The sequence below is a fragment of the Chryseobacterium viscerum genome, assembly GCF_002899945.2.
Lineage (GTDB): Bacteria > Bacteroidota > Bacteroidia > Flavobacteriales > Weeksellaceae > Chryseobacterium > Chryseobacterium viscerum.
The window spans coordinates 1-230,686 of record NZ_PPEG02000007.1 but is presented as its reverse complement, the minus strand read 5'-3'; the positions used below and the strand labels follow the sequence as shown (position 1 = coordinate 230,686).

211 protein-coding genes, 9 tRNA genes and 1 riboswitch (1 of these 221 cut by a window edge) are annotated in these 230,686 nt (G+C 35.6%); of the genes, 106 read left to right on the top strand and 114 right to left on the bottom strand.

Annotated elements, in window-relative coordinates; translation table 11 throughout:
- The 3 genes from C1634_RS17545 to tpiA form a co-directional block, all read left to right on the top strand.
- A protein-coding gene (locus C1634_RS17545) for a S9 family peptidase (RefSeq protein WP_103234028.1) crosses the window boundary here: on the top strand, positions 1–1,271 show its 3' portion. The gene continues 856 nt to the left of window position 1, outside the view; the window shows 1,271 of its 2,127 coding nt (coding positions 857–2,127); its start codon lies off the left edge, out of view; its stop codon occupies positions 1,269–1,271.
- Positions 1,272–1,310: 39 nt separating this feature from the next.
- The gene (locus C1634_RS17540) at positions 1,311–1,688 is read left to right on the top strand and encodes a GxxExxY protein (RefSeq protein WP_103234029.1); all 378 of its coding nucleotides are present in this window, start codon (positions 1,311–1,313) and stop codon (positions 1,686–1,688) included.
- Positions 1,689–1,822: 134 nt separating this feature from the next.
- Positions 1,823–2,581, top strand: coding sequence for a triose-phosphate isomerase (gene tpiA / locus C1634_RS17535; protein WP_103234030.1), 759 nt, complete (start codon positions 1,823–1,825; stop codon positions 2,579–2,581).
- Between the two features lie 95 nt (positions 2,582–2,676).
- On the opposite strand, the gene C1634_RS17530 is transcribed toward tpiA, so the two are convergent.
- Positions 2,677–3,945, bottom strand: coding sequence for an esterase-like activity of phytase family protein (locus tag C1634_RS17530; protein ID WP_103234031.1), 1,269 nt, complete (start codon positions 3,943–3,945; stop codon positions 2,677–2,679).
- A gap of 235 nt (positions 3,946–4,180) precedes the next feature.
- Positions 4,181–4,373: riboswitch (cobalamin riboswitch) on the top strand.
- Positions 4,374–4,764: 391 nt separating this feature from the next.
- Here C1634_RS17530 and C1634_RS17525 point away from each other — a divergent pair.
- On the top strand, positions 4,765–5,049 hold the full coding sequence (locus C1634_RS17525) for a hypothetical protein (protein ID WP_103234032.1): 285 nt from the start codon (positions 4,765–4,767) through the stop codon (positions 5,047–5,049).
- Between the two features lie 70 nt (positions 5,050–5,119).
- Entirely contained in the window at positions 5,120–5,893 is a 774-nt protein-coding gene (locus tag C1634_RS17520) for a GLPGLI family protein (RefSeq protein ID WP_103234033.1), read from the top strand.
- Positions 5,894–6,189: 296 nt separating this feature from the next.
- Here C1634_RS17520 and clpP read toward each other — a convergent pair whose 3' ends face one another.
- Both clpP and dnaG read right to left on the bottom strand, forming a co-directional pair.
- Positions 6,190–6,876: an ATP-dependent Clp endopeptidase proteolytic subunit ClpP gene (clpP, locus tag C1634_RS17515; RefSeq protein ID WP_027373257.1), complete on the bottom strand. Its 687-nt coding sequence runs from the start codon at positions 6,874–6,876 to the stop codon at positions 6,190–6,192.
- A gap of 112 nt (positions 6,877–6,988) precedes the next feature.
- Complete coding sequence (gene dnaG, locus C1634_RS17510) at positions 6,989–8,974, bottom strand: DNA primase (protein ID WP_103234034.1); 1,986 nt, start codon at positions 8,972–8,974, stop codon at positions 6,989–6,991.
- Between the two features lie 126 nt (positions 8,975–9,100).
- Between dnaG and C1634_RS17505 the strand changes: the two genes are divergently transcribed.
- The 20 genes from C1634_RS17505 (at position 9,101) to C1634_RS17420 (ending at position 24,516) form a co-directional block, all read left to right on the top strand.
- A complete protein-coding gene (locus tag C1634_RS17505) occupies positions 9,101–9,706 on the top strand; it encodes a transglycosylase domain-containing protein (RefSeq protein ID WP_109738835.1) in 606 nt (201 codons plus the stop codon).
- The gene (tsaE, locus tag C1634_RS17500) at positions 9,706–10,113 is read left to right on the top strand and encodes a tRNA (adenosine(37)-N6)-threonylcarbamoyltransferase complex ATPase subunit type 1 TsaE (RefSeq protein WP_109738834.1); all 408 of its coding nucleotides are present in this window, start codon (positions 9,706–9,708) and stop codon (positions 10,111–10,113) included. Before C1634_RS17505 ends, tsaE begins: the two co-directional genes overlap by 1 nt.
- Before the next feature lie 67 nt (positions 10,114–10,180).
- Positions 10,181–11,371 carry an alanine dehydrogenase gene (locus tag C1634_RS17495; protein ID WP_103233083.1) on the top strand — a complete coding sequence of 397 codons (1,191 nt, stop codon included), beginning with the start codon at positions 10,181–10,183 and terminating at the stop codon, positions 11,369–11,371.
- Entirely contained in the window at positions 11,371–11,742 is a 372-nt protein-coding gene (locus C1634_RS17490; RefSeq protein WP_103233084.1) for a hypothetical protein, read from the top strand. The genes C1634_RS17495 and C1634_RS17490 overlap by 1 nt, the downstream gene beginning before the upstream one ends.
- A gap of 20 nt (positions 11,743–11,762) precedes the next feature.
- Positions 11,763–12,536, top strand: a complete 774-nt coding sequence (locus C1634_RS17485) for a histidine kinase (protein WP_103233085.1) — start codon at positions 11,763–11,765, stop codon at positions 12,534–12,536.
- Positions 12,511–13,221, top strand: a complete 711-nt coding sequence (locus tag C1634_RS17480) for a LytR/AlgR family response regulator transcription factor (RefSeq protein ID WP_103233086.1) — start codon at positions 12,511–12,513, stop codon at positions 13,219–13,221. The genes C1634_RS17485 and C1634_RS17480 overlap by 26 nt, the downstream gene beginning before the upstream one ends.
- A gap of 110 nt (positions 13,222–13,331) precedes the next feature.
- The gene (locus C1634_RS17475) at positions 13,332–13,721 is read left to right on the top strand and encodes a hypothetical protein (protein ID WP_103233087.1); all 390 of its coding nucleotides are present in this window, start codon (positions 13,332–13,334) and stop codon (positions 13,719–13,721) included.
- 96 nt (positions 13,722–13,817) lie between these two features.
- Positions 13,818–16,106, top strand: coding sequence for a cation:proton antiporter (locus tag C1634_RS17470; RefSeq protein ID WP_228410101.1), 2,289 nt, complete (start codon positions 13,818–13,820; stop codon positions 16,104–16,106).
- A gap of 103 nt (positions 16,107–16,209) precedes the next feature.
- On the top strand, positions 16,210–16,695 hold the full coding sequence (locus C1634_RS17465; RefSeq protein WP_103233088.1) for a hypothetical protein: 486 nt from the start codon (positions 16,210–16,212) through the stop codon (positions 16,693–16,695).
- A gap of 33 nt (positions 16,696–16,728) precedes the next feature.
- Positions 16,729–17,268: a hypothetical protein gene (locus C1634_RS17460; RefSeq protein ID WP_103233089.1), complete on the top strand. Its 540-nt coding sequence runs from the start codon at positions 16,729–16,731 to the stop codon at positions 17,266–17,268.
- 112 nt (positions 17,269–17,380) lie between these two features.
- A complete protein-coding gene (locus C1634_RS17455; protein ID WP_103233090.1) occupies positions 17,381–17,872 on the top strand; it encodes a hypothetical protein in 492 nt (163 codons plus the stop codon).
- Positions 17,873–18,579: 707 nt separating this feature from the next.
- Positions 18,580–18,708 (top strand): hypothetical protein, encoded by a 129-nt coding sequence (locus tag C1634_RS26440; RefSeq protein ID WP_262509922.1) that lies wholly within the window; start codon positions 18,580–18,582, stop codon positions 18,706–18,708.
- A gap of 115 nt (positions 18,709–18,823) precedes the next feature.
- Positions 18,824–18,976 carry a hypothetical protein gene (locus C1634_RS26115; RefSeq protein WP_165835352.1) on the top strand — a complete coding sequence of 51 codons (153 nt, stop codon included), beginning with the start codon at positions 18,824–18,826 and terminating at the stop codon, positions 18,974–18,976.
- Between the two features lie 75 nt (positions 18,977–19,051).
- Positions 19,052–19,360, top strand: coding sequence for a hypothetical protein (locus C1634_RS17450; protein WP_103233091.1), 309 nt, complete (start codon positions 19,052–19,054; stop codon positions 19,358–19,360).
- Between the two features lie 94 nt (positions 19,361–19,454).
- The gene (locus C1634_RS17445) at positions 19,455–20,102 is read left to right on the top strand and encodes a hypothetical protein (RefSeq protein ID WP_103233092.1); all 648 of its coding nucleotides are present in this window, start codon (positions 19,455–19,457) and stop codon (positions 20,100–20,102) included.
- Positions 20,089–20,709: a TMEM175 family protein gene (locus C1634_RS17440; RefSeq protein ID WP_109738833.1), complete on the top strand. Its 621-nt coding sequence runs from the start codon at positions 20,089–20,091 to the stop codon at positions 20,707–20,709. Before C1634_RS17445 ends, C1634_RS17440 begins: the two co-directional genes overlap by 14 nt.
- Positions 20,710–20,939: 230 nt before the next feature.
- On the top strand, positions 20,940–21,782 hold the full coding sequence (locus C1634_RS17435; RefSeq protein ID WP_103233094.1) for a prephenate dehydrogenase: 843 nt from the start codon (positions 20,940–20,942) through the stop codon (positions 21,780–21,782).
- A gap of 230 nt (positions 21,783–22,012) precedes the next feature.
- Positions 22,013–22,285, top strand: coding sequence for a DUF2089 family protein (locus tag C1634_RS17430; RefSeq protein WP_103233095.1), 273 nt, complete (start codon positions 22,013–22,015; stop codon positions 22,283–22,285).
- Between the two features lie 11 nt (positions 22,286–22,296).
- Positions 22,297–22,878: a YIP1 family protein gene (locus C1634_RS17425; RefSeq protein ID WP_103233096.1), complete on the top strand. Its 582-nt coding sequence runs from the start codon at positions 22,297–22,299 to the stop codon at positions 22,876–22,878.
- A 6-nt stretch (positions 22,879–22,884) separates the two neighbouring features.
- Complete coding sequence (locus tag C1634_RS17420; RefSeq protein WP_103233097.1) at positions 22,885–24,516, top strand: serine hydrolase domain-containing protein; 1,632 nt, start codon at positions 22,885–22,887, stop codon at positions 24,514–24,516.
- Positions 24,517–24,597: 81 nt separating this feature from the next.
- Here the strand turns inward: C1634_RS17420 and C1634_RS17415 are convergent, their stop codons facing one another.
- Entirely contained in the window at positions 24,598–26,016 is a 1,419-nt protein-coding gene (locus C1634_RS17415; RefSeq protein WP_109738832.1) for an L-serine ammonia-lyase, read from the bottom strand.
- Positions 26,017–26,195: 179 nt separating this feature from the next.
- On the opposite strand from C1634_RS17415, the gene C1634_RS17410 reads away from it, so the two are divergent.
- Together C1634_RS17410 and C1634_RS17405 are read left to right on the top strand one after the other, a co-directional pair.
- Complete coding sequence (locus C1634_RS17410) at positions 26,196–26,774, top strand: Crp/Fnr family transcriptional regulator (protein WP_109738831.1); 579 nt, start codon at positions 26,196–26,198, stop codon at positions 26,772–26,774.
- Positions 26,775–26,834: 60 nt separating this feature from the next.
- Positions 26,835–27,458, top strand: a complete 624-nt coding sequence (locus C1634_RS17405) for an FMN-dependent NADH-azoreductase (protein WP_103235694.1) — start codon at positions 26,835–26,837, stop codon at positions 27,456–27,458.
- A 70-nt stretch (positions 27,459–27,528) separates the two neighbouring features.
- Here C1634_RS17405 and C1634_RS17400 read toward each other — a convergent pair whose 3' ends face one another.
- From C1634_RS17400 to C1634_RS17375, 6 genes are all read right to left on the bottom strand, one after another.
- Complete coding sequence (locus C1634_RS17400; protein WP_109738830.1) at positions 27,529–28,872, bottom strand: ammonium transporter; 1,344 nt, start codon at positions 28,870–28,872, stop codon at positions 27,529–27,531.
- 99 nt (positions 28,873–28,971) lie between these two features.
- Positions 28,972–29,622, bottom strand: a complete 651-nt coding sequence (locus C1634_RS17395) for an alpha/beta hydrolase (RefSeq protein WP_109738829.1) — start codon at positions 29,620–29,622, stop codon at positions 28,972–28,974.
- Positions 29,623–29,743: 121 nt separating this feature from the next.
- Positions 29,744–30,370, bottom strand: a complete 627-nt coding sequence (locus C1634_RS17390; protein WP_103233524.1) for a YceI family protein — start codon at positions 30,368–30,370, stop codon at positions 29,744–29,746.
- A gap of 78 nt (positions 30,371–30,448) precedes the next feature.
- Complete coding sequence (locus C1634_RS17385; protein WP_103233523.1) at positions 30,449–31,015, bottom strand: YceI family protein; 567 nt, start codon at positions 31,013–31,015, stop codon at positions 30,449–30,451.
- A 142-nt stretch (positions 31,016–31,157) separates the two neighbouring features.
- Positions 31,158–32,207, bottom strand: coding sequence for a glucokinase (locus tag C1634_RS17380; RefSeq protein WP_103233526.1), 1,050 nt, complete (start codon positions 32,205–32,207; stop codon positions 31,158–31,160).
- A 116-nt stretch (positions 32,208–32,323) separates the two neighbouring features.
- A complete protein-coding gene (locus tag C1634_RS17375) occupies positions 32,324–32,887 on the bottom strand; it encodes a hypothetical protein (protein WP_103233522.1) in 564 nt (187 codons plus the stop codon).
- A 367-nt stretch (positions 32,888–33,254) separates the two neighbouring features.
- On the opposite strand from C1634_RS17375, the gene C1634_RS17370 reads away from it, so the two are divergent.
- Positions 33,255–34,634: a DUF1800 domain-containing protein gene (locus C1634_RS17370; protein WP_103233521.1), complete on the top strand. Its 1,380-nt coding sequence runs from the start codon at positions 33,255–33,257 to the stop codon at positions 34,632–34,634.
- Between the two features lie 178 nt (positions 34,635–34,812).
- Complete coding sequence (locus tag C1634_RS17365; RefSeq protein ID WP_103233520.1) at positions 34,813–35,997, top strand: DUF1501 domain-containing protein; 1,185 nt, start codon at positions 34,813–34,815, stop codon at positions 35,995–35,997.
- A 311-nt stretch (positions 35,998–36,308) separates the two neighbouring features.
- Here the strand turns inward: C1634_RS17365 and C1634_RS26110 are convergent, their stop codons facing one another.
- The 3 genes from C1634_RS26110 to C1634_RS17355 form a co-directional block, all read right to left on the bottom strand.
- Positions 36,309–36,446, bottom strand: coding sequence for a hypothetical protein (locus C1634_RS26110; RefSeq protein ID WP_165835351.1), 138 nt, complete (start codon positions 36,444–36,446; stop codon positions 36,309–36,311).
- Between the two features lie 102 nt (positions 36,447–36,548).
- Positions 36,549–37,568: a helix-turn-helix transcriptional regulator gene (locus C1634_RS17360; RefSeq protein WP_103233519.1), complete on the bottom strand. Its 1,020-nt coding sequence runs from the start codon at positions 37,566–37,568 to the stop codon at positions 36,549–36,551.
- Positions 37,569–37,632: 64 nt separating this feature from the next.
- Entirely contained in the window at positions 37,633–37,968 is a 336-nt protein-coding gene (locus C1634_RS17355) for a HopJ type III effector protein (RefSeq protein WP_103233518.1), read from the bottom strand.
- Between the two features lie 743 nt (positions 37,969–38,711).
- Between C1634_RS17355 and C1634_RS26535 the strand changes: the two genes are divergently transcribed.
- From C1634_RS26535 to C1634_RS17345, 3 genes are all read left to right on the top strand, one after another.
- Positions 38,712–39,512 carry an RtcB family protein gene (locus C1634_RS26535; RefSeq protein WP_394337104.1) on the top strand — a complete coding sequence of 267 codons (801 nt, stop codon included), beginning with the start codon at positions 38,712–38,714 and terminating at the stop codon, positions 39,510–39,512.
- Between the two features lie 117 nt (positions 39,513–39,629).
- A tRNA-OTHER gene (locus tag C1634_RS26105) sits at positions 39,630–39,739 on the top strand.
- 243 nt (positions 39,740–39,982) lie between these two features.
- The gene (locus C1634_RS17345; RefSeq protein ID WP_103233516.1) at positions 39,983–41,737 is read left to right on the top strand and encodes a hypothetical protein; all 1,755 of its coding nucleotides are present in this window, start codon (positions 39,983–39,985) and stop codon (positions 41,735–41,737) included.
- A 170-nt stretch (positions 41,738–41,907) separates the two neighbouring features.
- Here C1634_RS17345 and cobC read toward each other — a convergent pair whose 3' ends face one another.
- Together cobC and cobS are read right to left on the bottom strand one after the other, a co-directional pair.
- Positions 41,908–42,462 carry an alpha-ribazole phosphatase family protein gene (cobC, locus tag C1634_RS17340; protein ID WP_109738828.1) on the bottom strand — a complete coding sequence of 185 codons (555 nt, stop codon included), beginning with the start codon at positions 42,460–42,462 and terminating at the stop codon, positions 41,908–41,910.
- A complete protein-coding gene (cobS, locus tag C1634_RS17335; RefSeq protein WP_103235461.1) occupies positions 42,447–43,229 on the bottom strand; it encodes an adenosylcobinamide-GDP ribazoletransferase in 783 nt (260 codons plus the stop codon). Before cobS ends, cobC begins: the two co-directional genes overlap by 16 nt.
- A 179-nt stretch (positions 43,230–43,408) precedes the next feature.
- On the opposite strand from cobS, the gene C1634_RS17330 reads away from it, so the two are divergent.
- Positions 43,409–44,401, top strand: a complete 993-nt coding sequence (locus tag C1634_RS17330) for a hypothetical protein (protein WP_103235462.1) — start codon at positions 43,409–43,411, stop codon at positions 44,399–44,401.
- Between the two features lie 55 nt (positions 44,402–44,456).
- Here the strand turns inward: C1634_RS17330 and cobT are convergent, their stop codons facing one another.
- The gene (cobT, locus tag C1634_RS17325; RefSeq protein ID WP_109738827.1) at positions 44,457–45,464 is read right to left on the bottom strand and encodes a nicotinate-nucleotide--dimethylbenzimidazole phosphoribosyltransferase; all 1,008 of its coding nucleotides are present in this window, start codon (positions 45,462–45,464) and stop codon (positions 44,457–44,459) included.
- 263 nt (positions 45,465–45,727) lie between these two features.
- Between cobT and C1634_RS17320 the strand changes: the two genes are divergently transcribed.
- The 3 genes from C1634_RS17320 to C1634_RS17310 all read left to right on the top strand — a co-directional run bounded on the left by C1634_RS17320 (position 45,728) and on the right by C1634_RS17310 (position 50,650).
- Positions 45,728–46,480 (top strand): nucleotidyltransferase domain-containing protein, encoded by a 753-nt coding sequence (locus tag C1634_RS17320; protein ID WP_109738826.1) that lies wholly within the window; start codon positions 45,728–45,730, stop codon positions 46,478–46,480.
- A gap of 107 nt (positions 46,481–46,587) precedes the next feature.
- On the top strand, positions 46,588–49,557 hold the full coding sequence (locus tag C1634_RS17315; RefSeq protein WP_109738825.1) for a TrlF family AAA-like ATPase: 2,970 nt from the start codon (positions 46,588–46,590) through the stop codon (positions 49,555–49,557).
- Position 49,558: 1 nt separating this feature from the next.
- Positions 49,559–50,650, top strand: coding sequence for a nucleotidyltransferase domain-containing protein (locus C1634_RS17310; protein ID WP_103234891.1), 1,092 nt, complete (start codon positions 49,559–49,561; stop codon positions 50,648–50,650).
- Between the two features lie 127 nt (positions 50,651–50,777).
- Here C1634_RS17310 and C1634_RS17305 read toward each other — a convergent pair whose 3' ends face one another.
- Positions 50,778–51,119 carry a TfoX/Sxy family protein gene (locus tag C1634_RS17305; RefSeq protein ID WP_103234889.1) on the bottom strand — a complete coding sequence of 114 codons (342 nt, stop codon included), beginning with the start codon at positions 51,117–51,119 and terminating at the stop codon, positions 50,778–50,780.
- A 341-nt stretch (positions 51,120–51,460) separates the two neighbouring features.
- On the opposite strand from C1634_RS17305, the gene C1634_RS17300 reads away from it, so the two are divergent.
- From C1634_RS17300 to C1634_RS17275, 6 genes are all read left to right on the top strand, one after another.
- Positions 51,461–51,976 carry a DUF2975 domain-containing protein gene (locus C1634_RS17300; protein WP_109738824.1) on the top strand — a complete coding sequence of 172 codons (516 nt, stop codon included), beginning with the start codon at positions 51,461–51,463 and terminating at the stop codon, positions 51,974–51,976.
- Position 51,977: 1 nt separating this feature from the next.
- Positions 51,978–52,181: a helix-turn-helix domain-containing protein gene (locus tag C1634_RS17295; protein WP_002980904.1), complete on the top strand. Its 204-nt coding sequence runs from the start codon at positions 51,978–51,980 to the stop codon at positions 52,179–52,181.
- Between the two features lie 178 nt (positions 52,182–52,359).
- On the top strand, positions 52,360–53,232 hold the full coding sequence (locus C1634_RS17290; protein WP_103234890.1) for an ABC transporter ATP-binding protein: 873 nt from the start codon (positions 52,360–52,362) through the stop codon (positions 53,230–53,232).
- Positions 53,233–53,234: 2 nt separating this feature from the next.
- Positions 53,235–56,453: an ABC transporter permease/M1 family aminopeptidase gene (locus tag C1634_RS17285; RefSeq protein WP_109738823.1), complete on the top strand. Its 3,219-nt coding sequence runs from the start codon at positions 53,235–53,237 to the stop codon at positions 56,451–56,453.
- Between the two features lie 126 nt (positions 56,454–56,579).
- The gene (locus C1634_RS17280) at positions 56,580–57,020 is read left to right on the top strand and encodes a MarR family winged helix-turn-helix transcriptional regulator (RefSeq protein ID WP_109738822.1); all 441 of its coding nucleotides are present in this window, start codon (positions 56,580–56,582) and stop codon (positions 57,018–57,020) included.
- A gap of 6 nt (positions 57,021–57,026) precedes the next feature.
- Positions 57,027–59,441 (top strand): outer membrane beta-barrel family protein, encoded by a 2,415-nt coding sequence (locus C1634_RS17275; RefSeq protein ID WP_103234446.1) that lies wholly within the window; start codon positions 57,027–57,029, stop codon positions 59,439–59,441.
- A 243-nt stretch (positions 59,442–59,684) separates the two neighbouring features.
- Here C1634_RS17275 and C1634_RS17270 read toward each other — a convergent pair whose 3' ends face one another.
- Positions 59,685–61,979 (bottom strand): polyribonucleotide nucleotidyltransferase, encoded by a 2,295-nt coding sequence (locus C1634_RS17270; protein ID WP_103234447.1) that lies wholly within the window; start codon positions 61,977–61,979, stop codon positions 59,685–59,687.
- A 439-nt stretch (positions 61,980–62,418) separates the two neighbouring features.
- On the opposite strand from C1634_RS17270, the gene C1634_RS17265 reads away from it, so the two are divergent.
- Positions 62,419–63,840 (top strand): sugar MFS transporter, encoded by a 1,422-nt coding sequence (locus C1634_RS17265; RefSeq protein WP_228410100.1) that lies wholly within the window; start codon positions 62,419–62,421, stop codon positions 63,838–63,840.
- A gap of 109 nt (positions 63,841–63,949) precedes the next feature.
- Complete coding sequence (locus C1634_RS17260; protein ID WP_109738821.1) at positions 63,950–64,315, top strand: DUF4260 domain-containing protein; 366 nt, start codon at positions 63,950–63,952, stop codon at positions 64,313–64,315.
- 296 nt (positions 64,316–64,611) lie between these two features.
- On the opposite strand, the gene rpsO is transcribed toward C1634_RS17260, so the two are convergent.
- Positions 64,612–64,881, bottom strand: a complete 270-nt coding sequence (gene rpsO, locus C1634_RS17255) for a 30S ribosomal protein S15 (protein ID WP_034692246.1) — start codon at positions 64,879–64,881, stop codon at positions 64,612–64,614.
- Positions 64,882–65,054: 173 nt separating this feature from the next.
- Between rpsO and C1634_RS17250 the strand changes: the two genes are divergently transcribed.
- The 8 genes from C1634_RS17250 to C1634_RS17235 all read left to right on the top strand — a co-directional run bounded on the left by C1634_RS17250 (position 65,055) and on the right by C1634_RS17235 (position 69,846).
- Positions 65,055–65,603, top strand: a complete 549-nt coding sequence (locus C1634_RS17250; RefSeq protein WP_103235545.1) for a pyruvate decarboxylase — start codon at positions 65,055–65,057, stop codon at positions 65,601–65,603.
- A 485-nt stretch (positions 65,604–66,088) separates the two neighbouring features.
- Positions 66,089–66,229, top strand: a complete 141-nt coding sequence (locus C1634_RS26100; protein ID WP_165835350.1) for a bacteriocin-like protein — start codon at positions 66,089–66,091, stop codon at positions 66,227–66,229.
- 30 nt (positions 66,230–66,259) lie between these two features.
- On the top strand, positions 66,260–66,406 hold the full coding sequence (locus C1634_RS26590; RefSeq protein WP_410494243.1) for a bacteriocin-like protein: 147 nt from the start codon (positions 66,260–66,262) through the stop codon (positions 66,404–66,406).
- Between the two features lie 148 nt (positions 66,407–66,554).
- The gene (locus tag C1634_RS26585) at positions 66,555–66,704 is read left to right on the top strand and encodes a bacteriocin-like protein (RefSeq protein WP_449397340.1); all 150 of its coding nucleotides are present in this window, start codon (positions 66,555–66,557) and stop codon (positions 66,702–66,704) included.
- A 19-nt stretch (positions 66,705–66,723) separates the two neighbouring features.
- Entirely contained in the window at positions 66,724–66,885 is a 162-nt protein-coding gene (locus C1634_RS26090) for a hypothetical protein (protein WP_153816331.1), read from the top strand.
- A gap of 165 nt (positions 66,886–67,050) precedes the next feature.
- Entirely contained in the window at positions 67,051–68,373 is a 1,323-nt protein-coding gene (gene mgtE, locus C1634_RS17245; RefSeq protein ID WP_103235130.1) for a magnesium transporter, read from the top strand.
- Positions 68,374–68,399: 26 nt separating this feature from the next.
- The gene (locus tag C1634_RS17240; protein ID WP_103235131.1) at positions 68,400–69,137 is read left to right on the top strand and encodes an ABC transporter substrate-binding protein; all 738 of its coding nucleotides are present in this window, start codon (positions 68,400–68,402) and stop codon (positions 69,135–69,137) included.
- 241 nt (positions 69,138–69,378) lie between these two features.
- Complete coding sequence (locus tag C1634_RS17235; RefSeq protein ID WP_103235132.1) at positions 69,379–69,846, top strand: cupin domain-containing protein; 468 nt, start codon at positions 69,379–69,381, stop codon at positions 69,844–69,846.
- 111 nt (positions 69,847–69,957) lie between these two features.
- On the opposite strand, the gene C1634_RS17230 is transcribed toward C1634_RS17235, so the two are convergent.
- Both C1634_RS17230 and C1634_RS17225 read right to left on the bottom strand, forming a co-directional pair.
- Positions 69,958–70,407 carry a GAF domain-containing protein gene (locus C1634_RS17230; protein WP_103235133.1) on the bottom strand — a complete coding sequence of 150 codons (450 nt, stop codon included), beginning with the start codon at positions 70,405–70,407 and terminating at the stop codon, positions 69,958–69,960.
- A 12-nt stretch (positions 70,408–70,419) separates the two neighbouring features.
- Positions 70,420–71,847, bottom strand: a complete 1,428-nt coding sequence (locus C1634_RS17225; RefSeq protein WP_109738820.1) for a nicotinate-nucleotide adenylyltransferase — start codon at positions 71,845–71,847, stop codon at positions 70,420–70,422.
- Positions 71,848–71,901: 54 nt separating this feature from the next.
- Between C1634_RS17225 and C1634_RS17220 the strand changes: the two genes are divergently transcribed.
- The 5 genes from C1634_RS17220 (at position 71,902) to C1634_RS17200 (ending at position 77,719) form a co-directional block, all read left to right on the top strand.
- Positions 71,902–72,669 carry an MBL fold metallo-hydrolase gene (locus C1634_RS17220; RefSeq protein ID WP_103235628.1) on the top strand — a complete coding sequence of 256 codons (768 nt, stop codon included), beginning with the start codon at positions 71,902–71,904 and terminating at the stop codon, positions 72,667–72,669.
- A gap of 93 nt (positions 72,670–72,762) precedes the next feature.
- Positions 72,763–72,842, top strand: a tRNA-Leu gene (locus C1634_RS17215).
- A 444-nt stretch (positions 72,843–73,286) separates the two neighbouring features.
- Positions 73,287–75,404 (top strand): reverse transcriptase domain-containing protein, encoded by a 2,118-nt coding sequence (locus C1634_RS17210; protein ID WP_109738819.1) that lies wholly within the window; start codon positions 73,287–73,289, stop codon positions 75,402–75,404.
- Positions 75,405–75,410: 6 nt separating this feature from the next.
- Positions 75,411–76,034, top strand: coding sequence for a hypothetical protein (locus C1634_RS17205; protein WP_103235509.1), 624 nt, complete (start codon positions 75,411–75,413; stop codon positions 76,032–76,034).
- Positions 76,031–77,719 carry a response regulator gene (locus C1634_RS17200; RefSeq protein WP_109738818.1) on the top strand — a complete coding sequence of 563 codons (1,689 nt, stop codon included), beginning with the start codon at positions 76,031–76,033 and terminating at the stop codon, positions 77,717–77,719. Before C1634_RS17205 ends, C1634_RS17200 begins: the two co-directional genes overlap by 4 nt.
- A gap of 262 nt (positions 77,720–77,981) precedes the next feature.
- On the opposite strand, the gene C1634_RS17195 is transcribed toward C1634_RS17200, so the two are convergent.
- The 5 genes from C1634_RS17195 to C1634_RS17175 form a co-directional block, all read right to left on the bottom strand.
- Complete coding sequence (locus C1634_RS17195) at positions 77,982–78,257, bottom strand: hypothetical protein (protein WP_109738817.1); 276 nt, start codon at positions 78,255–78,257, stop codon at positions 77,982–77,984.
- A 134-nt stretch (positions 78,258–78,391) separates the two neighbouring features.
- Positions 78,392–81,493 (bottom strand): AAA family ATPase, encoded by a 3,102-nt coding sequence (locus C1634_RS17190; RefSeq protein ID WP_109738816.1) that lies wholly within the window; start codon positions 81,491–81,493, stop codon positions 78,392–78,394.
- Positions 81,494–81,495: 2 nt separating this feature from the next.
- Positions 81,496–81,999 carry an ABC-three component system middle component 1 gene (locus C1634_RS17185; RefSeq protein ID WP_103235552.1) on the bottom strand — a complete coding sequence of 168 codons (504 nt, stop codon included), beginning with the start codon at positions 81,997–81,999 and terminating at the stop codon, positions 81,496–81,498.
- Positions 81,980–83,335 (bottom strand): ABC-three component system protein, encoded by a 1,356-nt coding sequence (locus C1634_RS17180; protein ID WP_123921497.1) that lies wholly within the window; start codon positions 83,333–83,335, stop codon positions 81,980–81,982. The genes C1634_RS17185 and C1634_RS17180 overlap by 20 nt, the downstream gene beginning before the upstream one ends.
- The gene (locus C1634_RS17175) at positions 83,325–84,398 is read right to left on the bottom strand and encodes a ComEC/Rec2 family competence protein (protein ID WP_103234793.1); all 1,074 of its coding nucleotides are present in this window, start codon (positions 84,396–84,398) and stop codon (positions 83,325–83,327) included. The genes C1634_RS17180 and C1634_RS17175 overlap by 11 nt, the downstream gene beginning before the upstream one ends.
- Before the next feature lie 608 nt (positions 84,399–85,006).
- Between C1634_RS17175 and C1634_RS17170 the strand changes: the two genes are divergently transcribed.
- Complete coding sequence (locus C1634_RS17170; RefSeq protein ID WP_103234792.1) at positions 85,007–86,410, top strand: hypothetical protein; 1,404 nt, start codon at positions 85,007–85,009, stop codon at positions 86,408–86,410.
- A gap of 190 nt (positions 86,411–86,600) precedes the next feature.
- On the opposite strand, the gene C1634_RS17165 is transcribed toward C1634_RS17170, so the two are convergent.
- The 15 genes from C1634_RS17165 to C1634_RS17095 form a co-directional block, all read right to left on the bottom strand.
- Positions 86,601–88,319 carry a S41 family peptidase gene (locus C1634_RS17165; RefSeq protein WP_103234791.1) on the bottom strand — a complete coding sequence of 573 codons (1,719 nt, stop codon included), beginning with the start codon at positions 88,317–88,319 and terminating at the stop codon, positions 86,601–86,603.
- A 204-nt stretch (positions 88,320–88,523) separates the two neighbouring features.
- Positions 88,524–88,907, bottom strand: coding sequence for a hypothetical protein (locus tag C1634_RS17160; protein WP_123921495.1), 384 nt, complete (start codon positions 88,905–88,907; stop codon positions 88,524–88,526).
- A gap of 9 nt (positions 88,908–88,916) precedes the next feature.
- Entirely contained in the window at positions 88,917–89,489 is a 573-nt protein-coding gene (locus C1634_RS17155; RefSeq protein WP_109738814.1) for a hypothetical protein, read from the bottom strand.
- A gap of 144 nt (positions 89,490–89,633) precedes the next feature.
- Positions 89,634–90,578 carry a hypothetical protein gene (locus tag C1634_RS17150; protein ID WP_103233061.1) on the bottom strand — a complete coding sequence of 315 codons (945 nt, stop codon included), beginning with the start codon at positions 90,576–90,578 and terminating at the stop codon, positions 89,634–89,636.
- A 3-nt stretch (positions 90,579–90,581) separates the two neighbouring features.
- On the bottom strand, positions 90,582–91,952 hold the full coding sequence (locus C1634_RS17145; RefSeq protein ID WP_103233060.1) for a DUF4280 domain-containing protein: 1,371 nt from the start codon (positions 91,950–91,952) through the stop codon (positions 90,582–90,584).
- The gene (locus C1634_RS17140) at positions 91,940–92,641 is read right to left on the bottom strand and encodes a hypothetical protein (RefSeq protein ID WP_103233059.1); all 702 of its coding nucleotides are present in this window, start codon (positions 92,639–92,641) and stop codon (positions 91,940–91,942) included. Before C1634_RS17140 ends, C1634_RS17145 begins: the two co-directional genes overlap by 13 nt.
- Positions 92,641–94,473, bottom strand: a complete 1,833-nt coding sequence (locus tag C1634_RS17135; RefSeq protein WP_109738813.1) for a phospholipase effector Tle1 domain-containing protein — start codon at positions 94,471–94,473, stop codon at positions 92,641–92,643. The genes C1634_RS17140 and C1634_RS17135 overlap by 1 nt, the downstream gene beginning before the upstream one ends.
- A 22-nt stretch (positions 94,474–94,495) precedes the next feature.
- Complete coding sequence (locus C1634_RS17130) at positions 94,496–95,590, bottom strand: DUF2931 family protein (RefSeq protein WP_103233057.1); 1,095 nt, start codon at positions 95,588–95,590, stop codon at positions 94,496–94,498.
- A 97-nt stretch (positions 95,591–95,687) separates the two neighbouring features.
- Positions 95,688–97,547, bottom strand: a complete 1,860-nt coding sequence (locus C1634_RS17125) for a type VI secretion system Vgr family protein (protein WP_109738812.1) — start codon at positions 97,545–97,547, stop codon at positions 95,688–95,690.
- Between the two features lie 236 nt (positions 97,548–97,783).
- On the bottom strand, positions 97,784–98,197 hold the full coding sequence (tssD, locus tag C1634_RS17120; RefSeq protein ID WP_109738811.1) for a type VI secretion system tube protein TssD: 414 nt from the start codon (positions 98,195–98,197) through the stop codon (positions 97,784–97,786).
- Positions 98,198–98,465: 268 nt separating this feature from the next.
- Positions 98,466–99,161, bottom strand: a complete 696-nt coding sequence (locus tag C1634_RS17115) for a VIT1/CCC1 transporter family protein (RefSeq protein ID WP_103232100.1) — start codon at positions 99,159–99,161, stop codon at positions 98,466–98,468.
- 79 nt (positions 99,162–99,240) lie between these two features.
- Positions 99,241–100,161, bottom strand: coding sequence for a carbohydrate kinase family protein (locus C1634_RS17110; RefSeq protein WP_103232101.1), 921 nt, complete (start codon positions 100,159–100,161; stop codon positions 99,241–99,243).
- A 62-nt stretch (positions 100,162–100,223) separates the two neighbouring features.
- Positions 100,224–100,949: a hypothetical protein gene (locus C1634_RS17105; protein WP_103232102.1), complete on the bottom strand. Its 726-nt coding sequence runs from the start codon at positions 100,947–100,949 to the stop codon at positions 100,224–100,226.
- 86 nt (positions 100,950–101,035) lie between these two features.
- Complete coding sequence (locus C1634_RS17100; RefSeq protein WP_103232103.1) at positions 101,036–102,382, bottom strand: MFS transporter; 1,347 nt, start codon at positions 102,380–102,382, stop codon at positions 101,036–101,038.
- 7 nt (positions 102,383–102,389) lie between these two features.
- Complete coding sequence (locus tag C1634_RS17095; protein WP_103232104.1) at positions 102,390–103,826, bottom strand: mannitol dehydrogenase family protein; 1,437 nt, start codon at positions 103,824–103,826, stop codon at positions 102,390–102,392.
- A 163-nt stretch (positions 103,827–103,989) separates the two neighbouring features.
- Here C1634_RS17095 and C1634_RS17090 point away from each other — a divergent pair, with 163 nt between their 5' ends.
- Positions 103,990–104,994: a LacI family DNA-binding transcriptional regulator gene (locus C1634_RS17090; protein ID WP_103232105.1), complete on the top strand. Its 1,005-nt coding sequence runs from the start codon at positions 103,990–103,992 to the stop codon at positions 104,992–104,994.
- A 119-nt stretch (positions 104,995–105,113) separates the two neighbouring features.
- Positions 105,114–105,950: a prolipoprotein diacylglyceryl transferase gene (gene lgt, locus C1634_RS17085; RefSeq protein ID WP_103232106.1), complete on the top strand. Its 837-nt coding sequence runs from the start codon at positions 105,114–105,116 to the stop codon at positions 105,948–105,950.
- 79 nt (positions 105,951–106,029) lie between these two features.
- Here the strand turns inward: lgt and C1634_RS17080 are convergent, their stop codons facing one another.
- On the bottom strand, positions 106,030–106,785 hold the full coding sequence (locus C1634_RS17080) for an SDR family oxidoreductase (protein ID WP_103232107.1): 756 nt from the start codon (positions 106,783–106,785) through the stop codon (positions 106,030–106,032).
- 721 nt (positions 106,786–107,506) lie between these two features.
- On the opposite strand from C1634_RS17080, the gene C1634_RS17075 reads away from it, so the two are divergent.
- Positions 107,507–107,929, top strand: a complete 423-nt coding sequence (locus tag C1634_RS17075) for a cold shock domain-containing protein (RefSeq protein WP_109738810.1) — start codon at positions 107,507–107,509, stop codon at positions 107,927–107,929.
- Positions 107,930–108,133: 204 nt separating this feature from the next.
- On the opposite strand, the gene C1634_RS17070 is transcribed toward C1634_RS17075, so the two are convergent.
- The 8 genes from C1634_RS17070 to queG form a co-directional block, all read right to left on the bottom strand.
- Positions 108,134–109,585, bottom strand: coding sequence for a TolC family protein (locus C1634_RS17070; RefSeq protein WP_103232109.1), 1,452 nt, complete (start codon positions 109,583–109,585; stop codon positions 108,134–108,136).
- Positions 109,566–112,688, bottom strand: coding sequence for an efflux RND transporter permease subunit (locus tag C1634_RS17065; protein ID WP_103232110.1), 3,123 nt, complete (start codon positions 112,686–112,688; stop codon positions 109,566–109,568). The genes C1634_RS17070 and C1634_RS17065 overlap by 20 nt, the downstream gene beginning before the upstream one ends.
- Positions 112,689–112,716: 28 nt before the next feature.
- Positions 112,717–113,805, bottom strand: a complete 1,089-nt coding sequence (locus tag C1634_RS17060) for an efflux RND transporter periplasmic adaptor subunit (protein WP_109738809.1) — start codon at positions 113,803–113,805, stop codon at positions 112,717–112,719.
- A gap of 60 nt (positions 113,806–113,865) precedes the next feature.
- Positions 113,866–114,198 carry a hypothetical protein gene (locus tag C1634_RS17055; RefSeq protein WP_103232112.1) on the bottom strand — a complete coding sequence of 111 codons (333 nt, stop codon included), beginning with the start codon at positions 114,196–114,198 and terminating at the stop codon, positions 113,866–113,868.
- A gap of 288 nt (positions 114,199–114,486) precedes the next feature.
- Positions 114,487–114,939: an SRPBCC family protein gene (locus C1634_RS17050; RefSeq protein ID WP_103232113.1), complete on the bottom strand. Its 453-nt coding sequence runs from the start codon at positions 114,937–114,939 to the stop codon at positions 114,487–114,489.
- A gap of 51 nt (positions 114,940–114,990) precedes the next feature.
- Positions 114,991–115,638 (bottom strand): murein L,D-transpeptidase catalytic domain-containing protein, encoded by a 648-nt coding sequence (locus C1634_RS17045; protein ID WP_103232114.1) that lies wholly within the window; start codon positions 115,636–115,638, stop codon positions 114,991–114,993.
- A gap of 2 nt (positions 115,639–115,640) precedes the next feature.
- The gene (locus C1634_RS17040) at positions 115,641–116,324 is read right to left on the bottom strand and encodes a TIGR02117 family protein (protein ID WP_109738808.1); all 684 of its coding nucleotides are present in this window, start codon (positions 116,322–116,324) and stop codon (positions 115,641–115,643) included.
- A gap of 358 nt (positions 116,325–116,682) precedes the next feature.
- Positions 116,683–117,621: a tRNA epoxyqueuosine(34) reductase QueG gene (gene queG, locus C1634_RS17035; RefSeq protein WP_109738807.1), complete on the bottom strand. Its 939-nt coding sequence runs from the start codon at positions 117,619–117,621 to the stop codon at positions 116,683–116,685.
- A gap of 172 nt (positions 117,622–117,793) precedes the next feature.
- On the opposite strand from queG, the gene C1634_RS17030 reads away from it, so the two are divergent.
- Together C1634_RS17030 and C1634_RS17025 are read left to right on the top strand one after the other, a co-directional pair.
- Complete coding sequence (locus C1634_RS17030; protein WP_103232116.1) at positions 117,794–118,093, top strand: rhodanese-like domain-containing protein; 300 nt, start codon at positions 117,794–117,796, stop codon at positions 118,091–118,093.
- Positions 118,094–118,182: 89 nt separating this feature from the next.
- Entirely contained in the window at positions 118,183–118,740 is a 558-nt protein-coding gene (locus tag C1634_RS17025; RefSeq protein WP_228410098.1) for an HD domain-containing protein, read from the top strand.
- A 9-nt stretch (positions 118,741–118,749) separates the two neighbouring features.
- Here the strand turns inward: C1634_RS17025 and C1634_RS17020 are convergent, their stop codons facing one another.
- The 11 genes from C1634_RS17020 to C1634_RS16970 all read right to left on the bottom strand — a co-directional run bounded on the left by C1634_RS17020 (position 118,750) and on the right by C1634_RS16970 (position 128,651).
- Entirely contained in the window at positions 118,750–119,577 is an 828-nt protein-coding gene (locus tag C1634_RS17020) for a GLPGLI family protein (RefSeq protein ID WP_165835348.1), read from the bottom strand.
- A 113-nt stretch (positions 119,578–119,690) separates the two neighbouring features.
- A complete protein-coding gene (locus C1634_RS17015) occupies positions 119,691–120,461 on the bottom strand; it encodes an alpha/beta fold hydrolase (RefSeq protein ID WP_103232118.1) in 771 nt (256 codons plus the stop codon).
- A gap of 15 nt (positions 120,462–120,476) precedes the next feature.
- Entirely contained in the window at positions 120,477–121,466 is a 990-nt protein-coding gene (locus C1634_RS17010) for an NAD(P)H-dependent flavin oxidoreductase (protein WP_394337102.1), read from the bottom strand.
- Positions 121,467–121,539: 73 nt separating this feature from the next.
- A complete protein-coding gene (locus C1634_RS17005) occupies positions 121,540–122,037 on the bottom strand; it encodes a hypothetical protein (RefSeq protein WP_109738805.1) in 498 nt (165 codons plus the stop codon).
- Positions 122,038–122,162: 125 nt separating this feature from the next.
- Complete coding sequence (locus C1634_RS17000; RefSeq protein WP_109738804.1) at positions 122,163–123,530, bottom strand: peptidylprolyl isomerase; 1,368 nt, start codon at positions 123,528–123,530, stop codon at positions 122,163–122,165.
- Between the two features lie 86 nt (positions 123,531–123,616).
- Positions 123,617–124,540 (bottom strand): PfkB family carbohydrate kinase, encoded by a 924-nt coding sequence (locus tag C1634_RS16995; protein ID WP_103235604.1) that lies wholly within the window; start codon positions 124,538–124,540, stop codon positions 123,617–123,619.
- Positions 124,541–124,567: 27 nt separating this feature from the next.
- Positions 124,568–125,125 carry a gliding motility lipoprotein GldD gene (gldD, locus tag C1634_RS16990; RefSeq protein ID WP_109738803.1) on the bottom strand — a complete coding sequence of 186 codons (558 nt, stop codon included), beginning with the start codon at positions 125,123–125,125 and terminating at the stop codon, positions 124,568–124,570.
- A gap of 44 nt (positions 125,126–125,169) precedes the next feature.
- Positions 125,170–126,204 carry an A/G-specific adenine glycosylase gene (gene mutY / locus C1634_RS16985; protein ID WP_109738802.1) on the bottom strand — a complete coding sequence of 345 codons (1,035 nt, stop codon included), beginning with the start codon at positions 126,202–126,204 and terminating at the stop codon, positions 125,170–125,172.
- Positions 126,205–126,286: 82 nt separating this feature from the next.
- Entirely contained in the window at positions 126,287–126,748 is a 462-nt protein-coding gene (locus C1634_RS16980; protein ID WP_103232790.1) for a hypothetical protein, read from the bottom strand.
- 74 nt (positions 126,749–126,822) lie between these two features.
- A complete protein-coding gene (locus C1634_RS16975) occupies positions 126,823–128,184 on the bottom strand; it encodes a DUF5458 family protein (RefSeq protein WP_103232791.1) in 1,362 nt (453 codons plus the stop codon).
- A gap of 20 nt (positions 128,185–128,204) precedes the next feature.
- Entirely contained in the window at positions 128,205–128,651 is a 447-nt protein-coding gene (locus C1634_RS16970; protein WP_165835346.1) for a type VI secretion system contractile sheath small subunit, read from the bottom strand.
- 355 nt (positions 128,652–129,006) lie between these two features.
- On the opposite strand from C1634_RS16970, the gene C1634_RS16965 reads away from it, so the two are divergent.
- On the top strand, positions 129,007–130,053 hold the full coding sequence (locus C1634_RS16965; RefSeq protein WP_109738801.1) for a hypothetical protein: 1,047 nt from the start codon (positions 129,007–129,009) through the stop codon (positions 130,051–130,053).
- Positions 130,054–130,120: 67 nt separating this feature from the next.
- Here the strand turns inward: C1634_RS16965 and C1634_RS16960 are convergent, their stop codons facing one another.
- The 4 genes from C1634_RS16960 to C1634_RS16945 all read right to left on the bottom strand — a co-directional run bounded on the left by C1634_RS16960 (position 130,121) and on the right by C1634_RS16945 (position 139,543).
- The gene (locus C1634_RS16960) at positions 130,121–132,217 is read right to left on the bottom strand and encodes a M13 family metallopeptidase (protein ID WP_103232794.1); all 2,097 of its coding nucleotides are present in this window, start codon (positions 132,215–132,217) and stop codon (positions 130,121–130,123) included.
- A gap of 342 nt (positions 132,218–132,559) precedes the next feature.
- Positions 132,560–134,617 carry a M13 family metallopeptidase gene (locus C1634_RS16955; RefSeq protein WP_103232795.1) on the bottom strand — a complete coding sequence of 686 codons (2,058 nt, stop codon included), beginning with the start codon at positions 134,615–134,617 and terminating at the stop codon, positions 132,560–132,562.
- A gap of 187 nt (positions 134,618–134,804) precedes the next feature.
- Positions 134,805–138,203: a polysaccharide deacetylase family protein gene (locus C1634_RS16950; protein WP_103232796.1), complete on the bottom strand. Its 3,399-nt coding sequence runs from the start codon at positions 138,201–138,203 to the stop codon at positions 134,805–134,807.
- Positions 138,204–138,292: 89 nt separating this feature from the next.
- Complete coding sequence (locus tag C1634_RS16945) at positions 138,293–139,543, bottom strand: CinA family nicotinamide mononucleotide deamidase-related protein (protein ID WP_109738800.1); 1,251 nt, start codon at positions 139,541–139,543, stop codon at positions 138,293–138,295.
- Between the two features lie 114 nt (positions 139,544–139,657).
- Between C1634_RS16945 and C1634_RS16940 the strand changes: the two genes are divergently transcribed.
- Positions 139,658–140,131, top strand: a complete 474-nt coding sequence (locus C1634_RS16940) for a DUF7832 domain-containing protein (RefSeq protein WP_103232798.1) — start codon at positions 139,658–139,660, stop codon at positions 140,129–140,131.
- 65 nt (positions 140,132–140,196) lie between these two features.
- On the opposite strand, the gene C1634_RS16935 is transcribed toward C1634_RS16940, so the two are convergent.
- Complete coding sequence (locus C1634_RS16935) at positions 140,197–140,739, bottom strand: lipocalin family protein (protein ID WP_109738799.1); 543 nt, start codon at positions 140,737–140,739, stop codon at positions 140,197–140,199.
- Between the two features lie 73 nt (positions 140,740–140,812).
- A complete protein-coding gene (locus C1634_RS16930) occupies positions 140,813–141,547 on the bottom strand; it encodes a LytR/AlgR family response regulator transcription factor (RefSeq protein ID WP_103232800.1) in 735 nt (244 codons plus the stop codon).
- 282 nt (positions 141,548–141,829) lie between these two features.
- Here C1634_RS16930 and C1634_RS16925 point away from each other — a divergent pair, with 282 nt between their 5' ends.
- A complete protein-coding gene (locus C1634_RS16925) occupies positions 141,830–142,183 on the top strand; it encodes a WG repeat-containing protein (protein WP_103232801.1) in 354 nt (117 codons plus the stop codon).
- A gap of 26 nt (positions 142,184–142,209) precedes the next feature.
- Here C1634_RS16925 and C1634_RS16920 read toward each other — a convergent pair whose 3' ends face one another.
- On the bottom strand, positions 142,210–144,003 hold the full coding sequence (locus C1634_RS16920; protein ID WP_109738798.1) for a tetratricopeptide repeat-containing sensor histidine kinase: 1,794 nt from the start codon (positions 144,001–144,003) through the stop codon (positions 142,210–142,212).
- A 131-nt stretch (positions 144,004–144,134) separates the two neighbouring features.
- Between C1634_RS16920 and C1634_RS16915 the strand changes: the two genes are divergently transcribed.
- The 4 genes from C1634_RS16915 to C1634_RS16900 all read left to right on the top strand — a co-directional run bounded on the left by C1634_RS16915 (position 144,135) and on the right by C1634_RS16900 (position 148,948).
- Positions 144,135–145,064: an SIMPL domain-containing protein gene (locus tag C1634_RS16915; protein ID WP_103235514.1), complete on the top strand. Its 930-nt coding sequence runs from the start codon at positions 144,135–144,137 to the stop codon at positions 145,062–145,064.
- A 244-nt stretch (positions 145,065–145,308) separates the two neighbouring features.
- Entirely contained in the window at positions 145,309–145,983 is a 675-nt protein-coding gene (locus tag C1634_RS16910; protein ID WP_109738797.1) for an SIMPL domain-containing protein, read from the top strand.
- Between the two features lie 154 nt (positions 145,984–146,137).
- Positions 146,138–147,739, top strand: coding sequence for a DUF4139 domain-containing protein (locus tag C1634_RS16905; protein WP_109738796.1), 1,602 nt, complete (start codon positions 146,138–146,140; stop codon positions 147,737–147,739).
- Positions 147,740–147,757: 18 nt separating this feature from the next.
- Complete coding sequence (locus C1634_RS16900; RefSeq protein ID WP_103233548.1) at positions 147,758–148,948, top strand: vWA domain-containing protein; 1,191 nt, start codon at positions 147,758–147,760, stop codon at positions 148,946–148,948.
- Between the two features lie 370 nt (positions 148,949–149,318).
- On the opposite strand, the gene C1634_RS16895 is transcribed toward C1634_RS16900, so the two are convergent.
- Positions 149,319–150,476, bottom strand: coding sequence for an NAD(P)/FAD-dependent oxidoreductase (locus C1634_RS16895; protein WP_228410097.1), 1,158 nt, complete (start codon positions 150,474–150,476; stop codon positions 149,319–149,321).
- A 162-nt stretch (positions 150,477–150,638) separates the two neighbouring features.
- Here C1634_RS16895 and C1634_RS16890 point away from each other — a divergent pair, with 162 nt between their 5' ends.
- Positions 150,639–151,019 carry a SpoIIAA family protein gene (locus tag C1634_RS16890; RefSeq protein ID WP_002981039.1) on the top strand — a complete coding sequence of 127 codons (381 nt, stop codon included), beginning with the start codon at positions 150,639–150,641 and terminating at the stop codon, positions 151,017–151,019.
- Positions 151,020–151,094: 75 nt separating this feature from the next.
- On the opposite strand, the gene C1634_RS16885 is transcribed toward C1634_RS16890, so the two are convergent.
- Positions 151,095–152,297, bottom strand: a complete 1,203-nt coding sequence (locus tag C1634_RS16885) for an MFS transporter (RefSeq protein WP_103233546.1) — start codon at positions 152,295–152,297, stop codon at positions 151,095–151,097.
- A gap of 181 nt (positions 152,298–152,478) precedes the next feature.
- Here C1634_RS16885 and C1634_RS16880 point away from each other — a divergent pair, with 181 nt between their 5' ends.
- Positions 152,479–153,378 (top strand): AraC family transcriptional regulator, encoded by a 900-nt coding sequence (locus tag C1634_RS16880; protein WP_109738794.1) that lies wholly within the window; start codon positions 152,479–152,481, stop codon positions 153,376–153,378.
- A 274-nt stretch (positions 153,379–153,652) separates the two neighbouring features.
- Here C1634_RS16880 and lipA read toward each other — a convergent pair whose 3' ends face one another.
- Entirely contained in the window at positions 153,653–154,519 is an 867-nt protein-coding gene (gene lipA / locus C1634_RS16875; RefSeq protein ID WP_103233544.1) for a lipoyl synthase, read from the bottom strand.
- 116 nt (positions 154,520–154,635) lie between these two features.
- Between lipA and C1634_RS16870 the strand changes: the two genes are divergently transcribed.
- Positions 154,636–155,268: a hypothetical protein gene (locus C1634_RS16870; protein WP_109738793.1), complete on the top strand. Its 633-nt coding sequence runs from the start codon at positions 154,636–154,638 to the stop codon at positions 155,266–155,268.
- A 107-nt stretch (positions 155,269–155,375) separates the two neighbouring features.
- Here the strand turns inward: C1634_RS16870 and C1634_RS16865 are convergent, their stop codons facing one another.
- Positions 155,376–155,936, bottom strand: a complete 561-nt coding sequence (locus C1634_RS16865; protein ID WP_103233542.1) for an RNA polymerase sigma factor — start codon at positions 155,934–155,936, stop codon at positions 155,376–155,378.
- Between the two features lie 199 nt (positions 155,937–156,135).
- Here C1634_RS16865 and tyrS point away from each other — a divergent pair, with 199 nt between their 5' ends.
- Positions 156,136–157,431: a tyrosine--tRNA ligase gene (gene tyrS / locus C1634_RS16860; protein WP_103233541.1), complete on the top strand. Its 1,296-nt coding sequence runs from the start codon at positions 156,136–156,138 to the stop codon at positions 157,429–157,431.
- Positions 157,432–157,692: 261 nt separating this feature from the next.
- Here tyrS and C1634_RS16855 read toward each other — a convergent pair whose 3' ends face one another.
- Positions 157,693–158,124 carry a hypothetical protein gene (locus C1634_RS16855; RefSeq protein WP_228410096.1) on the bottom strand — a complete coding sequence of 144 codons (432 nt, stop codon included), beginning with the start codon at positions 158,122–158,124 and terminating at the stop codon, positions 157,693–157,695.
- Between the two features lie 245 nt (positions 158,125–158,369).
- On the opposite strand from C1634_RS16855, the gene C1634_RS16850 reads away from it, so the two are divergent.
- The 3 genes from C1634_RS16850 to C1634_RS16840 all read left to right on the top strand — a co-directional run bounded on the left by C1634_RS16850 (position 158,370) and on the right by C1634_RS16840 (position 160,980).
- Positions 158,370–159,008: an alpha/beta hydrolase gene (locus C1634_RS16850; protein ID WP_103233539.1), complete on the top strand. Its 639-nt coding sequence runs from the start codon at positions 158,370–158,372 to the stop codon at positions 159,006–159,008.
- Between the two features lie 120 nt (positions 159,009–159,128).
- Positions 159,129–160,448 carry a PDZ domain-containing protein gene (locus tag C1634_RS16845; RefSeq protein ID WP_109738792.1) on the top strand — a complete coding sequence of 440 codons (1,320 nt, stop codon included), beginning with the start codon at positions 159,129–159,131 and terminating at the stop codon, positions 160,446–160,448.
- A gap of 4 nt (positions 160,449–160,452) precedes the next feature.
- Positions 160,453–160,980 (top strand): hypothetical protein, encoded by a 528-nt coding sequence (locus C1634_RS16840; RefSeq protein ID WP_103235417.1) that lies wholly within the window; start codon positions 160,453–160,455, stop codon positions 160,978–160,980.
- On the opposite strand, the gene C1634_RS16835 is transcribed toward C1634_RS16840, so the two are convergent.
- The 4 genes from C1634_RS16835 to C1634_RS16820 all read right to left on the bottom strand — a co-directional run bounded on the left by C1634_RS16835 (position 160,973) and on the right by C1634_RS16820 (position 163,769).
- Positions 160,973–162,001 carry a L,D-transpeptidase gene (locus C1634_RS16835; protein WP_103235418.1) on the bottom strand — a complete coding sequence of 343 codons (1,029 nt, stop codon included), beginning with the start codon at positions 161,999–162,001 and terminating at the stop codon, positions 160,973–160,975. The two genes, C1634_RS16840 and C1634_RS16835, sit on opposite strands and share 8 nt — an antisense overlap.
- A gap of 200 nt (positions 162,002–162,201) precedes the next feature.
- The gene (locus C1634_RS16830; RefSeq protein ID WP_109738791.1) at positions 162,202–163,038 is read right to left on the bottom strand and encodes an XAC2610-related protein; all 837 of its coding nucleotides are present in this window, start codon (positions 163,036–163,038) and stop codon (positions 162,202–162,204) included.
- Positions 163,039–163,048: 10 nt separating this feature from the next.
- The gene (locus tag C1634_RS16825; protein WP_123921493.1) at positions 163,049–163,336 is read right to left on the bottom strand and encodes a hypothetical protein; all 288 of its coding nucleotides are present in this window, start codon (positions 163,334–163,336) and stop codon (positions 163,049–163,051) included.
- A gap of 13 nt (positions 163,337–163,349) precedes the next feature.
- Positions 163,350–163,769, bottom strand: a complete 420-nt coding sequence (locus C1634_RS16820) for a hypothetical protein (protein ID WP_103234856.1) — start codon at positions 163,767–163,769, stop codon at positions 163,350–163,352.
- A gap of 182 nt (positions 163,770–163,951) precedes the next feature.
- On the opposite strand from C1634_RS16820, the gene C1634_RS16815 reads away from it, so the two are divergent.
- The 3 genes from C1634_RS16815 to C1634_RS16805 all read left to right on the top strand — a co-directional run bounded on the left by C1634_RS16815 (position 163,952) and on the right by C1634_RS16805 (position 169,183).
- Positions 163,952–165,001: a helix-turn-helix domain-containing protein gene (locus C1634_RS16815; protein WP_103234855.1), complete on the top strand. Its 1,050-nt coding sequence runs from the start codon at positions 163,952–163,954 to the stop codon at positions 164,999–165,001.
- A gap of 135 nt (positions 165,002–165,136) precedes the next feature.
- Complete coding sequence (locus C1634_RS16810) at positions 165,137–167,983, top strand: TonB-dependent receptor (RefSeq protein WP_109738790.1); 2,847 nt, start codon at positions 165,137–165,139, stop codon at positions 167,981–167,983.
- Positions 167,984–168,001: 18 nt separating this feature from the next.
- Positions 168,002–169,183 (top strand): phosphatidylinositol-specific phospholipase C domain-containing protein, encoded by a 1,182-nt coding sequence (locus C1634_RS16805; RefSeq protein ID WP_103234853.1) that lies wholly within the window; start codon positions 168,002–168,004, stop codon positions 169,181–169,183.
- Positions 169,184–169,261: 78 nt separating this feature from the next.
- Here C1634_RS16805 and C1634_RS16800 read toward each other — a convergent pair whose 3' ends face one another.
- Complete coding sequence (locus C1634_RS16800) at positions 169,262–169,588, bottom strand: winged helix-turn-helix transcriptional regulator (RefSeq protein ID WP_228410095.1); 327 nt, start codon at positions 169,586–169,588, stop codon at positions 169,262–169,264.
- A 636-nt stretch (positions 169,589–170,224) separates the two neighbouring features.
- Between C1634_RS16800 and C1634_RS16795 the strand changes: the two genes are divergently transcribed.
- On the top strand, positions 170,225–174,844 hold the full coding sequence (locus tag C1634_RS16795; protein ID WP_165835345.1) for a T9SS type A sorting domain-containing protein: 4,620 nt from the start codon (positions 170,225–170,227) through the stop codon (positions 174,842–174,844).
- Positions 174,845–175,027: 183 nt separating this feature from the next.
- Here the strand turns inward: C1634_RS16795 and C1634_RS16790 are convergent.
- From C1634_RS16790 to C1634_RS16685, 22 genes are all read right to left on the bottom strand, one after another.
- A tRNA-Asp gene (locus tag C1634_RS16790) sits at positions 175,028–175,101 on the bottom strand.
- Positions 175,102–175,133: 32 nt separating this feature from the next.
- Positions 175,134–175,207 (bottom strand) — tRNA-Asp (locus C1634_RS16785).
- Positions 175,208–175,240: 33 nt separating this feature from the next.
- Positions 175,241–175,314 (bottom strand) — tRNA-Asp (locus tag C1634_RS16780).
- A gap of 34 nt (positions 175,315–175,348) precedes the next feature.
- Positions 175,349–175,422, bottom strand: a tRNA-Asp gene (locus C1634_RS16775).
- A gap of 126 nt (positions 175,423–175,548) precedes the next feature.
- Positions 175,549–175,866, bottom strand: a complete 318-nt coding sequence (trxA, locus tag C1634_RS16770; RefSeq protein WP_103231720.1) for a thioredoxin — start codon at positions 175,864–175,866, stop codon at positions 175,549–175,551.
- Positions 175,867–175,950: 84 nt separating this feature from the next.
- Positions 175,951–177,126: a cysteine desulfurase family protein gene (locus C1634_RS16765; RefSeq protein WP_103231721.1), complete on the bottom strand. Its 1,176-nt coding sequence runs from the start codon at positions 177,124–177,126 to the stop codon at positions 175,951–175,953.
- Positions 177,127–177,128: 2 nt separating this feature from the next.
- A complete protein-coding gene (locus C1634_RS16760) occupies positions 177,129–177,599 on the bottom strand; it encodes a hypothetical protein (protein ID WP_103231722.1) in 471 nt (156 codons plus the stop codon).
- Positions 177,600–177,623: 24 nt separating this feature from the next.
- A complete protein-coding gene (locus C1634_RS16755) occupies positions 177,624–178,211 on the bottom strand; it encodes an HAD family hydrolase (protein ID WP_109738789.1) in 588 nt (195 codons plus the stop codon).
- A 5-nt stretch (positions 178,212–178,216) separates the two neighbouring features.
- The gene (locus tag C1634_RS16750) at positions 178,217–178,942 is read right to left on the bottom strand and encodes an SDR family NAD(P)-dependent oxidoreductase (RefSeq protein ID WP_077415689.1); all 726 of its coding nucleotides are present in this window, start codon (positions 178,940–178,942) and stop codon (positions 178,217–178,219) included.
- A complete protein-coding gene (locus tag C1634_RS16745; RefSeq protein WP_103231724.1) occupies positions 178,942–180,261 on the bottom strand; it encodes an FAD-binding oxidoreductase in 1,320 nt (439 codons plus the stop codon). Before C1634_RS16745 ends, C1634_RS16750 begins: the two co-directional genes overlap by 1 nt.
- On the bottom strand, positions 180,258–181,145 hold the full coding sequence (locus tag C1634_RS16740) for a decaprenyl-phosphate phosphoribosyltransferase (RefSeq protein ID WP_103231725.1): 888 nt from the start codon (positions 181,143–181,145) through the stop codon (positions 180,258–180,260). Before C1634_RS16740 ends, C1634_RS16745 begins: the two co-directional genes overlap by 4 nt.
- Before the next feature lie 105 nt (positions 181,146–181,250).
- Positions 181,251–181,940, bottom strand: a complete 690-nt coding sequence (locus C1634_RS16735; protein WP_103231726.1) for an OmpA family protein — start codon at positions 181,938–181,940, stop codon at positions 181,251–181,253.
- Positions 181,941–181,966: 26 nt separating this feature from the next.
- Positions 181,967–182,458, bottom strand: coding sequence for a lipocalin family protein (locus C1634_RS16730; protein ID WP_103231727.1), 492 nt, complete (start codon positions 182,456–182,458; stop codon positions 181,967–181,969).
- 125 nt (positions 182,459–182,583) lie between these two features.
- The gene (locus C1634_RS16725) at positions 182,584–184,266 is read right to left on the bottom strand and encodes a S8 family serine peptidase (protein ID WP_103231728.1); all 1,683 of its coding nucleotides are present in this window, start codon (positions 184,264–184,266) and stop codon (positions 182,584–182,586) included.
- 87 nt (positions 184,267–184,353) lie between these two features.
- A complete protein-coding gene (locus C1634_RS16720) occupies positions 184,354–184,977 on the bottom strand; it encodes a WbqC family protein (protein ID WP_394337101.1) in 624 nt (207 codons plus the stop codon).
- Positions 184,978–185,036: 59 nt separating this feature from the next.
- The gene (gene lepB / locus C1634_RS16715; RefSeq protein ID WP_103231729.1) at positions 185,037–186,695 is read right to left on the bottom strand and encodes a signal peptidase I; all 1,659 of its coding nucleotides are present in this window, start codon (positions 186,693–186,695) and stop codon (positions 185,037–185,039) included.
- A 134-nt stretch (positions 186,696–186,829) separates the two neighbouring features.
- Entirely contained in the window at positions 186,830–187,531 is a 702-nt protein-coding gene (dapB, locus tag C1634_RS16710) for a 4-hydroxy-tetrahydrodipicolinate reductase (RefSeq protein ID WP_109738788.1), read from the bottom strand.
- A 63-nt stretch (positions 187,532–187,594) separates the two neighbouring features.
- Positions 187,595–188,233 (bottom strand): DUF5683 domain-containing protein, encoded by a 639-nt coding sequence (locus C1634_RS16705; RefSeq protein WP_103231731.1) that lies wholly within the window; start codon positions 188,231–188,233, stop codon positions 187,595–187,597.
- Positions 188,234–189,124: a ParB/RepB/Spo0J family partition protein gene (locus C1634_RS16700; protein ID WP_103231732.1), complete on the bottom strand. Its 891-nt coding sequence runs from the start codon at positions 189,122–189,124 to the stop codon at positions 188,234–188,236.
- Between the two features lie 69 nt (positions 189,125–189,193).
- On the bottom strand, positions 189,194–189,967 hold the full coding sequence (locus C1634_RS16695) for a ParA family protein (protein ID WP_103231733.1): 774 nt from the start codon (positions 189,965–189,967) through the stop codon (positions 189,194–189,196).
- Positions 189,968–190,131: 164 nt separating this feature from the next.
- The gene (locus tag C1634_RS16690) at positions 190,132–190,974 is read right to left on the bottom strand and encodes an energy transducer TonB (RefSeq protein WP_103231734.1); all 843 of its coding nucleotides are present in this window, start codon (positions 190,972–190,974) and stop codon (positions 190,132–190,134) included.
- Positions 190,975–191,378: 404 nt separating this feature from the next.
- The gene (locus C1634_RS16685; protein ID WP_103231735.1) at positions 191,379–192,665 is read right to left on the bottom strand and encodes an adenylosuccinate synthase; all 1,287 of its coding nucleotides are present in this window, start codon (positions 192,663–192,665) and stop codon (positions 191,379–191,381) included.
- A gap of 182 nt (positions 192,666–192,847) precedes the next feature.
- Between C1634_RS16685 and C1634_RS16680 the strand changes: the two genes are divergently transcribed.
- From C1634_RS16680 to C1634_RS16665, 5 genes are all read left to right on the top strand, one after another.
- Entirely contained in the window at positions 192,848–193,432 is a 585-nt protein-coding gene (locus tag C1634_RS16680; protein ID WP_103231736.1) for a hypothetical protein, read from the top strand.
- A gap of 20 nt (positions 193,433–193,452) precedes the next feature.
- Positions 193,453–194,376: an alpha/beta fold hydrolase gene (locus C1634_RS16675; RefSeq protein WP_103231737.1), complete on the top strand. Its 924-nt coding sequence runs from the start codon at positions 193,453–193,455 to the stop codon at positions 194,374–194,376.
- A gap of 53 nt (positions 194,377–194,429) precedes the next feature.
- Positions 194,430–194,537: a shikimate kinase gene (locus C1634_RS26320; RefSeq protein ID WP_228410094.1), complete on the top strand. Its 108-nt coding sequence runs from the start codon at positions 194,430–194,432 to the stop codon at positions 194,535–194,537.
- A 180-nt stretch (positions 194,538–194,717) separates the two neighbouring features.
- Positions 194,718–194,987 carry a P-loop NTPase family protein gene (locus C1634_RS26315; protein WP_228410093.1) on the top strand — a complete coding sequence of 90 codons (270 nt, stop codon included), beginning with the start codon at positions 194,718–194,720 and terminating at the stop codon, positions 194,985–194,987.
- A 112-nt stretch (positions 194,988–195,099) separates the two neighbouring features.
- Positions 195,100–195,618, top strand: coding sequence for a HEAT repeat domain-containing protein (locus C1634_RS16665; RefSeq protein WP_103231738.1), 519 nt, complete (start codon positions 195,100–195,102; stop codon positions 195,616–195,618).
- Positions 195,619–195,838: 220 nt separating this feature from the next.
- On the opposite strand, the gene C1634_RS16660 is transcribed toward C1634_RS16665, so the two are convergent.
- On the bottom strand, positions 195,839–197,428 hold the full coding sequence (locus tag C1634_RS16660; RefSeq protein WP_103231739.1) for an ABC-F family ATP-binding cassette domain-containing protein: 1,590 nt from the start codon (positions 197,426–197,428) through the stop codon (positions 195,839–195,841).
- A 195-nt stretch (positions 197,429–197,623) separates the two neighbouring features.
- On the opposite strand from C1634_RS16660, the gene C1634_RS16655 reads away from it, so the two are divergent.
- The 5 genes from C1634_RS16655 to C1634_RS16635 all read left to right on the top strand — a co-directional run bounded on the left by C1634_RS16655 (position 197,624) and on the right by C1634_RS16635 (position 202,272).
- Positions 197,624–198,178, top strand: a complete 555-nt coding sequence (locus tag C1634_RS16655) for a phosphoribosyltransferase (protein ID WP_103231740.1) — start codon at positions 197,624–197,626, stop codon at positions 198,176–198,178.
- 148 nt (positions 198,179–198,326) lie between these two features.
- On the top strand, positions 198,327–198,905 hold the full coding sequence (locus C1634_RS16650) for an adenylate kinase (protein WP_103231741.1): 579 nt from the start codon (positions 198,327–198,329) through the stop codon (positions 198,903–198,905).
- Between the two features lie 63 nt (positions 198,906–198,968).
- Positions 198,969–199,952, top strand: coding sequence for a GTPase ObgE (gene obgE / locus C1634_RS16645; RefSeq protein WP_103231742.1), 984 nt, complete (start codon positions 198,969–198,971; stop codon positions 199,950–199,952).
- Between the two features lie 342 nt (positions 199,953–200,294).
- Positions 200,295–200,786 carry a DUF6438 domain-containing protein gene (locus tag C1634_RS16640; protein ID WP_109738879.1) on the top strand — a complete coding sequence of 164 codons (492 nt, stop codon included), beginning with the start codon at positions 200,295–200,297 and terminating at the stop codon, positions 200,784–200,786.
- Between the two features lie 181 nt (positions 200,787–200,967).
- Positions 200,968–202,272, top strand: a complete 1,305-nt coding sequence (locus C1634_RS16635) for a DEAD/DEAH box helicase (protein ID WP_109738787.1) — start codon at positions 200,968–200,970, stop codon at positions 202,270–202,272.
- Between the two features lie 63 nt (positions 202,273–202,335).
- On the opposite strand, the gene C1634_RS16630 is transcribed toward C1634_RS16635, so the two are convergent.
- The 7 genes from C1634_RS16630 to C1634_RS16600 all read right to left on the bottom strand — a co-directional run bounded on the left by C1634_RS16630 (position 202,336) and on the right by C1634_RS16600 (position 209,385).
- Positions 202,336–203,097, bottom strand: coding sequence for a TatD family hydrolase (locus tag C1634_RS16630; RefSeq protein WP_109738786.1), 762 nt, complete (start codon positions 203,095–203,097; stop codon positions 202,336–202,338).
- A 5-nt stretch (positions 203,098–203,102) separates the two neighbouring features.
- Positions 203,103–203,630: a DUF4269 domain-containing protein gene (locus C1634_RS16625; RefSeq protein WP_109738785.1), complete on the bottom strand. Its 528-nt coding sequence runs from the start codon at positions 203,628–203,630 to the stop codon at positions 203,103–203,105.
- A complete protein-coding gene (locus C1634_RS16620; RefSeq protein WP_103235183.1) occupies positions 203,631–204,581 on the bottom strand; it encodes a GSCFA domain-containing protein in 951 nt (316 codons plus the stop codon).
- Positions 204,582–204,657: 76 nt separating this feature from the next.
- Positions 204,658–205,629: a polyprenyl synthetase family protein gene (locus C1634_RS16615; RefSeq protein ID WP_103235182.1), complete on the bottom strand. Its 972-nt coding sequence runs from the start codon at positions 205,627–205,629 to the stop codon at positions 204,658–204,660.
- A 101-nt stretch (positions 205,630–205,730) separates the two neighbouring features.
- Positions 205,731–206,873 carry an inorganic phosphate transporter gene (locus tag C1634_RS16610; protein ID WP_103235181.1) on the bottom strand — a complete coding sequence of 381 codons (1,143 nt, stop codon included), beginning with the start codon at positions 206,871–206,873 and terminating at the stop codon, positions 205,731–205,733.
- A 13-nt stretch (positions 206,874–206,886) separates the two neighbouring features.
- Complete coding sequence (locus tag C1634_RS16605) at positions 206,887–207,525, bottom strand: DUF47 domain-containing protein (protein WP_109738784.1); 639 nt, start codon at positions 207,523–207,525, stop codon at positions 206,887–206,889.
- Positions 207,526–207,675: 150 nt separating this feature from the next.
- Positions 207,676–209,385 (bottom strand): DEAD/DEAH box helicase, encoded by a 1,710-nt coding sequence (locus tag C1634_RS16600; protein ID WP_103234411.1) that lies wholly within the window; start codon positions 209,383–209,385, stop codon positions 207,676–207,678.
- 227 nt (positions 209,386–209,612) lie between these two features.
- On the opposite strand from C1634_RS16600, the gene C1634_RS16595 reads away from it, so the two are divergent.
- The 7 genes from C1634_RS16595 (at position 209,613) to C1634_RS16565 (ending at position 217,660) form a co-directional block, all read left to right on the top strand.
- Positions 209,613–210,923 (top strand): TolC family protein, encoded by a 1,311-nt coding sequence (locus tag C1634_RS16595; protein WP_103234412.1) that lies wholly within the window; start codon positions 209,613–209,615, stop codon positions 210,921–210,923.
- 3 nt (positions 210,924–210,926) lie between these two features.
- Complete coding sequence (locus C1634_RS16590) at positions 210,927–212,195, top strand: efflux RND transporter periplasmic adaptor subunit (protein ID WP_109738783.1); 1,269 nt, start codon at positions 210,927–210,929, stop codon at positions 212,193–212,195.
- A 77-nt stretch (positions 212,196–212,272) separates the two neighbouring features.
- The gene (locus tag C1634_RS16585; RefSeq protein WP_103234414.1) at positions 212,273–213,019 is read left to right on the top strand and encodes an ABC transporter ATP-binding protein; all 747 of its coding nucleotides are present in this window, start codon (positions 212,273–212,275) and stop codon (positions 213,017–213,019) included.
- 26 nt (positions 213,020–213,045) lie between these two features.
- A complete protein-coding gene (locus C1634_RS16580) occupies positions 213,046–214,275 on the top strand; it encodes an ABC transporter permease (RefSeq protein ID WP_103234415.1) in 1,230 nt (409 codons plus the stop codon).
- A gap of 150 nt (positions 214,276–214,425) precedes the next feature.
- On the top strand, positions 214,426–215,091 hold the full coding sequence (locus C1634_RS16575) for a DUF2461 domain-containing protein (protein ID WP_109738782.1): 666 nt from the start codon (positions 214,426–214,428) through the stop codon (positions 215,089–215,091).
- A 265-nt stretch (positions 215,092–215,356) separates the two neighbouring features.
- Entirely contained in the window at positions 215,357–216,151 is a 795-nt protein-coding gene (locus C1634_RS16570; protein WP_109738781.1) for an FkbM family methyltransferase, read from the top strand.
- 9 nt (positions 216,152–216,160) lie between these two features.
- Entirely contained in the window at positions 216,161–217,660 is a 1,500-nt protein-coding gene (locus tag C1634_RS16565) for a lipopolysaccharide biosynthesis protein (protein ID WP_109738780.1), read from the top strand.
- Between the two features lie 56 nt (positions 217,661–217,716).
- Here C1634_RS16565 and C1634_RS16560 read toward each other — a convergent pair whose 3' ends face one another.
- The 4 genes from C1634_RS16560 to C1634_RS16545 all read right to left on the bottom strand — a co-directional run bounded on the left by C1634_RS16560 (position 217,717) and on the right by C1634_RS16545 (position 222,331).
- The gene (locus C1634_RS16560; RefSeq protein ID WP_109738779.1) at positions 217,717–218,757 is read right to left on the bottom strand and encodes a hypothetical protein; all 1,041 of its coding nucleotides are present in this window, start codon (positions 218,755–218,757) and stop codon (positions 217,717–217,719) included.
- A gap of 131 nt (positions 218,758–218,888) precedes the next feature.
- Complete coding sequence (locus tag C1634_RS16555; RefSeq protein WP_103232475.1) at positions 218,889–219,743, bottom strand: glycosyltransferase; 855 nt, start codon at positions 219,741–219,743, stop codon at positions 218,889–218,891.
- 89 nt (positions 219,744–219,832) lie between these two features.
- Positions 219,833–221,233: an aspartate ammonia-lyase gene (gene aspA / locus C1634_RS16550; protein WP_103232476.1), complete on the bottom strand. Its 1,401-nt coding sequence runs from the start codon at positions 221,231–221,233 to the stop codon at positions 219,833–219,835.
- A 72-nt stretch (positions 221,234–221,305) separates the two neighbouring features.
- Entirely contained in the window at positions 221,306–222,331 is a 1,026-nt protein-coding gene (locus C1634_RS16545; protein WP_103232477.1) for an N-acetylmuramoyl-L-alanine amidase, read from the bottom strand.
- Between the two features lie 135 nt (positions 222,332–222,466).
- On the opposite strand from C1634_RS16545, the gene C1634_RS16540 reads away from it, so the two are divergent.
- From C1634_RS16540 to gwsS, 7 genes are all read left to right on the top strand, one after another.
- A tRNA-Ser gene (locus C1634_RS16540) sits at positions 222,467–222,551 on the top strand.
- 14 nt (positions 222,552–222,565) lie between these two features.
- Positions 222,566–222,640, top strand: a tRNA-Pro gene (locus C1634_RS16535).
- Positions 222,641–222,672: 32 nt separating this feature from the next.
- A tRNA-Arg gene (locus C1634_RS16530) sits at positions 222,673–222,746 on the top strand.
- A gap of 780 nt (positions 222,747–223,526) precedes the next feature.
- A complete protein-coding gene (locus C1634_RS16525) occupies positions 223,527–223,787 on the top strand; it encodes a hypothetical protein (RefSeq protein ID WP_103235468.1) in 261 nt (86 codons plus the stop codon).
- 54 nt (positions 223,788–223,841) lie between these two features.
- The gene (locus tag C1634_RS16520) at positions 223,842–224,885 is read left to right on the top strand and encodes a hypothetical protein (RefSeq protein WP_103235469.1); all 1,044 of its coding nucleotides are present in this window, start codon (positions 223,842–223,844) and stop codon (positions 224,883–224,885) included.
- Entirely contained in the window at positions 224,869–225,795 is a 927-nt protein-coding gene (locus tag C1634_RS16515) for an ATP-grasp domain-containing protein (protein ID WP_123921491.1), read from the top strand. The genes C1634_RS16520 and C1634_RS16515 overlap by 17 nt, the downstream gene beginning before the upstream one ends.
- A gap of 163 nt (positions 225,796–225,958) precedes the next feature.
- Positions 225,959–227,050, top strand: a complete 1,092-nt coding sequence (gwsS, locus tag C1634_RS16510) for a grasp-with-spasm system SPASM domain peptide maturase (protein ID WP_103235465.1) — start codon at positions 225,959–225,961, stop codon at positions 227,048–227,050.
- A 113-nt stretch (positions 227,051–227,163) separates the two neighbouring features.
- Here the strand turns inward: gwsS and C1634_RS16505 are convergent, their stop codons facing one another.
- Together C1634_RS16505 and C1634_RS16500 are read right to left on the bottom strand one after the other, a co-directional pair.
- Positions 227,164–227,868 carry a LytR/AlgR family response regulator transcription factor gene (locus tag C1634_RS16505; RefSeq protein WP_103235466.1) on the bottom strand — a complete coding sequence of 235 codons (705 nt, stop codon included), beginning with the start codon at positions 227,866–227,868 and terminating at the stop codon, positions 227,164–227,166.
- Between the two features lie 82 nt (positions 227,869–227,950).
- Complete coding sequence (locus tag C1634_RS16500; RefSeq protein ID WP_109738777.1) at positions 227,951–229,003, bottom strand: sensor histidine kinase; 1,053 nt, start codon at positions 229,001–229,003, stop codon at positions 227,951–227,953.
- A 295-nt stretch (positions 229,004–229,298) separates the two neighbouring features.
- Between C1634_RS16500 and C1634_RS16495 the strand changes: the two genes are divergently transcribed.
- A complete protein-coding gene (locus C1634_RS16495; RefSeq protein ID WP_109738776.1) occupies positions 229,299–230,387 on the top strand; it encodes an SMP-30/gluconolactonase/LRE family protein in 1,089 nt (362 codons plus the stop codon).
- Positions 230,388–230,686: the final 299 nt, after the last annotated feature.

Below are 230,686 nucleotides of genomic sequence, written 5' to 3'. Positions count from 1 at the left end.
TCAATGTTTTCCAACCCAGAATGAAGAATGTGCTGTATAGCATTACGCCATTAGAAGATAAATTTCTGATCAGAACCAATAAAGATGCTCTCAATTTTAAAATTGTAGAAACTCCTTTAGATAAAACAGGGGTTGAAAACTGGAAAGATTTTATTCCTCACAGAAAAGATGTTTTGATGCAAGGGATAACTTCCTTTAAAAATTATCTGGTTTTCAGCGAAAGGCAGAACGGACTTTCCCAACTGGTCATCTATGACAGAAAAACTGGAAAAAAGGAGTTTCTGAAATTTGACGAAGCTGCCTATACTGTTTCTTCACTGGACAATCCTGAATACAACACGGATAATTTCCGTTTTGGATACACTTCTATGATTACTCCAAATTCTCAGTATGAGCAGGATTTAAAAACAGGTAAAAGAACTCTTTTAAAACAACAGGAAGTTCTGGGTGGCTATAATAAAGACAATTATACTACAGAAAGGCTTTTTGCCACAGCAAAAGACGGGACGAAAATTCCGATTTCCATTGTTTATAAAAAAGGATTTAAAAAAGACGGAAACAGCCCGCTTCTACTCTATGCTTACGGTTCTTACGGAAGCTCGATGGATGCTACTTTCAACAGCAACAGGCTGAGTCTTTTGGACAGAGGTTTCGCCTATGCTATTACTCATATCCGCGGAGGTCAGGAAATGGGAAGACAATGGTATGAAGACGGAAAAATGATGAAAAAGAAAAATACATTTACCGACTTCGTTGATTCCGGAGAATATCTGGTGAAAGAAAAATATACTTCTCCAAAACATCTGTATGCTCAGGGAGGGAGTGCCGGAGGTCTTCTAATGGGAGCAGTAGCCAATATGAGCCCGAGTCTTTGGAACGGAATCATTTCACAGGTACCATTCGTAGACGTTGTGAACACCATGTTGGATACCAGTATTCCACTGACTACCAATGAGTATGACGAATGGGGAAATCCAAATAACAAGGAAGCTTATTTCTACATGAAATCTTATTCTCCATATGAAAATATAGAGAAGAAAAGCTACCCTAATCTATTGGTAACAACAGGTCTCCACGATTCTCAGGTGCAATATTTTGAGCCTGCTAAGTGGGTAGCCAAACTTAGGGATATGAAAACGGATAAAAATGTATTATTATTAAAAACGGATATGGCATACGGTCATGGTGGCGCTTCCGGAAGATTTGACTATCTGAAGGATATTGCTTTGGTGTATGCATTTATGTTTAAACTGGAAGGAATTACTAAGTAGGAAATCTCGCTGATTTTGCAGATAACGCAGATTTATATAATGACAGAAAATGAAATTTCATACATCGTTCGTAAATGTGTTTTCAATGTATATAATCAGTTAGGCCCTGGTTTACTTGAATCCGTATATCAAAAAATACTGATTTACGAACTAGAAGAAAATGGTTTAAATGTAAAATCTGAAGTAGTACTTCCGGTATATTATGACAATAAAAAATTTGATATTAATTTTAAAATTGACATTTTAGTAGAAGATAAAGTTATTTTAGAACTAAAGTCAATAAAAGAGTTAGATAACGTTCATTATAAACAATTATATACTTATTTAAAATTATCTGATAGAAAATTGGGACTGCTTATAAATTTTAATACTTCTAATATTTTAGACAATATTAAGAGAGTTGTAAACAACTTATAATACGTAATTAGGTTAAATTAATCTGCTAAATCAAACAAATCTGCGAGAATAAAAAAAGAGTCTCGCTGATTTTGCAGATAACGCAGATTCATTAGAGAAAAAATTAAAAATAAATAAATCTATATTTAAATCTTATGAGAAGAAAAATAGTTGCAGGAAACTGGAAAATGAACAAAAATGTAATTGATGCACAACAATTGATGATTCAGTTACTAAGCTATAAAAACAACAATGCTACCAACTGTGAGGTTTGGATCGCTCCACCGTCTTTATATTTAATGATGGCGAAAGACATCTTTGAAAAGGATGAAATCGGCGTATTCTCTCAGGATATGAGCGAGCATGAAAGCGGTGCTTACACAGGGGAAATTTCTGCAGATATGTTAGAGTCTATTGATGCAACCGGATCATTGATCGGACATTCTGAAAGAAGACAGTACCACGGAGAAACAGATTCTCACTGTAACAGAAAAATCAAATTAGCTCTTGATAAAGGTCTAATTCCTGTTTATTGTAACGGAGAAACTCTTGACCAAAGAAAAGCAGGTCAACACCTTGAAGTCGTAAAAAATCAAACTGAAGTTGCTCTTTTCACGCTTTCTGCTGAGGAGATCAAAAAAGTAGTGATCGCTTACGAACCGGTTTGGGCTATTGGAACAGGAGAAACAGCAAGTCCGGAGCAGGCTCAGGAAATCCATGCTCACATCAGAAACATTATTGCTTCAAAATATGGACAGGAAGTTGCTGACGAAGTATCTATCCTTTATGGAGGGTCTGTAAAGCCTGATAATGCAAAAGAAATTTTCTCTCAGCCTGACATCGACGGAGGTCTGATTGGAGGTGCTGCTTTGAAATTGGAGGATTTCTCTAAGATTATTGAAGGTTTTAATTAATATTGAAAATAGTAGGTTTCGGCTAAAGCTTATTCCTAATTCATAGATAAAAACGGCGGCATCTTCGATGCCGCCGTTTTATTAAAAAAATCTAATTATTGAATATCGACTACATACATCGTTCCTTTGTCTACCTTCCCTGTTTTAGGAAGAATTTTAGCTTTGGGGTTTCCATTTCCATCGTCTACTACTCCAAAGTCATCATCATTGAAAACAGCCAGTTTATTGTTTCCTAAATAAACAATTCCCTCAAATTTATCATGTTCATAACCCAATTTTGCAACCAGATCCACTGCTAATGTTTTGGTGACAGTCTTTATGCCTGCATTCGTTATCTCATCCCATGAGCACTGTTCTAAAGCTTTTCCGTTCACTTTCATCCCGTCTACAGCATTGATATCAGCTCCGTTTACATCGCTGGCATTGCTCAGATTGATTCTGTATACCTTTTTAAGCCCTCCCTGAGATCCGAAATTTCCATCTCTTTCGATTACTAAGAATTCATTGTTACTTAATGCTGTAATATCACAAACCGAGTCAGAAGCGCCTCCATCCTGTTTGTATAAAAACTGCTTGGTCTGCCCTGTAACAGTATCAAATGTGACAATTCTTGTTAAGCTAGTATTGGTTGCCAATGCTTTGCTCGGTACATACATCATCGACTGTATTGTTCCTACCAATGTTCTTCCGTCCGGGGTCATAGCAAGTCCTTCCATACCTCTGTTAGCCCTTCTTTTGGCCAAAACAGCAGGTAATTTTCTTGTTCCTGTATTTACACCTATCGGGCTTATTCTTTCCATTTCCACTCCATCTGCGCTGTAATGCACGATATGCGGACCATATTCATCAGAAACCCAGAATGTACCGTCAGCCGCAGCAACAATACTTTCACTGTCCAGGCCATATGTATCCGTACCCAGAACATTTCCGGAAGCATCGTAGGCTATTTCTCCTGTACTTCCCATTCCTACAGGGTTTGGTAACCCTGTAATAGGCTGTCCTGATGGATTTTTAAGCTTAATATATTTGATCACCTCTACATTTCCATCAGCATTGATTTTAAAATGCATAATGGTAGGCGTAAAGTTAGGGGTTAAGAATTTTTTCCCATTCTGGAAATCCGTGTTGGGTCCCCTGTCTGTAATGACATAAAATTCACCTTTTCTCGTAGGGTGAGCCGCAGCTCCGGAGCCAAATCCACCATTGATAACATCTACTCCGTTTATCGTAGCCAATTTGGTAAATGGAAACTCCTGAGGGAGTTTGGAATAATTAATATCCTGATTAATCATTGAGGTATCATCATCACTTTTACATGAAGCTAATACTGCCAGCACTACAACAGACAATAGTAATTTTTTCATATTCACTTTTATGGCTGCGAAAGTATAAATTGATTATAAACTGATCTTGAATATAATGATAATTGTGTTTTAACAATAGAACCTTAAAATGAATTGAATATAAACAGAAAAATAATGAATTTTAAAATAAAACACTAATGATTCAACCCAATCATTAATTAATATGGAAATCAACTTTTTAAGAATACCTAAAAAAAGATAATTCACAAAACGGACTCGCCTATTTATATGATATATTTGCAGCGTTTTTTAAGGCTGAACGATGTTCATTAATAGGGAATCAAGTGAGAATAACATTCAAATCTTGGGCTCTACCCGCAACTGTAAACTGTTTAAACTTATCGCACAAAATATCCACTGGATCTGAAAATCCGGGAAGGGAGCTGTAAGATGTGAGCCAGGAGACCTGCCTTAAGATACGGGATTCAGAGAAAGAATTGTTTTCCTCTGGAGATAAGTTTCGGGAATAAAACTTTAATTAAATTATATCATGAGAAAAATCTATCTTTTTTTCTTACTGCTTTGTATGCATAATCGCGAATTCCAAACGTCTTAATTTTTGAATAATACAAAGATACAATAAAAGCATCCTGATGGATGTTTTTTTATTTCAATGCCATTGAAATACTCGTGAAAAAATCTTTCTTAATTACAATACGGATTTCCATAATAAAGTTACAATCTTTATTTTTAAATATACAAAAGTAACTAGAACAAAGTAACTTAACATAAAAAAATAATCCTTTGTCGTTTAATTTATTTTAATATTTTTGAAATGAGTTTTTAAAAACAATAACTAACATTAAAAAACAGATTATTATGAAAAAAGTAATTTTATTAGCTGCCTTTGGTGTAGCTGGACTTGTTAACGCTAAAGGCAATGACACTGGAAAAGTGATCAAAACTGTTGAAAGCACTGAAGCTACAACCGTGCAAAAAACTGTTGCATATCAAGAGTGTGGTGTTGTTGTTACTTATTGGTCTGGTGGCCAAGTAGTAGGACAAGAAACAATAACATCAGATCAACCCGATTTACAGAGTTGCCAAAACTTCCAAACTGGAGTTAAAGTAGCTTTATGGGCAGCTGGTTTCTGGCTAAGCTAATTAAGTTGATTTAATGCTTCTAACCCTTTCAGCAGATGTTGAAAGGGTTCTGATTTTAAAAAGATAATTTATGAAAAAGATACTTTTATTATCCTCAATTTTAATTTGTGGGTTTTATTTCGCTCAACAAGTCCATGTAAAATATCTAAGAGTATTATCCTCTTTCACAACAACACACGAAGACTTGTATATAAAAAATAATCAAGTGTTGTCAATCCAAGATTCAATTATAATTAATAATAAATTAACAGACTCTTGGACTTTGGGTGTTAATTTAGATAATGGTAAGAAACCAGCAAAACAATACTTTGTTTCTGATTTAGATAAAAACAATGAAGCGGAAAAAAACTTCTTTTTCACTTCTAATGTAGATAGTAGAGAATTTTTTATTTATGACAAAGTTCCACAACTAAAATGGAATATTGACGAAAAAGAAACCAAAACAATAGCTGGCTACAAATGTCAAAAAGCAACAACAATGTTTAGAGGCTCAAAGGTAACAGCTTATTTTACTAAAGATTTGCCCTACTCTGCGGGGCCGTTCAAATTTTATGGGCTTCCCGGATTAATTCTTGATATTAGAGTAGATAATAAAGATTATGATATATGGAAAGCTGAGTCGGTAGACGTAAATGATAAAACAACTATTGCTTTTAAACCTCAATTTTTAAAAAAGGAAAAAATTAGTTTAAAGGATTATGTTGCAGCAAAAGAAGCTCATATGAATAAAATTTTTGCTAAGGTTACTGATGCTTTGCCAAAAAACTATAAAGCCAAAGTGACTACAAATCAAAGGTTTTCTGTAGAGCAAAAGTATGAATGGGAAGATAAACCATCTGAATAAAATAAAAGCACCTATTGGGTAGTCATAGTCGGAAGTTTTTTTTCTTCCGATTTTTTATTTTTCATGTGTTAAAAAACCGATATAAGTACTTTATTTTTAATTATTTATATTATTTCAATGATTAAAACAATGCGTATTTATATCTGATAATCAACTATTTATGCTAGTTTTCAAAGACCACAAAGTTTGTCATTCCGCAGAAATCAAAGCATCTAGTAATAAAATAAGTCATCAAGTTATAAATCCAACAAAAAACCGCACCAGATTGGTGCGGTTTCTTATGATTTTACAATCAATTATTTTTTCTCTGTAGATCTTTGTAGAACCTCATCTACCATTCCATAACCTTTAGCTTCTTCAGAAGTCATCCAGTAATCTCTGTCAGAAGATTTCTCTACCCACTCGTAAGTTTGTCCTGAGTGGTGACCGATGATTTCATAAAGCTCCTGCTTCAATTTCAGCATCTCTCTCAAGTTGATCTCCATATCTGAAGCTACTCCCTGAGCACCTCCTGAAGGCTGGTGAATCATTACTCTTGAGTGCTTAAGCGCAGAACGTTTTCCTTTTTCTCCGGCAACCAATAATACAGCTCCCATAGAAGCAGCCATACCTGTACAGATTGTCGCTACATCTGGCTTGATGATCTGCATCGTATCATAAATACCTAAACCAGCATATACACTTCCACCAGGGGAGTTGATATAGATCTGAATATCTTTTGATGGGTCTGCACTTTCTAAGAATAAAAGCTGTGCCGTAACGATGTTTGCTACCTGATCATCAATACCTGTTCCCAGGAAGATAATTCTGTCCATCATCAAACGGGAGAAAACGTCCATCTGAGCAACGTTTAATCTTCTTTCTTCCATGATGTACGGTGTAAGATTCGTTGGGCCATACATTCCCATATACTGATCGGTAACCAAACCGTTGTTTCCTAAGTGCTTTACAGAGAAATCTCTGAATTCTTTTTTAATGTCCATATTTTTATTATGTATTATTTTTAAATATTCCTGAAGTTTAAATTACAATATTTATTCCTAAAATTTTATAGGACTTTTTGTCACAGAATATCAAAAAAAAACTGACTTTAAACTATCTCTTTCGATCTACATAAATCCCTTTGATAGGTGAATATTCAATAATATTACTCAATCGCATTGAAGCCTGTTTCAGTAAGGTGATTTTTTTTATCAGTTCATAATATTTTCCTTCATCCGTACTGCTGTACTGATCCAGTTCTTTTGCCGTTTCTGTGATTAAATAATCAATATATCTGTATTTGTGCAATAAAACATCTCCCTGGATCTGATCTGCCACTTTATCTCCGTAATTGGGTGGATAGATATTTCTGGAAGCCCAGTTTTCAAGATCATCCAACGGAATCAAAGCATCTACAACCTTTGTAGTGATCTCTTCATCCATAAAAGATACAAAAAAGTTTCCACTTCTGAGCTCGTCTTTCTGGATTCCTTCCCTCACTTGAGTGATAATGATTTCATTTCCTTTGACTAAAAATGCATACTGCTCTTCTTCAAAATGATGAAGAATTTCCTCAATTACTGTAATCTGATATTCTTCACCCTGTTCATTTCTACGCTTCAGAACAATATCCCCAAATGCCAGCATGTGTTCAACAAGTTTATTCTCCATAAACAATACATCGAACAAAAAAGGATCTTCTTTTTCCTTATCCAAAGGAACAATCTCCATCTTAGGAGCAACATTTTCCTTCTGTTGCTGCTGCACATGGTGAGTCTGATTCTGTGTGATCTGCTTCTGAACCCCTAGCTCATTGAAAAGACTCTGCTCAGAAAGTCCGAATTTATTGGATACTTCCTTAAGGTAGACTTCCCTTTTCAGTGCATTCTGTACAAAAGAAACCGATTTCACGATATCCCTTATTGCTTCAGCCTTTTTAATAGGATCATTTCCTACATCTCTCAACAGGATTTCCGCTTTAAAGTCGATGAAGTCCATCGCTTCATTTTCGATATACTTTTCAACGTATTCCTGAGGATGTTTTCTGGCGAAAGAATCCGGGTCATCTCCATCAGGGAAAAGCAATACACGGATATTCATTCCTTCAGTCAAAAGCATGTCTATACTTCGGAAGCTGGCTTTAATACCGGCATTATCACCATCAAAAAGAATGGTTACATTTTCCGTAAGCCTTTTAATCAGTTTGATCTGCTCGGTAGTCAAAGAAGTTCCCGAACTGGCCACTACATTTTCAATTCCGGACATATGAAGAGAGATCACGTCCATATATCCTTCCACCAAAAGACAGACATTCTTCCTTGAAATGGACTGCTTACTCTGGTTTAATCCATAAAGGACATTGGATTTATGGTAAATCTCCGTTTCCGGCGAATTGAGATATTTTGCTGTTTTGACATTACTCTTAAGAATCCTGGCTCCAAAACCTAAAACTCTCCCTGAAAAACTGTGAATCGGAAAGATCACTCTATCCCTGAAACGGTCTACTCCTCCCGGTGTGTTTTCCGGGAAAATAGAAAGTCCTGATTTCTCAAGAATTTCTTTGGTATATCCTTTTTCCAGAGCATAAGCAGTAAAAGCATTCTTTTTTTCAGGAGAATACCCCAGCTGGAATTTATTGATAATATCATCCTTAAGTTCTCTCTCTTTAAAATAAGAAAGCCCTATGCTTCTGCCTTCTTTATCATCCCACAAGATCTCCTGGAAATAGGTATTCGCTACTTCGTGGATCTTATATAAAATATCTTTTTCTGTCTGGGCATTTTTTGCTTCCTCAGAAATTTCACGCAGATCTTCTTCTACTTCAATACCATACTTCTTGGCAGCGTGGCGAAGCGCTTCAGGATAAGTAAAATTTTCAATCTCCATAAGGAAAGAGATTGCTGTTCCTCCTTTTCCTGTTGAAAAATCCTTCCAGATCTGTTTGCTTGGTGAAACGACAAAACTGGGAGACTTTTCTTCATGAAAAGGACTGAGTCCTTTAAAGTTAGACCCTGCTCTTTTCAACTGCACATATTCACCCACAATCTCTTCAACGCGGATCGTGGAGAATATTTTATCAATGGTCTGCTTAGAAATCATGCTGTAAAATTAAGTAATTTTTATAGAAATTTTAGATATTAGAAGGTAGAGGTTAAATTTTTGATTATGCTAACATTTTATTTATAAATCACATTCATTGATTATTTTTGAACAATAATTTGTCTTATGAAGTATCTAAAAAAAATCTTGTTATTTATAATTCTTGTTGTCTTTTTATTTGTCTTATATGTAGAATTAGGTGGCAGATATATTTTAAATACAACCGATAAAAGATTTATTACATGGTGTGTTAGAAGCAGTAATAAACTACCAGAAAATTTCAATACCTCTTATAATATTGTTTATCCCAACTCTTTATTCCAAAATTCTTGGATTTTTCTAGGAAATGCTATCATGAATCCTAATTCTCAAAGAAAAGAATGTCCTTGTAATCAGATGGCCTATAATATTTTTCCTAGATTAGAATATCAAAATAAATCTTCTTTTGATCAATTTCTTATAGCAAGATATATCGAACATTCTTACAGCCAGAAAGATTGCTTAAATTTTAATTTCCGTAATTTTGACTTTTTAGAAAATAGAAAAGGGATTGAAAATTTGTCCAAATCATTATTTAATAAAGAAGTTAAAGACTTACAGCCAATAGAGATAGCTGAAATATTAGCTTTATACGAAAATCCAATTAAAAACAATCGTTACAGAAATCCTGAAAGAGCAAAAAACAGGACAGAATATTTTTACAACTTATATTCTAAAAATTTAAAGAAATAATGAATTATACAATCAATACAATTGAAGACTGGCAGGAAGTTGTTGACAGCATCATTCCTCAATTAAAACATAATATTTTTTTATTAAAAGGAAATCTGGGAGCCGGGAAAACTACGTTCACCCAATTTTTGCTTAAAAATATGGGCAGCAAGGATGAAGTCAACTCTCCTACTTACTCTATTGTTAATGAATACAATACAGAAAAAGGAAAAGTGTATCACTTTGATCTTTACCGCTTAAAAAACATTGAAGAAGTCTATGATATCGGAATTGAAGAATATCTGGACAACTCTTTTCTGTGTATCATCGAGTGGCCGGAAGTCTATGAAGAGGAACTTTACGGGCTCAACTACCACACAATGAGTATTGTGAATACGGGTGAAAACAGAGAAGTTTCATTCGATTAAATATTATGTATCTTTGCTCATTAATTGAGTGTAAATAACAATCTGTAAGACATAATTTAATTTAAGGATGAGTACAAATATTTTTACTCCTTTCACAGAAGAAGAATTGATGCCGAAAGAGGAAAAATTGGAGGTGATAAAAAAAGGAAAACAATTCAGTATTGGAATTCCTAAAGAAACCTGTCTCAACGAAAGGAGAACCTGCATTACTCCTGACGCCGTACAGGTGTTGGTAGAGCACGGCCATGAGATCATTATTGAAGCTGGGGCCGGACAAGGTTCTTTTTTTACAGATTTACAATACTCTGAATCTGGAGCGAAGATCACCACTGATCCAAAAGAAGCTTTCGGGCAGGATCTTATCCTTAAGGTTAACCCTCCTACGGAAGACGAAATAGAGTATATGAAACCGAATACTTATCTGGTTTCGGCACTTCAGATCAACTTAAGAGACAAGGACTATTTCTTAAAGCTTGCTGAGAAAAAAATAAACGCCATTGCTTTCGAATTCATCGTTGATGAATACAAACAGCTGGCTTTGGTAAGATTAGTAGGTGAAATTGCAGGAACTGTTTCTATTTTATATGCTTCAGAATTATTAGCCTTATCAAACGGCTTAATGCTCGGAGGGATCACAGGAGTAAGACCTGCTGAGGTAGTGATTCTTGGAGCTGGGATTGTAGGTGAATTCGCCACGAAAGCAGCCATAGGTCTGGGAGCCAGTGTAAAGGTTTTCGACAACTCATTGTCGAAGCTGAGAAGACTTCATACGATTGTTGACAGCCGTGTCCCGACTTCCATCATTGATCCTAAAGAACTCAGCAAAAGTTTAAGACGTGCTGACGTTGTCATAGGAGCACTTCCAAGATTGAATATGACCCCTATCGTTACTGAAGATATGGTCATGAAAATGAAAAAAGGCAGTGTGATCATCGATATCACCATAGATAATGGTAAAGTTATTGAAACTTCAGAGCTGACCACTATGGAAGATCCTTATATCATCAAGCATGGTGTCATCCACTGCGGACTTCCGAACCTTACCTCAAGAATGCCGAGAACTACTACCAAGGCAATCTCGAATTTCTTCCTTTCCTATATTTTAAATTATGATGAAGAGGGCGGCTTTGAAAATATGCTGATCCGCAAAAACGAAATGAAGCAGAGTTTATATATGTATAAAGGAAGACATACCAAAAAGATCATCTGCGACCGTTTCGGACTTACGTACCATGATATCAATCTTTTAATTTTCTAATGAAAAAACTGAAATTCTTCGTAATAGGCTTTTTGCCTGGGCTTTTGCTCGTATTTTTTATTTTAAACAAAAAAGGGGCAAGCTGCAGTGGTTATTTACCCAACAGCCGTGTTATTGCTGAAACCCTCTCCAAGGAATTCAAATATTCTGAAGAGGTTAAAAGCGCAATGACTACCTACAAGATTGATGAGAAATTTGTAAAAGACAGCATCATTACCAACGGAAAAGTAGATTTTGACCGCAGCCAGGCACAGAAAAAACCGTGTCCAAACTATATTTTGACCTATCCTGAAAAAAATCCTTCTTACGAGGTCTCTTTTGAAAAATGTGAAGAAGAAGTAACGGTAAACGGTCTTAAGAAACTTAAATAGTTTTTAATAACCAAGATTCTATGGGTGGCAATTACTACATGATTCATGATTATCTGATATTCGTCGGAGTTTTTGCCATTTTCCTGTTTCTTACCGTAAGTATTTATCTCTTCAGCCAGAATCAGAAGCTGAATCAGAAAAACACCAAATTATCGGAAACCAATAAACTTATTGAGCAGCGTCTGAACGAAGTCCGTTTGGAACATATCGGTACAAAGCTGAATCCGCATTTGTTTAAAAACATTCTCAATTCGGTTCAGTCTCATGCCTATCAGACGTATATGTCTCTGGATAAACTGGCAAATGTGCTGGATTATATTTTATATGAAAGCAATAATAAGTATGTGAGCCCTAAAGAGGAGCTTAATTTTGCTTTAAGCCTTATTGAGATTAATAAAATTAAAATCAATCCCCTTTTCGATTTCAGAATCAAATCCAGGATCAACAAGTCTGACTCTCTCTATGAAGAAAAGGTATTTGCTCCGCTGATCTCTGTGGATCTTATTGAAAATGCCTTCAAACATACAGATTTCCTAGCTCAGGATTCTTTCATTTCCATTTATATGGAGCTTGAAGATGGTATTTTCACCATGAAAGTAAGCAATAAAGCTTCTTTAAAAAATATTCTGGAAAAGGAGAAAAGCGGTTTTGGAAGCCAGTCTTTTGATCAAAGACTTAAAATGATCTACAGTACTTATTACCAGCTGGAAAAAAGTTCGAAAAACGGAGTCTTTACAGCGGAATTAAAAATCAATTTAGGAGAATTCTATGATAAAATGCGTTATTCTGGATGATGAATTACTGGCCATCAGTTATTTAAAACTTCTATGCGAGCAGATCGACAATGTAGAAGTCGTAAAGGCATTTAATGATCCTAAAATTTTCCTGAACGAAATAGACAACATCGACTGTAATCTGTGTATTCTGGATATTGAAATGCCCGGAATGACGGGACTTCAGGTAGCTGAGATTATTTCAGGCTCAAAAAAAATAATCTTTACCACGGCTTATAAGGAATATGCCGCTGAAGCTTTCGACCTGAATGTGGTAGATTACGTAAGAAAACCTATTAAAAAAGAAAGGTTGATTCAAGCCTTTGAAAAAGCTAAAGAACTGGTGGAAGACACTCCTAAAAAAGCTTTTATCGAATGGAATACCAATATCGGAAAAACAGTCATATTCACAGAACAGATTTCTTATATCAAAACCTCTGAGATAGACAGCAGGGATAAAGATATCATCCTGAGTGATGGAACCACAATTGTTTTAAAAAACCTGAATTTTAAAAACCTTCTGGAAATGCTTCCAACCAAAGATTTTGCACAGGTCAACAAAAAAGAGATCATTGCTCTGTCTTCCATTAAGGTATTTTCAACCAACGAAATTATCACCACGATTCCTACGGAGGATCATAATTTTTTGAAGCTTCAGATTGGAGATGCCTACAAAAATTCTCTGATGGAGCTATTCGGAAAATAGACCTTCTTCAAATCTTTCGGGTTTCGTTACAGAATATCCACGCTTCATTACAACTCCCCTTTTTCAGTATTCAATCTGTTTAATTTTGCATAGAATTAATTGATTTTATAATGAAAAACTTTTTCTATGCTGCAGGACTTCTCATATTCGGTCTGTGTTTTTCTCAGGAAACCTCTTCAAAAGTTAAGATGTCGTTTTTTGACGGGATAGCAGTGGTCGGATATGTAGATCATGGTGCCTTTATCAACTTTACAGGTCCTAATGTGAGTCTTACTCATAAAAATGTTAAATTTATACTGGGAATGCTTCCTTCATTGAGAATTAAAGAAGACCACTCAACCGGGACCAAAAACAGCCCTATTATGCCCACGTTGGGAGCAGGCCTCACCATGGTTTATAAAAAGATAGCCTTTCAGATTCCTGCCTATTACAATTCTAAAACAGCTGATCAGAATGGCAGTTGGAAAGTGGGAGTTGGACTTGGCTATTCATTTAAATAGATTTGATTACATTTTTTAGAACATTCATTACATTTAAAAACAATAGTATTTTAATCTTAATATATTCTTATCAACTTTGCATAAAATATTGGAATCATGAATTTGGGGAAATACAAAAATATTATCTTTTACATCAGTACCATTGCATTCTTTTCTTGCGTCATGTACTGGTTCTTTATCCAGGGCAAAACACTGGAAATCGGAGAAAATATCACTCCTAGCAAAGCTACGGGAGCTACGATGTGGGACAATTTTGCAGATTCTTTTCTGGCAAACCTTCATCACCCTTTAGCACTTCTTCTTACTCAGATTGTAACCATCATCCTTGTCGCAAAACTTTTCGGATGGATTTGTACAAAACTGAAACAACCTTCCGTAATAGGTGAAATGATCGCCGGTATTGTTTTGGGGCCATCACTTTTCGGATTATATTTCCCTGAGCTTTCTGCCTTTATCTTTCCGAAAGAATCCCTTCCCAATCTACAGTTTTTAAGCCAGATCGGTCTGATTCTCTTCATGTACATTGTCGGAATGGAACTTGACCTGAGTGTTCTGAGAAAAAAGGCACACGATGCCGTAGTGATCAGTCATGCAAGTATAATTTTTCCTTTTGCATTAGGGGTAGGACTTTCTTATTTCATTTATAAAGAATTTGCCCCGGAAGGCATTCAGTTTAGTTCATTTGCCTTATTTATAGCGATTGCAATGAGTATTACCGCCTTTCCGGTTCTCGCAAGAATTGTTCAGGAAAGAAATCTTCACAAAACAAAAATAGGAACCGTCGTTATTACCTGTGCCGCCGCTGATGATATTACCGCATGGTGTATTCTGGCAGCAGTAATTGCTGTGGTAAAAGCCGGATCTTTTTCAGGATCAGTATTCGTTATCTTAATGGCTATTCTGTATGTGTTCATTATGATAAAAGCAGTAAGACCATTCCTCAATAGAATTGCCGAATCGCAAAAAGGAAAAGGGTTTATCAGCAAATCATTGGTTGCTGTATTTTTCTTAATCCTTATCATCTCTTCTTATGCAACAGAGGTAATCGGTATCCACGCTCTTTTCGGAGCATTTATGGCCGGAGCAATTATGCCGGAAAACGTTAAATTCAGGAATCTTTTCATAGAAAAAATAGAAGATGTTGCCTTGGTTTTACTATTGCCGCTTTTCTTTGTATTTACAGGGTTAAGAACCCAGATCGGATTATTGAATGATCCTCACCTTTGGAAAATTGGAGGATTGATCATTTTGACAGCCGTTACAGGAAAATTTGTAGGAAGCGCCCTCACCGCAAGGTTTTTGAAAATAAGCTGGAAAGACAGTCTCACAATAGGTGCTTTAATGAATACCAGGGGCCTTACAGAACTTATCGTACTGAATATCGGGTATGATTTAGGAGTATTAGGTCCGGAACTTTTCGCAATGCTTGTTATCATGGCTTTATTTACAACGTTTATGACGGGGCCATGTCTGGATTTTATCAATTATCTTTTCAAAGGAAAAAAATCAATGATTGAAGAAGATGAACAGGAAGATGACGATACAAAATACAGGGTTCTTCTATCTTTTGAAACTGCAAAAGCAGGAAGTAAGCTATTGAAACTTGCAGATAATTTTACCCATAAAATGAACGGGAACAAAAGTGTAACAGCAATGAATATTGCTCCTGTTGATGAACTTCACGCCTTCGATATAGAAAACTTTGAAAAAGAGCAGTTTAAAAATGTCATTGAAACCTCCCACGAGCTTCAGCTTGAAGTGACAACACTTTTCAAGGCTTCTACCGATGTTGAAAGTGACCTCACCAATATTACCAATAAAGGAAATTATGATCTTCTTCTTATCATGCTGGGAAAATCAATGTACGAAGGAAGTTTATTGGGCAGATTATTAGGATTTACAACCAAAATCATTAATCCTGAAAAATTACTGAACACCGTAAAAGGAAAAGGAAATATTTTCAACAACTCTCCTTACGATGATCTTACCCTTCAGGTTTTGGATAAAGCGACCATTCCTGTCGGAATCCTTGTTGATAAAGAATTTAAAACGGCAGACAAAATATTTGTACCCATTTTTAATCTAAGTGATTTCTATCTTCTGGAATATGCCAAAAGACTTATCAATAACAACAATTCCCAGGTTATTATTCTGGATGCTGCAGGACAGATCCGAAACAATATTGAGGTGAAAGAACTGATCAGAAGTATAGAGCAGGTAGCTCCTAATCATATCACATTGTACAATGAGAAAAAGATTGAAAAGGAGTTTCTGAATTCTCAGGATCTGATGCTTATCAGCAGCAAAAGCTGGAAAAACCTCATCGATACAAAAAGTCTATGGCTTTCTGATATCCCATCAACATTGATTATATCAAATCCATAGCACAATAACACACCGATATTTCTATTTCTACTAGAAGCTGTAAATATTATTCGTTGTCTGTAAAGAAAAAACGGGTATATTTATAGCTTCAATTTTTTGGGACATGCTGATTAACAGTGAAAATGGAGTTATAGAACTGGAAGTCTTTACTACCCGGCTCTATAAGGGAATGAAATTTGATCAGTTGAAGCAATCTGATTTTCATAAAGAAAAGTATCATCATATGTGGGATGCAAAAACCGGGTATTTTTGGTATTATTTTAAGAGCATAGAAATACAGAGATACCAGATATCTTTCAGTCTGTGCTTTTTCGAAGATCAGCTGGACATCATTCATATGAACACATGGGAAAATGGTGATGCAAAAGACTGGAATGAATGGACAGAGGAAAAAGAAATGAAGGTTTTCTACCGGAATAATACCTTTCTTTCTCAGATTCTGGAAATGTCTCCAACCCAAAAAAAGAAAAACCCTTACCCAAGCTGCACCTTCAAATTTCCCTGGGGAAATGTATGGTCGGTCTACGATCCAAGAAGCGCCAGCAGCCTTATGGGAATCAACTTTAATGAAGAGGAAAAAAACAAATAAAAATAACTTATAACCAAAGAATAAGATTTTAGTATGTGCCGATATTCCATGATGGTTTACAAAGGACATTATGCCTGTTTTAACTGCCAGAAAACTTTCAAACGACGTCATTTAAAAGATGTGGACCGGGATGCTCAGGTCTCCGTAGAAGCCAAATGCCCCGAATGTGGCAACCTGATGGCCAATATGGGACTCGATTTCAAATCGCCTTCAAAAAATGACGATAAGCAATGGGCTCATATCCGGGATCTGTACACAGTCGGAATCACTTTTCATTCCTGTGGATGCTCCGGACCGGGATATATACCGCAGGACCGAAAGGCTATTATCTGCTATCTTGAAAAAATCCGTTCAGAATACATGCATTCTCTTGTATTCTGGAGATACCGTATAGAGCCTGAAACTAAAAAAGAACGCGAACAGGATTATCAAAAAAGTGGTGGCTATTTGTTGACTGTCAACCGCAACGCCTTTAAAGAAACCGTGACCAATCAGGAAGGAATCAACTTCTGGATCAAAAGGATCAATGAAGTAGAGGAAAGGCTTACTATTATCAAAGCGAATATTCAATAATAAGTCAGCTCAATACATTAGCACCTAACCAATGCTGAAAATTCGGTATTTTCAGTATTCTTGAAATACTCATCATCAGAAGATTTACAAAAAAATAAATAACCTCTTATTAATGAAAAAGATAAGCTTTATCGCTATGACGCTGTTAGCTGTAACAGGTTGTAAAAATGAGACCAAAGAGACAACAAGAGAAACAAAAACAGAAGCTGCAACACCTAAAATAGACAGTCCGGCTGCAAAAGCTGCTGTAGTAGAAAATACAAATACCGACAGTAAAGAAATACCCACCCTGAAGGAGTGTACAGAAAAAACAGTTGAATACGGTAGTGAACAGGAATGCCTATTCCCAAAATCAACAATGGTGCAGGTGTATGAGAAAACCATCAAGGCAAAGGAATTAGAAAAATCTGAACTTCTATTGGCAGAATTACCAAAACAAAGCGTTGAAAAAGAAATCAACCAGGATGGTCTGGATGCTATTAGCTATAAAGTTTCGGCTAACACCATTGAAATCGAGTTTCTTTTCGCGGGTGGAGTAACAACTTTAAAGCTTGAACAAAAGGGCGAAAACGTGAAAAGAACCATTATCCACAGCGCCGATTAATGGTATCTCTATATAAACCCTGTTTACACTTATTTACGCAAATAAGTGTAAACAGGGTTATTTTTTAAAACTTTGCTCTTTATAAATCAAGTTTTTCATTTAACGGTATTCAAGTGCATATAAACGTCTTAAATCTTGTAAAATTTTGTCCGGGTTTTTCTGAAGTAAAAAATAATGTACGACATAATCGAAATTGCACTTACAAAACCCTAGCTTAGAGTCGGCACGACATTCTTGGAGAAAAAACATAGCTGAAATCACTCTGCATACATTCATCAATTTCAAGGGGATTCAAAAAAAATAAAATAGATGATAACAAAGTGCAATAATTTATTATATTTGAATTGAATCTCAGTAGTCAATTTCTCAGGAAGTTACATTTTGTTCTCACTCTATTTTTCTACACCAGGAAAAGTGGGAAACGGCAAAAGTTGATTCACAAAAAAACACAAATACAAAATTTATGAGAAAAATCTATTACTTTTTATTGACAGGACCCCTATTCCTCACAAGCTGTTCAAACGAATCACAGCCAAACGATCCTATCCCCCGAATACGAAACTTTTATCATGCAGTCTAAACAAGTTCGAGAACTAAGGAAGATTAATGTCTGAACACCAAAAGGCTATAAAAAAGATTCGGATCCACTGCCTGTTATATATAGCAAATGGTGGAATAAAAGGAAATTTCCATATATCGCAACTATTTTGGCAGAACTTATAAGGCAAAAAAATAGGCCTTTCCTTCTTGTTGGTATAGAGAAAACACCAAGAAGAAGAGATTTGGTAGAATTTATAGAGGCTGCAAAAGATAAAGAAATTGCTGCGGTAGTCTAGGATTCGGAAAATTCAGAGCATTTATTAAAGAAGACCTTTTCCCTGAAATCAATCAACGATATAGAACTGCAGAGGAAAAAAGCATTATTGATGAATCTGCATCAAGGTTTTTGTAATGGAAACCTTTTTCCGACCCCCTGAAATGCTTGACAATTATATTGCCTTTGATCCTTCGCTGTGGTGGAACAATCATTATCTGGTAAGAATGGCAAAAGAACATTTGGCAAAATTTCCGGCTACTCAAAAACATTACGTTTTCTATTGCTAAATCTGGTAATTATTTATTTCCAATATCCATTAAAAGAAGCCATTCAAAAACATTTTAGAATGAAAAATAAATTAAGTGTACTCTTATTACTTAATTATTCTCTTATCACCTCTAAACAAAACACACAAAAACAATCATCAGAAAAAACAAACACAGAAAAAAATTACAAATCCTGAAGTTAAAGCTACTATAAAAGTATTACCATCAGGAGGTCAACAGTGGTACTCCTATTTTACGGAAAACCCTGTAATGACAGATGACAGCAACAAAGGAGATTTTAAGTCTCTCTTTGCAAAAGCTTTAGGCCCGGAAAAATTTATTACGATGGATGAAGTTCAAAATTCCGGGAAAAAGATTTCCGGATATTTTAGGGCAGGACGCTGAGAACGTTTAAAGTTTTCTTCAAATTTCACCAGAATGCTGATGCAAAATTCGATCCTTTAGATATTAATCAAGCTAATTTTTAAAAAAAAACATAATGAAAAAGATTTTATTTACTTGTTTCTTCATTTTCTCATTCTATAATTTAGATGCTCAATCCCAAATCTATATAGATGCATTCTCAGGAAGCAAAGGACAGACAGCAGAATTTTTCTTTTTGAGTCCTATTGACGATCATAATAAGTGGACTGTATTTTCAAGGACCGAAATGTTCCTTCATGATTATAAAACCGAACATCCTGCTTTTACAAATTTCAATACGGTCTCTTATAATTTTGCCAAAAACCTGGGTCTGACAGCGGGAACCTACGCTTCTTCTTCATATCCTTTCAGTGTAAGATTAGGGCTGCAATATTTTATTGAGAATGAAGAGTTTCTGGTATATGCTAACCTGACAAGTGCGGTCACTAAAGATCCTGATGCTCAACTATTAGTCATTGGAAACTACCTTCCTAAATTATCCGAGAAATGGAGATTATTTACAAGCGCGGAATTTCGAACAGCAATAAGTTATAAAGATGGACATCAGTTCAGCTTGCAAACTTTCAAATTGGGAGCAAAATATAATTCAAAAATTACCTTCGGAATTACAGCTGCGTTAGAAGAACACAGACACCACGAAACAGAATTGAATATTGGACCTTTTATTAACTTAAATCTAACGAGATCTAATGAAAACAAATAATTACAATAAAATTGCAGGAAAAGATACCGGCCGGTTAATTGCAATCAGCGATGCCGTATTCGGAGTTGCAATGACACTTCTGGTATTGGAAATCAAAGTGCCGGAAATAGGAGGGAATGAAGCAGAGCTTGCCACAGCATTCCTAACGCTGATGCCAAAATTTCTAGTCTATTTTCTAAGTTTTATGACTGCAGGTATATTTTGGCTGGGACAATCGGCCCAATTTGAGCACATCAAAGAAAGTGATAGAAACTTGAGTTGGATCACTTTGCTTTTTCTTTTGTTCATTTCAGTTTTGCCTTTTACTACAGCATTCCTGGGAGATTATATAGATCATAAGTTCGCCATTGGACTTTATTGGCTGAATATTTTCCTTTTGGGTCTTACCCTATATATTAACTGGAATTATGCTGAAAGAAAAGATTTCATTACTGATGAAGCAAAAAATGAAGTCTCAAAAGCCATTAAAAGAAGAATCATAGTTGCTCAACTCGCATATTTGATTGGGGCTTTATTATGCTTTATCAATCCATATTTAGGAATTGGCGCTATCATAGCAGTTCAGCTAAATTATGCTTTTGCTTTTTTTAATAAAAGAGGCAAATAATAAAGTAAGCTCTTTATATAGGAAGAAAAATAAAAGTTTAAACAACTTTATAATTTAGATAAGAAATTTCGTTTCGTTTAAAAAATATTTTTACCTTTGCTAAGTGAATTTTAACAACGGAACATATTATTATAGAATTTTTAACTCAGATCTGGGATAGGGATTCTTATGAATATAATTTAAAACCTCGTCCTAGGACGAGGTTTTTTTATTTAAAAAAATTTAAAAAGATGAAAATAAGTATTATTGGAGTAGGATTAATCGGAGGTTCGATGGCCTTGAAATTAAGGGAGAGAAATATCGCCAGCTTCATTTACGGAATCGATAACAATACACAGCACATCAATGATGCCTTAGATCTCAAGATAATTGATGCTGAAGCAGATCTGGAGCAGGGAATCAAAAATTCGGATCTGATTATCCTTGCCATTCCTGTAGATGCAGCCAGAAAACTACTTCCAGGTGTTTTGGATCTTGTGTCTGACCATCAAACGGTAATGGATGCGGGCTCTACAAAAGCAGGAATTGTAAAAGCTGTAAAAGACCACCCGAAACGATCGAGATTTGTAGCCTTCCACCCGATGTGGGGAACAGAAAACAGCGGTCCAAAATCTGCCATTGCAGAGAGTTTTGCAGGAAAAGCAGGCGTTATATGCAATAAGGAAGAATCTGCAGAGGATGCGCTGAACACTGTTGAAAAAGTAGTGGATGCTCTTGACATGCATATGATCTACATGGACGCTGAAGATCATGATATCCATACGGCTTATATTTCCCATATTTCCCATATTACCTCGTACGCTCTTGCCAATACGGTGTTGGAAAAAGAACGTGAAGAAGAAACCATTTTTCAGCTTGCCAGTTCCGGTTTTTCAAGTACGGTTCGTCTTGCCAAGTCACATCCTGAAATGTGGGTTCCCATTTTTAAGCAGAACAAAGAAAATGTCCTGGATGTTCTGAATGAACATATCACCCAGCTCAGAAAATTCAAGTCTGCACTCGAAAAAGAAAACTATGAATACCTTGAAGAACTGATTACCAACGCCAATAGAATCAGAGGAATTTTAAGGTAACAACCTATATACGACACTAAAAGCCCGACAGCTTTTACTTTTATTTTATTAAGAAACCCTTAGACATTACTGACTAAGGGTTTTATGTTTTATATACCATTATTTTTATTAATAGTATTTCCAGCTTTCAGCACTTACTTTTATTCACTTTCATCAATTAAATTTTAACAAAATTAAAAAACATTTTAACTTTATTAAAAAAAACATTACTTTCGTAAAAAATATAATCCATGAAACTACCCATAGTCTGTCCAAGTTGTGACAATACGCTTAACGTAAGCCAGATGAAATGTCCTAGCTGCAAGACAGAAGTAAGCGGTGATTATAAACTTCCGGTACTCCTTAAACTAAACCGCGAAGAACAAGATTTTGTTCTCAATTTTTTCCTGTCTAGCGGAAGTATCAAAGAAATGGCGAAACAGGCAGGCCTATCCTATCCTACCATGAGAAATAAAATGGATGACCTCATTACTAAGATCGATCAACTGAAAACCAATCTGTAAAACTCAATCTTATGAACTGGAAAACCATCTTCAACCCGTTTGAAAAATTTGACGAAAAATTACTCCTGTTGGTAGGAATCTTCACAATAGTGGTTTCTATTGCAATTGGATATTGGACGGAAACTACTTACACCAGTATATATAAAATAGATAATGTAAAAGACATTTCTCTTCAAACTGCAGCCATTATAACCACGGCAAGTTTTGCTTCTGCAATTATTATTCTTTTTATATTGGGTAAAATCTTAAATAACAGAACAAGGCTTATCGATATTGTCAATGCCGTTTTACTTTCACAGCTTGTTCTAGCTATTTTGCAGCCTATAAACAAGATTCCTTTTATAGAGAACGCGCAAAAAACAATGATAAGCTATACCAGGCATCCTACTGAATCAATTCCTATACTTGATATCAGCATTATGATGGCTGTGGCTATGTTCAGTATTCTTGTTTTAATTTACAGCATTGTCATTTATTATAATGGCTTTAAAACCGCAACCAATATCAAAAAATGGCAGCATATTGTTCTTTTTGCAGTAGTATCGCTTGTTACTACTTTAGCCTGCCAGATTATAATGTCTAATTTTATTTAAAGTACCATGAAAATCAAATTATTACTAGTGCTGGTCTTTCTGGCACACCTTTGTCACGCCCAAATTGAAGGCATATGGAACGGTGAACTGGATATCCAAAACATGAAGCTTCCTATCATTTTCAAAATTAAAAAAGAAAAAGAAGGATACAGCTCTTTTCTTAACAGTCCAAAACAAAGTACCCGGGATTTTATCGTTGATAAGACCCAGTTCAGTAACGATGAACTGAATTTTGAGATACAAGAAATAAATGCCAGCTATAAAGGAGTTTATAAAACAGACCATTTTGAAGGAAACTTTATCCAAAATGGAAAAACGCTCCCTTTAAATCTGTTCAGGGATGTTCAAAAAAGTCAGGATGTTCCTTACCTCAATGGAAAGGCTATCAACACAAAGAAAATAGATGATTTTCTGGATTATATGGTTCAGAATAATCAGGGAATAGGCAGTGTCTCCATATTCAGGAATGGTTCAGAAATCTATCATAGAAATTTTGGCCAGCAGCAGCTGAAAAATATTACGTATGATAAAAACACCCAATACCAGATAGGATCTGTGAGCAAACTGATCACTGCTGTCATGCTCTATCAGCTTATAGAAAAAGGAAAATTATCTTTAACTGATAAACTGGAAAAATTCTATCCTGATATTCCCAATTCCAAAAATATTACCCTAAAGAATATGCTCAATCACACCAGTGGACTGGGAGATTATGTAGGAAAATCCATTCATAACTGGCTTTTCGAAAAACCTGTAGGTGATAAAGCGATTATTAATGCTATAAAAAAAGAAGGAGTCCTTTTCCAGCCCGGGGAAAAAACACGGTACTCCAATTCAGCATATTTTTTATTAAGCAGAATTTTGGAGAAGCTACATAACAAACCTTATAATGAGATCTTAAAAGAAAACATCCTGGAAAAAGCAAAAATGAACCATACCTTTTCGGTCATTGATAATCCTGAAAATGTTTTTAAATCTTATCACCAAGAGGCAGGAAACTGGACTGAAGTGAAAGATTTCAACTTTCATAACTGTATCGGATTAGGAGATATTGTTTCTACGACGGAAGATCTTAACATCTTCACCAATGCATTATTTAATGGCCAATTCATAAAAAAAGAAACCTTGACAACGATGATTTCAGATAAGAATGAAAAAACTTTCGGCTCCGGAATTATGAAGATGCCTTTTTACAATATTGTAGCATACGGACATGGTGGAGATACTGCAGGAACACATTCAACGGTATCTTATGAACCAACTGATCAGTTATCTTTTGCGATGAGCATCAATGGTGAAAACTTCCCACACAACAGTATGTTTGTTGCCATTCTGAATTTTATATATGACAGAGATTATTCATATCCTACCTTTAATACAATTAAAGCTCCTGTTTCCGAGTTGGAAAAATTTCCGGGAGACTATACTTCTAAAGATATTCCTTTAGGATTAAAGATATTTATCAAAAACGAAACTCTGTTTGCTCAGGGAACAGGGCAGCCGGAATTTGCTTTAGAATATGTAGATAAAAATCAGTTTAAGTTTGACCAAGCTGGTTTGAAAATCACTTTCATTCCTGAAAAAGGACAACTTGAACTTATACAACGAGATAAGAAATATCTGTTTAATAAAAAGTAATTTTCAGATCACATCATTCATAAAAAAAATCCTTAGACCTATGATCTAAGGATTTTATATTTTTTATAATAAATTTCTTTGTTAACATTCCGGAACGTTTACCGCAATAGCCAGTCCACCTTCGGAAGTTTCTTTGAAACGGTCACTCATCGCCTGAGCGGTTTCCCACATCGTCTGGATCACCTCATCTAATGTTACTTTTGCCTTAGCAGGATCACTTTCCAGTGCAATATTGGCTGCTGTAATCGCTTTCATCGCTCCCATTGTATTTCTTTCAATACATGGAATCTGCACCAGTCCTTTAATCGGGTCACATGTCAATCCAAGGTGATGTTCCATTGCAATTTCTGCCGCCATCAATACCTGTCCTACACTTCCTCCCAGAATTTCTGTAAGCCCGGCTGCAGCCATGGCAGAAGAAACTCCGATCTCAGCCTGACAACCTCCCATTGCTGCAGAAATGGTTGCATTTTTCTTAAATAATGTCCCAATTTCCCCTGCAACAAGCAAGAATCTCACAATATCATCTTCATTGGTAAATGGTGTAAACGCCTGAGCATACATCAATACAGCTGGAATCACCCCACTCGCCCCGTTGGTAGGTGCGGTAATAATTCTTCCGAAACTTGCATTTTCTTCATTCACAGCCAATGCGAAACAGGCAATCCATTTGTTGATGTTCGTGAAATTTTCTTCGGCATCAACTACCTGCTGGAACCATTCATCTTTATTTTTATAAATTTTGTCTCCTAACAATTTTCTGTTGATTCCCGCAGCTCTTCGGGTAACATTCAGTCCTCCTGGAAGAATTCCTTCTTTATTAACACCTTTGTAGATGCATTCTTTGATTTGCTGCCAGATGTAAAGTGCTTCTTGTCTCGTTTCCTCCTGAGTTCTCCAGCTTTCTTCATTCATGAAAATTAAGTCTGAAATTTTATCAAATCCCAGTTTCTCACAATATTTTGCAATATCCGAAGCTTTATGACAAGGATACAATGTACGTACACACTGCTTTTGGATAGAGTTTTTTTCCTGGCTGGCAATGAAACCACCTCCTACAGAATAAAAGTCCTGAACAAGCTCTGTTCCGTCTTCAAAAACAGCTCTGAAGATCATTCCGTTCGGATGAAAATCAAGGCTCTTTTTCATATTTAAAATCAAGTGATGTCCGTAAACAAATGGAATGATTTTCTCCCCTCCCAGATTAAGGGTTTGAGTATTTTTGATGTAGTCTATTTTTTCGTCAATTTTTGAAGTATTGATCGTCTTAAAATCTTCCCCGTTCAAACCGAGCATTCCTGCAATATCAGTTCCGTGCCCGATTCCCGTTTTTGCGAGTGAGCCAAAAAATTCAAGAAAAACCTCTTTAACTTCTTCTATTGATCTTTCTCTTTTTATAATCCTGATAAATGCTGCTGCAGCATTCCAAGGTCCCATCGTATGCGAACTGGACGGGCCTATTCCTACTTTAATAATTTCAAAAACCGATATTGATTCCATAAATAATTCGTCATTTTCCTCAATAACAAAGATACATGATAAATCCTAATAAAAGCATAGCAAAACCTTAGATTTATTTGGTTTGACAGCCTATAAAATAAGTATTTTTGTAGATGAGCTGATGGTATGAGTTTTAATCAGATCTATCATTACACGGTTCTTTTTAATCATTTTTTTAAATGGAAACATTAATTAAGAGTATTCTGCAACATGTCCAATTAAGTCCGGAAGAAATAGCTGCCTTTAAAAATTTCTGGACAGAAAAAACATTGGAAAAAGGTGAATTTCTATTAAGAAACGGAGAAGTATGCCGTCATGACAGTTATATCATTTCGGGAGTTTTAAAAGCTTTTTGTATTAATGAGGAAAACGGAAATGAAGAAATTCTCTTTCTAGCCATTGACCATTGGTGGGCAACAGATATTGCCAGTTTTTCAAAACAAAAGCCTTCCATTTATAATATACAAGCCGTAGAAAAAACAAAGCTTTTACAGATTAGCCATCTGTCTTTTCAAAAAATACTGAAGGAAATTCCATCCCTGGAAAAATACTTCAGAATTATTCTGGAAGGTTATCTTGGAACCCTTGAAAAAAGAGTTGTATTTAATCATATGCTGAAAGCGGAACAAAAGTATTATGATTTTCTGGAAACTTATCCCGATATTTCCTCCAGAGTTCCTCAGTATTTGATTGCTTCCTACCTGGGAGTCTCCGCAGAATTTATCAGCCGAATTCGTAAAAAAAATAAATCCTCTTGAACTAGATCAATTTTTCAGGAACAAATAATCAGGAATTTTGCTGTTATAAATTCTTAGCAAATGAAAATATTGATTATTAATGCCAGTGTAAGAAGTGAAAGATCTTACAGCAGAAAATTGACCCAGCTTTTCGTTGAAAACTGGAAAACTCAATATCCTCTTGACACCTTTACTTACAGAGAAGCCGGAACAGACAACATCCCCAATATTGATGAATCCTGGATTGCAGGAGCGTTCAAAAAACCTACAGACAGGACTGAGGAAAACCAAAAGCCTTTACAACTTAGCAATGAACTGATACAGGAACTTAAGGAACATGACGTATATGTGATCGGAACTCCCATGTACAACTGGTCTATTCCTTCCGGATTGAAAGCTTATATTGATCAGGTGATGCGGATCAATGAAACCTGGAAATTCAGATCCGGTGTTCCGGATGGCGATTATGTAGGTCTCCTTGAAAATAAAAAACTCTTTATCCTCTCAACACGGGGTGATACCGGATACGGAGAAAATGAAAAGAATGGCCATATCAATTTTCAAACAACTTATCTGAAACATATTTTCGGGATCATGGGTGTAAAAGATGTCACCATTCATTCTTTAGATAATGAAGAGTTTGGAGGTGAAGTTTTTGAAAATTCAAAAAATAAAATCTTTGAAGCGATTCATTCTATTCATTAAGATCATAAAAGATCTTTTAAACTTTAAAAGTTTCTCAGGGCATTGAATCATCAACATGCCCTGTTTTTTATCAATTGAAACTTTCCTCATGCTGAGAAAGATCCAGCCCTTTATTTTCAGACTCTTCAGAAACGCGTAATGTAATCATAGAGTCTGTAATTTTATACAAAAGCAACGAACCCAAAAAGGTGAAAGCAGAAACCAAAATTAATGCAGCCATGTGGTGAAGAAAAACCTCAAAACCTCCATGAAGCAGGCTAGCTTTTTCACCATGGGCAAAAATGGCGGTAAGAATCATTCCCATAATCCCTCCCACTCCATGACAGGCAAAAACATCTAAAGTATCATCGATCTTCTTTAAAGCTTTCCAGTTGACCATCACATTTGAAACTATCGCCGTGATAAATCCTATAAAAAGACTTTCCTGAATACTTACAAAGCCACATCCGGGAGTAATGGCCACCAGTCCTACAACAGCTCCAATACAAGCTCCCAATGCAGATACACTTCTTCCATTGATCCTGTCGAAAAAAATCCAAGTCAGCATCGCTGAAGCGGAGGCAATGGTAGTGGTTCCGAAAGCTGTAGCTGCAGAAGCAGAAGCACTCAATGCCGATCCTGCATTGAATCCGAACCATCCAAACCATAACATTCCAGTTCCCAGAAGCACATAGGGAATATTGGAAGGCTCATGATGCGGATTTTTCCTGTTTCCTACCACCAAAGCTCCTGCAAGTGCTGCAAAACCTGCACTCATATGTACGACGGTTCCACCTGCGAAATCTTTTACTCCAAAATATTTGTTCAAAAGACCATCAGGATGCCATACCATATGACAAAGCGGTGTATAAATACAAATACTGAAAAGGACAATGAATAAAAGATAAGAAATAAAACGAACCCTTTCCGCAAAAGATCCCGTAATAATAGCAGGTGTAATTACTGCAAATTTCATTTGAAAAAGGGCAAACAGGATAAAGGGAATAGTTGGCGCCATCATTTTATGGGGCAGATTTCCAACGCCGCTAAAGAAGGGGTAACTTAATGGATTTCCAATAATTCCGTAATGCTGCCCATCAATTGTAATTCCCAGAGGTTCTCCAAAAGATAAAGAAAATCCTACGACTACCCAGACAATAGAAATTACTCCTAAAGCAATAAAGCTTTGCAACATCGTAGAAATCACATTTTTCCGACCTACCATTCCTCCATAAAAAAAGGATAGCCCCGGCGTCATCAACAGGACAAGCCCCGCAGCGGCCAAAATCCATGCGACATCTGCCCCTACAATTTTATCTTCGCTTAAAAACTCGCGTGTATCAGGAATATCTGCTGCCGGATTCCAGAATAAACCTCCGAATGCAACAAGTGTAATCACAGAGAATGAAACGATCCATTTTAATCCTATTTTCATAAAATTTATATTTAACCCTATCAAATTTAAATATAAATTCCATAAAAACATATTTTTTTTAACAACACCCCTGTAAAAAAAACTATTTATTAAATAATATTATTCTTTTTCACAAAATACTTCATTCAATATTTTAGTAACTTCTTTAGATTTGGTCGCAGGAAAAAGATGGGTTCCTCCCTTAACGACATAATCCGGATTGGAATAACGGATTGGGAAAACAATATCTTTATCTCCTAAGATCTGAATTACATTGGGATTTTCTTCAAACTTCCATTCGGAGACTTTTTCTACGGACCATTTCAGGTAATAAGGATCTTTTACTTTAAAATATTGCATAAGCTTCGGATTTTTAGGATCAAAAAGCTTTCGGATAACAGCATATACATTCGCGGCTTTATCATTGAATAAGCCTACAGGCAATATTCTTGGAATTTTGGTTACCTCACCTGTTTTTATGAATTTGGATTTTTCTTTGTCAGATTTTATACTTCCCAGAATCACTACTTTCTCAGCAGGTTTCAGCTGATTGATCTCCTGCACGATAATTCCTCCAAAAGAGTATCCCAGCAAGCAGAACGGCTCTGAGTCGTCTACTTTCTCTGCCATTCTTTTAACATAGGCATCAAAAGGCTCATTTTTTTCGGGAATAAGCCAATCTATAAAAATCAATTCACAGTGTTTGGGAAAAGTTATTCTTTCAAGGACTTTAAAGTCTGCTCCCAGACCGCTTACGATATAAATTTTCATACTACTAATTTATAAAAAATACAGGAATACGGGAATGGCTGCCACAAATCTTATCGAATAAAGTCATAAAAAAAGCAGCTCATGAGAACTGCTCTTTTCTATATTGATAATATATTCAATCTTATTTTTTCTTCTTCGGAACTCTATTCTCATTATCCAGCATTTCTGTGGTAACTTTGAACTGAATATCCATTTCATTCTTAATGAAATAATCTTTCAATGAAGACTGATAGAATACTTTAAAGTCTCTTCTGTTTAGAGAAAACTTCGCAGATTCAATAGATGTTGTAAACTGGGTAACGTATACATTCGCAGGGAAAGAAATCGTCTTTCTCACTCCTTTAAGGGTAAGGTCACCATAGACTGTAGAATTGTATTCACTGTTTGCTAAAGGAATAATTTTAGTCAAATGGAATTTGGCAATAGGGAATTTTTTTACTTCAAAGAAGTTTGTGCTTTTCAGATCATTAGTAAGCTTGATCTGATCCTCATCGGAAACATCTCCAGCCATCATACTTCTCATATCTATCACAAACTCTCCGTCTACCAGAACAGTATGATCAAAGTTGAATTTTCCGCTTTTCAGCTTTACTGTTCCTGAGTGGGAAGATGCTTCGGTTTTTACCACCTTATACCCCCACCATCTGATCTCTGATGAAGTCACTTTTGAAACTTTATCAAATTTCTTTTGGGCAGAAACAAATGATATGCCTGCACACACCATAGCAAACAATAGTAATCTTTTCATTCTTTTTTATTTACAATTCAACAAAAATAAAAAAAAGTGTAGAACTTCTACACTTTTAACAATCTTTTTTTGATTAATTTATTGAGCAGTTACTTTTACAAGCATTTCAATATCATCTTTCACAAAAACATCCTGCATTGTAGACTTGTAAGCTACATCAAATTTTTGTCTGTCGAAAGAGAATTTGTTTGATACTAAACTTACTACTCCTTTGCTGTAAGAAATCTTAGCAGGGAAAGAAACTGGGTTTGTTTTTCCTTTTACAGTAAGGTTTCCTGTTACAAGAGAGTTGTACACTTTATCGTTGTTTTTCTTTACTCCTGTAATTTTGAAACTTGCTGTAGGGAATTTTTCAACTTCAAAGAAGTCACCGTTCTTAAGGTGCCCGTTTAGTTTTTGCTGATATTCTCCTGTAAGGTCAGTAGAGCTGATAGAAGTCATATCCAAAACGAAGCTACCGCCTACTAATTGGTTTCCTTTCATTACCATATCTCCAGACTTTACTTTTACAGTACCGTCGTGAGAGCTAGCCTCAGATTTTGCTACTTTGTATCCCCACCAGTGTACATCAGACGCTACTACTTTTTTTGACTGTCCGAAAGCTAGACCACCAGCTAAAACTGCTAATAAAAATATTTTTTTCATTGAATAGAGTTATTTACTTATTTAATAATACAAATGTAGGTATCTTATTCAATAGATTTCATTGATGTATATCAATAAATTTTATTATTTTCATGAATAATATCATCTCATAAAAAAACTCCGAATTTCTTCGGAGCTCTGTTTATTCTTGATAGTAAGCGGTATAAAGCGCTATACCATTTAATGCTGTATGATTTTGCTTGACCAGATAGATGGGAGTACTTCTAAGCATCTCCTCCATTTTATCACTGATCTTGAATTTCTCATAGAATTTAGCTTTATCAATGTATTCTCTTATGGTTTGTGGAATATCTCCGGCAATCAGTAATCCTCCGGTAGCTTTAAGCTTTAATGTTAAGTTGTTTGCTTCTCTTGCCAAAAACTCAAGGAAGGTATCCAAAGCAATTTTGCAAATAAGGACATTCTCCTCTACTGCTGCTTTATATAGTTCTTCTACGAAATTACCCTGTGCAAGACGCTCGCTCAGCCATTCTGGTTCAGGGTGTCTTTTCACATCTCTTAAGAATCTATAAATATTGAATAATCCAGACTTGGAAAGTACATTTTCCCAGCTTACAATACCATAGATATTATTTAAGAACTGGTAAAACTCAACTTCTACGTTGGTTCTTGGTGAAAATTCTGAGTGACCTCCTTCAGTTGCGAAAGGTCTCAGGTATTTTCCATCAAAGAAATATCCAGCCTCCCCCAGTCCGTTTCCGGGAGCAAGAACTGCTACGTTTCCTCTTTCAAGATGTCCGCTGGTATAGATCGCTTCAAGATCGTTATCTTCAAGAAGAGCCATTCCGTAAGCAGAAGCTTCAAGATCGTTCAGCATGTCTACTTTTTCAAACCCGAAATCACGGGCATATTCTTCAACATCTAAATTCCATCCCAACCTTACAGGACTACTTTTCCCGTAAAGTACAGGACCTGGCACAGCCATTCCCAGACGTTTTACATTTTGCAGTTGATTATCCTGGATAAACTTCTTTAAAATATCTGAAAAAGCAGCATATTCTTTAGTTGCATAGGTATTTTGTACTTGTATCTCAAGACCTCCGTTTCCGGAAACAAAATATCCTAAGATCGTTATATCTTCACGAAGACTTGCTCCAATGATAGAAACATTATCATTATTACTGTTCTCTACTCCTGGTAAATAAAGTGGAAATTTTGGATTCAGAATCATAACCTCTAATTTTACCAAATATAATAATTGTTTTTGTAAATCCTGCACAGAACAAAAAAACCTTTCCACTTTCGTGAAAAGGTTTTGGTTAATAATTGTTTATATATTAAATCTAACTACTTTCCTAATGGAATATTGTAACCGAATCCTACTCCGATATTCCCCACATTATAGTCCTGACCTGGCAAATCTCCTTTTGTTCCTACAAAAACCTTTTGGTATTGTACGAAGAAATTCCAGTCTCTGTTGTGGTATCCAATCTCCGGCTTGATGTAGAAACCTCCGTTTGCTCTTTCAACATTGGTGTTTGATGCAACTGTTTTATCTCCAACCAGGAAACCATATCCTAAATCTGTTCCGAAATAGAAACCTGTTTGTTTTGGATAAATTCTGATTAAAGCTGCTACAGGAACTACTCCTACATCATTGTTCTTATACCCGTTGTTCTCTTTTCCGAAATAGTGAGTATATCCTGTTGCGATACCTAATCCAAATCCTGGTGTAATCAGGTTCTGGTAAGCAACATCTACTCCTACTGCAGCAGAAAGATTATCTGAGGGAACTGCTAAACCAACATTTGCACCTACTTTAATCATATTATTCATTTGAGAACTTTGGGCGCTTGCTATACCTGCTGTTAAAACTCCAGCCAGCAATATTGCTTGTTTAAACATTTTCATAACTCTAATTTTTAAATTTTACTAAACAAGAGGATGTAAAAATCGTGCCAAGCAAGGTTAATTCATTGATTTTAACACTCAAACAAACCATAAAACAATGAATATCAATATCTTATTTTTTAACAAAATTTAAATGTTTGTTTAACAAAAAATTATCAAAAAATGATATCGAAAAGTGAATTAAGGAAGAAAGGAAGCAGGGAGATGGAAGTAATATACTATTATAAAACTTAATCCTCTTTTCTACAACATAATAACTCCCAGCCTCATTCCTCCAGCCCCCAGCCCTCTCAACAATATTAACAATTCTTAACCCGTTATTACTTTTAACCTTTATCCTGTAAATACATCAAAAAAATAAATTCTCATGGCTGATTCATTATTAAAAAATAAACATCTTCTTTGGCGGGCAGGTTTCGGTCTTGGAGTTAATCAAATTGATGATCTGAAGAATAAGAACATTAAAACGTTGATGAATGAGTTATTTAAAGAGGATAACTTTACTGAGATTACTTATAGCACTCCGGATCCGGATTCTGCCGCAGATTATATGAACAGTACTGCTCCTGCAGAAAAGAAAAAAGAAATGCAGCGAATCAACAGGGAGCAAAATAATGAACTTAACCTCAACTTTCTGGATAAAATAGTTAACAGCAAGGAACAGATGAGGGAAAAGATAGCGTTTTTCTGGCATGGGCATTTTGCCTCAAGAGTGGTAAATCCAAAGTTCAACAAACAGCTTTTAAATACTATCCGGAAAAATGCACTGGGAAATTTCAAAGACCTGCTTTTTGAAGTAAGCCAGTCGCCGGCCATGCTTAATTTTCTGAATAATCAACAGAACAAAAAAGATCATCCTAATGAAAATTTCGCCCGCGAAGTCATGGAACTGTTTACCATGGGAAGAGGCAACTATACGGAAAAAGACGTGAGAGAAGGTGCCAGAGCCTTTACAGGATGGAGCTATGATAAGGAAGGAAATTTTAAAGAAAGAAAAAACCTCCACGATGAAGGGGCTAAAACTTTTCTAGGAAAAACAGGCAACTTCGATGGAAATGATGTTTTAAATATTATTCTGGAACAGAAAACAACAGCACAGTTTATTACCACCAAGATATATAAGTTCTTTGTCAATGAAAAGATCGATCAGGATATCGTTAATAAACTCAGTGCGAATTTTTACAATTCCGGATATGATATCAAAAAGCTGATGACTGAGATCTTTTCGAGCACATGGTTTTATGATCAAAAAAATATAGGTAACCGGATAAAATCTCCTGTGGAGCTAATGGCGGGTATCATGCGGATACTTCCTATGCAGATTCAGAATCCTGAAAACCTCATCGTTTATCAGAAATTATTAGGACAGATGCTCCTTTATCCCCCCAATGTAGCAGGGTGGCCCAACGGAAAATCGTGGATTGACAGCTCTACCTTGATGCTGAGACTTCAGGTGCCACAGATCTGGTCCGGCCTCCGGCCTTTAGAATACAGCCCTCGACAGGATGATGATATTGATATGGGAATGAAATCCCGGGAAACAGCTTTAAATAAAAGCTTTAAAAATCCGAATATCACGATCGACTGGGGCCGTATTGAAAAGCTTTTCGCTAATAAAAACTGTGAAGATTATCTTCTGCAGAATACTCAAAGTCTAGATATGAGCTCTGTGAAGAATTTTTCAGACAAAAGCATAAAAATGAATGTAATCAACCTGATGTCTACTCCGGAATACCAGTTAATGTAGGGAGAAGATTTTAGGTTGCAGGTAGCGGGTAATAACGGTCGCAGTATAACTTAGCACCATTTATTTATTATTTGCTGCTATAAAATTTTTATAAAAACAAACAGTAGTAAAAATATAGACAAGTCCTGCAACCCGCAACCTATCACCTATCAGTCACCTTTACCCTAAAAACAAAATTATGTTAATCAAAAGAAGAGAATTCCTAAAAATAAGTTCACTGGCTACTGCTTCTATGCTGATGCCTAATTTCTTAAAAGCGATGACCTTGGATGAGGCCCTGAATCCTAATCAGAATATCCTGGTAGTGCTTCAGTTTACGGGAGGAAATGATGGTTTGAATACCATTGTTCCATCCAAAAATGACATTTATTTCAGGGAAAGGAAAACGCTGGCCATTCAAGATTCAATGGCATTGACTGATGAAGCGGGGATCAATCCTTCTCTCTCCTATTTTAAAGAGCTTTTTGATAATGGGGAACTTTCTGTGATGAACAATGTGGGGTATCCCAATCCGGACAAGTCGCATTTCCGCAGCATGGATATCTGGCAGTCGGCAAGCAGAAGTGATCAGTTTTTGGAAACAGGCTGGCTTGGCCGTTTTCTGGATGAAGAATGCTACCGATGTGACCATCCTACTCAGGCCTTAGAAGTGGATGATATGCTGAGTTTGGCCTTAAAAGGAGATCACAATAAAGCTTTCGCCTTTAAAGATCCTAAAAGACTTTATCAGACCAGTCAGGAAAAATATTTTAAGTCTCTCTATGACCATCACCACGATGATGAAACGGTGTCTTATCTTTATCAGACTTTAGGTTCCACGATCAATAATGCCGATTATATTTTTGAAAAAAGCAAAGCCAAAAAAACAGAACAGACTTATCCTAATTCTCAGTTAGGGAAAGATTTTAAAACGGTAGCTTCTTTAATAAAATCTGACATCAACACCCAAGTGTATTACCTTTCGATCGGGAGTTTTGATACCCATGTCAATCAAAATGAAAGACAGAAAAAATTATTTGATGATATCAATGAAGCGGTAAAATCATTTGTAGCCGATATGAAAAGTAATGGACTGTTCAAAAACATCCTGCTCATGACATTTTCAGAATTCGGACGCCGCGTTGCCCAGAATGCCAGCAATGGAACGGATCACGGAACGGCCAACCAAATGTTTTTTATCGGCGGAAATCTTAAAAAGAAAGGCCTTTTGAACGCGCTCCCGGATTTGCAAAATCTCAATGAAGGAGATCTTATCTACAAGGAAGATTTCAGAAAGGTCTATGCTACGATCCTGAAAAACTGGCTTAAAGCGGATTCGTCCAAAGTATTGGGCTGGAAAGACGGAATTTATGATTTTGTGTAGAGAAATCCGTAAAAGTCGCGAAGGTTATTTGAACACTTAAGTTATTTTAAGAAACTACTAAATGCTTGAGAAGAACACTTGAGTTTTTGAAAATCTTCGATTTTCAAGTGGTAATAAAGATTACAATTCTGACCAATATCCCAACTGGAGACGTAAAAATTCCCCTCCCTCGGAGGGGTGGCAAAAATTCAAAGAATTTTTGACGGGGTGGTCAAAATAACTTCCCCTCAAAATCAATCAACAAAAAAGAGACTGTGCATACTCATGACAGTCTCTTTTTCAATAATTTTAAATTTTAACTACTATTACGTTTAAGCCGTAATTTGCTTTGGCTTTTGATCTTTCTGATCTTCTTTTTTATCAAGTTTCTCAGATATTTTTTTAACAATATATTCTATTGCTATAGGGGCTAGGATTGCTATTAATGCTTTAAATATTCTTGATTTCATAGTGTGGTATTGTTGCTATATAAATACAATTTTCAAGCCAAGATAAAACGAAAGAACAAATTATTTTACACAACCCACTATCAATAAATACCTTAAGCAATCTTAATTCTCATCAGGAACAATCAGATTCTGATAATTATGACTTCCGGCTTTGAATTTTTCATCCATCTTCAATCTTAATTTTTGGGGTCTATGAACAATCAGAGAATCTCCAAATCCCAGCAAGAGCCTTTCCAGTTCGAAATTGATCTGAACACATATTTTAAACAGAGTTCCATCATGATCTTCCTTTATAATTTCCTGGCTTTTATGCAGCGGCTTTGTTTTAACATAGGGAGCATTGCCTGCATCCACCCAAAAGATGACATTTCTGGGAGTAATTCCTTCTGAAACCGTAACTCCCACAATATCTTTAAAATAATCATCACCATCCAGATCTTTGTCAATATATTGAAGTTTTTCATCTACTTCAATACTTTCCATCCTGTCCAACGCCAGATTATACATTTTCTGCTTATAGAGACAGATCAAAAACCAACGGTTGTTGAATTCTTTCAACAGCTGCGGATGAACAGTAAAAATATTGGATTCCCTTGCCGTAAAACTTTTATAGAGAATCTTCAATCCTTTTTTATTCAAGATACTTTCATACAGGATATCAATATGTTCCAGTCCTTTCAGTTGTTCATTTTTATCCAGATGAATGATAGACTTCTGGCTTGTTGCGTGAATAGAGTCTTCCAGCTTCTGAATGACCCCGTTCATTTCCTTAAACATAGAAAAGTCTTTGAATTGTTTTAAAATCTGAACCGCATTGTTCATCGCCTTCAGGTCACTTTCATTAACAGAGATATTATGAATACTGTAGTCAGCATCACTGTAACGGTAATATTTTCTTTCGTACACTTCAATAGGAGCTTCATACCCAAATTTTTCACTCCGCATATTTTGCAAATCAAGCTGAACGGTCCGCTTACTTACATAAGATTCTTTTCCTTCGAATTCAAATAATGCTTCTGAACATTCATCGATCAGATCTTCCAGCGTATATTTTCTATATTTATTTTTAAGACATTTATCTAATGTTTTATATCTGATCAGAGCGTTTTTATTGGATGACATACCTTAGTGTTTAATGATTGGGTGTTTGTATTAAGCAATTCGCCTTTTGATCTTTTCTAAAAAACTATTTCTCTTTCAGCGCATTTTCGTCAAAAGTAATGCCCTCCCAGCCAAATTTTATAAAGTTTCGGATATTCTGGTGATCAGTTCCCTCCGGATTTTTCAACACATCTTCTCTATAGAATTCTCCAAAAAGACAAAGTGTTTCTTCTTTTGTCAGATCCTGAATGCTGGCGAAGCTGAAAACTTTACACGAACCGTTATTCTGTCCCGCCTGGTTCGTAGTATCTCCATTCTGAAAAGCAGTAGGAGTAAATTCATAATTTTCATCAATGTGAGCAATAACATCATTAAACTGTATCGTTTCCGGGAAATGTTTTAGTTGTTCTAATAATACCATGAGCCTTGTTTTTTTTAAATTATATATTGGTTTGGCCAATTTGCAGATCTGCCTTTTCGCCTTTTTAATTAAACTTTTTGTAAAAATAATTAAAATTTCTTTATCTACGCAAAATAGTTGCGCAATAACGCATTTACTTTGCACTATCAAAATGAAACAAAATGGAATTTAATGGTAATCATTTAATCGAATTAGGATATAGACCAGCAAAATGGTTTAAAGATGCTATTAGCTATATCAATGAGAATAATCTGGATGAACATCAGATCGCAGAATATCTTGTACAGTTCAAGCAGCCGGACATTATTCCGCTTCATGAAACGGCTAAAGATTTTATGATCAACATCCGTGCAGAACACGAAAGTGAAAGTGATAATGTAGAAAAAGTAATCAGAACCATGAAAGTCCTGATGAAAACTCCTACACTGATTGACGGAGCTTTAATGCCTGATGCCTGCCCTACAGGTCCTGAAGGTCAAATCCCGGTAGGTGGTGTGGTGGTTGCCAAAAATGCCATTCACCCAGGATTTCATAGCGCTGATATCTGCTGTTCTGTGATGTTGACAGATTTTGGAAAAACAAATCCTAAAGATGTCTTAGATGCAGCTCATTCTATAACACATTTTGGATATGGAGGAAGACCAAGAGGAGAACAAATGCCAATGTCCCAGGAACTGATGGATGCTTTCAGAGAAAATGAATTCTTAAATGATGAAAAACTGATCAGCATTGCCCGTTCTCATATGGGAACTCAGGGAGACGGAAACCACTTCCTTTTCGTGGGAATTTCCAAAAATACAGGAAATACCATGATGGTCACACATCACGGTTCCAGAGCACCGGGAGCTGCATTATATGATAAAGGAATGAAGGTTGCCAACCGTTTCAGACAGGAAATATCCCCTGAAACATTGAGAGAAAACGCCTGGATTCCTTATGATACCGAAGAAGGACAATCCTATTGGGAAGCGCTACAGCTGATCAGACAATGGACAAAAGAAAACCATACTTCCCTTCATGATGCAGTTTTGAACAAACTGGAAATGGAGAAGAAAGATAGATATTGGAATGAGCATAACTTCGTTTTCAAAGATGGAGATCTGTTCTACCATGCAAAAGGAGCTACTCCGCTGGATGATAAATTCATGCCTGATATCACGGGACCAAGACTGATCCCGTTGAATATGGCAGAACCGGTATTGATCGTTCAGGGAAAAACAAATGAAAGAAACCTAGGTTTCGCACCGCATGGAGCCGGAAGAAACTTCAGCAGAAGCCAGCATAAAAGATCTTTGGCTCATAAAACGACTGAAGAAATCTTCAATGAGGAAACAGAAGGATTGGATATCCGTTTCTACTCCAATGAAGTTGATATTTCTGAACTTCCCAGCGCCTATAAAAGTGCGAAGAATGTAAGAGCACAGATTGAGGAGTACGGACTTTGCGAAGTTCTGGATGAAGTGATGCCTTATGGATGTATTATGGCTGGAGACGTGCAGAAGAACGCACCATGGAAGAAAAAGAAGAAATTCAGAAAAGCATAATTTTTAATATTTAAAACTTGCTTACTATGCAAACCTTATAGGTTGATAAAAACTAATAACCAAGCCTTACAGGTGTAAAAGCCTGTAGGGTTCATGAAAACTTTTTTCATAACGGCAGGGGCAGTAGCTCAGATGGTAGAGCAACAAATTACTTTTCGCTGCAGGCAACTAAAGTTCCTATAAATCGCCAAGATTGTGGGTCACAGGTTCGAGTCCTGTCTGCTCCTCAAAATAACGAAAATGCTTATATTCACGTATTCGTCATTTTCATAAGATAAAAAAATTGAAGGCAAAGAAAGTTCCTATAATTCAGAATTACTTTCCGCCTTTTTACAAATTATAAGGCAAAGGGAGTTCCTATATTTTTTGGAAAAATACTCCCCGCTTTTTATAAACTATAGGTAAAAGGAGTTCCTATACTCTTCACTTTTAATGAATCTACTCCTCACTTATTTTTTAAACTTAAAACAATGAAAACACTACAATTATTCAATGCTGTACTGGCTAGAAAATCTGATGAAAAGCCACTTATTTCTGATAATGGTTTTATCATTGAGCCTGATGCAGTTTGGGCAAAAAAAGAGATCATCTCTTATTATGCAAAGGAAAAACTGAATGGAAATGATTTGAATAAAACCTTTCATAAATCCTGGGAGAAAATAAAAAATACTTCCAGAATAGAATTGTTTTTTGAACAGATCGAACATTATATTTCAACATACGGAAGTAATTTTCAGAACGAAATTTATATTCCTGAAGAAGTTTTGAATGTTCCAAACATGAAACTGATCTTTAAAGTAGTCAAAGCCTATACTGTAGAAGAAATGCAGGAAAAATGCCTTTCTCTTTTAAGATCCGGAATTGCTTTGAAAGAAGAAACTATTGATGATCTGCTTTCTATTTTGCATACAGAACTGGACTATGATTTTACGGGAAAAGAAAACATCAAAAATAAAGAAGCGATCATAAAAATAGCCGACTTATATGACATCTATCCTGAAAATCCCGTTGAGTTTTTCCGTTATGTCATTTATAAAACAACGAATACAACGCTTCTCATTAAAAATGATGATTTAATTAATGTAATCAAGCAAAGTAAATTTAATCCAACATATCTGTTTGAAAGCTTTGGACTGGAAAAACTGGCAGAAATTTTTAACAGATTTAAGCCTTTATTCCTTGCCTATAAAAACAGAGCTCCAAAAGTGGTCAATAAAATATCCAAGCTGTCTAAAATACACCATAAGCCATTCATTTCAAACCCATTGAATGATGCTACCAATACATTGCTGGAAAACAGCGATTGGCATTGGCTGGAAAATGCGACACCGTTTGCATTATTCAAAGCATTGTCAGCATGTCATTCAAGAATGTATGGTCAGGATACTTTTGTTTACAGAGTCAGAAATGGAAAATCATGGACTAAAAAAGGTAAGGAAACTTACGTGAATCAATTTAATTATGATTTCATTCTGGACTTTTTGAAACTGAAATATGAGAGCCTTTCCGGAAAGAAATTCTATTTCCCGGAGAATGTAGAATTTGCATTGCCAACTTCTGAAAAAATGTTTGTGGGAAATATTCCTACCGGAACGCGTTTTTATGGTGATAGACTAGCTGTGGGTATTTATTGGGAAGATCAGTGGGGTGCCCGAGACCTTGACCTTTCAGGATTGAATATTGCCGGAAAAATAGGTTGGAATGCCGCTTATAATCATGGGGAAGGACAATTGATGTATTCCGGAGATATGACTTCTGCTCCCAACGGTGCTGTTGAATATCTTTACGCCAATAAAGGGCTGAGTACGCCAACACTTGTCATGAATAACGTTTTCAGTGGTGATACGAATTGTGGATATAAAATCGTCATCGGAAAAGGAGATAACATTTCCTACGACTATATGATGAATCCTAACAATCTCTTTGCTGAAGCCAGATGTAACTCGGTTCAGAAACAAATGATTCTGGGAATGCTGTTACCAAAGGACGGAAAGCAATGTTTCGTACTGTTGAATTTCGGAGCGGGACATTCTCAAGTTTCAGGAAATAATGAGGTATCCATCATGGCAACCAGTGCCTTGTATCAGCAATGGTACGAAGCAATGTCTTTCAATGAGCTTATCAAAGAGCTTGGAGCAGAGATTACAACAAAAAAAGCGGAAGCTGATTTTGATTTCTCACTGGAAAGCCTTGAAAAAGATAGTTTTATCAGGATTTTTAAATAAATCCTATCACGTCATCTGATTGTATCGGGTGGCGTTTTTTTGTGGATGGAGCTGGGTATAGAGGAGAATAAAGAAACGTTGAGAACCACCCCGTCAAAAATTCTTTGAATTTTCGCCACCCCTCCAGAGGAGGGGAATTTTCCCGTCTTCAGTTGGGATGTTGGTCAGTATTATACATTCACCTTTTTAACAGAAAAAATATCTTCATTTATATCAATGATAACTTTCTTTCCATAATCGATCTGAATCGTAAACATATTCTCCAGTGGAAACTGAAGTACAGCCTGAAGGATCAGACGAATGACTCCGGCATGGGTGATGACCAGCACTTTTTTGATATCTTTTTTCTGAGTGAGTTCCTTCCAGAAACTGAGGACACGGACCTGCATTTCAAGTAGATTTTCACCTCCAGAAGCTTTTACATTGAGAAAATCTTTGTACCACGGATTGATTTCTTCTTCCGAAATATCAGTCCATTTTTGCAGTTCCCAGTTCCCGAAATTCATTTCGCGAATTCTTTCATCTATTATATAATTAAGCCTAAAATAATCTGCTAAAAAATGGCAGCGTTGTGAAGGGCTTGAAACAATAAAGTCATAGTCGTTATTCAAATTTATTTCTTTAAAATCCTGCGCATACTCCTTCCGTAATGGTATTTCTGCAAAACCATAACACAGGTTTTCAGGATTTTCTACAGCGGTATGACGAATCAGATGAATTTCCATACGATCATTGTTCCTAAGTAAAACAAAACTTCACAAACCTGCTGAACAGACCCCAGACAATCTCCGGTATAGCCTCCGATATGCTTTTTAAAATACCACCCCATATACACTTTCCCAAGATATGCCAGGGCAAATGCAAAAATCAAATGCCAGTCCGGGATCAGGTAAAAAGCAAGTAAAACACTGATAAATCCTACTATTAAAGCCATTCCGTCCAATGGTTTATTGGCTAAAGGTTTCGATTTGCTGACATCAATATCCGTAACATATTGATGAGTATAAATCATTGTTCCCGAAATAAAGCGGCTTACGGTATGCCCTAGAATAACAATGAGTAAAACTCCCACGGGATCAGCCATTCCCAACGCCTGAATACTGTAAAATTTTAACGCAAAAAGCAGGATAATCCCAATAGTTCCGTACGCTCCTACCCGGCTGTCTTTCATGATGGTGAGAATTTTCTCTTTCCCATATCCCCCTCCGAAACTGTCGCACATATCTGTAAAACCATCTTCATGAAATGCTCCGGTCAATAAAACACTGGAAATCATCATTAAAACGATTCCTATTTCAAGATTAAAAAGCAATGTTGAAAGATAAAGAATCACGGCATTGATCAATCCTACCAAGAGCCCGACCCAGGCAAAGTATTTTTGAGATTTATTCATGATCTCACTAGAATAAGGAACGGTAAACGGAACCGGAATTCTTGTGAAGAACATGAGTGCTGTGGCAAAATAGATCATTTCATTCTTGAGGACTTTCATACGTTCTTTTTAAATATAAAACTGGTTTAACCAATTCCCGTAAAATTAGGAAAGCTTTTAACAATGGTAAAGAGATCAATTAAAAAAATGAGAAACATGAATCTTATCATTCGAAGTTCATCCCTTTTATTTCCGGAGTATTTTTAGTTTTGCACCATAATAACCATGAAAAAAAACAAATGAAAAAAGCGTATTTCGTTGGATTGTGTCTTCTATCCATAGTAAGCTGTTCGGCTCCCGGTGATGAACTGGAAACTTTAAATGAGTCGCAAACTCTTAACGAATCTTCTGCTAACAAATTAGCAAAAGGAGGCTTCAGAGATAATCCGGATACACCTACTCCACCTCCCGCAGGAATCTGGTCCAAATCATTTTATTTAACTAATCCTATTTACGGTTTCTACAGTGATCTTACTAAAAAGCATCTGTACAATACCTCACCTTTACCATCCGAACTTCCTAAATCCTATCCTGGACTGAGCTATTATTTTCAGGAGAGATTATTAGGTTCTGCAGATGGGCCCGGCCCGGTAATTTCAAGATGGTTTCACACCGGAACTAATGATCTGGTATTAACGACTAATCCTAATGAATTGAGTGGGCAAAGTTACTGGGAGAAAAAAGATCTGGGTACCAGCTATAATGGTGATGAACCGGGAAGCTTTCCGATTTACAGGTATTTTAATTCTGATAAAAAGACCCACTTCTATACCAGAGATAAGAATGAACTGGGAGATGGAAAAGACGGCTATTCTTATGAAGGAATTGCTTTCTACTTAAAAGATTCTGAGCCTAAAGCGTATCGAGTTCGTGACGGGCAGTTTTTCCAGGATAATGCAACGGGAGCTTTGTACATCGTATTTGAAAGTACCCTGAGACGTATCGAATCCTTTGCAGTGATCAATAATCTGTTTGCTGTTCAGGGCAAAGCTTATTTGCTCTATAAAGTAAATATAGAAGATTACACAGGAGAAAGAGGGGCTGACATCACTTCAGGAACCCAACTGGTACGAAACACCAATACTGGAAAACTATATTTGGTAGATGATGGTTTATACAGGTATATTCCTACCATGCAGATATTTAATTCATATAAATTGAATGAAGATGCTATTCAAAATAAACCTGTAAGAATGATGTTTACAGGTAAAGATGTTGCACATACTTATTAATAGTATTTATTTTAAGATAAAAGGGGCTTTACTGCCCCTTTATTATTTTCTAAAGCTAAGATGATTTATTTGAAATATGAGCATCTTCAAAGCTTGACATTTCATTCAGAAAATTAACAGCACTTTGAATAATCGGATATGCCAATGCACAGCCTGTTCCTTCACCAAGACGAAGATTGAGGTTTAAAATAGCATTCTCTCTCATCAGCCCTAACAGTTGAGGGTGGGCATTTTCATTGCTTACATGACAGAAGATACAGTTGTTCAGAATCTCAGGATTCTTTTTCCAGACTGTCGCTACAGCTACTGTGGCAATAAATCCATCCACCATGATCAGCATGTTATGATGGTAAGCTTCTTCTATTGCTCCAATCATTTGGGCAATTTCTAATCCACCAAAAGTTTGCGCAATTTCATCCTCAGTCATGGCAGCCGGATATTTTTCTATAGCTTCTGTTAATATACTGATCTTATTCTGCAGCTGATGGTCATTGAGTCCGGTTCCTCGTCCGATACAGTTTATAATCGGGATATCAAAAAGTTTACTCATCATCAGAGAAGAAGCAGAAGTATTCCCGATCCCCATTTCACCGAAACCAATGATATTACATCCTTTTTCCACAATATCAGTAACCACAGCCTTTCCATTTTTAAGCGCCTGCTGATATTCTTCAGGAGTCATGGCTGGTTCTTCCAGAATATTACGGCTGGATTTTCGGACTTTTTTATTTACCAGATTTAGTCCTTCCGGAAAATCAAAATTGACTCCGGCATCTACAATGTTAATCTTAATACCATGCTGTCTGCAAAAAACATTGATCGCAGCACCTCCACCTAAGAAATTCATCACCATCTGATAGGTTACTTCCTGAGGATAGGCACTTACGCCTGCGGCAGCAATCCCGTGATCGGCAGCGAAAACCACCATATGAGGATTCAATAACTGGGGAGAAGTGGTTTTCTGAACCAGTCCGATTTTGTGGGCAATATGTTCAAGATGTCCTAATGCACCTAATGGTTTTGTTTTAAAATCAATTTTATGCTGTAGTTCTGATGATAACATGGATGTCAAATATAGTTTTGTTAAAGAAGTGCAATATTAGTGAAATAGGGATTATTTTGTATTGTTTGTTTGTAGTTTTTATAAGCTGGAAGATGGAGGCTGGAAGTTATAAGCCACCCTCTCACCCCGAATCTCGAATCTCGAATCCCACAACTCTCAAACTCTATTACCCTAAAACCCATTCCACGAATCTCGTCACTCAAAACAACTACGTAAGTACATTGCGTACACCATCACTTACTTTGCATTATAAATAACAAATAATGACACCAAAAATACTAGAAAAAATAAAAGAAGTTGAGGCTACGCGGGGCGTAGAAGTTCTTCTTGCCGTAGAATCAGGAAGCAGAGCCTGGGGTTTTGCGTCTCCTGACAGTGATTATGATATACGTTTTATATACCGTCATGAAAAGGACTGGTATCTTTCTCCCTGGGAGAAGGATGAAACCATAGAATTTATGACAGAAGATGATCTGGATGGTTCGGGTTGGGATCTGCGAAAGACTTTTCATCTTTTGCTGAAGTCGAATGCTGCCTTGCTGAGCTGGTTCTATTCTCCTATCGTTTATAAAGTAGATGAAAAGTTTGTAGAACTCTTCAGACCTTTGGCCGATGCCTGTTTTTCCCCAGTCGCGGTTTCCTATCATTATTTGAGCATAAGCAAGAAATATCTGGAAGCGTGCAGAAGTGATGAAGTAAAATTAAAAAGTTATTTTTATTGCCTCCGAACCACCCTTACAGGAAAATGGATCATAGAGAAAGGAACGGTACCGCCTGTCTTGTTCAGTGACTTGCTTGTTTTAACAGATGATACCACCAGACGGAAAATAGAAGACCTTGTTGCCTTAAAAGCGACTAAAGGAGAATCTTACTACCATCCGAACGATTGGGAACTGTTTGATTTTCTTGAAAAAACAGTCGCTGAAAATGAGGAAAAATCGAAGAGTTTATTAGGAGGAAAAGCGGATAAAGGTGAGATGGAGAAGGTTTTTAGGGAGATATTGGAGAAATGTTAGAGATTACGGGAAGCCGTAGTCTTTTTTTATGGATTGGAAATATATTTGTTTGTTGGGGGAACTGCTTAATTAAATAGAAATTAATATATTAGAAAAAACTAAAAATTATGACAATTAACAGAGGTTCAGAGTGGAGAAAATGGGATTTGCATTTACATACACCCGCATCGTATGACTATAAAGATAAATCCATTACAAATTCAGAAATTATAGAAGAATTTAAAAAAAATGATCTGGCTGTTGTTGCAATTACTGACCATCATATCATTGACACAAAAAGAATTATTGAACTACAAAAACTTGGTTCAGAAAAAAACATAAGCATATTCCCGGGAATAGAATTTCTATCCGACTCAAGAGGAGAAGAACCAATACACTTTATAGCCATTTTTGGTGAAGATTGTAATTTAGAATTTATTTGGAAACAAATAGAAAGTAGAACAAATATTTCAAGAATTCAAGGAGAAGGAAAAGCCTACAATGAAGTCTATTGTAATATACTTGAAACAGCCAACTTAATTAAAGAATTAGGAGGAATCTTAACCATTCATGCCGGGAAAAAAACAAATGGAATTGAAAATATCACTCATAGTTTACCACATGGAATAGCTCAAAAAGAAGATATTGCAAAAGCAATTGATATTTTTGAGATGGGAAAAGAAGCTGATTGTGAAGGATATGAAAGTAAAGTAATTCCTTATTTAATCAAAAAAATTAATAAGCATATACCTTTAATAATTTGTTCCGATAATCATAAAATTACTGATTATATTATTAAACAAAATCTTTGGATTAAAGCTCAACCGACTTTTGAAGGATTAAAACAAATTATTTATGAACCGACAGAAAGAGTTAAAATTCAAAAAGAGGAGCCTGATTCTAATAAATTAGACCAACTAATTATTGATCAGGTAAAATTCAGTAGTTATATCAAACATTTCTGGAGAAACAAAGATGAGAAAAAGGAAATTGAGATTTCAAACTTAGAAAATATAATTCTTAAAATTCAGGAATCAATTGATTCTAATTTACTAAGCGAAGAAGAGAAAAAACAAAACTCTGATTTTCTTAATCTTGAGGTTGAAGATAAGTTTAAAGAAGAAAGTATTGGTAATATTACTTTCATCGTTGAAGGTAGAAAATATAGTTATTTTAAATTCCAAAAATTCACTCCTAAACCAATTTATTTCAATAAAAATCTGAATGTAATAATAGGAGGAAAATCTTCTGGAAAGTCTATTTTATTATATAATATAGCTAGAACACTCCTTAATACTGAAAAACTAGGAAAAATATTTATAGAAGAAGGAAAAGAAAATGAATTCAATTTTAGAATAAAAAGTGATGCAAATCTAGAACCAGATCAAAATTATAATTTTGAAATAAAAACTAAAGTTCCAAATATTTCACAAACTAGATTTGATTATAACGGAAATAGTATTCTCTCTGAGGTCATTTATATTCCACAAAATTATTTAATAAAATTAGCAGAACCAGAATATTATAAAAAGGGAGAATCTCTTAATAAACTTATAAGAAATCTTATAGTAGAAAAAGAAGAATTTAGAGCGATGTATGATGATATTTTTATTGCTCGCGTTAAAAAAAATGATGAAACTAGAAAAACTTTAATAAGGAGTTACTTTGAAACTAAAGAAACAATAGACATGTTAATTGTTAATCTTGGAGGCAAAGGAAATAAAGAAGATATAGAGAAAGTACTTAAACATAATGAGGGGAAAATTTTAGAATTAAAAGAAAAAACAGGATTAGACAAAGAACAAATTGAATCTTATCAGATAAAGCAAAAGGAGCTTGAAAAAATAGAAAAAGATGAATCAGACTTACAAAATGATAAATTAGCTATCAAAGAGTTCAATAGAAATAGTATTAGTACTTTAAAAACTTTAGTAGAAGATATAGAGAATTTGGAGATCAAAACACCTCAAATCAAAATAGATTTTATTAAGCAATATGAAGAGTTAAAAACTATATTATCTTCTATAGAAATTTATGATAATAATATTGATAGAGAAAATCATATATTTCAAAATCAATTGAAATTTATAAAAACTGAAAAAATAAAAAAAGAAGATGAGTTAAAACCATACAAACAAAATGAGGAGACCGAAAAACAAATAAAATTATATGAAGATTCAAATAAAACTGAATCACAAAAACTAAATAGTATTATTGAAGATGAAAAAAATATAGAGCAAAAAAGAAAAGATTTGTTAAAGATTAAAAAACAGATATTTAAACTCTACAAAGAAACCTATTTAGAATATGAAGACGTTATTAATCTTTTAAAGCCCAGAACTGAATCATTTAAAGAGGAAAATTTAGAAATAAAAGGAAAAGTAAAATTTAATTTTCCAAAACTAGAAAAATCAATGTGGGATATTAGTCACGGAAAATCAAAATCATATGATGATTGGAATATTTTTGATAAGAATCTAAAGGCTACTTCCTCATATCCTCTAAAAAATTTCATAAATGACATTCAATCAATTTTTGAATCCATTGATAATGGAAGCTATAAACTACGCAGTAGTTTTTCAAAAGAATATGCTATAGATATTTTATTAGATGATTACTTTTATGATTACTGGGAAGTAACATATAAAGGTGATAAAATAGGAAGCATGTCTACAGGAAAAGCAAGTTTTGTAATATTAATGATTATCATTGGATTAAGCGAATCACCATCTCCAATTTTAATAGATCAACCAGAAGACAACCTTGATAATAGGTCTATTTCAGATGATTTAGTTAAGTATCTCAAAAAAAAGAAAACCGAAAGACAAATTATATTAGTAACTCATAATGCTAATATTGCTGTAAATGCTGATGCAGAAAATATAATAGTCGCAAGCCAAAAAGGGCAAAGCGACAGGGATAATTCTGATTGCCCTTATCAATTTGATTATATAAATGGAGCTTTAGAAGACATTAAACCGTTAAATGAAAATATAAAAAGCTTACTTCCTAATATGAGTATTAGAGAACATATTAAAGATATTTTAGAAGGAGGAGAAATTGCATTCAAAAAACGTGAAGAAAAATATGGATTCTAAAATGACCATCCAAGACCTAAAAAATAAAAACCTCCTCCTTTTCGAAGCCATTTCCGGAAGCCGGGCTTTTGGGCTGGCAACGGAGAATTCTGATACGGATATCCGTGGGGTGTATTATCTACCGAAGGAAGATTTCTTTGGACTGAACTATATTCCGCAGATTTCCAATGAAACGAATGACATTACATATTATGAAATCGGGAGGTTTGTAGAACTGTTGCAGAAAAACAACCCTAATATTCTGGAAATTCTGGCAAGTCCTGAGGATTGTATTCAATACAAACACCCGTTGATGGATTTACTGAAACCTGAAGATTTCCTGTCAAAATTATGTAAAGATACCTTTGCAGGTTATGCTGTATCGCAGATTAAAAAGGCAAAAGGACTCAACAAAAAGATCTTAAATCCTATCGATAAAGAAAGAAAATCGATCCTGGATTTCTGTTTTATTCTTGATGGGCAGGGTTCTGTACCCTTGAAAAAATGGCTGCATGAATTCCCTTCCACTGGCGGGGGAAATGGTCTTTTACAGGAAAAATGCGGATTGGTGGGTATTGATCATACCAAGGGAATGTATGCTTTATTTTATGATGAATCGGGAACATTGGGATATAAAGGTATTATTCAAAATGAAGAAGCTAATCAGGTTTCCGTATCCTCTGTTCCCAAAGATGAAAAACCGACTGCTTATCTGTTTTGCAATCTGGATGCCTACTCTGTTTACTGTAAAGATTACAGGGAATACTGGAAATGGGTTGCTGAGCGCAATGAAGACCGCTATAACGTCAATCAGACCCACGGACAAAATTACGACAGCAAAAATATGATGCATACCATCCGGCTGCTGCAGTCCTGTGAACAGATTTTTAAAACCAATTCACTGACGATACGCGTAGAAAACCGCGACGAACTGTTAGATATCAAAGCAGGCAACCAGTCTTATGAAAGTGTTATGGAAAAGGCAGAAAACCTGATACAATCTATAGAAAATCATTATTCCAAGTCAAATCTTCCTGATGCTCCGGATTTAGAAAAAACAACAAAAATCCTGATTGAGATAAGGGAAAAACTGTACAATAATGATGAATTATAAATGATGAGTTATGAGTGGCAGTATTGATCAATTCCAGCACTTCCACTCTCTGACTCTCACCCCCCTTCACTCGTTCCACTCTCCCACTCTAAAAACCTCAAACCCTCTCACTCTCAAACCCAGCAACTCACCTCTTCGACACCTTTGCCATCGGATTATAATCCAGGCAGATTTTGATCCAGTATTCAAAATCATCAGCTTTTTTAAAACCAATGGGTTCTACATAGCAATATCCTGTAAGCTGCTTCCCTTTCATGATCATCGGCAGAAATCCCTTTTTCTCCGAAACCTCATCTTCCAGTTCAGGATCATAACGGCACATCAGATTATCATGACTGATGTTGATACACATCTTTCCGTTTACCAAAAAAGACAGTCCGCTGAACATTTTCTTCTCTTCAACCTCAATATTTTCTACTATTGAAAGCCGTTCACGTACCCGGTCGGCAAGTTCAGTGCTGTAAGCCATGATTTCAATTTTTTTTGACCTATCCCATTTAGCAATAATAGCTTCGACAGGCTCAGCCTGACAACGCTTAAAAATTTCGATTGGTATTCGAGTTGTCACCCTGAGCCTGTCGAAGGGCTATCAATAAGAAAACCTTTGTTAATCTTTAAGCTCGAGTATTAATTAAAAAGATAAATCGATTAACTTTTTTGTTATTAAAATTAATTAAAAAAGGTGATAATCACACTATTTCTTCCATTTAATTGATAGATTCTTATTTTGAAAAATAAAATTTTATTTAAATTAATTATTGTTTTACGATAATTAATTATACATTTGCAATATCAATTATTATTCATGCCATGAACCAGACCAAAATTATTTCAAGGATTTTATTTTATATCTGCTCCTTACTTTCGGCCGGATATCTGATCACTTTTGTATATTCTCTGTTCTGTCTTATCACCGGATTTTCGATTACGCCTTATAAAGGAGAAAAGTTCCTTCACATCAATTATCCTTTTACGGAGCAGCCGTTTCTGAATATCGAAAACAATTATCCCTATATGATCTTTTCTTTTATGTTGGTGCTTATTACTTATGGAATCTTTTTCTGGCTGTCTGCCAGGGTTTTCAAAGTATTTTTCCAGCAGAAACTGTTTACTCAGGAAAATATCATTCAGCTTAAGAGATTTTACCTGTATAATATTTTCATCCCGCTTCCATTAGTGATTATCGCGAGTTTCTCTGTGGAAGTAGAAAGTATGATATGGGGACTGGTGTTTATTCACTTTATGCTTGGAATTTTCTGTTTGTTTCTTGCGAATATCTTTAAGCAAGGACTACATTTGCAAAACGAACAAGACCTATTTATTTAAAATGCCAATTATAGTCAACTTAGATGTGATGCTTGCCAAACGAAAAATGCAGAGTAAAGAATTGGCCGAAAAACTAGGTATCACCCCCGTCAACCTCTCTATCCTTAAAACAGGAAAAGCCAAAGGAGTTCGTTTTGATACTCTGGAAGCCATCTGCAAAATCCTGGAATGCCAGCCGGGAGATATTCTTGAATTTAAAGAGTAGTTGGTGGTGTGAGTGAGAGAGTTTGAGCGTAAGAGTGTTTTAGAGTGGGAGTGTAAAATTTCACTTCTAACTTCTAGCCTCCAGCTTCCAGCCACTAACTTCTAACCTCTAATTTCTAACTTCTAAATCATCAGCTGCCGAAAGGCCGCCTGTCTTTCTATTCCCTAAACACAACACTATGAATACATTATCCATTAACAACCTTAGCCTCACCTACAAAAATGGTTTCCAGGCTATTAAAGACATTTCACTGGACATTAAAAACGGAATGTTCGGGCTGCTTGGGCCCAACGGAGCCGGAAAATCGTCTCTGATGAAAACCATTGTAGGACTTCAGAAACCCACGTCAGGAACACTGCTTTTCAATGAAGTGGATATTATTAAAAATCCCGATTATATCAAGCAGAATCTGGGATTTCTCCCTCAGGATTTCGGCGTATATCCGAAAGTGTCAGCCTATGATCTATTGGAACATATTGCTGTATTGAAAGGCATTACCGATAAAAGCAAGCGTAAAAATCAAATTCTGAGCCTGCTGGAAAAGGTCAACCTTTCTGATTTCGCTAAAAAAGAAGTTCATACTTTTTCAGGGGGGATGAAGCAGCGTTTTGGGGTTGCCCAGGCATTATTGGGAGATCCTAAAATCATCATTGTGGATGAACCTACCGCAGGATTGGATCCGGAGGAACGCAACCGCTTCAATACGCTGCTCAACGACATCAGCCAGGATGTTATCGTCATCCTTTCTACCCATCTCGTTGAAGATGTCCGAAATCTCTGTTCAGAAATGGCGGTAATGAATCATGGGCAGATTCTCAGAAAAGGAAATCCCGGAAAACTGATTGCTGAACTGGAAAACAGAATCTGGTCAAAACCTATTGATAAAAATGAACTGGAAAACTATCACTCCAGCTATGAAATCATCAGCAGACAACTTCTCGAAAGAGAACTTCACATTACCATATTTTCTGAAGAATCTCCAAAGGACTTTAGTTCCGTAACGCCTTTACTGGAACACGTTTACTTCCATACACTCACCCAAAAACCTTAATCATGAACACTCTATTTTTATTCGAAGCCAGACGCAGCACCCAGCACTGGCTCACCTATCTTGTGGCCTTACTTTTAGTAGGGATCGGTATTTTTTGCGGGAATCAGTTTAATCTTTCGATAGGAGAAGGAATTTATTTAAACTCACCCTATACCATCGGTTTTATGACCGGAATGCTGAGTCTTGCCGTGATTTTTTTTGCCACTGTGTATGCCTTACAGCTGTTGTTTAAAGATCATGATTCAAAATTTGACAGCATTCTATTTTCATTTCCATTTTCAAAATCCACTTATCTGAAAGGGAAATTTATCGCTTATTTTCTTCAGACATTTATAAGTTTTTCGTTATTAATGGCTGGATTTCTCATAGGTCAGATGATGCGTACCGGAACTGAAATGCAGGAAGCTTTTCATATCATCCATTACCTCTACCCATTATTGCTTTTCGGTTTTATCAACAGTTTTTTTGTATGCAGTTTTCTATTTCTCATTGCTGTTATTGTAAAAAGAAAACTGCTGGTTGTAGTGGGCGGGCTGCTTCTGTATGTGCTCTATATGATTATTTTACTGTTTTCCAACTCCCCTTTTATGGCGGGAAGTCTGCCTCAGTCATTGGAAACACAGCAATTTTCAGCTTTCATTGATCCTTTTGGACTATCTGCTTATTTCATGCAGGCTCGTGATCTTAGTTCGCATCAGAAAAATATTCAGATGGTTCCTTTTACAGGATATCTGTTGTTCAACAGGCTTCTGTTTTTCTTTATATCAGTGGGAATTCTTTTCCTTTCACTCAGATTATTTTCTTTTTCTAATACCTCCGGAAAGAAAGTAAAAACATTGTCAAACGTTCATACGCTCTCTGAAACAAATGCCTCAGAATACTCCACAGTTATCCCTAGCTTTAATCGGTTGAACTCTTTCCGGTCTGTACTCTCTTTTACAAAAACTGACCTTACATACCTGTTCAAGAGCGTTGCTGTTCCTGCCGTTTCCATCCTTTTATTATTTTGTGTCGGAATGGAAATGTATGCCGAAATTGAAAAGGGAATCCGTCTTCCACAGAAGTATGCAGGTTCAGGGCTTATGGCTGCAACGATCTCAGAAAACTTTCATCTTCTTGGATTACTTATTTCAGCTTATTTTCTGAACGATGTCTATTGGAGAAGCCAATCTTCTGGATTTTTCCTGATTGAAAACAGCACTTTTTTCTCTAAAAACCGGTTAACCGGGCATTTTATTTCGATCAGTTTTCTGTTGTTTTTCTTTACCGGAATTTTAATTATTCAGGGCATTATTTTTCAGGCGGCTTATCAGTATTTTCATATCGATTGGAATGCGTATCTCGGTGTTTTCTTTTTCAATACTTTCCCTTTGATCTTATTTTCAGGATTGATCCTTTTGATTAATGACCGAATTCCTCATAAATTCATTGCCCTTGGAGTTGCCATTCTCGCAGTGTTTGTATTATCAGGTCCGGTTTCCGGGAAATTGATTTCCTATCCTCTTTTCAGAATATTTTCTGATTTTAAAGGAACTTACAGTGATTTTAATGGCTATGGAATCTATGAAAAAGCTTTTGCCCAAAGACTTCTCTTCGGAGCGGGTATCATCAGTATTTTGTGGGTATTTAACAGTATTATAAAAATTAAAAAAGTCTCTGTAATTGCATCTTGCTTCAGTATAATTCTATTGATTTCAGGAATCTTTGCCGGCGTATTGTTTATGAAAGGGTATGTTCCTAAAGATAAAGAGCAGGCTATTTTAAGTTCTGTAGAATATGAAAAGAACTACCGGAAATATGAAGCTCTTCCACAACCTGATATTTCTGACGTTACCACAGAAATTAAACTTTATCCTTCGGAAAACGCTTATCGGATTGTTGGAAAATACACCCTTAAAAATCAAACAGACCAATCCATCAACAAAGTTTTGATCAATTTTAATGATGATTTAAAACTGGAATCTGCTGTAATGACATCAGGTACTGAAACGACAAAAATTCATCAAAACATCACGGAAGTTTCATTAAAACAGCCTCTCCTGCCTGGTAAAACGGCTTCCCTTAATTTCACATTGTCTTATCAATGGTTCGCAGTAAACGGTCATCAATCTTTTAATGCCATTATCGCAGACGGATCTTTTATGAGGATCAGCAGATATTATCCTACCATAGGCTACCAAAAGGATTATGAAATTCAGGATGAAAAACAGCGAAGCCAATTCAAGCTTGGAAAACTTACAGAACTGAAGAAACCGGAAGCTCCTGAAGTTTCAAAAAAGGATTTTATCAATCTGAGTATGATTATTTCCACTGAAAAGAGCCAGACAGCCATAGGAACGGGAGATTTAATAAAAAAATGGTCATCATCCGGCCGTCATTATTTTGAATATAAAGCAGATCAGATTCCTTTCCGGTTTGCCGTTTCATCAGCAAAATATGAGTTAAAAAGTATTAATTATAAAGGAATTACCATCAATATCTTTTATCATCAAAAGCACCATGAAAACGTTGATCATCTTCTTGAAAATGCCAAACTTACTCTAGATTATTGTCAGCAGAATTTCGGGAAGTATCCTTTTAAAACGATCAATTTTGCAGAGATCTCTTCTTTTACCAAAGGTTTTGCTGCCACTGCCTATCCTTCTGCCATCTTTATGCCTGAAGATATGATTTTCCATGCCAATATACTGGCGGATAAGAAGCAGGATGTCATCAATGAATTGGCAGGACATGAGCTTTCACACCTTTGGTGGGGAAACAGCCAGATCAACTCTGATGACCGGGAAGGTTCTGTAATGCTTACCGAAACGCTGGCTATGTATACGGAAATGATGCTTTACAAACAGATGCACGGCAGAGAAAAAATGATAGAGAGAATCAAAGTGCATCAGCAGATCTACGACAATGAAAAAGGTTTGTCCGAAAATGTTCCGATCTATAAAGCGACCGGAGATGCCCCTCATATTTCTTATTCAAAAGGAGCAATGGCCATGGTACAATTGAGTCATGTGATGGGTGAAAGCAGACTCAATACAGCATTAAAAAGCTTTCTCAACAATAATCAATACCCAAAGAAACCTACTTCATTAGATCTGATGAATGAGTTTTACAAAGCTGCTCCTGATGCTTCGGCCAGAAAAGAGATTGACAGATTGTTTAAAACCATAGACAATATAACTGTTATTAATAGCCCCCCAAACCCTTCTGTAAGGGCAAAATAAATGGAATAGATCAGCGGTATTTAATTTTTTTTGAAAATATTTTTCAGGAGTTGTAACAAAATAAAATGATGATTCACTAATTAGTTGATATATCAATAATTGATACATCATTTTAAATCTGAAAATATGGAAAAGTTAAATTCAATAATATTCTACAATATAGACAAAGCGATCCGAGCTTATAGAAACTATGCCCAGCGCCAGCTGAAAGCGCATGGTTTTACGATTACGATCGATCAGTGGCTTATCATCAAAGCGATTCTGGAAAACCCGGGCATTACTCAGAATGAAATTGGTGATCTTGTTTTCAAGGACAATGCTTCTGTCACCAGAATTATTGATTTAATGGTAAAATCAGAATACATCACAAGACATATTCATTCTGAAGACCGCAGGAAAACCAATCTGGAAGTAACAGATTCCGGAGTAAAGGTGATCAAAGAGGTTCAGAACATTGTGGAGAAGAACCGTAAAATGGCTTTGAAGGGGGTTGGTAAGGATGAAATGGAAGTCATGTATTCTGCTTTACTGAAAATTTCAGAAAACTGTCTTAATCCTAAAAAATAAAATACGATGATCAGAATATTTACATTTATTTTTGTCTGGCTGTTGATCTTTTTCAGCAGTATGCTTTCTGCACAGACCCCGCAAAGTTTTTCATTGTCTGGAAACATCAATTCCGGCAAAGCAGAGCAGATGGAGATCAATCTCTTCGATACCCATCAGAAATTGATCAAAACAGAAATTGCTGATAACAATGGCAAGTTCAATTTCAACGATTTAAAAGAAGGAACTTATCAATTAAAGATCAATAAAAACGGTTCTGAAGTCTACCATTCTGAAAACATTGTGTTAGCAAAAAACACTGTTCTGTCTTCTATTGACCTGAATGTAAAATCTATTGAAGGGGTAACGATCACGAAAACCAAGCCTCTCATTGAAAGGCAGGACGGAAAAATGATCATGAATGTTGAAAACAGTATTGCCAGCACTGGAAATTCTGCGTTTGAAGTACTGGAGAAAGCTCCGGGAGTCAATATAGACAACAACGACAATATCAGCCTCCGTGGAAAGGGAAATCTTCTGGTTCAGATTGATGGTAAAAACACGCCTATGACCGGATCTGATCTTGCCAATTATCTTAAAGGAATACCATCCTCTACCATTGAAAAGATAGAATTCATAACGAATCCGTCTTCCAAATATGATGCATCGGGATCTGCCATTATCAATATCAAACTAAAAAAGGAACAGAGAAAGGGAACCAATGGAAGTATTTCAACCTCCCTGGGTACGGGTAAATATGTGAAAAACAACAATAGTTTCAGCATTAACCACAGGAATAAAAAAGTCAATATTTTTGGAAATTACAGCTTTGCGTACAGGGAAGCTTACAACGGTCTGGTACTGGATAGAAATTTCTATGAAGCCAACAATTTCAAAAAAGCATATGTACAGGATAATTATTTGAAATTCAAATTCAACAGCCATCTTGCCAAAGCAGGAATGGATTATTATCTGAATGATAAAAATGTGCTTGGTTTTTCTGTAGGACTGGTTTCAAACAAGTTCAATATTAACGGAGATAATTCTAACGTGACCCTGGGCAGCAATCGTCTTCCTGAAAGCTCTTTCACAACCATCAACAGATCAAATGACCGCTGGACCAATCTTTCATTTAATCTTAATCATAAATACACGATAGATTCTTTAGGTTCTGAAATATCAACCGATTTTGACTATATCAATTACACGAATTCTTCTTTACAAAGTTTTGATACCAGTACTCATGAAATAGCCAGCGGAATGAACAATCTTGATATCATCAAAGGGGATATGGATGGAAAATTGAATATTTATTCTTTAAAGTCTGATCTGACAAAAAACTTAAAGAACGACTGGAAGCTGGAAAGCGGTGTTAAAACGAGTTTTGTAAAGACGGACAATGATCTGAAATTCTTCAATGCAAGCTCAGGAGTTTCCATTCCCGATCTTTCTAAAACCAATCATTTTATTTACGAAGAAAACATCAATGCAGTCTACGGAAATGTCTCTAAAAAATGGGAGAAATTTAAAGCTAATGCAGGGTTGAGACTTGAAAACACGAACGTCAAAGGCACCCAGATTACAACCAACCAGGTCAACAAAAGAAATTATACCCAGCTATTCCCCAGTGCTGTTTTTTCCTATGATCTTACAGATAAAAGTAACCTGGAAGTCAATTTCAGCAGAAGGATTACAAGACCAAGCTACAATCAGCTGAATCCTTTTAAGTTCTATCTTGATCCTACCACGCTGAAGGCCGGAAACCCAGACCTGAATCCACAGATCACGATGAATTATGAATTGACGTACAGTCTTAGTAATAAATATTTCGCCACATTAAGCTACAGCAAGACTTCTGATAACATTACAGACATCTTAAAACCTGTCATAGAAAACGGACAGATTGTAACGGTACAGACGATTGAAAACCTAAGTTCTGCTTCTTATTTTGGGCTAAACCTGATCGCTCCGGTAAAGGTTACCCCATGGTGGGAGATGAACAACAGAGCTAATTTCTACTATGGTTCATACACTGGAAATGTTTCCGGAACCCAGATCAATAACCAAGGGAATTTTACCTATAGCATCAATAGTATTAATTCCTTTAAACTAGGAAATGGGTTCTCCGCTGAACTTACCGGAAATTATAAGGCCAGAGAGGTCTATGCCTATCTGAATGTGAGCCCTAACTGGTATTTGAATATTGGTGCACAGAAGAAATTTAAGAACAACAGTGTACTGAAGCTCTCTTTCACAGATATTTTCTTTACCAGCAACATCAAAGGCCAGACTGTTTATAATGATTATATAGAAAACTTTGCGGTAAAAAGAGATTCGCGTGTCGCCACCATCTCCTATACTTATAATTTTGGTTCTTCTAAAAACGGGCAGCCCAGAAAAACGGGAGGTGCTGAGGATCTTAAGCAGAGAATCGGAAGCTAGCGGGAAGAAGTTGGAACCGCAAAGGCGCGAAGAAAGAGGAATAAAATGTTGGATTTAAGTCGCAAGGATTTTATCTTCGATAAAATTGAGTACCGCATAACTAGTTTATTTTAATCTCTTGCTGAAAATCTTACTCAATATAATATTTAAATTCCTTTGTACCTTTGCGTTCTCCAACTTTATGACCTAAAAAGCAAAAATCCCTCAAATTGAGGGATTTTTTATGTTTATGAATGAATCTTATTAAGCTTCGTTAGAAGGCGTTTCGTTTTCCACTTGGTTTTCTCCTTGTGGTTTTTCTCCTTCTGGTCTTCTTTGTCCTTCTGGTCTTCTCTGTCCCTCAGGTCTTCCTTGTCCTTCCGGTCTTCTTTGACCTTCTGGTCTTCCTTGTCCTTCTGGTCTATTTTGTCCTTCTGGTCTTGCAGGTCTTGGTAAAAGAACTTTACGAGAAAGTTTCATTTTCTTACGGTCATCGTAACCCATGAACTTCACTTCTACTTCGTCACCTTCTGCATATGGAACTTTGTCAAGACGAGCCCACTCAATTTCAGAAATGTGAAGAAGTCCTTCTGTACCTTTAGCAATAGCAACAAAAGCACCGAAATCCATTACTTTCACAACTTTTCCGTTGTAAACTTCGCCTACAACCGGTACGAAAGTAATCTCGTTAATTTTTGCAACAGCAGCATTGATTTTCTCTCTGTCTTTTCCTGCAATCTCGATACGTCCGATCTCTCCTACTTCTTCAATAGCAATCACTGTATCTGTATCTTTCTGCATCTGCTGAATGATTTTTCCTCCAGGTCCGATTACAGCACCAATGAAGTCTTTAGAGATCTCCATTACGACCATTTTAGGAGCGTGAGGTTTCACATCTGCTCTTGGTTCAGAAATAGTTTCAGTGATTTTATTTAAGATGTGTAATCTTCCGTCTCTAGCCTGCATCAAAGCTTTTTCCATGATATCCATAGAAAGACCCTGAATTTTGATATCCATCTGACAAGCAGTGATACCATCTGCAGTACCTGTTACTTTAAAGTCCATATCTCCAAGGTGATCTTCATCTCCTAAGATATCAGAAAGTACAGTGAATTTTCCAGATTTTGTATCCGTGATCAATCCCATTGCAATACCGGAAACAGGTTTTGTAATCTTTACCCCAGCATCCATTAATGCTAATGTTCCTGCACAAACTGTTGCCATTGAAGACGAACCGTTTGATTCTAGGATATCAGAAACAATTCTGATCGTATATGGGTTCTCTTCAGGAATAACTGCCTGTAATGCTCTTTGAGCAAGGTTCCCGTGTCCTACTTCTCTTCTTGAAGTACCTCTTAAAGGTCTTGCTTCACCCGTTGAGAAAGGAGGGAAGTTATAATGTAAGAAGAATTTTTCGTCGTGTTGAGAAATAACGCTGTCTACCATGTTTGCATCTTTCACAGAACCTAAAGTTACTGCTGTTAAAGACTGAGTTTCACCTCTTGTAAACACTGCAGAACCGTGAGCTCCCGGAAGGTAGTCAATTTCTGACCAGATCGGACGGATCGTCTGAGGATCACGACCGTCAAGACGGATATTGTCTTCAAGGATCATCTGACGCATCGCTTCTTTCTCTACATCATGATAATATACTTTTACGAAAGGAGTTACTCTTTCCAATTCTTCTGCATCTTCAGCATATTGAGCTAAAAATTCTTCACGAAGTGCTTTGAATTTTTCTCCTCTCTCTTCTTTACCAGAAGGAGTTCTTGCTACTTCATATACTTTATCGTAAGTCTCTTTCCAAACTTTTGCACGAATTTCTTCGTCGTGGTTTTCGTGAGAGTACTCTCTTTTTGGGAAAGCCTTACCTACTTTTTCTGCTAATCTCTCCTGAGCTTCAATCTGCTTTTTAATTTCAGCATGACCAAAGATGATCGCTTCTAACATTTCCTGCTCAGAAATCTCCTTCATCTCTCCTTCTACCATTACGATTGAATCTTTAGTAGCTCCAACCATAATATCTAATTCAGAATTTTTCAATTCTTCGTAGCTAGGGTTAACAGAAAGTTGTCCGTCAAATCTTACTACTCTTACCTCAGACATTGGTCCATTGAAAGGGATATCAGTAATTGCAATAGCTGCAGAAGCTGCTAAACCTGCTAAATCATCAGGAATCGTTTCTCCGTCATAAGAAATTAAAGAAATCATTACCTGTACTTCAGCGTGGAAATCTTCAGGGAAAAGTGGACGTAATACTCTGTCTACTAATCTCATTGTTAAAATTTCCTGATCTGAAGGTCTTGCTTCTCTACGGAAGAAGTTTCCAGGAATTCTTCCACCTGCATAGAATTTTTCTCTATAATCTACTGTTAATGGTAAAAAATCTACACCAGGATTTGCTTCTTTATTGGCTACAACAGTTGCTAAAAGCATTGTTCCACCCATTTTTACTACCACAGATCCATCAGCCTGCTTGGCCAACTTCCCTGTTTCAATAGTGATTTCTCTGCCATCAGCAAGAGTAATCAGCTCTGTAAACGCTTGAGGTATACTCATAAATTTGTCTTCTTAATACTCCGTATTGAGTATGAATTAATATTTAAACTCTTTAAATTTCGTGTGCAAAGGTACTATATAATAATGATATATTAAATTTTTCAATTGCATTAATAGGCTCTGAAAATACAAAAAATTGGCTATCAATTGATGAAAGATTCAAAAATGTGTATCAGTAATCTCAACTTATTCATTATTCATGAAAATAAAAAAGTATTTTTTTAAAAATAATGCATGGAAAAATCCTGTTGTTTTTGTATTATTGTCTCAAAAAGTGAAAATAACAATCTGATTAGAAAAAAGATATCCATTTCATTATAAAAACGATTAAAATTATTGCAAAAATATAGGCGGATTCCTATATTTGCCCTACTTCACCAATTACAATGCTGTAGGAAAAAAGTTAAGGACCTATCCTTATACAGATAAATAAATGTTTATGACTAATAAAGAAGTACAACCGCAAAGCAGGAATTATACGGTTCCGTTGATTACCATCACCCTGCTTTTTTTTATGTGGGGATTCATCACCTGTATGAATGACATCCTGATCCCCTATCTGAAGCAACTTTTCAATCTTACCTTTTTCGAGTCCATGCTGGTACAGTTCTGCTTTTTCGGAGCTTACTTTATCGGATCTCTGATTTATTTTATGATTTCCATTACGAAAGGAGATCCCATCAATAAATTAGGGTATAAAAAAGGAATCCTGTTCGGAATTTTCCTTGCCGCTTTTGGCTGTGTCTTATTTTACCCGGCAGCTACTTTTTCTTATTATCCTTTGTTTTTGGGGGCTTTATTTATTTTAGGACTCGGCTTTACGGTACTGCAGATTACAGCCAATGCCTATGTTTCATTGCTGGGAAGTGAAGAATCCGCATCCAGCCGATTGAATATGACCCAGGCGTTCAATGCATTCGGAACAACCATTGCTCCAGTGTTGGGAGGACATCTTATTTTTGAATTCTTCTCTTCTCCGGACGGATCATTCAGTGCAGTAGCGACAAGAATTCCTTACTTAATTTTTGCAGGTATTCTTTTATTGGTCGCTTTATTGATTTCCAGAGTGAAGCTTCCTTCATTCCAGATGGGTGAAGAGGAAGTGGTAAAAGGCTGGGGAGCTCTTGAGTTCAGCCATCTGAAATTTGGAGTATTTGCGATGTTCTGCTATGTAGGTGGAGAAGTTGCTGTGGGAAGTTTTATCATCAGTTTCCTTGAGCAGCCCCAGATTATGGGCTTTAATGAAATCATCAGTAAGAATTATCTTTCTCTTTACTGGGGTGGGGCCATGATCGGCCGTTTTCTTGGAGCAATCTCTTTAAACCAATCTTTAAGCCAGAGTAAAAAGGCTCTTTATATGCTGGGTGCAGCGGGAGCTGTTTTTCTTGTGATCTTCAGTATTGTGAATCTTACCTTTTCTCAGATCAGCTTTTTCCTTGTATTCATTGTTCTTAATTTCATTGCCTTTTTCATTGGTAAATCGGCTCCGGCGAGAACGCTGTCAATCTTTGCAGCTGTCAATGTTGTATTATTGATTTCTGCTATGGTAAATCAAGGTGAACTGGCTATGTACAGTATTCTGGGAATCGGAATTTTCAACTCAATTATGTTCTCGAATATTTATACATTAGCGATTTCAGGACTGGGGAAATATACCAGCCAGGGATCTTCCTTAGTGGTAATGGCGATTTTAGGAGGGGCTATCGTTCCTATTTTCCAGGGATATCTTGCGGACCAGTTTGGAGTACAGCATTCATTTATCATTCCTGTATTCTGTTATCTGGTGATTCTGATCTTTGGTGCTTACTGTACCAAATATCTCGGTCATGTGGAAAGCACGGAAGCCAAATCAGGACATTAAAATATATTAGGTTAAAATATACAAAGCGGAATATCTCAAAATATTCCGCTTTTTTTCGATCTTATAATGTAACTTTCTATTAAAATAAGGATAGACCAGCACAATTACAATGAAAACACAATTAAAGCTTGAATACGCAGCATTTCTATTGTTAGGAATATATGCTTTTGCCCAAACAGAATATTCATGGTGGTGGTTTGCAGGACTTTTTCTGGCTCCTGACATTTCCATGTTGGGATATACGGTCAATAATAAAATTGGGGCTGTTTCCTATAATGTCTTCCATCATTTTGGAGTAGCTATTCTCGTTTATCTTGCCGGAACAGCCTTGTCTCTACCCTATTTACAAATGGTTGGAGCAATATTATTTTCTCATTCTGCTTTTGACAGAATATTAGGCTATGGATTGAAATATCCGGATAGTTTTCAGAATACGCATTTGGGGAAGATTGGGAAGAAGGTGGAGAAGTTATAATTGCAGGATGTTAAAACCACCCCGTCAAAAATTCTTTGAATTTTCGCCACCCCTCCGGAAGAGGGGAATTTTCGCTCCTTCAGTTCGAGTATTGTCACAATTGTAATTCCCATCAATACTATTCTTTTATTATCACATGAAAATCAAAGACTTTTAAGAACTTAAGTGCTCTTCTCAAGTGTTTAGTTGTTTCTAAAAAAACTTTTGTTCCTTTTGTGGTTAAAAATTCCCAATACTGCAAAAACAAAAAAGCAACCTCTTTCGAAGTTGCTTTTTATTTTGAAAATCTTTATAGATTATTTTCTTAAACCTAGTTCAGCAATAATTGCTCTATATCTTGCGATATCCTTGTTTTTAAGGTAATCTAATAAACTTTTTCTCTTACCTACCAATTTCACTAGAGATCTCTCTGTGTTGAAATCGTGACGGTTAGCCTTTAGGTGTTGAGATAAGTGATTGATTCTGAAAGTGAAAAGAGCGATTTGTCCTTCAGCACTTCCTGTGTCTTGTGCAGATTTTCCGTGTTTTGCGAAAATTTCCTGCTTTTTGTCTGTTGTTAAGTACATTCCAATATTGTTTAATGATTATTATGTAACGGGTGCAAAATTACGACTATTTTTTGATTCTGCAAACATTATTGATTTCATAAATCAAAATTGATAGAAAAAAATGTTAAAAATTTCTTAATAAATTATATGCTATCCAACGAAAAGGCAGTAATTTTGCATTCGAATTACAAATGAAAAAAATTATATTCTTTACAGCAATTGCTAGTTTTCTATTGATCGGCGTTACTTCGGTAAAAGCTCAGAAATCTGCTGATGATAAAATAAAAAAAGTTCTCTACTTTAATCCCGAGGTAGAACCTGATGTTGACGAGATAAAAGATCCTACCAACACGGCATTCTTTGATGTTATTACTGATAATTTCAGCAGCAGAAGAAATAAAATGCTCCGGGCAGAAGTTCAGGTTCCCTTTGACAGCATAGACAAACAGACCATTGTAGATTACTGCCTCAATAACGATGCAGATTTTGCTATTGTTTCCAAAGTAAGATACTTCAAAGTAGGTTTTGGAAAATACGTTTTCTCCAATCAGGTAGTGGTCAGCATGAAACTTTTTGGTGCTGACGGAAATCTTGTGACTGAAACAGATCATGATACCTATAGAAAAAATATGCGTTTACTGGGATCTACAGTAAATTCTGTTAAAATAGGAACTGAAGGAGCTATAAAAGGAATCATTAAAAAACTGAGAAAACTGAAGCCAACAGAAGCTGAGCTTTAATTTTAAAGTTGGAATATAGGACCTTTGATTACCAATGGTCAATTTTACTTCGCAAATGAATCGTGAATTTTGCGATGAACATACCAGGTTAATTCATAATTCATTCATAGACTACTTCCTGTAGAATATATACCCATTAATTGATAATGTAAAAGCTTTTATTAGCTTAGTTTCATAATTAAATTTATCTCGTTAGAAGAATTCTAATTTAAAGAGGCTGAGAAGAAGTATCATTCGTTTTCAAAAATATCAATTCTTTAGAATATCCGGGCGGATCATATTCTCATAGAGTATGTGCAAATGATCCATTACCTGAATTACAACAATTTTCATGTTAAATATTTGAGCGCTTGTTTTATTTATAAACAGGTGCTTTTTGCATTAAAAAACGCTATAAACAACTGACTGATAGTTAAATATTTTCACCAAATAAGGAATTATTAAATATTTTTTACTATTTTAGTGTACCATTAAAACTAAATCATATGAAAAATCTAAAGAAACTCAGTAGAGAAAAAGCAAAGCAAATTAACGGCGGATCTTTTGAAAGATGCAGTGATATCAATCCATGTTCTGTAGGATGGTGCTGTAATGGGATTTGTTCACCATTTATCTGTCTTGAATAAACTTAACACTCAACTATAAAATAAAATCACATGAAAAATCTAAAAAAAATCAGTAGACAAGCGCAAAAGGAAATCAAAGGCAGTGGGCCTTTCAAAAAATGTACAGAACATTACCAATGTCCGGGCGGATCATGCTGCCATAACATATGCGTTTTAAATCCTTGTCCTTTGGAATAATATATGGATTATTACAGACACCTATTTCTAATAGGTGTTTTTTATTTAATTTTTAAATAAAACATCAATTTAAAGTAAAATATTTTCACCAAACGATGAGTAATATAGAAATATTTATTATTTTAGTTCAACATTAAATCTAAATTATATGAAACATTTAAAGAAACTCAGCAGAGAATCTGCCAAACAAATTAATGGAGGTATGAGACCATTCAGATGCAGCATAACAAGACCTTGCTCCGTTGGATATTGCTGTAACGGAGAATGTATTGATCATGATTGTATGATAGAACCATAATCTTAATATATTGATCATTATGAGAAACTCAAATCTTAAAAAGCTAAACAGACAGGAACAAAAAGGAATTAACGGGGGCGGAATAAAGAAATGCGGCAGCAATGCAGATTGCGGTCCATATCTATGCTGCACCAATAACGTCTGTGTATTCATTCCTACTTCAGAATGTGAACCCATTTAAAAGTATATTGGAATTTTAAAATTTAATTTTTTGAACATCCGCTTCGGTGGGTGTTTTTTTGGCCTTATACTGAAGGACTAAACTTTAATTAATCCTTAAATTTCCCAGTTTATGGCTTAGTCTTAAAAATTTGAATTATTTTTGCATATCCAAAAATTTCACGTTTTGAATTCTAGAGACGAACTTATCTTTAACCCTGCCGATATTGCCGAAACTCTCAGCGAACTTCATGCTGACGAGAGGCTGCTCGCGTTCCTGAAGGTTCCGAAAGAGTACAAAGCAGAAGTTTTTTCACACCTTGATCCTGATTTCCAGGAAGATACCATCAGAAGTATTGGAAGCGATGAAGTTTCTGAAATTCTGAATGCAATGACTCCGGATGACAGGACTGCTCTTTTTGAGGATTTTCCGGATGAGCTTATCAAGTATTCCATCAATCATCTTAATCCGCAGGAAAGAAGAATTGCTTTAAAGCTTCTTGGCTACAACTCTGATTCTATTGCCCGTCTGATGACGCCTTATTATATCCAGATCCGTAAGGAATGGACGGTAAAAAGATGTCTTCAGCAAATCAAAAAGGTAGGAAAAAGAGTGGAAACCATGAACTATCTGTATGTGGTGGATGAAAGAAACCGTCTGATTGATGATTTAGCTGTAGGAAGTTTACTCTTGGCCGAAGAAGATACTTTAGTGTCCGATCTTATGGACAACCATTTTGTGGCGATCACCACGATGACTTCCAAAGAAGATGCCGTTACTTATTTTGAAAAATATGACCGTTCAGCGCTTCCTATTATTACGGAATCGGGAGTTCTTGTAGGGATTGTAACTATTGATGATATCCTTGACCAGATTGAACAGCAAAACACCGAAGACATTCAGAAATTCGGGGGTCTTGAAGCCTTAGATTTACCGTATACCCAGACTTCTCTTATCGAAATGGTAAAGAAGAGAGGAATGTGGCTGATTATATTATTCTTTTCCGAAATGCTCACCGCATCAGCCATGGGATATTTCGAAGACGAAATCCAAAAAGCAGTGGTGCTGGCACTATTTGTTCCATTAATTATTTCCAGTGGTGGAAACTCAGGTTCACAGGCCGCAACACTTATTATTAGAGCAATGGCACTTCAAGAAATCGGTTTAAAAGACTGGTGGTATGTCATGAAAAAAGAAATCTTCACCGGATTGTTTTTAGGAGGAATTTTGGGAATTATCGGTTTCTTAAGAATCATGGTCTGGCATGAGGCAGGCTTCTTCAGTTACGGTGCTCACTGGGTTTATGTAGGACTAAGTGTAGCCGTTTCTTTAGTATTGATCGTACTCTGGGGAACTCTTTCAGGATCAATGGTTCCATTTATCTTAAAGAAATTAAAACTAGACCCTGCTACTTCATCTGCTCCTTTTGTAGCCACTCTTGTAGACGTTACGGGACTTATCATTTACTTTTCTGTAGCCGGACTTTTCTTAACGGGAAAACTTTTGTAATTTTAGGCATCATCTAACATGCCAATATGAAAATCGTTTCACTTGTACCCTCTATTACTGAGGCATTATTTGACCTTGGACTTACTGAAAATGAAGTCATCGGGAGAACAAAATTCTGTATTCATCCTCAGGATAAAATAAAAAATGTACCTGTAATCGGTGGGACCAAAAACATCAATATCGAGAAAATCAAAGCACTGCAACCGGATCTTATTCTTGCCAATAAGGAAGAAAATGTAAAAGATCAGGTGGAAGCTTTAATGGATGAATTTAAGGTAATGGTAACCAATGTGGAAACGATTGAAGACAATTATTATCTGCTTAAAAATCTCGGAAAACTTCTCGGAAAGGAAGACAGAGCACAACTTTTCAATCTCAAAATTTATGATATCCTGAATCAGGCAAAACTGGATACGCCTATTAAAGCGGCTTATCTTATCTGGAACAACCCTTATATGACAATTGGCTCAGATACCTTTATTCATAAGATTTTGTCAGAAATTGGTTTCGAGAATATTTTTAAAGATAAAACCCGTTATCCTCAAATTACCACTGAAGATCTGGCGGATGCCGATGTAATTATGCTTTCTTCCGAACCCTTCCCATTTAAAGAAAAACATATTGAAGAACTGCAGGCTTCCTATCCTGACAAAAACATCATGATCGTAGATGGTGAGGCATTTTCCTGGTATGGAACGCATATTGCGAAATGTGAGAACTACTTTAAAGAATTGCTGGCAGAAGTACACCGTATGCAGTTCTGATTTTTAGACACAAAAGCTTATAACAACCTAATTATATTCAAGTTGCTTCTCAATGCTTGAAAAATACATTTACGTTTTTGAAAATCTTCGGTTTCAAATCACAAATAAGAATCGCTTAAATTCTATGGAATGGTAAATGCTGCCATTATATAGCGTCTCTGTCACAAAAATCGTTAATTTTGTATAGTAAAATTTCTGGTACATTGATCTGTACTATTTATCCATTAAATATTTAATACACATGGCTGATACGGTTATACTATCTGAGGGAGCAGAGTTTGATCACGTTATACAAGAAGTCTCAAAATATATTCACCTTTATGTAATGGCGTTTGAAAAGAATGAACGGACCATAACACAAATAGATAGACGTGAAAATATGTATGGCGGAAACGGAACCGTATATATGATACAGATGTTTGATCAGAAGGAACTGGCTAATAACCGTCTGGCTGCGTATATGGTTTTATTGAATAAAGGTGATGAATCCGGATTTCACACGCACAATCAAAGAAATGAGCAAGAATTGTACGTCGTCATGCATGGAACCGGAGAATATCGTGAAAGAACCGGAACTGAAGGACCAATACGAAAGAAAATTCTTCAGAAAGGGGATATTACAGCCATCAATTCCATAGGCTATCATTCTATTGAAAATACAGGAAACGAGCCTTTAATTATGTTTGTTATTACAACTTATTATTCATAATCTATGAAGGGGTAAGGCTGGAAATTTCTAACTCAACATTCTGCTTCAATACTCTAAAAAAACTCCGACTATAAAAGCCGGAGTCTATATTATATTCGTATTGAAATTCAATTACAAAATCTTGGAAACTTCCTTACAAAGCCATTCCAGCAATTCACGATCTTCGCTGGTGAATGGGTCAACTGTATGAGAATCGATATCAATTTGACCAATATTTATTCCGTCTTTAAAAATAGGAACCACTATTTCTGCTTTCGTATCGATTGAACAGCTTAAGTAGTTGCTTTCTTCATGCACATCAGGAACTACGAATGTTTCATTGGAAACCGCAACCTGACCGCAAATTCCTTTTCCGTAAGGAATAATGGTATGATCGGTAGGAGCTCCTACATAAGGCCCTAAGATCAGCTCCTCTTTATCTCCATTTTTGAAATAGAAACCTGTCCAGTTGAAGTAAGAAATCTCTTGGTCCAAAAGGTGGCATACTTTTTCAAGTTTTTCTTCTGTATTATGCTTAGGACTTTCAAGAATTGAGGAAAGTCTTTTCTTTAATTCTGACATTGTATATATTTTTTAAGAGAATTGTTTTAACGAAAGTTCTTCTTTATATCCAAACATTCCGCGCTCTTTGATCATTTCTGCAACTCCTTCCGGAACCTGGCTTTCCCAGCCTTTCACACAACATGCTATTTTTCTCAGTATTTCTCTGGAGTAAATTTCCAGGAACTCCGGATTATAGTTCGTAATATCTACAATACGATTGTTGTGTTTGAAATATTTGTATAATTCTTTCAGATTTTCTTCTACTTTCAGGTTTGAAGAGTCCAATAATTGGTGCGTTTCAGGATCTTTATAAGGATACAAATACACTCTCATTCCGTTTCTGAAAAACTTCCCGAATGCTTCAAGAATTCCTCCTGACATGTTTTTATAATATTTCTCGTCAAACACCATCAATAGGTTATTTACACCCATTGCAACTCCGATATCTCCACTTGTGTAAGAAGCGAAATAATCGATCAGTCTGTAGTATTCAGAGAAATTTGAAATAATAACTGTATATCCCAACTTACCCAAAATATCTACTCTATCCAGGAAATCCCTTTCATCAATGTCTCCGTCTGCTCTCAGATTGGAAATCGTGATTTCGATAAGGACTTCTGTTTCTTCATGGGTACAGATTGCATCTTTGAAAAACATATCCATACCGTTTTTAAGCATATCAATATTTACTTTCGTTACTGGTCTGAAACTTCCTCTTACCGCGAAAATATTTTTCTTGTACAAAACATCTGCCGGAAGCATATTATTCCCCTCTGAATTGAAGATCACCGCATCGGTCATTCCATTTTTCACCAATTGAAGGGACATCAATCTGTTATCAACATAGGCAAAAGCAGGTCCGCTGAAGTCTATCATATCAATTTCAAGGTTGTCTTTTGCAATATCGTCGTATAGAGATTCTACTAAAGTTCTTGGATTGTCAAAGTAATTGAAAGCCCCGAAAATAAGGTTTACCCCAAGGTTTCCTAAAGTTTCCTGTTGAAGAGTAGCATCATTTTCTTTGAATTTTACGTGGATCACAATCTCATTGTAATCTTCATTTTCTTTGGTCTGAAAACGAATTCCTACCCAGCCGTGGCCTTTTACAGTTTTGTCAAAATTGATGGTGGTTACCGTATTCGCGTAAGAAAAGAATTTTCTATCAGGATTATTATCTCTGGAAATTCTCTCTTCAATCAAAGCGACTTCATATCGAAGCATTTTGCGAAGTCTGTTTTGGGTAACGTACCTGTTTTTTACTTCTTTTCCGTAGATGGCATCACTAAAATCCTTGTCATAGGCAGACATTGCCTTTGCAATCGTACCGGAAGCTCCCCCTGCTCTAAAAAAGTGGCGAACAGTCTCCTGCCCTGCTCCAATTTCTGCGAAAGTACCATAAATAGCAGGATCTAGATTAATTGTTAATGCTTTTTGTTTAGGAGTTAGTTTCTGATACATTAGGACGTGAAATTTTTCGTAAATTTACCAAAATTAAACCAACCTCAAAAGAAAATGAAGTTGAAATTTTTAGGAACTGGTACTTCTCAGGGTGTACCCGTTATAGGCTGTACATGTGAAGTGTGTACTTCCGAAAATCCAAAAGACAAACGTTTGCGCTCTTCCGTGATGATAACTACGGAAGAAAATAAAAAAATACTGATCGACTGTGGTCCGGATTTCAGACAGCAAATGCTTACCAACCACGAACATAACGTAGATATTGCGTTGATTACTCATGAACATAATGATCATGTGATCGGCTTGGATGACATGCGTCCATTAATTTTTAAAAGTGGAAAAGATGTTCCACTCTACTGCTATTCAAGAGTTGCTCATGAAATAAAAAACCGATTTCCTTACGCCTTTGCTGATGTAAGATATCCCGGAGCGCCAGCTTTTGAGCTTCATGAAATTGAAAACAAACCGTTTCAGGTTCTGAATACAGAAATCACTCCTGTGGAGGTAATTCATTATAAAATTACCGTTTTCGGATATAAGTTTAAAAACCTTGCTTACATCACAGATGCCGGCTTTATTTCAGAAACGGAAAAGGAAAAACTGAAGAATCTGGATGTTCTGATATTAAACTGCATCAGGAAATTTGATCCTCACCCTGCCCATTTTATCCTTCCGGATGTGATCAGGCTGTTTGAGGAACTAAAACCTAAGCAATTATTCCTTACTCACATCAGCCATCATTTAGGGTTGCATGATGTTGAAGATAAGGAGCTTCCTTCCGGAATGCACCTTGCCTACGATGGTTTGGAACTAAATTTTTAAAAAAAATTCTTCAAAAAGCTTTTGAACATTGAAAAAAGTTTATATATTTGCACACCAATTTGAAACAAACATCACGTTTGGATTCAACATCAAGCCCAGGTGGCGGAATTGGTAGACGCGCTGGTCTCAAACACCAGTTCTTAGGAGTACCGGTTCGATCCCGGTCCTGGGTACAAAAAGCCTCTGAAATCATTTGATTTTCAGAGGTTTTTCTTTTTAGGATGGTCAAAAGGGTGGCTAGTTTATACATGAAGTAATAACCAAATTAATGATTTAGTATTCGAATTGAAATTATCACCTACATTTAAGATCATATAAATTGCGTATATATATATATAAAATTTTAGACTAATCTCAAAAAATAAATATTCATTATAAATTAATTTTATTAATTTGCATCTGTTCCAGAAGACCGCTTAAGATTTTGATTTCGCCTGCTGTATTCGGTTGGCAGTCCCAAAGTAACTTTGGGGCTAAAAGTTAGATAGTTATTTCTCTTTACGATTTTTGACTATTACTATTTTTTATATATTTTATATTTAATTTATGTTATGATTTTTCTTGAAATGATTTCATAAACAAAGAAAATACAGCGGGCTTCGGAACATTTTCAATCAATGAAACTAGATCAGGCTACAATAAATCATATAAATACAACTTTTCATAAAATGAAAAGTAAAAATGATTTTTTATCATTACTTAATTTTGTAAAAGGAAAGATTTATGGAGAAAAAATTCATGCTTTTGAAATTAAGAATTTAAACTACTATATTAATACAAAAAGTAAACAAAATAGGTATACTAAATTTATAATCAAAAAGAAATCAGGTGAGGATAGAATAATACATTCTCCGGCACCAGGCTTAAAAGCTATACAAAAATGTATAAATGTAATTTTTCAAAGTATTTATGAGGTAAATCCTGCAGCAACTGGATTTGTAATTGGCAAATCCATAGTTGACAACGGAATTGTGCATTCAGGAAAAAATTATGTCTTTAATCTTGATTTAAAAGACTTTTTTTCAAGTATTGATCAAGCCAGAATTTGGGGTAGATTAAAGGTTCCACCATTCAACTTAAATGAGCAAAACGGAAATTTAGAAATTGCTAATATCATTGCATCTTTATGTTGCCATGAAATGGAAGTTGAGCGATTCGACGCAATTAATAATAAGTGGGAAAAAGTTATAAAAAATGTTGTTCCACAAGGTGCTCCTACCTCTCCTACATTGATTAATATTATTTGTCAAAAGTTGGATTTTTATCTATCGGCAGTGGCAAAAAGATTTTCATTACGTTATACAAGATATGCTGATGATATTACTTTTAGTTCTGACCATAATGTTTATCACAATAATGGAGAGTTTCTAACTGAAATAAAAAGAATTATTAAATCAGAAAGATTTGACATTAAAGATTCAAAAACACATTTACAAAAAAGAGGCTACCGACAAGAAGTAACAGGTTTGGTTGTAAATGTTAAGCCGAATGTTCATAGTAAATATGTTAAACAGATTAGACATTGGTTATATATATGGGAAAAGCATGGATACGAATATGCTTCTAAATTTTTTATTAATCCATACTTAAAAAATAAAATTAATCCAAAAGATAACATACCTGATCTCTATATTATTTTAAGAGGAAAATTGAATTATCTAAAAATGATTAAAGGGTCCGATAATTCTACATATATAAAATTAAGTAATCGGTTTGACTTATTAAACTCATCAGAAAAGAAAGTTTTACAAGAACAATCTGAAAGGATAATTTTATCTAAAATTTTACCGACTACAGAAAATGATAAAGTTTATATACTACCAATCATACACACACCGAAAGAGGTTGTTAAAATATTAAATAAATTTACTTTAAACAATAGCGCACTAAAATATTCAACACATAATTGGGATTCGGGGCAAAATGAAGATATTTTCAAAGATTTAGCTGATTTTATTAAGAAAGCACGCAGTGAATTTTATCCTGCGAGTGAACAATTGAAAATGCTTAAGAAGGAGTTACATGCGAAAATATTTTCTTTTCTTTTTAATGAAAAGGTTGCTGAAAAAGGTTGGGGTATTCATCGAATTAAATTTGGATGGAGTTCACCGGAACTTTTAAAAGAAATGGAGAATAATATTATAAAACCTGAAAATTGTATCTTACCAAAAAATGCACAATTTATTTTAAAGACCAATACTGGTAATCAAACAATTCAAAAATTTAAGCAGGTAATTGATATTTTTAAAAATGAAATAGAAATTAGGGATGAAAATTCAATATTACTAAACCTCCTTCTAGAAAAACATGACATGCATTTAAATGGTTTCGAAATAAAAGAGGCGAAAGATTTAGAAAATACAAACTTCTTTACAGATGTAGATTATTTTAGTAAAGCATTAACATTAGTTTTTGAAAATATTCAGAAAAGACCCGAGCATAAGATTGTAAGTTATGTTATAAAAGAAAAATCCGATAGCTACATTCTAGAAATTATGCATCACAATTCTACTGCTAAAGGAAAATCTTACAAGGATAAAAAACTAAGTTTGCAAAGTGGAGATTTTGGAACAATAAAAATGCACTTATTAAATCTTTGTGAATGGAGTGTGGAATCAGAATTTAAAGAGGGCCCTACTCGGATAAATTTTTTACACTCCAATGAAGATACTTTACCTTATGAAAAAATAGATGACGTGAAGGGGTTTAAACACGTATTTAAGTTTTATAAATAACTAGAGATGATTGCATTAGTAGAAGATCGAATTGGAAGAATGGATCAATTCATAGATTTCGAAATAAAATCAATTCCAAATATACATGTGATTACAGAGTCAGAATTATCTGATTTAAAAGTAGATTTGGATAAAGAAATCACAAATAAGCTTGAATCGTTTTCCTGCTTAATATTTCATAGATCAGCCGTGACAATCTTTCAACGAGAAATTATTAAAACTTATTGCACTAAAAATAAAATACCACTTGTTTTCTTCTCAGGAGGGATATCTTCTAGTTTTTATAATGACTCAGCATTTCCATACTTACATATCAACTCAAGAAATTTATATTCTATCAATTTAAAGATGTTTTGTGATAATTCAAGTCAATATAATAATACAAATTTATTAATTCTTCAATATGGATTAAGATGGAAAACAAATCAATTACTTTTAATCAATGAAAATCTAAATTTACGTTTACAATTAAAAACAATTAAAAGAATAAAAGATTTAAATATTCCAAAAAATCAAATTAGTGATTTTAATTTAGATTGGTTAGACAAAAATGAGTTTTCAGAAATTAATGAAGAACAAATACTGCAGTTCAAAATAGCTTTAGAAAATTTAATATATGAATCAATATGAATAAACTAATAATTCATAGTCAAAATACTGCTTTAAACTCTGAAGAGTACTTTAATCAAGATGAGCAATTTGTATTTAATATTGATTCTGATATTACAGACGTAGATTTCTATATTCACGATCAAATTATAAACAAAGATTTAGGCAATAAAATTAATGGTAGTAATATAATTTTTATTAAAGTTGGCTTAACTGAAAACTTTATGGAATATTACGGTATCCGTTTAGCTTGTCACATAAGAATGACTCTGAGCTTAAAGGAAAAAAGTTATATCCCAATTGTTCTTATCAGTCAGGAATCCTGTCAATTTCTTGGACTTACGGGAGAATTATCAGAAATATTATTTACTGAAGGTATCTATCTAATGGAAGATAATCCCAAGGATTTTAGCAAATACATTAAACTTTTTAATGAAAATAAGCTAAGATCATTAAAAAAAGTAGATGAATTTATACTTAAAATGAGAATTAAACCCTATGCTGAAAATAATTCACATCATGCGATAGCAAATGAATGGAGTTTACTTAAATGGTCACAAGCTTTACAATTAGATCAATTTGACGAATCTTTTTCAAATATTAGACAAAATATAGAAGGTTTATTGTATTACAAATATCTTGCACTAAAGCACCCTGTTTCATTTGAAGCATCCTCTATTAATCTCAATTTTAAAGGAGGAGGAAAAATACTATATATTGATGATGAATGGAATAAAGGATGGAATAAAATTTTTGAATACATATTTAAAAATAAATCATCCTATCAGTTTAAAACTCTTGAATATGATTTTAATGATAAGGAATTTTCTCTCTCAGAATCATACATAAGATCAGAAATAGAAACTTTTGATCCTGATATCGTAATTTTGGATTTGCGACTTTTTAAAGAAGATTTTGAAAAAGATAAAACTCCAGAGGATCTTTCTGGATTTAAGATACTTAAGCAAATAAAAGAAATTAATTTGGGGATACAAGTTCTCATATTTACAGCTTCAAATAAAGTTTGGAATTTCCAAAAATTACAACTTGCTGGAGCAAACTATTTTATAATCAAGAACTCTCCAGAAAATATTATAAACAGGGAAACATCTTTGGATTCAGTTGAAAAGTTTATAGAAAGTATTGAAAAAGCATCAGAAAAAGCATTTATAAAAAATATTGTATTATTATGTAATAAAATATCCATATCACTTTGTGAAGTTGATACTTTCGATAATTTTGAATACGAATTGTTAATTAAAAACCTCAAAATTCAATTAACAGTGTGTATATCAGCTTTAATACTAATAGCTCTTGAGAATCCCGTTACAATCGACATAGCTTTCTTATCTTTTTATAATTTTTTCGAACTTTTAAAAAAATATTATTTAAAATATGAAGATTATAGTTATAAGATCGGCGCTGAAGAAGTCGTTATGTATAAATATGAACTTGATGGAAATAAATTCAGAAAAAATGGAGAATACAGGAAAGAATACAGCTCTTTTGATGCTTCCTTACCTTTTTTTCTAACTGCACTTTTTCTTGACTATTTTAAAATAGATGTTTCAAAAACTATTTCAACTATTAAATTAAGTAATGCAAGAAATAATTATTTTCATGGAACGAAGAAAAACTTTAATGTTGATGAGCTAAAGTTAATAAGTCAAATAATTTATGAAGCTTCGTCAAAATTAAAAGAATAGAACTGCTGAATTCTTAGTAATATCCAAATGAAAATTTATTGTGATAGATACACCAGAAAAAAATCGAATATACTAAAAACAATTAAAGCTGATAAGTATCTGAGTACAAAAATTTATATTCGAAGATATTAATGGATTCTATAACTATTTCATCATATCTGCTTTTTCAAAAAATAATGAAATAAAAATGCGAAGCTCTTGAATTACTTCGTAAAATATTGATTAACAACAATTTACATATGTTGTTTATTAAGAATCATAATTATGGAAGTTCTGTAATTGCATCAATTTTATTTTCTAAATCAATAACCGCAGCTTGATCATACTCATCCTTATAGTCTAAAAGACTTCCTAAATAATTTTGAATAGAATCTAATTGTGATCTGGAAAGAAAAACATTTTCTTTGCTCACTTCTTCTTGAATATTATATAAATAAGTTTCAAAATCTCTATCTCCACTTATTATTTTTTCTCGTAATTTCAACGCAGCAAAAATCAGTTTTTTTTCATCCGTGTCAAAAACTAAATAGTTTATCATTGTTTATAATTTTTTATATAGGGATAAAATTAATAAAAACTTATATTATTTCCATTCCATAAAATAAAAGATGCAAATCATGTATTTAAATAGTGTATTAAATGCTCTTATACAAAATCATATTAGCCACTAAATTATTTTACCTTACCAAACGTTTCCAATTCTAAAAATTTTGAATTAAATAAATCCACAGGCATCTTTTTCTTCAGTAGATCATGGAAATTCTCATCATGGGTTGAAAGTATAACTTGTTTTTTATAATTAACAACTATACTTCTCAAAAGATCGATTGTAGACAACATATTAATACTGTCCATTGATTGAATTGGATCATCAATAAAAATACATTCATAATCTTTCGAATTTAAAGCTGAAGCTAGGAATATACTCAAACTTAAAATATTGATCTGAGCTGTGCTAAAATATAAATTAGGAATCAGTACACTTTCATCCTTAACATTGCGAACAAAAACATCTAATCGAGGATTATCGGTATCAAAATTAGCCTTAAACTCGATTGATTTAAAATCTGGATGAGGGTCTATTTTTTTATATAGATCATTAATCAAATTTTCATGAAAAAAACTCTCAATACTTCCTTGCAAAAATATTCTAGCTTTATCTCTTTCATATAGTATTTGTGGTTCAACAATTTCAGTTAAAAATTTTATTTCTCCAAGAGCTTTTTCTACTTTTTTCTTAGAGTTTTCAGATAACAAGAATGGCCAGATATTATCACTATAACTAGTTAATTTTTCATACTCATCCTTCAGTTTTTTAACATTATTAATACTTTCATTTAGTTGCAAAGTTCTGTTATCAAGAATTAAAGTAAGAATATCTTCAGTTATAATAGAAGAAATTCCCCCTACTTTTTCTCTTAAAAAATTCAAGTAGTTATCAAGTTTGAAATTATTTTCAAGAGCAAATTCTTTCAATTTTTTCAAGTTAAAGATTAATTGCTCTTTGTTTAGAGATTTAACATTATTTCCATTAGAAGTTATTTCTAAATTAAGTTTCTCTTGTATATCTCTTAATTCTTCAATATTTGTCGATAGCGAAATATTTCTTTCTTCTAAATCGGAAAACAATACACTTTTCCCTGGAAATTCTATGTTAAAATAATTGACAACAAATTTATGTTTGTCATCATTCTCTATTTGAGCTATTTCATCATCAATTAATAATGTTATAGAATCAACAAACTCTTGCTGTTCTTTATTTTTATTAATATCAATTTGATTTTCATCTAATTCATCTAATAAAGCCTTATTTTTATGTGAATGAATAACAATATCAAGATTAAGGTTATTTTCATAAATTTGGAGAGGCTCATTTTTAAATTTTAATTCTATAGCTTCTTTCTTTTCCTTATCATTTTTTATATTACTTAAAATATTTCTTTCTTCTTTTTCTATTTTAAAAATAATATCTTCAATAGTTTTTGAATCATTTTTAAAAAAATTTAACTTTTTTTCATAACTCATTCTTACATTGTCTCTCTTGCTTTCTATTAAATTATTTAATAGAATGATACTTTTCTCACATTCATTCCTTAATGAAAATAAGTTTTTCAAAGTATCATCAAGAATCCTATTTTGTGATATTTTACTTACTAGAATATTATAAGAATCAAAAGCACTATCACATAAAGGACAATTTTGACTTTCTTTACTATTTAGGATGTCTAAGCCCAAACTTATTAGATCTGTAATTGATTGATTTAAATGACTTTGTTCATTTATTTTAATATTTATATCATTTAATAATCTTTTTTTATCAGACAAAGTTCTTTTGTCTAAAATTAACTCTTCAAGTAATGTCTGAAGTTTTTCATCATCAGAAATAGAAGGATATATATCATTAATAAAATTATCAGTGATCTTCTCAATTAAAATAATATCCTCTTTATAAGAATTGTATAAAATTTTCTTTTCTTCAAGTTGATTTGATATAGAAATATATTCTTTTTCAGAAAGATCAATTTTTTCGGAAAGATCTTTTAAATCCTGCTTTAATTGAGGAAGTTGACCTTTTTCTTTGATTAGCTCATTTAGCGTTGTTGAAGAAACTTTTATTTGACTATTTAGCTCTTCTTTCTTGCGATTCAGAATAGATATTTCTTCTAACAATTTAGTTTTTTGAATATTATTTTTATTTTTCTCCTTCTGCTTTCCTTCTAGAGATTCTTTACTTTTTTCGTATAAAAAATAGTTAAATATAACTTTACCTAATTCACTTCTTCGTTCAATAAATTCATTTAATTTAGAATTGTTATTATCAAACTGATTTTTTAATTTATCTAAGCTATCAAACACTTTTAACCAATCTTCTATAGCAACTTCTTCTTCGTGATTATTTTTATAAGTATTTAAAAGAGAAAAATAATTTTTCAGCCCTATAATCTTTTCATTTCCATTTTTTGCAATCGATATTTCTTCAAGCTCTTCTCTTAGGTCTTCTTCATTATTAATCAATGCGATTTCATTTACAATTATATCCTTTAATTCTTTAATCTCTTCTTGGGGTGATCCAGAATACAGCATTTGAAGTAATGTGCCTGAATTCAATTCTCTTATCTTTTGAATTTGCCCATTAACAACTTTTAAAATATCATTACTTTGAAGCTTTTGTATATATTGAATATTTGTGTCTACAATTTTCTCCTCATTGGATATTCTTGCTTTTAGTTCAGAGTGTAGTAACTTTAAGTTATTATAATAGTAATTTATTGAAGACAACTCTGGAGTTTCCATAAATTTCTGATAACGAAATTCTCCATCTTGCTCTGTTAAAAATGCTGATATCCATTCTTGAGATAAAATAACTTTTTGAAAAGTATCTTCAATAGGGTTTTTAAAGTTTAAATCATATATCTGATTTCCATGCTTTTCAAATTTTGTTACTCTTGGATTATCATCTTTATCAGTAAGTATTTTTATAAATGTTTCACGTTCATCTGGTGATTTAGTATTTCTCAACAATGGCATTTCATTTTGCAACCGTTGAAAGCTTGCAAGCTTTTCTATTTCCTTATTCCGGATAAAAAATCTATTTATTGATTTTGTCATACCATATTCAACAGCATCATAAAATGACGTCTTACCAAAACCATTTGGCGCATATAATGATACAAAACCGACTGGGTCACCAGATTCATTTGTTAAATTAAAAGTAGCATCTTTGGGGTCATCATATATTCTAAAACCGGATATCTCTATTCTTTTAAATCTCATATTTATCCTCTTAGAGTTATTATTATTTTATCTAAACTTAAAGAATGTTCTTTTGTCTTTCTTTTTTTATCTCCGATCTCACTTAAGGCATCCCATAACAAATCATTACGTTCAAATTCCACATTTTGGAATGGTTCATCTTTGTTAACAGTAAGATCAGAATTCTTAATATGCTCATTAATGATTTCTTCTATATTCTGACATGGTGATATTACAATTTTTCGACATGAAAAAGTATCATTTTCAATTAAATATTTCAAGCTATCCTCTATTTCTTTTTCTAACAAAAAAAATATATAAATGTTCCAGACACTAAATTCATTAGAAAGTTCAGATTGATAATTTAAAGCTATAAAACTTGTTATTGCTTGCCAATCTTTTTGTAAATTTTCCTCTGAAATATTTATAAAAAAACAAGGAATGATACCTCCAAAAGTAATCTCCTTGTATTTGTAGGAAATGTGAGGAAATTCTAGCTCAAAATTTTCATTTAAGTAATTCATCATATTGCTGTTTTAAATTTTCAAATAATTCGATTTCAGTAAGATTAGCATATTCATCCATTTTATTAATTAATATTTCTTTAAAATAATTTAAATGCACAAATCCAAAAGATTTTAATGGATCAATTCCTCTATCTGTCCTAAATCCTTTTTTATCATATGCCCTAACAATATCTACCATTTTCCCAGGTAAAATATTAAATACTCTTTTAGGTGGGTTCTTGGAATCTATCACAACCTTACCGCCCTCTTTTAGCCCTAAATAATCAGATTTTGATAAGCCACTTTGAAATAATGTCGTACAATCTTGAACATGAGTATACTTTAATCTGATACTTTTAAATATATCTTCTAACTGTTGTAATGAAATATTTTCTTGTTTAACGATATTAATTATAGTCAAAAACTCTAACCAACCTAACCATATATTTTTTGAATTCAAACAATCATTTTCAGATTCATCAATTAAAAAATTACACCTAAATAATTCTTTAATTGCAATCGGAGTTATATCAGATTTAACTACTTCTAAAGCTTTATTTCTTAAATGCTGCTTTGTAAATGCTATTTTATTTTCATCAATAAAATCAACGTCTAGTGCAAAAGAATCGTCTCTTAAAAAATCAAAATTTTCAAAAAAGGAAGGACTTAGCTTGGATAACTTACCAGAATATTCTTCGTATTCAATAATTTCATTAAAGTATCGAATTGGAACAAAGTAAATTTTTCCATTTGCCCAACGTGGATGCTTCATTTGACTTTGTATTCCAATAATATTAGCATAATCATCTTCAACTGTTATAATTGCTCCACCAGACATTCCTTCAATTTGTATTTTTTCGAGTGTCTTATTAACCAGTTGTGCACCCATTAAATAGTTAGCAGGAAGATCCTTTTCCAAAATTTTATACGACGTGTCTTGACTACCTATATCTAATGTTTCAAATTGCATAGGATAGCCATAAAGAGAGTAATCGTTAATTTTATCAAAATTAGTACAGATATTTAAATTATCATATCCAATTAATTTTAGTTCTAATTTTAATATTACTGCATCTGCTTCTTTATGTGGAAAATAAGTTTCTCCTCTTATGAGAGTAAATGGAATCTCATCTTCTTCCCAAATATTATCATTTTCTACTAATCTTTTAATAGAAATTTCAGTTCCATCTTCTTCACGATATTCATATTCACTACCATCTTCCTCAAAATCAACACCTTCAAATAAATGCTTTGATGTTAAGATATATGTACATTCTTGTGTATTAGGTGTTTGAAATAAACACCCACTTCCATAGTGAACCTTAACATTGTACAACTTTATCTCTTCAAGCTTCATGTTCATATTTTAATTCATTCGTTACTTTAGCAACAATATTAAAGTCTTTTCTATCATTTTTCGTAAATATTTCATTTCTGACATGCTCATAATTAAAATGAAAAATAGCATCTCGATTTGAATTTATAATCCGTGCAATAGTCCTTTTATTAGGATGATAATTACCAGAACTATCTGTACTCAATATATAATCATTTGTTTTTACAATTTGTAAAAGCTCTTTATTTGTATTAGCCTTGCTCCCATGATGTGAAATTTTCATCAGGTTAACATTTAATGGGCTATCTTCGCTATAACCTAATCGTCTTAATTCCTTTATTACTCCACTTGGATGTGAATCTGCAAGAAATAACATTTTCAATGAATTATAGGTTAATATAAATGATATTGAACTTCCATTTTTCACTTTATCATCCTCCTTAAATTTAAACGTTTTTTCTTCCTCCTCTTTGATAAAATCTTTAAGATCTATATCCCAATCTTTTCTTTTCCCTTTGGTTTTACCTGAAGAATCTGTTTTCCTGTACTCTCTTAAAAGTTTTTCTAATTGTGTTTCGGTAGGGGATAAAATTTCAATTTTTAAATTGTTCTCTTCAAATTTTTGTTTTTCAATGATTACATTTTTATTTAACAATTCAAATTTTTCTAAATATTTTTCAAAAACAATAGCCTCTTTTATACCTGTCTGAGCAGAGTTAAAGATATTTAATTTGACTTGCAAATCCTCATTTTCTGGTTTTTCAAAATGCTCAGCTATAAGATTACTGTAATTAAACCATATTTTTTTTATAAGCTTAAATGCACTTTTATCATTTTCAAACCATGTAAGAAACCCACATATATGGTCATTATCTATATGAGTTAAAATTAATAAATCAATAAATTCATTATTTTGTTTTATTCTGTCAATTTCATCCTTTAGTGGACCAAAAGTATTTGACGAAGGATTATAATATGTAGCACTAACACCACTATCTATTATAATATTACGATTTTGATTGGCATCATTGAAAGATAGAATTATAGAATCTCCGTTTCCCGCTTGTAAAAATTTAACTATCATATTACAAGTAAATTAGGCTGTTGATAGAATTACTTAGACTAGTATTATAACCAATTATGAATTGGTTATTGATTTTATCAGTTTTCATATGTTGGTTATAGTTTATTTATACAAATGCTAAATATACTAAAGAAATCTTTACTTTACATTATGGAAAACCGTACTAATTTCTAAGTCAAAAATTAGTTTAAGGTGAATTTTGAACAAAGAAGCAACGAATGACAAGCGTTTTGAAGAAACGAGAAGTCTAAGGAAGTGACTATTTTACAATACGAATGTACCCTTGTTTTGACAGAATCAATGAAACTAGCTACACCTTTACAAAAGTTCAGGTAAAATAATGACATTCAACATTCTGTCTCCTCAAATTTACCAGCTGGCCATCATAAACGGAAAACTCAAAAACTTCTCTTATCCTACTCTATTCACCTTTTTACTTCTGTAGATATTATTGTATAAAAATGCAGTATTTCTACGTATCGTATAAATTTCAAAATTAGAATAAATTTGTACCCTTGATTTACAGACACTTACTGAAATACTTTTTCTAAAAACACAATCCAATTAAAAACAATTACAAGAAAACTAAAAACTAAATAACCAGCGACATGAAAATCAAACAATTTTATTCCCTGATCGCATTATCAAGCATAACAGTGATTGTACATGCACAGGTAGGGATTAATACACCTAATCCACAGGCCACTTTAGATGTTACCGGATCTACAAATACAAGCATGAAAGATGGTATTCTGCCTCCCAGAATTTCTAAACAACAGTTAGCAGATAAGGATCCGGGAACTTACGGAATTGCACAAACAGGAGCCTTCGTTTATATCACAGACATCACTGATCCTATCGGTGTCCCCCCACCCCCAAGTGTAGCAGAGGTTGGCAGTATTCATAATATTGGATATTACTATTTTACCGGATTCCAATGGGTTCCCTTTTCGATGAACCTTTATAATATAGACGGGAGTCTTTCAGGAAACAGAGTGGTGACACAAGATGCCCATTCTCTGGCATTCACTACGACGGCTACTAACGGTTTTTCAGTTGGCGGATCTACGTTTTCTGTGGATGGGGCCAATGACAGAATAGGGATAGGAACTGCTGCCCCTCAGACAAAATTTCACGTAGTTTCTACTCTCCCAAGTTTGAACCGATATAATCTGATTGATGCTACAGCCGGAACAAACCAATACGGAATTGTAGCTTTAAGAAACACTTCTCCTTTGGCTACAGGAAACTATTCCTTACTTGGTTTTACGAATAACGGGCCTTCTTCGGGAGGAGCCAATTGGGCCGTAGGATCTGTCCGTACAGGGGCAACACTCACCAATGGCTCAGAAGAGCATTTCTATATTGGAAACTCTGTGGGTGGAGGTTTAGTCGAAAGAATGAGAATCAATCCTATATCAGGAAATATTGGAATCGGGACTTCCGCTGCAACCAATAAACTTCATATCAATGCTATCAACCCTATAAGACTTGAAGGGCTGCAGGGATCTTCAGGAACTGCAGGAAGTTTAACAATAAACGGTACCGGCGTTGTACAATTACAAAACTCAACGACCATCAGTGCTGCAAGAGGTACCGGAACCGTGTCGATTACATTAAACAATACTTTTACCAATACGGTCCCTTCATCTAAAAATTTTGACAATCTTAGTGAGATGATGGGAAATACTTTCATAGCATCTTCTACGGGATTGTATAAAGTTGATTTTAGCATTAATTATCCTCAAAGAGCATCATCGGAAGATGGTGGAGACGGCTATTTAGGATATGCTCAGATCAGTTTGGACGGAGTTCAGCAGTCATTTACCAATACCAAAGTTACTTTACCTGAAGCCACCGGAGCGGCATCATTCGTTACCTGTATTAATTCTACTTTAGTAAAAATGAATGCAGGCCAGGCTCTTTCATTTCAAGCCTTATCTTTCGGGTCAACACCAAATTCAACGAATATTTTAGCCCCTTTTACAATTAATGTAGTTCGTATTGATTAATCATTCAAACTCAATAAAACAGGTAAAAAAGTTCCCTTTTACCTCTTACCAGGCAAATTCTATCAACACAAATAAAAAAGTAAGAACACTTGCGCTTTGTAAGTGTTCTTATTTCTTTATATAAATAATCTGTGTAAATAGAAATATCCTTTTACATGGACAAAATAAAATTTACTTCTTATTCATCTCTTTAGTCAAGTCCTTTCAAAACTCTCCCGAGCTCAAGATCCCGCTTCTGAATAATATCATCATCAGAATAGTTTATATATTCATTGATTCTTACTCCTACTTTTTGGGTTTGAGAACCATCGTAATAGAAAATACCATTGCCGGTAAATTCAAGATCATAGCCTCCGGGAAGTTTTATCGTTTTGATATCACCGTCTGCTCCTGCTGTTCTTTGGCCAATCGTTTGGGCCTGAGGAAAAATATTCTGAAGATTCATTGTATTCCACTCACTCATGCTAAGGGTTTCTGGATTGACGATTATAAAAACTTTTCCTTTATAAGGATGGATGGTTTTATTTTTAAAATCAGGATAGTAAGTTCCACCTCCTTCATAACTGATGGGAATATACGTTCCAATATTTTTTGGATTGGGTTTATAGTATTTTCCAAAACGGTTTTCCACAGGGGAGAAATACTTGTATACAGAATGAAATACAAAACCACCCCAGTCCGGATATCCTCTCATATCAAAGACCATAGCCTTTTTCGATGATGCTTCTTTGAAAATAGAATCCATATGCTCATCCAGCTTATCATCAGGAATATTATTGATGAAAGCAAAAACATCATGGATTTTAAAGTAGGCAATATCTTTATGCTCTATTTTATACTGCTGCTGCAAACGGACTTTATTCTGGATATATTCCGTCACGATGGCTAGCTGTTGTTTATCTGAAAAATTAACAAATTCTGTGTCTGCAAGATGGGTTTTATTATCCTTTGACTGTACCTCTAAGTTTTTACGAGCCAGATCATCAGGCCAGATCAGATTTTTCTGAAAATCCGAAATCAGATACAAAAACGTTTCAGGGTTGGACGTGGAAAATAGTTCTCTCTTTTCTTTAATAATCTCACGGATGCTTTTACCATTGACCTTCGTTATTCTATCTCCCACATGGATATTCGCTTTGGAACAGATTTCTGGTAAAAGAATATGGGTAATCAATATATGATCATTCATGATCACATAGTCGAAAGGGGGAAAATATAATCTGTGGAAAATTGCATTTTTATAATTCAGCTGATCATAAAATCTGAAAGAATGGGTGTCTTCCATTTTAGAAACTACTTTTGCCAGAATAATCTCAAAGTCTTTTCTTGAAGTACAACGAACGGTCTGATCCACCAAATCCGAGAAATAGGATTCAGCATTTTTATCCATCAGATACTTGTGGGGATACAAATAATCAATAACTCCCTGTAGCTTTGCCAATGCCAGCAAGCGATATGCAAATGGTAGATTTTCATCTTTTTTGAATTCGTTTGTTTTAGAATCAGCTATTTTATCTTTCTTTTCAATCTCAGCAATGAACCTATGATGGTAGATATCATTCAGTAATGTCCTATTTTCCGGGCTGATGTTTTTATTTTTCTGATACCATTTGAAGTTTTGATTGACCGAGAATACATCTTTCGGATTATCAGTAACTGGAGTGCTAGAAAACTTATTATTCAGATTTCCTGACAAAAGAGTAATGATTGAATTTTCATTTGTTTTTTCATTCATTTTCCCAACAGTTTCCAAAAACAGACTGTCAGCATCTTTTTTGCCGCCAGCAACATCAGGATGATAATATTTTATGAAATTCCAGGTCTTCATAAAATAGGTATAGTTATCTTTTTGGCCGTAAATTGTCGCATGAATAGCCATCACAAAAAACACTATAAGAACATTCTTCATTTACTTGAATTTGTGATGTAAAATACACTTTTAAAAGAATATTTTTCGCATTTAGTTTGAATTTTAAAAGAAAGCAGTATTAAAAGGCTTTATAGTCTTTTTGAGTTTAATTTTATAGACTCCTTTTTCTACTAAATGAATAATATAGAAACAATTTTACTTTTTCATTTGTACAATAGATGATTTCCAATCAATAATTCTCTCTTATTCTGTTTTTTGTTCAAACTCTTTAAGATCTTTAAAATAATATTTATCTTTATTTTTCTTAAAATAAAGTCTGTCTCCAACAATATTATTTCCTAAAAAAGTCCTTTTGATAATCAAGAGATTCTTCTTACAACAGTCAGCAGTAACTTCTATCGGAGCATTGTTCCAGTAATTAACAGTTTTTACATGTATATTCTTACCCAACCATTTATTTTCTCTTCTATCTATGGATAAATAAACACTATCCTCACTTACTTTTTGATGAAGTATAATATTTTTATTTAAAGCTTTATTCCAAATCTTAACTTCCTGAGCGTTAGTAACAATACCCATTAATATGAAAATCAGCGGATAGGTTGCTTTATTTTTTTTGATAAACATATAATCTTATTATTGTATCAATCTCTTCCTATACTGTGGTGCAATAAATTTCTCAATTTCTTTCCATTTGAAAGAAACTGAATATCCAGGATAACCGCTATTGGTTCTATTTTTCTGATCATAAAAAATAAAGTCTATGCCTGTTATATTCCCTGTTGCCCCTGTATCTATTTTGTATTGACTGAGATTTTTTATCGGAAAGGACATGTCATTATTTTCTTTATTTTTTTTGCGACACAGCTGCAGAAGTATCTTTTTGTTTATGAATAAGTTTTCTCCAACTTCTGTATCATTCTTTTCATCAAAGAAATAATAGATTGTATCTTCCCATGAAGAACCATACGACTGAATGTGTACTGATATGTTCAGCAATCCATTTTTATTCAAAAAAATCTTATATTTTTCAAATCCGAATTGATGATCCCGTAATGAGTTTGTTGAAATTAAGTTTTTTAAAGTATCTTTTTTTGCATTCAATCTTTTCTCCGGACTGTCGAAAGAAGTACCATTAAAAAGGTCATAGCTTTTCTGAATTTTCTTATAAATTCCGGTATTCTTAGTGTCTATTTTTAATTCCTGCAACTCAAAACATTCTTTAGAAATACAGACCGAATCCTTTAATATAGAGACCTTTTGAGCATATGAAGATAGGCTAAACAAAAAAATAAATAATATATTGAATAGGTATTTTATCATTTTTTCTGTTAAACATCTTCTAGAAATAATTTATTTTGATGAAATAATTTTAGAAATACTCGTTGAATTTAGCGTAAAGACATTCGTTGGAAAACTTTTATAAGAGACCTGCTTAGTTTCATATCGGGTTTCTTTTCCTAATCCTACCTGAACTGAAGTTACTTTTTCATCATATACATTTTTGTTTGGATCTATAAAAATTTCACTGTCAGTGATAAGCCTGCTTTCAATATTGGTATGTTGCGTATATTTCAAAAATCCTTTATTGGATGGTATCATTTTTTTCTCCAGTTCCTGATCTCCTTCCATAGATTCTTTTACAACATATTTTGGTATTCCTTTATCATCATATAAAAATTTCAGATTCCATTTGTCCAGATAATCACTTGCCTGGGTTCTATAGGACTCCATATAGCCTTTTAGTATTTTAAAGTCTTTATGTTTATACTTTTCATATGAAGAGATATATTTTAAATCACCAAGATTATATCCCGGCAAGAAGTCTTCCAAAAAATCAATAAGATCTGGAATGTTTAAATACTCATTAACGTTTTTCTGCAAATAGCTAAAATAAGGTCCATTTAAATAAAATACATCCTTGTCTCCCACTAAAATTGTTTTATCTTTTTCATTAAAAGCAATTTTAAGCTTGTTTGTATAACTCTCGTTTTTAGAGGTTAACAAAAGAGCATTTTCGTTTTTCCTTAAGGTATATACATCCGGCACTTTCTTTTCTGATACCTGCGAGTCGGTAAATCTGTAAAAAGCAATACTGTCTTTTTTTGGACTGAATATATAAATAAGGTTATTTGTACTTATCTTATCTTTTTTATCAATTCTTTTATCATCAACATATTCTCCCTTATCAATAGTTTTATTAACAATATGAGTGATAATATATGATTTAGGCGCTTGTGCACAGGCATTTGTATGAAACACTGCCAAAATGAATAATATATATGCTAATTTTCTCATTAATTAAACTTTTACTTTTTTCCAAAATATAGTATATCCGGCAACTCGGGTTGCTTCCAGACCAAAGGATCTCTTTGTTCCATTTTTATAATAAAAATCACCTGTTGTCCAATAGTCTTTTTTTGCAAAATCATCATTTGGGAGAGAATAAATTGCTTTATTTTTCCCTTTTACCGTTTTGTGTGTATGTGTCCCTTTATCACAACCTTCTTCATGAACTGAGTTATAAGCTAAAGTTGATCCTCTTCTTCCAGTTATTTTACTTTCAAACGAATCATACAGGCTTTTACTTATTTTTATATAATCATACTCATCAAACTTATTATGACCGTATTTTGTGGTACTATCAGGTTTTAAGTCAGTATCAATACCCCAGGCAAGAAAATCTTCGCCATCCCATTGTGTTGCATTATCGGTAGGATCATTTTTAACCTCATCCACGTCTCTTAAGAGAGCATCAATTGCCCCCGCTCTGGAATATAAAGAAATGGTATCTTTTTCTGAAGTTTTCATCTCAACCTTATCCTTAGCATCCACACTGGAATAACTGGAGTTTAATAACTGGAACATTGTTTTTCCAACTCTCTTTGCTTCGTTATAATTTGTATGTGCTATATATAAATATTCTTCTTTTTCTGATGAAAGACCTTCATGTTTAATAATATTACATACTTTCTGAAAATCACTGTGTACAATATTTAGCTTTTTAGGACTTTTGTAAATATCTTCTTCCGCCCCCTTTCCTTCGCAGGCATATACATCATTTTCATTTCCTTTTTTCTGCCCTTTTACATTTCCTTCAAAACTTCCATTATAATTATAAAAATAGCCATTTATCTTTTCTTTTGATTCAGGGATGGGAGCTCCGGCGGCATCAACGGTTTCCGGCTGATGAATTTGTCCGCTATCGATAATTTTAATATCTACACCTCCATAAGTACATGGAATGGTACTTTTCTGTAACAATATAAATTGTTCCTGAGAAAGATAGGTACCTACATCCTGCCAGTCTCTTACATTCATAACAGAAGCACATGGTGCTGCCATTTGTGGACTCTTTTTACAGTTTCCTGTGAAAATTAAACTTTTCGGTCCCCTTTCTTTTACAGTTGCGGTTTTCTTTTCCTGTATCGTTGGAGTATCATAATTTACTTTCATAATCCCCTGGGGAACAGTACATAATGTACATTCCAGAGTTGCAGTATCTATGACAACTTTTAACCCATCTTCTGCTTTATCTTTTTCCTCATTTTCCGCACGCTTCTCCTCCATCTTCTGCTTATTATCAGCCTTCATTTTGTCAGTATCCTGTGTCGTATTTTGAGTTTGAGTTTCCGGAGCATTTTCTTCTCCTTCGTTATTTAACCTATCCATAATAATGAATGTTTTAAATGAAAATTCTGTTTCTTTATTTCTATAAAACCTTCTTCATATTGGTTTCCTTTGCAGATAAATATTCCTTTGAAATCATCAATTTCTGATTGTTCCAGATTTTGGGCAGAAACTTTTAAAATCATTTTCTCCTCATCCTTTTCAGGAGTCATAATTTCTGTAAATCCGTCCGGAGATATTCTTTTTCTTTTGGTATCGAATGACTCTAGCAAACCATTGAAGAGCAAACCGAACATATTATACTCTGTCAAAAAATCAATCAGCTTTGCTTCATCTTCTAATATACTGCCGATCTGATTGAAATAATTATCTATAGCTTCCCCTTTATGCGTTTTTGATAACTCTGATTGAATTTTACCCCATCTTAACCGTAGGAAAAGCAGATTATCTACTGCGGTAATATTCCCTTCGTTATCAACCCTGCATTCCAGTTCATCAAACAGGTAACTGATTTTTTTTATAAATTTTCCCATGGCAGTATCTTGATCCGAAAAGTCGAACTCAACCACCAGAATCTGAAATTGATGATCTTCTTTAGTTTTACCAAGATAATACACTTCAATCTGCCGGGTATAGCTTTTTGTAATAGCATAAACCGGGTTTCTTTGCTCCTTTACAATGGTTTCAAGCCTATATATTTTCTGATGAAGATTTTCAAGTAGCGTAAACATTATTTCAGGGGATATACTATTCTTTCATAATTACTATTGGGATCCATTCCCATCCAGTCTCTGTTTGCCGACCAATGAAGATATTTGTTACGCATAATTCTCAATAAGGTCTGAGGATGATAGGCGGTAACCACAACTTCCTGTAGCGTTTTTGTTTTAATTTTATTACCGTCTTTATCAATCACTTCATCAGGTATGGGCGCTTGTACCGGTTCTGGATTTTCTAATCTTTCTCTTGCTCTTTCCTGTTTTTCTTTTTCAACGACCTCATCTGTTTTGAAATTCCATTTTTTACCATCTTCAAAGACATAATGGTGCAAAAGATCTTTTGCTGAAGGCAGATATTGGTCGTGTTCTATAGAATAACTTATTTCTGTTTTTGCAATCATCTGATGGTCATAATGGTTTTTACCTTGTTCTTCCATGAAATGGAGCGGAATATAGCTGTATTCTTTCCTCAGGAAACGGATTCCGGTAATTTTACGGTATACACTTCCCATCGTAATAACATTGAGGAAACTATTGTTAATTTCAATTTGGTCCTTATTATACCAATGTTCATCAATCAATTGCTGTCTGCGCTTGTTTAAGAACCATACCGGTTTATGATTAGACGTTTCTATTTCATCTACTGTTTCTTTTCCGTTTTCATAAGCTCCGCCGATATCACAATGTACTCCCGGAAATTCTTTTTCAATACTGCCCGGAAAGCTGGTTAATGAGAAATTTTCCCGATGTTCATTGCCTGCTGTAAAATGAACTGCTCTGGAATAAGGTCCAGGATTCAGCAACTGTAACTGTTCGACATCATCTCCAAAATTGTAACTAGATCCTAACGTAGAATGCTTCATTCCTTCCCATCCCACACGTCTCAATCCTCCCATATCACCATATTCTTCATAAGAAGATACGGTATCATACGCCCCAATAAAACGAACATACAGCTCTAGCTCTTCCAATTCTTCTTTGGTCACTACATCTTTACTTAAAAGATAATATCCCAGAAAACCGAATTTCGGAAGCTTTCCATCAACAAGATAATTAGGATCTACCTCTATTTTATCCTTATCTATCCACATATCTCCATATTGGGGGATCGTAATTGGTCCTTCAGAAGAATCCATCTGAGTATATCCTACTATCTTTCTGGATTTTTTTATCTCAACATCTACTGTTCTTTTTTTACCATTGATTTCGTAAGCAAAATTCCTTGCAGCGGCTGCTCCACGGCTGAATCCGAAAGTATCTATATATATTTTTGTAAATTGTTTATCCGCATTTAAACCATCTCTGATTATTACTTTAATTCTATCCGCCAGCTTTTCACATCCTTTTCTTACTTTTCCTCTTACCCCTGTGATACCAGATCCATATTGGAAGCCGTCATCTACATCTCTACGGTTATCCAGCGTCCCAATACCTTCTATATAAATAGCATAATTAGTCTGTTCACAACATTTATACAATCGGGCAACATTGGTAAAGTCGTTGCTAAAACTATTATCAACCCCCATTCTATCTAAGCGGCTCCTGTGAATCCCTTTAAGATACTGCTCATATTCGGAACCGGCATCTGGTTTTTTTTTATCATCTAAATCATCATACGCTTCTTCCTGTTTTTCAGTCGTATCTTCTATCGCTTTTTCTTTTCGTAAAATTTCCTCTTCAGAATCCGTGCTTTCAATTTTGTTTTTGCCATCCTTATATTTTTGGCGGAGCTCAGTATTTTTAAGATTATTCAAAGTTCCGTCAAAGAAAACACCTACCTCCAAATGAAGTTCGTCAATAGGAGGTGCATAATTTCCAGTATTGTACACAAATGTTTTTCCCATAATCCTAAATTTGAGGCTTCTCTTAATTTTTCTTTTTCGACTTAAATATTTCTAATGTATCTGTCTTAATAAAAGCTTCTTTCCCATTTTCCCCTTTTAGCTTTACTGTAAAAAAGCTAAACGCCTCATTCACTTTTATGACTAATTCTGCTTTGGTACTTTTGGGATTATCTCCAAAAACACTGTTAAAAGCATCAAAGCTGGATTTTTCGTCCAAATTACATGCTGCTCCGTATCTATTATTATCTTTATCTACTACTGACATTGAGATTGAACCAGGGATTGTTCTAAAGTCATACTCTGACAAAGGATTTTTTGCAGCATCAAATTGTTCTTTTTCACCATTTATCATAGTAATCCCAACATCTCTTAGCGGGTTTAATTTTGAATTTTCCGGAAGTTCAAAAACAGCTTTCCAACTAAACCTTGTTCTATAAACATCCCATAAACCCAATGGTATAGGCTTTCCTTTGTTTTCTTCCTGTATCTTTTTTGGAATAATCTGTTCTCTTGAGTGTACCATTTCCAAATAATCTTTGCGCCAAAATCGGTTTTCATGGCTGTCGAGCTTAGCAATTTCAGATTCCGGAATGGTTACTTTTTTACCCTGATATCTCCCTATTTCTTTTTGCCAACCAATTCCTGCCACCCAAACAACGACCACTCCTCCGGGTGCCATACCTACAGCAATAACATCGTAGTTTAAATGTTGTCCTTTTCCGCTTGCTCCTTTTATTTCAAATCCTTTGCTAAAATATTTTCTTATCATCTCGGTATCAATATCGGTATCTATCTGGTAAAACTGATTTTCCATATAAGACATCCAGATAAAATCTAACCGCTTTGGCAAGCTTTTGAAACCGTTACTCATGCCATTATTAATGGATCCCCAACCATGATTTCCAGGTACTATCCCAAAATTTAGTCCTACCCATTCTCCGCCTTCACATTCTATTCCTCCTTTGTATACTTCCATGGGATATCCTAAGGGGGCAGAAGTTCCTTCAGTCCATTCATATTTTGTCATAGTTTTAGTTTTTTGATGTTCTTTCTTTTCCTGACACGAGATCTGGGTGAAAAATAAAAAGCTTAACAGGTATTTTATTATTTTATTCATTATTAATATCTTACAACCTTAAAAAAATTACGGATCATTACTCCTACACCACTAATAAAGATAAAAAAAAGGGAAATCAACGATTTTTTCAGCATCCTTATCCTTTGTTCACTTTAGCATCTATTTTACCCAGCATTTTGGCTACCCCTGAACTCTGCAGTAAAATATCTCCGTTTTTCGCTTTATGAGTAGTTGTCGAAGTGGTTTCTTTAAGATCACCTGTCACATTGATCGTTTTATTTTCGTTGACTGTCTGCTTATAGTTTTTTGAGGAAAACTTATGATCATTGATAATATTAATGGCATTATCATTCCCGACACTTGTTTTCATATCCTTTCCTACATTGATCGCGAGATCTTCTCCTACATTAAAGGTCATATTCTTAGGAGCAGTAACGGTAATGTTTCCTTTTCCATCCATAAAATAATTGTTCCCACTTGGATCTATAATGTTTACACTTCCTTCGGTATCATTCATTAAAATTCGGATTCCGCTTCTGGTTTGTATTGATTTCAAATGGTTATCTACCCCGCCTCCCAAAGCAGTCTCTCCATGAAACATTCCTCCCATTACGAAAGGACGGTCCGGATGGTGGTGAACAAAACCTACCATCACCTGATCTCCCACCTCTGGTATTGCTACATAGCCTCTGTTTTGAGTGATTTGATCTGTACCTCCCGCATCCGGGGACATCATTCTGATAAAATTGGTTGTATCATGCAGCTGCCAGTCGAATCTTACGGTAATCCTGCCCTGCCCCAGCGGATCAGTATTAGAAATTACTGTGGCGATCTGTGGCTGCGCAATGGGCATGGTAAAATCAGGGGTTGGAATATATCCCGTGTCTGAAGCAATAGCCTCAAATCTTCCTGTGTAACGTCCCAGAGTATCCACTTCATGAATTACTTCCGTCATCATCAGCTTGGTGAAATAAGCGGTTTTATTGGTATCGGTTCTTCGCATATTGATATCTGCAACACATCCGGGATATAAAAACGGAATAGTAGTTCCTCCGGAAACCGTAAAAACCTCTACAGCCTTGCTGCCGGCAGTACTCGTTTGGGAAATGACTACATCCATATCGGTTGCTGCTTTCATAGGAGCTACCTGTAACGAAGGTGTTTTGAATATTCCTTCATTATTTTTATAAGCGGTTTGGGCAAGGTTGCCAACATGTTTTATAGGGGTATCCCCGGAAATCAGTTTCGTATTGGAGCTGCTGTTATATCCATAAAAATGGGGTTTGATGTGTACTGCTTTCAGTTCTACACTCACATCAGAAACATTGCTTCCGTATATTAGTTCTAGAGATTTATTCTGAGGGGGCATATTCCCGAAGTGAAGTATTTCACCGTCATAGTAAAACTGCTCGCCATAGGCTTCTGCCATTCTGCAGAGGTAATTGTAGTGGGTCTCATTATACTGGGCGCTGTAGAGAATCTGGGAAGATGCTTTTGCATTCACCTTTACATCAAACTTACTGCTTTCTATTCCCTGTTTGATAACCTCTTCAGCAATGATGCCCATATTGACCGGTTTATCACCGCCAAAACTTTGAGTATGTAGTGCAGCATCCAATAAAATAGTAGGACTGTATCCTTTCAGTACAATATTTCCAAGATTATGATTTTCCTGGCTGAATCCTACTTTAGTAATGACTCCTACAAAAGTTCTTTCCGGGCTTCCTTCCACGTTTTTATATTTAAAAACAACAGTTAATCGTTTTCCTAAAAACTGCTGAGCCTCTTCCAGATCATGATTTTGTACCCCGTCTAGAGTATCATGGGCTAATGTAAGTTCAAAATTATGGTGTTTCTTTACGCTTTGCTGTAAACGGAAATGTTTGAAGTGCTTTATCATCTTGCCTTCAATCACAATATCCAGTTTCACCACACGGTTGATTCCAGGAATATGATTCTCCGAAATCTTCTCGGAATTCGAAATGTTTTTATTCATATTATGTAGAGTGTTTGGTGATCGTTTTATTTTGAAAAAAATCTAAAAATAAATGCCTTTCCTATAAAGTTATCAATTTTTTACAATATAAAATTCACATGATCAGCTTTATTTTTTAATCTTAGTGTAATCATCATTTCTTAATTATAGGAAACAATCACTGACGAAAAAACAGAATAGCGATCCTTATGACGGATGTACCATTCTGTTTTTATAGGGGTGAATGTTAAAGGATTTTATCCCTGAGATCCAGGCCAAGCTCCGTCATAAGATGAATTTCCAAGCTCGATCTGTTCTGCACTTATCACAAAACTGATGTACATACTGTTTTCATCTACAGCATCGAAATCTACTTCATGCTGGATGACATACCCGTTTGTCCATTTCAATGTCGTTAAAGTACCTTCTTCGTGAGATTTATTGAAAGTTACCTCTCCTACTGTAGGTTTGTATTTTCCGTTCAATAAACTTTCAAGGATGTCAGATTTTTCAGTAGCTTCTACTGTAATCTTAAGAAGTGCATTGGAAGGATCTGATGCTACACGTCCTGATACGTCTGTAGCTCTTGATACGCTGTAGTTCAATTTTAACAGCTTTTGTCCTTCGCCGTTGTTGAATTTTAAGATTCCTCTTGAATTTCTTTCTGCCATGATGGTAAATTTTAATCGTTAAATATTTATGATTTGATGTTTGTTATATCACCAAATTTAGAAGTATTCATCATAACAAAATAAAATTCAAGCATAAATCTGAAAAAGTGTAGTACTTTTACGACTAACACTTGTTAGGCTAAATACAAGCTGTAAATCAAAACATTACCATTTACAAAGCAAAAAACCGAGCTATTACAATAGAGAAAAAACTCCCTGTTTTTCAAACAAGGAGATGATTTTATTCACAAGAATACGGTTACAATTTTTAGGCTAAATTCACTCCAAAAACACGCCCTACAAGAGCTGTAATTCCCATGGCAATAGTGCCCCAGAAACAAATTCTTAACACCGCTATTTTAATACTGGAACCTCCCGCTTTGGCAGAAACAGCTCCTAAAAGCATTAAAAATATGATTGAAAATCCATATTGAAAGTACACCATCTGTTTAATAGGAGCTAAAAGAGAAACAGTAAACGGCAATAATGCGCCCACTGCAAATGAACCGAACGAAGCCATTGCCGCCTGTAAAGGTTTCGCCTGTGTGATTTCGTTAATTCCCAATTCATCACGGGCATGAGCTCCCAATGCATCATATTCTGTAAGTTCAATAGCCACCTGCATAGCAGTTTCTTTGGTACAGCCCCGATTCTCATACACTTTAGCAAGTTCCTTAAGCTCTATTTCCGGCATTTGTTCAAGCTCATATTTTTCACGAAGCAGATCTGCTTTCTCGGTGTCTTCCTGTGAGCTTACAGAAACATATTCACCCGCTGCCATAGACATTGCTCCGGCAATCATACCCGCCAGTGCGGCAAGAATAATGATGTGACGTTCCGGAGCTGCCGCAGCAACCCCGATAACAATACTTGTGGTAGACAATAACCCGTCATTCGCGCCCAGTACAGCCGCCCGAAGCCAGCCTATCCTGTTTACATAATGTTTCTCCAGCTGATGATGCATAACTTTTGTTTTGGTAATAGGCTAAAGTTACCAAATGTTTCATCAAGAATCATTTTAAATTAATGGTGTTTTTACCGCTTTAGCTTATAGCCGATACAGGATATTCGTTTTTGAATCTGATAAAATCTTCTAATGAATATTCAGGGCATGCTCCTTCCTGTGAGGTAATAAATGCTCCGAGAGAAACTGCCTGAGTCATCATTTCATGAACTGTGCTTCCTTTTTCTAATTTTTTGGAAAGAAATCCTGCTAAGAATGAATCTCCGCTCCCCACCGTATCTTTTACTGTAACTGGTATGGTAGGATACAGATAAAAATCATCGCCCTGAGCATATAAGGCACCTTTACTTCCTTTTGAGACCATAATTTCCTTAAGATCAAACTTATCCTGCAGATATTTTATGCTGTCTTCTTCGGTGGTATAGTCTTTTCCTAAAAAATCCAGCATCATGCGCATTTCTGCTTTATTGAATTTGGCAAGATGTGTTTTGTGGAGTAAATCCTTTATCATTCCGACCTCATAATACGGTTCTCTGAGGTTGATATCAAAAACATTATAATCGCTGAGTTCAAGCAATTGGAATAATGTGTTTCTGGATTTTTCATTTCGGGCTGCCAATGTTCCGAATACGAAAGCATCTGTTGTTTTGAGGATCTCTTGGTTTTTCAAGGTTGTTTCAATAAAATCCCATGCTACCCCTTCCACAATATCATAATGAGCATCGTTATTTTCATCCACTGTAGCAATTACTGTACTGGTGGGATACTCCGTATTGACCTGAACAAGATCTGCAGGAATATTCCAGTTGTTCATTTTATCTAAAAGGTCATGCCCAAGCTGATCATCACCAACACTGCTTATCATATTGACCTCTACCCCCATTTTGGAAAGGTGATAAGCTACATTAAAAGGGGCACCTCCCATTCTTCGCTGCTCTCCCGGAAAAATATCCCAAAGAACTTCACCGAAACAGACTGCTTTATTTTTTTTATGTTCCATTATATAAAAGTAATTAAATGTATTGAGTTTTTAAAAGGTTTAGTATTTTGAATTTCCTTGCTTCAGAATGAATAAGCCTGCACAGAGAACTGAAGAAATGCATTATTATTGACCGGATTCCACATTCCCCAAATCCCGATGGGAATTTTATAGCCTTGAATGATAAAGCTTTTTGAAATGATAAGGCTTATTTCATTGAACCCTGATTCTTTAGCAAAGAAATTATTCTTTTCACCATGGCTGTCTAATGCAAAAGCATAGCCTATTCTTCCTCTTACTTCAAGATCATTCTTTTTGTACACTGGATATTCTCCCGAAACAAATGACGAATATTTATTTCCTGTATTTTCGCTGTTTCTGTCTCTTCCGAAAACCACCGTATTCCAACTGAGCACCAAAGGAAATGTATCGCTTATGGTATAGTAAGATCTTAGATCCCAAAAACGCCCGGTTTCTTTCGCTGAATAGTTAAAAAATTCCTTATTGTTATAGGTCGCACCGGGTGAAAAGTTATAAATATCCCATAATTCCAGTGTAAGATGCTTGTTTTTGTATCCTACATAATTATTGAATTCTTTATAGGAGCCATCAAAATTGCCACCCGCCCAGAATCCGACATAAAAGTTCTTATAATCAAGATGTACATCTCCGGTATAAATAAATCCTGCAGAGACTTCAATTCCTCGCCACAAATGGCTGTTTCGAAGCTGTAACGCAGAATGCAGTTCCTGCGCACCTAAACAAGTTCCTATAAAGGAGGAAAAAAGCAATAAGTAGTTTTTTAACATGATTCAAGTGTTTTTAAGGCAGTAAGCATCCTGTATCCAGCAATAGTCTACAGGATAGTTACATTGATTAAAAGAAAAATATATGATTAGTGAATGAGGTCTTTTTCTCTTATACGCGATCCAAACAACGCGTAAGTCAACATCAGTAATTCACAAATTACCGTAAGCCACCACGTCCATCTCCATGAGCCTAAAATATCTGCTAAACCTCCCTGAATAAGGGTAAATACCGCTCCGCCAAATACGGCAGAAATAAAAATACCGGATGCTTTTGAAGTGTACTTGTTCAATCCTTTGATGGAAAGCGTGTAAATACAGCTCCACATGGATGAATGCAGGAGACCGATTGCTACAAGAAACCATAGATTTTGAGTAACCATAGAAGTTACCGCAAGCACTGTGGCCAGTATTGTGGTGGTTATCAACTGATTTCTTGCAGAAATATTACTGAAGAAACTGGATACTGCTCTTCCTACAAGAAAACCTCCCCAATACAGGGTAGATAATAGGGCATGAATTCCCAGATCCATTCCTCCTACAATGATATCTGTTTTTCCGAAAAATGTAATAGGATGACCAGAATCTACCAATTCAAAAGCATACAGATTAATATTAGCGCCTATGGCAACTTCGGTTCCTACATAAAAAAAGATAGCCACCACTCCTAATGCAAAATGCCTGAATGACCAGACGCTCCTGTCTAGCTTTTCCTCTCCTACAACCCGTGTATGAGCAAGATCAGGAAGGTTGAGTTTTTTAGTAATGATCATCACGGTAAGTATACAGATGATGAGTACAGAAAGCGGAAGCAGCAACTGTCTGATTTCTATGTTTTCAATGGAAATTCCGCTGAACATGACCACCGTGACAAAAAAAGGTGCAGAAGTAGTTCCTATAGAATTGATCGCTGTCAGAATATTGAGGCGCTGTACCGGCTGTGTCCCTTTCAGTTCGTATGAAGCTGCATAAGGATTTACAACCACCTGAATGATGGCTGCTGAGGTCCCCATTAAATAAGAACCGATAACAAAAACGATAAATCCAACAGGAATAACGGCATCTTTTACACTGAATTTCAGATCGGGATAATGATCCCCAACCCATGATGAACACAGATACATGAAAAGACCGGAAATCATAAAGAAAAGCCCGCGTAAAATGGCATTTTTATATCCAAAGGCATTTACCCATCTGCTTCCCAGTGTTCCATTCAGAAGATATCCTAAAAAGAAGAAAAAGGAAATCAAAGTAGTAAATGTGTTTTTAAGACTGCCTGCATGGCTCAGAAAAGTAAATTTCAGAGGTGCCTGCAGCTGTTCATTCACTGTAGTCAGAAAACCTACAATAAAATAGATAAACGTAATGATTGCAAACGGCAGTATAGGATTGTTTGTATTATTGTCTGAAGAGGTTATACCTGGATTGATCTGCATGGCCTAGTTATTTTATGATTGATTGTAAAACCGAGGCGGTTCCTGAGTTTTTTATGTCTTCTACAAAACTGTTGTATAATTTTATGAACTGTTCAGAGGTTTTTAACTGAACTCCTTTAAAAGCTGACAATTCCAGGAAGTCCTGTGGATTTTCACTGGCAATAAGCTTCTTGTCGGTCTCTGTAATCCAGGGTTCTGCTGTTTCAAAAGTATTTCCCTGATCATCTGTTTTATATTTAAGATAATGTCTGTAGGAAGCGATAAGAAAAGCTGGTCTGGTAAGATCTTTCGCTCCTTTTATCATGTTGTCAAGATTAGGAATAATATATACCGGAAATTTTGAAATCCCATCGAAGCACAAACGGCTTACCTGATCACTTACACTGTGATTGGCAAATCTTTCGATCAGCGTTTGTTTATATTTTTCCAGGTCTGTATTTTCTGGGGCAGGAACAAAAGGCGTAATGTCTGTATCCATAAAATCTCTGATGAATTTTACAAGATTTTCATCTTCCATCGCCTGATCTACTTTACGATAGCCCATTAAAAATGCCGGATACGATAATAGTGTATGGGAAGCATTCAGCAGGCTTAGTTTCATATTTTCAAATGCGGTTACATCATTCGTGAATTCTACGCCTACCTTTTCCCATGCCGGTCGTCCTGCGACAAAGTTGTCTTCTATCACCCACTGTGTAAAGTCTTCACAATATACAGGAGCTCGATCATCTGTTCCATTCAACTTATTTAACCTTTCAATATCTTCCGGAGTTGTTGCGGGTGTAATACGATCTACCATACTATTTGGGAAGGTTATATTTTCCTTTACCCATGCTGCCAGTTCTGCATCCTGCGCTTCTATAAATGACGTAAAAGCTCTTTTTGCTGTATTTCCGTTATGCTGAAGATTATCACATGAAAGGAGAGTCAATGCAGCTCCACTTTGTGTTTTTCTCTGGCGCAATCCTTCTGCAACAAAACCAAAAACAGTTTCGGGGTGGGAAGGATTCTTCAGATCATGCTGGATTTTTTCATCACCCAATATAAATTCTCCGGTCTCTTTATCAAGATTATAACCTCCTTCTGTAATTGTCAATGTGATGATTTTAATAGAAGGGTCTGCTATTTTTGCGATTACAGCCTCCGGATCTTCTATTCCCCAGATCAGCTCCTTTAAAGAACCTATTTTATAAACCTCATCTTTTCCATTTCTGCCGCAAACAGTAAGAGAATATTGAAGATTCTGAGCTCTTAAATTCTTTACGATTTTTTCATCTGACGGCAGCAGACATACTCCACAAATTCCCCAATCTCCCTGCCCTTCTTCATTGAGCAGCATATTGGTATAAAACTGCTGGTGAGCTCTGTGAAAGTTCCCTACTCCGATGTGTAAAATTCCTGTGCGGATTTTCGATACATCATAATTGTAATAAATCATACTCATAAACATAAAATTGTTATCATATTAACCAATTCGTTAAAACTATATTAACAAATGATTAACAGGATACTTTTTTTACAAAATTCAAATTGGGAACGTTCCCAAAAATCAGGGAACGTTCCCAATTGACTATTTTTTTATTATTTTTAGCCAAAAAACAAGGCTGATGAGACGTATTACGATTAAAGATCTGTCCAAATTTTTGTCATTATCTACCTCTACCATCTCCAGAGCGCTGCTTCATGATAAAAATGTGAATGAAGAAACAAGAAAAAGGGTATTGGATGCTGCGGAAAAATTGGGCTATAAACCGAACCTTACAGCTTTGAATTTACAATCCGGACAATCCCGGACAATAGGGTTTGTGGTACCGGAAATGATTACTCCTTTTTCCTCGAGTGTTTTGAAAGGAATTCAGAATATTCTGTACCCCCTCGGGTACCGTATTATTATCACCCAATCTGATGAAGACCCTCTTATAGAAAGGAAAAACCTTCAGCTTATGGAAGAATTTAATGTGGATGCCATTATTATTAATCTCTGTCATGAAACCCACAATAATGATCTTTATCAAAACATTATGGACCAAGGAACTCCTTTAATATTCTTTGACAGAATTCCTCACAAGTCTCTTGATGTATCGAAGGTAATTATTGATGATTCTATTAAAGCTTCATTGATGGTGGAATACTTGATCAAGACAGGAAGAAAAAGAATTGTCCACATTATGGGGCCTTCCACGATCCGAAATGCTGTAGAAAGAGTAAACGGTTATAAGCGTATTCTCATGAAGTACAATATTTTTGACGAAAATCTGATTATTCACACGGATGGAATGACTTTCGAACATGGAAAAAAAGCAGTTAAGCAGCTATTAAATAAGAATATAGAGTTTGACAGTATTTTTGCTTTTAGTGATACCCTAGCCATGGGAGCGATGAATTTTCTTCTTGAACAAAAAGTAAGAATACCTGAGGAAGTAGCTATAGCCAGCTTTTCGGGAACCGAGTTGTCATCTATGGTATATCCTCAGCTGACCAGCGTACAGCAGCCATTGGAAAAAATGGGTGAAGAAGCTGCAAAACTGGCATTGGACAAAATCAAAAACAGTACAGCCTCAAGCCAAGCTATTCTGATGGATGCAGAATTGATTTACAGGGCTTCTACTTAGTTTATATTTCACTACGAGAAAAAACAAGAAAACATTCACAACACACTATAAATCAAACAACAAAATCCTTCGGTTGTACCATCCTGTTCAGAAAATCCTATTTTCTTATCTTTGCAGCAATGAATTTATTATATATCAACTGGGACGTTAATCCCGAAATCGTCAATATTTTAGGACTTCCTATAAAATATTACGGCTTGCTTTTCCTTGCCGGACTTGTTTTATCATTAAATATTTTAAAAAGAATTTATAAAAAAGAAGGGCTTAGTTCGCAGGCACACGAGGCTTTGTTCTCCTATGCGCTTATAGGAATTCTGGTGGGAGCCAGGTTGGGGCATTGTCTTTTTTATGATTTCGATTATTACTCCCAGCATCCGATTGAGATATTTTTACCCATTCAGAAAGGAGCAGATGGAATCTATCATTTTACCGGTTTTGCAGGACTTGCCAGCCACGGTGGTGGTATCGGATTGGTCATTATGCTTCTCTTGTATGCGAGAAAATTTTCTATCCCGTTCATGACGGTATTGGATGCGATAGCCATTGTACTTCCTTTGGCTGGTACTTTTATCAGGCTGGCGAACCTTATGAATTCTGAAATTATAGGAATTCCTACAGATGTTCCATGGGCATTTGTATTTCGTCAGGTGGATGATCTTCCGAGACATCCTGCACAACTCTATGAAGCCATTTCTTATGCTGTTATCTTCTTCATTATTTACTTTATTTATAAGAAAAATATTTTCAAAATCGGAAGAGGGTTTTATTTCGGTATTAGTATTTTATTAATCTTCATCATGAGAATCCTGATTGAATTCATCAAAGTAGATCAGGTAGAATTCGAACACGGAATGAGCCTGAATATGGGCCAGCTTCTCAGCATTCCTTTTGTTCTTCTTGGATTATTCTTTATTATCAAGAGTATATTGGAAAAAAGAAAGGTTAAAACCACTTAATTTTCTTATCCATTTAAAAATAAAAAACTCACTGAAAGCTATTTTCAGTGAGTTTCTTTTTACTATATCTTTCAATATATTATCTGGTTGTATATCCTCCATTGGCAAAGATCGTCTGCCCTGTAATCCACCATCCGTCTGTTACCAGGAATTCTATCAGCGGAGCAATATCTTTGATATTTGTAAGCCCACCCAATGCTGATGCTGATTTATGATAAGCTACTGCATCAGCACTTTCCTGACCATAGAAGAAAGGGGTATCCATTGGGCCTGGCGCTACTGCAGTCACAGAAATTCCTCTTGCTCCAAATTCTTTGGAAGCAGCTCTTGTAAAATGCTCTACCGGAGCTTTGGCTCCTGCGTAAGTGGAATATAAGCCGGTATAGGCTGCCAGCAATGAAGTAACAATCGTACAAATTTTCCCTTGATCATTCAGTTTTTTACCAGCTTCCTGCAAAAAGAAGTAAGCAGATTTTGAATTGACATTGAACATCGTGTCATATTCTTCTTCTGTAGTCTCTGCAAATGGCTTTTTCAATACCATTCCTACTGTATTGATGGCAATATCCACGCCTCCGAAACGGGAAATTGTTTCATCAAAGAACTTCGTGATATTATCTACTTTGGTAAGGTCTCCCTGAAACAAAAATGCTTCTGCACCTAATGCCTGTACCTCAGCAAGTGTTTTTTCACTTTCTGCCTTAGAGCTTTCGCTGTTATAATGTATTGCCAGTTTTGCTCCTTTTGCAGCAAAACCTCTGCTTAATAATCCTCCCAGATTTTTACCTCCTCCGGCGATCAAAACTACTTTTCCTTTTACATTTTGTGTTGACATTCTTCTTATTTTTAAATGTTTATGAGACAAAGATGGATAATAAAAATCATCTCAACATGGTGAAATTTTCGGGAATTCCATTAAAATCAAAAATAGATAGGGACCTTATTTTTACTTCACATCTATAAATTGAAACAAAAAACATTTATATTTTTAAGTAAACAGTATTTTTTCAATAGAGGACTATTTACCAAACAGATACGGCTTAAGATATTTCTTTTTTATTAAACACAAGGATATAATTCCCAATCACACCTCAATTTTAGGCATAACATTTGATACCTTCCCCCCGTATCACGCACCACCACTTCATTTTTAATATATTTTTTTATAATCCTCAGGTTTCTGGGGATTTTTTTATACGCTGGCTCCATTTTTTTTATGGTCTTACGCTCAGAGCGTAAAACGTACTACAAAACCATTTCTGATAATCAATCATTTAAAACCTGATTATTCATTTTATTGTTGTATATTTGTACATTATTAACTAAGTCATCACTTTGTTTTCTGTAACGACCTGAATATTTTTATTCAGTCTTTGCTTTCTGAGCAGTCATATTTTTAACTTTTATTTTTCTATTAAGAACAAATACTTGTCGGAATTGTAAGCTCTGTATGATTGGAAAACTCCAAAACAGGAAACATCGGCAGGCTTTATAAGGTCTACAACGGACCAGATTGAACCAATTAATTTATAGAAACTAAATACTAAAAATAATTTATGGCAGATTCTTTTTCTAAAAAGGAAAATTTCAAGAAAAAAATTCAAAAGCAAAAAGAAAAGGCGCTAAGACGCGAAGATCGTAAGACGAACAACAACAAAGGAGCGGAGGATGTCTTCATGTATGTAGATGAATTCGGAAGATTAACTTCTACTCCACCTGAACAAAGACAGGAAGTAAACCTTGATGATATTCAATTGGGGGCAGCTCCTATTATTGAGGAAGATCCAAGAAAAACTGGAATTGTTACTTTCCTTAGTGAAAAAGGGTATGGCTTCATCACTGAAGACAATAGCAAAGAAAATATCTTCTTCCACAACAACAACTGTGTGGAACCGGTAAAAAAAGGAAACAAAGTATCTTTCGAAAAAGAGAAGTCTCCTAAAGGATTTTCAGCTGTTGAAATCCAGATTGTTAAATAATATTTACATCTAAATGATTCTGCTTATCAAGCAGGTTTATTTTAAGAAACATAGAAAGAGACTGTCCAAAAGGCAGTCTCTTTTTTGTTGATATACCTTACCCATTCCTAAAAGATACAGAACCTGATTACCATGTAAGAGGTAAAATAAAAGAAGCCATCTAAAAAGACAGCTTCTTTCATCGTAAAAAAAAGTAAAAAAAAATTAATCCAGTTTCCCTCCCAGTGCTTTAAACAGAAGGACGTTATTTCTGGTATTCTGATGCTGGAACTGTAATAGATCCAATTCAGCAGTAAGTTTGCTCTTTTGAGAGTTGATCAGCTCAAAATAATTGGCGTATCCTGTCAGATACAGATCATTGGAAACCTCCACCCCGCGGTCAAGAAAACCTACTTCTTCTGATTTCAGTTTCAAAACACGTTCATAGATCTTCGTCTGTTTCAAAATAGACTGAAGTTCGTTAAAAGCAGTTGTAATACTTTTCTGATAATTTAAAAAAGCAATCTCCTGTTCCGTGCTTGCTACCTTAAATTCATATTTCAGCTGTCCTTTATTGAAAACAGGAACCATTAATCCTCCCAACAACTGCCCTGCCAGTGAACTTGGTTTGAAGAATGTTTCTATAGAAAAAGAATTCATTCCAAAGCCGGCACCAAGGTCAATTTTAGGATAAAAAGCAGCTCTTGCAGCCTTTGCATCAGCCTGAGAAGCTTCCAACACATAATAATTTGCGGCTACATCCGGTCTGGAGTGTATCACATTTTCTACATTAATGGTTTTATTTAGAACTTCCATATTAGTAGGCATCAGTAGCTTCCCGCGTTTCACATCCCCACCGTAGCTTCCTGTGAGTGTAGTGATCGCCTGTTCTACCGTAACGATTTCCACTCTTATGTGCTCAATCTCTGCGAGCCAGTTGTTATTTTGAGCCTTGAACTGCTGTACTGCCAATTCCGTAGCTTTTCCCACTTCGCGTTGCGCCAGAACAATCTCAAAAGCTCTTTGCTGAAGCTTATAATTCTTCTGATAAATAGCAAGACGATTGTCTAAGGCTACCAACTGATAATACAGGTTTGCAATATCCGTGAAAAGCTCTACCTGTAATAATCTCAGCCCTTCTGTTGAAGCCAGAAATTTCTTCTGGGCAGCTATCTTTTTATTTTTCAGTTTGCCCCAGGCGTCAATTTCCCAGCTGCTTCTTGCTCCCAGCCAGTAATTAGGCGTAAAATCTCTGTTGATTTTCTGGTTTTCTGTAATATTAGGTGAAAGATTGGTATCATAGTTCCCAACACCTTCCATCGTATATTTACCGTATCGGTTACCTGAAGTTTCTACTCCTACTTCAAGGGAAGGCAGCAAATCCATTTTTGATCTTTGAAGGAAACTGTTGGCAATTTCTACTCTCTGCTGTGCAATCTGGAAATCCGGATTAGCCTGAACCACTTTATCAAAAAGTTCTAGCAGATGTGGGTCTGTAAAATATGCCTTCAGATTGATCTGCTGGAATTCATCCAGGTTTTTATTTTTATCCGTTTTGATGATTTCATCAGGGAATTCCTGAGCTTTTTTCAACGCTGTTACCTTGGGAACAGCACATGAAACAAGGCTCAGCGATGCAATCCCATACACTATATATCTATGATTTAATCTTTTCATTTTTCTTCTTATTTTCAAGTTTTGCAAAGAATATATACAGTCCCGGAATCACAACTAATCCGAAGATAGTCCCAATCAGCATTCCTCCTGCAGCAGCTGTACCAATAGAACGGTTACCAATTGCACCAGCTCCTGATGCAATACACAACGGAATAAGTCCTGCTACGAATGCGAAAGAGGTCATCAGAATCGGTCGAAGACGCTGTCTTGCTCCTTCAATCGCTGACGAAATGATATCAAATCCCTGTTTGTTTCTTGCCACCGCAAATTCTACAATCAGAATAGCATTTTTGGCGAGAAGACCAATCAACATGACCAATGCCACCTGTGCATAAATATTATTATCCAGCCCTGCCAGCACCAGTGCGATATAAGAACCGAAAATTCCCATCGGAAGGCTTAATAATACAGGCATCGGAAGAAGGAAACTCTCGTATTGTGCTGCTAATAAAAGATACACGAATAGAAGACAGATCAGGAAGATATAAACGGTCTGATTTCCTGATAAAATCTCTTCTCTGGTCATCCCCGACCATTCAATATCGAATCCTCTCGGAAGGATCTCTTTGGCTACACGCTCTACAGCTGCAATAGCATCTCCGGAACTGTAACCGTCAGCAGGTTCTCCGTTGATCATGGCAGACATATACATATTGTACCTCGTCAGTACTTCAGGTCCGTACACTTTTTCAATGGTGATGAATGTTGAAAACGGAACCATTTCCCCTTTGTCATTCTTTAAATATAAATTCAGAATACTTTCAGGGGTATCTCTGTGCTCAGGGCTTGCCTGTACCATCACTTTATACATCTGACTGAAACGAATAAAATTGGTGGCATAATACGATCCCAGCATGGTCTGTAATGTAGACATTGCGTTGTCTACCGAGACTCCTTTCTTCGCTGCCATATCGTAATCTACATTGATCATATACTGCGGGAAAGTAGCATCAAAACTGGTAAAACTGTTCTGCAGCTCAGGAGCCTCATTCAGTTTTTTAACAAAATTCTTGGTGATTTTATCTGTATTCTCGATGGTTCCTCCGGTTCTGTCCAATAAACGCAGTTCAAAACCACTGGTATTTCCAAATCCGGGAACCGTTGGCGGTGCAAAGATCTCAATCTGGGCATCTGCAATACTTTTTGTTTTTTCTGAAAGGTCTGCAATCAGATCGTTCACTGAAATATCTCTTTCTTTCCAGTCTTTAAGGTTGATCATTGCCATTCCATAAGATGAACCTGCGATTTCCGTTACAATGCTGTAGCCGGCCAGCGTGGTCACGTTTTCTACTCCTTTAATTTTCTTCGCAATACCTGTCACTTCATCCAGCACTTTCTCTGTTCTTTCTACCGTTGCCCCCTGTGGAGTGGTTACACTTACATACACCATTCCCTGGTCTTCCATTGGAATAAACCCTGTTGGCAGGAATTTACTGGTCACAAAAGTAAGTCCGACAAATAAAAACAACAGCCCAAAAGTAACCGTAGTTCTTGTCGCAAATTTTGATAAAATACCTACATACCCATTAGTCAGTCTTTCAAATCCTGTATTGAAACTCTGGAAAGCCCTGTCGATGATTGTTTTCTTCTTCTGATGATTATGAGGTTTTAAAATAATCGCACAAAGCGCCGGAGTAAGCGTCAATGCATTCACTCCTGAAATTACAATACTGATGGCCAGCGTTAATGAAAACTGACGGTAGAATACTCCCACCGGGCCATCAAGAAACGCTACAGGAATAAATACGGCAGACATTACGATGGTAATAGCCACTACCGCTCCTGCAATTTCTTTAGTGGCAGTGATGGTTGCATCCATTGCATTCATGCCTTCTTCCATTTTAACATGGACGGCTTCAACGACGACAATCGCATTATCGACGACAATTCCGATGGCGAGAACCAGGGCAAAAAGAGTCAGAAGGTTTACTGAGAAATCCAGCATATTCATGAAAGCAAACGTTCCTACCAATGCTACCGGAACTGCCAGTACAGGAATCAATGTGGAGCGCCAGTCCTGAAGGAAGATAAACACTACGATTCCTACCAGAATAAAGGCTTCAATAAGGGTAGTGAGCACTGCACTGATGGAAGCATCCAGGAATCGGGAGACATCATAAGCCATATTGTACTCCATTCCGGGAGGGAAGGAAGTGACTTTCAATTCGTCCATTTTTGCTTTTACGCTTTCAATTACTTCAGAAGCATTGGAACCGGGGCGCTGCTTCATCATGATGGATGCAGAAGGTCTTCCGTCTGTTTTGGAAACCATTCCGTAGTTCATTGCTCCGAATTCTACTTTAGCAATATCCTTCAGTTTTAAGATCGTTCCGTCAACATCAGATCTGATGGGAATTTCCTCGTATTGCTTAGGCTCAAAAAACTTCCCTTTATATTTGATTACATATTGAAGCTGGCTGGAAGTTTTTCCGGATGTTTCTCCTACTTTTCCGGGTGCTGCCGAAATATTCTGTTTTTGCAGCGAAGCAATCACTTCATCTGCCGAAATATTGTAAGCCGCCATTTTCTGCGGATCCAGCCATACTCTCATCGAGTACTCTTTCTGGCCCATGATCTCAGCACGTCCTACTCCATCAATACGTTTTAGCTCCTGAAGGACATTAATATCTGTAAAGTTATAGATGAACTGCTCATCCTGGCTCGGATCTGTACTCGTGATGTTCAGGTACATCAGCATGCTGTTTACCTCTTTTTCAGTGGTAACTCCGGCCCTGATTACCTCTTCGGGAAGCTCATCAAGGATTGTTGTCACTCTGTTCTGAACGTTTACCGCTGCTACATCAGGATCTACTCCTACTTCAAAGAAAACCTGAATAAGGGTAAGACCGTCATTCGATGTTACTGTAGACATATACGTCATCCCAGGCACACCATTGATGGCGCGTTCCAGAGGAAGGGCTACAGCATTGGCAGATACTTCAGCATTGGCACCGGTATATTTTGCCGTAACGGTTACTGACGGCGGTACGATATCCGGAAACTGCGTAATGGGCATCTTCAGCAGCGCCATAATTCCCAGCAGAACAAATAATATGGAAATAACCAACGAAAGAACCTTTCGTCTTATAAACATTTCTACCATAGTAAATTGATTTAAAGATTATGAAAGGTTAATACTTCTTTTTGATTTTGATAATATCACCATCCTTTAAAGACTGAGTTCCTTCATAAATGATTAAATCCCCTTTTTTAAGACCGCTTTCCACGATATAAGAATCTCTCAGTGTGGCTCCGATCTTAATGTTGGTCATTTTCACTTTATTCTGCTTATCCACTGTAAAAGCGTAGGTCTTATCCTGGATAGAGAAAGTCGATTTTTGTGGAATAAGGATCGCATTAGCCTGATGTTCGGAAATAATAAGCTTCCCGGAAGTACCGTGCTTGATCAGACGGTCCGGATTCGGGAAAAGCACTTTATAACGAATAGAACCTGTCGTCCTGTCGATTTCCCCTTCGGCGGTTTTTAAAGCTCCGTTGAACTGATAATTGACTCCGTTAGGCAGCGTAAGTTCGATCTTTTGATGACTGCCAATCTTATCATCAGCCAAAAGCTCAAAATATAAATTTTCAGGAATCGAGAAGTAGGCATAGACTTCGTTCAATTGAGACAGTGTAGTCAATAGCGTTCCATTTTCCACTAAACTTCCGTCCTTAAGAGGAATCACGTCAATGACCCCATCAAAAGGTGCTGTAATTCTCGTAAAGTTTATTTTCTGGAGGACGGTTTGTTTTTCGGCATCAGCAAAGGCATGTTTTGCTTTCGCCGAAGACAGCTTTGCCTTCACCAGTTCCAGTTCATTATTGGCTACAAATTTTTTAGCATGAAGACTCTGAATCTGCTTCAGTTCTACTTCTGCAATACGTACGTCTGCTTCGGTCTGCTTTAATGCCGCATTTGCCTTCAAAAGTTCCATCTGCAGCTCGGCGTCATTGATTTTAAATAAAGCCTGCCCCTGATGTACAAATTGTCCCTCGTTCACATAAATATGCTGTATAATGCCTCCGATTCTGGATCGCATTTCAACATTCTTTTTAGCCTGGATATCGGTGACAAACTGGTTGCTCACCAATGTATCTTTTTCTTTGATTTCCAGTACGGGAACTTCTTTTTCTTTTGGACTGTTTTTTTCCTTGTCTTTACTGCATGACACAGCGAATAATGTTGCAAGAATGCAAATTATTACGTTTTTAAAATACATTTATAAATGTTTAAGTTATAAGATTTCCGTTAAAATGATTTGGTTTTCAGAAACTTAAACTTAGTACAACTGGAGGAGATGGAGAAAGGACTTAACTCCGCAAATAGTAGATAGAGCAATCTTCGGAAGAGTAATTTTCGGGATCACTTTTAAAATCCCTGAAAAATCCGAAGTTGAATTTTCGCTTTTTCTGGCTAATTGTTTTACAATTTTGGAAACAGAAGGCAACGCATGCGTATTCATGTCTGCTTCTTCGTAAACATCCAGAACATGAATGTTATTTACAGGAGGAATATGAGGAATATTATGCAGCGATTTTTCTGCCCAATTCGAATTGAAAAGGGTAAAAACCAGTATAATATAAAATAAGAAAAATGACCTCAGACCTGCCATGTCAATCAGAACACATTAGTTTTTCAGTAAAAAACGATAATCCTGCAAAAATAGCGATTTTTACTGGGAATTCAGGCCGTTGAACTGTTAAAAAAACTTAAAGAATGGATGAATAATTCTACCCATTGGCATTTGGATTCCTCCGGAATGACAAAGAGAATGCGAAGTCTATTGATGCATTCTGTTATCCCGAAGGTATCTAACTAGAATCGTTAAAAGTTTTGGCTAAAGCCAATAGAATTTTGGTTATCGTTTTTAAACGGGCTAAAGACCGTTTCTATTGAATTATTAAAACAACCTACTGAGGACTCTGAAACGGTAATCGAAGATATGTTCCAGTTTTTTTCTGATGAAAACGCGATGTGCAATTTCGCCTAAAAATCCCATTGGAAGTTCATAATCTATCGTATCTCTCATCAGAACACCTTCTTCGTTGGGAATAAATTCATGATGATGATTCCACAATTTGTACGGGCCTTTTTTCTGGAAATCGATGAAACTTTTCTGAAAGTCAACGTGGATAATCTCAGTCTGCCATTTCATTTTAATTCCGAATAAGGGAGAAACGTAATAATCGATGATCATTCCTTCATAAATTTCATCATCTTCCATTTCCGTCAATACAATAAAGCCCATGTCTTTCGGAGTAATTTCAGAAAGGTTATTGGCTGAAGAAAAGAATTTCCAGGCGGTTTCTATATCACAGTTGAGCTGCTGTTCACGGAAAAGCGTATGTTTCATAGGATGAAATCAATTTATATAATGATTATGAAACAAATGTATGACAAAGATTTAATTATAGATCCACATCAGTACAGGTTTTCCGGACTTCTGAATCATCGGATCAATTTCTTTCATTGCATTATTGGAAACGGTAGGACATCCCCAGCCTTCGGGTGAACCTTTGGGAAATACTTCAGTATCACTCATCATATTCCAGGAATGAAAGACAATAAATCTTTTTAACGCATTGCTGTTGGTTTCTTCAAGGCCGTGCATCAGGTATTTTATATTGATTCCCCAGTCACTATACCCTCTTCCTTCCAATTTATATTTTCCCAGAGATGAAAGGTGGCTTCCATCTTCGTTACTGAATCCCGGATTTGCTTTAGAATTATCTTTACTCCAGGAATTGGAGCCACAACCATGTCCTACGAGATATTCTTTTGATATCTTATTATTTTTAAAATCCCAAACAAAAAAACGCTTAATTCCGGAATGAAGGCTCATATCAATCAGAATACAAAAGTCACGGTTAAGATTCTTTGAAGTACAGAACTTCAAGGCTTCTTCCGCTTTTATTTTCAGCTTGGAAAGCTCTACTTCAGGTTTCTTTTCTGCAACGATGGCAGGCTCAATGATGTTTCTTATATTGTCTTTTTTCTCCTGAGAGCAGGAACAAATCCAAAAAACGATAAACAAAAGGCCTATTTTCTTCATTCTTATTTATAGTGCTGAAAAATTCCGAAATCAGTAGGAGTCCAAAGTGCAGCTTTTTGTCCGGCAGCTTTTAAAGCATTATTTGACCATGTATTGCAAGTGTAAAGAAAGCTGTAGGTTCCTTTAGCATCGTAAAAGGCATCATTATCACTGTATACAGCATTTGTAGGGATCAGCATAAAGTTTCCGTTTTGGTCTCTGTCAAATTTATCTTCTACAAATTTTACTAAATTCTGATACTGGTTTCTGCTGATCATGATCATTTTACAGTCATCACCTTCTTTCATCGTATTATAATAAGTACAGTGCATGGCAGAATCGCTTAGCCAGAATGCAGCTTTCACGGCTGTTGAAAATTTCAGGTCAGCCCACGTCGGAGTATCAAGATAAAAACCTTTGTCGCCCCATCCTATTCCGATATATTGATAATCTGTCTTTTTGGATTTTATATTGGCAAATGGAATTTTCTGACTCCAGTCCTGCAAATCGTTTTTCACGGGCATTACGATGTCGGTATGTACTCCGTTGGTATAAATATAGATTGGAATTTCTTTCTTCTCTCCATCATCTTTAGCCGAAACCGGAATATAGGGAATAAGAAGCCCCAGGATTACATAAATAACTACAATTCCCAAAATAATTCCTATCACTTTCAGGAGATACAATAATATCGTTTTCACAGTCATGTTTTAATAAAATTTAATCTATAATTTTCCGTAAAAGTATTTGTTTTAATCGAAAAAAAGGCTATATTTAGTTACGAAATATTCACAAATATGCGTAAAAATATCAAATCCCAAAAAAGATTTAAAGTAAGAGTAAAAACAGCTCCTAAAAGAGTACAAAAAAAACGTTGATTTTCGGTGAGATTCTGATCTCCTGAGAATCAATTTTTCTTTATAGGAAAAGTTTTTCAAGAAATTTACTGTTGTAAATCTTTACTTCCTTAAAGCATAAAATTTAAGGAATGGTCGACTATCAGCTCTGGTTTGGAACTTCAAAAAATTCCAAAGGGGGAATTGTCACCGAAAGTTCAGGGAAAAATCAATCAGAAGACCTTTGCAGAAACTCAATATTTCTCTTCAGCCCTGCAAATTTGGTACGTTTTACGGGAGATTTTCTGAAGATCTCAGAGAAAATTTCCTGGGTAAGTTCTTTCCATTCTCCTTTTTTGAAGTTCTTCAAACTTTCATTGGGCTTGAAACGGCTTTGTTTATTGGGTGCTGAGAAACGGTTCCAGGGACATACGTCCTGGCAGATATCACAACCGAACATCCAGTCTTCCATTTTATCTTTAAAATAATCCGGAATCTCTTCTTTCAGTTCTATGGTTGCATAAGAAATACAACGACTCCCGTCAATAATTTTTTCAGAAACAATAGCATCTGTAGGACAGGCATCAATACATTTCCTGCATGTTCCGCAATGATCTGTAGTCGCATGATCCGGTATGAGCTCAAGGTCACAGATAATTTCGGCAAGAAAATAAAAAGATCCATTTTGTCTGGTAATCAGGTTGGCATTTTTTCCTACCCAGCCCAGCCCGGATTTCCGGGCCCAGCTTCTTTCCATAACCGGTGCAGAGTCTACAAAAACACGAAATCCAAATTCTCCTATTTCTTCCTGTAGCTCAGCTACCATCTCACGGAGTATCTCTTTGATTACTTCATGGTAATCTTCTGCATAGGCATATTTTGAGATCTTATAATTCTCTAATATTGAAATTTTTTCTTCGGGAAAGTAATTATAAGAAAGTGAAATAACAGACTTGGAGCCCTCCACCAAAAGCCTGGGATCAAGTCTTTTGTCAAAATGATTTTCCATGTACTTCATTTCGCCGTTATAATTATTCTTCAGCCATTTTTCAAGATGGGGAGCATCTTCCTCGAGAAAATCTGTTTTGGAAATGCCACAACTCTGGAACCCAAAACTTTTTGCCTTGGATTTTATCAGTTGAGAATATTTTTCAGCGCCGGCATTCATAAATTTCACAATGCAAAATTAAGATTATTTTATCAATCTTCTGATTCAGTTATCAATCTCTTCTTCACCCTCCATACTATTGGGTTTCCGAAAATTTATGTTTTAATTAGGATTTTTTTCAAAAAAAAATTGCGTAATTTCGTTTCTAATTTAATGTTTAAAACAAACAACTATGTCTTTAATAGAAGTAATACAATCCGGAAACTATGAATTGATCGACGTTCGTGAGCCAATGGAGCTTGAAATGGACGGTAATATAGATGGTGCTAAGAATATTCCTTTAGGTGAGGTGGAAGATAGACAAGACGAAATTCTTTCTGTTGAAAAACCTGTCATCTTATTCTGCAGAAGTGGAAACAGAAGCGGAAAAGCATTGGAGTATCTTACCTCTCAAGGATTAAAGGACGGTTATAATGGCGGCGGCTGGGCTGATCTGAAGGCTGTTCTGGAAGCAAATCAGGGAACTTTTTAAAAGTTCCTTTTTTTTATCTCTTTATTTCTATGCATCTGAAAAATCAATTTGAACAGCTTTGTTCTCCTTTTACAAAAGATCAGCAGTTAATGAATAATCTGTGGAACGAGATTGTAACCAGATATTCTGAAAAAGGCAGGCATTATCACAATCTTCTTCATCTTGAAAACATGTTTCGGGAACTTGAAGAGGTGAAAGTGAACCTCTCTGATTTTACAGTGATTTCCTTTTCAGTATTTTATCATGACATTATTTATGATGCAACTTCCAAGTCCAACGAGGAGAAAAGTGCCGTTACTGCTGAAAAAAGGCTTGCTGAACTTCATGTCAATAAAGACAAAATTTCAATAATTTATGAGCAGATTCTTGCCACAAAAGCTCATCAACGATCTGATCATGGGGACACCAATTATCTTTTAGATGCTGACCTTTCTGTATTGGGTAAAGATTTTAAAACCTATTTAGAATACACTCAGAATATAAGGAAAGAATATTCTATTTACCCTGATTTCCTTTATAAGCCGGGACGAAAAAAAGTACTCAATCATTTTCTGGAACTTGAAAGCATCTTTAAAACAGATTATTTTAAAGATAAATATGAGGCTCAGGCAAAGGAAAATATTGCGGCTGAACTTCGGTTGCTGTAATGAAAAGTTCTATTTTACTGATTTTAGCAGGCTAATTTCAATTATATTATTGTCCTTTTTTACTCTTTCTTTAGTCTGCTGTTCTACTTCCCGAACAACTTCTGCTCCTGTACGCAAACGTCCTGAACCATCCTGCTGATCAGGTATTTTACCTTCTATATAAAGCTGTTTTATTGCAGCAGCAGGATCTTTTCTGTATTTGATAAAGGACTCTTCAAATTTTTGTTGAGTTAAAGCCAACTCGTTAGCTCTGGAATTTAAATTAGGAAACGGTATTTCTTTTGGTAAGTTTTTAATTCCAATCAGCTCATAGATGTGATTCTTCGTAGCATCTTCTATCTTTACAATCAGCCCTGGTAGTCCGGAAAATTTGTAAGGACCATCCTGTATTGGTATATCTGTGGTAAACCAGGCTGTCCATTTTCTCCCTCCAAAATCTGTAGTTGCTTTCTGAGCACTGTATTCTCCAATCTTTTGCTTTTCAGATTCTATTTTCCAGGTGATTTTTCTATTATCCTCAACCTTTATTTTCCCTAAGCCATAATCATTCGTCAGAAAGAAGGTTTTGCCATTCATTTTCTCCACTCTGTATAAGATGGTAGCATTTGGAATATAAAAGTTCTTTTTTTCGGCTTCTGCAATTGAAGTAGAATCTTCAGTAAACTTCATGCGGCTATAAAACAAAGATCTGTTGTTGGCTGTATCCAAAAACATAAGGTCTTTAATAGTTTCTGTATTGGTAGAATCCGGAATGTAGGTGTATTGATACATAAACCTCTTATTCTGTCCCAAGACAACCTGAGTAAAAAGAAGAAGAAAAAACACAAGATATTTCATAAACCGTATTTTGATTTGGTGAAGATCAATATACATTTAAATTACTAAATATTAATAATTTACATAAAAAAAATAAATACGCCTATAAAAAACGTATTTATCCATATTTTATATTAAAAATAATTTTTTACAAATTCTGTGGTCTTTTTCAGTACCACCTCAGGAACTTCTTTATGTGGAGTATGTCCGATACCGGGAATAATATATTTCTCAGCACTTCCACTCACCTGCGAAATTGTTTTTTCAACCTGATCCAGCGTACCATATTCATCAGTTTCTCCTTGAATAAATAGTAATGGAGCTGTGATATCTTTCAGCAGATATTCAATATTCCAGGTTTTGTAGTCTTCACGTGTCCAGGTTTCCGTCCATGCTCTGAAAAGCATTTCTACTTTATCACCGTGATACTTTTGTAAACGTTCAGGAAGGTTTGTTGTTTTGTAGGCTTCCCATGCATCGTAAACTCCTTTTAAAGTTACATCTTCCACAAAAATATGACCCGCTTCACAAATAACTGCTTTCACTTTTTCCGGATATTTTGCAGCGGTGATTAAAGCGATTGTTCCTCCATCACTGTGTCCAAACAGAATGGCATTATCAATATTCATTTCAATCAATAAATCATTCAACAGATCTGCTTCCAGTTCCATATAATTTACCGGTCTTTCATGAGTAGACATTGGATATGATTTTCCATAACCTAAACGGTCATAGGCAAGGATATTGCATTCCGCAGTATCAGATAATTTGACTGGAAAGTCTCTCCAAAGCTGTACTGAACCTAATGAATCATGCAGAAAAACAATAGTAGGTCTGTCTTCAAACGGATTATGGTGTTCTATATATAATTTTTTACCCTTTACATCAACTATTCTTCCTTCCATTGAGTACAATTATATTTAAAAAGTAGGCATTTTCGTCTCTTCAAACTCCTTTAAAAGTTGATTGAACACTGCTTCCACCGGAAGAACTTTATCAATCAGGGCAGAAACCTGGCCTATTTCCAGTTCTCCATCTTCCATATCTCCTTCAAACATTCCACGTTTTGCTCTGGCTCTTCCCAATGAAGTGTTCAAAGCTTCTTTATTTCTTCCGTTCTGGTAGATATCTTCCAGTTCATTGAAGAATTTATTTTTAACCATCCTTACAGGTGCCAATTCTTTCAGGGTAAGATGGGTATCTCCCTCCTGTAATTCTGTGATTTTCTTTTTCCAGTTTTCATGGGCACTTGCTTCTGTAGTGGCAGCAAAACGGGACCCGATTTGTACACCGTCTGCACCAAGAATCATAGCCGCTTTTATCTGTGAACCTAAAGCAATTCCTCCTGCAGCAATTAACGGCTTAGAAATATGTTTCTTTACATTCGGAATAAGACAGAAAGTAGTTGTTTCATCTCTTCCGTTGTGTCCTCCTGCTTCGAAACCTTCCGCTACGATAGCATCTACTCCTGCATCCTCACATTTTATAGCAAATTTGGTAGAAGAAACTACGTGAGCGACTGTTATTCCTTCTTTCTTAAGGGTTTCTGTATAGGTTTTGGGGTTACCTGCAGAGGTAAATACAATCTTTACACCTTCTTCCAGAATGATTTGAATAATCTCTTCAAGATTAGGATACAGCATCGGTACATTCACTCCAAAAGGCTTATCTGTAGCCTGTTTGCATTTTTGGATGTTTTCTCTTAGAATGTCAGGGTACATACTTCCAGCCCCGATTATCCCTAAACCACCACAGTTGGAAACCGCAGAAGCCAGTCTCCATCCTGAATGCCAGATCATACCTGCCTGGATAATTGGATATTTAATATTGAAAAGATGTGAAATTCTATTTTGTGCAGCCTCCATATCATGAAGCTTTTTTGCAGCGTTGAAATCTATAAAATTGCTCATATGTAAAAATACTAAAAACAACGATTATCAGAACCTTCTATTGTCTAAAAATATATAGAAAAACCTAATATCATTATTTTTTATATTGCTTCAAAACATTGTCAATAATAGGGCTTATTTTCAAAAACCGTTGAGCCAGTTCCTGTATATCTTTTTCGATATGATCTTCTTTTAGCGCCACCCAGCCTTCCATTAATGTTAATGGGCCATAATTTACACTCACATTAGGCCATTCCTTCTGGTATTTTAAAAATTCATTCCTAAAATCCTGGGCAAAATTTCTGCTGGTTATTGTATAGCCTTTCAACCTTCTTAGCTTCAGAGCATGGATATTGTAATATATTTTCCTTTCACTGATAGTCTTATCGTTGATCCAAACTGAAAAGAAAATGCGTCCCTCAGCATCTAAAGGCGACTGAGGATTTCCAGACCATTCCGGATTATAAACCTTAAGTGCAACAGATTCCAAAACGATCTCTACAGACAATTTCAATCCGTTATTGCTAAGTATTTTCTCAGGAATTTCGGTGGCTGCCGAATGAAATTTTTTAAGGTAAAAAGTAGAGTCCATACTCTTAATTTTTGTAAATATATTAAATACTTCCTTCAGATAATAAGTTTTAGCCGATACCGTATTTTTTGAAGTCCTAAATATATCAATAAAAAAAGCCTTCAGAAGTTCTGAAGGCTTTTTTATTATTTTTTCATGGATTGTTTCTTCCAGTTCGACTTAAAGTTACAGCTATCGTAACGTCCGTCAATTGAAATAAAAGTTGTCGGTAACTTAGAGTTAACAAACTTTTCAACCATTTCATTTTTCTTTTTATTCAGCGCCATCTGCTTGATTCTGCTGAAGTCTGTTTCCAGAGTAATCTGGTGAGAAGGAATTACATCATCAATTTTGATGATCTTGATCTGCTTTCTCTTGTTTTCTTCATCTTCAAAAGCAGTGGTAATATCTCCTTTGTTCAAACCTGCTAATTCGTAACTGATTGTTCCCGGGATACTTTCTCTTTCGATTTTATCAGAACCATCAGCACCAGGAATAATCCCTGCATTGAATTTTGTTCTTTTATCATCTGAAAATTTAAAAGCAGCATCTTTAAATGTAATCTTACCATTCGCAATAAGACCTCTGATACTGTCTAATTTCGCTTTTGCTGTTTTGATCTCATCATCAGTAGGGGTTGCTTTTAGTAAGATATGTCTTGCATCATATACTTTACCTGATCTTTTCAACAACTGGATAATATGGAATCCGAATTCAGATTCAATAGGATCTGAAATTTCATTTTCCTGAAGGTTTAACGCTGCAGCTTCGAATGGCTTAACCATCTGCCCTTTGTTAATGTTTTTATACAAACCTCCATTAGCTGCCGATCCTTCATCTTCAGAATAGATTCTCGCCTGGCTTTCAAAAGTTTCACCTCCAGCAATATCCTGCTTGATCTTTTTCAATCTGTTGATAAGGTCCTGCTTATGAGCTTCCGTTAATGTAGGATAGATCATAATCTGAGCCAAAGTAACTTCATCTTTTATCTGTGGCAACTGTGTTTTATACATATTGTAGAAGTCAGTTACCTCATTGGGTGTTACGTCAGCTTTATCAGTAACTCTCTGGTATTTTGCCTGTCCATAATACTGGTCTGTGTCTATCTTTTCGATAGCGTTCTTCATTTCATAACCATTTCTGAACTTATAAGCGGCAAGCAATGTTTTTTCATCCGGAAATTGAGAAAGCAACTGACGGTATTTTGCATTAGCCTGTTCTTTGATTGCTGCAGAACGGTTTTCAATTAAGGTATCTTTTTTTGCTTCATATACAAGAAGCTTATTGCTGATAAGGTTTTCCAGGAACTCACATTTGTCTGTGTTTGAAGCCCCCTGCTGTTTACCATAATTCATCTGCTCGTTCACATCAGATTCCAAAACAATCTCATCCCCGATAACAGCGGCAATACCATCCACCAAATCTCCTTGTTTTAGCTGGGCATGCATCATGCTTGAAGAGAATATCATGATGAAAATCCCAAGAAGAAAAGTGATTTTTAGTTTATTTGTCATTTTACTATTTTAACAAGTTGCAAATTTAGAATTCTTAACGAATTTCACTCAATTTTTTATTATAAATATTTCTTAAAAAGACTTATTTACTGCAGTTCGATATCAAATGTCGTCAATTCTTTGAATTGTCTCAATCTGCTGAACATATCCGCCTCGCTTACTTCTTCTATTCTTTCTGTTCCGAATTTCTCTACCGTGAATGAAGCCATTGCAGATCCTACGATAAGAGCAGACTTCATGGTTTCGAAATCAATTTTCTCTTTTTTAGCAAGATAAGCTGCAAAACCTCCTGCAAATGTATCTCCAGCTCCAGTCGGGTCGAAAACATCTTCCAATGGAAGCGCCGGAATAGCAAATACTTTATTGTCATGGAAAAGTAACGCTCCGTGCTCTCCTTTTTTGATGATCACATATTCAGGTCCCATTGTGTGGATCTTTTTAGCAGCTTTTACTAAAGAATACTCTCCTGAAAGCTGTCTTGCTTCTTCATCATTGATGGTAATTACGTCTGTTTTCGCAATCATATCCATTAAGATATCCCATGCAGAATCCATCCAGAAGTTCATCGTATCAAGGATCACAAGCTTAGGACGGTTGTTCATTTTTTCAAGTACTGATAACTGAACTCCAGGGTGTAGGTTTCCAAGTAACAAAATTTCGGCATCCTGCATTGAATCCGGGATTTTTGGATCAAAATTCTCCAACACGTTTACTTCTGTAACCAAAGTATCTCTTGTGTTCAGATCATTATGGTATTTTCCAGACCAGAAGAATGTTTTTCCTTCTTTTACGATTTCAATTCCTTCGATGTTTACATCTCTGTCTGTGAACATATCAAGATGTTCTTGTGGAAAGTCTCCTCCTACTACAGAAACAATTCCGGATTTAACGCCTAAAATTGATGAAGTGATTCCGATATAAGTGGCTGCACCTCCTAAAATTTTGTCCGTTTTACCAAATGGTGTTTCAATTGCATCAAATGCAACACTTCCTACAACTAAAAGTTTCATATATTTTTCAATGTATATTAAAAGTAATTATTTTTTCCATTCAAAAGAGTCCAGCAGGTGCTTCATATCATTTTTGATATAGTTCACTGCAGGAGCAAGAGAGTCCGGTTTCGGTCTCGTATTAAAGTATAAGTAAGCAGTAACGAAGTGTTTCGTACTGTCTGTAATGTAAAACTGAAGATTGGAAGCACTCTGCCCTTTCAGCTCATAGAAGTTCCCGTATACTTTCTTTTCAGGGTATTCGAAGGATTTTGTGTCTATAGAACTGGCTTTGATGGTATGCTCATATACCATTTTTTCAGCTTCCTTGATATGATCTGCAAAGTCATTCTGTATCGGGTAATAGGTAACGAAAAGCTTGGCCTTCATTTTAGGATAATTCAAATAGAACCAGCAAGGTTTTTTTGCGGGTGCAATAGAAGCAAACTCCGAATATTCAAAGATATAGGCACAGTCGTTTTCAAACTTTTGATATTTCGGTGCCGGATACTCAAGACGCAGTTCTCCATAAGGTTTCGGAGTAGTGTCTTTTCCGCATGAAATTAAAAGCAGTGATACAAAAATAAAAATGACTTTTTTAATCATTTTGCAAAAGTACAAATTAGATTTCAGATTTCGGAAGACAAATTTCAGTCTTTCAGAGAGTTTTGAATGTAATTTTCCAAAGGCTTCGGAAACGATTTTTCATGAGAACCCTCAACATCGGTAATCAGGTATTGATTTTCAGCGATAAAATCATTCCATATCTTCTCAGAAATAACCTCAACATTAAATATTTCAATGCTTAAATTCTTATGAGTCAGCTTATGGGCAATCGTTTTTGAACCTGTAATGAATGTTTCCATATTCGAAGAAATGGCATCAGGAAATTCAAATAATTTTTTCCAGATGAAGTCTTCTTTTCTCTGGCGGATCAGAAATTGTCCATTTCTGTGGACAAAATAATAGGTCAGAGCGAGGTCTTCAGCTTTTACTTTTTTCGTTTTTACTGGGTAATCTGAAATTTTCTGTATAGAAAATGCCAGGCAGTCTTCATTGATTGGACATTCTCCACAAAGTGGATTTTTAGGCTTGCAAATCTCTGAGCCTATATCCATCATCGCCTGATTAAAATCTCCGACATTTTCCGGCATCACCAAAGCGGCCAGCTCAGAAAAGTAAGTAAATGCTTTTGAATTCGAAATATCAAAATCATCGGCAAAAAGACGGCTTAAAACACGGTAGAAATTCCCGTCAACAGCAGGCATTCTCCCCCCGAAACAGATACTTGAAACGGCTGCAGCGGTATATTTCCCGACTCCTTTTAATTTTAGAATTTCTTCGTACTGATCTGGAAATATTCCATGATAGTCATTCATGATCTGCTGGGCAGCTTTATGAATATTGATGGCTCTGGAATAGTACCCCAATCCTTTCCAATACAGCAAAACTTCATTTTCTTCTGCTTCTGCCAATGTTTTTACATCCGGAAATCTTTTAATGAAATTATTATAATGATTCAATCCCTGATTGATCCTTGTCTGCTGAAATACAATTTCACAGATCCAGATCTTATACGGATCTTTTGTCTGTCTGAAAGGCAGGTCTCTTGCATTATTTTTATACCATTCAAGGATTTTACTGCCAATATGCAGAAAATCTGAACTTCGGTTATCCTTCTCCAAAAAATTTTGTTTTTGCTTTTTAATTGCTTTTTGAACCGTTTCCGTAAACGTTCACTTTATATAGCACTTGCAAAGATAAAATTTATTTACCAGCTTTCACAGAATATACGGGAGCAGCCTTTAACCATTGATATTTCAGGTTTCTGTCTTTGGCTATAAAACGGTATCCTTCCAGTTTTTTCAGGTAAACATATATAGAATCAGTATTTTTTATCTTCAATTTATAAGGAGATAAAAACATGAATGGAGTATCTACAGTAGAGTCTCTTACCGTTTTTAATACTTTTCCTGACTTTACTTTATAAAGAAAGAATGATTTTCCACGGCCTTTGGAGCTGTCTGCCAGTTTTACGGTTGAACTTGCAATAACCAGTTCACTGCCATCAAAGCATTCAGATTCATTCATGATGTATGCCTTTCCCTCCTGACGTTCGTCTGCAAAAAGGTCATTTTCATAATGTCCGGGACTTTGGTATTTTTTTTCACAGCTTATCAAAAGTGTCATCACTATGGCTGGTAAACCAATGATAAGTTTTTTATTCATATTAAATTAGGTGTTGGTTGAAAAAAAACCGATGTAAAATTGCATCGGTTTTTGTTATTTAAGGTAAGTTTATTTTACTCCTGAGCATATTCTGCATCCCATTCGTTACCATCATCTCCTTTGTGTCCGTCCAATTTAATAACGAAACTTTTTGTAGGGAAATAAGGGGTCATACGAATATCAAGCCATACTCTGTCTTTGTTTACTCTATCCTGCTCGAAACGAACAATTTTGAATTTTTCGATCAATTTGTCCGGTCCTTTGATATTGTCAAGGAACGTTACGATCTGTCTTCTCAAATCGTCTTCGTTTTTAGCATTCCAGTTTTCGAAAGCTCTTCTGTTCAGGAAGTCCAGTAATACTTTGGTTACATAGTCGAATACACGAACTACGGAATACGTCTGAAGACCGATATTGTCTCCTGTAAATAATGTCTTCGCAGAGAAGGCCATAATTTTTCCGTACTCGTTGACCATTGGTACCAGACCCATTTTTTCCAACTGAGAAATTTCACTTTTCTTCAATTCGAATTTTACAGCGTCTACTTCGTTGATATTTCCATGTTTTTTACCTGCTGCTACCTGAGACATCAGGGTTTTGTGAATTTTTCCTGCTAATGAAGTGGAAGGTGGAAGTTCTACATTTTCTTCTTCTCCTACTTCTTCAGCTTTACCACGTCCTACCAGCCAGTTACACGTCATAATAACATTACTTCTGTGAAGTTCACCACCTGTAAGGTTTGCAGAGTGGAATAAGTCTACCACGTCATCCGGCTTATCAAGATTGGCGAAGTCTGTAACCATCATTACTTTGTTTTCGTTACAGATTTTTGCCCATTTCTCGATGACTTTATTGGATCCTAAATATCCTGGTATTGCAAGGATTGAGTAGTTATCTCTAAGGTCAAGACGGTCGTAGTAATTTTTGAATTCTTCTGAGATGGCATCGATGAACAAAGGGTTATCCAGGTCGGAAACCTGTTCAAGGCTTGCATTTACGATGCTTACGTTATCCACTTTATCCAATTCTGTATTTTTATAGAATTGCGCTACTGTTCTGTAGTTGGTTTCCAACATACGAACGGCATCCAGTGTACTTTTTAAGTTTGTTTTTAAGTTCTGATCGGCTTGTTGTGCTTTGGTTTTGCACGTTTCAGCCATTTTATCTGCTGATTCACTACCTTCTAAAAGGCTTACCCAAAGATTGATCTTCTGAAGAAGTTCTTTTCTTTCGTCTGCTTTATTGCTGTCATTCAGGAAGATTTCTTTTCTTGCCTTTCTTGTTGGGTTCATATTGGCAATACCGTCTACGACGGATTCAACAAAGCCAAATCCTCCCATTTTATTGAGTTCTGCAAGCGGGTTGCCTTTCGGCTGTCCTGCATGTTGCTGCTGCCCCTGCTGCTGACTTTCTTGTGCCTGTAATTTGCTATCCATGATTTAATGTAAGTCTTTAGTTATTTTTCAAGTTCTTGTCCCACTTCTTTCAATACTTCTATGAACGCCGCTCTTGTCTGATCGTTCTCCAGCATATTGCGTAGAATTTTGTTTGTTTTCAGCTGACGTACTATTTTATTGTACTGCTCCTGCTCTACACTCAGCAGCTGCAGGTAATCTGACTTCTGAGTAAGGCTTTTAGGGGTAAAGTCTCCAAGGTTTTGAAATCGGAATTCTTCTTCTACCATTCCCCCGTCTTCCGTTTCGTGTTGTACCGATACTGAAGGCTGGAAATGTTTGAAAACGTCTTCCACTGTTTTTAATCCTGTTACGATTTCAGGAGTATAAGACTCGTCTGTTGTAAGCTGGCTTACTATCAGTGACTTATTTTCCTGAATTTCCTGAATAGCTTCATTAGCGTCTACTTTTACTTCGTTTCCGCCAACACCATAATTAAACATTGCCATATTATTGTTATTTTGAGATTTATTAATTTGGTTTGGGTCTGTCTTTGAGTAATTTACAGATGAATCAAATAAATTACCAATCCAGTGTTTAAATTTAAAAAAAAACTGTAACATACAAAATTTTACTAAGATTTTTCTTGAATTAGCTCATTCTATTTACATTTATTCAACATAAAATCACGATATTACGATATCACTAAGCTATGAAAAAATAAATAAAAAAATTCAAGAAAAAAATAAATAAAATTTTTGCTCGCTTTACTCTTATCCAAAAGTATGTAATGGATATTAAAATAGGAATTCCTCAGACATTACAAAAAAATATTCTTTATATTTAAACAAAGTGAACCGTGTCATGAAAGATGTAAAAATAGCGTTTAGAAAACCCATATTTCCAGTTTCAGAAGCATTACAGCAATATTTGGAAAAATACAACAGAACGACCAAGATTAGATTCCTGTATGAAGACCTTCTCAGGTTTAGCGACAGTATAAATATTATGGATAAAGAGGGCAAAGATACTTTGTGGCTTGGTGTATTATATTCTGAATATGAGTTTAAAGAAATAGAGGCTAATTTAAATAAGATTTATACCCTCCTTCATTCTGATGGGGATATCGCTACTCTCCCTTATCTGAAAGTAGATACGATCGACTTTTGTACGTTTGGAAACTCTAAACCTTTTCGGGTTCGGGTGAGAAATATACTTAACGATAATTATACTTATTTTTATATTAAACAGGCGGATGCTTCCCGGATATTCGGGCTGGAGCTTGAAGATCTGCTTTCTCCCAACCGAATTAACTTTCTGGTGTATAAGAACACGTTGATTGAGGAGCATATTTTAGGAATTCCCGGCGATGTTTTTATTCAGAAACATCTATTCAATTGTAATGAATTGGAAAAGGCACAGATTTCCAAGGAATTTGTAAAATTCAATGAGCGGTGTCTCATTGGGCTTCTTGGTGACATGCGCTCCTATAATTATGTTGTGATTCCCATACATGATTTCGACCAGGTTATTTACAGAATTCGTCCCATCGATTTTGACCAGCAAACTTATGAGGGAAATCTGAAAGTGTATCTTCCACAGTATTTCAAAGAAAACAGTCAAATGGTGAATATGGTGCTGGAAAAACTGAAGCCCAGCTCTATAGAACAATACCGTAAGGAAGTACGTTCACAAATCGTAAAAAGAGTGACCAGCAGCCAAAACAGATTTGATGAACTCATTTCTATTATGAAAAAAGACAATATCGCGCCGGAGGCCAATGTTATAGAACTAAAGACCGCTTTACAAAAACTCACCTACGATGTCAATTTCAAGTATTGTACATCCATGGGAGATATTATAGAAACCGGAATCAAGTTTGTTCTCCGGAATTATAAGAAAGAATATTAAAAAAGAGAATCCGCCTCAACTTAACGTGAGACGGATTCTTTCTTTTCTAACAATTTTTATGGTAAAATTACCAGATTTTTATTCTGTCCTGAGGAGCTTTATACAATTTATCTCCTTGTTTGATATCAAATGCTTTGATGAATGAATCCTGATTGACCAACGGTCCAAAGGCTCTGAACATTCCCGGAGAGTGCGGGTCAGTTTTCACCTGATTGATCATATACTGATCGGTAGCTTTTGTTCTCCAAACCGTTGCCCAGCTCATAAAGAATCTCTGATCCTGAGTAAATCCACTGATCTTGCCTGGGTTTCCTTTATCTTTTAAATACATCTGAAGAGCATCATAAGCAACAGCTACTCCACCTAAGTCACCAATATTTTCTCCACTTGTAAATTTACCGTTTACAAAGCTTCCTTTTACAGGTTCATAATCACTGTACTGAGCGGCCAGCTGACCAACTTTTGCATCAAAGTTTTTACGGTCTGCATCCGTCCACCAGTTGTTCAGGTTACCATCACCATCGAAACGGGAACCACTGTCGTCAAATCCGTGAGAAATCTCGTGACCGATAACGGCACCAATACCTCCGAAGTTCACTGCTGCATCAGCTTTAGGGTTATAGAAAGGAGGCTGAAGAATAGCTGCAGGGAATACAATTTCGTTGTTTGATCCGCTGTAGTAAGCATTTACAGTTTGTGGAGACATTCCCCATTCTGTTTTGTCAACAGGCTTTCCTACTTTGTCTAAACTTCTCTGATATTGCCAAGCGGATACATTCTGAAGATTAGAATATAGTGTTGCTCCTTGTTTTGGAGATTCTACTTTCAATTGAGTATAGTCTTTCCACTTATCAGGATAAGCAATTTTCACTGTAAACTTGGATAGTTTTTCCTGAGCTTTTACTTTAGTTTCAGGGGACATCCAGTCCATATTCGCGATATGGGTTTTGAATGATTTTAAAAGGTAATCAATATAAGTTTCCATCTGCTTTTTAGCTTCAGGAGTGAAATATTTGTCTACATATAGTTTACCAAAAGCTTCTCCCAGAACACCATTGACAAGGGTAAGTCCTCTCTTGTCCATTGGACGCTGTTCTTTTTGTCCCTGCAAGTATTTAGCATAGAAATCAAATCTGATCTGCTCTAATTTTTCATCTAAATTGCTCGCATTTCCATTGATGATATGGTACTTCAGATAATCTTTCAGTAAAGGAAGGTTTTTCTGTGTTACAAACTGATCCATATTCTGGTAATACTTCAGTTCGCCAATGATCACTCTGTCTGTATTTACTCCTGCATCCTTAAGATATTTTGCAAGGTCTACATTTTTAACCAGACCTGATAATTCTGATACGTTTTTAGGATTGTATCTTAAATTAGCATCTCTGTTCTGCTCAAGAGTTAATAAGTAATTGGCAAGTTGTTTTTCAAAGTCTACCACATTCTGTGCAGACTGAGTAGCGTTTTTATATCCTAACACGCCAAATAGCTTCCCAACGTAGGTTTGATATTCTGCCAGTGTTTTAGTATTGGCTTCATTTACTTTTTGATAATAGTCTCTTCCCAAACCAAGATCCGGTCCACCAAGATATACCGCATTCATATTGGAGTTCTTCATATCAGCACCCACTCTCCATCCATAGAAAGAATTGTCGCCCAATCTTGTCGCTTCCAAAAGGTATTTCTGAAGGTCACTAAGACTTTTAATAGCATCTACTTTGGCAAGATCAGCTTTGATAGGAGCCAGACCTTCTGCATTTCTTTTATTGGTATCCATAAAAGAGGCATACAGATTCTGGATTTTCTGTCCTTCTGATCCAGCTGGATAGGTTTCTGTAAGGATTTTATTCAATATATCTAATGAAGCATCATCCACATTTTCTCTCAAAGCATTGAAAGATCCCCAGTTTGCTTTATCAGAAGGGATCTGAGTAGTTTTCACCCAATTTCCATTCACATAGCTAAAAAAGTCATCCTGCGGACGGACACTTGTATCCATATATGATAAATTGATCCCCTCCTCTTTTGCTTCTTCTTTTATCGGTTCAGTAACTTTAGCCGTAGCTTCTGTTTTATTCTCTGTCCCTGCAGTCTTTGCTGCACCACACGAATTGAGAAATACAATACCCGAAAGGGCAAGTATTCCAATATTTAGCTTTTTCATTAAAAATAATTTTTGATTTTACACAAACGTATCAAATATACAAACTTTAATGATATGTAATGAATGATAATTAATATATGGAGTGGGAAATTGATGATTTAAGAGTAAAAGTTTAAAGTTTACAGGGTATATTTTGGAAATATATACGAGATTGAGATTTATGGGAAGACCACCCTGGCAAAAATTCTTTGAATTTTTGCCACCCCTCCAGAGAAAGGGAATGATGGAAACCATTATTACAAAGAATGTCTTCCAATCCCCAATCTCTATATCCTTTTACCTGCCACCTATTACCTGCTACCTAAAAAAACAAAACCGCCCATTGCTGAGCGGTTGTTATTTTTACCAGATTTTAATTCTTTCTTCTGGAGTTTTGTATAGTTTGTCTCCTTTTTTCACATCAAATGCTTTGTAGAAGGCATCAACGTTGATCAACGGACCGAAACTTCTGAAATATCCAGGAGAGTGCGGATCTGTTTTCACTTGATTCACCATATATTTCTCACTTGACAATGTTCTCCAAACTGTAGCCCAGCTTAAGAAGAATCTCTGATCCTGAGAGAATCCACTGATTTTCCCTGGATTTCCTTTGTCTTTTAAATACATCTGTAGGGCATCATAAGCGATGTTTACACCTCCTAAGTCAGCGATGTTTTCACCGTTTGTGAAAGTTCCGTTTACAAAAGTTCCTTTTACCGGCTCGTATTTGTCATACTGAGAAGCAAGAGCTTTTGTTGCTTTTTCAAAATTGGCTTTATCTGCAGGAGTCCACCAGTCTACTAAGTTACCATCAGCATCAAATTGTGCTCCTGAATCATCAAATCCATGGCTCATTTCGTGACCGATAACAGCACCGATACCTCCGAAATTCACCGCAGCATCAGCGTTAGGATTGAAGAATGGCGGCTGAAGGATAGCAGCAGGGAATACAATCTCGTTGTTTACCGGGTTATAGTAAGCATTAACAGTCTGTGGAGTCATTCCCCATTCTGTTTTATCAACTGCCTTACCAATTTTAGCTAAGTCTTTGTTGTACTGCCATTCACCAATGTTCTGAAGGTTCTGATACAGGTTTCCTCCCTTAGCCTCAGAAACAATATTTAATTTTGAATAGTCTTTCCATTTGTCTGGATAAGCAACTTTTACAGTGAACTTATTCAGTTTCTGCATTGCTTTTTCTTTAGTCGTTGCAGACATCCAAGCTAAGTTGTTGATATGAACTGCGAAACTTTTCTTTAAATAGTCGATCAATTCTACCATCTGAGCTTTTGCTTGTGCAGGGAAGTATTTCTCAACATATAATTTTCCAAAAGCTTCACCCAAAGAACCGTTAATCAATTCGTAACCTCTCTTGTTAAGTGCTCTTTGTTCTTGTTGTCCTCTAAGATATTTACCATAGAAAGCAAACTTCATATTTCCTAAGTTTTCACTTAAGTAAGAAGCACTTCCGTGGATCATATGGAATTTCAGATAATCTTTAATCACAGGAAGATTCTGAGCATTTACTAATTTATCGAAGTTCTTATAGAATCCTAATTCACTGATAATTACTTTGTCAGAATTTACTCCTACTTTTTTAAGGTAACCTGGAAGGTCAACATTTTTTACCAGAGCAGAAAGTTCAGCCATCGTCTTTGGATTATACTGAAGCGTATTATCACGGCTCTGTTCGTTGGTAAGGTAAGTATTTGCGATGCTCTTTTCGTAATTAACGATACCTTTTGCTGCTTCATCAGCATTTTTGTATCCTAATTCTTTTAGCATTGAAGCTACATATTTCTGATATTCAGCAATAGCTTCTGTATTTTTTTCGTTTACTTTCTGATAGTAATCTCTTCCTAAACCTAAAGAAGCGTTTCCTAAGTAAACGGCATTCATTTTAGAATCTTTAAGGTCTGCATCCACTCCCCATCCGTAAAAAACGTTTTCACCTTCTTTTGTTACAGAAGTAAGATAGTTTTGAAGATCAGTCAGGCTTTTTATAGCATCAATTTTATTCAGATTTTCCTGGATAGGCTTTATTCCGTCAGCATTTCTCTTCTCCATGTTCATGTAAGTAGCATACAGATCCTGGATCTTTTTCCCCTCACTTCCATCAGCAAATTTATCTTTCAAAAGAGAGTTCAGGATCGTCATGGAATTGTTATCCGTATCGTCAGCTAGTTTGTTGAAGCTTCCCCAAGTTGGTTTATCCGATGGAATTTTGGCTGTTTTCATCCAAGTTCCACTCACATAGTTGTAGAAATCATCCTGAGGACGCACCGAAGTGTCCATCAAGCTAAGGTCTAAACCTTTGTCTGTGTTGTTCACTGCTACTTTAGCAGCTTTAGCTTGTGCGCTCATGGTAGTTTGAGTACAGATCCCTGCTATTAAAAACAAAGAAAGCGTTATTTTTTTCATTATGATAACAATTTTTAGAATATGTATGATTTATTTTGTATTTGTTACGTTTCAAGAAAACAAATTTAAACAAATAACGTCATAGCATGATAAGAATTTATAAAAGATGGAAGATGGAAGATTGAGGCTGGAAGTTATGGTGTGATTTTCATAACTTCCAGCTTCCTCCACTCAGCTTCCCAACTTCTTAAGAAGTGGCTATCTCTTTTACATTTCCGGTTCTTTTCAGAAATCCCCAGGACTGCATTTCGCCTTTCAATGCCTTTCTTAAACTTTTAAATAACACAATATACATCAGCCATCTATACCCAAATCTCTGCGGAATAATATACAACAGATTGATTAATTTCTCCCGCTGCATCATGAATGCAATTAAAGCTAATGAAGCATCCACCAAGAGGAAAATCAGATAATAGGTGAATATTTTGTCTCCGTTTCCGGATAGAATTCCCAAAAACATAATCACATCTGCCAGCGGCGAGAAAAATGGAATAATATATTGGAATAATAAAATATTCGGCATTGCCCAAAGTCCTAATCCTTTATATTTGGGGTTAAGGAAAGTCTGTCTCTGTTTCCAGAACATCTGCATAATTCCATAGGTCCAACGGAAACGCTGTTTCAAAAACTGGTTCGCGGTTTCCGGAGCTTCGGTAACTGCAACTGCTCTGTTTTCATTGGCAACTGTATATCCTGCTTTTAAAATTTTCACAGTAATATCACAATCTTCTGCTAAAGTATCTGATGAATATCCTCCAGCCTCAATGATCACAGATTTCTTAAATGCTCCAATAGCTCCTGGAATCACTGTAATGGCATTAATATGGGCATAGGCCAGCCTGTCAAAATTCTGACTTGTCGTGTATTCTATAGCCTGCCATTTGGTGAGCCAATTGACTCTGTTTCCCACTTTCACATTTCCTGCTACGGCAGCAATTTTTTCTTCCGGATCTGCATTTAAAAATCTTGCAATCAAATATTTTACAGCATCCTGCTCAAGTTTGGTATCAGCATCAATACACACTACATATTCAGCATCTGTTTCCGAGATTCCAAAGTTTAAGGCGGTTGCCTTACCCCCATTTCTTTTGGTGAAAATTTTCAGCTTCGGATGATTCGGGAACGCCTCCAATGCTTTTTCATACGTTGAATCTTTGCTTCCGTCATCTACCATAATAATGTTAAAATTCGGATAGGTCTGTTTCAGTAAATTCTGTAACGAAGAAATAATATTCACTTCTTCATTATAAGCAGGCACAATAATGGAAACTTTCGGATAAGATTCCAGCACTGGAAATTGTCCTAGTTTTTTCTCTTTTTTTCTTTCTTTAAAAGCCCAGTACGCCATCAGCAATAGTCTGATCAACCCTAATACAATGAAAATGGTAAATAAAGCAACCAGAAAATGACTTATTCCATAGATTGCTGTAGCTAACACAAGGTTAAGCTGCATGATGTAGTAAGACTTTGTTTTGGGAACTTCAGGCATCAGTTCGCTTCTGCTTTTGTGCAGAATATTGGTCAGGTTCGTGAAATGGTATCCTTGTTTCTGAAGAGTCGGAATAAGGATTTTTAAAGCTTTCACCGTTTCTTCTCTGGTATCACCGCCTGCATCATGAAGGAGAATAATATTTCCTCTCTCATGTTTAATTCCGGCCATTACACGTTTTACAATTTCATCTGCTTTTATTCCCGGCTGCCAGTCTTCAGGGTCTATATTTTCCCCGATATCCAGATAGTTTTGCTGTCTTGCCAGTGCTACCGGAATGATCTCTTCTGAAGTGGTAGGTTCTGAGTCTGCATTATAAGGCGCTCTGAACAGAATGGTGCTGTGGCCTGTGATACATTCGATCAGCAGTCTTGTCAGTTTCATTTCCAGCAAAGCTCTTTGCGGACTTACTTTTGCTACATTTTCATGCGTAAAGGTGTGATTTCCGATCTCGTGTCCTTCCCGGTAGATTCTTTTAACAAGCGGAAGGTTTTTTTCTGCATTTAATCCTACCAGAAAGAATGCTGCCGGAACATGATATTTGGATAAAATATCCAGTACCTGCGGAGTGTAGGTTTCATCCGGGCCGTCATCAAAAGTGAGGACGAGTTCTTTCTGAGGGGCACTTCCGTATTTTTTTACTTCATAAGAACTTGGATAGGTGATGTAATTTTCATCTGTGATAATTTTCTCTTTTGGATCAATTTCCAGTGCAATTTTTCCATCATGGGGAGTATTCAGAACATCCAGTACTTCTCCGTCTCCGATATAATCCACCATGGTCTGCCCTTTTACATTTTCCAGGGTTTTTAAATTCAATTTGGAAAGGCCTGCCCCTGTAAGGTCTTTATCATAGAAATTCCAGACTCTGCTGTCTTCACTTCCCAGTCTCCAGAGTGCAGTTCCTGCCAATGGATATTCTGATGAGAAACGCATCGTATTAAAAATAGAAGCGGCATCATTGAAAAAGACCGTGTGGGTGAGATTTTTAGAATCGGTGTAGGAATAATTTAAATTAAAAGTATTGTCATTAAAGTCAATTACGGCTTTACTTGCACTCGCTTTTGTAATTGCCTGCATGTAGGTAACCGAAGTATTGTCATCTTTATTGGAGCTCCAATCGTACCCATAAGCCCCCAGCCCAAGAATAATTTTTTGAGGAGAGATTTGTTTTACGATTTTACCTGTCTGTGCTTCTATCCATTTTTGGGAAGAAACCGGACCAGCATCACTTCCTGCGGAATATTCATCATAAGCCATCAGCACAAAGTAATCTACATAAGGATTCAATCTTGGGATATTGTAATCATCATTATCTGTCATAATATCCATTGTCACCAACAGCTGATTCTGCTTGAATGTCTCTGAAAGTTCTTTCATAAAGGCAATCAGATTTTCATCAGAATTCAGGTTCATATCTTCAAAGTCAATATTTATTCCTTTGAAGTGGTATTTTTTACATTGCTGGGTGATCTTTTGAATCAGATGGGTTCTTTTCTGCGGATCGTTAAGAACTTTTACCAGCCCTTCCGAACGGAATTCCCGGTCAGAGTTATTACTCAGCATTGGCATGGCGGCAATTCCGGTTCTTTTGATCACTTTGTATCCTTCAGGGTCTACATTGGTTTTCAGATCTCCTGTTTTAGGATCAAGAAAAAACCATTCAGGAAAAACCAGATTGATGTGTCTGATATTTCTTTTCAGAGACATCAGCGACTGAGGATCCCATGCTACATAAAAAGCAGACCGGATTCCTCCCGGAAACTGAGCCCAGTTTCTGTTCTGATTTTTATATCTTTCCGCTCTCGCTTTCTCAATTTTATCAAGGCTAGTATGGATTGTTTTTTCAGAAATAAAGCTTCTGAACCCTTTATATTCTTTGGAAATTTTATTCTCCTGAAGGTAAGGTTTGTTGGCTGTAATGACAGCTTTATAATCTTCTTTAAAAGGAATTTTAGGACTTCTGTCCAGGGTCATCATCAGACCTAAAGCAAGCAAAAGCAGTATTCCTATAAAAATAAAAACACGGCTTCCCCATTGTACACTTTTCCAACGTTTCTTGCTGTTGGTCTGAAAAATCTGTTTGGAATTTTCCACGATTTTTGAAATTTATTGAAGGGCGCTCAAAAAGTGTGAAAAACTATACTAAAATTAATTAAAAAAAAATTAAAAAGTATGAATTGTATTTATCTGTCGATAAGAAGGCTTACCAAATCCTGAATCACCTTTTGGGAAACAAAATTCATAAAATCTACTCTTTCCAGATGGGGCATGTATAATTTGGAGGTTATCTCCTCGTCATTAATTCTTATGGTATAATAAACTGTTCCAATATCGTTACCATCCTCTCCTTTTCCAGGACCGGCAACACCTGTCGTAGAAAGGGAAATATGAGTTTCAAACAATTCCTGGCATCCTTTTGCCATTTCCTGAGCCACCTGCTCGCTTACTACGGTAAACTGATCTACGGTTTCTCTGGAAACATTTAAAATTTTAATCTTTCTCTCGGTAGCATACGGCACTATTCCGCCAAGGAAATATCTTGAACTGCCGGAAACTGAAGTGATCATTTTTGCCAGCTCCCCTCCTGTACAGCTTTCTGCAGTAGAAATCGTTAATTTTCTTTCGGTAAGCATTTCTGCCAGAATATTTTCAATTTTATCTTCAGATACAGCGATCACATGGCCTTCTACCAAAGGAAGCAGTTTTTGGATTTCCTCTTCTGTTATCTTTTTCAGCTCTTCTTCATGATCGCCGGAAGCTGTCAGACGAAGCTTTACACGGGTTCCCACCGGAAGATAAGACAAAGCAATATTTTTCGGAAGTGCCAGTTCCCAGTCTTCAATGGTGTCTGCAAGAATACTCTCAGGAATTCCCACTACAGAAACAATTCTGGTATGAATATAATGAAGTTTGAATCTTTGCTGTAAATAAGGAATAATCTGATCTTTGATAAGCGGTTTTACCTCGTAAGGAACACCTGGAAGGCTGTAACACAGCTTTCCATCAAGCTCCATCATCATACAGGGTGCCGTTCCGTAATGATTCTGAAAAACGATGGATTTGGTAGGAACAAAAGCCTGTTCCTTATTTCTTTCCAGAATATCGGCTCGTCCCCTTCTTTCCATATAACCTTTAAGGTGATTGAAAGTGACCTCATCCAGGGCAATTTCATCATTGAAAAACTCTGCCAGGGCTTTTTTGGTTTTATCATCCCTTGTAGGTCCCAATCCTCCTGTTGTAATGACTAAGTCTCCACCTTCAAAAGCAGTACTCAGTGTATTTTTAATAGTTTCAATTTCATCTGAGATCGTAAGAATCTGAGTCACTTTGATTCCTATATTTTTAAGTTCAGCAGCAATAAAATTAGAATTAGTATCTACCGTGTTTCCGGAAAGGATTTCATCCCCGATAGTAATCAGAACAGCTTTTTCCATATGTTTTTTTGTTGAAAAAAATTCTCTGCAAATGACGTAAATTTCTGTGGCCGCGGCAATATAAATTGATTTTTTCTATTTTTGCCGAAATTATCTAAAACTACAATACGAATTATGTCTAAATATGATGATGCTTCATGGCATTATGGTGGTGATTTTCCAGAAGGACTTCCTCAGAAAAACGGAGCAACCCATACAGGAATGTTCCTGAACTGGTGCATTCACAACAATATGATTTCTGATGAACTGAAAGAAGATAACGAAGAAGAAATTGAAAAATTAAAAAGAAGAGAAATCACTGGTGCAGAATTCATTATGGATTCATGTGACGGAAAATTCTCTGAATATGATCTGAATGAGCTTGGAAATCTTTTTGCAAAGGATTACTATGCAGATGATACCGATTTCGGAAACAGATCCAGTTCATTTGCTGATGATTACGTTAATATTTTTGATGCTAAAGCAGAAGAAAACGACTATCAGTATGAAACTTTCTATCACATAGAAGATACCTATGAAAACTATGATCTGATGAAACAGGTAATTGATCATCGTTTTGAGGAATGGAAAGAGTATATTAAAAACTAAAGAACAAAAGGGCAAAATCATAGAAGCCTCTATCAGCTTTTCTGTGATTCTGCCCTTTAACTTTTTTATTGATTATGCTTTACCCAGATCAGTTCATCGGTATTATAACCGATTTTTCTTGCTTTCTGAATGAAACGCTGACGGATACTTTCAGGAATGGTAGTGGTTCTGGACAGAATCCAAAGATATTTTAAGCTGCTTCCTGCCACCAAAGCATATTGATAGTCTTCATCAATATCAATGACATTATAACCGGCCCAGATAGGTTTAAAAAATGAAACTTTCAGGCGGGCTTCTGTAGGATCTTTTACAAATTTTGCTTCACCGATAGATTCATTCCATACTTTTTTACTATAATCGTAGCCTTTATTTTTAACCTGAATGGTTCCATCAGGATTTTCTGAATATTCTGCAGTGACATTATCCATATTTTTTTCGAATCTGTAATCGAAACGGGCCATCTCATACCATCTGCCAAGATATTTTTTACGATCAAAATTCTTTACAGCTGAGGCCCCTCTGGGAATTCTCACAGAATATGAATTGAAAATGATAAGACCTAATGCTCCCAACGAAACGGGAAGGATAATTTTATGAATGGTTTTCATGACTGGAATATTTGTGTGATTAGAGTGAAAACGTCAAAAATAATGCCTTTAAGCTGTTAAGGAACAATAAATTCTATGAAAAAACCTTCAGGAAATTATCCTTAAAACTTCCTGAAACCTCAATTTCCGTGTCGTCAGACAACATTACCGTTCCGCTTTTATGATAGGATTTTACAAAACCTGTATTGATAATATGGGAGCGGTGAACTCTTACAAAAGGGTTTTCCAAAAGATCATCAAAGTGTTTCAGAAAACGGCAAACCATTTTCTTTGAACCATCGGTAAGATACACCTGGGTAAAGTTTCCATCAGCCTGAAGTCTTACAATATCTTCAGTCTTCACCACATCGAATCCCTGTAAAGTAGGAAGAATAAGCTGCTGTTTTTCGGGTTTTAATTTCAGGTTTTCAAGGAGAATTTTATTCCGGTTGAGCTCATCTTTTTTCTCAAGACTTTCTGCTACTTTGTTGACTGCCAGAATCAGTTCCTGAATATCAATAGGTTTTAAAATATAATAACTTGCTGATTTATTTAAAGCCTGTAAAGAGTATTGTGAAAATGCAGTAATGAAAATGGTTTCATAGGAAAAATCTTTGGTTGCTTCCAGAACATCAAAAGCGTTTCCAAAAGGCATTTCTACATCCAGAAAAACCAATTGAGGCTGCATTTCGGCAATTAACGGAACGGCATCTTTAATGTTTTCAGCTTCACCAAGAATCTCCACCTGAGGGCAGTATTTGGTAAGATAGCTTCGTAAAACTTCTCTTGCTATAAGTTCATCATCTACAATGACAGCTTTTATTTTCATTCAGGTTAGATATTAGGTGGCAAACAATAGGTTTCAGGTGCAAATTAGGAATATTTAGCCAACCCTACAATCTTAGCAGATCCACGTTTCTCTAAAGGTTATACTTTTTCCAGCTCCAGGCATATTCTAAGGTGGCAGGTAGAAGATAAAAGATATTAGAAAAGTAATTTTTTTGGTGTTTACAGGACTTTGATAAAATTAATGGCTGATTCAATAAGTGCTATTTTTTATTAATTTAGGCTTTACTAAAAACTATAATCATTTAAACCCAACAAAAACAACATGAAATCAAAATTTCTTATCCTAATCTGTATGACTATTTTCAGTCTTTCTTTTTCACAAATAAAAATGTCGGAGAGAGAGGATATCAGCAAGATCAATAAAAACTGGAGACTGACAAAAACCAATTCCAGAACCTATGGCATTTCGGATAAAAGCGGGAAAGTTATCGTGCAGCCAGTGTATTCAAAGATTAATACGTTTGGTGAATATGCAGAAGATCTGGCGCTGGTAAAAAATATAACGGGAACTTATGGTTTTATCAACCGCTCAGGAGCTGAAGTCATTCCTGCTCATTATGAACTGGAGGAGATTAAAACCAACTTTTCAGCATTGAAGAAAAAGTATATTAAATAAATGAAATGCATTAACCAGAACTAAGGTTAATGCATTTTAATTTTTATAGTAACCAAAACTCCGTTGGTATTTTCTTTATCTTTTACAGAGCAGGTAATATCTTTTTTGTACAAATCGTTGAGCAGCTGAATTCTTTCCAGGGTATTCTTCATTCCTCTACCTTCTCTGGTCTTTTGATGCTGGGTTTTCTGCTTTTTACTTTCTTCGATTCCTATTCCGTTGTCTTCGATGAGAATTTTCAGATCAGATCCATTCTTTTCAAAGCTTAATTTTAAAAGTCCTTTTTCTGTTCTGTAGCGGAGTCCGTGCCAGATTGCATTTTCCAAAAAAGGCTGTATCAGCATTCCCGGAATTTGCAGATTCTGCATATTGAGATCTTCATCTACTTCAATTTCATAATCGAATTTATCCGCAAAACGGGTCTTTTCCAGAGCCAAATAGTTTTGAAGAAGATCAAGCTCCTGCTGGAAAGGAATAAAATCCTCTGTAGAATTTTCCATCACCCCACGCATCAGTTTTGAGAATTTCGTCAGATACTGATTGGCTTCCAGTTCGTTATTGGTCGCGATAAAGTGATTGACACTATTCAAACTGTTAAAGATAAAATGCGGATTCATCTCCCTGCGAAGCGACTGAAGAGCAATTTTCTTATTTTTCGTCTGAACTTTCTTCAGGGTTCTGAAAATAAAAGTAATCAATCCGGTCAGCAGAATGAGAGCTCCAACCAAGCTATAATTGAAGACATCCTTTTTTCTGATAAGCTCATCCTTCAGCTCCTTTTCTTTTTCCAGCTGTGAAATTCGTTGTTCGGTATCTTCCAGAATTTTATTATCGATCAGACTTCTGTCTTTGGAAACGAGATTCGGAAGTTTTCCCAGAAAATCTCTGTATAGCTGAACTGAAGCATCAATATTTCCTGAAATTGCATAAAGACTGTCCAGTTTTTTTACACTTCTCTGAGCTTCCAGCGTATGTCCTTTGTCTAAAGCAATTCCGTAGGCATTTCTCAACAAACCCACCGCTTCTTTCGGATCATTTTTTTTAATATAAATATCTGCCAGTTCCTGAATCTGATTGACTTTTTCCTGTGAATTGTCTTTTACAAAATCTTCTTTCAGAACCTTTTTTTTAGCTTCAATAGCTTTATCATAATTTTTGTTCTCAACGTAAAGATCAGCCAGCTTTTGATTGATGGCTAATGCTTGTTGAGGTGCTTCTTTTTTAGAAATTTTATAGGCTGTATTCAGGTTTTCTTCGGCACTGGAAACATCTTTCTGCCTTAGATTGACATCAGCCAATTGACTGTAGCTTTCGGCAAGATCGCCTTGTTCATTTTCTTTTTTACTCAGATTGATATTATTCTGAATTGCTTCAGCCCTAAGCTCTGGTGTGGGAGAAGAAAGTCTCGTAACGTCATTAGAATTGACCGCCTTACTTTTTTCACTGTATCCCATTTGCGCTACCCTGCTGTAGTTACTGATGGCGGGTGTTATTTTGTTCTGTTTTTCCTGTGACTGAGCCAATCTTCGGGTTGCTTTTTCAATATTAGGCTTGTCATTCAGTTTTTCATACAGATTTTTAGCTTTTGTGTAATATTCTTCACTTTTGGGAAAATTCCCGCCACTGAAAAATGTTTCGCCAATACTATAATAAGAATCGGCCTGGGCGGATTCATTCTTAGTATCAATTGCTTTTTTCAGCTTCTTTGTTTCTACCTGAACTTCTTCCACAGCAGCACTGCTATTATTCGTGGTTTGGGAACGTATTATATTTCCCAGGAGCACCAATAAAAAGATTGTAAAGAGTTTAAGCATTTTCATAAAACAAAGATATACATATATATAGTGTACTCAAAAACTATTCACCAAGTGAAATTCCCCTTCCACCAAGTTTACCCATTGATAATGTGACCCTAAGATTAAGTTTGCGTCATAATTAAAATTTAAAAATCATGAAAAAACTAACATTTACATTTTTATTCTTCATCATTGTTTCATTCTTACCCTTTTCAAAAGCACAGGTCGGAGGGAACCAAATCTACAAAGACAAAAATAATTACGATTATTCCCCTCCTCAGAAGCTACTTGAATATAACAACACCAACAGTTATTTCAGCAATGATTCTACATTGATTGTGAGTGTAAAAGTATTGATGAACAAAACTGCAGACCGTTACAAGCTTACGCTGGGCTTGAATGAAGAGGCTCCCACTCCCAAAATTGCCATCGAAAATATCAACAAGAGGATTAATGGTTTTATAAAAAGGATATCCTCAATGGGAATCAAAAGCGATGATATTTTTGTGGATTTTATATCACAAACTAAAATCTATGATTACAATATCAATAAAGAGGCACAGGTTGCTACTCAGAAAATGGATGGTTTTGAAACCAAGAAAAACATCATTATTACGGTAAACAAACACGCTATGATTGAAAAACTAATCTCCGAGGCTTCAGATTTCCAGATTTATGATGTTATTAAAGTAGATTATATCAACAATGATATTGATAAAATCCAGGAAAACCTTCTTAAGGAAGCGTATGCTGTTTTTGATAAAAAGAAGGAAAATTACTTTAGCTTATTTAAAAAGGAAATTATCGGAAACCCTATTGCGACTTCAGGTTTCACGTATGCTTTTCCTAAAAACCAATATCAGAATTATGTGGCTTTTGAAAGTGCCAATGTTACCTATGGCTATGACAGCAGATATGTCAAAAAGGAAGAAAGGAAATCAAGGACTTTTTATTATGACGGTACAGATTATACCGGTTTTGATAAAGTGATCAATAATGCTGATCCTGAAGTGGGCATACAATATATCATGAACCTCAGTGTAAAATATGATCTGAAGAAAAATAAAGAGAAAACAAAACGTTAAGAAATTGAAGAATTCAAGAATTCAAGTAAAATTAGGCCGCTTGATTCTGTTATATATCAATGAAGCCTCTCTTCATAATCTAAATAACTTAAGGATCTTAATGGTTCAAAATAACATTTTTCGGAACAACTTTTCTTTTTCCACAGGCTCACCAAGTGAAAGCTCCATTTCACCAAGTCTCCCAATTTCCAGTATCTGATGTGCGTAATTTTACATCAGAATTTAAAATCAAAAACAGGAAATTATGAAATTGAAACATTTTTTATTAATCGGAATTTTAACTCTTGGAAGCTTTGTAAATGCTCAGGAAGTAAAGAAGAACGCAATTGAAGTAACAGGCGTTGCCGAAATGGAAGTAGAACCGGATGAAATTATCTTCAGTGTCGGAATAAAAGCAGACAACAAAAATGATCTGGCAGATAATGAGAAGAAGTTATTTGAAACCTTAAAGAATGCCGGAGTAAAGAATGAGGATATCAAGTTCAAGTCGATGTACCAGAATATCTATTCTAAAACGGCTAAGTTTTCAAAGAACTATCAGTTTAAGGCCAGTACAAAATCAAGTCTTAGTAAAATTTTTGAAGATTTGAACCAAAAATGGGTAACCAGTCTGAACATCGCAGAGGTAAAAAGTACTAAAATTGCAGATTTCAGAAAAGCAGTGAAGATCAACGCTTTGAAAGCCGCTAAAGAAAAAGCAGATTACTTATTGGAAAGTATGGGTAAAAAGACAGGAAGTGTCCTTGAAATTGTAGAAATAGAAGACTACACCAGCGATATGATCATGCCAGCCGCTTATAAAGGCAGAATGAACAGTGTACAATTGGAAATGGCTGATGCCCCGGTAGATTATTCTTTTGATAATATTGAAAACATCAAGCTGAAATACAGCATCAAAACACGATACGAAATCCTTTAAAAATAACAGATTTAACAAGACAGTTCCTTTGGGAGCTGTTTTTTATTTTTTACCTGTGACAAACCCACCAAGTCAAACCACCACTTCACCAAGTTTCCCAATTTCCAGCCTTAAATAGGGATAATTTTACTTTAGAAATTTAAAATAATAAACGATGAAACGTTATCTTTTAATATTAATTACATTTTCAGTTTCCTTTATCAAAGCACAGGAAATCAAAAAAGAAATTGAAGTAAAACAAGCCACCGTATTTCTACAGGGAGCTAAAGTTTTTGGAACTACCAATGTAAGCCTTCAAAAAGGCAGAAATACAATAAGAATCGTCAATCTCCCCAATAATCTGGACGAGAATACGTACAAAATCAATCTTGAAAAAAATACAACACTTCTTTCCATTACTCCTCAAAATAATTTTTTGAAAAATGATGAATTGTCAGATAATGAAAAGAAACTTGAAACAGAGACCAAAAAACTTCAAAGACAAGTCAGCCTTCTGAATATTCAGATCAAAAACCTGACAGGGGAACAGCGCATCATTAATGATAATTTGAAAGTGTCTACCAACGATAAATCTACTCCACAGGAACAGCTTATTAAACTTACTGAGTTTTATAGAAAACGAATGCTGGAAATCGATAATCAGGTATTTCTCCTTGATGAGCAGAAAACGGTTCTGGATGAAAGCATTGCAAAGCTCAACAACCAGTCTGCTGAAGAGCAAACTCATAAAAATACCAACCGCAGAGAACTTTTGCTTGAAATTCTTGCAGACAGTGAAACGAATCTGAATCTTGGGGTAAGCTACATCGTTTCCGATGCCGGATGGGTTCCTTCCTACGACTTGCGGGCTCAGTCTGTGAAAAAACCTCTTGAAATGGTTTATAAAGGTAAAATTTATCAGAAAACCGGACAGGACTGGAAAAATGTAAAGTTGTTTGTTTCAACTTACAGACCGTCATACAATCAGGACAGACCTATTCTATCTCCGCTGTATGTAGCTGAATATACGCCATACAATTCCCAGATGGAAGTAGCCGGCTATAAATCTAAAAAGGAGGTTTCAGCTGCAAATGCCTATCAGATGAGAGAAGACATCGCCGCAAAACCAAGTCAGATTCCTGTAGCTTCAGTTTCTGACAGCCAGATGAATGTGATCTATGAGCTGAATTACAACCAGACCATTGTAAGCCAGGAAAAGGAACAGTATGTAATCCTGGATAAAAAACAAATTGATGCCACTTACAAATACCACACGGTTCCAAAACTTAATAATCAGGTATTCCTGATGGCTTTTGTAAAGAACTGGCAGAACCTCAACCTTATCAATGGAGAAGCTAATATTTATTTTGAGGATAATTATATCGGAAAAACCAATATTACCAGCAATTATGTGAAAGACGAATTCCCGATTTCTCTTGGAGTAGATGAAAGAATTACGGTAAAAAGAATCAAGCTTGAAGATAAAACGTCTCAAAAGGCAATGAATTCCAACAAATGGGAAACGGAGTCGTATCAGATCAGCATCAGAAATAATACAAAAGAAAGTATTGAACTGGAGGTTCTTGATCAGCTTCCGATCAGCGAAAATTCTAAGATCCTGGTAAAAACGCTGAACCTTGGTGATGGAAGCCTTGATGATAAAACAGGCAGCATCCTTTGGCACAAGAACATCGGCTCAGGAAGTACAGAGAAGATTACATTCTCCTATGAAGTAAAGTATCCGAAAGAGATGCAGATTCAATATTACAGCAGATAACCAATAAAAAACAACAATATGACAACCTTAAAAATCTTAGCACTTGCAACGGGTACCGCTTTTTTAAGCTCCGGTACTATTCCGGACAACCGCTCTATAAAAAGTAATGTTGAAAGTCATTTACCGGGACAAAAAATAACAATGATTCCGGCAAGCTCTACCTTAAAGGACAATAAAATTCAGGTCGCTCTTTTACTGGATACTTCCAATAGTATGGACGGGCTGATTGATCAGGCAAAATCCAGACTCTGGAATATTGTGAATACTTTGACCACCCTAAAATATAACGGAAAGGCCCCCCAGATTGAAATTGCCCTGTATGAATATGGAAACGATGGAATCCGTGATGAAAATTACATCCGTCAGGTTGCTCCTCTTACTCAGGATCTTGATCTTATTTCCGAAAAACTATTCGCCTTAAGAACTAATGGCGGCAATGAATATTGCGGAGCTGTTATTCGTGATGCTTCTGCCAACCTGAACTGGGATGGCAACGACAAAAGCATGAAACTGATTTATATTGCAGGGAATGAAGCATTTGATCAGGGAAAAATAAATTATAAAGATGTTGTTTCAAAAGCAAAAGGTAAAAATATCTATACCAACACCATTTTCTGCGGAAGCCGCAAGGAAGGCATTCAGACTTCATGGCAAAATGGAGCATCATTAGGAGGTGGAAAATATTTCAATATCGACAGTGACAGGAAAGTAATCTATATTGAAACGCCTTACGATATCAGAATTTCCGAATGCAATGCAAAATTGAATGACACGTACATGTATTATGGAAGTCATGGCTCGGATTACAGACTTAAGCAGATTACACAGGATAAAAATGCAGAATCACAGTCAGCATCCAACCTGGTAGAAAGAGCTGTTGCCAAATCTAAAAAGAATGCTTACAAAAATGATCACTGGGATCTGGTGGATAAAGCTGAAAAGGATGCCGGATTTATTGCGAATGTAAAACAAAGTGAACTTCCTGCCGAACTGAAAGGAAAAAGTAAGGAAGAGATTCAAAAAACGATTGCTGTAAAATCGGCAGCCCGTGATAAAATTCAGAAAGAAATTGAGGAGCTTTCTAAAAAGCGCCAGACCTATATTGACGGAGAAATGAAGAAAAGGGGAACTCATGATTCTGATGATTTGGGAAAAGCCATTGAAAGTTCTATTGTTGAACTGGCTAAAAAGAATGGGTATAGTTTGTAGTTGTAAAGCGGGTTGAGGCCCGCTTTTTTTATGCTGGATAATGTGTAAAACCACCCCGTCAAAAATTCTTTGAATTTTCGCCACCCCTCCAGAGGAGGGGAATTAAGCCCTTTCTATTAAACTATTTGCCAAAGTATCTCTCTATTATATTCTTACAAATAATGTAAACAGAATTCCTACGGAATGACACAATTGGAATGATGGTATCCAGATAGTTTATCATTCCGCAGAAATCCAAGTAGTTTTACATATAGGCTGAAAATCAAAGATTTTCAAAAACTTAAGTGCACTTCTTAAACATTTAGCAGTATCTTAAAATAACTTAAGTGTTTAAAAACATTTGAGCCTTTTGCGGTTAAAAGCCCGAGTACTATCTCCCAAATTTAAAATACCTTGACAACGGATGTTTTTTGTTCTTCATAAACAGAGAAGCCATCTCCATCCCTGTTGCTGAAAAAGTAATCCCGTTTCCTCCAAAACCTAATACAAAATAGGAATTTTTGAATTTTTCATGGGCACCAATATAGGGAAGTCCATCTTTGGTTTCTCCAAAAGTTCCTGCCCAGACAAAATCTGTATAAAAGGGATAATCAGGTTTTATTTTCTTTAGATTTTTAAGGATCTCTTTTTCTTTTTTATTGAGGAGGGCGTCCCTTTTTTCAGCGTCATAAAAATCTTCGTCTCCTCCTCCGATAAGAATCCTTCCGTCATCGGTAGTCCGCATGTAGAGATAAGGATCATCGGTATTCCAAACCAATGTACTGCTGATATTTTTAAACTTGTCTTTGTCTATTTCAGAAACAACCGCATAGGTACTTTTCAGATTAACGAAGTGTTCTTTCAGCAGGTTTTTACTTTCATAGCCAATGCAGTAAATGATCTTTTTTGCTTTGATCTGAAATCCGCTGTCTACCGTCACCAGATTAAACCCTTTATGCTCCTCCACTTTTACCATTTCGGTCTTATCAAAGATCTTCAATCCTTTTCTTACATTATGCATAAAAAGTTCATGAGCAAACTGAAAAGCATCAATACTAGCCCCTTGTTTTGACAAAATACCGCCATATGTATTCTCAAATTCAAACTGTTCCAAAATCTTGTCTGATTCCAGCCATTGCACTTCAAATCCGTTTTCTTTTCTCGCTTTATATTCTTTCTTCAGCCAATCAACATCTTTCTTTTTTGAAGCAAAATACAAGGACTTCTTTCGTTTGAAACCCGCATCCGATTTGATCAGTTTTGAAAGCTTTTCTATCAGGTCAATGGCATCACTGCACGCTTTATAACTTAGAACGGCACCCTTTTTACCTATTTTTCCTATCAGTTCATAGAGAGGAACATCTATTTCATATTGCAGCATTGAAGTCGTAGCAGAGGTACTTCCGTTGCAAAGTTCCCGTTTATCAATAAGAATCGTATCATAGCCGTCTTCTATCATCTGATGGGCAATAAGACTCCCTGTGATACCGCCTCCTACAATAAGAACTTCACATTCTTCATTTGATTTTAGAGATGGATAGGATTTCATTAATCCATTTTTTAAAAGCCAAAAAGGTTCATTCGATTTGAGATTCATATTAATATTTTACACTAAAAACAACAATATTTATACCTTTTTTAACAATTTCCCATCAAATTATGGTGTAGTTATTGTTAGTTTTTAAAATCAAACCACCAAAAAATATTCATTATGATAACAATTATTCCAGAAGCCCCGGAGAATGTTGCGGCATTCAATGCAACGGGAGAAGTAACGAAAGAGGATTTTGAAAAACTGGTAATTCCGCGCGTAAAAGAGAAGGTAGAGCAGTTTGGTGAGCTGAATTATTTATTGTATTTGGATACCGATCTGGATAATTTTACCATGGGCGCATGGCTTGAAGATTTGCTGTTAGGATTAAAAAACCTTACCAATTGGAATCGGTCAGCCATTGTTACGGATAAAGAAGGTATACGTAATTTTACCAGTATTTTCAGTGTTCTGATGCCGGGAGAATTTAAATCTTTCCCGAAAGAAAACTTATACAATGCCCTCTACTGGTGCAAAAACGGAGATGAAGTAGAGGCATAACATTTATTTGATACAAAAGAACCTGTTTTCCATTGAAAACAGGCTCTTTTTTTATTTTAAAGAATGTCAACTTTCTTATTTGTCACATGACACACATTCTGCAGTAACTTCTTGCTCTTTCTGAGCTCCCGAGCCATACAGATAGATATACCTTACACTTACAATCACTCCTATAAAGGTCATCCCCACTCCTACCAATGATGGATATTTGAATGAATACCCGTATTCTAAAGGAATTCCTCCCAGGAAAGCTCCCATAGCGTTGGCAATATTAAAACCTGCCTGCATAAAAGCGGCGGCCATCATTTCGCTTTTTGGAGCAGCTTTCATCATCATAATGTTGATGGGTGATGCAATCGACATGGATAAAGCACCACACATAAATGTCAGTATAAGAGCAATATTCTGATGTTCTGCCAGGAAGAAAACTCCTCCCAAAGAAATCATCATCAGGAAAATCAGCAGAGCACAGGTTTTTTCAGGTCCCAATTTGTCTGAAACAATACCTCCAACCAGATTACCAACTACCATTCCGGCTCCGGCAAGAACCATAACGTATGCCATCTGGCTGCTTTTAATTCCAGCAACCACCGTCATTAAAGGGGTAATATAGCTCAACCATGTGAAAAGTCCTCCAAACCCGATCGCCGTAATAGCAAGTACCAGCCACGACTGTTTATTTTTAAGGAACTTCAATTCTTCCATGAAGTGGGTATTTTGGTTGGATTCCATTGCAGGAAGCCACAGTTTTAAAAATAAAATAGCGAAGAGACCGATGACCGCTACAATAGCAAAGTAGAACCTCCAGTGGAAAGTATGGCCAATATAAGTGACCAGAGGAACCATAGCAAGGTTGGCGACCGTAAGCCCGGTAAACATCATGGATATATAAAATGCTTCTTTTCCTTTTCCCGCCATTCTTGAGGCTACCACCGTTCCCACTCCAAAGAAAGCTCCGTGAGGAAGCCCGGACAGGAATCTTATCGCCAACATACTGTTGTATCCCGGAGCAATAGCAGAAAGGCCGTTAAATAGGGTAAAAAGGATCATAAAAGCCATCAAAACTTTTTTCGGGGGGAATTTTACAGAGTATCCAATCAGGATAGGTGCTCCGATAACTACTCCCATCGCATACGCAGAAATTAAATGTCCTGCCTGCGGGATCGTGATCTGTAACGTTTTTGCAATATCCGGCAACAGTCCCATTACGGTAAATTCCGTAGTTCCTATTCCCAAACCACCGATGGCTAGTGGTATTATTCTTTTATCAATCTTCATTGTATCTAAATCTTTTTTCTGAATTAATTTCTTTCAATATAAGAGTGTATGAGCATCTCAAATTGAAAGTGCAAAAATCGAAAGAAAGTTTGAATTTCACACCTCTTTGAATGATAAAAATTTGCTCCATATTAACCTTTTTATTTAATTTTATATTCAGAAACAATCAAATCAGAACAAAATGAAAATCCAGAAAGAAATTATTGAATTTGAAAAGGGGAAATCATTCAAGCTATTTGCTCCTTCATTGAAAAACTGTTTTTTCTGGCATTATCATCCGGAAATTGAGCTGGTATATGTAGAAGCAGTGAATGGAATCCGGCACGTTGGGAAAAACATTTCCGGCTTTACAGACAGTGATCTTTTATTGATTGGGTCTAATGTACCTCATCTTAATTTTGATTATGGTATTCAGACCGAATGTAAACAGCTGGTGCTGCAGATGCGGGAAAATTTTCTCCAGGATATTATTCTTCCTGTTCCGGAATTTGAGAATATTAAAGCTCTTTTGGAACGTTCCTATCTTGGATTGTCATTTTCAGGAGAAACCAAAAATACAGTGGTTGAAAAACTTCAGGTGATTAAAGACAAAAACTCCTTTGAATCTTTAATGGGACTGATTGATATTCTACAGATCCTCGCCGATTCAACCGAAGTAAAAGAACTCAATAAAGAAGATACCCGGATTAAATGGTTTTTGAATGATAAAATCAGAATGGGAACCATCTACGACTATATTCACCAAAACTATGACCAAAAGCCTAATGTGAATGAAGTGGCAAAAGTTGTGAGTCTGAGTACTCCTGCTTTCTGCCGTTATTTTAAAAAGCAGACCAATATGACCTTCACCGATTTTGTAAATAATTACAGGATCAATCAGGCTAAAATATTCCTGCTGAAAGATTATTCTGTGACAGAGGTTTGTTTTCAGGTGGGTTTTGAGAGCCTTTCTTATTTTAATAAATTATTCAAACAGCATACGGGAGAAACTCCTTCCGAATTCAAGAAAAAACATTTCAGACCTATTGAAGTCAATGGACGGATTGGGGTAATTACTAAGGAAACGGCTTGCAATAAATAGGATCAATTTGTAGTGTGTACAAAATATGCAGCGCTTATTTAATTATATAATAAGCGGACTGAAGTCCACTTCTATTGATGTGTAATGTATCTTGTAATACTTTATAACCACCCCGTCAAAAATTCTTTGAATTTTTGCCACCCCTCCAAAAGAGGGGAATGATAGCCGGCATTCATGACAACTGGAGGTCTTCATTCCTAACACCTAATCCCTGCAACCTGCTACCTAATCCCTAAAAAAACAAAAAACCGTTCATTTCTGAACGGTCTGTATTTTAATGAATATGTTTTTCTGCGTGGTAAGAACTTCTTACAAGAGGTGAACTTTCAACGTGTCTGAACCCTAAACTTCTTGCGAAATCTCCAAACTCATCAAACTCTTCTGGCGTGATGAATTTTTTTACAGGAAGATGTTTTTTAGTCGGCTGTAAGTATTGTCCCATAGTAATAACATCTACGTTAGCGTTTCTGATATCTTCGATGGTTTGGAAAACTTCATCTTTGGTTTCACCCAATCCCAGCATTACTCCAGTTTTTGTTCTTCTCTGTCCTGCTTCTTTCAGATATCTCAAAACTTCAAGACTTCTTTCATATTTAGCCTGGATTCTTACTTCTCTTGTCAAACGTTTTACGGTTTCCATGTTATGAGAAATCACTTCCGGAGCTACGTCTACTAATCTGTCTAGATGTTTTGTAAGTCCCTGGAAATCCGGAATCAGAGTTTCCATGGTTGTTCCCGGAGAAATTCTTCTTACAGCATTTACTGTTTCTCCCCAAAGAATAGATCCCATATCTTTCAGATCATCACGGTCTACAGAAGTAAGAACGGCATGTTTGATCTTCATTAATTTGATTGATCTTGCTACTTTTTCAGGTTCATCCCAGTTTACATCCAGCGGTTTTCCTGTTTTTACGCCACAGAATCCACAACTTCTTGTACAGATATTTCCTAAAATCATGAAAGTGGCTGTACCTTCACCCCAGCATTCTCCCATGTTTGGGCAGCTTCCGCTTTGGCAAATGGTATTTAATTTATATTTATCAACCAAAGTTCTCAGCTCTCTGTAATTCTTTCCGGTAGGAAGTTTTACACGGATCCATTTTGGTTTTTGAACGGTAGTGTCTTGAACTAAATTTTCCATTTCTAAAATTGAAGTTCAAAGTTAAGGATTTTTTAATGGAAACCATCAACCGGAAATATTGATGAAACTAATAATTCAAAATTTCATTTGTATATTTAGATCTTCAAAATATCATTATGAGAAAAACATTCTGCCTTTTATTGGGAGCATCTGGAATATTCTGCCTGGCTCAAAAACAATTTCAGCCAGCAGGTTCTACTATCCTCGAAACGCTAGATGGAGATCTTGATGGGGATAAAATTCCTGAAAAAGTAATGATATACACGACAAAAGATGAGGGTGAACTGGGAAAAATCCGTGAAATTCAAATTTTGAAAAAAGTGAACGGAAAATGGATTATCCTGGAAAAATCAAGAAACGCAGTTATGGAAAGCAGTGCTGGAGGTATGATGGGTGATCCTTATCAAAGCACTGGAATTGAAAAAGGGATCCTCACCATTATCCAAGCCGGAGGAAGCAGCTGGAAATGGGATGTTACAGATAAGTATAGATTTCAGAACGGACATTTTGAATTAATAGGAACTTCCACCTCTTCTGGAAGACCCGGAGATTACTGGAAAGATATAGACTTTAATCTTTCTACAGGACAACTGAACTATACAAAAGAAGTAGAAAATACAGCTGAGTATGGAAAATCTTTAAAGGAAACTTATATTCAGAAAGGATTAAAGATCAATCTTCAAAACAGGAATCAGGAGAAGCAACGAAAAATCATACTTCCAAAAACAAAGGAGGAGGTTTATTACTAATTAATGCCTTTGAAATTTAAGTTTTGGCTGAAGCCAATTTTGAATTTGAATTTTCAGTAAACGGGCTAAAGCCCATTTCTATTGAATACCATTGATTTATCTGGCGTTTAATTATCATCAAACTCGTTATTCTTCAAGAGTTCGGCTAAGACTTTTTTTGCACGCATTACCCGTACTTTGGTATTGGCAACGGAGATTCCCAACTCTTCAGCAATTTCTTTGATGCTTTTTTCTTCAAAAAATCTCAATTTGATGATGTCCTGATAATTGGCATCCAGGGATTCTATGGTTTTGATGATTTTCTTTTGTTCTTCTTGAGAAATCAGAAGTTCTTCAGGAGATTTTGCATATTGATTTTTAACCTCATCTAAGTTTTCAACGGCATCTTCATTGTCGCGGTTCTTCTTTCTCCAGAAATCGATTACTGTATTCTGGGCAATGGTAAGTACCCAGGTTTTAAACTGAAAATGAGGATCGAACATATCCAGCTTCGACAATACTTTTGAAAAAACATTCACGGTGATTTCATCGGCATCATTTTCATCTCTCACCTTTTTCATCACAAAAGAGAAAACGTCCACCCAAAAAACATTAATGAGTTTAGTCTGGGCCTTCTGGTCTTTATCCTTGGCCTTCTGTATGAGCAGGAATAGCTGTTCGTCGTTCATTAATAACAAATATAGATTATTTGGGGTGAAAAAGCAAAGGGATAAAAAGGTTCCGCCATTCTATTTTCAAAGTGACCGGCTGGAAAGTTTTTAGGATATTCTTATTTTACATTCCTGCCCTATCGTCCTTTCGCTTTTTTACCCTTAATCTTTCTGAATTTACTATCTTTGCAACTTAAAATTTTAAAGTTAAAAATCAATGAATTCCTTTATAGAAGAACTTAAATGGCGTGGTCTGTTTGCCGATATGATGCCAGGAACCGATGAACAACTGAATAAAGAGGTAACTACTGCATATATTGGTTTTGATCCTACTGCCGATTCTTTACATATCGGAAGTCTTATCCAGATTAAGATTCTAGCTCACTTCCAACAGCACGGGCACAAACCGATTGCTTTAGTAGGAGGTGCTACAGGAATGATCGGAGATCCATCCGGGAAATCGTCTGAAAGAAATCTTCTGGATGAGGAAACTCTTCTACACTATGTTGATTGTTTAAAGAACCAGCTTTCAAAATTCTTAAATTTTGATGGAAATGAGCCTAACAAAGCTGAGTTGGTGAACAACTATGACTGGATGAAGAACATTTCTTTCCTTGATTTTGCGAAGAATGTCGGGAAGAATATCACTGTCAATTATATGATGGCTAAAGATTCTGTAAAGAAGAGACTTTCCGGAGACGCAGGTGTTGACGGAATGAGTTTTACAGAATTTACCTATCAGTTAATTCAGGGATATGATTTTCTTCACTTATACCAAAATAACAATGTAAAGCTACAGATGGGAGGTTCTGACCAGTGGGGAAATATCACTACAGGAACAGAATTGATCCGTAGAAAAGCTCAGGGTGAAGCTTTTGCATTAACGGTTCCTTTGATCACAAAAGCTGACGGTTCCAAATTCGGAAAGTCTGAAAGCGGGGAAAACTACTGGCTGGATAAAAAGAAAACATCTCCTTACAAATTCTACCAGTTCTGGCTGAATGCTACTGATGATGATGCTGAAAGATTCATCAAGTTCTACACTTTCTTAGGGAAAGAAGAAATTGAAGCATTGATTGCAGAGCACAAAACAGCGCCACACGAAAGAAAACTACAAAAGAAGCTTGCAGAAGAGGTAACAGTTTGGGTACACGGAAAAGAAGAATATGAAAAAGCACTGAAAGCTTCTGAAATTCTTTTCGGACGTTCTACAGCAGAAGATCTTGTAAGCCTTGATGAGGAAACTTTCCTTGAAGTTTTTGACGGAGTTCCCCAAAAAGAAATTGTAAGAACGGATGTTTTAGCAGTAAATATTGTTGATCTTCTTTCTGAAAAATCAGGGTTCTTAAAATCTAAGAGCGAAGCACAAAGAGAAATCAAAGGAAATTCAATCTCTGTGAACAAACAAAAAGTAAATGATACTTTTACAGCCAATGAAACGGATCTTATCGACGGTAAGTTTTTATTGCTGCAAAAAGGTAAGAAAAGCTACTTTATTGTAAAGGTTCAATAAGTTTAAAAATATTTTATCATTATAAAAAGACTGTCTCGTGCAGTCTTTTTTCATTTTATCCCAATACAACTGGGCTAGGAAGAGAACTTCAAGGTTTATTTGAGAAAGCTTCAATTGCTGAAGAACTGTTTTTAAATTTTCCGACTGTAATAACCACTGTAAAAATTTGAAAAAATTGATCAACTGTGTTATGCAGATATCGATTGAAAAATAAAAAAAACCGCTTCAAGAGCGGTTTTTATATATAAATATTAAAATAATTTATGGTTCTAAGAAACTGTAATCGATAGAAGCAACCTGTACTCCTTTACCTTTTTTCTTCACAGTTCTTGCTACTTCTCCATCTATGTAAAGATTGATAGTCAATTCGGAGTTATCATCCGGCAGTGACGCGTTGGCATCAAGATTCAGCTGTGCCTGGCTGGAATTCACAAAGAATTCTCCACTTGTCCAAGGCGAAGTTACAGGTGATAGCGGAGTATTGTATATAGTATTTTGCGCTGTACCAACCTGTGTTACAACACTTATAATATTTCCTCCGGCAGTTGTCTTCACTTCGAATTGAACCACATGATCCTTAAATTCCTCGTCGTCGTCCTTTTTACAAGAATTCACAACGGTAATTACAGAAAATAATAAAACGAATAAAAAAGAAAGTCTAAGTAAACTTTTTGAATTGTAAAATTGCTTCATTTCTCCAAATAGATTTTTTAATGTTTCAAATATAAGTTTTTTATTAATATAAAAATAACTTTTATGAAAATTTTCCAACAAAAAATTGCAAATAATATCAAATCAATAAAAAGGAAAAGCACTCACAAAATTCAAAAATACACTTCAAAGAATCAATCCTTAAACATACAGCATTATACTGATGAAGTTCGTTGTATGAATAATAAAAGTTAAAATTTTGAAGGTAATTTAAGTATATTTGCTGCATGAATTTAGATTATCTAGTAAGAGAACCGGAAACGATTACACCCAGCACCCCTATTCTTTTTATGCTTCATGGCTATGGCAGTAATGAGCAGGATCTTTTCAGTTTCAGGGAAACTCTTCCTAATGACTGGATCATTGTAAGTTTCAGAGCTCCGCGTGATACTCAGTTTGAAGGATACTCCTGGTATGATATTAACTTCAACGATCCAGAAAACTTTATTGATGTTCCCCAGGCGAAGGAATCTTTGCATGCATCACTGGAAAGTATATTAAAGATCATCAACCATTATGGACTAACGGAAAGTAAGGCTCATCTTTGCGGCTTCAGCCAGGGAGGAATACTGTGTTATGCTTTAGCTTTGAAACATCCTGAACTTTTCAATTATGTTGCCTGTCTAAGCAGTTATCCTGAAGATAAAATTCTGGATGGTATTGTAAAAGATAAAAAGAAACTGGAAGGACTTCGTTTCTTCATTTCTCATGGTACTGATGATGCTGTGATCCCACTTGAATGGGGAAGAAAAGCGGCAGAGCTTCTTTATGACCTTAGCTGTTATTTTACTTTCAGAGAATATATGAGCGGACATGGTGTCAATCAAAAGAATTATATGGATCTGATGGAATTTTTCTCCAAATAAGCAGACTCCAATTTAAAATAAATTCAACAAATAATACTACTTCATTGTAGTTTGTATAAACATTCCAGCTTTTGGAATGTTTTTTTGTTATTATACAGATAAATTCAGTAAATTCAGTAAATGAAATTTAAATTGCTTTTACTGGGATTATTTCTAAGCATTTTTGTAAATGCCCAGAATTCTTTTGAGTTGATTAATACTAAAAAAGCGGTTATTCCTTTTCAGCTTATCAACAACCTTATCTTTATTCCTATTAATGTCAACGGTGCAGAGCTTACCTTTCTGCTTGACACAGGAGTATCAGAAACCATTCTTTTCAGTTTGGAAAATAAGGAACTCAAACTAAGCAGTGTTGAAAAAGTTAAATTTTCCGGTCTTGGAGGAAGCTTAAGCATCGATGGCTTAAAATCTGACCGCAATTTGGGAAAAATAGGAAATGAAATTGTCAATACTTCCATGTCTCTCTATATCATTATTGATGAAGAATTTAATATTTCTCCTCACGTAGGAATTCCCGTAAATGGAGTAATCGGATATCATTTTTTCAAAGACCATCCTATTTACATCGATTATGCCTCAAAGAAAATAACGGTCTATGAAAACTCTGATCTTATCAAAAAGAAAATCAAACGGTTTGAAGAATTTCCAGTGACCATTGAAAAAGATAAACCTTATCTGTATGCCGGTGTAGAAATGACGAATGAAAAGAAAGATTCAAAACTGCTGATAGATCTCGGCAACAGTGATGCTATCTGGCTCTTTCCTACTCTTATTAAAGATTTCGTTTACAACAGACCCAATATTGATGATTTTCTTGGGCGTGGTTTCAATGGAGATATCTATGGCAAAAGAAGCCGGATTCATAATTTCTATCTTGGAAGCTTTAAATTTGAAAAGCCCCTTACCGCTATGCCGGATGAATTTTCTATTCAGCATGTCAAATTGGTGGAAAGCAGAAAGGGTTCTGTGGGAAGTGAAATTATGCGGAGGTTTACCGTAGTTTTTGATTACCCTAACAAAAAGCTGTATTTGAGGAAAAACAAATATTTTGACGATCCTTTTCATTTTAATATGAGCGGACTGGACTTCAAACAGGACGGGCTGGAATGGCAGGAAGACAAGTTGAAAATTGAGACCCAAAAATCTACCATGGTAGCCACGGAGGTTTATAAAGACTCTTTCCAGTATAAGTTCAGTTTAAAACCTATATTTTCCATTGCCGGAGTAAGAAAAGATTCTCCCGCTGATGTAGCAGGCCTGCAAAAGGATGACAGGATTCTAAGCATCAATGGTGAGCAAACTTCAAATATGACTCTGGAAAAAATAGTAGAATTGATGAAATCTAATGAAGGCCGAAATATCAACATGATTATTCAAAGAAAAAATCAAAAACTGACGTTGAGTTTCGCACTGGAAGACCCAATTCCTTATCAAGAATAACAATATGAATACTGAAGAAAGCACCTTAGACAGAATAAGAACAAGACCCAGATTTAAAATGTTTACTCATCTTACAAAAGAAGAGTATGCTGAAAGTTTGAAAAAATATATGGAAGATCATAAAAATGAATTTTCCGGGAATATCAATAAGGAAGTCGCAACAATCTGGGTGAAAACAGAATACGATAATTACTGGAAGCCTCGTCTTGCTTTACGGATAGAAATGGAAGATGAGCATACGGCAATACGCGGAGTATTTGGTCCCAGTTCTGCAGTGTGGACCTTCTTCATGTTCCTTTATTTTTCCTTTTCTATTCTCTGGATGACCTTTTTCACCATGTATTACGTAGAAAAGCAAATAAAAAGCGCTGAATACCCTTGGGCACTGAGCGCTTCTTTTGTGATGCTATTTTTTATTCTTCTTACTTATATTGCTGCAAGATTCGGGCAGCATAAGGGTAAAGATGAAATGATTAAGCTGAGAAGGTTTGCTGAAGAATCTACTCTGCAGTTTGAAAAGAAAATTAATTAGATTGTGATTCTACAGGTTTTTCATTCTGAACTGGTGTCGCCATCGCTCTTGCAGCTTTGATAGAATCTGCTACTTTTTCTCTGTTGCTTTGTTCTTTCAGCATTTTGGGAACATCCGGTTCCAGAAGTTTCGTAAGCTCTTCAACGGAGATATTGTTGGCATTCGGATCTTCCAAAAGTTTTCGCCATGGTTTTCTTCCGCCCCAATTATAATCCCCGAATACCATTACTGCCGTACCTTTGGCTTTGGTAGTCGCTCCCCCCGGATTCAGAATCCAGGTATCTGCGTAGGAATACAGCCATTGGGCATCTTTCCTTAATAGTCGCAGACATGAGTGTGACGCAGGATATCCCGGAAGGGTATATTCATGCCATCCGATTCCTCCAATATTGTGAATATTAAAATTATAAGGAAGTTTCCATTCGCTGCTCACGGTAGAAATTGCCAATTGCTTTTTCCAGTTCGCAAAAGTAAGTCCTCTTGTTGTCTGAGCCGCTTTTTTACCCATACTGGTAGGTCCCCATTTCACAAGACTTCCATTGGAATATACTGCAAAAGCCTGTATAGGATATGAGAAGATAACAAACTTTTTCACCCCGCTTAGGACATCCAATTGCATTGGAAATGGTGAATAAGCCATTAATGTGGTATCTATTTTCGCAGGAACTACCAATGTATCGGAATTCCATTTACTTTTAGAATCGAGTCTGTTTAAAGCTAAAATAGCTGTACGCTCTCCCACACTGAATTTCTTGCTGAATTCTGCATACACAGAATCCCGCATCTTTTTATCTTTTGGAAGAACAAATGCATTATAAAAGCCATTCTCCTGCATGGCAGGCGGAATAGATTCTTTCTTCACTACAGGAACAGAATCTTTCTTTATAGAATCTTTTTCTGCCTCCGGTGTTTCCGAAGCAGAAACTGTATCTTTAAAAGTATCGCTTATTTTCTCTATTTCTTTTTTACAGGAAACAAGGAAAACAGCACATAAACATGCATAGATAAAGGACTTTTTCACAGATATGTTTTTCATAAATAAATTGGCCATCTAGTTTGGCTACCCAGTACAAATATCAGACCTAAAATTGAATCATAAAAGCCATTCTTAAAAATACCGTAAAAAAACGGATGCTTTATCATTATAATTGAGAGGTTGTATGTGATTGATTTTATAAATATTACAGCCACTAGGAGGTTTCAGGACTTTTACAGGTAAAATTATTCTTCCGTCTGTTTTTTGGTGGCCACCCATTCCAAAGTTCCCTTTTTACCAAAGCGGTAGATATCCTGATGCCATCTTGCTCCCCCTCTGCATCCTGTTGTTAAAAGCTTCTTCTCTTTTTCTACAGCCACATCACAGAGACAGGAACAACTTGAACGTGAATAATCCGGCTCTTTAAGCTTTTCAAAGCGTTTGCTTCCCGGATTATACAGGTAAATATCAAATATTCTGTAAACGCCCATTCCTTCATCAGGAACAGAAAATGCAATATCCTCATACCCGTCAAAGTTATAATCTGCTACAGTGCTCTGTCTGGCAAATGAAGGGGTATCCGGAGACGGGAGCTCTATAGCTGTTTTTTTACCATCAGGATAATGAATGGTGAAATGATTGTTATAAAAATGATTAAAGGCAAGCACAGCACCGTGAAGCAGATATTTGTCACTTCCATCATATTTCTCATCTTCAACCATTTCAAGCTTAAACTTTCTGTTATCTTTTCCTCTTGTATAGCTAATGTTCGAAGCAGTATGATTCATTATCTCAAACCTGTATACTCCATTTACCTTTCCACCAATCATTTCATTCCAGATATAATAATAGATATCCGGCTGTCCATCACTTCTCCCGTCTTTATCAACTTTAAAGCTTTTTATCTGCAAAGGAATGATGTCTTTCTTCCCTGAATATTGCACGAAAGCTCCCTTCCCTTCTGATCCGTAATAAAGAGTAAGCGTAAACTCTTTCGCTTCTCCTACTGATTTCAGGGTAAACGGCTGTGCAGAGATCATCACAGAAACCATTATAATACAGAATAAAAAAAGGTTTTTCATAACGACCAATTTATATAAACAGGTTTAATACAAATCTTACAATCCATAAAAACACGATTAAAAGCAGTATTGAAAACTGAACTTTATTGACATTCTTATTCCCGAACTTCCATACGAGGATTCTATCTATGATAATCACCAGCAACACCGGAACTAAGCCGAACAGTAAGTACATTCCGAATAATCCATCGGCTGCAGAGTTTCCTGTAATGAGGACAATAGACGTAATCAATCCTACAATTATAGCAATGATTCCTGCAATAAAGAAAAGCGTCCAGTTTTGAAATTGTTTTTTCATGGAAGTCATATCATTAGTCAGTTATATTGAAACGAGTATTCAATCTGTAATAGTAAAAAATCCAAAAAGTCAGCCAGGGCAGATTCATAATCAGGAAAACCACTATTTCTTCACCATCTACTTTTCCATCTGTAATTGAAAAAAAGGAAAAAACAGAAGCTATTGCGGGCAGCAGAAACCAGCACAATAGGGTTTTAATTTTCCCAAGGAATAATTTTAAAAGAGAAAGCAGACTGCTTAAAGAGGGTACGCTCAGGAGTAATATCCAGAAAACTATAAAAACATAAGCAAGACCGCTCATATCACAATTCCTCGGCTCATCTCTTACTTCTTTGGTTGCATTTAAAAATAAAATCAAAAGCACTATGGAGATTATTGTAGAAATCAGCCAGGTTTTAAGTATTGAGAATAAAATAAATTTTCTTTTGGACATTCGATTGGTGCTTATTAGCTAAAATAGGAATATCCGTTCAATATACAAAACCGGAAAATCCCGGAAAAACTTATTAAAATTTACATATTAATTACTCCTCTATTTTTCTGAACTGATATTTAATAATTTGTTAAAGATGCTATGCCCATATTATCTATAATTTTGGCAAAATATCAGTTATCATGTTATACATCATTATGGTAGTTGTACTACAGGCACTTATCACCCTTACTTTACTCATTTCTCTTATCAAAAACAGGGAATCTGTACTGAATATGTTACTATTGTATATCGGAGTGGTCACACTGGATATGGGATATGAATATTTCATCATTCAAAAATTCGGTTACGAATCTGTTCTGTATGAAATTCCGGGAAGCCTCCGCGTTTTTAAAGGACTTATTTTCTTATATATTACAACGTATTTGATTCATGCCAGGTGGAGAGACAAGCTCAAATACCTGATTGCTCCGTTAACGTTGGTTGTTATTCATCATGCCATTGCTCTTTCTGCAAAGATGCTCGACCTTTCCTGGGCAGATCTGGCGATCAGAACTTATAAATCCTACTTCGTTTATTACACGTATTATTGGATTGCATGTCTGGTTTTATGTATTTACTTACTGACCAAATACCACAAAAACATTACCCATCCAGTAGCCGGTAATTTCCGTTATCTGGTTTGCTATGTATTGATGGGGGTTATAGTTTTCTGGACGGTCTACCAATTGGGTTGGAATACTTTGATCTATCAGAAGATCTACAGCCTTCTATTTCTTTTCCAATTCGGGTGGATTTTGTACGTTTATATTTTAACGTACCAGCACAAACTCCAGCAACCGCAAACTCCAGCTCTTTTTTCTACTCCAAAAGAAACATATCAATATAAAGACCTTTCAAAAATAGATTTTGATGCTGTACAAAATGCCATCACCTCTTTCTATCAGAAAAGCAATGTCTATCTGGATGAGGAGTTTACATTGGATCAGCTCTCCGGTCATCTGAAAATAAGCAAAGCGGATTTAAGCATCACTTTTAACAAACATCTTCATTCCAATTTCCACGAATATACCAACAGAAACCGGATACAACACTTTAAGCAGATCTTATCGGAAGATCCTTCCGCCAGTGTAACGGATCTTGCGTTTCAATGTGGTTTTAAATCCAAATCTACTTTTTATAAATATTTTAAGAAGGAATTCGACTGCCTTCCCTCTCAGCTTGTTCATTAGTTACAATTATTTAATATTAGCAACTTGCTGATTTTCAATACAGTTCACTTCAAACTCAACAGATACAGTTGCATAAAATTTAAATGAACCAAAACTTTTGAAGGAGCTGACATCTTTGCACCAAACTTTATAAGGATGTCACGAGAAAGACTTTTTTTAACAAGAGCAGCATTTTTTCTTCTTGGGCCTCTGGCCTTTGCTCAAACCACCATACACGGAACTGTAGTGGACAGTCAGGGAAATCTTCCCAATGCCCTGGTTTATATTGAAAACAGCGGACAGAAGGTAACTTCCGATACCGATGGTTCTTTTGTTCTTAATAATGTTTATGACGGAAGTTATAAGCTTGTTGTAGAATACAAAGGATATGACAATGTTTATATTCCTTTTACGATTACGGATAGAAAGGAAGTAGATCTTGGATTAATTAGATTTGGAGCTAAGTTTAAAGAAAACAACCTTCAGGAGGTAGTCGTTACCAGTATGTATAAAGCATCACAGGCCAGGGCAATTACCATGAAGAAAAACTCCAATACAATCACAGAAGTACTTTCTGCAGATGCCATCGGAAAACTGCCGGACCGTAATGCTGCTGATGCTGTACAGCGTATGCAGGGTGTATCTATTGAAAGAGATATGGGTGAAGGACGTTTTGTAGCCGTAAGAGGAACCCCTATACAATGGACCTCTTCTACTCTGAATGGCAACAGGATGCCGAGTGCCAGTGGTGATAATGCCAACCGTGGAGTTCAGATGGATATCTTTCCTTCAGAACTTATTCAGAATGTCCGTTTGTCCAAAGCCCTGACTCCAGATCTTGATGGAGATGCCATTGGAGGAAATGTGGATTTTATCACGAAAACCTCTCCCAATAAGGAGACTTTGGCTGTAAGTATGGCTACAGGATACGTTAATATGTCAAAATCTCCCAGTTACAACACATCTATCGTCTACGGAAATAAAATTACTGATAAGCTGAAATTCATTACCTCAGCAGTGATCTGGGAGCGCTCTACCGCTATTGATCAGATGAGGAATATTTACAACTATGGACTGAAAGATAAAACAGCCTCTTATTCGATCAATCAGCTTCAGCTTCGTGATTATCTCGCAAACCGGAGAACGCTGGGATTCAATTTGGGATTGGATTATGAGATAGACAGCAGGAATAAGCTATATGCAAAAGCGCTATACAGCCAATATAAAGATGGACAGTCGGTAAGGGAGACCTATTTTAATTTTGACAGTAAAAATGTCATGCTGCAGGCCCGTCATGCAGATTATCTTACAGATCTGTATTCTATGCAGCTGGGTGGTAATCATCAGGTAGGACAGCGTATGCAGGTGGGTTGGTCATTATCCAAAGCGCGTTCTGAGTTTAAGTTCAATTCTCCGGATAATCTTGAAAAGGATCAAAGGGGCTATCCTATCATTAATTTCGTACAGCCTATGACCTATGGAAATTTATCTGCTGACGGAAGAAAATATATGGCAATAGATGCTCCGGACGGTACTGGTGATACCGGAAGATATACCCTTCCGTATAATCAGCAGGCAATAGCGGCAGATAAACTCAAATTGAATCAGATTATCCTAAGCCAGAATCATAACAGTGAAACGGATCTTAGAGGACAGGTTGATATCAAATACAAAGCAGCGGATAATTTTGAGATTAAATTCGGAACAAAATACAACAACAAGAATAAAATAGTTGACAGCTCCATATTGGTTTGGATGCCTAAATCATCATTGGGAATTCCAGGATCTCCGGTAACCTATTTAAGCCAGCTTGAGCGTGAAGGTTTCCCCTACAAAGGAGGTTTCATGAATCCTTTGGACAATCCTTATAATGCTGTGATCATCGATCAGATTACCAACGCTCAGATCGACCAGATGTACAATCCCGGTACACAAAACAGTCTAGGGCTGATGCAGGTGAGCAGTAAAGACAGCAATTCTAATATTACAAGTTCCTATAGAGGTACTGAAAACGTATGGGCCACTTACCTAATGGGAACGTGGAAAATTTCAGACCAGCTTCAGGTATTGGGAGGTTTCAGAAATGAGTATAATGACGTTACTTTCTGGGGCAAAAAAGTAGTCTCTGATAAAGACAATAAAACAGAAGATATTAAGGATACAAAAACCTACAATGTAGTGCTTCCGATGTTCAATATGAAATGGAATATCAGCAGTGACCGTATCCTGAGACTTGCTTATACCTGCTCTTTTGCAAGACCGGATTTCAACGACCTTAACCCCGGAACCATTGTGAATGATATTACCAATACCATTACTCAGGGAAATACCAAACTTGATCCTACATTTTCAAACAATTTTGACCTTATGTTTGAGAACTACTTCGGAAAACTGGATCTGATAACAGCCGGAGTATTCTATAAAGATATTACGAATCTTATTTACAAAGATCAATCGGTGGTAGATCTTGCAGGAAGAACGTATACGTTTACAGCCCCAAAAAATCTGGAAGGTGCTAAGCTCTTCGGGTTTGAATTCGGAATCTCCAAACGTTTTGAAAATCTTCCGGGATTTTTGAAAAACATCGGTTTTGAAGGAAACTATACCTATATCTCTTCTAAAATGGATATGCCAGTGTACGAAAACGGCAAACAGACAGGAACAATTACTACCACCATTCCCAATCAGGCAAAGCATATTTTCAATACGATCCTTTTTTATGAAACCAGCAAATTGATGGTGCGCCTTGCCGGGAATTATAAAGGAAAGTATGTAAGTGAAATCAGAGCGGCAGCAGGGGCAGATCATTATCAGTATTTTGATAAAAACTTTACCATGGATCTTTCTACTTCTTACAGCATTACAAAGAAAGTCCGCCTGTTTATAGAGCTTAACAATATTCTTAATGAGCCCAACCGCTATTATATGGGAACAAAAGACCGTGTAGAAAATATTTCTTACTCAGGAATACGCGGACAGCTGGGATTCAACTTCAATTTTTAATCAAACGTTTTTATTCATATGAAAAAGTATATATATGGAGCTGCATTGTGTATGACAGCACTGGTACAGGCACAGGATAAATGCCAGAATGTAAGGATCAATCAACTGCAGATTGTGGGAACTCATAATTCATATGCCCAGCCGGCAGATCCTAAAGTGCTGGATCTTGTGACCCCGATCATCAACGGAATGATGCAGAAATACAGCAGCATGATGTCTGAAGACCAGAAAGCCAAATTTAAAGAATACCATCCATACGGAATGGATCTGAAGGAAGGCCTGAACTACAATCATCCCGACTTTACAGAACAGCTCAATGCCAATCTCCGAGGACTGGAAATAGATGTTTATTATGATCCGGAAGGCGGCAGGTTCACTCATCCTGCAACCTATGACATATTAAAAGCAAAAGGAGTAACTGATCTGGCACCTTTTAATACGAAAGGACTGGATCAGCCAGGTTTCAAAGTCCTGCATATGGCAGATATCGATTTCAGAACTCATTATCCTACTTTAAAAGATGCGCTTACAGCTCTTAAAACATGGTCTGATCAACATCCCGGACATACTCCGGTTTTTATGATGATCGAAGCAAAAGATTCAGGTTTCCCGATTCTTGAAAACAGTACGAAAGTATTGCCTTTTGATAAAAAAGCATATGATGACCTGGACGGAGAGATTGTAAAATACCTTGGAAAAGATAAAATTATCACCCCAAAAGAAGTTCAGGGGAATTACAAAACACTGAAAGAAGCAGTAACACATAATAACTGGCCCAAATTGAATGACAGCAAAGGGAAATTTATTTTTATGCTGCTTCCCGGTAGTGCCGGAACATTGTCTTCTAAAAACAATCCTTATCTGATAGAGGGTTCATTACAAGAGAGAATAATGTTCCTGAACAGTGAGCCCGATGATTCTTTCGCCGGATTTATCCTAAGAGACAATGCCATCGTAAGGCAGAAAGAGATACAGGATCTCGTGAAACAAGGTTTTATGGTCAGAACCAGATCTGATATTGAAACGTATGAAGCTAAAACCAATGATTTTACGAGAGCAAAAGCAGCATTCAGCAGTGGTGCACAGGTTATTTCCACCGATTTTTTCCGTCCTGGAAACACCTATGGAACACCTTACTTTGTACAGCCGCCTCAGCAGAAAGATTATCTTAATAATCCTTTAAACTCTTCGTGTAAATAAATAGTAAGCCGGTTCTGTTGAGAACCGGCTTTTTGATTTTAATAGCTCTATTTTATAAGCAAGTATCTTAATTTTTTTTTATGCCAGCCCCTCCAATTGCTGGAAAATAGGAATCAATAATTTTCCTTTTTGAGTAAGATAATATTCTATGTGTAAAGGTTTCTGTTTGATGACAACCCTTTCCAGTAAATCCATTTCCTCCAATTCTTTCAATGCAATGGATAATGATTGTTTATTGGCACCTTCTATTTCCCGTAACAGCGTACTAAAACGTAAAGTTGATTTAGCTGCCAGACTAAATATTTCTGGTCTTAGCTTACCCGAAAGCACTTTCAAAAGTTTTTTTGCAGGACATATCTCCTCACTCTCTATCGAGTTTGGGTTAGTCATATTTTTTTGACTCATTGTGTGTTTTTTTTAATATCGTATATTTGCAAACATAATGGTTATTAACCAATTAATACAACTTTACACCCATATTTGATAAGAAACATTGCAAAAAGCATAAAAAAATCAATAGAAAATTCTTATTAATATAATATTTATTTTATGATATTTCTTCATAATTGTCCTGATTGTAAGTTGGTATAATTGCAAAAGTTGATTATCTATTATTTTTATAAAAACTAATACCTAAAAACACAAACATGAAAAAAAAGACCTTTATTCCCAATCTGGGCTGTACTATTTTCTATTACATCAGCCACTCTTTCTTCATAGAACAACACGAACTGGTATCCTTACAATAGACATACTTAATTGGAAAGTTACATTCTGGTGGCAGCTTACAATGATGATCCAAATTTTCATCTTGTAATTTCGATTTCATCAACAAAAAATGAGCAGTCGTAATGGGTGTTCAGTTCTGAAGACCTCTCATGAAAATTAAAACACTGACAAACAAATAGTTATTGTTTAACAAAAGTATATCTGCTGTATTGTATTTCTTCCCATTTCTATGATTGGGACACTTCAACTGTAAAATGTGAATACAAGCTATTCATTAAATAGAATCGAATAATAACCTAAAAAAACATGCGTATGAGAAAAAAAACTTTCTTATCAATCTGGGCTGTATTATGCTCAGCGGCATCCGTTTATGCTTCTCCACGAGGCGACACGGATTGGCATTTTCGCAATGCCCCCATTATTCTGGGGAGTTACATTCCTATAACGACCTATAATTTTGATCTGGACCCTCTGATTGTAATTTCACAAAACCTCAATCAAAAAGGAGCGGTTGTCATGAGCGGCCAGCTCAGCAAACCTGTTACTACCAGTGATGTTTTGATTTCAGTAAAATATCAGAATGCTCTGGGAGAATGGATCAGTGCATGGTGCAAAACATTATATGCCGCCAATGTGTATAATGAAAACCTTAATGCCACTTTTGAATTGCCTGCCTCTGCGAGCAGCGGTACCTATAATTTGAAAGTTGAGTTAAGCTCTGAAACCAATAATTTCACCGGTATAACATGGAATAAAGCGGTAAGTCATTATAAGTTGGGAGATTATTCAGCTAGTGCCTGCGAACTGGATGAAAATGAATATACAATATTATTCACCCCGAAAAAGAATGGTACTGTATTGTTTAATCCTAACGGAAGTGTTTCCGGCGTAAAAGACAGGGTGAAGTCACAGCATTTGACGAAGAAACTGGATGATATTGTTTTATCAGTCAATGCAAACGGTACGTTGGATAACACGAATCCTAATGCACCTGTCATCAACATTGAAAATCCTGATAATCTCGGTACGATTGCCAGCTCACAGAAATTTATCTACCAGGGCAGTGACACAAGCCCTTTTGAGTTTTCTTATCATGATCCTGTTTATGTATTTGCAGGTAAGTTTTCAAGTTCGGGCTTCTTTATTAACTTCAGTAACTGGTTTTTACCTCCTGAGGAGGGCGGAGAGCCCTGGGGTAGAGGATATTTGGATTTTACAAACCCTAATGCTTTAGTTAACAGGTATTACAACCTTTACAATTACATCAACGAGAAACTGACCGAAATTATTTCGGATCAAGAGCCCGTAGTTATTGTTGTAAGCAAAATAACAGGTTTCAGGGTATACAAATCTACCGGACAGTATATCACTGTCAATGCATTAAGCAATTATAATACAGTGAATGATTTTGGTTACCCTCCTTTGTATAACAAACAGAGAGGTCCCGGATCTGAAAATTTCTTTCTGAGCAACACTCCTAAAGCTTCTTTATATGGTATTGGAGCCATCAGAAACAGAAAAGTACGTGCTGACTGGAACGGACCCATGAGACCACTTCCGGAAGTAGAAGCTGAAATCAAAAAATTCATAAAATACGTTGGTATTTTTGGAAACTCAACAGCATTTGATTCACCTGATTGTTCAAACAACTGTTTTGTAATTAATGCAGGAGCGCTGCCTGATAATACAATAGCAGACTGGACTAAAGCTCCTAACAGTTATATTTTCACGGGTAAGGATAACGATGGCAATAATGTAGACGGACTTTATATTCCTGTAAAAAAAGCCTATGAAATGTGGCACAATGGGAATTATATAAAGGGGATCGACGTGCCTTCCGGAACCATAACAGCTGATGTATTGTGGGAAGATAACATGGGATTGATAAAGTCTAAAGAAAGCTATACTTTGGATATTATAGGTTCAGGTGAAAATGCAAAAATAAAAGTTCCTGTAAACAAAGTAAAAAAAGGAAATGCCGTAATTGCTTATAAAGTAAATGGAGAAGTTTTCTGGTCATGGCATGTTTGGGTAACAGATGACCCAACAAATGGCTCTACCTACAAAAGCTATGATGATGTAAAGAGACAATTGAGTGACGGAACTGTAGAAACTATCCCTAATTCTGAATGGGGATGGATGGACAGAAACCTTGGTGCCATCGGAAGTACTCTTAATGGAAATGGCTGGCACAAAAACGGAGGACTTTTATACCAATGGGGAAGAAAAGATCCTTTTCCTTCGTTAACATATACTGATGCCAGTTTTTATCAGGTAACCGGAAGCATAGGAAAGGTAATTTATGATGATGCAGTACCGAGATTGAGATTTACCAACAGCCCTTTTAATGATTATAAAAATTTCAATGAGCTGAGACTGTTTGTCAATAAATCAGCAGCTAACATAACGGATAATATCAGAGCATCGGTTAAAAATCCATTAAGTTTAATTTATGTAAATGATGATAATACCGTTACACCTTCCATATATGGTAATGCAAGTGGTCTTCCTTACTATTACAACTGGTTTGGACAGGTGCCGGGATTACAAACCAATGAGTTGAGTAAAGTTAACTTATGGTCAGATAACTCCCAGGGAGTGCAGGCAGCTGATATTTCAGTTCCGCAGCCTTATAGAAATAAATCTTCTTATGACCCTTGTCCTAACGGATGGAGATTACCTTCTGTATTGGTAGCCTCATCAACAAAAAATGTAAGAATGGATTTTAGTCCTTTCGGAGCTAAAGTAAATAGTCCATTGTCAGCTTTGAACGGTGTTCAATCTAATATTCCACCAGGTTTATCTAATTTGAAACCTTATCTGGCCGGTATAAAAATATACCCTCAGTCTGGTTTTGATATGACAAATGTAGGAGGCAACAATATCGGTATCTTCCCTGGAACAGGATGGATAGGAAGAGGAGCTGCTACAGATGGCAGATATCACACTAAAGCAACTTTTACAGACCAGCTTGAAACCTATCTATGGACTGCAACGATGACTACTTTTGGAGATTATTCATCAGTAGCCAGTGCATTAAGATTAATTCCGGCTGCAGATCAGATCCTCAATAACTATCGACCAGATGCTGCTAATTATCCTAATGTATATGGTTTGTATAGCTATAAACCTTCTGATGATTATTCCACCAATAATGCCAATGCATGCAGATGTATCAAAGACCCGTTATTTGTAAAAAATAACTATAATTTTGAAACGACTTTCTTTACTGAAACTGAAACCTATAAAACAGGATTAGATAACCCTAATACTTATATGGTTACAAAATCTACTGCTGATCAGGTAATTTCAGTACCCGTAAGTAAAGCTTTTTCTGTACAAAGTAATTATTTAGGGAATACTCAGATTCTGAATACGACAAGCTTTAATGATTTAAAAGCGAATATACTTTGGACAGATAACCCTGCTTTGGTAACACAATTAACACTGGATAATACAGCTTCCAAAGATGCTAATATCAACGTGAAAGTGAATGCCAATCAGTCTGGAAATGCTGTAGTTACATTACATAATGGTTCCATCAGTAATCCTGTATATTGGAGCTGGCATATTTGGGTAACCAATAATTCTGTCAATTCTTTTACTCACGTAAATGACACTCCTATCACAACTGATAATTATGTAAACTATACTCCATATGGAACTATCATGAAAACAACCATCATGGATAGAAACTTAGGAGCTGCGGAGGCTATGCCAAGCCCATATAACCCAACTGTACCTGCACAGGTAAACCAGCTCAACAGTTCGCAGGGATTACATTATCAATGGGGAAGAAAAGACCCTCTGCCTATATTCAATAATATAAACGGTTCTAAATACAATGTATTCTTAGGAACCAATAATAACGGGGTTGTAACCTATTCAGCCTTTACAGAAGCGAATTATAATTCAAGTAATATCGTGAATTATAATACCTATAAGAGCAGCATTACTGCAACTGATAAAATAGATGTGAGAATAGAAAAAATTCTTGGATATTCAGTTGCCAATCCATTAAAGCTAATGATGCCCGCTAGTGCGTATCCGTATCGTGGCGATAATACCCCTCATTATACTCTTGCTTCAGACTGGTTGTTTGATACTCAATACCATAGTTTATATGACGAAAGATGGGGAATCGGTGGTAAAAAATCGGTATTTGACCCTTGTCCTAATGGGTGGAGAATTCCTGAGGTTCTTGGTAAAGGAACAACAAAAACGTCTCCATGGAGTCTTAAAAGTAATCCTGAAGCTCTTAGAACTATTGACGGTACAGAAGCTGGCTATTATGGAACCCCTATCTACAGTGTAACTGCACCAAGTTTTTGGGGGAAAACAGTAGGTTATTCATTTACTAACAGTTTGTATAACATCGGGAATTATCCAAAAGCCGTTAGCAGAGGCAGCAGAAGTGTAATGTATGCAGCTGCCCTAAGTACCGCTGTTGGTGCATCAGGAGGAGTATGGTATGCGAATCTAAATGGTGAAATGACAGGAAGATCTACTTACATGTATTTTGACATTTATAGTAGAAATAATGTGAAAAATACCGATATAGATCCTTTTGCATCTCTAAGCTGCAGATGTGTAAAACAAGAGGATAACGGTATTCCTAGAGGTCCACTTCCAGGGATTCCTGTAACACCCAATACAGGAATTCAAGCCAGAACTGCTTTCAGTAAAGTAGCTATCGAGGAAAAGGTAAAAGATGATAAGCTTGTTTTATATCCTAATCCTGTAAAAGATATCTTATATATTGAAGCAAAAGACGATAAGGACTACTATTATCAGATTTATAACATGTCTGGACAGCTTATGAAAGAAGGTAAGTTTATCAATAAACAGACAGATGTTACTTCATTGTTGACCGGAGCTTATCTGGTAAGAATTAACAACTCTGAAACGATTGTAAAAATTATTAAAAAGTAATTATAAAAACATTGCTTAATACCAATGATGGCCGGAATTTCTTCCGGCCTTTTTTTATGTTGAACAGATGATAGACTGCAAAATATTCAGCACTGTAATAATCAGGTGAATCTAGAGTCTTTCATCTTTTATCAAGAATCTTATAAACAAAAAAAAAGTCTCCTATTTCTAGAAGACTTTTTGCGATCCGGACGGGACTCGAACCCGCGACCTCCGCCGTGACAGGGCGGCATTCTAACCAGCTGAACTACCGGATCAATTTTTTTAAAAGAAATTGATAAAACTTCTGCGATCCGGACGGGACTCGAACCCGCGACCTCCGCCGTGACAGGGCGGCATTCTAACCAGCTGAACTACCGGATCAATTTTTTTAAAAAGAAATTGATAAAACTTCTGCGATCCGGACGGGACTCGAACCCGCGACCTCCGCCGTGACAGGGCGGCATTCTAACCAGCTGAACTACCGGATCTAATTTTTTTTTAAAAGTAAATTGAAAACTTTTGCGATCCGGACGGGACTCGAACCCGCGACCTCCGCCGTGACAGGGCGGCATTCTAACCAACTGAACTACCGGATCTAATTTGTAAAGAACTTCCTTTCTTTTTCGTGGTTGCAAAATTACACCTTTTTTCGGTACCTGCAAATTATTTTCAAAAAAAATGCCTCCCAATCATGGAAGGCATTCATTATCAAACTTTATTTTTTATAAGTGAGCGCTTAATTTTTCAGCGATTACCTCTTTTGGAGCCACACCTACTAATTTGTCTACTACTTCTCCATTCTTAAAAATAAGAACTGTAGGAATATTTCTGATCCCATACTGCATAGAGATTTCCTGGTTGTTGTCTACATCTACTTTCCCAACTACTGCTTTCCCTTCAAAGTCTGATGCTACTTCTTCGATGATTGGTCCTAAAGTTCTGCAAGGTCCACACCATACTGCCCAGAAGTCTACTAATACTGGTTTATCTGATTTTAAAACCATATCCTGAAATGAGCTGTCTGTAATTTCTAAAGCCATTTTGTTTCTTTTATTTTAATTAATATTATTTTTCTTTTTTATCCTCTATTGGATGTTCAAAATTACGATTTTTAGAGCATAAGACTATCTATGCTCAACATTAGTTTTTTCTATAGTGTAATCGCTTGAAATTTCTTTCAATGCACTTACTAATGTATCGATCTCTGCTTTGGTCGTCATATGGCTGAAAGAGATACGTAACGGCGTACAGTGATCCATTTCGTCCTCAGAAAGTACCATCATCATGACCATAGAAGGTTTTGAAGCTCCTGATGAGCACGCACTCCCCTGAGAAATTGCAATTCCTTTCATGTCCAGCTGAAGTCCGATTAATGGATTTTTATAAGGTAATAATGCGCTTAAAACCGTATAAAGACTATTTTCCTTTTCAGCACTTCTCCCGTTGAATTTAACCCCTTCAATTTCGGCAGAAAGTCTTTCAATCGCATAATCTTTGATATCCTGCATATGGTTTGTATATTCCGCCATATGGCTCAAAGAAAGTTCTAAGGCTTTACCTAATCCTACGATACCGGCAACATTTTCTGTTCCGGCTCTAAGGCTTCTTTCCTGAGGTCCTCCGGTGATAATCCCTTTCAGACCTGTTGCCTTTCTGATAAACGCAAAACCAGCTCCTTTCGGCCCATGAAACTTGTGGGCACTACAGGAAGCGAAATCTACAGGAATATCAGAGAAATTAAGGTTCATATGAGCCATCGTCTGTACTGTATCTGAGTGGAAAAGTACATGATGCTCTTTGCAAAGCTGGGCAACTTCTTTAAGGTTAATAAGGTTTCCAATTTCGTTGTTGGCATGCATTAAGCTTACCAATGTTTTTTTATCTGAAGCCTTTAACAGCTCTTCTAATTTATTCAGGTCAATATCTCCTTTTTCATTAGGGCGGATGTAGCTTACTTCTACCCCTTTTCTGCTTTTCATATCCAGAATACTTTCAGAAACACATTTATGTTCCAAAGGAGAGCTTATGATTCTTTCTACACCAAGGTGTTCTACCGAGGATTTGATGATCATATTGTTGGATTCTGTTCCACAGGAAGTGAAAATGATTTCTGCAGGACTTACATGAAGATAGTCTGCAACCTGTCTTCTCACATTTTCAATAAGGATTTTTGCTTCCTGGCCAAAGCTGTGTGTTGAAGACGGGTTTCCGAAATTCATCTTCATAGTGCCAACCATTGCATCTATAACTTCTTCTGCAAGCGGTGTGGTTGCGGCATTATCTAAATATATTTTATCCATTATTATTTTGAATATTTTAATTCTACGGAGGTGAATTGGTAGTCTGCAGGAACAGTGAAAATAAACCATGGGTTGGAAAGCACCTGAATTTCCATTCCACCGGAAGGTTCTCCAGCCGGAACTTCTACATACAGAATGTTATTTTTCACAGAGATCCCTTTGATTTCTGAGATGCTGTGACTTCCTGATCTGAAACCACCTAAATTGTAGAGAACAACCTTCTTATCTTTAGGAAATTGCGGGTACTTGACATAAGATCCATCATCTCCTGTCCCTATAATGCCAAAACTTCCTTTGATGGTATTGCGAAAATCTTTTTCTTCTTTAATGATTCTAAAGCCTGCCTTTTCTGTACCTCCCTGTGACTGGGAAACAATAAGTTCTGTATTTTCCTGCATATCAGGGGATTTTTGAGATGATGTGCTTGCACAACTCATAAAAGTGAGTGCAGATGCAATTAACAAGCTTTTCATTTTCTACAATTTTATCTCCCAAAATTAATGAAAAAATTGGTAATGTCCCTCATTTGCCCACTTCAACATTGGGCGATCTCCTGAAGTATCTCCAAAAGCAATAATTTTATCGTACTTAGAATCGTTGATTTCTTCTTTAATTCGTACCAGTTTTTCTTTCCCGTTGCAGTTTTTTCCTACAAAATTTCCTGTGAAAACTCCGTTCTTAAACTCTGCCCGTGTAGAAACAAGCTCCATTTTCAGTTCTTCGGCAAAAGGTTTTACCCAGATATCCAATGAAGCGGTCACCAATAAACTCTGTATATTATTCCTATCGATATTTTTTATAAAGTCTAATGCATTTTCCCTCACAATTTTAGGATAATGCTGCTCAAAAAATTGTTTAGACTTCAATTCGATCTTTTCCTGAGTCTGGCCTTTCAAAATAGAACCGATAAAGCTTTTTTTCACTTTTTCTGTTTCGGCGAGTTTCAGCTTCAACAGAATAAAGAGCGGTACGTGTCTTAAAAATTGTATCCGGTATTTTGTAGAATCGTAGAATTTAAGATACATAAACATAGTATCTTTATACGTCAGGGTTCCGTCAAAATCAAAACAATACAATTTTCTCATTTTTCTTAAAGCTTTAATTTTTTGAATATAAACTCAGGGATATTCCTGATAATCATCATGATAATACTCCAAACCGGCAAAACATATGCCACATTTTTTTCCTTTTTGAAGGCTTTATAAATACAGGCCGCTGCTTGTTTCGGTGTTGCCGTCAGTTTTGGATTTAAAGGCAGACCTTCTGTCATCTTGGTCGCCATAAACCCTGGTTTTATCGTAAGAACATGTACTTTTTTATCAAAAAGATAGTTTCTCAAACCACTCAAATAAGCTGTAAAAGCAGCTTTTGCACTTCCGTAGATGAAATTACTCTGTCTTCCCCTATCCCCTGCCACTGAAGAAAGCCCGATAATCGTTCCTGATCTTCTGTTTTCAAATTTATGGGCAAAATAATTCATCACCGGAACCAGTTTTGAGTAATTGATATCTATGATACGTTCTGTATTTCTGTTATCATACAACCCTTCTTCTGTTCCTTCGCCCAAATATCCTACGGCACAAAATAATACATTTGAATTGATATTATCAAATCTATTGTAATCTATTTCTTTTGTCAGGTCCAGTTCGATGACTTCCGCCTGTTGCAGAAACTTCACATCAATATGCCTTGCAAATCGTTCTGTAGTTTCTTTATTTGAGGTAAAAAGATAGATCTTTTCAAATTTTTCTCCTTCCTGAAGTGCTTTTTCCACAAAAGCCTGTGCCACTTCAGATGTGCTTCCCAGAACTATCATTATGAATTGTTGTTTATGATTCTTTTGTGCTGTAAAGACACAAATTTAGGATTTTGAATATTTTTCAGATAATTGGTCAATGATGATCTGCTCATGCTGTCTTTGGTAAGATAAATTCTCCCTCCGAATTCCTGAACAATGCTATCAAGCTGGTCTACCAGTTTTTTCAGTTTTGAATTGACCTTAAAATCCAGGGCCAATGTATATCCTTCTACAGGGAATGAATTATACGCCTGAGGATTGTCCTTTCCAAAGAGTTTTAAAACCGCTAAGAATGATCCGTTTCCACTATTGGCGATCGTTTCAAGGATTCTTTTCATCCCTTCTTTTCCTGCTTCTTTAGGAATTACCATCTGATATTGTATAAAACCGGATTTTCCATAGATCTTATTCCAGTCATTAATGGCATCCAGAGGATAGAAAAACGTTTCGTAATCAATGAAGTTTTTCACTTCTTTTTTAGATTGCTTTTTATAGTACAGCCAGTTAAAAATTTTCACGGTAAGTGCATTCAATACAAATCCCGGAAAATAAAAAGGAACTGTAGGCTGTAATTTTTTCTTTAATCTTAAAGGAGTTTTTGCAAAATTCTGGGGAAGCTCATGTTGAAAAGCATGCTCCCCTCTCATCAGAATACTTCTTCCGATATCTTTTCCTTTCTGAAGACAATCGATCCAGGCAACCGTGTAGGTCCAGCTTTCACTTTCTTCAAACAGTTTAAAAATTTCATCCAGATTTTCCGCTTTAATGCTTTCCTGACGAATATAAGCGGATTCTATATTTTTAAGCTTAAACTTCGCTGTAAGAATAATTCCAGTAAGTCCCATACCACCGATAGTAGCCCAAAACTTCTCAATATTTTCTTCTCTGGAACAGGTAATAATCTCCCCTTTCTCGGTCATGAGCTTAAATTCAATCACATATTCTGAAAAACAACCTTCTGCATGATGATTTTTTCCATGAACATCAGAAGCGATAGCCCCTCCTACTGATATAAATTTTGTCCCTGGAGTAACATACAGAAAGTATCCCTGTGGAACTGCAATTTCCAGAACATCTGAAAGCAGTACCCCGGATTCACATTCTATCACTCCGTTTAAACGGTCAAAATTGATGAATTTATTTAATTTTTTTGTTGAAAATATAGATTCTCCCAACGAAGCATCTCCATAGCATCTTCCGTTCCCTCTTGCAATAATTTCGTTGTGATTGAGTACAAATTCTTTTATTTTTTTGAAACTGTCCTCAGATCTCATTTCTTTCTCTACTACCGGGAAATTTCCCCAGTTTGTAACTTTCTGTGTGAAATTAGGCTTCATTTCTTAAAATAAATTTGAATTAAAAATGCAGCTACCCAAAGTAATAGGGTAACCTGTATGTATCGGTCTCTGTACACAATTTTTGTAGGAGATTCCGTTCTGTTGTAAACCAATGTCTGCTGAAGATACCTCAACAAGGCAAAGACTACGAAAATCACCGTATAAAAAACTCTCTCATGGAATCTTTCCTGAACTTCCGGAGACAGGGTAAACATCAGATAACACACAATAGCCAGCGTAATAGAAATGGATAATGCAATATCTGCAAACTGAACGTTATATCCATCCAGTGCCCGTCTTGTTTTTCCTGAAACCTGCGCATTGATAAGCTCTCCTCTTCTTTTCCCGATAGCCAGTACTAATGCCAACACGAACGTTAACAGGATTGCCCATTGTGAAATACTGATTCCGGTAATATACCCTCCAGCCAGTACACGCAGTACAAACCCTATGGCAATAATGAAAATATCAATGATGGGGACATGCTTGAGTCTGAAGGTATAGGCAAGATTCATCACTACATAAAATCCTATGATGGTCGCAAACTTCCAAAGCAGCTCATGAAAATAGATCTTTGTAAAAAATACAAGAGCAATATCTGCAATGACAAGTCCCAAAAGAATTCCTATAGCTTTTGATTTTGAAATAGCTCCACTCGCCAACGGTCTTCTTCTTTTTTCAGGATGCTTTCTATCTGCTTCTATATCATTATAATCATTCAGAATATACACAACACTTGCCGCAAGCGAAAAGATAACAAATGCGAAAATGCTCTTGAGAAGCAGATCTATGTTGGTAATATTACCCGAAAAGAATAGAGGGACAAATACAAAAAGGTTTTTCACCCATTGCTCCACACGGAGCAGCTTTAAATATTTCTTCATTTATGTTATTTCAAGTACAAAAATAATAAATAAAATTTATAGCATAAAAATACAAAAAAAACCGCCGGGGCGGTCTTTTACGAAAATATTTATATATTAAATTAACTATTGCCCTTGTTTGGCTTCATTAATCATTTTTTCATTTGCAGTAATGGCAAACTCAACTCTTCTGTTTTTAGCTCTTCCTTCATCAGTATCATTGCTAGCAACCGGCATATTTTTACCTTCTCCTTTTGAGAACATTCTGCTAGATGCAATTCCTTTTCCTACTAAATAAGCTTTTACAGCATCTGCTCTTCTTTGAGAAAGCGCCATATTGTAAGCATCTTTACCTACGCTGTCTGTATACCCGTAGATATTGATATTGGTATCTGCGTTATTTACCAATACTGTAGCTAATTTGTCAAGGTTAGTCTGAGCAACGGAAGTAAGGTTTGAAGAGTCGAAAGCAAAGTTTACAATACTTTCATTCATGGTCACTTTAATACCATCACCTACTCTTTCTACCTGTGCTCCTGGTAAAGTTTCTTTAATATCTCTAGCCTGCTTATCCATTTTGTTACCGATAACGTTACCTGCAACACCACCGATAATACCTCCTAATACAGCACCAATAGCTCCGTTTCCTCCTCTTCCTACATTGTTTCCTAAGATCCCTCCAAGAACAGCTCCTGAAGCAACTCCTACAGCTGTACCTCTTTGTTGGTGATTTGAATTCTGAACCGCCTCACAACTTGTCAATAATAATGCTGATGACAAGAAAAGGGCTCCTACGTATGTTTTTGTAAATTTCATTTTTTTTGATCTTTTATGTTGATATATTATTTCATTCCTGCTCTCTGGAAGTTGTAAACTACTTTTACATTACCTCCTTCAAAAGGAACATCTTGCTGAAGTGAAAACTGATCTGTTGTCTGATTAATCAGGGTAAGGCTATATCCTACAGTATTTTGTTTTGCTTTCGTACCTCCTGCAATTTTTTTAAACATAAACGTGTTACCGTCTTTTATTTCAAACTTGATGGGCTGTGTAATTGCCGGGCAATCTCCACCTCCGTTCAAAGTATACGCTCCTGTCCAGTTGTTAGGAATCAATCTCCAGTGGCTTCCTACGAAGCACTGTGCATCTGCACCTTCGTCAAAAGGTTTGATTTTATACCCTTTTTCGTAATCTATGCTCACAATCTGCCAATCTCCTTTCATTTTAAGGAAATCAGCTCTTTGATTTTGAGATGTAGCTGCTTTGTTAACAGAGGAACACGACACTGCAAAAAGTGATGTTCCCAACATCCCTGCAAGTAGTAACTTTTTCATTTTGTTGTTTATTATTTTGTTACTATAAAGTTACAAAAAACCGTGCCAAAATTTAAAATAAAAAATAAAAAGTCCGAAAAAAATTCGGACTTTTTATGACTTCTCCTTAAACACAGGGAGATAAATTATTTTTTAACGGCCTTTTTTACGGATTTCGAAGGCTTGGCAGTGCCTGCCGGCTTTCCTTTGTAGAAATTGGTATAAGCATACTCTGCCGCTTTTTTCAGGTCGATAACTCCACCTGCCTGAGATTCATCTGCAAATCCATTTGCTGTGCTAGGATTGCTGCTTTTCACAAGCGCTTCAATGATCTGATAAGGTTTCAGATCTGGCATATACGCTAATAAAACAGCAGCTCCTCCGGCTACCACTGGTGATGCCATAGAAGTTCCCTGAAGATATTTATATTCGTTTTTCGGAACGGTAGAATAGATTTCTTCTCCCGGAGCGAAAACATTGACCATTTTTTTGTTGAAGTTAGAAAAATCGGCTCTCAAAGCACTGTTTTTATTGGTGCTTGCTCCTACCACAAGAACGTTGCTTACAAATGGTTTTTCATCCGTAACATTTTTAAAGTTGGTAGGATAGGCCAAGTGTTCTGCTACATCTTCATTTTCGTTACCTGCAGCTTTTACTAAAAGAACGCCTTTATCTTCAGCATATTTAAAAGCATCCCAAACTACATTCTTACCGGGAGAAACAGGTTTCCCGAAGCTCATATTTAAAACTTTCGCACCGTTATCTACTGCATATCTGATTGCATTGGCAACGTCTTTATCTCTTTCATCTCCATTAGGAACTGTTCTTACAGACATGATTTTAGCCACTTTGGAAGCAACCCCGTACTGAACTTCTTTTCCTTGTGGAAGTCCTGCAATAATTCCTGCTACGTGAGTTCCGTGTTCTGCATCTGCTCCTTCATAATGATTGTTCCCATAACTTTTTTCAGAATAATCATCGTAGTTATCCCCTACTATTTCTTTTCTCGGATCATATGAAAGGTCGTATTGTTTTGCTGCCGGAGCAAAATGATCTATAGCCTCCTTCATCTCCTCTTTCATCTTTTTCTCAAACTCAGCAGATGATTTTCCTTTGAATTCCGGACTTTGGGAAATCTGACCTAAGAAATCCAATGCAATAGCATCTTTCTGATCTGTAGGCGCTTTAATTGCTGAAATGGTTTCACCAGTTACAGGCTTACCTCCTAATAATTTTACCATATTAGGAATCAGCTCGTTCAGCATAGAATATGTCTGAAAACTTTGTTTTGCCTCGATGCTTTTTTTATTGAACATCTCTTTGGCTTTCATATACATATCAAAATCCTCCTTCATCTTAGCCTGGTTGGCTTTGTTCTTTGCAGAATCATCTCCTTCGAAAATGGGCTTGTATTTGGCTACGACTCTTGTCACCTCCATATTATCAATATCAATATCACCGTTTTTACCTCCTATGAAGTTCCATCCGTGTACATCATCAATATATCCGTTTCCGTCATCATCTTTACCGTTGCCAGGAACTTCGTTAGGATTTGACCATAGGTTTTTTACCAATCCGGGGTGATCTACCTGTACTCCACTGTCTAAAACTCCAACGACCACGGTTTTAGGCTTCAGTCCTTTAGATTCTAAATATTTATAGGCATTTGCCGTATTTACACCATATACTTTTGAAGTCGCAAAATCTTTATGATACCATGTCATCAGATCTTTGTCTTCGCTAGGATCAATACTTTTAGCTTTAGATTCCTGTGCAAAAGAGAAACTAAAACCTGCTAAAAAAACTGCAGCTAATAATACCTTTTTCATATGTTGATATTTAATTTTTTAAAGCAATATGTCAATCACCACCTTCATCTGCTGTATGCTGAAACTTTCTTGAATAGTGATTGTATGCTAATATGATTGTTTTATATTTTTTAAATACATGAGTGATTCCGGGCCTTTATTACAAATAAGGTCAAGAATCGACAAGTCTTCCAAAAACCCGAATTTATCCGAAAATGTCTGGTAATATTCTTCCATTTGAAATTCTGAAGGAACCTTTGCCGAAAACTTTTCTCTGAAATTGATTTCTTCAGGGTTTTTGATATATTCTTCATTCAAAGACTGTGCCTTTTCTGTTTTTAGTATCTGTTGGATAACTTCTATCCCTTTAAGGTTAAAATCAAGAAGAAACTTTTCATTAAGCTCAAATATTTTTCTGAGCTTATCTTCATAATATTCGAAATAAGGAGAACTTTGATAGGCTGTTTTGATCGATTTCCAATGAAGAGCTCTCCAGTCTTCACGGTAAGAGATTTCAATGTCTTTAAATTCTCTTTTTCCGTTATGAGCGATGGGAATGATTAATGATAATTTTCCATTAGCTCCATATATATTGGTTCTGCTTCTATAGGTCTGTTTTGGAAAGCTTTCAAACTGTTCAAATACAATATTATTCTCAGGGTTCACAAACACTGAAAACCATGAAATCGGGGGCATATAAAATGCCGGCAATAATACATTCTTCATATTCATAATGCAAAAATGAAGTATTTTTTCAAATACTTCATTCTATTTTAAGTTTAATTTTTTTATTAGTTGTCTTCAGTTTTTTTCTTTCTGAACAATTTCTCGAAATACTCCCATCCAAAGAATAAGATCAGGATCATCGCTGCAATCCACCAGTAAGAGGTTTTATTAGCTTCTCCTGTATTGGTTGCTTTGAACATTCTGTCCCAACGAACTTTAAATGGCGCCTGGTAAGTAGAACTGCTATCTGAGAAAGCACCCTGAAGACTCATCCATGTAAACATAGGTTTTCCTACAATATTTTCTTCAGGAACGAAACCAAAGAATCTTGCATCTAATGAAGCATCTCTGTTGTCCCCAATCATCATATAATAATCCTGCTGAATGGTATACTGATTCGCTTCTTTGCCATTAATGAAGATCTTTCCATTCTTTTTCTCCAAGCTATTGTGCTCATATTCAGAAATAATCCATTGATACATTGGAAATGTCTCCTGATTGATCGCTACAACATCTCCTTTTTTAGGAATTCTGACAGGTCCGTACCAATCAGGATTCCAAGCTTTATTAACTGGAAATATAGATTGTGTAGTATCTATACTTTTTGTATATGCTGTTTTATCAGCATTCACTTTATATTGGATTGCAGCCATTCCTTTAGACAAAATGCTTTCCTGCATATCAATTACACTTGGCAATTCTTTAATATCTTTAGCAATTTTGTCAGTTAGCCCTTGGAAAGTATATTTAAACCCACTATTTGTTTGTTCCTCAGTTACAGGTAAAAAACCATAACCTTTATATAACGTAGGAATATCTAATTGTTCCTTAGTATTTACAACATACGCATGTTGTACTTCCTGATCTCCTAAAACAGTTTCCGGTTTTCCGTTAACGAAAAGTCTTCCGGCTCTCATTTCAAAAGTATCGCCTGCTGTAGCTACACATCTTTTTACATAAGGATCTTTTCTGTCAATCGCTGTATGCACAGAATCTCGAGGATAGTTGAAAACTACCACATCATTTTTCTGCGGCTTATCGAATTGTAAGATTCTTGTATAAGGGAGTTTAATTCCATCTACATAAGATTTCGGATCATCTTTAGGATTTCCCTTTTGTCCTGTATCCATAATCGTTCCCTGAAGGAAAGGTATTGCTACCGGACGCATTGGAAGTCTGTATCCATAGCTCCATTTGTTTACAAAAAGGAAGTCTCCCACCAATAATGTTCTTTCCATAGATCCTGTAGGAATCCCGAAAGGCTGTGTTACAAAAACGTGAATGATGGTTGCAAATACTACCGCAAAGGTAATAGAACCCACGAATGTATCTTTCTTTTTGTCGTTCTTCTCTTCGTCTGTAAGAAACAGGTCGTTTGCATTTTCATCTTCTAACTCTACATCTTTAGAATAGTTGATCACCGCCATATAAATAAACGGCAAAATCACGGTAAGAATCTGATCTTTGAAAAGTGTCTTTCCAAACTTTTTCACTAAGTAAAGGTGGAAAACAGACATCATGATTGGCCCTACAATCGGAAGATAAGATAGGATTGCCCACCATTTCGGATGTTTTGTTTCTTTCAGAATGATGAAATAGTTATAGAAAGGGATAAAAGCAAATAAAGGGCTATAGCCCATTTTCTTGAACAGTTTCCAAGATGAAAGCCCCATTAATACGGATAATATGAGGACATATACTGTATAAGTTAAAAAATAATTCATAAATTTTTGTGCCTATTCTTATGATATAAATGATAAAATGATGAGTAATAAATGATAACAGCCATCCGCTATTTACTATTCACTATTCATCATTTTCTGTTTATTTGTCTGCAATTTACAGAATTTGTTACAAATTAAAGCCCCAAAACGTCTTTCATTGCGAAGTTTCCTTTTTTATCTTTAATCCATTCTGCGGCTACTACAGCACCCAGTGCAAAACCGTTTCTGTTGAAAGCGGTATGCTTGATTTCGATTTCGTCTACTTCGCTTCTATAATATACGCTGTGGGTTCCCGGTACTTCATCTTCACGTACCGCAAAAATTCCCAGCTGCTTGCCTTCTGTTTCTTCCAGCTTCCAGGCATCGAATTTCGGGTTGTTTTGGATGATTCCTTCTGCGATAGAAATAGCTGTTCCACTTGGAGCATCTTTTTTATGGATGTGGTGAATTTCTTCTAACTGACAAGAGTATTCATCTACATTTTTCATCAGACCAGCCAATTTTTCGTTTAAAGCAAAAAATAAATTCACTCCTAAACTAAAGTTGGAACCGTATAGGAAAGCTGTACCATTTTCTACAGCCAGTTTTTCTATTTCAGCTTTTTGATCCAGCCAGCCTGTCGTTCCGCAGATCACCGGAATTTTATTTTCAAGACAAGCTTTTATGTTTTCAAATGCCACTTCCGGTAATGAGAATTCAATCACAACATCCGGATTATTAAGATTTTCAGCAGTTGGGGTTTCCTTCAGACGGGCAACTACTTCATGACCTCTCTTCTGCGCGATCTCATCAATGATCTTACCCATTTTACCGTAACCAACTAATGCTATTTTCATATGATCTTTTTATTTTTTACTACTGCATTCAATCCTAAGACCTTTCTGCAGGTATATTGTATTTTAAAATCTGTAACTTAAACTGAAGCCTGTTTTTGGAGCGCTATACCCATATTGATCCTGAATAACTGATGGTTTAAAAACCAGATCCGGGTCATGACGGCTTTCATAAAGATGTGCATCTACTACTGCATCTACAATATTCAGGATATAGATCAATCCTGTAATAGCAATCGCATAATCTCTTTGTCTTTTGGCCCTGTCCTGAGCATTCCCCAAAGCTTTTTTATCTAAAAACGGGTGACTGTCTACAAATTCATTAGGCGTTCCGTTCAGTTTTGCTATATAATATTCGCGGTATTTTCGATATTGATTGTCATTCCAGACCGCAATACCAACTCCTGCTCCTACTGCTCCCCAAACAATGGGAATCTTCCAGTATTTTTTATTATAAAACTGTCCCAATCCTGGAAAAACGGCAGAATACAATCCTGCTCTGGTAGGATTCAGTTTTATGGTTTTTACTGTCGGACCATTTGCTTTTTCAAGATCTTCAATGATCTTTGCTTCTGTTTTTCCTGGCTTTACCACACGAGGTTCTTCTTTCGGAAGAGTCTGCATCCGAACGGTATCAATAGGTTTTACTTGTGAGTAAGCCAGTACAGCAATACACAAGAAAAATGTGAAAAATATTTTCTTCATTTATTTAATATGGGATAGAATATATTCCAGCTCTTCTTCGTTTTTGAAGTCCAGAACAATTTTACCTTTTTTACCATTTCCAGAAGCTTTGATCTCCACTTTTATATCCAGGATATCTGCGATGGTCTTCTGGGCTTTTTTATAGTTATTGGAAAGCTCCACATTGGCTTTTTTTGCGGCGGGAGACTTTGGGTTCTTCAATGCGGCAGCTGCCTGCTCTGACTGACGAACATTTAATTTTTCTTTGATGATAAGATCAAATAAAACCTGCTGATCTTCTTCACTTTCAAGACTGATAATGGCTCTACCGTGTCCTGCAGAAATCTCACCACTTCTGATGGCATTCTGAATATCCGGGTTTAGTCTTAATAATCTGATGGAGTTGGTGATGGTACTTCTATCCTTTCCTACTCTCTGGCTCAGGTTTTCCTGAGTAAGACCGATCTCTTCCAAAAGTCTATGATAAGTCAAAGCAATTTCGATGGCATCAAGATCTTCTCTCTGGATGTTTTCAACAAGAGCCATCTCAAGAAGCTCCTGATCATTTACTAAACGGATATAGGCAGGAATAGTCGTTAACCCGGCAATTTTAGTTGCTCTGTAACGTCTTTCCCCGGAAATGATTTCAAATCTTTCTCCGTCTTTTCTCAGGGTAATCGGCTGGATTACTCCCAGGTTTTTGATCGACTGCGCGAGTTCGTTTAATGCTTTTTCATCAAAATAAGTTCTCGGCTGCGTCGGGTTCGGATAGATATCTTCAAGCGCAACTTCTACAATGTTTCCTACAAACTTATCTGCTCCTTCATCAGTAGCTGAATTGACAGTTGCTTTAGATTCTGCACTTAAAATGGCGCCCAAGCCGCGTCCCATAGCTCTTTTTTTGTCCTTCATAGATATAATTGATAAATGATGTTTGATAAGCGATGACTAGCATTCACTTATTGGCCATTTATTATTAATTTAGTTCTTTATTAAGTTTTCATTTCTCAAAAGAACTTCTTCAGCTAACTGAATATACTGAACAGCTCCTTTACTTTCGGCATCATAATTCAGGATACTTTCTCCAAAACTTGGTGCTTCACTCAACCTTACGTTTCTGCTGATAATGGTTTCAAAAACCATTTCCGGGAAATGCAGGTTTACTTCTTCCACTACCTGGTTTGACAGTCTTAAACGGCTATCATACATCGTTAAAAGAAGACCTTCTATTCCCAGGTCTTTATTGTGGATCTTCTGAACATTTTTCACGGTGTTCAAAAGTTTCCCAAGTCCTTCTAATGCAAAATATTCACACTGGATCGGAATGATTACAGAATCTGCTGCAGTAAGAGCATTTACGGTAATAAGACCTAAACTCGGCGCACAGTCGATGATGATATAGTCATAATCGTCTCTTACGCTCGCCAGTGCTTTTTTCAGCATATATTCACGGTCCTCCTTATCTACCAACTCAATTTCCGCAGCCACCAAATCGATGTGTGACGGAATAATATCAAGGTTTGGAGTGGCAGTTCTTTTGATACAAACTCTTGTATCCGCACTGTGCTCCAGTAGATTATATGTAGAATACTGAACATCTTCCACCCCCAGACCGGATGTAGCATTCGCCTGAGGATCAGCATCAATGATCAATATTTTTTTCTCCAATACTCCTAATGCTGCTGCCAAATTTACGGCGGTGGTTGTTTTACCAACACCTCCTTTTTGATTAGCAATACCTATGATTTTTGCCATTATTAGAACTTTAAGTTTCAAAAATACACTTTTTTCTTTGCTCTCGGTGAGTGGAGAAAATCAAAATTGAGTTAAAATATTGTTAATAAGCAATTTAACGATAAAAAAAATTATCCACAAAAAAAATTCTTTGTGGATAACTATTCTAAATTTGTTTTTCCGTATTAATTATCAAACTTCATTGAGATTGGAAATTTGAAATAACTTCTTACGAATTCTCCTTTTTTGTTTTTGGCAGGAATCCATTTTCCTTTGCTTGAGATGTTTTTGATTGTTCTCATGGCCTCACTGTTAAAGTCGGCGTTGGTTCCATTAGCTTTTACCCCTGAAATTGTTCCGTCCATTTCTACAATAAAGGTAACTGTCGTTTTTACAACCTCTTCTGATTCAAATCCTGAACCATCGAAGTTGTTCATTACTTTATTTCTGAAGGAGTCTATTCCTCCTGAAAAACTAGCTTCAACACTAGGGTCTTTATCAATGATTGTAGGATCTGTTTTTTCAACGACCGGATCAACCTTTACAGTAGATGGACCATCACCTCCAATAACACGTGGAACAATCGGAATATAGGTCGTATTTGTTATTTCTTTACCTTCCGATGTTTGTGTGCTTGCTACTGCATTCGTTTTATCCTCAACTTGCTTTTCATTGGTGACAATTGCCTTAGGCTCTGGTAATCTGTCATCATATGCTTTTACAGCAGGCGCTGGCGGCGTTGGTTTTACAATTTGTACTGGCTGGTCTTTCGGCTTTTCTACATCCTGAATCTCAATTACATGCGGAAGATTATATATGGTTCCTGTAGGGGCTTCTACAGGTTTCAATGCAGAAATCACAAACGGTGTAATGGATACTGCGGCCATTAAACTTGCTCCTATAAAAAGGGCTTTGGTTAATATTCTATCTGATTCGTTTCTTAACGCATAGGCACCATATTCTTTATTGCGGTGCTCAAAGAGAACCTCGTTAAAACGAAATTCCTGGTTTTGATTATGTTGTTTCATCACTACTACTATTTAAACTGTTAAAAATTTTGATTATTAGTTTGATTAGTTCTTATCGATAAGCAATGTTGTAATATCAAAACATCTGCCAGAATTTTATCAAAACAACATAATATTAGAAAATTTTATGATAATGTTTAAATTTTAACATTTTCAAATAGAAAATCTACACAAGAAAACGGTAGTATTTTTCATGAAAATAAATAAGAATAAATATACAAATAGCAGAACAGGAGCTTAGTAGATATACTTAAATGTAATCCTTGTCAAGGTTTAAAACCTTGACAAGGATTGATAAACCAGATAAAAGAAACTAAAAGTTATTTTATCAAGTCTCATTAATTTTTAAACAAAAAAAGAGACCATCAAATGATGATCTCTCTATTATTTATAATCTAAGAATATTAGAATAATTCTTTTCTGATGATGTTCTGACTTCTTTCAGGACCTACAGAAACTAAGTATACATTGATTCCTAAGTATTTCTCAATAAACTCGATGTATTTCTGAGCATTGTCAGGAAGTTCATCATAGCTTCTTGCTTTTGTAATATCTTCGTTCCAACCTGGTAACTCCTGGTAGATAGACTCGTAGTTGTATAGTTTTTCTGTAGATGAAGTGAAATAATCAATAATTTTTCCATCTTCAGTTTTGTAATGAGTAACGATTTTAAGGTTTTCAATTCCTGTAAGAACGTCAAGCTTAGTGATTACAAGGTTGTTGATCCCGTTGATCATACAAGCATGCTTTAAAGAAACAAGGTCTAACCAACCTGTTCTTCTTGGTCTTCCTGTAGTCGCTCCGAATTCACCACCGATCTGTCTGATTTTCTCACCCAGTTCGTTATCTAATTCAGATGGGAAAGGTCCGTTTCCTACTCTTGTACAATATGCTTTCGCCACTCCGATTAAGTTCTGAAGTGAAGTTGGTGGAACACCAGCTCCTGAACAAACTCCTCCTGTAGATGGAGAAGATGAAGTTACGTACGGATAAGTTCCAAAGTCAATATCAAGCATTAAAGCTTGTGCTCCTTCGAATAAAACGTTTTTACCATCTCTGATCGCTTCGTTCAACTCTAATTCAGTATCAACGATTCTGTCCTGAAGCTGTTTTCCGATTTCTAAATATTCGTTGTAGATTTCTTCAACGTCTAATGTTGGCTTTCCGTAATATTTTTCAAAAAGAGAATTCTTAACTTTTAAGTTTTTCTCGATTTTGTCTCTTAAAATCTCAGGATTTAAAAGGTCTACCATTCTGATTCCAACTCTTGCGATTTTATCTTCATAACAAGGTCCGATTCCTTTTTTGGTAGTTCCGATCTGAGTGCCTCCGTGCTCCTCTTCACGGTAAGTATCCAAAAGGATGTGGTAAGGCATGATAACATGCGCTCTTCTGCTGATAAAGATATGATCTGTTCTCAAGCCTTTGCTCTCGATCTGACCAACTTCTCTAATAAAAGACTTAGGGTTTACCACTACTCCGTTCGCAATGATACATTTCCCTTTGCATTGAAGAACTCCTGAAGGAAGAAGGTGCAAAACGAATTTTTCTTCACCCACATAAACCGTGTGACCAGCGTTGTCTCCACCCTGGAAACGTACTACATAGTCCGATTTAGCCGATAAAACATCCGTGATTTTTCCTTTGCCTTCATCTCCGTACTGAAGACCTACAACTACATAAGTTGACATATTTTACTTTTGTTTTTAGATTCGTGCAAAATTACTTTTAAAAAATTGGGTGGGCAAATTTGAGGAGGATTTTATTTTTGGGTTGGGGTGAAAATCATGAGGTTGAATATGACTTTATTCCTGATGTTTTTACTTTCACACCTATATAAAATGGATTATATTTACTCTAAAAATTATTCGAAATGAAATTTAAAATTCTGATTCTACTTTTAATGGTTCCTCTGTTTTATATAAAAGCACAAAATAAAGTAAATGATTATCTAAATGTACCCGGACCTATTAATTTGAATCAAAAGGAATATAATTTAGCCTGGAGCTCTCATCCCAATGAAAACTATTTCAAGCAGGAATATTTAAGTCCAAAAGAAAACATCAACCAATACAGCAGTATGGTTTTAATTGAGTTTGTAAAAGGTAATTTCACTCTTAAAGATATTATTGATCAAAAAATAGGAGAACTTCAGGAAGCAAAAAAAACTAACCCTGTTGTTAATTATCAGGTTCTTGAAAATAATGGAGAATATATTTTGGATTTTCTTATTAGTGAAAACTCAAAGGACGGCAAGGAAATACTGATTGCTGAAAGGAATATTTACCGTTATAAACTTATTAATAATAGCAAAAATAAAGGAGTTCTTCTTTTTGCAGTAAGTGAAAGAGGATACGAGAAAAATATGGATGATTTCTTTAATAATTTAAAAGCCAACTCTTCTCAATTAATTGAAATTGTTGGAAATTTCAAACTTCCTGACATTGAGATAAAATAATACAAAAAAACCAATTTATCATGCCAATATCCCAAACATCAACATATCTACCATCAAAAGTAAACAGAGAATCACAACTTTATTACACTCTGTTTTCGCCCGAAACGGCAAAAGCTACCTTGTTAATGGTTCACGGCATGCAGGAGCACAGCGGAAGATATGCAGAAATTGCAGAATATTTTGCAGCTCATGGGATTGCTGTATTGACGTATGATCACTTGGGACATGGAAAATCTGTGAAAGAGAAAAAGGATATTGGTTTCTTCCAGCTTGAAAAACCGGACGAAAGACTTGTCGCAGATGCAGAAATGATGGCTGATCATCTTGCAGAGCAGTATCCGGAAGTTCCCCATTTTATTTTGGGACATTCTATGGGATCTTTTATTACCCGTTGTCTTCTTCAAAAGGCAAGCAGTAAGTTTACAGGAGCCATCATTACAGGAACCGGCGGCCCTTTACCGGGAATAGATTTGTTAAGAGCGTATTTATCATTAACCAATGCCATTGCGCCTCGTCATCGTACTTTCTTGAATTCAGTTTTTACAAGCGTCAATAACAAACATTTTAAAAAAGATAAAGATTTCAGTGATACCAGCTGGCTCAGTGTAAATCCTAAAAACAGAAAAGCTTTTGAGCAGGATGAATGGTGTGGAATTCCGTTTACCCACAATGCTTTTTACACTTTATTTACCATTTATAAAAGGGCTACGGCAAGAAAGTGGGCTTCTTCTATTTCCCAATCTTTCCCCTTCCTTTTTGTAAGCGGGCAGAATGATCCGATCGGTGATTTTGGAAAAGGAGTAATGCATACAGTGGATAATTTAAAAGCTGACGGCTTTCAAAATGTAGAGGTAAAGATCTATCCGGAGATGCGTCATGAGATTCTGAATGAGGAAATACGGGGAAAAGTGTTGAAGGAAATTTATGACTGGATTTCAAAATAGAAGAATCTCTCGCAAATTTTGCAGATTTCGCTGATTTAATACACTTAAAAACCATGAAAATACATATTTTCGGAGCTTCCGGTTCCGGGGTGACCACTTTAGGAAAAGCTTTGTCTGAGGAACTCAATCTTGAATATTTTGACAGTGATGATTTTTTCTGACTTAAAACCCAAATTCCTTTTACAGAAAGACAACATCCAGAAATAAGGAATGCCATTGTTTCGGATACGCTTCATACTGCTGAAAACTGGATTTTCGGCGGTTCAATCATTCATTGGGGTAAAAATGTATTTCCTGCATTCGATCTGATTATATTCCTCTACCTTACTCCAAAAATAAGAATGGAAAGATTGAAAAACAGAGAATTGGAAAGATATGGAGATGAAATCATCAATGATCCGGAAAGATCCAAAAAATTCCAGGAGTTTATGGATTGGGCTAACGATTATGACCACAATACCGGCATTGCCAACAGAACTTTAAAGGCTCATCTTGAATGGCTGTCTTCTATAAACACCCCTTTGGTTGAAATCTCAGGCGATTATGAACTCCATCAAAAAATGGATATTATCCTTGATACAATAAAACAGGGAAATTTACAGGTGAAATAGGGATTGCTTCATGAACCATGTTCGAAAGCTTTCTGCTTTTACCCGCAACGGCTAGTGTTTTCAAAAGGAATTGTTATTTTAGAACACTGAAAAAAAACAAAAAACAATCACCATGACCTTAGAAGAGCTTATCAAAGACAAGACTGTAAAATCAAAAGAGAAGGTTGACATCATCAGCAAATGGATTATTGATACTTCTCTACCGACGGATGAGCTTATCGCTTTTTCCGAAAAATCAAAAGATCCTGTAAAAGCAGCCTGCATAGAAGCATTGGAATATGCTACCAAACAAAATCCCAATCTTGCGGATGAAGCCGTATTTTCTTTTGTCACTAAAACCCTTACTGAAAAAGCACCCAGAATAAAATGGGAAAGTGCCAAAGTGATAGGCAATACCGCTCATTTGTTCGCTGAAAATCTGGATCAGGCCATTACCAGCCTATTGGACAATACAAAACATGAAGGAACTGTGGTACGCTGGAGTGCTGCATTTGCATTGGGTGAAATTTTGAAATTGAAAACAAAGCATAATACAACTCTACTTTCTCTTCTTGAAGACATTAGCCAGAAAGAAGAGAAAAACAGTATCAAGAAGATATACCTTGATGCGATTAAGAAAACGAAGAAATAATATTTTAATTCATAGAAAATAGAAACCTGGAAATCAATTTCCAGGTTTTTTTATGATAAGTTTTGGCTAAAGCCAATGGAATTGTTTTGATATTGAAGACGGGCTAAAGCCCGCCCCTATTGAATATATTGCCCATTAATACAATCAATCCGCGAAAAGAACAAGACAAGAGAACCTATTTAAGTATATTACACACAATCATCTGCGGGAAATGTAATAATCAATCAAGTATCAATTTCTTATCAACTCCAATCTCTTCCAGAAAAACTTCATCGTGGGAAATCACCAATAAAGTTCCATGATAATCTTTGATGGAATTGGTGAGAATTTCTACGTTTTGAAGATCTAAATTATTGGTTGGTTCATCGAGAATAATCATATCGGGAGCTTTATTGCTGATTGAAAGCCCACAGAGAAGTAACCGCAAACGTTCTCCGCCACTCAGTGCACCACATTTCTTGTCCCAGGTATCTTTCCCAAACAAAAATCTGGACAATAATGTTTTCACTTCAGACTCCTGCCATCCACTATCATTAAAAGTCTGGGCAAAATCATAGAGGGTTGAGTCATTATCAATCAGAGAATATTCCTGATCGATATATATACTGTTGAATGCTGATCTGGTTATTTTTCCTTCGGAAGGCTCAGCATTTCCCAGCAGAAGCTTTATCAGAGTGGTCTTTCCTGAACCGTTTGAACCTTTGATCAAGATTCTGTCTCCGCTTCGGATCTCAAGATCGAGGTTTTCTTTCCAAAGCCCTTCTTTTCCATAACTGAAATTAATATGCTCAGCCGCAATCAGAATCTTTCCTGAATGCAGACTGGAATCATTAAAATTCACTTTCATCTGGTCAGAATTCTTTACCGTGGAGCGCAGATCTCTCAAATCTCCGGAGATTCCACTGATTCTTTCTGCATGAACGCTTTTCAATTTTGATGTATTTTTTTCAGCATTGTTCCGAAGAGTATTCATCATAATTCTCGCTACTCCGGATTTTTCTTGCTTTTGCTTTCCTTTTGCATCCAGTTTCTGCTTGCGTTCCAAAGTCTCTCGTTCTTTCTCTTTTGCTTTTTTCAGTGCCCGCTCTTTCGCGTGGATATCATTGTTTAAAGCTTCCACCTCTACTTCTTTTTGTTCTGCATAGAAATCATAGTTTCCCCCATAAGTTGCAATTCCCTGATTGCTTAACTCAAATATGGTATCAACAAGATTGAGCAAAGTTCTGTCATGGCTTACAATAACAACAATTGAATCTGTTTTATCAATAATATTGTATAATAACTTTCTTCCTTCAAGATCCAGATGATTGGTCGGTTCATCCAATATGATGATATCTGGCTGGCAGATCTGAATTCCCGCTAGAAAAACCTTGGTCTTCTGGCCGCCACTCAAGCCTTCCAGTTTCTGGGTTAATTCAATATTGCCAAGCCCCCAATGCTCCAATGCGTGCTGACATCGTTCTTCAATGTCCCAATCGTCATTGAGAGTTTCAAAATAAATTTCATCTACCTCTCCGTTGGTAATTTTTTGGAGCGCGTACAACTTTTGATCTATTTTCAGGCATTCGGCAACGGTAAGATGATTACAGTTTCCAAACATTTGAGGAACATAAAAAATATCACCACTAACGTTCATATCTCCGCTTAGAGGCTGTATTTCGTTCGCAATAATTTTCAGCAAGGTAGATTTTCCCATGCCGTTGCTTCCCACCAAAGCCGATTTGGTGTGAGATTGTATTGTTAAATTGATATGATTCAATAGAAGATTTCCTCCCGGAAACCCAAAGGACATATTTTGCAGTAAAATCATGATTTCTTTCTTAATAATGGTTAAACACCAATAACACCATGGTTATCGTTTGATCAAATCTGAAAGAAATTATATCCTACATGTCTGTATTTTTGGGTTTTGAAAGAACAAAGATAGCACAAATCAAGGATTAAACACAAAAAGATTTTATTCAAAATTCAAAAATCCGTAACTTTGCCTCCTACTAAAAATTTTATGGATAGCATTAGAGTTCACGACAAAAATTTCGTTCCTTATTTAACGGATACCGAAATTCAGGAAATTGTAAAAGAGACAGCGTTAAGAATTTATGAAGATTACAAGGATGAAGTTCCTGTTTTCATTGGTGTTTTAAATGGGGTTGTTATGTTCTTCTCAGATCTTTTAAAATATTACCCAGGGGAATGCGAAATTGCCTTTATTCAAATGAGTTCTTATGTAGGAACTGAATCTACAGGGATCGTTTACCAGAAAATGGAATTGACTAAGGATGTGAGAGACCGTCACATCATTCTTGTAGAAGATATTGTAGATACAGGAAACACCGTTGAGAGTCTTTTCAAATATTTTAAAGAAACACAACGTCCTAAATCTGTAAAACTGGCAAGTTTCCTATTGAAACCTGAGATTTACAAGAAAGATTTCAAACTGGATTATATCGGGAAAGAAATACCCAATAAATTTGTACTTGGATACGGACTTGATTATGATGAATTAGGAAGAAACCTTCCCAATTTATATCAGTTGGAAGACGGACAAATCAACCATTAAGTGCTGTTGGCTATTAGCTGATAGCTTTTAGCTTGAATTATATAAAGAAATAAATTTAATAATAACTTAAAAAAGCTGAAAGCAAAAAGCAACCGCCAAAAGCCATGAGCTGGAAGCAAAATGCCAATTGTCCAAGCGTATCAAAATTATGATAAACATTGTTCTGTTCGGCCCTCCAGGAAGTGGAAAAGGAACACAAGCTCAAAATCTAATCGAGAAATTCAATTTAAAACAGGTTTCAACAGGTGATCTTTTCAGATACAATATGAAAAATGACACTGAACTTGGAAAACTGGCTAAGTCATACATCGATAAGGGAGAATTGGTTCCGGATCAGGTAACAACAGATATGCTGATCGATGAGATCAAAAAGCCTACCGATACCAACGGTTTTATTTTTGATGGATATCCAAGAACGACTGCTCAGACAGAAGCTTTGGAAAATATCGTTAAAGAAGTACTGAATGATAAGATCGATATCTGTCTTTCATTGGTAGTAGAGGACACAATTTTGGTTGAAAGACTTCTGAAAAGAGGTGAAACCAGCGGAAGATCAGACGACAGCAATGTAGAGATCATCGAAAACAGAATAAAAGAATATTATACTAAAACAGCGGAAGTAGCCGAGCTTTATAAGCAGCAGGGGAAATATGTAGAAGTAAATGGCGTAGGTGAAATTAATGAGATTTCCCAAAAGCTTTTCGCTGAAGTAGAGAAAATTAAATAATCGAGATTCAGGTTACGGGATTCAAATTTTATCCCCCAGCTTGCAGCTCGCAACACAAACTATATGTCTAACTTTGTAGATTACGTAAAAATCCATTGTAAAAGCGGACACGGAGGTGCTGGTTCTGCCCACCTTCGCCGTGAAAAGTATATTCCTAAAGGAGGCCCTGACGGAGGTGACGGTGGTCGTGGCGGACACGTCATCATGAGAGGAAATGCTCAGGAATGGACTTTACTTCCACTTCGATATACCCGTCACATAAAAGCTGAACGTGGTGAAAACGGAGCAAAAAACCAGCTGACCGGAGCTGACGGTTCTGATATTTATATCGATGTTCCTATTGGGAGTATCGCTAAAAATGAAGAAGGTGAAATTATCGGAGAAATCCTTGAGGATAAGCAGGAAATTATTTTGATGCAAGGGGGAAAAGGAGGAAAAGGAAACGAACATTTCAAATCCTCTACCAATCAAACTCCAAGATATGCTCAACCCGGAATGGATGGCGAAGAAGGCTATGTTGTTTTCGAGCTTAAAATTTTGGCGGATGTAGGACTTGTTGGGTTTCCCAATGCAGGAAAATCTACACTTTTAGCTTCTGTCTCTGCAGCAAAACCAAAAATTGCTAATTATGCCTTTACAACCCTGACTCCTAACCTTGGAATCGTGGATTACAGAAATTACAAATCTTTTGTAATGGCTGATATTCCCGGGATCATTGAAGGAGCAGCGGAAGGAAAAGGTTTAGGGCACAGATTCCTTAGACATATTGAAAGAAACTCTATTCTGTTATTTTTGATTCCTTCTGATTCTGAAGATCATTTCAACGAATTTAAAATTCTGGAAAATGAGCTGAAGGAGTACAATCCTGAACTTTTGGATAAAGATTTCATTGTTTCCGTTTCAAAATCCGATCTTTTGGATGATGAGCTTAAAAAGGAAATCGCAGCAGAATTCCCGGAAAACAAGCAGCCTTTATTCTTCTCAGGAGTTACCGGAGAAGGCCTTATGGAGCTTAAGGATGCTATCTGGAAACAATTGCACGGATAGAAATACACATTGATTCATCAGTTATATTTCACAAAAAATGTAACTGCATCATAAAAAACAGCCTCAGGTTTTTCTGAGGCTGTTTTTCTTTATAAAACTACCCGTATTTTTCTACCATTCAATATTTTAAACCATTAAGAAATAAAGTATAGTAAGATAAATCATTCTGATTTTTAAGCTTAAAGCGAAGCTTATTCTTAATGCCCTTTACATCTTCATCTAATCTTAATGGTTCAAATAAAAATTTAAACAGATTTGTCATTTTATATTTAACATAAAAACAAAAGAAGATTTTATCTTTTGGAACAATTATTGGGACACCCTTTCAAATTGAAAAAAACTATGAAATATTTGCTAGCCATTTGTGCATTTGTATTTTTAACATCTTGTACAACTTCTCAAAAAGTAAATTCAAAATATACTAAAATTGAGTATCAAGCGAGTCCCTGCTTTGGATTCTGCCCGGTTTTTAAAATGACCATCAATCCGGACAGAACTGCGGTTTTTGAAGCAGAACACTTTAATTTTAATGATAAACCTTCAAAAGATGAGTTCTCAAAGCCACGTGAAGGAACTTTTAAAGGCACTATCAAAGAAAAAGATTATAATAAACTGATCAGCTTGCTGGATGGCTTGAATGTGAAAAGTCTAAATGACAAATACGGAACAAAAAACATTACAGATCTTCCCACTTCTTACTTAAGAATCAATTTTGCAGACGGCACTTCAAAAAATGTGGAAGATTATGGAAAACGCGGAAGTGAAAAGCTTTCGGAAGTCTATCATTTTTTTGAGGATCTGAGAAAGAATCAGGAATGGACTAAGATACAATAGGCCATTTAAAAATATTTAGATTATTTTTGTGCAATAATTCCTTCTTCCGGGGGAATTATTTTTTTATGATAAACAAGCCTTAAAAAGAGGAATAAAATTTTTATTTTTTTTAAACTACCTTTGCAAAATGTAATTCTTTCAGACTGAAGGAATTTTTATTTAAAATTTTAAAATAATTCATTTGAATTTTACAGACTTAAACTTAATAGAACCTATTGCAAAAGCAATCCAGGAGCAGGGATACACGACTCCTACTCCTATCCAGGAAAGATCTATTCCCGATATCTTAGAAGGCAGAGACTTTTTAGGGTGTGCACAAACGGGAACAGGAAAGACTGCTGCTTTTTCTATTCCTATTCTACAGAATTTATCCAAAAATAAAATTCCCAATAAACATATAAAAGCATTAATCCTTACGCCTACCAGAGAATTGGCGATTCAGATTGAGGAAAACATTAATGCTTACGGTAAATATCTTCCATTAAAACAACTCGTTATCTTTGGAGGAGTAAAGCAGGGAAATCAGGAAGCTGCTCTAAGAAAAGGAATTGATATTCTGGTAGCAACACCAGGAAGACTTCTTGACTTTATCGCTCAGGGAATCATCAGTTTGAAAAATCTTGAAATCTTTGTTCTAGATGAAGCAGACAGAATGCTTGATATGGGATTTGTACATGATGTAAAAAGAATCATCAAACTTTTACCACAAAGAAGACAGACTTTATTTTTCTCGGCAACAATGCCGGTAGAAATTCAGAAACTGGCCAATTCTATCCTTAATAATCCAGTAAAAGTAGAGGTTACTCCTGTTTCTTCTACCGCAGATACGATCAAACAATCGGTTTATTTTGTTGAAAAAGAAAATAAGCTGGATTTATTGACCCACATTCTTGAAAATGATATTTCAGACTCGGTACTTGTATTTTCAAGAACGAAACATGGTGCTGATAAAATTGCCAGAAAACTTCAGAAAGACAATATTTCTGCTGAAGCCATTCACGGTAACAAATCTCAGAATGCGAGACAAAATGCTTTGAACAACTTTAAATCCGGAAAAACAAGAATTCTTGTTGCCACAGATATTGCAGCACGAGGAATTGACATTGATGAATTGAAGTTCGTGATCAATTTTGAACTTTCTGATGTTTCTGAGACCTATGTACACAGAATCGGAAGAACAGGTAGAGCCGGAGCTGAAGGTAATTCCATATCTTTTGTAGACGGGCTTGATCTTTTGAATCTAAAGAATACGGAAAAACTGATTGGAAAGAAAATTTCTGTCATCAAAGAACACCCTTTCCACACGGACAATCTGGTTGCCCAGAAAAGGGATTCCAATAATAAACCTGCTCAGGGTGGAGATAGACCAAGAACATCCAACAGCAGCAATTCAAGGCCCAATAACAACCGTAAGAAGCCATCTGCTTCAACATCTTCAACGGGGTTAAAAAAGCCTAAGAATAAGAATTTCACAAGAAAAAAATAAATAAAAATCCCTTTTCAAAAACTGAAAAGGGATTTTTATTTGTCTTAAAGTTTAAAACTTTTATTATTTAAAAACATTCTTTGCATTGTCCGTTGTGATACGGTCTATCTCAGAAAAGTCTTTTCCATAAATATCTACCAGTTTTCCGGCTACGAGATCAAGATAAGAGCTTTCGTTTCTTTTTCCTCTGTGAGGAACCGGAGCCAGATAAGGTGAATCTGTTTCCAGAACAATTTTATCCAACGGAATTTCATTCAGGAACTGATCTATTTTCCCGTTTTTAAAGGTCACTACTCCACCGATTCCTAAAATGAAATTAAGGTCGATAGCGTGTTGCGCCTGTTCCAGATTTCCTGAAAAACAATGGAAGATTCCTCTCAGCTTTGGATGTTTTTTTCTTTCTAAGACCTCGAATGTCTCATCAAAACTTTCTCTTGTATGAATCACGATCGGAAGGTCTTTTTCTATCGCCCAGTCAATCTGCTGTTCAAAAGCTTTCACCTGAATATCCAACGTTGTTTTATCCCAATACAGGTCGATTCCGATCTCCCCTATTGCAGGAAAATTTCTCTGATCAAGATAATTTTTTACGATCTCAAGCTCCTTTTCCCATGATTCCGGTTTTACATAACAAGGATGTAATCCCATCATTGAAAAAATCTGTCCCGGATAATCAGTTTCCAGCTGAAGCATTTTCTCATGAGATTCAGAGTCGATGGCAGGAAGATAAAATTCTGTAATTCCTTTATCTAAAGCTCTCTGAATAGCTTCTTTTCTATCTTCATCAAATTCTTCTGCGTATAGATGTGTATGTGTATCAATCATTTTATTTAAAATTTCAATAGATCTTCGTAAGGATTTTCAAGTCCCAGCAACATTCCGAAAGCGGGTTCTGTCTTTATTCCCTGTTTTTTAAGTTCTATTATTTTCTGTTTAAATTCTTCTCCTTTTTCTTGTAATATTTTGTATTCAGCAACCATATGAAGATATGCGTTTTGCCGTATTGTAGGCCTATTTTGTCCAAAAATCTCGATGGGAAAACCTTCCAGCATGAAGTTTAATGTAATGCATTTTTCACCGTTTATGATCGGATATTCAACTTTCGTTTCAACATCGTAAGGAATAAGCTTGCTGAACATTATTTCATCTAAAAAATCTTCTTCAAATCTTAAAGCCACCTCACAAATAATATCCAGATCACTTCCTTCAATATCAATTTCAATAGGAATTGTTCCAGCCAAAACAGGAGAATAATTACTTAATTTTTCAAAAACATTATATTTTGTCAGGACTTCGTAGGCTCTTCTCTGTCTTTCATTTCCGTCTTTCAGATAATCAATTCTAGTGAAATCAAGCATTTAAAATATTTTATGTTTTACCTTTTTACGCTGGTTTTCAATCCTTTGATCCAGTTTTTCTCTGAATTCGATGAACTTTGGATCTTTCTTATCACTGGTTTTATGCTCCAGAGCCTTCATGATCTTGAAGTTTTCTTTGATAAAATTCTGGGTATCTACTGAAAAGTAAGCATTCCCAAATTTCTCAAAAATATAACTAACGGCCTGAGTGCTTGGGTGAATCATGTCTTCTTTATAAAAACGATAATCCCGGAGATCATCCATTAATATCTCATAAACAGGCAGATAATGACAGTCTTCAAACATGGAAATAGACTCATGAATAGCCGTGATCAGTTTGGATTTACTTAACTGATTTTCAACCATTCCGTCTTTGGTATGCCTTACTGGTGAAACGGTAAAAAGGATCTGTACTCCTTCTTTACAAATATCTTTAAGATCCAGAATCGTCTGATAGATTGAGCTTGTCAATTCCTGATGGGAAAGCAGTCTTTTTTCAAAGAATTTCTGCGGAATTTTGTGGCAGTTGGCAACGAGTTTATTCTTGGGCAGAAACTCATAGATAAATGAAGAACCGTACGTAATGATAATCCAGTCTGCTTCCTGAAGAAAAGCATTTCCAGCTTCAATATCACCATTTATTTTATCTAAGGTCTGATGAATATACCGGGTATCAAAACTAGTGTGATGATCCAAAGAAATGTATTCTTCATTGTAGATGATCAGTTCCTCTTCTGCATAAAACGCAGAATCATGTAATCTATTTACTGCGTTATTGATGGAAAAAGGATTAAAAATCGTCCCAAAAGGATTATTGAGGGTCTGAAGCTGTCCGTCTTGCAATAGATCAGTCATTTCAGAGGCAAAACATGAACCTATTGAAAATATTTTATCTTCAATCTCAATCTTCTTTTCTGACGCCGGAATATCAACTTCTGTTCTGAATTTCATTGTATAGGTATTAGGCTGCGGGAAATAGGTTGCAGGTAAATTGCTGCTACCTGCCACCTACCATCCGCTCCCTATATTAACTTTCTCTTCTCAACAAATAATTTGCCAGTTCGATAAAAGGTTTTTTCTTTTCTTCCGGAACATCTATTTTCTGAAGATAGCTTTGCCCGATTTCATTATGTTTTTCAATCAAACGTAAAGCTTTATCATCTACTTTCGTTCTTCTGAAGATCTTTTCTACTCCATAGACCTTATCAACGTTTTCAGTCTTTTTAGAATACCAGTAATCCAGTTCTTTTCTTTCTTCATCAGTAGCATGTTCTCTTGCCAGCAGATACAGAACGGTTTTTTTGTTTTCGTAGATATCTCCGGCATGTTTTTTTCCAAACTGCGCCTGATCCCCAAATACATCAAGATAATCATCCATGATCTGGAATGCAATTCCGATGTGCTTTCCAAAGTTGAAAATGGCTTTAGCATCTTTAAAATCAGCTTTTGCAATCAAAGCTCCGATCTCAAATGAAGAAGCACTCAGAACTCCTGTTTTATAAGTAATCATTCTGATATAATCGTCGAAAGTAACATCTTTCTGAGTCTCAAAATTGATATCATACTGCTGTCCTTCACATAGTAGAAGTCCTGTATGGGTAAAAATTCTGATACATGCTTTGAAGATTTCAGGTTCAAGATCTTCAAAAAATTTATAAGCTTTAAGCATCAGTCCGTCTCCGGAAAGAATTCCTACATTCAGACCATGTAAAGTATGAATGGTAGGCTTATTTCTTCTTAAGGGAGCTTCATCCATAATATCATCATGGATCAGCGTAAAGTTATGGAAAAACTCGATAGCCAATGATGGCTTGATTGCCTGCTTAAGATCTCCACCGAACATCTCACATGCCATCAGCACCATAATAGGACGAAGACGTTTTCCACCATGGGAAATAATATAATTCATCGGGTCATACAACTCCGAAGGCTTATCTTTAAAAGTATATTTAGTGATGGCATCTGCAACAATCTGCTGGTATCTGTCTAAAAATTCCATAAAATCTTATAATTTGAACAAAAATACGATTTTTCAAGGCTTTATAAAATAAAAAACTTTGCCCAAATGGACAAAGTTTATATAATTATATGATTTGTTTTTTAAAAAAGGAATGTTACCACAAGATAGGTAATTGCTGCTACTATTGCAGAAATTGGAATTGTTAATACCCAAGCCCAAAGAAGGCTTACTGTAATCCCCCATCTTACTGCTGAAATTCTCTTCGTTAATCCTACCCCGATGATAGAACCCGTGATTGTATGGGTCGTAGATACAGGAATACCAAAGTGGTCTGTGATGAATAGGGTAATAGCCCCTGCAGTTTCTGCACTTACACCTTCTAATGAAGTTACTTTCGTAATCTTGGTACCCATTGTTTTGATAATCTTCCAACCACCACTCATTGTCCCTAAAGCAATAGCGATAAATGAAACTAAAGGAACCCAAATATAATGCTGAGCAAAATAATCAAAACGTCCTGCAGAAGGAATATTCAAATACTGTGCATCCTGAAGCATATTAACGTGATAATAAATTACCGCTGCTCCAATGATTCCCATTACTTTCTGAGCATCATTCAAACCATGTCCTAAACTAAACAGTGCTGATGAAACCAACTGCAATCTTTTGAAAGATTTGTCTGCTTTGTGTGGATTTGATTTTTTATAAAGGTGTACAATAATCAATGTAATAATGATGGAGATAATCATCCCTATGATCGGTGCCATGAAAATGAACAGGAAGATAGGAATAACTTTATCAAACTTTACAACCCCCTGATGAGTTACCTGGCTGAAAGCTTCTTTAATGGTTTCCCACATCCCAAGCTCTGGCTGCGCTGCAGCTACAGCATTATAATCCATCATGAAAGCATGCATAAGAGCAGCTCCTAAGAAACCTCCAATCAGCGTATGTGATGATGATGAAGGGATCCCGAACCACCATGTCAAAAGGTTCCATGCAATGGCAGCTATAAGACCTGAAAATATAACTTCAAGCGTGATAAAATTCTCATTAACGGTTTTGGCAATTGTATTACCAATTTTGAATTCTCCAATAATATAAGCAGCAATAAAGAATGCTGCAAAATTCCAAAGCGCCGCCCAAAGTACAGCCTGGAATGGAGTTAAAACTTTTGTAGAAACTATAGTTGCAATTGAGTTGGCCGCATCATGGAAACCATTGATATAATCGAAGATCAGAGCCAACGCAATAATAACTATAAGTAAAATCGGAAATTCCATTTTTTGCTATGTATTATGCGTATTTAATCATGATGTTCTCAATTGTATTGGCAACATCTTCTGCTTTGTCAGTTACAATTTCAAGATAGTTCAATACAGATGAAACTTTAATGATGTTAATCGCATCATTGGTTTCAAATAATTCTACCATTGAATTGGAAAGCAAATCGTCAGCAATATTCTCAATAGAGTTCACTTTAATACAAGCTTCTTTCACCTGCTCCATGTTTTTGAACCCTTTAAGGTTTTTCATTGCATTCTGAATTTCAAGACATGCTTTGTGGATCAATAAAGAGAAGTCTGAATAAGCCTTCAGTTCAGGTGATTTGTACAGGAAAATATATTTTGTGGAAGCGTAGATATAATCAGCGATATCATCCAATCCTGTTGCCAATGTGTGGATGTCCTCACGGTCAAAAGGTGTAATGAAGTTTTTCCCTAATTCTACGAAAATTTCGTGAGTAAGTTCATCATTCTTGTGTTCGAAGTCGCTCATTTTCTTCAACATTGAGTCGTCATTAAGATCGAAATCCTTGATTCCTGCGTTGAAGTCTTCTGACATTGCAACTAGATTTTCAGTTACTTTTTCGAAAAGTACAAAGAAGATTTTATCTTTGGGTTGAAAAGCGTGGAAAATATTACCAATTCCCATTTTTTAGTATTTATAATTCGAGTGCAAATTTCCTAAAAAAGGATTGCACGTGAAACTATATAACATTAAGTTTTGTTAACATTCGCTTACCTACTGATTATCAAATGAAAAAACCGGCATTAATGCCGGTTTTGTATAGTATAAAAAAGATTAGTTTGCTACTTCAGCTCTCATATCTTTTCCTTTGAACTTCATGGATTGAATATTGCTCAAAACATTATCTTTAAAAGACTTTTCAACTTCGAAGAAAGAGAATTTCTCTAAGATTTCGATATCACCGATTTCTGCTCTTCTTTTGCTTTTTCCATCATCAGTTGCTTTATTGATAATATCTAAAACGTCAAGCTTCTTCAAATGATCTTTCTTTCCAAGATTGAAAAAGAATCTTACCATGTTTTCATCTTTTCTTCTTGGCTTGCTGCTACGATCTCTGTCTCTTCCGCGATCTCCTCTGTCTCTATCACGACCTCTGTCTCGGTCTCTGCTATCTCTATCACGTCCACGGTCTCTTCTTGAGTAATCGTCGTCTCTGCTGCTCAATTTCTGCTCAGTAAGATCGTGCTTGTCTTTGTAGTATAAAGCAAGATCTTTCAATTGGAATTGTAACAACTGGTGTACCAATTCTTCTTTTGTAAAATTGCTCAAATCTGGGATCAAGCTATCATCAAATTCGAAAAGATCTTCGTGCTCCGTCAATAATTTTTCGAATACACCTCCTACCTGAGCTTTGATAATATCTTCACCTGTAGGAATGAATTTTTCGTGAATTTCAATTTTTGTTGCAGATTTTATCTGCTTCAATTTTCTGCTTTCTTCAGGCTTGATTAAAGACATAGAAATACCATCTTTTCCAGCTCTACCTGTTCTACCACTTCTGTGAACAAATACTTCAGGATCATCAGGTAAAGAGAAGTGAATAACGTGAGTCAGAGAGTTTACATCCAATCCTCTTGCTGCAACGTCTGTCGCTACAAGAATATCAATGTTTTTCAATCTGAACTTCTTCATTACGGTATCTCTCTGTGCCTGAGAAAGGTCACCATGAAGAGCATCAGCGGCATAACCGTTCTGCATCAAGAAATCTGCTACCTCCTGAGTTTCCATTCTCGTTCTACAGAAGATAATAGAATACTGATTAGGATTCGCATCGATCAATCTCTTCAACGCCTCTTTTTTCTGGCGGTACCCTACTACATAGTATTCGTGAGTAATGTTCTTCTTCACTTCGTTGATAGAACCTACTGAAATACGGTGTGGCTTTGTAAGGTAATTTTTGGAAATTCTTTCCACTTCTTTATTCATCGTTGCAGAGAATAAGAAAGTTTGTTTAGTTTCCGGTGTTTCTCTTAGAATGGTTTCCAATTCGTCTTTGAATCCCATTGAAAGCATTTCATCAGCTTCGTCTAATACTAACCAATGAATCGCAGAAAAGTCTAATGCTTTTCTGTTGATAAGATCTATTACTCTACCAGGAGTTCCCACAATAATCTGTGGTTTGTCCTTCAAAGATCTCATCTGATCTACAATACTACTTCCACCATAAACCGCAGTAGTTTTGATGTCTTTCATGTACTTAGAGTAATTCTTTATGTCCTTCGAAATCTGAAGACATAATTCCCGTGTCGGACAAAGCACCAATAATTGGATTTTGCGACTCGTATCGTCAATCATATCCAAAATCGGAAGCGAAAACGCTGCTGTTTTGCCTGTCCCTGTCTGCGCAAGTGCGATCAAATCGCGAATATCTGAAAGAATAAAAGGGATAGTCTGTTTTTGGATTTCTGTTGGGCTTTCGTAGCCCAGTTCGCCAATTGCCTTAAGGATATCAGGACTTAAATTGGTTTCCGTAAATAAATTCATTAACTATTTTAAAATTTTTGCAAAGATACAATAAATATTTGACTTGTTTTTGAATAAAGTTTGAAATATGTAAACTTAAATTCAGAATCTTTTAATATATTTTTAATTTTTGGAAAATTAAATCCAAAAAAAGAAGCCTAAAGTTAAAAACTTGTTAAACATTGTTTTTTTTTATTAAATTGGATTGATTTTTTCTTTGTTATTTATGAATTTTCAAAAATAAAGCCATGAAAAGCAAATTTTTCTTTTTGATATTCTCATGCATAGCCCTTGAAATATTTGCCCAAAAACCCAATTATCCATCCTCCTGGACCCTGGAAAATTGTATTGAATATGCAAAGGAGAATAATATTCCTATCAATTCTTTAAGGCTTTCAAAAACTTCTGCCCAGCAGGATCTCCTTCAGGCAAAAGATGCAAAATACCCCAACCTCAGCGGAACCGTTTCACAGGGATTATTTGCCCTCAATGGAAGTGATGGTCTTCATATGACCGGTGCTCAATCTCAAAATATAGGAGCCAATTCTTCCATGACCCTTTATCATGCAAGTTACATTAAAAATAATGAGGTATCAAAAAATCTTCTGGTGCAGATGGCTGATCTGTCCGTACAGGAATCAGAGAACAATATTATCCTGAATATCACTCAGGCTTACCTGAATATTCTGATGAATCAGGAAAATATTATTTCTCTTGAAAATGTTCTCAAAACGACACAAACTCAATTAAAACAAGGAGATCAGCTCTATAAAGCCGGAAGTCTTTCAAAATTAAATTATCTTCAAATTCAGTCACAGGTCGCCCAGGATCAGTACAATCTGACCTCTGCTCAAAACAATTTAAGAACCAATACGGTCAATTTAAAACAAATCCTGCAGCTGCCTTCGAATTATGATTTTCAAATTGTAAAACCCGACAGCATCATTGTAGATGATCAGTTAAAATCATTACAAGACGTTCAAAACTTAGCGCAAAGCCAACGTCCCGAAGTAAAATATAGTGAACTGAATGTAGAAAATTCCAATACGAATCTGAAAATGACTAAAGCTTCCATCCAACCCACATTGAATCTGGTAGGAAACATCTCAACCAATTATTCTAATGGAAACGGAAATTATTTTAATCAACTTGGAAATAACTTTTATATGCCCATCGGTTTAAGCCTTGGAATTCCGATCTACAACAACAGAATCTATAAAACACAGATTGAAAAATCAAAAATTGCCATTGAACAGGCCAATCTTGATTTACAGAATACCAAAACAGTTCTCAATCAACAGATAGAACAATCTTTCATCAACCTTCAGAATGCGCTGTCACAATATGATTCTGCCTCCAAACAGATGGATATAAGCAAACAAAGTTATGACATCGTCAATGCCCAGATGAAGCTCGGAAGTATTGATTACGTACAGCTTCAGCAGCAGAGATTGCTTTATATACAATCCATTCAGAATTATCTGCAGGCCAAATACACTGCAGTTCTCAATCAACAGATCTACGAATTTTACGCAGGTAACCCTATAAATCTAAAGTAAGCTATGAAAACAAAGAATAAAAAATGGTTGTACTGGGTTGTGGGCGGCATCATTGCAATGGGTGCAGTCTGGTTTTTCTTCATCAGAGAAAAAGAAATAAAAATCCAGCTGGAAACAGTAAAACCTGAGATGGGAGAAATTTCAAATTCCATCACCGCTACCGGAACGATACAGCCTGTAGATACAGTTGCTGTAGGTACTCAGGTGTCAGGAATCATCAAAAATATTTATGTGGATTTCAATTCTACCGTGAAAAAGGGAGAATTACTGGCAACTTTAGACCCGGATCTTCTTAAATTTCAGTCAGAACAGTACCAGGCTAATTTACAGAATGCAAAGAGTAATCTTGCTTACAATGAAATCAATATCAACAGGCAATCTCAGCTTTACAAAGTCGGGGCTATCAGCAAAGCAGATTTTGACAATGCCACCAACCAATACAATATTGCAAAAGCACAGGTGGGCACTGTAACGGCTCAGCTTTCTACGGCCAATAAAAACCTTTCTCTTACCTATATTTATTCTCCGATAGACGGAACTGTACTCAACAGGAATGTAAGTGAAGGACAAACGGTTGCATCCAGCTTCAGTACGCCTACCCTGTTCAGTATTGCTAAGGATCTCACCAAAATGCGGGTACGTGCCTCCGTAGATGAAGCCGATATCGGAAATGTAAAAGTAGGTCAGAAAGCGACATTTACGGTGGATGCTTTTCCGGATGAAACATTTGACGGTCAGGTTTCTGAAGTACGCCTCCATCCTACTGTTTCATCAAATGTGGTCAATTACACCACCATCATCAACGCTGATAATTCCAGCCTAAAGTTGAAACCGGGAATGACAGCAAATATTACAATCTACACCCAGGTTTTAGACAATATTATGAAAATTCCTGTGGCGGCCACCAGCTTTAGACCAGACAGTCTGATCATCAAAAAATACAAAGTAAATACTCCATTTGCCGATGGTAAAAAACATGAAAAAGGACAATGGAAAAAACAAGACAAGGGAGCCGAAAAGAAAAATGAAGCAGCGGTTTGGATCATTGCAAAGGACAGCACTATTTCCCGTAAAAAAATAAAAACCGGAATGGATAATGATACCGAAATACAGGTTGTTTCGGGATTGGATAAAAATGAAAATATCATTACCGGCTATAAAATTTTGTCAAAAAAATCTTCCGGAGGACAGACTAAAAGTCCATTCATGCCTCAAAGAAGAGGTGGCGGAAATAACAAAAACAGCGGTGGCGGCGGTGGCGGACCGAGATAAAAAAATTATAAATCTTAGATTTTAAATTCTTTTTATAAAACCGTCAATCAACAACTAGCAAACCTAAAACAAAAGTCATGGCAGAAAAAATTCTGGAGATCATCGATCTGAAAAGAGAATTCAGAATGGGTGAAGAAATTGTTCACGCACTGAAAGGGGTGACATTTACGGTAGAAAGAGGTGAATTCGTAACCATTATGGGAAGCAGCGGTTCCGGAAAATCTACCCTGCTCAATATTATTGGGTGTTTAGATAAACCCTCAGGTGGAGACTATATTCTGGATGGTATTAATATCAAAAATTTGGATCGTGATGAGCTGGCTGTTCTCCGAAATCAAAAAATCGGTTTTGTGTTTCAGGCTTACAATCTTCTTCCCAGAACGACCGCAAAAGAAAATGTAGAGCTTCCGCTTCTCTACAACTCAAAAATTTCTACAGAAGAACGCCACAAAAGAGCTATACAGGCTTTAACAGCTGTAAAACTAGAGAGCAGGATTGATCATCTTCCGAATCAAATGTCCGGAGGACAACAGCAAAGAGTCGCTATTGCCAGAGCTTTGGTGAATGAACCTGTCATGATTCTTGCAGATGAAGCCACGGGAAATCTGGATACCAGAACCTCTTATGAAATCATGACTCTCATGCAGGATCTTCACCATCAGGGACGAACCATTGTTTTTGTAACCCATGAACCTGACATTGCTACTTTCAGCAGCAGAACAGTTACTCTGCAGGATGGAAAAGTCATTAAGGATATAAAAAATGATCATATAAAGTCTGCCAAAGAAGCCCTGGAAAATCTTCCGGTAAATGATGATTACTGATCATGTAAACCAAAAAAACTACTGCAATGAACATTTCAAACCTCTTCAGAATTGCCTGGAAAGCTCTTTTAAGAAATAAGCTTCGTGCATTTTTAACCATGCTTGGCATCATTATCGGTGTGGCTTCAGTGATTGCGATGACCGCGATTGGAGAGGGCTCAAAAAAAAGCATCAGTGATCAGCTTTCATCCATGGGATCAAATATGATTACCATTCGTCCATCCAGCAATGTAAATGTTTCCGGAGGTGCCAGAATTGGTGCTTCGGGACTACAGACCTTGAAACCCCAGGATGCAGATGCCATTTCAAAAGGAGCACCTGATGTTTCTTATGTATCTCCCGCTGTACAGACCAACGGGCAGTCTATCAACGGACCCAACAACTGGCCTACTCAATTGCAAGGCGTGAATGAAGAATATTTCAGCATCAGAGACTGGAGTATTGCCGAGGGCAATCTTTTTACCAAAAAGGATGTTACTTCTTCCAACAAAGTCTGTCTCTTGGGACAAACGGTTTACAATAATTTATTTCCTAACGGCGAAGATGCGGTGGGGAGTATCATCAGGTTCAATAAAGTTCCTATGAAAATCATTGGAATTCTGGCTTCAAAAGGGTCTAATGCATTTGGACAGGATCAGGATGATGTGATCATTGCTCCATTCAATACCGTTCAGAGAAGATTTTTAGGAATTACTTATGTTCAGACCATGTATGCAGCTTCTACGAATGAAAACACGTCGCAGCAGGCTACAGATCAGGTTTCGGAGATTTTAAGAAAACAGCATAAACTGCCTGCTGATGGAAGCAATGACGACTTCAGCGTAAGAACTCAGGCGGAGCTTATCTCTACCATGAGCTCAACCAGCCAGCTTCTGACCGTACTTTTATCAGCTATTGCCGGAATTTCTCTGATTGTAGGAGGAATTGGAATTATGAATATCATGTACGTATCCGTTACAGAACGGACGAAAGAAATCGGGCTGAGAATGTCTATTGGTGCAAGAGGAAAAGATATTCTGTACCAGTTTCTTATTGAAGCCGTGCTTATCAGTATCACCGGCGGAATTCTTGGAGTACTATTAGGAATCCTGTCTTCAGAATTGGTTACTTTCTTCCTCTCCTGGCCTACTTTTATTACGGAATCTTCGATTATTGTTTCATTCATTGTCTGTGCTGTTACTGGAGTGTTTTTCGGATATTATCCTGCATTGAAAGCATCAAAACTTGATCCTATCGAGGCATTGAGATATGAATAGTTTTTTTTACATTTGGGTTGCGGGATCCGGGTTACGAGATTCGAGACTTTGAAATTTTGATTTGAGTTTCGGGATTCGGGTTACGGGATCCGGGGTTGAGAAGCCATTTTGAGTATCACTTAACAACAATAAAAAAACACTTAACACAATATGTCTGCAATCGTTTCTTCGAAAACATTTGATTTTTTAAAAAAATTAAATAAAAATAATAACCGCGAATGGTTTAATGAAAATAAAAACCTGTACACAGAATCTCAGCAAAATATTGTTTCATTTCTGGATGAGCTGATTAAGGAGATGTCCGGTTTTGACGAAGAACTTGCTAAGATTGACAGCAAAAAGGCATTATTCAGAATTTACAGAGATACCCGGTTTTCAAAAGACAAATCTCCTTATAAGACTAACTTCGGAGCTTCTCTTGGAATGGGAAAAGGAAATCAGAAAGGAGGTTATTATCTCCACATGGAACCTGGAAAATCATTTTTAGCAGGAGGAATCTATATGCCCGAATCTTCTGTTTTGAAAGAAGTACGTAAGGAAATTTCATTGTACGGAGACGATTTTCTTAAAATTCTCAACAACAAAGATTTCAAAAAACATTTTCCGGAAGTGGACCAGGATGACAAACTGAAGAAAGTTCCTCAGGGCTTTGAAAAGGAAGATCCAATGGGTGAATATCTGAAGCTTAAGAATTTTATTGTAGTCTATTCTTTGAAAGACCAAGAAGTACTCGATAAAAATGCGGTGAAAAACATGACAAAAGTTTTCAAACTCATGAAACCTTTCAATGATTTCCTGAATACGCCCTTTCTTTGATCTGTTGTCTCATCAGAGAATTAGTGAAAATTGGTATATCAAGTCTTTCAGATCAAGGGCAAAGCTATTTTTACAATTATTGTGAGTATTGGCTATGTCTAAAGCACTGAGATGTCTCTGTGACAAATTTAAATACATTAGAGTTTAGTTGATTACAAAAACAGGCACAAAGCATAACTCCTGAAAATCAGATTATTATAATTAACATTTTTTAAGAAAAGTTTTACATTTTTCCTTACCTTTGCTGTTCGCCAAAAAACTTACGATGTCTTTATACCAAAAACTCGCTGAAAAACTACAATACATAAGTCCGAATTTCTACAAAAAAAGATATTTTAAAAGTTTAAATAATCTTAGTAAAAATAATTTTTCGGAACGTAATGTAGAACCGGAATTGGTATGGATCAAAGAATACCTTCCTAAAAATGCTGTGATATTGGACATTGGTGCGAATGTAGGAACTTTCCTTTACCAGCTTGAAAACACGCTGGATCATGAGCATATTTATGGTTTTGAACCCAATAAAAAGCTTTACCGACGATTGAAAAGGCTTTTCCCGGCAATGCGCATCTTTCCTCTGGCTCTTTCTGACGAAAACAGAATTGCAGAGTTCAAAGTACCCATTATTAACGGAAAAACGATTGCTTCCCGTGGAACTTTAAATACTTCTTACAAGGAAAAAGGAGAAGAAAAAAGTTATACAGAGAAAGTGAAAGTGATCAAACTTGATGAGTGGGCTGCACTGGAACATTTCAACAGGCTTGATTTCATTAAAATAGACGTTGAAGGAAACGAAATAAAAACACTTCTCGGAGCAAAAGAAACCATCAGACAGTTCAAGCCTACTTTAATGGTCGAGATGGAACAAAGACACCACCAAACACCCATATGGAACGAAATATCTGAAGTGATGAACTGGGGATATGAAGCCAAATATCTGAACAGAAACAGCTTTATGCTGGAGAATCTTACCGAAGATATTATAACACAAAATACAAACGACGAAAAAAATAAAACTCAGTACATCAACAATATTATTTTTATACCTAAAAACATTTAAAACGACTTTATGAGTATAGTAGCGAGACAAGGCTTCAAATATTCCATTATCGGTTATATTGGGTTTTTGCTGGGCACCGTTTCCGCAATATTCATATTTCCGAATGATTTTGAATTTTATGGAAAGCTGCGCTACATTCTTCCGACTGCAGAGATGCTGGTTCCTTTTGTAGTACTGGGAATTTCCTATTCCAACGTGAAATTTTTTCATACCGTAGAAAAAGACGGTAAAAAACAGAATATGCTGTCATTATCGCTGCTGACTGTTTTTATCAACTTTCTTATTTTCACGGTTGTATTTTTTATACTCCCCTATTTTTACCCGAAATTCAGGCATTCGGAAGCATGGAAGATCAAGGAAATGATTCTTCCGTTGATTTTAATTCTTTCATTTTGTACCATTTTCAATAAATACACTTCCAATTATAAAAGAATTGTTGTTTCCAATATTTTCGACAATCTATTTCCGAAAATAGCCAACCTGGGAGCTTTCTGCCTCTTTTTCTTTGCTTTATCGCAGCATATGACTGCTGTGACATCACAGAACATTGCATTCGCTTTCTTTTTTGGAATATTCTTATTGATGCTTTTGGGCTATATTTATTACACGAACAAACTTGAAAAGATCCAGCTGGATTTCAGTACGGATTATTTTAAGAAAAATAATTTCTGGAAAGAGTTTTTCAATTACAGTTTCTTCGGATTTCTGGGAACTTTTGGAAATTATCTGGCGATCAACAGCTTTATGATCGGAGAATTTATGGGTATGGAAGAAGTAGGAATCTACTCAGTTTTATACGCCTTGATTTCATTGATCTCTATTCCACAGCTTGGATTGTTTAATATTTCTGCACCTATCATCAACAAAACTCTTGCAGATGGGGATATGGTAGAATTGGACAGATTTCATAAAAAAACGTCTTTAACGCTGTATTTTCTTGGAGCCGTTTTATTCTCCTGCATCATGGTTGGATTCCCTTACCTGACACAATTTATGCCAAAGAACGGAACCATGCTCAGAGAATATGAACCCGTAGTCTGGATCTGGGGTTCTGCCGTATTAATAGACCTGGCAACCGGATTTAATGGAAACATTATCTCTCTTTCAAAATATTATAGATTCAATATCCTGGTCATGCTTTTGCTGGCCGGACTGACTATCGGACTGAATTATTATTTCATTAAAAATACAGATTTGAAACTGATTGGAATTGCGCTATCTACAGCTATTTCTCTTACTATTTACAACGTCGTGAAAATTGTTTTCAATTATATTGTATTTAAGGTTTCACCTTTGAGCATTGAAATGATTTTTGTTTCTATCATCTGTACTTTAGCCATTACTGTAGCCATCGTTCTTCCTAATTTCAGCAGCAATCTGCTCAATCTTATTTATAAACCTGCTGTAGTTCTGTTACTGATCTATATTGGAAATTATTTCACCAAGATTTTCCCGGTTGAAGACTATCTGAATATGAAATTTATTAAAAGTGTCTTTAAGATCAAATAAATTGAAGTAAGAAAGCAGAGAATACTACTCTTCTGTAGAAATCAGGAATCAAATAGTTACATTAAGCCGTTTAAAAACTGTTCCAGCTTTTTCTGAACTTCTTTCTTGCTATACGTTTTATAAAAGTCAAATGGAGCCTCTGAAAGTGCTGTTAATTGATCAAGAATATTTCCTTTTTCAGGAATGATAAAATCAAGTTTTGACGGGTAATTCCTAGGAAAAACAGCCAATTTCCCATACGCTACGGCATCACCAAGATTTCCGGTCATTTTAGTGAGTCCATACGTTTCTTTCATGCTGAAAAACTCTGTTTCCTGCTGAATAGGACACCATAGAATATCCGCTTTCTTCATCCATTTTTCAAAGTCTTCAGAAGAAACTCTTTCGGAAAAATACGTAATCTCGATATTTTCAGGCAGCTTTTCAGATAACTGTTCAAGTCGTTTTAACTCATGTCCGTTAGCTTTTCCCAGAAATATAAACTGACAACGTTTATCTGTTTTCAGATTCTGAAGGGTTTCAAAAATATAAGCATAATCTCTTCTATTCTGAGAAACTCCTCCAGGAATGACAATCACCAGATCCTCGTTTTTAGTTTTATCAAAATCTCTTGTATAAAACAGAGGTAAAAACCGATGTCTCTCCGAAATCAGTGCTTCATCCAGTACGAAAAGAGATCTGGAGGTCTGATACACTTTAGTTTTGTAGAATAATCCTTCTTTCATCCACAATTTTAACCTGAAAATAACATCTCCTTTGAAGACACTTTTCATCAGATCTAATTTTGAGGCTTTTGTAAAATTGAGATTATGTGTAATAATTGCTGTATTGTACTTTTTTGTTATAGCTAAAAAGGTATTAAAATAACGATGTACAGTCCCTATAACAACTAAATCATACCCTTTTCCCCTTAACTGATCCAAAATCATAGAGCTGTCCGATAAGAATATAGCTTTATTGCTATGATTGATCTGATCTTTGATTTTTTTTGAAAAATAATAGTCTACCTCAAAATCCTGAGATCCCTTCATAATATCCATGAAAGCCTGAGCAATTTCTGCGTGGGTGTCTATTTCTATGTACGCTATTTTTTTCAATGGTTAAATGGTAATTAAGTTTCTATTGTATAAGTTTGGGCTAAAGCCAATTGAGTTTTTATTTTTTTGTTAAATGGGCTAAAGCCCATTCGTATTGATACATATGGTCAACGAACAAAATAATTTACCTTCTACATCTTCAGCCATTTCTTCTTCAACATTCTCCAACGTTGATCGTTAACAGCTTTTTGTTCTTCTTTCGTAATTTTCAGTTCCAATTTCTTTGATCTGCAGTTTTCATAAGACTTAATAATATCAAAGAAAAAACCGGCAGATTTGCTTTTCATCGCTTCCTTTGAAGAAGCTATATAAGCGAGAAACCTGTTGAGTCCTAAGAAATAAAAGTACCTGCCATAGTAATCTGCAGGCCGTATTGTGTAATCAGTTCCTTTTACTTTAATCAGTTTCACCTGGAGTTCCGAAAGAACAACTTCTTTCCATCCTAAGTTTTCCAATAGTATAGAATCTATATTATCCCAACCCAGTGTCTCTCTTAAGCCTCCAATATGAATGAAACATTCTTTCCGATAAGCTTTCATAGGACCTCTTACATGATGCTTATTGGAATTCCCTTCATAGACCCAGTTTCCGTCTTTTTCTACATACAAAAGTCCTCCTACCAATCCGTATCTGGGATTCCCTGCAAAGGCATTTTCTATTGCTGTCAGGTAGTTTTCCGGAAGAATGATATCGGCATCAAATTTACAGATGATATCAAATTCATCCATAGATTGAGTCTTCAGTCCACTTTTAAAAGCATGAACGACTTTAGATCCGGGCTGATGTTCAGATTCTTGAAGGGTAACGGTTTCAAAACGGGAATCAGTTTCTGTATATTTCCTGATAATTTCAGCCGTTTTGTCTGTAGAACCGTCATTCACTACCACTACTCTAAAATCTTTGCTGCTTTGCTGTTGTAAAGAATCGAGAGTAAAGGAGAGGTTGTCTTCTTCGTTATGGGCAGGAATTATGATTAAAAACCTCACGTGAATTATAAGTAATTAATGATTAAAGATCAATGATAAGAAGCTTTTTAAGACACCAATTATCATTGATCATTGATCGTTTAAAGAATTTATTTGTTATGCGGTTTCAGCATATTTTTAGGATCAAGGATTTCGTCCAGTTTTTCCTGGGAAAGAATTCCTTTTTCAAGAACAAGGTTGTATACACTTTTTCCTGTTTCCAATGCTTCTTTAGCAATTTGTGTGGACTGTTTGTATCCGATATAAGGATTCAATGCTGTCACAATACCAATGCTGTGTTTTACCATATTAAGGCAAATTTCTTTATTAGCCGTAATACCTACCACACATTTCTCACGAAGAGTATCCAAAGCATTGCAAAGGAAGTTGATATTTTCCATGATCGCATGAGAAAGTACCGGCTCCATTACGTTAAGCTGTAATTGTCCAGCTTCTGCTGCAAAAGTCACCGTAAGATCGTTCCCGAATACTTTGAAACAAACCTGGTTTACCACTTCAGGAATCACCGGATTTACTTTACCCGGCATAATAGAAGATCCTGGCTGCATTGGCGGAAGGTTGATTTCAAAAAGACCCGCTCTTGGACCTGATGAAAGCAATCTTAAATCATTACAGATTTTTGATAATTTCACGGCAAGACGTTTCGTTGCTGAAGAGTAAATTACATACGACCCCGTATCTGGCGTAGCTTCTACTAAGTTCGGAGCTGAAACAATCGGAAATCCTGTAATCTGAGCTAAATTTTTAGCACAAAGAACAGCATATCCCACCGGAGCATTTAATCCTGTTCCGATCGCTGTTGCTCCCATATTCACTTCTACGAAAAGGTCTGCATTGTTATTCAGCTTAGAAATATCTTCTTCTAAAGTAGCTGCATAGGCTTCAAATTCCTGTCCCAATGTCATGGGTACTGCATCCTGAAGCTGTGTACGTCCCATTTTGATAACATCATGAAACTCCTCTCCTTTTGCACGGAAAGCTGCGATAATTTTCTCAAGCTTTTCTACCAAACCGATGTTCATCTGCAGCAATCCCATTTTGATAGCGGTAGGATAAGCATCGTTGGTTGACTGGGAAAGGTTGATATGGTCATTCGGTGAACAGAATTCGTATTCTCCTTTATTTTTACCTAATTTTTCCAACACGATGTTTGCAATCACTTCATTCGCATTCATGTTGATGGAAGTTCCTGCCCCACCTTGGATCATATCTACCGGAAACTGGTCGTGATATTTCCCTTCTACAATTTCATCACACGCTTCTGCTATTTTGAAATACAGGTTTTCGTCTAAAAGTCCTAGTTCATAATTGGTTTTTGCTGCTGCTTTCTTTACAAAAGCCAGCCCTTTTATGAAGTCCGGATACGAAGACAAAAGTTGTCCTGAAATTTTAAAATTGTCGATAGCTCTTTGTGTCTGAACCCCATAATAAGCATCTAAAGGCACATTCAGTTCGCCTAATAGATCACTTTCTTTTCTGAAATTTTCCATTACAGATATTTTACTGTTTTTGATCGTTTAAAGATAGCAAAAACGCATCTAACCGATGCGCTTTAATTTGAATTATTTTACTGGATATTTTTGATTTAAAGCTTGCAGTATTGCCCATGTTTCGGCATCCATGATTCCATCATAATTCTGTGGACGGAAATGGTACTGGAATGCTTCAATGGTTTTCTTAGTAGCATCATCCCATTTTCCACTAAGATCCAACCCATATCCGAATTTCTGCAATCCGGTCTGAATAAGGAAAATAAAGCTGGAATCATTATATCTGGCCGTAATATCAGCTTGTGCCGGCTCAAGATAAGTTTGCTTGGCTGCCTCATCATACCACATTCCAACCTGGTACTCGTCATACAGCTTTTTCCATGGGAACATTGGCCCAGGATCCTGTTTTCTTGTAGGAGCAATATCTGAATGAGCCAATACATTGGTTGCCTGAATCTGATATCTTGTCACAATATCTTTAACCAATGCTGCTACTTTTTTCACCTGCTCATCACTGAAAGGAGCAAAGGTTCTTTTTCCCGTAGCATCTGTGGTATAACCCATATTTACAATTTCAATCCCGATAGAGGTATCGTTAAGATTCTTGTCATTTCTCCAGGCGCTTACTCCTGCATGGTATGCGCGTTTGTTTTCGTCTACCAGTTGATAAATCTCGTTATCTCCGGTATTATTTACCAGATAATGGGCACTCACTGCCTGCTGGGTAAGAACGCTAATCGACTTATCGTCCAGAAGTGCTGTATAATGTAATATTAAATAACGCTGTCTGAAGTTTTGGGCAACCGCAGGAAAATAAGTCTTCACTACTTTATATCCGGCTGGTTTTGCAGATACAATAGAACCATAACTTGCCGTATTATCATTTTTTGTTGGGTCTGCTATATTAGTAGTAAAAAAATCTACTCCATGATCAGAGACAACTTTTGGTTTTGGAGCAACCGGAGCTGTTGTCTGAACAGTCGGTTTCGCCTGTGTTACCGGGGTTTTCGGTTTGTAAGTATTTTTTTTTACATTTTGTTGAGAAGTACATGAAAAAACAAAAGTGCTTAATCCGATGATATATAATGTTTTACGCATCAGTTTGGTTTTTGGATGATTTATTACTTCAAAAATACACAAATTTTTCTTGAATTTTATTTGGTAAATAAAGAAATCTATTCTATATTTGCACTCGCAATAACGGAACAACGATCATTAAAAAATAAACAAAAAGGAGGGTTGCCAGAGTGGTTAATGGAGCAGTTTGCTAAACTGTCGACGCGAAAGTGTCGCAAGGGTTCGAATCCCTTACCCTCCGCTCACTTATATATTCGGGGCGTAGCGTAGTCCGGTCATCGCGCCTGGTTTGGGACCAGGAGGTCGCAGGTTCGAATCCTGCCGCCCCGACTGTTTTAGTAGTTTTCTCAAAACTACTCAATGGGTGCGTAGCTCAGCTGGATAGAGCATCTGCCTTCTAAGCAGACGGTCAAAGGTTCGAATCCTTTCGCGCTCACTTAAAGACTCACAATTTTTGTGAGTCTTTTTTGTTTTTATATAGCTGAATTTTATGATCTATGGATTAATATCAAACCTTGTGAACTACGCAAAAAAGTTTTGATATTATGAATATGAAAAACGTTCGATCTCTTACTCTGCGAAGCGGTAATCTAAAGTTTTTTATTTTTGCATTGAGCGATTCTGCTGAGGCATTGCGACCGATTTTTTGAATATTCTGATTGTAGATTTTTCTATATTGGGATATTTTGGAAAATAGAATTTCTATTCTCTATTTTTGGACTCAACTATTCAAATGAAGTTTTATATTCTGGTCAATACCAAAATTTCCATCATATCATCTTCCTGATAAATTTAATAAGCACTTGGTATTTCCTATTTTGAATATTATTATCAATCGTGGATCTTAAAAAACGCACACTACTTTTCTTAAGATATATAAGCCTACCCTGAAATCAATTCTAAACATTCTGGATTAAATAGATTTTTTTACACAATATGAGTTTCGAAATAAAAAAGACAAGCATTTAAAACTTAAATTAAAAAAAACTAATTAATTGCTAAAATATTGATAATATTCATTTTTATATAAAATGTTAGCTTTTATAATAATTTTATATGAATACATTAAATAATTATAAAAATTAAAATTATTAAAAAATCCAATAAAGTTTGATTCTGTTTTAATAAATGTATTTATTTGCCATAATATTCGTTGCCAAATAGATCAATACACAATGAATATAGCAAATGATTATTAACATTTTAAATTTATTTGATGAAAACAAAATCATTACAAAAATTAGGAATTTTTCAACTTCAAAACGAGAAATTATCAACAGTTTTAGGAGGGGGCCCTACTTTACCAAGTTTTGCACTTGGAGTTGAACCAACAGTTACGGGAGGTGGAGAAGTTGAACTGCCTTCAGGTCCCGGAGGTGCATGCGTGTGTACAGGTTATACAAGTGATTTGGATTTCCATAACGGAGGTATGGGGTATAATGGAACATACCAAATAAATAAATCTTGTAACCCTTAAAAAAGAAAAAAATGAGAAGCGTAATTGCTTCTCATTTTACAATTACAAATATCAATGAAAAGTATATTAGTATTTCTGTCTATAATAGTCAATTTAACAATAAGTGCTCAAGATTTTGAGATAAAAAATCAGTATCTTATTAAATATTTTGAGCTAATAAATGAAGCTGAAAATAAAATTATTATTAATGATTTAGTAAGTGCAAATAATCTCTATAAAGAAGCTTTTAAAGAATTCAAGTACCCATATGCTAAAGATTTACAAAATAGTATGAATGTGGCTTTAAGAGTAAAAGACTTTGAAAATGCTTATTATGATTACCATTCATTAAAATGTTTAGGAAAGGAGTTTGATATTAATTTTTTATCTGAAAACTTTAAAAATAACGAGAAATATAAAATAAAATCTTGTGAAAACAAGGTTGATTTGCAATATAAAAAAACCTTAGATTCACTGTATGACATTGACCAATATTACAGAAAATTGTCAGGAGGAAACTATGAAGCGTATAAAAAAGATCTTACAAAAAGTGATAGTATTACATCCACAAACTTACTTAGATTAATTCAAAAAAAAGGGTTTCCTAATGAGTACAATATTGGACTGGCTTCAGCAGACAATATGTTTTATCAAAAATTTTATTACATTATTTGGCATCAATTAGCTAATAATCACTACAGCAGTCAGAAAGTTAATTTCTCTAAGGAAATATTAAGGGCTTTGAATGAAGGAAAGATAAGACCTGACATCGCAGGGCAATTATTTGATTTAAATAATGGGACAAAGGATTATTCATTTTTTAAAATTTATCAATTTACTGTTAATAATGAGAAAACAGATTGTTGTTATATATCCGAAGCAATCTTACCAGAAAAGAGAGCTGCAGAAGTAAATACTAAAATAAAAGAGATTAATAGAAAAAGAAAATTAATAGGTCTGACATCAACTGAAGAGGAGACTCGTAAAAATATATTCTTTTTAAGTAATAAAGATTATATTTTCACGAGTATTACTATAGAAGGTTTTAAGTTTAATAATAATAATGATGCTGAGTTGTTTAAAAAGTACTTAATTAAGTTAGATGATACTACTCATTAGTGTGGATAATGATACTATGACCGATGAGATTTGTACTTGGTTGTCTTATCAAAATAAAGATTTTGTAAGACTTAATGAGAATCAATATATTACAAACGTGTTTTTTGATTTCAAAAAAGATATTTTCAAAATTTCTATTGGGGCCATTGAGTATAAATTAGAGGACTTCAGTTCAGTATTCTATAGAAATGGAGGGATCTATTACGATACAATAACAGGGGAAATAGATAGTAATTTAGTTGATTTTTATAATTCGGAACTTAAGTCTATATCGGAGTTTATCTATTATTATTTCAAGGTAAATGGAGTTAGTATATTTGGAAACCTCCTTACCAAAGAAGTTAATAAATTAGAAGTTTTACTTTTAGCAAAATCTTTAGGTTTAAAAATCCCTGACACCTATATTTTATCAGAATTGAATGACTTGGAACAGATTGACATTTCTCAGACCTATATTACAAAAGCAGTCTCTGAAATGAAGCCTATTGTCGTTGAAAATGACTTGTATCTGAATTACACATATGAAATAGACCTAAATAATACTCATGATAAAAAAGAAAGTATTATACCTTCATTAATCCAAAGAAAGATTGATTGTCTTTATGAAATAAGGGCATTTTTTTTTGAAAAGCAGATTTGGGCAATTGCTACATTTGATTTTTCAGGCAATGTTGATATCAGGAACATAAAAGAGATAGAGAAAAAGTACCTTCCTCTTGTGCTTCCATTAGAACAGAAAAGGAAAATTTTAAAATTAGCAAAGAAGCTGAACTTAAAGTGTGGAACGATTGACTTATTAAAGTCTGATGAAGATTACTATTTTTTAGAAGTGAATCCATTAGGGCAATTTCACCAAGTCAGTTATTATGGAAACTATCAGATTGAAAAATATATAGCAGATTTATTATGAAAGAAAAAAAAGAATTACATCTAAAAGGAATGGAATATTGTCTACAAGAATGGAAGAAAAGTAACAGTATATCTCAGGTTAAATATTCCGAAAATAAAGATAAAAAAAGTAGAAAAACAAAAATTTTTCGTGCACAAAAACATTATTCCCTTTTGTATTAAGTATGTTTTTAAAACTATTTGATTCAGTTAAAATTACTAGAGGTGCTAAAAATTCTATTATTTTAGATGCAAGTACTGGATTTTTACAATTCATTCCGATTGCTTTTTTTGATTTACTATCAAATGAACATCAAAACTATTCTGTATTAAAAAAACAACTAGATAATGAGAGTTTACAAACTTTAGAAGAGTACCTTAATTTCATCATAGATAATAAATTAGGGGTTATTCTAAATTCTAAGAAAGAATTATCAACTTTTAAGAATACATCAGAATTTAAAGAAACTCCTTCTCATGTTGACTATTTGATTTTAGATGTCAACAATTCTGGTGCCTTAAATGATGTGCTAATACAACAGATTTGTGATTTGAAAATTAAATATCTACAAATCAGATTTTCAGAACTGGAATTAAATGATATAATAAAAGTAATTTCTAACTTATATTTGTTTAATGATTCCAGTATTAACGAAGTATCAGTTGTTGTAAATTATGACTTAAAATTGGTTACATTTATCAATGAGAATCACTACAAAATTTCAAATAAATTTCTTCATTTTATATTGCATTCATCGAATGAACAAGATTTTCAAATTTTAGACCACGTCCATCTAAATATCATTAAAAATAAAATTAATATCCCTTTAAGTTGTGGATTGATTAATTTAAAAAATATCAATCTTAATCGTAACTTTTATCTTGAAGCAAAGCAGCATAATTCCTGCCTTCACAAAAAAATAGCAGTAGATATAGAAGGTAACATTAAAAACTGTCCTTCAATGCATCAAAATTTCGGAAACATAAGAGATACAACATTAGAAAATGCTCTAAGTCATCCTGAATTTAAGAGATATTGGAACTTAACTAAAGATAGTATAGAAGTCTGCAAAGATTGTGAATTTCGTTATATCTGTACTGATTGTAGAGCTTATACTGAACAAACTCATACTAATAGGCAAGGATTAGATACTTCCAAACCTTTAAAATGTGGCTACAATCCTTACACTGGTGAATGGGAAGAATGGAGTACAAACCCTCTGAAACAAAAAGCAATTAAGCATTACAAGATGTCGGATTTTATCAAAAAAGTCTAACCGGCTACTTGTTTTTAACAAATCATTATAAACCAATTGTCAATATGAAATATTATAATTAGTATTTCACAAAATAAAATTTTTACTTCAAAAGCTAAGGACTGAATTATTATTTATTTTGAAATAATTTTTTCCAAATAATTCTGCCAGTTTTCTTTGTAACTGCTTCCAATGGGAATTTCTATAGAGTTTATTTCAATTTCGTTCTTGGTATAAGCAGTCATTTTTTTTGTGTGAATAATAAAAGAACGATGAATTCGAATAAATTCAGAATTCAATAATTTTTCAAAAACCGAAATATTCTGTTTTATATGATGTGATTTTCCACTTTCCAAATGAATAGTTATGTAATCTTTCAGGCTTTCGATATACATAATCTCATCAAAAATAATTTTAATGTGCCTATTGCCGCTTGTTACAAAAATATGACTTTCAGATCCCGCATTAACTTCTTTCTTTGGAGTTTGAAACTGTTTAAACTTTTCTATTGAAACAAAAAAACGGTCAAAAGTAATGGGCTTCAAAAGATAATCGATCACATTAAGCTCATACCCTTCAATTGCATATTCTCTGTAAGCTGTTGTAAAAATTACTTTAGGCGGATTTTTTAATTTTTTCAAGAAATCATTTCCTTTCAGTAGTGGCATTTCAATATCTAAAAAGATTAAATCGACAGAATGATGCTCTAAAAAGGAATATGCTCTCAATGCATTTTCAAAAGAATCTACTAACTCAAAACTTTCAAAATTCGCCAAATGAGAAGCAATTAATTCTCTTGCCAAAGGTTCGTCGTCAACAATAATACATCTATGTTTCATTTGAGATAAGTAGTTTGGAATTCTAAAAGCTAATTTAATCGTTTTAAATGGTCTGTTGGCAGTATTATAATTCTTTCCCGTTTTAATTTTTCAGACAAAGCTTCACGGTATAAGACATCTGCGTTTCTTCAATTTCCAATTGATGTTTTTTTGGATATAATAAATCCAATTGTTTCCGGACGTTTTCTAAGCCAATTTTAGATTTGTCTGAAATTTGGGAAAATCCATTTTGAGGTTTCGTGTTCTCAATACTAAAAATAATTTGTCCTTTTTTGCTTTCTAAATTCAGCCTGATTGTTGCTTTTTCAGTTTCATTAACTACACCATGCTTAAAAGCATTTTCGATAAAAGTCAGCACAATCAAAGGCGAAATTTTATTAGTTTCCTGAATATCTTTCGTAAATAAAATATCCAATCGGTTTTCATCATAACGTAATTTTTCCAAAGCAATATAATTATCAATCAGTATAATTTCTTTTTCTACAGAAACATAATCTTCATTGCAGCGATATAAAACAAAGTCTAAAATCTCAGATAATTTAGCAATTACCTCAGGTGCCTTATCATCTTTTTTTAGGGTTAAAGTATATAGATTATTTAAAGTATTGAACAAGAAATGAGGGTTCAGCTGGTTTTTCAGCACCCTTAATTCTATTGACCTTTTTTCTTCTTCCAATTTTAAAAGGCGCTGTTGTTTGCGATTAAAACTTATAAATCCTAAAATAATAACGGGATATGTGATAAAAGAAAACTCTTTTAATATCAATTTGCCCGAAGTAAGACGTTCACGAACCGTCATTGTATGTCCAATCCAGTCATCAAAGAAAGTTGGAAATCTGGGTTCTAGATAATAAAATTTTAAAATTATTAAAAGAGCAAAAACAATATAAAGCCAGCCTAAGGCAGAAATTATGAAAAATAAATATCTTTTTTTATTTAATGTTTCCGGAATAATCCAGTATATCAAACCGTAAGCAACAGCGGCTTGTGCTAAAATTTTACAGGAATAAATAAAAATGAATGCATAAGAATCTTCATTATCAGATTTATTTGAGAAAAAAAACAGCAAAAAGAAAATCCAGTATAAGCAATGAAGCGCAGCCCTTTTTAAGTCAATTCTCTTGATAAAATTCATTATATATCTTAATTGACGGCAAAGTAACAAAATATAGAAATAAAGTTCGTCAATTAATCTGAATAGTCTGTTTTAGCTTCTAAAAACTGCATTTCAGCATACGAATTCAATAAAGTTTAAAAATCAATTATTTGAATGCTTAAACAGGTTCTTTAACTGTGCTCAAAACAGGATCATAATGACGTGATTATATTCGCTTAAAATAACAAAATGATCACACTTATTATTCTACCGACAGCACTGTTAAGTAATATAAAAAACTTTTAACGGGAAATGATTAAACCAACTAAACGAAATGAAAAAAGTAATTAAAAATGCAATTGGTATTCTGTTTCTAATGACTACCTTAAACCTGTTTTCGCAAGAGACCAAACAAGAAATAGTATACAGCAAGACTTCTAAACTCATACAGCCAACCTTGTTTGCTGATTTGGGAGAAACCTGCCAAACGCCAGACGGAATGGCTTTAGATAAAAAAGGCAATCTATTTTTATCGATCACAAATCCAACTACATTTGATCAGTATGGAAGCAGAATTCTAACTTTTGATAAAAATGACAAACCCGTCATTTGGTTCGATCAGCTTCCTTTGCATCCTATTACTAAAAAAGTACATCCAATGGGAATGGAATTTGGTCCCGATGGAAATTTATATGTAATGGATAATCAATTTTTTACAGGGAATGAAAATTTTTCAAGATTGATTCGGATTAATGTAAAAGACGGAAAACCTGTAAATGCTGAAGTTTTGGTTGAGGGATTTAATTTCGGAGAAGCCGTAAGATGGTATAAAAACCGGGTTTATATAACGGATGCATTATTTAAAAACAGAAGAGGAAGCGGAATTTACAGCTTTACAATGAAACAATTAAATTCTAAAAATATCACTTTAGATACAGCCAATAAGAAAAATTATATCATTGCAACTTTTACTTTAAAACCAGAAGTTACGAAAAACACGATAGGAATTGACGGGATTGCTTTTGATAAAAAAGGAAATTTATACGCTGGAAATTTTGGAGATGGCGTTATTAATAAACTAGAATTTGACAAAGACGGAAAAGTAAAATCGAATACAATAGTTTTCGATTCAGATCAGTTAAAATGCTGTGACGGTTTTTTTTATGACGAAAAAAGAAATTCGATTTTTATCGCCAATTATGAGAACAACAGTGTACATCAGCTTAACTTAGATACTAATACAATTTCGCTGATTTGGGAAAATGACAATGCAGACGGTTCCGATGGAAAACTGGATAATCCTTGTGAAACTATTATCTATAAAGGGAAATTATTAGTAGTTAATTATGATACTTTTCAAGGAGAAAAAAATAAAGAAGCAGATGCTTTTCATACAATATCAAGCTTTGATCTGAAAAATTGAATTGAAATTAAATAGTAAGAAAAAAATCAAGCAATTAAGCAGACTAAGGCATCACCTTAGCCCTAAAAATGTTCGATAATGATCCTGCCATAACCACTTAAAGGCTCACAATCTTTGTGAGTCTTTTTTGTTTTTCATAGACTTCATTAAAATCTTATGCAAGAAAACTATTAGAGCCTGTTTAAAAACGGTATAAAAAAAGAGTAAGGGTTACTCATTGGCTTAAAAATGTCAATTTAGAGCTGCAAAACAAAAAAATTGATGTATCCAACAGACTTAACTCTTACTCAGTGGCAATT

Bases quoted from the DNA above. Each gene is read 5' to 3' on its own strand.
- C1634_RS17540 (WP_103234029.1), top strand. From the start codon at position 1,311: ATGACAGAAAATGAAATTTCATACATCGTTCGTAAATGTGTTTTCAAT.
- tpiA (WP_103234030.1), top strand. From the start codon at position 1,823: ATGAGAAGAAAAATAGTTGCAGGAAACTGGAAAATGAACAAAAATGTA.
- C1634_RS17530 (WP_103234031.1), bottom strand. From the start codon at position 3,945: ATGAAAAAATTACTATTGTCTGTTGTAGTGCTGGCAGTATTAGCTTCA.
- C1634_RS17525 (WP_103234032.1), top strand. From the start codon at position 4,765: ATGAAAAAAGTAATTTTATTAGCTGCCTTTGGTGTAGCTGGACTTGTT.
- C1634_RS17520 (WP_103234033.1), top strand. From the start codon at position 5,120: ATGAAAAAGATACTTTTATTATCCTCAATTTTAATTTGTGGGTTTTAT.
- clpP (WP_027373257.1), bottom strand. From the start codon at position 6,876: ATGGACATTAAAAAAGAATTCAGAGATTTCTCTGTAAAGCACTTAGGA.
- dnaG (WP_103234034.1), bottom strand. From the start codon at position 8,974: ATGATTTCTAAGCAGACCATTGATAAAATATTCTCCACGATCCGCGTT.
- C1634_RS17505 (WP_109738835.1), top strand. From the start codon at position 9,101: ATGAAGTATCTAAAAAAAATCTTGTTATTTATAATTCTTGTTGTCTTT.
- tsaE (WP_109738834.1), top strand. From the start codon at position 9,706: ATGAATTATACAATCAATACAATTGAAGACTGGCAGGAAGTTGTTGAC.
- C1634_RS17495 (WP_103233083.1), top strand. From the start codon at position 10,181: ATGAGTACAAATATTTTTACTCCTTTCACAGAAGAAGAATTGATGCCG.
- C1634_RS17490 (WP_103233084.1), top strand. From the start codon at position 11,371: ATGAAAAAACTGAAATTCTTCGTAATAGGCTTTTTGCCTGGGCTTTTG.
- C1634_RS17485 (WP_103233085.1), top strand. From the start codon at position 11,763: ATGGGTGGCAATTACTACATGATTCATGATTATCTGATATTCGTCGGA.
- C1634_RS17480 (WP_103233086.1), top strand. From the start codon at position 12,511: ATGATAAAATGCGTTATTCTGGATGATGAATTACTGGCCATCAGTTAT.
- C1634_RS17475 (WP_103233087.1), top strand. From the start codon at position 13,332: ATGAAAAACTTTTTCTATGCTGCAGGACTTCTCATATTCGGTCTGTGT.
- C1634_RS17470 (WP_228410101.1), top strand. From the start codon at position 13,818: ATGAATTTGGGGAAATACAAAAATATTATCTTTTACATCAGTACCATT.
- C1634_RS17465 (WP_103233088.1), top strand. From the start codon at position 16,210: ATGCTGATTAACAGTGAAAATGGAGTTATAGAACTGGAAGTCTTTACT.
- C1634_RS17460 (WP_103233089.1), top strand. From the start codon at position 16,729: ATGTGCCGATATTCCATGATGGTTTACAAAGGACATTATGCCTGTTTT.
- C1634_RS17455 (WP_103233090.1), top strand. From the start codon at position 17,381: ATGAAAAAGATAAGCTTTATCGCTATGACGCTGTTAGCTGTAACAGGT.
- C1634_RS26115 (WP_165835352.1), top strand. From the start codon at position 18,824: ATGGAAACCTTTTTCCGACCCCCTGAAATGCTTGACAATTATATTGCC.
- C1634_RS17445 (WP_103233092.1), top strand. From the start codon at position 19,455: ATGAAAAAGATTTTATTTACTTGTTTCTTCATTTTCTCATTCTATAAT.
- C1634_RS17440 (WP_109738833.1), top strand. From the start codon at position 20,089: ATGAAAACAAATAATTACAATAAAATTGCAGGAAAAGATACCGGCCGG.
- C1634_RS17435 (WP_103233094.1), top strand. From the start codon at position 20,940: ATGAAAATAAGTATTATTGGAGTAGGATTAATCGGAGGTTCGATGGCC.
- C1634_RS17430 (WP_103233095.1), top strand. From the start codon at position 22,013: ATGAAACTACCCATAGTCTGTCCAAGTTGTGACAATACGCTTAACGTA.
- C1634_RS17425 (WP_103233096.1), top strand. From the start codon at position 22,297: ATGAACTGGAAAACCATCTTCAACCCGTTTGAAAAATTTGACGAAAAA.
- C1634_RS17420 (WP_103233097.1), top strand. From the start codon at position 22,885: ATGAAAATCAAATTATTACTAGTGCTGGTCTTTCTGGCACACCTTTGT.
- C1634_RS17415 (WP_109738832.1), bottom strand. From the start codon at position 26,016: ATGGAATCAATATCGGTTTTTGAAATTATTAAAGTAGGAATAGGCCCG.
- C1634_RS17410 (WP_109738831.1), top strand. From the start codon at position 26,196: ATGGAAACATTAATTAAGAGTATTCTGCAACATGTCCAATTAAGTCCG.
- C1634_RS17405 (WP_103235694.1), top strand. From the start codon at position 26,835: ATGAAAATATTGATTATTAATGCCAGTGTAAGAAGTGAAAGATCTTAC.
- C1634_RS17400 (WP_109738830.1), bottom strand. From the start codon at position 28,872: ATGAAAATAGGATTAAAATGGATCGTTTCATTCTCTGTGATTACACTT.
- C1634_RS17395 (WP_109738829.1), bottom strand. From the start codon at position 29,622: ATGAAAATTTATATCGTAAGCGGTCTGGGAGCAGACTTTAAAGTCCTT.
- C1634_RS17390 (WP_103233524.1), bottom strand. From the start codon at position 30,370: ATGAAAAGATTACTATTGTTTGCTATGGTGTGTGCAGGCATATCATTT.
- C1634_RS17385 (WP_103233523.1), bottom strand. From the start codon at position 31,015: ATGAAAAAAATATTTTTATTAGCAGTTTTAGCTGGTGGTCTAGCTTTC.
- C1634_RS17380 (WP_103233526.1), bottom strand. From the start codon at position 32,207: ATGATTCTGAATCCAAAATTTCCACTTTATTTACCAGGAGTAGAGAAC.
- C1634_RS17375 (WP_103233522.1), bottom strand. From the start codon at position 32,887: ATGAAAATGTTTAAACAAGCAATATTGCTGGCTGGAGTTTTAACAGCA.
- C1634_RS17370 (WP_103233521.1), top strand. From the start codon at position 33,255: ATGGCTGATTCATTATTAAAAAATAAACATCTTCTTTGGCGGGCAGGT.
- C1634_RS17365 (WP_103233520.1), top strand. From the start codon at position 34,813: ATGTTAATCAAAAGAAGAGAATTCCTAAAAATAAGTTCACTGGCTACT.
- C1634_RS26110 (WP_165835351.1), bottom strand. From the start codon at position 36,446: ATGAAATCAAGAATATTTAAAGCATTAATAGCAATCCTAGCCCCTATA.
- C1634_RS17360 (WP_103233519.1), bottom strand. From the start codon at position 37,568: ATGTCATCCAATAAAAACGCTCTGATCAGATATAAAACATTAGATAAA.
- C1634_RS17355 (WP_103233518.1), bottom strand. From the start codon at position 37,968: ATGGTATTATTAGAACAACTAAAACATTTCCCGGAAACGATACAGTTT.
- C1634_RS26535 (WP_394337104.1), top strand. From the start codon at position 38,712: ATGGGAACTCAGGGAGACGGAAACCACTTCCTTTTCGTGGGAATTTCC.
- C1634_RS17345 (WP_103233516.1), top strand. From the start codon at position 39,983: ATGAAAACACTACAATTATTCAATGCTGTACTGGCTAGAAAATCTGAT.
- cobC (WP_109738828.1), bottom strand. From the start codon at position 42,462: ATGGAAATTCATCTGATTCGTCATACCGCTGTAGAAAATCCTGAAAAC.
- cobS (WP_103235461.1), bottom strand. From the start codon at position 43,229: ATGAAAGTCCTCAAGAATGAAATGATCTATTTTGCCACAGCACTCATG.
- C1634_RS17330 (WP_103235462.1), top strand. From the start codon at position 43,409: ATGAAAAAAGCGTATTTCGTTGGATTGTGTCTTCTATCCATAGTAAGC.
- cobT (WP_109738827.1), bottom strand. From the start codon at position 45,464: ATGTTATCATCAGAACTACAGCATAAAATTGATTTTAAAACAAAACCA.
- C1634_RS17320 (WP_109738826.1), top strand. From the start codon at position 45,728: ATGACACCAAAAATACTAGAAAAAATAAAAGAAGTTGAGGCTACGCGG.
- C1634_RS17315 (WP_109738825.1), top strand. From the start codon at position 46,588: ATGACAATTAACAGAGGTTCAGAGTGGAGAAAATGGGATTTGCATTTA.
- C1634_RS17310 (WP_103234891.1), top strand. From the start codon at position 49,559: ATGACCATCCAAGACCTAAAAAATAAAAACCTCCTCCTTTTCGAAGCC.
- C1634_RS17305 (WP_103234889.1), bottom strand. From the start codon at position 51,119: ATGGCTTACAGCACTGAACTTGCCGACCGGGTACGTGAACGGCTTTCA.
- C1634_RS17300 (WP_109738824.1), top strand. From the start codon at position 51,461: ATGAACCAGACCAAAATTATTTCAAGGATTTTATTTTATATCTGCTCC.
- C1634_RS17295 (WP_002980904.1), top strand. From the start codon at position 51,978: ATGCCAATTATAGTCAACTTAGATGTGATGCTTGCCAAACGAAAAATG.
- C1634_RS17290 (WP_103234890.1), top strand. From the start codon at position 52,360: ATGAATACATTATCCATTAACAACCTTAGCCTCACCTACAAAAATGGT.
- C1634_RS17285 (WP_109738823.1), top strand. From the start codon at position 53,235: ATGAACACTCTATTTTTATTCGAAGCCAGACGCAGCACCCAGCACTGG.
- C1634_RS17280 (WP_109738822.1), top strand. From the start codon at position 56,580: ATGGAAAAGTTAAATTCAATAATATTCTACAATATAGACAAAGCGATC.
- C1634_RS17275 (WP_103234446.1), top strand. From the start codon at position 57,027: ATGATCAGAATATTTACATTTATTTTTGTCTGGCTGTTGATCTTTTTC.
- C1634_RS17270 (WP_103234447.1), bottom strand. From the start codon at position 61,979: ATGAGTATACCTCAAGCGTTTACAGAGCTGATTACTCTTGCTGATGGC.
- C1634_RS17265 (WP_228410100.1), top strand. From the start codon at position 62,419: ATGACTAATAAAGAAGTACAACCGCAAAGCAGGAATTATACGGTTCCG.
- C1634_RS17260 (WP_109738821.1), top strand. From the start codon at position 63,950: ATGAAAACACAATTAAAGCTTGAATACGCAGCATTTCTATTGTTAGGA.
- rpsO (WP_034692246.1), bottom strand. From the start codon at position 64,881: ATGTACTTAACAACAGACAAAAAGCAGGAAATTTTCGCAAAACACGGA.
- C1634_RS17250 (WP_103235545.1), top strand. From the start codon at position 65,055: ATGAAAAAAATTATATTCTTTACAGCAATTGCTAGTTTTCTATTGATC.
- C1634_RS26100 (WP_165835350.1), top strand. From the start codon at position 66,089: ATGAAAAATCTAAAGAAACTCAGTAGAGAAAAAGCAAAGCAAATTAAC.
- C1634_RS26590 (WP_410494243.1), top strand. From the start codon at position 66,260: ATGAAAAATCTAAAAAAAATCAGTAGACAAGCGCAAAAGGAAATCAAA.
- C1634_RS26585 (WP_449397340.1), top strand. From the start codon at position 66,555: ATGAAACATTTAAAGAAACTCAGCAGAGAATCTGCCAAACAAATTAAT.
- C1634_RS26090 (WP_153816331.1), top strand. From the start codon at position 66,724: ATGAGAAACTCAAATCTTAAAAAGCTAAACAGACAGGAACAAAAAGGA.
- C1634_RS17240 (WP_103235131.1), top strand. From the start codon at position 68,400: ATGAAAATCGTTTCACTTGTACCCTCTATTACTGAGGCATTATTTGAC.
- C1634_RS17235 (WP_103235132.1), top strand. From the start codon at position 69,379: ATGGCTGATACGGTTATACTATCTGAGGGAGCAGAGTTTGATCACGTT.
- C1634_RS17230 (WP_103235133.1), bottom strand. From the start codon at position 70,407: ATGTCAGAATTAAAGAAAAGACTTTCCTCAATTCTTGAAAGTCCTAAG.
- C1634_RS17225 (WP_109738820.1), bottom strand. From the start codon at position 71,847: ATGTATCAGAAACTAACTCCTAAACAAAAAGCATTAACAATTAATCTA.
- C1634_RS17220 (WP_103235628.1), top strand. From the start codon at position 71,902: ATGAAGTTGAAATTTTTAGGAACTGGTACTTCTCAGGGTGTACCCGTT.
- C1634_RS17210 (WP_109738819.1), top strand. From the start codon at position 73,287: ATGAAACTAGATCAGGCTACAATAAATCATATAAATACAACTTTTCAT.
- C1634_RS17205 (WP_103235509.1), top strand. From the start codon at position 75,411: ATGATTGCATTAGTAGAAGATCGAATTGGAAGAATGGATCAATTCATA.
- C1634_RS17200 (WP_109738818.1), top strand. From the start codon at position 76,031: ATGAATAAACTAATAATTCATAGTCAAAATACTGCTTTAAACTCTGAA.
- C1634_RS17195 (WP_109738817.1), bottom strand. From the start codon at position 78,257: ATGATAAACTATTTAGTTTTTGACACGGATGAAAAAAAACTGATTTTT.
- C1634_RS17190 (WP_109738816.1), bottom strand. From the start codon at position 81,493: ATGAGATTTAAAAGAATAGAGATATCCGGTTTTAGAATATATGATGAC.
- C1634_RS17185 (WP_103235552.1), bottom strand. From the start codon at position 81,999: ATGATGAATTACTTAAATGAAAATTTTGAGCTAGAATTTCCTCACATT.
- C1634_RS17180 (WP_123921497.1), bottom strand. From the start codon at position 83,335: ATGAAGCTTGAAGAGATAAAGTTGTACAATGTTAAGGTTCACTATGGA.
- C1634_RS17175 (WP_103234793.1), bottom strand. From the start codon at position 84,398: ATGATAGTTAAATTTTTACAAGCGGGAAACGGAGATTCTATAATTCTA.
- C1634_RS17170 (WP_103234792.1), top strand. From the start codon at position 85,007: ATGAAAATCAAACAATTTTATTCCCTGATCGCATTATCAAGCATAACA.
- C1634_RS17165 (WP_103234791.1), bottom strand. From the start codon at position 88,319: ATGAAGAATGTTCTTATAGTGTTTTTTGTGATGGCTATTCATGCGACA.
- C1634_RS17160 (WP_123921495.1), bottom strand. From the start codon at position 88,907: ATGTTTATCAAAAAAAATAAAGCAACCTATCCGCTGATTTTCATATTA.
- C1634_RS17150 (WP_103233061.1), bottom strand. From the start codon at position 90,578: ATGAGAAAATTAGCATATATATTATTCATTTTGGCAGTGTTTCATACA.
- C1634_RS17145 (WP_103233060.1), bottom strand. From the start codon at position 91,952: ATGGATAGGTTAAATAACGAAGGAGAAGAAAATGCTCCGGAAACTCAA.
- C1634_RS17140 (WP_103233059.1), bottom strand. From the start codon at position 92,641: ATGTTTACGCTACTTGAAAATCTTCATCAGAAAATATATAGGCTTGAA.
- C1634_RS17135 (WP_109738813.1), bottom strand. From the start codon at position 94,473: ATGGGAAAAACATTTGTGTACAATACTGGAAATTATGCACCTCCTATT.
- C1634_RS17130 (WP_103233057.1), bottom strand. From the start codon at position 95,590: ATGAATAAAATAATAAAATACCTGTTAAGCTTTTTATTTTTCACCCAG.
- C1634_RS17125 (WP_109738812.1), bottom strand. From the start codon at position 97,547: ATGAATAAAAACATTTCGAATTCCGAGAAGATTTCGGAGAATCATATT.
- tssD (WP_109738811.1), bottom strand. From the start codon at position 98,197: ATGGCAGAAAGAAATTCAAGAGGAATCTTAAAATTCAACAACGGCGAA.
- C1634_RS17115 (WP_103232100.1), bottom strand. From the start codon at position 99,161: ATGCATCATCAGCTGGAGAAACATTATGTAAACAGGATAGGCTGGCTT.
- C1634_RS17110 (WP_103232101.1), bottom strand. From the start codon at position 100,161: ATGGAACATAAAAAAAATAAAGCAGTCTGTTTCGGTGAAGTTCTTTGG.
- C1634_RS17105 (WP_103232102.1), bottom strand. From the start codon at position 100,949: ATGTTAAAAAACTACTTATTGCTTTTTTCCTCCTTTATAGGAACTTGT.
- C1634_RS17100 (WP_103232103.1), bottom strand. From the start codon at position 102,382: ATGCAGATCAATCCAGGTATAACCTCTTCAGACAATAATACAAACAAT.
- C1634_RS17095 (WP_103232104.1), bottom strand. From the start codon at position 103,826: ATGAGTATGATTTATTACAATTATGATGTATCGAAAATCCGCACAGGA.
- C1634_RS17090 (WP_103232105.1), top strand. From the start codon at position 103,990: ATGAGACGTATTACGATTAAAGATCTGTCCAAATTTTTGTCATTATCT.
- lgt (WP_103232106.1), top strand. From the start codon at position 105,114: ATGAATTTATTATATATCAACTGGGACGTTAATCCCGAAATCGTCAAT.
- C1634_RS17080 (WP_103232107.1), bottom strand. From the start codon at position 106,785: ATGTCAACACAAAATGTAAAAGGAAAAGTAGTTTTGATCGCCGGAGGA.
- C1634_RS17075 (WP_109738810.1), top strand. From the start codon at position 107,507: ATGGCAGATTCTTTTTCTAAAAAGGAAAATTTCAAGAAAAAAATTCAA.
- C1634_RS17070 (WP_103232109.1), bottom strand. From the start codon at position 109,585: ATGAAAAGATTAAATCATAGATATATAGTGTATGGGATTGCATCGCTG.
- C1634_RS17065 (WP_103232110.1), bottom strand. From the start codon at position 112,688: ATGGTAGAAATGTTTATAAGACGAAAGGTTCTTTCGTTGGTTATTTCC.
- C1634_RS17060 (WP_109738809.1), bottom strand. From the start codon at position 113,805: ATGTATTTTAAAAACGTAATAATTTGCATTCTTGCAACATTATTCGCT.
- C1634_RS17055 (WP_103232112.1), bottom strand. From the start codon at position 114,198: ATGGCAGGTCTGAGGTCATTTTTCTTATTTTATATTATACTGGTTTTT.
- C1634_RS17050 (WP_103232113.1), bottom strand. From the start codon at position 114,939: ATGAAACATACGCTTTTCCGTGAACAGCAGCTCAACTGTGATATAGAA.
- C1634_RS17045 (WP_103232114.1), bottom strand. From the start codon at position 115,638: ATGAAGAAAATAGGCCTTTTGTTTATCGTTTTTTGGATTTGTTCCTGC.
- C1634_RS17040 (WP_109738808.1), bottom strand. From the start codon at position 116,324: ATGACTGTGAAAACGATATTATTGTATCTCCTGAAAGTGATAGGAATT.
- queG (WP_109738807.1), bottom strand. From the start codon at position 117,621: ATGAATGCCGGCGCTGAAAAATATTCTCAACTGATAAAATCCAAGGCA.
- C1634_RS17030 (WP_103232116.1), top strand. From the start codon at position 117,794: ATGTCTTTAATAGAAGTAATACAATCCGGAAACTATGAATTGATCGAC.
- C1634_RS17025 (WP_228410098.1), top strand. From the start codon at position 118,183: ATGAATAATCTGTGGAACGAGATTGTAACCAGATATTCTGAAAAAGGC.
- C1634_RS17020 (WP_165835348.1), bottom strand. From the start codon at position 119,577: ATGAAATATCTTGTGTTTTTTCTTCTTCTTTTTACTCAGGTTGTCTTG.
- C1634_RS17015 (WP_103232118.1), bottom strand. From the start codon at position 120,461: ATGGAAGGAAGAATAGTTGATGTAAAGGGTAAAAAATTATATATAGAA.
- C1634_RS17010 (WP_394337102.1), bottom strand. From the start codon at position 121,466: ATGAGCAATTTTATAGATTTCAACGCTGCAAAAAAGCTTCATGATATG.
- C1634_RS17005 (WP_109738805.1), bottom strand. From the start codon at position 122,037: ATGGACTCTACTTTTTACCTTAAAAAATTTCATTCGGCAGCCACCGAA.
- C1634_RS17000 (WP_109738804.1), bottom strand. From the start codon at position 123,530: ATGACAAATAAACTAAAAATCACTTTTCTTCTTGGGATTTTCATCATG.
- C1634_RS16995 (WP_103235604.1), bottom strand. From the start codon at position 124,540: ATGAAACTTTTAGTTGTAGGAAGTGTTGCATTTGATGCAATTGAAACA.
- gldD (WP_109738803.1), bottom strand. From the start codon at position 125,125: ATGATTAAAAAAGTCATTTTTATTTTTGTATCACTGCTTTTAATTTCA.
- C1634_RS16980 (WP_103232790.1), bottom strand. From the start codon at position 126,748: ATGAATAAAAAACTTATCATTGGTTTACCAGCCATAGTGATGACACTT.
- C1634_RS16975 (WP_103232791.1), bottom strand. From the start codon at position 128,184: ATGGATAGCAAATTACAGGCACAAGAAAGTCAGCAGCAGGGGCAGCAG.
- C1634_RS16970 (WP_165835346.1), bottom strand. From the start codon at position 128,651: ATGGCAATGTTTAATTATGGTGTTGGCGGAAACGAAGTAAAAGTAGAC.
- C1634_RS16965 (WP_109738801.1), top strand. From the start codon at position 129,007: ATGAAAGATGTAAAAATAGCGTTTAGAAAACCCATATTTCCAGTTTCA.
- C1634_RS16960 (WP_103232794.1), bottom strand. From the start codon at position 132,217: ATGAAAAAGCTAAATATTGGAATACTTGCCCTTTCGGGTATTGTATTT.
- C1634_RS16955 (WP_103232795.1), bottom strand. From the start codon at position 134,617: ATGAAAAAAATAACGCTTTCTTTGTTTTTAATAGCAGGGATCTGTACT.
- C1634_RS16945 (WP_109738800.1), bottom strand. From the start codon at position 139,543: ATGGAAAAAGCTGTTCTGATTACTATCGGGGATGAAATCCTTTCCGGA.
- C1634_RS16940 (WP_103232798.1), top strand. From the start codon at position 139,658: ATGTCTAAATATGATGATGCTTCATGGCATTATGGTGGTGATTTTCCA.
- C1634_RS16935 (WP_109738799.1), bottom strand. From the start codon at position 140,739: ATGAAAACCATTCATAAAATTATCCTTCCCGTTTCGTTGGGAGCATTA.
- C1634_RS16930 (WP_103232800.1), bottom strand. From the start codon at position 141,547: ATGAAAATAAAAGCTGTCATTGTAGATGATGAACTTATAGCAAGAGAA.
- C1634_RS16925 (WP_103232801.1), top strand. From the start codon at position 141,830: ATGAAATCAAAATTTCTTATCCTAATCTGTATGACTATTTTCAGTCTT.
- C1634_RS16920 (WP_109738798.1), bottom strand. From the start codon at position 144,003: ATGAAAATGCTTAAACTCTTTACAATCTTTTTATTGGTGCTCCTGGGA.
- C1634_RS16915 (WP_103235514.1), top strand. From the start codon at position 144,135: ATGAAAAAACTAACATTTACATTTTTATTCTTCATCATTGTTTCATTC.
- C1634_RS16910 (WP_109738797.1), top strand. From the start codon at position 145,309: ATGAAATTGAAACATTTTTTATTAATCGGAATTTTAACTCTTGGAAGC.
- C1634_RS16905 (WP_109738796.1), top strand. From the start codon at position 146,138: ATGAAACGTTATCTTTTAATATTAATTACATTTTCAGTTTCCTTTATC.
- C1634_RS16900 (WP_103233548.1), top strand. From the start codon at position 147,758: ATGACAACCTTAAAAATCTTAGCACTTGCAACGGGTACCGCTTTTTTA.
- C1634_RS16895 (WP_228410097.1), bottom strand. From the start codon at position 150,476: ATGAAATCCTATCCATCTCTAAAATCAAATGAAGAATGTGAAGTTCTT.
- C1634_RS16890 (WP_002981039.1), top strand. From the start codon at position 150,639: ATGATAACAATTATTCCAGAAGCCCCGGAGAATGTTGCGGCATTCAAT.
- C1634_RS16885 (WP_103233546.1), bottom strand. From the start codon at position 152,297: ATGAAGATTGATAAAAGAATAATACCACTAGCCATCGGTGGTTTGGGA.
- C1634_RS16880 (WP_109738794.1), top strand. From the start codon at position 152,479: ATGAAAATCCAGAAAGAAATTATTGAATTTGAAAAGGGGAAATCATTC.
- lipA (WP_103233544.1), bottom strand. From the start codon at position 154,519: ATGGAAAATTTAGTTCAAGACACTACCGTTCAAAAACCAAAATGGATC.
- C1634_RS16870 (WP_109738793.1), top strand. From the start codon at position 154,636: ATGAGAAAAACATTCTGCCTTTTATTGGGAGCATCTGGAATATTCTGC.
- C1634_RS16865 (WP_103233542.1), bottom strand. From the start codon at position 155,936: ATGAACGACGAACAGCTATTCCTGCTCATACAGAAGGCCAAGGATAAA.
- tyrS (WP_103233541.1), top strand. From the start codon at position 156,136: ATGAATTCCTTTATAGAAGAACTTAAATGGCGTGGTCTGTTTGCCGAT.
- C1634_RS16855 (WP_228410096.1), bottom strand. From the start codon at position 158,124: ATGAAGCAATTTTACAATTCAAAAAGTTTACTTAGACTTTCTTTTTTA.
- C1634_RS16850 (WP_103233539.1), top strand. From the start codon at position 158,370: ATGAATTTAGATTATCTAGTAAGAGAACCGGAAACGATTACACCCAGC.
- C1634_RS16845 (WP_109738792.1), top strand. From the start codon at position 159,129: ATGAAATTTAAATTGCTTTTACTGGGATTATTTCTAAGCATTTTTGTA.
- C1634_RS16840 (WP_103235417.1), top strand. From the start codon at position 160,453: ATGAATACTGAAGAAAGCACCTTAGACAGAATAAGAACAAGACCCAGA.
- C1634_RS16830 (WP_109738791.1), bottom strand. From the start codon at position 163,038: ATGAAAAACCTTTTTTTATTCTGTATTATAATGGTTTCTGTGATGATC.
- C1634_RS16825 (WP_123921493.1), bottom strand. From the start codon at position 163,336: ATGAAAAAACAATTTCAAAACTGGACGCTTTTCTTTATTGCAGGAATC.
- C1634_RS16820 (WP_103234856.1), bottom strand. From the start codon at position 163,769: ATGTCCAAAAGAAAATTTATTTTATTCTCAATACTTAAAACCTGGCTG.
- C1634_RS16815 (WP_103234855.1), top strand. From the start codon at position 163,952: ATGTTATACATCATTATGGTAGTTGTACTACAGGCACTTATCACCCTT.
- C1634_RS16810 (WP_109738790.1), top strand. From the start codon at position 165,137: ATGTCACGAGAAAGACTTTTTTTAACAAGAGCAGCATTTTTTCTTCTT.
- C1634_RS16805 (WP_103234853.1), top strand. From the start codon at position 168,002: ATGAAAAAGTATATATATGGAGCTGCATTGTGTATGACAGCACTGGTA.
- C1634_RS16800 (WP_228410095.1), bottom strand. From the start codon at position 169,588: ATGAGTCAAAAAAATATGACTAACCCAAACTCGATAGAGAGTGAGGAG.
- C1634_RS16795 (WP_165835345.1), top strand. From the start codon at position 170,225: ATGAGAAAAAAAACTTTCTTATCAATCTGGGCTGTATTATGCTCAGCG.
- trxA (WP_103231720.1), bottom strand. From the start codon at position 175,866: ATGGCTTTAGAAATTACAGACAGCTCATTTCAGGATATGGTTTTAAAA.
- C1634_RS16765 (WP_103231721.1), bottom strand. From the start codon at position 177,126: ATGGATAAAATATATTTAGATAATGCCGCAACCACACCGCTTGCAGAA.
- C1634_RS16760 (WP_103231722.1), bottom strand. From the start codon at position 177,599: ATGAAAAGCTTGTTAATTGCATCTGCACTCACTTTTATGAGTTGTGCA.
- C1634_RS16755 (WP_109738789.1), bottom strand. From the start codon at position 178,211: ATGAGAAAATTGTATTGTTTTGATTTTGACGGAACCCTGACGTATAAA.
- C1634_RS16750 (WP_077415689.1), bottom strand. From the start codon at position 178,942: ATGATAGTTCTGGGAAGCACATCTGAAGTGGCACAGGCTTTTGTGGAA.
- C1634_RS16745 (WP_103231724.1), bottom strand. From the start codon at position 180,261: ATGAAGCCTAATTTCACACAGAAAGTTACAAACTGGGGAAATTTCCCG.
- C1634_RS16740 (WP_103231725.1), bottom strand. From the start codon at position 181,145: ATGAAGAAATATTTAAAGCTGCTCCGTGTGGAGCAATGGGTGAAAAAC.
- C1634_RS16735 (WP_103231726.1), bottom strand. From the start codon at position 181,940: ATGAAATTTACAAAAACATACGTAGGAGCCCTTTTCTTGTCATCAGCA.
- C1634_RS16730 (WP_103231727.1), bottom strand. From the start codon at position 182,458: ATGAAAAAGTTACTACTTGCAGGGATGTTGGGAACATCACTTTTTGCA.
- C1634_RS16725 (WP_103231728.1), bottom strand. From the start codon at position 184,266: ATGAAAAAGGTATTATTAGCTGCAGTTTTTTTAGCAGGTTTTAGTTTC.
- C1634_RS16720 (WP_394337101.1), bottom strand. From the start codon at position 184,977: ATGAATATGAAGAATGTATTATTGCCGGCATTTTATATGCCCCCGATT.
- lepB (WP_103231729.1), bottom strand. From the start codon at position 186,695: ATGAATTATTTTTTAACTTATACAGTATATGTCCTCATATTATCCGTA.
- dapB (WP_109738788.1), bottom strand. From the start codon at position 187,531: ATGAAAATAGCATTAGTTGGTTACGGTAAAATGGGTAAGATCATTGAT.
- C1634_RS16705 (WP_103231731.1), bottom strand. From the start codon at position 188,233: ATGAAGAAAATATTTTTCACATTTTTCTTGTGTATTGCTGTACTGGCT.
- C1634_RS16700 (WP_103231732.1), bottom strand. From the start codon at position 189,124: ATGAAGGACAAAAAAAGAGCTATGGGACGCGGCTTGGGCGCCATTTTA.
- C1634_RS16695 (WP_103231733.1), bottom strand. From the start codon at position 189,967: ATGGCAAAAATCATAGGTATTGCTAATCAAAAAGGAGGTGTTGGTAAA.
- C1634_RS16690 (WP_103231734.1), bottom strand. From the start codon at position 190,974: ATGAAACAACATAATCAAAACCAGGAATTTCGTTTTAACGAGGTTCTC.
- C1634_RS16685 (WP_103231735.1), bottom strand. From the start codon at position 192,665: ATGTCAACTTATGTAGTTGTAGGTCTTCAGTACGGAGATGAAGGCAAA.
- C1634_RS16680 (WP_103231736.1), top strand. From the start codon at position 192,848: ATGAAATTTAAAATTCTGATTCTACTTTTAATGGTTCCTCTGTTTTAT.
- C1634_RS16675 (WP_103231737.1), top strand. From the start codon at position 193,453: ATGCCAATATCCCAAACATCAACATATCTACCATCAAAAGTAAACAGA.
- C1634_RS26320 (WP_228410094.1), top strand. From the start codon at position 194,430: ATGAAAATACATATTTTCGGAGCTTCCGGTTCCGGGGTGACCACTTTA.
- C1634_RS26315 (WP_228410093.1), top strand. From the start codon at position 194,718: ATGGAAAGATTGAAAAACAGAGAATTGGAAAGATATGGAGATGAAATC.
- C1634_RS16665 (WP_103231738.1), top strand. From the start codon at position 195,100: ATGACCTTAGAAGAGCTTATCAAAGACAAGACTGTAAAATCAAAAGAG.
- C1634_RS16660 (WP_103231739.1), bottom strand. From the start codon at position 197,428: ATGATTTTACTGCAAAATATGTCCTTTGGGTTTCCGGGAGGAAATCTT.
- C1634_RS16655 (WP_103231740.1), top strand. From the start codon at position 197,624: ATGGATAGCATTAGAGTTCACGACAAAAATTTCGTTCCTTATTTAACG.
- C1634_RS16650 (WP_103231741.1), top strand. From the start codon at position 198,327: ATGATAAACATTGTTCTGTTCGGCCCTCCAGGAAGTGGAAAAGGAACA.
- obgE (WP_103231742.1), top strand. From the start codon at position 198,969: ATGTCTAACTTTGTAGATTACGTAAAAATCCATTGTAAAAGCGGACAC.
- C1634_RS16640 (WP_109738879.1), top strand. From the start codon at position 200,295: ATGAAATATTTGCTAGCCATTTGTGCATTTGTATTTTTAACATCTTGT.
- C1634_RS16630 (WP_109738786.1), bottom strand. From the start codon at position 203,097: ATGATTGATACACATACACATCTATACGCAGAAGAATTTGATGAAGAT.
- C1634_RS16625 (WP_109738785.1), bottom strand. From the start codon at position 203,630: ATGCTTGATTTCACTAGAATTGATTATCTGAAAGACGGAAATGAAAGA.
- C1634_RS16620 (WP_103235183.1), bottom strand. From the start codon at position 204,581: ATGAAATTCAGAACAGAAGTTGATATTCCGGCGTCAGAAAAGAAGATT.
- C1634_RS16615 (WP_103235182.1), bottom strand. From the start codon at position 205,629: ATGGAATTTTTAGACAGATACCAGCAGATTGTTGCAGATGCCATCACT.
- C1634_RS16610 (WP_103235181.1), bottom strand. From the start codon at position 206,873: ATGGAATTTCCGATTTTACTTATAGTTATTATTGCGTTGGCTCTGATC.
- C1634_RS16605 (WP_109738784.1), bottom strand. From the start codon at position 207,525: ATGGGAATTGGTAATATTTTCCACGCTTTTCAACCCAAAGATAAAATC.
- C1634_RS16600 (WP_103234411.1), bottom strand. From the start codon at position 209,385: ATGAATTTATTTACGGAAACCAATTTAAGTCCTGATATCCTTAAGGCA.
- C1634_RS16595 (WP_103234412.1), top strand. From the start codon at position 209,613: ATGAAAAGCAAATTTTTCTTTTTGATATTCTCATGCATAGCCCTTGAA.
- C1634_RS16590 (WP_109738783.1), top strand. From the start codon at position 210,927: ATGAAAACAAAGAATAAAAAATGGTTGTACTGGGTTGTGGGCGGCATC.
- C1634_RS16585 (WP_103234414.1), top strand. From the start codon at position 212,273: ATGGCAGAAAAAATTCTGGAGATCATCGATCTGAAAAGAGAATTCAGA.
- C1634_RS16580 (WP_103234415.1), top strand. From the start codon at position 213,046: ATGAACATTTCAAACCTCTTCAGAATTGCCTGGAAAGCTCTTTTAAGA.
- C1634_RS16575 (WP_109738782.1), top strand. From the start codon at position 214,426: ATGTCTGCAATCGTTTCTTCGAAAACATTTGATTTTTTAAAAAAATTA.
- C1634_RS16570 (WP_109738781.1), top strand. From the start codon at position 215,357: ATGTCTTTATACCAAAAACTCGCTGAAAAACTACAATACATAAGTCCG.
- C1634_RS16565 (WP_109738780.1), top strand. From the start codon at position 216,161: ATGAGTATAGTAGCGAGACAAGGCTTCAAATATTCCATTATCGGTTAT.
- aspA (WP_103232476.1), bottom strand. From the start codon at position 221,233: ATGGAAAATTTCAGAAAAGAAAGTGATCTATTAGGCGAACTGAATGTG.
- C1634_RS16545 (WP_103232477.1), bottom strand. From the start codon at position 222,331: ATGCGTAAAACATTATATATCATCGGATTAAGCACTTTTGTTTTTTCA.
- C1634_RS16525 (WP_103235468.1), top strand. From the start codon at position 223,527: ATGAAAACAAAATCATTACAAAAATTAGGAATTTTTCAACTTCAAAAC.
- C1634_RS16520 (WP_103235469.1), top strand. From the start codon at position 223,842: ATGAAAAGTATATTAGTATTTCTGTCTATAATAGTCAATTTAACAATA.
- C1634_RS16515 (WP_123921491.1), top strand. From the start codon at position 224,869: ATGATACTACTCATTAGTGTGGATAATGATACTATGACCGATGAGATT.
- gwsS (WP_103235465.1), top strand. From the start codon at position 225,959: ATGTTTTTAAAACTATTTGATTCAGTTAAAATTACTAGAGGTGCTAAA.
- C1634_RS16505 (WP_103235466.1), bottom strand. From the start codon at position 227,868: ATGAAACATAGATGTATTATTGTTGACGACGAACCTTTGGCAAGAGAA.
- C1634_RS16500 (WP_109738777.1), bottom strand. From the start codon at position 229,003: ATGAATTTTATCAAGAGAATTGACTTAAAAAGGGCTGCGCTTCATTGC.
- C1634_RS16495 (WP_109738776.1), top strand. From the start codon at position 229,299: ATGAAAAAAGTAATTAAAAATGCAATTGGTATTCTGTTTCTAATGACT.